This window comes from Streptomyces sp. NPDC037054, assembly GCF_055606745.1.
In genome coordinates this window covers 168,551-377,970 of the sequence record NZ_JBVJSJ010000008.1, presented here as the reverse complement: position 1 = coordinate 377,970, position 209,420 = coordinate 168,551, and the positions used below count along the sequence as shown (strand labels likewise).

General features: G+C 72.0%; 169 protein-coding genes, 14 tRNA genes, 1 other RNA gene and 1 riboswitch (1 of these 185 cut by a window edge). Of the genes, 97 read left to right on the top strand and 87 right to left on the bottom strand.

The genetic code is table 11. From position 1 onward, the window contains the following. Nucleotides 1–402: 402 nt before the first annotated feature. Nucleotides 403–951, bottom strand: coding sequence for a MarR family winged helix-turn-helix transcriptional regulator (locus ACZ7D7_RS21745; RefSeq protein ID WP_470826215.1), 549 nt, complete (start codon nt 949–951; stop codon nt 403–405). Between the two features lie 124 nt (nt 952–1,075). On the opposite strand from ACZ7D7_RS21745, the gene ACZ7D7_RS21740 reads away from it, so the two are divergent. Further along, entirely contained in the window at nt 1,076–2,356 is a 1,281-nt protein-coding gene (locus ACZ7D7_RS21740; protein WP_470826238.1) for an MFS transporter, read from the top strand. A 186-nt stretch (nt 2,357–2,542) separates the two neighbouring features. Here the strand turns inward: ACZ7D7_RS21740 and ACZ7D7_RS21735 are convergent, their stop codons facing one another. The 3 genes from ACZ7D7_RS21735 to ACZ7D7_RS21725 form a co-directional block, all read right to left on the bottom strand. Then, nucleotides 2,543–3,358 carry a class I SAM-dependent methyltransferase gene (locus ACZ7D7_RS21735; protein ID WP_470826214.1) on the bottom strand — a complete coding sequence of 272 codons (816 nt, stop codon included), beginning with the start codon at nt 3,356–3,358 and terminating at the stop codon, nt 2,543–2,545. Nucleotides 3,359–3,539: 181 nt separating this feature from the next. After that, the gene (locus ACZ7D7_RS21730) at nt 3,540–5,189 is read right to left on the bottom strand and encodes an ATP-binding SpoIIE family protein phosphatase (RefSeq protein WP_470826213.1); all 1,650 of its coding nucleotides are present in this window, start codon (nt 5,187–5,189) and stop codon (nt 3,540–3,542) included. 171 nt (nt 5,190–5,360) lie between these two features. Then, nucleotides 5,361–6,740 (bottom strand): NAD(P)/FAD-dependent oxidoreductase, encoded by a 1,380-nt coding sequence (locus ACZ7D7_RS21725; RefSeq protein ID WP_470826212.1) that lies wholly within the window; start codon nt 6,738–6,740, stop codon nt 5,361–5,363. A 378-nt stretch (nt 6,741–7,118) separates the two neighbouring features. Here ACZ7D7_RS21725 and ACZ7D7_RS21720 point away from each other — a divergent pair, with 378 nt between their 5' ends. Both ACZ7D7_RS21720 and ACZ7D7_RS21715 read left to right on the top strand, forming a co-directional pair. Continuing rightward, the gene (locus ACZ7D7_RS21720; protein ID WP_470826210.1) at nt 7,119–7,871 is read left to right on the top strand and encodes a TetR/AcrR family transcriptional regulator; all 753 of its coding nucleotides are present in this window, start codon (nt 7,119–7,121) and stop codon (nt 7,869–7,871) included. A gap of 225 nt (nt 7,872–8,096) precedes the next feature. Further along, nucleotides 8,097–10,007, top strand: coding sequence for a sigma-70 family RNA polymerase sigma factor (locus tag ACZ7D7_RS21715; RefSeq protein ID WP_470826209.1), 1,911 nt, complete (start codon nt 8,097–8,099; stop codon nt 10,005–10,007). A gap of 43 nt (nt 10,008–10,050) precedes the next feature. On the opposite strand, the gene ACZ7D7_RS21710 is transcribed toward ACZ7D7_RS21715, so the two are convergent. Then, nucleotides 10,051–12,168, bottom strand: a complete 2,118-nt coding sequence (locus tag ACZ7D7_RS21710) for an asparagine synthase-related protein (RefSeq protein ID WP_470826208.1) — start codon at nt 12,166–12,168, stop codon at nt 10,051–10,053. A 694-nt stretch (nt 12,169–12,862) separates the two neighbouring features. On the opposite strand from ACZ7D7_RS21710, the gene ACZ7D7_RS21705 reads away from it, so the two are divergent. The 4 genes from ACZ7D7_RS21705 to ACZ7D7_RS21690 all read left to right on the top strand — a co-directional run bounded on the left by ACZ7D7_RS21705 (nt 12,863) and on the right by ACZ7D7_RS21690 (nt 18,331). Beyond that, on the top strand, nt 12,863–14,287 hold the full coding sequence (locus ACZ7D7_RS21705; protein WP_470826207.1) for an MFS transporter: 1,425 nt from the start codon (nt 12,863–12,865) through the stop codon (nt 14,285–14,287). Nucleotides 14,288–14,370: 83 nt separating this feature from the next. Then, nucleotides 14,371–15,576, top strand: a complete 1,206-nt coding sequence (gene lhgO, locus ACZ7D7_RS21700) for an L-2-hydroxyglutarate oxidase (RefSeq protein WP_470826206.1) — start codon at nt 14,371–14,373, stop codon at nt 15,574–15,576. A gap of 303 nt (nt 15,577–15,879) precedes the next feature. Continuing rightward, nucleotides 15,880–16,710 carry a tRNA (guanosine(46)-N7)-methyltransferase TrmB gene (trmB, locus tag ACZ7D7_RS21695; RefSeq protein ID WP_470826205.1) on the top strand — a complete coding sequence of 277 codons (831 nt, stop codon included), beginning with the start codon at nt 15,880–15,882 and terminating at the stop codon, nt 16,708–16,710. A gap of 49 nt (nt 16,711–16,759) precedes the next feature. Beyond that, entirely contained in the window at nt 16,760–18,331 is a 1,572-nt protein-coding gene (locus ACZ7D7_RS21690; protein ID WP_470826204.1) for a PrsW family intramembrane metalloprotease, read from the top strand. A 30-nt stretch (nt 18,332–18,361) separates the two neighbouring features. On the opposite strand, the gene ACZ7D7_RS21685 is transcribed toward ACZ7D7_RS21690, so the two are convergent. The 11 genes from ACZ7D7_RS21685 to ACZ7D7_RS21635 form a co-directional block, all read right to left on the bottom strand. After that, nucleotides 18,362–19,306 carry an aldo/keto reductase gene (locus ACZ7D7_RS21685; protein WP_470826203.1) on the bottom strand — a complete coding sequence of 315 codons (945 nt, stop codon included), beginning with the start codon at nt 19,304–19,306 and terminating at the stop codon, nt 18,362–18,364. Nucleotides 19,307–19,572: 266 nt separating this feature from the next. Further along, nucleotides 19,573–20,607 (bottom strand): M23 family metallopeptidase, encoded by a 1,035-nt coding sequence (locus tag ACZ7D7_RS21680; protein ID WP_470826202.1) that lies wholly within the window; start codon nt 20,605–20,607, stop codon nt 19,573–19,575. A 12-nt stretch (nt 20,608–20,619) separates the two neighbouring features. After that, a riboswitch (cyclic di-AMP (ydaO/yuaA leader) is annotated at nt 20,620–20,777 on the bottom strand. 332 nt (nt 20,778–21,109) lie between these two features. Then, nucleotides 21,110–21,183, bottom strand: a tRNA-Met gene (locus ACZ7D7_RS21675). Nucleotides 21,184–21,249: 66 nt separating this feature from the next. After that, nucleotides 21,250–22,449 (bottom strand): alginate lyase family protein, encoded by a 1,200-nt coding sequence (locus ACZ7D7_RS21670; RefSeq protein ID WP_470826201.1) that lies wholly within the window; start codon nt 22,447–22,449, stop codon nt 21,250–21,252. Between the two features lie 180 nt (nt 22,450–22,629). Then, on the bottom strand, nt 22,630–23,769 hold the full coding sequence (locus ACZ7D7_RS21665) for a dihydrofolate reductase family protein (protein ID WP_470826200.1): 1,140 nt from the start codon (nt 23,767–23,769) through the stop codon (nt 22,630–22,632). 63 nt (nt 23,770–23,832) lie between these two features. Continuing rightward, nucleotides 23,833–23,905, bottom strand: a tRNA-Lys gene (locus tag ACZ7D7_RS21660). Nucleotides 23,906–24,048: 143 nt separating this feature from the next. After that, entirely contained in the window at nt 24,049–25,584 is a 1,536-nt protein-coding gene (locus tag ACZ7D7_RS21655) for an amino acid permease (protein WP_470826199.1), read from the bottom strand. Nucleotides 25,585–25,724: 140 nt separating this feature from the next. Continuing rightward, nucleotides 25,725–28,151, bottom strand: coding sequence for a FlgD immunoglobulin-like domain containing protein (locus ACZ7D7_RS21650; RefSeq protein ID WP_470826198.1), 2,427 nt, complete (start codon nt 28,149–28,151; stop codon nt 25,725–25,727). Between the two features lie 261 nt (nt 28,152–28,412). After that, nucleotides 28,413–30,620: a DEAD/DEAH box helicase gene (locus ACZ7D7_RS21645; protein ID WP_470826196.1), complete on the bottom strand. Its 2,208-nt coding sequence runs from the start codon at nt 30,618–30,620 to the stop codon at nt 28,413–28,415. Between the two features lie 236 nt (nt 30,621–30,856). Further along, the gene (locus ACZ7D7_RS21640; RefSeq protein ID WP_470826195.1) at nt 30,857–31,372 is read right to left on the bottom strand and encodes a hypothetical protein; all 516 of its coding nucleotides are present in this window, start codon (nt 31,370–31,372) and stop codon (nt 30,857–30,859) included. Between the two features lie 626 nt (nt 31,373–31,998). Next, nucleotides 31,999–32,349: a metallopeptidase family protein gene (locus tag ACZ7D7_RS21635; RefSeq protein ID WP_470826194.1), complete on the bottom strand. Its 351-nt coding sequence runs from the start codon at nt 32,347–32,349 to the stop codon at nt 31,999–32,001. Between the two features lie 85 nt (nt 32,350–32,434). Between ACZ7D7_RS21635 and ACZ7D7_RS21630 the strand changes: the two genes are divergently transcribed. The 7 genes from ACZ7D7_RS21630 to ACZ7D7_RS21600 all read left to right on the top strand — a co-directional run bounded on the left by ACZ7D7_RS21630 (nt 32,435) and on the right by ACZ7D7_RS21600 (nt 38,999). Continuing rightward, complete coding sequence (locus ACZ7D7_RS21630) at nt 32,435–34,069, top strand: metallophosphoesterase family protein (protein WP_470826193.1); 1,635 nt, start codon at nt 32,435–32,437, stop codon at nt 34,067–34,069. Between the two features lie 80 nt (nt 34,070–34,149). Beyond that, nucleotides 34,150–34,222: transfer RNA gene (locus tag ACZ7D7_RS21625), tRNA-Glu, on the top strand. Nucleotides 34,223–34,259: 37 nt separating this feature from the next. Beyond that, a tRNA-Asp gene (locus ACZ7D7_RS21620) sits at nt 34,260–34,334 on the top strand. Between the two features lie 24 nt (nt 34,335–34,358). Continuing rightward, nucleotides 34,359–34,435 (top strand) — tRNA-Phe (locus ACZ7D7_RS21615). A gap of 90 nt (nt 34,436–34,525) precedes the next feature. Further along, nucleotides 34,526–38,509 carry an ATP-dependent RNA helicase HrpA gene (gene hrpA, locus ACZ7D7_RS21610; protein WP_470826192.1) on the top strand — a complete coding sequence of 1,328 codons (3,984 nt, stop codon included), beginning with the start codon at nt 34,526–34,528 and terminating at the stop codon, nt 38,507–38,509. 93 nt (nt 38,510–38,602) lie between these two features. Beyond that, nucleotides 38,603–38,677, top strand: a tRNA-Asp gene (locus ACZ7D7_RS21605). A gap of 127 nt (nt 38,678–38,804) precedes the next feature. Then, entirely contained in the window at nt 38,805–38,999 is a 195-nt protein-coding gene (locus ACZ7D7_RS21600) for a DUF6274 family protein (protein WP_470826191.1), read from the top strand. A gap of 470 nt (nt 39,000–39,469) precedes the next feature. Here ACZ7D7_RS21600 and bldC read toward each other — a convergent pair whose 3' ends face one another. Further along, nucleotides 39,470–39,676, bottom strand: coding sequence for a developmental transcriptional regulator BldC (gene bldC / locus ACZ7D7_RS21595; protein ID WP_003949541.1), 207 nt, complete (start codon nt 39,674–39,676; stop codon nt 39,470–39,472). A 591-nt stretch (nt 39,677–40,267) separates the two neighbouring features. After that, on the bottom strand, nt 40,268–41,128 hold the full coding sequence (locus ACZ7D7_RS21590; RefSeq protein ID WP_470826190.1) for a DUF8083 family protein: 861 nt from the start codon (nt 41,126–41,128) through the stop codon (nt 40,268–40,270). A 220-nt stretch (nt 41,129–41,348) separates the two neighbouring features. Here ACZ7D7_RS21590 and ACZ7D7_RS21585 point away from each other — a divergent pair, with 220 nt between their 5' ends. Both ACZ7D7_RS21585 and ACZ7D7_RS21580 read left to right on the top strand, forming a co-directional pair. Beyond that, nucleotides 41,349–42,437, top strand: coding sequence for a Leu/Phe/Val dehydrogenase (locus tag ACZ7D7_RS21585; protein WP_470826188.1), 1,089 nt, complete (start codon nt 41,349–41,351; stop codon nt 42,435–42,437). 309 nt (nt 42,438–42,746) lie between these two features. Continuing rightward, nucleotides 42,747–42,998 carry a DUF3073 domain-containing protein gene (locus ACZ7D7_RS21580; RefSeq protein WP_279551926.1) on the top strand — a complete coding sequence of 84 codons (252 nt, stop codon included), beginning with the start codon at nt 42,747–42,749 and terminating at the stop codon, nt 42,996–42,998. 93 nt (nt 42,999–43,091) lie between these two features. Here the strand turns inward: ACZ7D7_RS21580 and purM are convergent, their stop codons facing one another. The 7 genes from purM to purS form a co-directional block, all read right to left on the bottom strand. Continuing rightward, a complete protein-coding gene (gene purM, locus ACZ7D7_RS21575) occupies nt 43,092–44,159 on the bottom strand; it encodes a phosphoribosylformylglycinamidine cyclo-ligase (protein WP_470826187.1) in 1,068 nt (355 codons plus the stop codon). 45 nt (nt 44,160–44,204) lie between these two features. After that, entirely contained in the window at nt 44,205–45,734 is a 1,530-nt protein-coding gene (gene purF / locus ACZ7D7_RS21570) for an amidophosphoribosyltransferase (protein WP_470826185.1), read from the bottom strand. Between the two features lie 62 nt (nt 45,735–45,796). Then, nucleotides 45,797–46,567, bottom strand: coding sequence for an META domain-containing protein (locus ACZ7D7_RS21565; RefSeq protein ID WP_470826184.1), 771 nt, complete (start codon nt 46,565–46,567; stop codon nt 45,797–45,799). A 54-nt stretch (nt 46,568–46,621) separates the two neighbouring features. After that, nucleotides 46,622–47,416, bottom strand: coding sequence for a sterol carrier family protein (locus ACZ7D7_RS21560; RefSeq protein WP_470826183.1), 795 nt, complete (start codon nt 47,414–47,416; stop codon nt 46,622–46,624). 84 nt (nt 47,417–47,500) lie between these two features. Then, the gene (gene purL, locus ACZ7D7_RS21555) at nt 47,501–49,759 is read right to left on the bottom strand and encodes a phosphoribosylformylglycinamidine synthase subunit PurL (RefSeq protein WP_470826181.1); all 2,259 of its coding nucleotides are present in this window, start codon (nt 49,757–49,759) and stop codon (nt 47,501–47,503) included. Continuing rightward, on the bottom strand, nt 49,756–50,436 hold the full coding sequence (gene purQ, locus ACZ7D7_RS21550; RefSeq protein ID WP_470826180.1) for a phosphoribosylformylglycinamidine synthase subunit PurQ: 681 nt from the start codon (nt 50,434–50,436) through the stop codon (nt 49,756–49,758). The genes purL and purQ overlap by 4 nt, the downstream gene beginning before the upstream one ends. Then, the gene (gene purS, locus ACZ7D7_RS21545) at nt 50,433–50,696 is read right to left on the bottom strand and encodes a phosphoribosylformylglycinamidine synthase subunit PurS (RefSeq protein ID WP_015659417.1); all 264 of its coding nucleotides are present in this window, start codon (nt 50,694–50,696) and stop codon (nt 50,433–50,435) included. Before purS ends, purQ begins: the two co-directional genes overlap by 4 nt. Nucleotides 50,697–51,038: 342 nt before the next feature. On the opposite strand from purS, the gene ACZ7D7_RS21540 reads away from it, so the two are divergent. From ACZ7D7_RS21540 to ACZ7D7_RS21505, 8 genes are all read left to right on the top strand, one after another. Further along, a complete protein-coding gene (locus tag ACZ7D7_RS21540; RefSeq protein ID WP_279551916.1) occupies nt 51,039–51,356 on the top strand; it encodes a histone-like nucleoid-structuring protein Lsr2 in 318 nt (105 codons plus the stop codon). 126 nt (nt 51,357–51,482) lie between these two features. Further along, nucleotides 51,483–51,554: transfer RNA gene (locus tag ACZ7D7_RS21535), tRNA-Gly, on the top strand. A 77-nt stretch (nt 51,555–51,631) separates the two neighbouring features. After that, nucleotides 51,632–51,704: transfer RNA gene (locus ACZ7D7_RS21530), tRNA-Gly, on the top strand. Nucleotides 51,705–51,854: 150 nt separating this feature from the next. After that, complete coding sequence (locus ACZ7D7_RS21525; protein ID WP_470826178.1) at nt 51,855–52,811, top strand: ABC transporter ATP-binding protein; 957 nt, start codon at nt 51,855–51,857, stop codon at nt 52,809–52,811. An 86-nt stretch (nt 52,812–52,897) separates the two neighbouring features. Further along, nucleotides 52,898–53,641 carry an ABC transporter permease gene (locus ACZ7D7_RS21520; protein ID WP_470826237.1) on the top strand — a complete coding sequence of 248 codons (744 nt, stop codon included), beginning with the start codon at nt 52,898–52,900 and terminating at the stop codon, nt 53,639–53,641. A gap of 31 nt (nt 53,642–53,672) precedes the next feature. Then, entirely contained in the window at nt 53,673–54,986 is a 1,314-nt protein-coding gene (locus ACZ7D7_RS21515; RefSeq protein ID WP_470826177.1) for a sensor histidine kinase, read from the top strand. Next, entirely contained in the window at nt 54,983–55,609 is a 627-nt protein-coding gene (locus ACZ7D7_RS21510; protein ID WP_470826176.1) for a response regulator, read from the top strand. The genes ACZ7D7_RS21515 and ACZ7D7_RS21510 overlap by 4 nt, the downstream gene beginning before the upstream one ends. Nucleotides 55,610–55,632: 23 nt before the next feature. Continuing rightward, a tRNA-Gly gene (locus ACZ7D7_RS21505) sits at nt 55,633–55,708 on the top strand. A 117-nt stretch (nt 55,709–55,825) separates the two neighbouring features. On the opposite strand, the gene ACZ7D7_RS21500 is transcribed toward ACZ7D7_RS21505, so the two are convergent. The 6 genes from ACZ7D7_RS21500 to ffs form a co-directional block, all read right to left on the bottom strand. After that, nucleotides 55,826–56,725 carry a phosphoribosylaminoimidazolesuccinocarboxamide synthase gene (locus ACZ7D7_RS21500; RefSeq protein WP_470826175.1) on the bottom strand — a complete coding sequence of 300 codons (900 nt, stop codon included), beginning with the start codon at nt 56,723–56,725 and terminating at the stop codon, nt 55,826–55,828. A gap of 127 nt (nt 56,726–56,852) precedes the next feature. Further along, a complete protein-coding gene (locus tag ACZ7D7_RS21495; protein WP_470826173.1) occupies nt 56,853–58,520 on the bottom strand; it encodes a N,N-dimethylformamidase beta subunit family domain-containing protein in 1,668 nt (555 codons plus the stop codon). Nucleotides 58,521–58,825: 305 nt separating this feature from the next. Next, on the bottom strand, nt 58,826–60,781 hold the full coding sequence (locus ACZ7D7_RS21490; RefSeq protein ID WP_470826236.1) for a hypothetical protein: 1,956 nt from the start codon (nt 60,779–60,781) through the stop codon (nt 58,826–58,828). A gap of 357 nt (nt 60,782–61,138) precedes the next feature. Next, on the bottom strand, nt 61,139–62,452 hold the full coding sequence (gene purD, locus ACZ7D7_RS21485; RefSeq protein WP_470826172.1) for a phosphoribosylamine--glycine ligase: 1,314 nt from the start codon (nt 62,450–62,452) through the stop codon (nt 61,139–61,141). Nucleotides 62,453–62,642: 190 nt separating this feature from the next. Next, nucleotides 62,643–65,195 (bottom strand): DNA polymerase III subunit gamma and tau, encoded by a 2,553-nt coding sequence (locus tag ACZ7D7_RS21480; protein WP_470826171.1) that lies wholly within the window; start codon nt 65,193–65,195, stop codon nt 62,643–62,645. Nucleotides 65,196–65,456: 261 nt separating this feature from the next. Further along, nucleotides 65,457–65,551, bottom strand: an RNA gene (ffs, locus tag ACZ7D7_RS21475) — signal recognition particle sRNA small type. 73 nt (nt 65,552–65,624) lie between these two features. On the opposite strand from ffs, the gene ACZ7D7_RS21470 reads away from it, so the two are divergent. Together ACZ7D7_RS21470 and ACZ7D7_RS21465 are read left to right on the top strand one after the other, a co-directional pair. Beyond that, nucleotides 65,625–65,712, top strand: a tRNA-Ser gene (locus ACZ7D7_RS21470). A 239-nt stretch (nt 65,713–65,951) separates the two neighbouring features. Beyond that, nucleotides 65,952–66,473, top strand: a complete 522-nt coding sequence (locus ACZ7D7_RS21465) for an SRPBCC family protein (RefSeq protein WP_470826170.1) — start codon at nt 65,952–65,954, stop codon at nt 66,471–66,473. 96 nt (nt 66,474–66,569) lie between these two features. On the opposite strand, the gene ACZ7D7_RS21460 is transcribed toward ACZ7D7_RS21465, so the two are convergent. Then, a complete protein-coding gene (locus ACZ7D7_RS21460) occupies nt 66,570–67,559 on the bottom strand; it encodes a translation initiation factor 2 (RefSeq protein ID WP_470826168.1) in 990 nt (329 codons plus the stop codon). A gap of 126 nt (nt 67,560–67,685) precedes the next feature. Here ACZ7D7_RS21460 and ACZ7D7_RS21455 point away from each other — a divergent pair, with 126 nt between their 5' ends. From ACZ7D7_RS21455 to ACZ7D7_RS21445, 3 genes are all read left to right on the top strand, one after another. After that, nucleotides 67,686–72,125, top strand: coding sequence for a peptidase C14 caspase catalytic subunit p20 (locus ACZ7D7_RS21455; protein WP_470826166.1), 4,440 nt, complete (start codon nt 67,686–67,688; stop codon nt 72,123–72,125). Then, nucleotides 72,126–73,508 (top strand): esterase/lipase family protein, encoded by a 1,383-nt coding sequence (locus ACZ7D7_RS21450; RefSeq protein WP_470826164.1) that lies wholly within the window; start codon nt 72,126–72,128, stop codon nt 73,506–73,508. Nucleotides 73,509–73,593: 85 nt separating this feature from the next. Beyond that, nucleotides 73,594–75,537 carry a pentapeptide repeat-containing protein gene (locus ACZ7D7_RS21445; protein ID WP_470826163.1) on the top strand — a complete coding sequence of 648 codons (1,944 nt, stop codon included), beginning with the start codon at nt 73,594–73,596 and terminating at the stop codon, nt 75,535–75,537. A gap of 26 nt (nt 75,538–75,563) precedes the next feature. Here the strand turns inward: ACZ7D7_RS21445 and ACZ7D7_RS21440 are convergent, their stop codons facing one another. The 5 genes from ACZ7D7_RS21440 to ACZ7D7_RS21420 form a co-directional block, all read right to left on the bottom strand. Then, a complete protein-coding gene (locus tag ACZ7D7_RS21440) occupies nt 75,564–77,393 on the bottom strand; it encodes a copper resistance CopC/CopD family protein (RefSeq protein WP_470826235.1) in 1,830 nt (609 codons plus the stop codon). 126 nt (nt 77,394–77,519) lie between these two features. Then, the gene (locus ACZ7D7_RS21435; protein WP_470826162.1) at nt 77,520–78,293 is read right to left on the bottom strand and encodes an SDR family NAD(P)-dependent oxidoreductase; all 774 of its coding nucleotides are present in this window, start codon (nt 78,291–78,293) and stop codon (nt 77,520–77,522) included. Then, nucleotides 78,290–78,763 (bottom strand): cupin domain-containing protein, encoded by a 474-nt coding sequence (locus ACZ7D7_RS21430; RefSeq protein ID WP_470826161.1) that lies wholly within the window; start codon nt 78,761–78,763, stop codon nt 78,290–78,292. Before ACZ7D7_RS21430 ends, ACZ7D7_RS21435 begins: the two co-directional genes overlap by 4 nt. Further along, nucleotides 78,760–79,368 carry a GNAT family N-acetyltransferase gene (locus ACZ7D7_RS21425; protein ID WP_470826160.1) on the bottom strand — a complete coding sequence of 203 codons (609 nt, stop codon included), beginning with the start codon at nt 79,366–79,368 and terminating at the stop codon, nt 78,760–78,762. The genes ACZ7D7_RS21430 and ACZ7D7_RS21425 overlap by 4 nt, the downstream gene beginning before the upstream one ends. Continuing rightward, nucleotides 79,361–81,475, bottom strand: coding sequence for a penicillin acylase family protein (locus tag ACZ7D7_RS21420; RefSeq protein WP_470826159.1), 2,115 nt, complete (start codon nt 81,473–81,475; stop codon nt 79,361–79,363). Before ACZ7D7_RS21420 ends, ACZ7D7_RS21425 begins: the two co-directional genes overlap by 8 nt. Before the next feature lie 78 nt (nt 81,476–81,553). Between ACZ7D7_RS21420 and ACZ7D7_RS21415 the strand changes: the two genes are divergently transcribed. Then, the gene (locus tag ACZ7D7_RS21415) at nt 81,554–82,276 is read left to right on the top strand and encodes a siderophore-interacting protein (RefSeq protein WP_470826158.1); all 723 of its coding nucleotides are present in this window, start codon (nt 81,554–81,556) and stop codon (nt 82,274–82,276) included. 16 nt (nt 82,277–82,292) lie between these two features. On the opposite strand, the gene ACZ7D7_RS21410 is transcribed toward ACZ7D7_RS21415, so the two are convergent. After that, entirely contained in the window at nt 82,293–82,883 is a 591-nt protein-coding gene (locus ACZ7D7_RS21410) for an HhH-GPD-type base excision DNA repair protein (protein ID WP_470826157.1), read from the bottom strand. Between the two features lie 171 nt (nt 82,884–83,054). Between ACZ7D7_RS21410 and ACZ7D7_RS21405 the strand changes: the two genes are divergently transcribed. Beyond that, nucleotides 83,055–83,351, top strand: a complete 297-nt coding sequence (locus ACZ7D7_RS21405) for a type II toxin-antitoxin system VapB family antitoxin (protein ID WP_004943146.1) — start codon at nt 83,055–83,057, stop codon at nt 83,349–83,351. A 133-nt stretch (nt 83,352–83,484) separates the two neighbouring features. Then, on the top strand, nt 83,485–84,102 hold the full coding sequence (locus ACZ7D7_RS21400; protein ID WP_470826234.1) for a LytR C-terminal domain-containing protein: 618 nt from the start codon (nt 83,485–83,487) through the stop codon (nt 84,100–84,102). Between the two features lie 164 nt (nt 84,103–84,266). Here ACZ7D7_RS21400 and upp read toward each other — a convergent pair whose 3' ends face one another. After that, nucleotides 84,267–84,902, bottom strand: coding sequence for a uracil phosphoribosyltransferase (upp, locus tag ACZ7D7_RS21395; RefSeq protein WP_470826156.1), 636 nt, complete (start codon nt 84,900–84,902; stop codon nt 84,267–84,269). A gap of 96 nt (nt 84,903–84,998) precedes the next feature. Here upp and ACZ7D7_RS21390 point away from each other — a divergent pair, with 96 nt between their 5' ends. From ACZ7D7_RS21390 to ACZ7D7_RS21355, 8 genes are all read left to right on the top strand, one after another. Then, a complete protein-coding gene (locus ACZ7D7_RS21390) occupies nt 84,999–85,256 on the top strand; it encodes a hypothetical protein (protein WP_470826154.1) in 258 nt (85 codons plus the stop codon). Between the two features lie 356 nt (nt 85,257–85,612). Further along, on the top strand, nt 85,613–86,155 hold the full coding sequence (locus ACZ7D7_RS21385) for a tRNA adenosine deaminase-associated protein (protein ID WP_470826233.1): 543 nt from the start codon (nt 85,613–85,615) through the stop codon (nt 86,153–86,155). 77 nt (nt 86,156–86,232) lie between these two features. Beyond that, a complete protein-coding gene (gene tadA / locus ACZ7D7_RS21380; RefSeq protein WP_470826153.1) occupies nt 86,233–86,664 on the top strand; it encodes a tRNA adenosine(34) deaminase TadA in 432 nt (143 codons plus the stop codon). Nucleotides 86,665–86,736: 72 nt separating this feature from the next. Beyond that, nucleotides 86,737–86,821, top strand: a tRNA-Ser gene (locus ACZ7D7_RS21375). Nucleotides 86,822–86,973: 152 nt separating this feature from the next. Beyond that, entirely contained in the window at nt 86,974–87,159 is a 186-nt protein-coding gene (locus ACZ7D7_RS21370; RefSeq protein WP_470826152.1) for a hypothetical protein, read from the top strand. Beyond that, on the top strand, nt 87,156–87,449 hold the full coding sequence (locus tag ACZ7D7_RS21365) for a Dabb family protein (RefSeq protein ID WP_470826151.1): 294 nt from the start codon (nt 87,156–87,158) through the stop codon (nt 87,447–87,449). Before ACZ7D7_RS21370 ends, ACZ7D7_RS21365 begins: the two co-directional genes overlap by 4 nt. A 184-nt stretch (nt 87,450–87,633) precedes the next feature. After that, nucleotides 87,634–88,485, top strand: a complete 852-nt coding sequence (locus tag ACZ7D7_RS21360; protein ID WP_470826232.1) for an RNA polymerase sigma factor SigF — start codon at nt 87,634–87,636, stop codon at nt 88,483–88,485. A 267-nt stretch (nt 88,486–88,752) separates the two neighbouring features. After that, on the top strand, nt 88,753–89,655 hold the full coding sequence (locus ACZ7D7_RS21355) for an RNA polymerase sigma factor SigF (protein ID WP_470826150.1): 903 nt from the start codon (nt 88,753–88,755) through the stop codon (nt 89,653–89,655). A gap of 140 nt (nt 89,656–89,795) precedes the next feature. Here the strand turns inward: ACZ7D7_RS21355 and ACZ7D7_RS21350 are convergent, their stop codons facing one another. Then, entirely contained in the window at nt 89,796–89,987 is a 192-nt protein-coding gene (locus tag ACZ7D7_RS21350) for a hypothetical protein (protein ID WP_470826149.1), read from the bottom strand. A gap of 206 nt (nt 89,988–90,193) precedes the next feature. Here ACZ7D7_RS21350 and ACZ7D7_RS21345 point away from each other — a divergent pair, with 206 nt between their 5' ends. The 3 genes from ACZ7D7_RS21345 (at nt 90,194) to ACZ7D7_RS21335 (ending at nt 94,225) form a co-directional block, all read left to right on the top strand. Beyond that, a complete protein-coding gene (locus ACZ7D7_RS21345; RefSeq protein ID WP_470826231.1) occupies nt 90,194–90,748 on the top strand; it encodes a MarR family winged helix-turn-helix transcriptional regulator in 555 nt (184 codons plus the stop codon). Nucleotides 90,749–90,833: 85 nt separating this feature from the next. After that, nucleotides 90,834–93,302 carry an MFS transporter gene (locus ACZ7D7_RS21340; protein ID WP_470826230.1) on the top strand — a complete coding sequence of 823 codons (2,469 nt, stop codon included), beginning with the start codon at nt 90,834–90,836 and terminating at the stop codon, nt 93,300–93,302. Nucleotides 93,303–93,400: 98 nt separating this feature from the next. After that, complete coding sequence (locus ACZ7D7_RS21335) at nt 93,401–94,225, top strand: YceI family protein (protein ID WP_470826147.1); 825 nt, start codon at nt 93,401–93,403, stop codon at nt 94,223–94,225. A 33-nt stretch (nt 94,226–94,258) separates the two neighbouring features. Here ACZ7D7_RS21335 and ACZ7D7_RS21330 read toward each other — a convergent pair whose 3' ends face one another. Both ACZ7D7_RS21330 and ACZ7D7_RS21325 read right to left on the bottom strand, forming a co-directional pair. Continuing rightward, complete coding sequence (locus tag ACZ7D7_RS21330; RefSeq protein ID WP_470826146.1) at nt 94,259–94,960, bottom strand: GAF and ANTAR domain-containing protein; 702 nt, start codon at nt 94,958–94,960, stop codon at nt 94,259–94,261. A gap of 50 nt (nt 94,961–95,010) precedes the next feature. Beyond that, the gene (locus ACZ7D7_RS21325) at nt 95,011–95,760 is read right to left on the bottom strand and encodes an ANTAR domain-containing protein (protein WP_470826145.1); all 750 of its coding nucleotides are present in this window, start codon (nt 95,758–95,760) and stop codon (nt 95,011–95,013) included. 199 nt (nt 95,761–95,959) lie between these two features. On the opposite strand from ACZ7D7_RS21325, the gene ACZ7D7_RS21320 reads away from it, so the two are divergent. Together ACZ7D7_RS21320 and ACZ7D7_RS21315 are read left to right on the top strand one after the other, a co-directional pair. After that, nucleotides 95,960–96,337 (top strand): STAS domain-containing protein, encoded by a 378-nt coding sequence (locus ACZ7D7_RS21320; RefSeq protein ID WP_470826144.1) that lies wholly within the window; start codon nt 95,960–95,962, stop codon nt 96,335–96,337. Nucleotides 96,338–96,346: 9 nt separating this feature from the next. After that, nucleotides 96,347–96,817: a PPOX class F420-dependent oxidoreductase gene (locus ACZ7D7_RS21315; protein ID WP_470826143.1), complete on the top strand. Its 471-nt coding sequence runs from the start codon at nt 96,347–96,349 to the stop codon at nt 96,815–96,817. A gap of 173 nt (nt 96,818–96,990) precedes the next feature. On the opposite strand, the gene ACZ7D7_RS21310 is transcribed toward ACZ7D7_RS21315, so the two are convergent. The 8 genes from ACZ7D7_RS21310 to ACZ7D7_RS21275 all read right to left on the bottom strand — a co-directional run bounded on the left by ACZ7D7_RS21310 (nt 96,991) and on the right by ACZ7D7_RS21275 (nt 103,780). Continuing rightward, nucleotides 96,991–97,788, bottom strand: coding sequence for a TetR/AcrR family transcriptional regulator (locus tag ACZ7D7_RS21310; RefSeq protein WP_470826142.1), 798 nt, complete (start codon nt 97,786–97,788; stop codon nt 96,991–96,993). Then, nucleotides 97,785–99,293: an MFS transporter gene (locus tag ACZ7D7_RS21305; protein ID WP_470826141.1), complete on the bottom strand. Its 1,509-nt coding sequence runs from the start codon at nt 99,291–99,293 to the stop codon at nt 97,785–97,787. The genes ACZ7D7_RS21310 and ACZ7D7_RS21305 overlap by 4 nt, the downstream gene beginning before the upstream one ends. Nucleotides 99,294–99,357: 64 nt before the next feature. Further along, on the bottom strand, nt 99,358–100,098 hold the full coding sequence (locus ACZ7D7_RS21300; protein ID WP_470826140.1) for a response regulator transcription factor: 741 nt from the start codon (nt 100,096–100,098) through the stop codon (nt 99,358–99,360). A gap of 93 nt (nt 100,099–100,191) precedes the next feature. Beyond that, the gene (locus tag ACZ7D7_RS21295) at nt 100,192–101,133 is read right to left on the bottom strand and encodes an amidohydrolase family protein (RefSeq protein ID WP_470826139.1); all 942 of its coding nucleotides are present in this window, start codon (nt 101,131–101,133) and stop codon (nt 100,192–100,194) included. A gap of 139 nt (nt 101,134–101,272) precedes the next feature. Then, nucleotides 101,273–102,172, bottom strand: a complete 900-nt coding sequence (locus ACZ7D7_RS21290; protein WP_470826138.1) for a DUF2797 domain-containing protein — start codon at nt 102,170–102,172, stop codon at nt 101,273–101,275. A 108-nt stretch (nt 102,173–102,280) separates the two neighbouring features. Continuing rightward, complete coding sequence (locus tag ACZ7D7_RS21285; protein ID WP_470826136.1) at nt 102,281–103,333, bottom strand: hypothetical protein; 1,053 nt, start codon at nt 103,331–103,333, stop codon at nt 102,281–102,283. Nucleotides 103,334–103,395: 62 nt separating this feature from the next. Next, nucleotides 103,396–103,468 (bottom strand) — tRNA-Arg (locus ACZ7D7_RS21280). A gap of 221 nt (nt 103,469–103,689) precedes the next feature. Beyond that, nucleotides 103,690–103,780: transfer RNA gene (locus ACZ7D7_RS21275), tRNA-Ser, on the bottom strand. Between the two features lie 195 nt (nt 103,781–103,975). Between ACZ7D7_RS21275 and ACZ7D7_RS21270 the strand changes: the two genes are divergently transcribed. Together ACZ7D7_RS21270 and ACZ7D7_RS21265 are read left to right on the top strand one after the other, a co-directional pair. Further along, nucleotides 103,976–104,521: an SSI family serine proteinase inhibitor gene (locus tag ACZ7D7_RS21270; protein ID WP_470826135.1), complete on the top strand. Its 546-nt coding sequence runs from the start codon at nt 103,976–103,978 to the stop codon at nt 104,519–104,521. A gap of 249 nt (nt 104,522–104,770) precedes the next feature. After that, a complete protein-coding gene (locus ACZ7D7_RS21265; protein WP_470826134.1) occupies nt 104,771–110,200 on the top strand; it encodes a PAS domain S-box protein in 5,430 nt (1,809 codons plus the stop codon). A 191-nt stretch (nt 110,201–110,391) separates the two neighbouring features. On the opposite strand, the gene ACZ7D7_RS21260 is transcribed toward ACZ7D7_RS21265, so the two are convergent. The 3 genes from ACZ7D7_RS21260 to ACZ7D7_RS21250 all read right to left on the bottom strand — a co-directional run bounded on the left by ACZ7D7_RS21260 (nt 110,392) and on the right by ACZ7D7_RS21250 (nt 113,564). After that, a complete protein-coding gene (locus ACZ7D7_RS21260) occupies nt 110,392–112,068 on the bottom strand; it encodes a long-chain fatty acid--CoA ligase (protein ID WP_470826132.1) in 1,677 nt (558 codons plus the stop codon). Between the two features lie 137 nt (nt 112,069–112,205). Beyond that, nucleotides 112,206–112,784: a SigE family RNA polymerase sigma factor gene (locus ACZ7D7_RS21255; RefSeq protein ID WP_470826130.1), complete on the bottom strand. Its 579-nt coding sequence runs from the start codon at nt 112,782–112,784 to the stop codon at nt 112,206–112,208. 453 nt (nt 112,785–113,237) lie between these two features. Continuing rightward, nucleotides 113,238–113,564 (bottom strand): hypothetical protein, encoded by a 327-nt coding sequence (locus ACZ7D7_RS21250; protein ID WP_470826128.1) that lies wholly within the window; start codon nt 113,562–113,564, stop codon nt 113,238–113,240. A gap of 369 nt (nt 113,565–113,933) precedes the next feature. On the opposite strand from ACZ7D7_RS21250, the gene ACZ7D7_RS21245 reads away from it, so the two are divergent. Both ACZ7D7_RS21245 and ACZ7D7_RS21240 read left to right on the top strand, forming a co-directional pair. Continuing rightward, nucleotides 113,934–114,818 carry a bifunctional DNA primase/polymerase gene (locus ACZ7D7_RS21245; RefSeq protein WP_470826127.1) on the top strand — a complete coding sequence of 295 codons (885 nt, stop codon included), beginning with the start codon at nt 113,934–113,936 and terminating at the stop codon, nt 114,816–114,818. 165 nt (nt 114,819–114,983) lie between these two features. Continuing rightward, on the top strand, nt 114,984–115,415 hold the full coding sequence (locus ACZ7D7_RS21240; RefSeq protein WP_470826126.1) for a hypothetical protein: 432 nt from the start codon (nt 114,984–114,986) through the stop codon (nt 115,413–115,415). Between the two features lie 97 nt (nt 115,416–115,512). On the opposite strand, the gene ACZ7D7_RS21235 is transcribed toward ACZ7D7_RS21240, so the two are convergent. After that, nucleotides 115,513–115,597 (bottom strand) — tRNA-Ser (locus ACZ7D7_RS21235). A 78-nt stretch (nt 115,598–115,675) separates the two neighbouring features. Continuing rightward, entirely contained in the window at nt 115,676–117,292 is a 1,617-nt protein-coding gene (locus ACZ7D7_RS21230) for a S1C family serine protease (RefSeq protein WP_470826125.1), read from the bottom strand. A gap of 257 nt (nt 117,293–117,549) precedes the next feature. Between ACZ7D7_RS21230 and ACZ7D7_RS21225 the strand changes: the two genes are divergently transcribed. The 3 genes from ACZ7D7_RS21225 to ACZ7D7_RS21215 all read left to right on the top strand — a co-directional run bounded on the left by ACZ7D7_RS21225 (nt 117,550) and on the right by ACZ7D7_RS21215 (nt 120,294). Then, nucleotides 117,550–118,377 carry a glycerophosphodiester phosphodiesterase gene (locus ACZ7D7_RS21225; RefSeq protein WP_470826124.1) on the top strand — a complete coding sequence of 276 codons (828 nt, stop codon included), beginning with the start codon at nt 117,550–117,552 and terminating at the stop codon, nt 118,375–118,377. 111 nt (nt 118,378–118,488) lie between these two features. After that, the gene (locus tag ACZ7D7_RS21220) at nt 118,489–119,127 is read left to right on the top strand and encodes an ATP-binding protein (RefSeq protein ID WP_470826123.1); all 639 of its coding nucleotides are present in this window, start codon (nt 118,489–118,491) and stop codon (nt 119,125–119,127) included. Between the two features lie 201 nt (nt 119,128–119,328). Beyond that, the gene (locus ACZ7D7_RS21215) at nt 119,329–120,294 is read left to right on the top strand and encodes a DUF5926 family protein (RefSeq protein ID WP_470826121.1); all 966 of its coding nucleotides are present in this window, start codon (nt 119,329–119,331) and stop codon (nt 120,292–120,294) included. A gap of 207 nt (nt 120,295–120,501) precedes the next feature. Here ACZ7D7_RS21215 and ACZ7D7_RS21210 read toward each other — a convergent pair whose 3' ends face one another. Together ACZ7D7_RS21210 and ACZ7D7_RS21205 are read right to left on the bottom strand one after the other, a co-directional pair. Next, complete coding sequence (locus tag ACZ7D7_RS21210) at nt 120,502–120,906, bottom strand: hypothetical protein (RefSeq protein ID WP_470826120.1); 405 nt, start codon at nt 120,904–120,906, stop codon at nt 120,502–120,504. A 397-nt stretch (nt 120,907–121,303) separates the two neighbouring features. Continuing rightward, entirely contained in the window at nt 121,304–121,969 is a 666-nt protein-coding gene (locus tag ACZ7D7_RS21205; protein ID WP_470826118.1) for a bifunctional DNA primase/polymerase, read from the bottom strand. A gap of 504 nt (nt 121,970–122,473) precedes the next feature. Between ACZ7D7_RS21205 and ACZ7D7_RS21200 the strand changes: the two genes are divergently transcribed. The 4 genes from ACZ7D7_RS21200 (at nt 122,474) to ACZ7D7_RS21185 (ending at nt 128,487) form a co-directional block, all read left to right on the top strand. Continuing rightward, nucleotides 122,474–123,991, top strand: coding sequence for a PP2C family protein-serine/threonine phosphatase (locus ACZ7D7_RS21200; RefSeq protein WP_470826117.1), 1,518 nt, complete (start codon nt 122,474–122,476; stop codon nt 123,989–123,991). A 174-nt stretch (nt 123,992–124,165) separates the two neighbouring features. Then, nucleotides 124,166–125,623 (top strand): aminopeptidase P family protein, encoded by a 1,458-nt coding sequence (locus ACZ7D7_RS21195; RefSeq protein ID WP_470826116.1) that lies wholly within the window; start codon nt 124,166–124,168, stop codon nt 125,621–125,623. Nucleotides 125,624–125,718: 95 nt separating this feature from the next. Next, complete coding sequence (gene pdxR / locus ACZ7D7_RS21190; protein WP_470826115.1) at nt 125,719–127,071, top strand: MocR-like pyridoxine biosynthesis transcription factor PdxR; 1,353 nt, start codon at nt 125,719–125,721, stop codon at nt 127,069–127,071. A 129-nt stretch (nt 127,072–127,200) separates the two neighbouring features. Further along, on the top strand, nt 127,201–128,487 hold the full coding sequence (locus ACZ7D7_RS21185; RefSeq protein WP_470826114.1) for an MFS transporter: 1,287 nt from the start codon (nt 127,201–127,203) through the stop codon (nt 128,485–128,487). 54 nt (nt 128,488–128,541) lie between these two features. Here ACZ7D7_RS21185 and ACZ7D7_RS21180 read toward each other — a convergent pair whose 3' ends face one another. Then, entirely contained in the window at nt 128,542–129,003 is a 462-nt protein-coding gene (locus ACZ7D7_RS21180) for an ATP-binding protein (RefSeq protein WP_470826113.1), read from the bottom strand. A 223-nt stretch (nt 129,004–129,226) separates the two neighbouring features. On the opposite strand from ACZ7D7_RS21180, the gene ACZ7D7_RS21175 reads away from it, so the two are divergent. The 9 genes from ACZ7D7_RS21175 (at nt 129,227) to ACZ7D7_RS21135 (ending at nt 139,330) form a co-directional block, all read left to right on the top strand. Further along, nucleotides 129,227–130,057, top strand: coding sequence for a hypothetical protein (locus ACZ7D7_RS21175; RefSeq protein WP_470826112.1), 831 nt, complete (start codon nt 129,227–129,229; stop codon nt 130,055–130,057). Nucleotides 130,058–130,212: 155 nt separating this feature from the next. Further along, nucleotides 130,213–130,989, top strand: coding sequence for a YcnI family copper-binding membrane protein (locus ACZ7D7_RS21170; protein WP_470826111.1), 777 nt, complete (start codon nt 130,213–130,215; stop codon nt 130,987–130,989). 101 nt (nt 130,990–131,090) lie between these two features. Next, the gene (locus ACZ7D7_RS21165) at nt 131,091–131,744 is read left to right on the top strand and encodes an SCO family protein (protein ID WP_470826110.1); all 654 of its coding nucleotides are present in this window, start codon (nt 131,091–131,093) and stop codon (nt 131,742–131,744) included. Beyond that, nucleotides 131,741–132,208 (top strand): copper chaperone PCu(A)C, encoded by a 468-nt coding sequence (locus tag ACZ7D7_RS21160; protein ID WP_470826108.1) that lies wholly within the window; start codon nt 131,741–131,743, stop codon nt 132,206–132,208. The genes ACZ7D7_RS21165 and ACZ7D7_RS21160 overlap by 4 nt, the downstream gene beginning before the upstream one ends. A 27-nt stretch (nt 132,209–132,235) precedes the next feature. Then, nucleotides 132,236–134,275, top strand: a complete 2,040-nt coding sequence (locus ACZ7D7_RS21155) for a copper resistance CopC/CopD family protein (protein WP_470826107.1) — start codon at nt 132,236–132,238, stop codon at nt 134,273–134,275. 7 nt (nt 134,276–134,282) lie between these two features. Next, a complete protein-coding gene (gene efeB, locus ACZ7D7_RS21150) occupies nt 134,283–135,569 on the top strand; it encodes an iron uptake transporter deferrochelatase/peroxidase subunit (protein WP_470826105.1) in 1,287 nt (428 codons plus the stop codon). Nucleotides 135,570–135,691: 122 nt separating this feature from the next. Beyond that, complete coding sequence (pheA, locus tag ACZ7D7_RS21145; RefSeq protein WP_470826104.1) at nt 135,692–136,624, top strand: prephenate dehydratase; 933 nt, start codon at nt 135,692–135,694, stop codon at nt 136,622–136,624. Nucleotides 136,625–137,213: 589 nt separating this feature from the next. After that, nucleotides 137,214–138,491 carry a serine--tRNA ligase gene (gene serS / locus ACZ7D7_RS21140; RefSeq protein WP_470826103.1) on the top strand — a complete coding sequence of 426 codons (1,278 nt, stop codon included), beginning with the start codon at nt 137,214–137,216 and terminating at the stop codon, nt 138,489–138,491. After that, nucleotides 138,488–139,330, top strand: coding sequence for an HAD family hydrolase (locus ACZ7D7_RS21135; protein ID WP_470826101.1), 843 nt, complete (start codon nt 138,488–138,490; stop codon nt 139,328–139,330). The genes serS and ACZ7D7_RS21135 overlap by 4 nt, the downstream gene beginning before the upstream one ends. 354 nt (nt 139,331–139,684) lie before the next feature. Here ACZ7D7_RS21135 and ACZ7D7_RS21130 read toward each other — a convergent pair whose 3' ends face one another. From ACZ7D7_RS21130 to ACZ7D7_RS21115, 4 genes are read right to left on the bottom strand one after another with little or no spacing between them, the layout of a single operon-like run. Further along, a complete protein-coding gene (locus tag ACZ7D7_RS21130) occupies nt 139,685–140,404 on the bottom strand; it encodes an ABC transporter permease subunit (RefSeq protein ID WP_470826100.1) in 720 nt (239 codons plus the stop codon). Nucleotides 140,405–140,416: 12 nt separating this feature from the next. After that, entirely contained in the window at nt 140,417–141,328 is a 912-nt protein-coding gene (locus tag ACZ7D7_RS21125) for an ABC transporter ATP-binding protein (RefSeq protein WP_470826099.1), read from the bottom strand. Next, entirely contained in the window at nt 141,325–142,242 is a 918-nt protein-coding gene (locus ACZ7D7_RS21120; RefSeq protein ID WP_470826098.1) for an ABC transporter permease, read from the bottom strand. Before ACZ7D7_RS21120 ends, ACZ7D7_RS21125 begins: the two co-directional genes overlap by 4 nt. Then, nucleotides 142,232–143,236: an ABC transporter ATP-binding protein gene (locus tag ACZ7D7_RS21115; RefSeq protein ID WP_470826229.1), complete on the bottom strand. Its 1,005-nt coding sequence runs from the start codon at nt 143,234–143,236 to the stop codon at nt 142,232–142,234. Before ACZ7D7_RS21115 ends, ACZ7D7_RS21120 begins: the two co-directional genes overlap by 11 nt. A gap of 219 nt (nt 143,237–143,455) precedes the next feature. Here ACZ7D7_RS21115 and ACZ7D7_RS21110 point away from each other — a divergent pair, with 219 nt between their 5' ends. The 4 genes from ACZ7D7_RS21110 (at nt 143,456) to ACZ7D7_RS21095 (ending at nt 147,910) form a co-directional block, all read left to right on the top strand. Continuing rightward, on the top strand, nt 143,456–145,207 hold the full coding sequence (locus ACZ7D7_RS21110; protein WP_470826227.1) for an SDR family oxidoreductase: 1,752 nt from the start codon (nt 143,456–143,458) through the stop codon (nt 145,205–145,207). A 226-nt stretch (nt 145,208–145,433) separates the two neighbouring features. Then, nucleotides 145,434–145,997 (top strand): RNA 2'-phosphotransferase, encoded by a 564-nt coding sequence (locus ACZ7D7_RS21105; protein WP_470826097.1) that lies wholly within the window; start codon nt 145,434–145,436, stop codon nt 145,995–145,997. A 46-nt stretch (nt 145,998–146,043) separates the two neighbouring features. Beyond that, entirely contained in the window at nt 146,044–146,946 is a 903-nt protein-coding gene (locus tag ACZ7D7_RS21100; RefSeq protein WP_470826096.1) for an LLM class flavin-dependent oxidoreductase, read from the top strand. A 76-nt stretch (nt 146,947–147,022) separates the two neighbouring features. Next, on the top strand, nt 147,023–147,910 hold the full coding sequence (locus ACZ7D7_RS21095; RefSeq protein WP_470826094.1) for a Cof-type HAD-IIB family hydrolase: 888 nt from the start codon (nt 147,023–147,025) through the stop codon (nt 147,908–147,910). A gap of 38 nt (nt 147,911–147,948) precedes the next feature. Here the strand turns inward: ACZ7D7_RS21095 and ACZ7D7_RS21090 are convergent, their stop codons facing one another. The 5 genes from ACZ7D7_RS21090 to ACZ7D7_RS21070 form a co-directional block, all read right to left on the bottom strand. Beyond that, nucleotides 147,949–149,001 (bottom strand): M23 family metallopeptidase, encoded by a 1,053-nt coding sequence (locus ACZ7D7_RS21090; RefSeq protein ID WP_470826093.1) that lies wholly within the window; start codon nt 148,999–149,001, stop codon nt 147,949–147,951. Between the two features lie 127 nt (nt 149,002–149,128). Next, nucleotides 149,129–150,793 (bottom strand): sensor histidine kinase, encoded by a 1,665-nt coding sequence (locus tag ACZ7D7_RS21085; RefSeq protein WP_470826092.1) that lies wholly within the window; start codon nt 150,791–150,793, stop codon nt 149,129–149,131. A gap of 187 nt (nt 150,794–150,980) precedes the next feature. Continuing rightward, nucleotides 150,981–154,475 (bottom strand): thiol reductant ABC exporter subunit CydD, encoded by a 3,495-nt coding sequence (gene cydD / locus ACZ7D7_RS21080; RefSeq protein ID WP_470826091.1) that lies wholly within the window; start codon nt 154,473–154,475, stop codon nt 150,981–150,983. A 12-nt stretch (nt 154,476–154,487) separates the two neighbouring features. Beyond that, a complete protein-coding gene (gene cydB, locus ACZ7D7_RS21075; protein WP_470826090.1) occupies nt 154,488–155,492 on the bottom strand; it encodes a cytochrome d ubiquinol oxidase subunit II in 1,005 nt (334 codons plus the stop codon). A gap of 20 nt (nt 155,493–155,512) precedes the next feature. Continuing rightward, entirely contained in the window at nt 155,513–157,021 is a 1,509-nt protein-coding gene (locus ACZ7D7_RS21070; RefSeq protein WP_470826089.1) for a cytochrome ubiquinol oxidase subunit I, read from the bottom strand. 199 nt (nt 157,022–157,220) lie between these two features. Between ACZ7D7_RS21070 and ACZ7D7_RS21065 the strand changes: the two genes are divergently transcribed. Further along, a complete protein-coding gene (locus ACZ7D7_RS21065) occupies nt 157,221–157,631 on the top strand; it encodes a cyclophilin-like fold protein (protein WP_470826087.1) in 411 nt (136 codons plus the stop codon). A 37-nt stretch (nt 157,632–157,668) separates the two neighbouring features. On the opposite strand, the gene hisC is transcribed toward ACZ7D7_RS21065, so the two are convergent. After that, entirely contained in the window at nt 157,669–158,748 is a 1,080-nt protein-coding gene (gene hisC / locus ACZ7D7_RS21060) for a histidinol-phosphate transaminase (protein WP_470826086.1), read from the bottom strand. Between the two features lie 401 nt (nt 158,749–159,149). Here hisC and ACZ7D7_RS21055 point away from each other — a divergent pair, with 401 nt between their 5' ends. The 3 genes from ACZ7D7_RS21055 to ACZ7D7_RS21045 all read left to right on the top strand — a co-directional run bounded on the left by ACZ7D7_RS21055 (nt 159,150) and on the right by ACZ7D7_RS21045 (nt 162,618). Beyond that, entirely contained in the window at nt 159,150–160,262 is a 1,113-nt protein-coding gene (locus ACZ7D7_RS21055) for a LacI family DNA-binding transcriptional regulator (protein ID WP_470826085.1), read from the top strand. Between the two features lie 190 nt (nt 160,263–160,452). Continuing rightward, the gene (locus tag ACZ7D7_RS21050) at nt 160,453–161,562 is read left to right on the top strand and encodes a metallophosphoesterase (RefSeq protein WP_470826084.1); all 1,110 of its coding nucleotides are present in this window, start codon (nt 160,453–160,455) and stop codon (nt 161,560–161,562) included. A 192-nt stretch (nt 161,563–161,754) separates the two neighbouring features. Next, complete coding sequence (locus ACZ7D7_RS21045; protein WP_470826082.1) at nt 161,755–162,618, top strand: hypothetical protein; 864 nt, start codon at nt 161,755–161,757, stop codon at nt 162,616–162,618. Nucleotides 162,619–162,720: 102 nt separating this feature from the next. Here the strand turns inward: ACZ7D7_RS21045 and ACZ7D7_RS21040 are convergent, their stop codons facing one another. After that, on the bottom strand, nt 162,721–163,083 hold the full coding sequence (locus ACZ7D7_RS21040; RefSeq protein ID WP_470826081.1) for a winged helix-turn-helix transcriptional regulator: 363 nt from the start codon (nt 163,081–163,083) through the stop codon (nt 162,721–162,723). Between the two features lie 114 nt (nt 163,084–163,197). On the opposite strand from ACZ7D7_RS21040, the gene ACZ7D7_RS21035 reads away from it, so the two are divergent. Continuing rightward, the gene (locus tag ACZ7D7_RS21035; protein WP_470826080.1) at nt 163,198–163,626 is read left to right on the top strand and encodes a YybH family protein; all 429 of its coding nucleotides are present in this window, start codon (nt 163,198–163,200) and stop codon (nt 163,624–163,626) included. 51 nt (nt 163,627–163,677) lie between these two features. Here the strand turns inward: ACZ7D7_RS21035 and thiC are convergent, their stop codons facing one another. After that, nucleotides 163,678–165,486 carry a phosphomethylpyrimidine synthase ThiC gene (thiC, locus tag ACZ7D7_RS21030; protein ID WP_470826079.1) on the bottom strand — a complete coding sequence of 603 codons (1,809 nt, stop codon included), beginning with the start codon at nt 165,484–165,486 and terminating at the stop codon, nt 163,678–163,680. A gap of 254 nt (nt 165,487–165,740) precedes the next feature. On the opposite strand from thiC, the gene ACZ7D7_RS21025 reads away from it, so the two are divergent. After that, nucleotides 165,741–167,423, top strand: coding sequence for a YibE/F family protein (locus ACZ7D7_RS21025; RefSeq protein ID WP_470826078.1), 1,683 nt, complete (start codon nt 165,741–165,743; stop codon nt 167,421–167,423). A 186-nt stretch (nt 167,424–167,609) separates the two neighbouring features. Here the strand turns inward: ACZ7D7_RS21025 and ACZ7D7_RS21020 are convergent, their stop codons facing one another. The 4 genes from ACZ7D7_RS21020 to ACZ7D7_RS21005 form a co-directional block, all read right to left on the bottom strand. Continuing rightward, nucleotides 167,610–168,044, bottom strand: a complete 435-nt coding sequence (locus tag ACZ7D7_RS21020) for an SsgA family sporulation/cell division regulator (RefSeq protein WP_470826076.1) — start codon at nt 168,042–168,044, stop codon at nt 167,610–167,612. Nucleotides 168,045–168,142: 98 nt separating this feature from the next. Next, a complete protein-coding gene (locus ACZ7D7_RS21015; protein WP_470826074.1) occupies nt 168,143–169,012 on the bottom strand; it encodes an IclR family transcriptional regulator in 870 nt (289 codons plus the stop codon). A 201-nt stretch (nt 169,013–169,213) separates the two neighbouring features. Next, nucleotides 169,214–169,426: a DUF5326 family protein gene (locus tag ACZ7D7_RS21010; RefSeq protein ID WP_470826073.1), complete on the bottom strand. Its 213-nt coding sequence runs from the start codon at nt 169,424–169,426 to the stop codon at nt 169,214–169,216. A gap of 222 nt (nt 169,427–169,648) precedes the next feature. After that, entirely contained in the window at nt 169,649–169,966 is a 318-nt protein-coding gene (locus ACZ7D7_RS21005) for a cupin domain-containing protein (RefSeq protein ID WP_470826226.1), read from the bottom strand. Between the two features lie 58 nt (nt 169,967–170,024). Between ACZ7D7_RS21005 and ACZ7D7_RS21000 the strand changes: the two genes are divergently transcribed. The 5 genes from ACZ7D7_RS21000 to ACZ7D7_RS20980 all read left to right on the top strand — a co-directional run bounded on the left by ACZ7D7_RS21000 (nt 170,025) and on the right by ACZ7D7_RS20980 (nt 173,791). Then, on the top strand, nt 170,025–170,402 hold the full coding sequence (locus ACZ7D7_RS21000) for a phage holin family protein (protein WP_470826072.1): 378 nt from the start codon (nt 170,025–170,027) through the stop codon (nt 170,400–170,402). Between the two features lie 6 nt (nt 170,403–170,408). Next, a complete protein-coding gene (locus ACZ7D7_RS20995) occupies nt 170,409–170,903 on the top strand; it encodes a low molecular weight protein-tyrosine-phosphatase (protein WP_470826071.1) in 495 nt (164 codons plus the stop codon). Beyond that, complete coding sequence (locus tag ACZ7D7_RS20990; RefSeq protein ID WP_470826070.1) at nt 170,900–172,063, top strand: cystathionine gamma-lyase; 1,164 nt, start codon at nt 170,900–170,902, stop codon at nt 172,061–172,063. The genes ACZ7D7_RS20995 and ACZ7D7_RS20990 overlap by 4 nt, the downstream gene beginning before the upstream one ends. A 250-nt stretch (nt 172,064–172,313) precedes the next feature. Beyond that, a complete protein-coding gene (locus tag ACZ7D7_RS20985; RefSeq protein ID WP_470826069.1) occupies nt 172,314–173,219 on the top strand; it encodes a LysR family transcriptional regulator in 906 nt (301 codons plus the stop codon). An 89-nt stretch (nt 173,220–173,308) separates the two neighbouring features. Continuing rightward, nucleotides 173,309–173,791: an NUDIX domain-containing protein gene (locus ACZ7D7_RS20980; protein ID WP_470826068.1), complete on the top strand. Its 483-nt coding sequence runs from the start codon at nt 173,309–173,311 to the stop codon at nt 173,789–173,791. Nucleotides 173,792–173,837: 46 nt separating this feature from the next. Here the strand turns inward: ACZ7D7_RS20980 and ACZ7D7_RS20975 are convergent, their stop codons facing one another. Continuing rightward, nucleotides 173,838–175,244 carry a globin domain-containing protein gene (locus ACZ7D7_RS20975; protein WP_470826066.1) on the bottom strand — a complete coding sequence of 469 codons (1,407 nt, stop codon included), beginning with the start codon at nt 175,242–175,244 and terminating at the stop codon, nt 173,838–173,840. Between the two features lie 424 nt (nt 175,245–175,668). Between ACZ7D7_RS20975 and ACZ7D7_RS20970 the strand changes: the two genes are divergently transcribed. Next, on the top strand, nt 175,669–176,535 hold the full coding sequence (locus tag ACZ7D7_RS20970; RefSeq protein WP_470826064.1) for a GNAT family N-acetyltransferase: 867 nt from the start codon (nt 175,669–175,671) through the stop codon (nt 176,533–176,535). Nucleotides 176,536–176,594: 59 nt separating this feature from the next. On the opposite strand, the gene ACZ7D7_RS20965 is transcribed toward ACZ7D7_RS20970, so the two are convergent. Then, on the bottom strand, nt 176,595–177,803 hold the full coding sequence (locus tag ACZ7D7_RS20965) for an MFS transporter (protein WP_470826063.1): 1,209 nt from the start codon (nt 177,801–177,803) through the stop codon (nt 176,595–176,597). A 127-nt stretch (nt 177,804–177,930) separates the two neighbouring features. Between ACZ7D7_RS20965 and ACZ7D7_RS20960 the strand changes: the two genes are divergently transcribed. Beyond that, nucleotides 177,931–178,383: a GNAT family N-acetyltransferase gene (locus ACZ7D7_RS20960; protein ID WP_470826062.1), complete on the top strand. Its 453-nt coding sequence runs from the start codon at nt 177,931–177,933 to the stop codon at nt 178,381–178,383. 62 nt (nt 178,384–178,445) lie between these two features. Here the strand turns inward: ACZ7D7_RS20960 and ACZ7D7_RS20955 are convergent, their stop codons facing one another. Both ACZ7D7_RS20955 and dnaB read right to left on the bottom strand, forming a co-directional pair. Then, on the bottom strand, nt 178,446–179,831 hold the full coding sequence (locus tag ACZ7D7_RS20955) for a serine hydrolase domain-containing protein (RefSeq protein ID WP_470826061.1): 1,386 nt from the start codon (nt 179,829–179,831) through the stop codon (nt 178,446–178,448). Between the two features lie 77 nt (nt 179,832–179,908). Continuing rightward, nucleotides 179,909–181,384 carry a replicative DNA helicase gene (gene dnaB / locus ACZ7D7_RS20950; protein WP_470826060.1) on the bottom strand — a complete coding sequence of 492 codons (1,476 nt, stop codon included), beginning with the start codon at nt 181,382–181,384 and terminating at the stop codon, nt 179,909–179,911. 460 nt (nt 181,385–181,844) lie between these two features. Between dnaB and ACZ7D7_RS20945 the strand changes: the two genes are divergently transcribed. Then, the gene (locus ACZ7D7_RS20945) at nt 181,845–183,182 is read left to right on the top strand and encodes an MATE family efflux transporter (RefSeq protein WP_470826059.1); all 1,338 of its coding nucleotides are present in this window, start codon (nt 181,845–181,847) and stop codon (nt 183,180–183,182) included. 155 nt (nt 183,183–183,337) lie between these two features. Here ACZ7D7_RS20945 and rplI read toward each other — a convergent pair whose 3' ends face one another. The 4 genes from rplI to rpsF all read right to left on the bottom strand — a co-directional run bounded on the left by rplI (nt 183,338) and on the right by rpsF (nt 185,068). Further along, nucleotides 183,338–183,784, bottom strand: a complete 447-nt coding sequence (gene rplI, locus ACZ7D7_RS20940; RefSeq protein ID WP_046727591.1) for a 50S ribosomal protein L9 — start codon at nt 183,782–183,784, stop codon at nt 183,338–183,340. 18 nt (nt 183,785–183,802) lie between these two features. Then, nucleotides 183,803–184,039 (bottom strand): 30S ribosomal protein S18, encoded by a 237-nt coding sequence (rpsR, locus tag ACZ7D7_RS20935; RefSeq protein ID WP_003949403.1) that lies wholly within the window; start codon nt 184,037–184,039, stop codon nt 183,803–183,805. Between the two features lie 78 nt (nt 184,040–184,117). After that, a complete protein-coding gene (locus tag ACZ7D7_RS20930) occupies nt 184,118–184,702 on the bottom strand; it encodes a single-stranded DNA-binding protein (RefSeq protein WP_470826057.1) in 585 nt (194 codons plus the stop codon). Between the two features lie 75 nt (nt 184,703–184,777). Then, nucleotides 184,778–185,068, bottom strand: coding sequence for a 30S ribosomal protein S6 (rpsF, locus tag ACZ7D7_RS20925; protein ID WP_077798159.1), 291 nt, complete (start codon nt 185,066–185,068; stop codon nt 184,778–184,780). Between the two features lie 308 nt (nt 185,069–185,376). On the opposite strand from rpsF, the gene ACZ7D7_RS20920 reads away from it, so the two are divergent. The 3 genes from ACZ7D7_RS20920 to ACZ7D7_RS20910 all read left to right on the top strand — a co-directional run bounded on the left by ACZ7D7_RS20920 (nt 185,377) and on the right by ACZ7D7_RS20910 (nt 188,108). Continuing rightward, on the top strand, nt 185,377–185,679 hold the full coding sequence (locus tag ACZ7D7_RS20920) for a hypothetical protein (protein ID WP_470826056.1): 303 nt from the start codon (nt 185,377–185,379) through the stop codon (nt 185,677–185,679). A 174-nt stretch (nt 185,680–185,853) separates the two neighbouring features. Next, nucleotides 185,854–186,975 (top strand): peptidoglycan bridge formation glycyltransferase FemX, encoded by a 1,122-nt coding sequence (gene femX, locus ACZ7D7_RS20915; protein WP_470826054.1) that lies wholly within the window; start codon nt 185,854–185,856, stop codon nt 186,973–186,975. Between the two features lie 101 nt (nt 186,976–187,076). Next, complete coding sequence (locus ACZ7D7_RS20910; RefSeq protein WP_470826053.1) at nt 187,077–188,108, top strand: alanine racemase; 1,032 nt, start codon at nt 187,077–187,079, stop codon at nt 188,106–188,108. A gap of 100 nt (nt 188,109–188,208) precedes the next feature. Here the strand turns inward: ACZ7D7_RS20910 and ACZ7D7_RS20905 are convergent, their stop codons facing one another. Next, nucleotides 188,209–189,726, bottom strand: a complete 1,518-nt coding sequence (locus tag ACZ7D7_RS20905; RefSeq protein WP_470826052.1) for a glycosyltransferase family 87 protein — start codon at nt 189,724–189,726, stop codon at nt 188,209–188,211. 98 nt (nt 189,727–189,824) lie between these two features. Beyond that, entirely contained in the window at nt 189,825–192,104 is a 2,280-nt protein-coding gene (locus tag ACZ7D7_RS20900) for a transglycosylase domain-containing protein (RefSeq protein WP_470826224.1), read from the bottom strand. A gap of 741 nt (nt 192,105–192,845) precedes the next feature. On the opposite strand from ACZ7D7_RS20900, the gene ACZ7D7_RS20895 reads away from it, so the two are divergent. From ACZ7D7_RS20895 to ACZ7D7_RS20880, 4 genes are all read left to right on the top strand, one after another. Next, nucleotides 192,846–193,529: a PadR family transcriptional regulator gene (locus ACZ7D7_RS20895; RefSeq protein WP_470826050.1), complete on the top strand. Its 684-nt coding sequence runs from the start codon at nt 192,846–192,848 to the stop codon at nt 193,527–193,529. A gap of 44 nt (nt 193,530–193,573) precedes the next feature. After that, the gene (locus ACZ7D7_RS20890; RefSeq protein ID WP_470826049.1) at nt 193,574–194,656 is read left to right on the top strand and encodes an inositol-3-phosphate synthase; all 1,083 of its coding nucleotides are present in this window, start codon (nt 193,574–193,576) and stop codon (nt 194,654–194,656) included. 78 nt (nt 194,657–194,734) lie between these two features. Beyond that, complete coding sequence (locus ACZ7D7_RS20885) at nt 194,735–195,997, top strand: MFS transporter (protein ID WP_470826048.1); 1,263 nt, start codon at nt 194,735–194,737, stop codon at nt 195,995–195,997. Between the two features lie 147 nt (nt 195,998–196,144). Next, nucleotides 196,145–196,642: an LppU/SCO3897 family protein gene (locus tag ACZ7D7_RS20880; RefSeq protein ID WP_470826047.1), complete on the top strand. Its 498-nt coding sequence runs from the start codon at nt 196,145–196,147 to the stop codon at nt 196,640–196,642. 88 nt (nt 196,643–196,730) lie between these two features. On the opposite strand, the gene ACZ7D7_RS20875 is transcribed toward ACZ7D7_RS20880, so the two are convergent. Then, nucleotides 196,731–198,176 carry a CCA tRNA nucleotidyltransferase gene (locus tag ACZ7D7_RS20875; protein ID WP_470826046.1) on the bottom strand — a complete coding sequence of 482 codons (1,446 nt, stop codon included), beginning with the start codon at nt 198,174–198,176 and terminating at the stop codon, nt 196,731–196,733. Nucleotides 198,177–198,434: 258 nt separating this feature from the next. Here ACZ7D7_RS20875 and ACZ7D7_RS20870 point away from each other — a divergent pair, with 258 nt between their 5' ends. The 7 genes from ACZ7D7_RS20870 to trxA all read left to right on the top strand — a co-directional run bounded on the left by ACZ7D7_RS20870 (nt 198,435) and on the right by trxA (nt 208,253). Continuing rightward, on the top strand, nt 198,435–200,843 hold the full coding sequence (locus ACZ7D7_RS20870) for a DUF6049 family protein (RefSeq protein WP_470826044.1): 2,409 nt from the start codon (nt 198,435–198,437) through the stop codon (nt 200,841–200,843). A 43-nt stretch (nt 200,844–200,886) separates the two neighbouring features. Continuing rightward, nucleotides 200,887–203,208, top strand: a complete 2,322-nt coding sequence (gene murJ / locus ACZ7D7_RS20865) for a murein biosynthesis integral membrane protein MurJ (RefSeq protein WP_470826043.1) — start codon at nt 200,887–200,889, stop codon at nt 203,206–203,208. Nucleotides 203,209–203,351: 143 nt separating this feature from the next. Further along, nucleotides 203,352–205,067, top strand: coding sequence for a protein kinase family protein (locus tag ACZ7D7_RS20860; RefSeq protein ID WP_470826042.1), 1,716 nt, complete (start codon nt 203,352–203,354; stop codon nt 205,065–205,067). 32 nt (nt 205,068–205,099) lie between these two features. Further along, complete coding sequence (gene sigM, locus ACZ7D7_RS20855; protein WP_470826040.1) at nt 205,100–205,828, top strand: RNA polymerase sigma factor SigM; 729 nt, start codon at nt 205,100–205,102, stop codon at nt 205,826–205,828. After that, a complete protein-coding gene (locus ACZ7D7_RS20850) occupies nt 205,825–206,766 on the top strand; it encodes an anti-sigma factor (protein ID WP_470826039.1) in 942 nt (313 codons plus the stop codon). Before sigM ends, ACZ7D7_RS20850 begins: the two co-directional genes overlap by 4 nt. A 134-nt stretch (nt 206,767–206,900) precedes the next feature. Further along, nucleotides 206,901–207,869 carry a thioredoxin-disulfide reductase gene (gene trxB, locus ACZ7D7_RS20845; protein ID WP_470826038.1) on the top strand — a complete coding sequence of 323 codons (969 nt, stop codon included), beginning with the start codon at nt 206,901–206,903 and terminating at the stop codon, nt 207,867–207,869. A gap of 51 nt (nt 207,870–207,920) precedes the next feature. Continuing rightward, the gene (gene trxA, locus ACZ7D7_RS20840) at nt 207,921–208,253 is read left to right on the top strand and encodes a thioredoxin (RefSeq protein ID WP_470826037.1); all 333 of its coding nucleotides are present in this window, start codon (nt 207,921–207,923) and stop codon (nt 208,251–208,253) included. 131 nt (nt 208,254–208,384) lie between these two features. Here the strand turns inward: trxA and ACZ7D7_RS20835 are convergent, their stop codons facing one another. Both ACZ7D7_RS20835 and ACZ7D7_RS20830 read right to left on the bottom strand, forming a co-directional pair. Further along, nucleotides 208,385–209,002, bottom strand: coding sequence for a GNAT family N-acetyltransferase (locus ACZ7D7_RS20835; RefSeq protein ID WP_470826035.1), 618 nt, complete (start codon nt 209,000–209,002; stop codon nt 208,385–208,387). A gap of 324 nt (nt 209,003–209,326) precedes the next feature. After that, on the bottom strand, nt 209,327–209,420 hold the 3' portion of the coding sequence (locus ACZ7D7_RS20830) for a ParB/RepB/Spo0J family partition protein (protein ID WP_470826033.1). Its footprint extends 1,007 nt past the window's final position; only the last 94 of its 1,101 coding nucleotides appear in the window; the start codon falls outside the window, past its right edge; its stop codon occupies nt 209,327–209,329.

Here is a 209,420-nt window from a genome sequence, read left to right as displayed (position 1 = left end):
CAAGGAACGGACGCTTCCTTTGTACTCACCCTCTCGGGCTTTCCTCCGGGCGCTTCCCTTCGGTCTTGCGTTTCCGACTCTATCAGATCCTTTTCTCGACCTGACCCCCAGTCAGCGGGGTTTGTCTTCCCGGCCGTTGGGCCGTTCCGACGTCTCAAACCTTAGCGGACTCTCTCCGTGATTCCCAAATCGAGGTGACCGGGTCGCGGAGTCCTCACGTCGAATTGAATTCGGGCACGCCGAAATCAATCCCCGGGAGGAAGATCGTGCTGATGGTTTGGGTGCCGCTGTGCGGCGAGAGTGTCACCGAAGAACCGTTACGGCTCTGTGGCAACCCGAAGAACCTTACGGATCGCGGAGGGGGCTGTCAAGTGACGTCCCGGGGCCCGCCGGTCAGGATGTTCAGTCCAGGTCCGTGAGCCGGCCGCCGGCGTCCGGCTGGGCGTGCTCCACCCTGCGCAGCAGGCGGGTGAGGACCTCACCGAGGGCCGTGCGCTCGTCCGGGGAGAGGTCCTGAAGCAGGTCCTCCTCGAAGACCGTGGCGAGGCGCATCGCCTCCAGCCACTTCTCACGGCCCTCCTGGGTGAGCTCCACGATGACGCGCACGCGGTTCGACTCGTCCCGTTCCCTGGTGACGAGGCCCTCGGTGACCATGCGGTCGATCCGGTGCGTCATGGCGGCCGGCGTGAGGCCGAGCCGCTTGGCGAGGTCACCGGGACCGAGCCGGTAGGGGGCGCCGGACAGGACGAGCGCCTTCAGCACCTCCCACTCGGCGTTGCTGATGCCGAGCTCGGCGGTCTGGCGGCCGTAGGCGACGTTCATCCGGCGGTTCAGGCGGGAGAGCGCCGAGACGATCTTCTCGACCTGGGGGTCGAGGTCCTGGAACTCGCGCTGGTAGGCGGCGATCTGTTCTTCGAGGGTCGGCTCGCTGAGGCCGGAGGTGTCGCCCATGGGCGGCAGTATCGCACGGCATCACTTTGCCTTGAAGTCCTTCGATGTGTACTCTTTAGCTTCGAACTTTAGTTTTGAAGTCTTCACTCCTAACTACTTGAGAGAGGTGAACGTGACCAGGGGCATGGGCGCAGCGATGCGCCGGATCCACGTGGGCAACGCACTCAGCGCGTTCGGGCTCGGCTTCACCGTCCCGTATCTGTACGTCTATGTGGCGCAGGTGCGGGGTCTTGGTGCTGTCACGGCCGGTCTCGTCCTGGCCGTCTTCGCCGTGGCCGCGCTGATCGTGCTGCCGTTCGCCGGGCGGGCCATCGTCCGGCGGGGCCCGCTGCCGGTGCTGCTCGTCGCCCTGGTCACCGCCGCGGTCGGCGCGCTGAGCCTCGGGCTGGCGGGCTCGGCGGCCACCGTGCTGCTGTCCGCCGCCGCGCTCGGGGCCGGGCAGGCCGTCATGCAGCCGGCGCTGGCGACGATGATCGTGGACTGTTCCAGTGCGGAGACGCGGTCGCGGGCGTTCGCGACGCAGTTCTTCCTGCAGAACCTGGGGCTGGGCGTCGGCGGGCTCATCGGTGGTCATCTGGTCGACACGAGCAGCGCCGCGTCGTTCACGCTGCTGTTCGGGATCGAGGCGGCGATGTTCCTGCTGCTGGTCGTGGTGATGGTGACGGTGCGGATGCCGCACTCGCCGCGGATCGAGGGGGCGCCCGCGGCCGGCCGGGGCAGTTGGAAGGCGCTGCTCGGCAACCGCGCGATGGTGCAGCTGTGTGTGCTGGGCTTCGTGCTGTTCTTCGCGTGCTACGGGCAGTTCGAGTCGGGTCTGAGCGCGTACGGCGTGGAGGCCGCGGGGATCTCGACGTCCGCGCTGGGGACGGCCCTGGCGGCGAACACGCTGATGATCGTGGTCGCGCAGTTCGCCGTGCTGAAGTTCGTCGAGCGGCGCCGCCGGTCCCGTGTGATCGCGGCGGTCGGTCTGATCTGGGCGGTCGCGTGGGCGGTCGCCGGGTACGCCGGGCTCGGCGACGGCAGCCAGGCGATGGCGACGGCGGCGTTCATCTCGACGTACGCGCTGTTCGGGCTGGGTGAGGCGATGCTGTCGCCGACGCTCGCGCCGCTGGTCGCCGACCTGGCGCCGGCCGGGCTCGCCGGGCAGTACAACTCCGCGTTCGCCCTGGTGAAGCAGCTCGCGCTGGCCGTGGGTCCGGCGGTGGGCGGGCCGCTGGGGGCCTCGCTGCACGCGCCGTACATCGTGATGTTCCTGCTGTTCTCGCTGGGGATCACGGTGCTCGCGGTGCGGCTGGGGCGGGAGCTGACCGCTGGGCAGGACCAGCCGTGGCCGGGCAAGAGCCGTGTCGTCGCCCGGGGTGGGGCGTCGGCGGAGCCGGCGGTCGCGGACGCCCGAGGCGCGTGATGCCCGAGACGCGTGATGCCCGAGGCGGGTGATGTGCCCGAGGCGCGTGATGCCGTGAGGCGGAACTCGTGGGCGGGATGCGTGGGCCGGGGTGCGGGGGTGCGGGGGTGCGGGGGTCGGGACTCCGTAGAGGGCCGGTCGTCACCTTCGGGTGGCGGCCGGCCCTTTTGGCCTCCGGTCCGGCGTTCAGCGTTTCGCCGTGGCGAGGTGGGACGTGAAGGGGACGGTCGCCGAGCCGTCGGGCGCGGTGTGCTCGGCGAGCCGGTCGGCGATCTCGCGGCCCGCGCGGGCGAAGAACCCGTCGCCGAGTTGGTCGGCGAGCCGCTGGCCCCAGGGCACCGACGCGAGCTGGCCCGTGGCGTACTCGGCGAGCGGGGGCAGGGTGACGCCGAAGGTCACCTCACGCGTCGCCACGTCCTGGAAGCCGGCCGACTCCAGGGCCGCGGTGAGGCGCTCGGGGGTGCAGGAGAAGGCGGCGGCGATGGAGTCGGCGAGTTCTTGGCCGCCGTGCTCCCTGAGGGCCTCGTACTGGGCGGCGAGGTACGGGGACCGGTCGCGCGGCGCCCAGACGGTGGCCGCGAATCGTCCGCCCGGACGGGTGACGCGGGCCGCTTCGCGCATGGCCGCGTCGAGGTCGGGGAAGAACTGGACGCCCTGCTGGCACACCACCGCGTCGAAGGCGGCGTCGGCGTAGGGGATCCGGTCCGCGGGGGCGGCGGCGAACTCGATGTCGGGGTACTGGCGGGGGTGGTGGGCAGCGGCCACCTCGAGCATGCCCTCGTTGAGGTCGGTGCCGCAGACGTGGCCGGTGGGGCCGACGTGCGCGGCGGCGATGCGGGCGACGAAGCCGGTGCCGCAGGCGAGGTCGAGGACGGTTTCGCCGGGGCAGAGATCCACGGTGTCCAGGAGTGCGGTCACGAAGGGCGCCATGATCGGCGCGGCGTACTGCTCGTAGCGCTCGGCGGCGCTGCCGGTGGGATGAAAGCCCGATGCGTCTGCCATGTGGTGCTCCTAGCACCGGTGGGCGCGTTCGCCTAGGTGGCGCGCGGAGGGGAGGCGTCCGGTGTGGCCGGTTCCGGCTGGTTGTCCCTCTCTCGCGGCTGGATCTCCCCTGTCCTGCGGATCCTCCGGTGTCCTCCGGATCCTCCGTCCCTTCTTCCCGAGTCGCTTCTCCCGCGCGTGTTCAGCCCGTGCCGCTCGGCAGGGCGAACTCGCACCAGACGGCCTTGCCGCCGCCGGGCGTTCGCCGGCTGCCCCAGTTGGAGGCGATGGTGGCGACGATGGCGATGCCCCGGCCGGTCTCGTCGCCGGGTTCGGCGCGGCGGCGGCGCGGCAGGTGGTCGTCGCCGTCGGTGACCTCGACGATGAGGCGGCGGTCGGTGCGGCGCAGTCGCAGCCGCATGGGGGGCGTGCCGTGCTGGAGGGAGTTGGCGACGAGTTCGCTGGCGGCCAGGACTCCCAGGTCGTGCAGGTCGGTGGGGAAGCGCCAGCTGGTCAGCACGCCGGAGGCGAAGGCACGCGCGCGTGGGGCGGCCTCGACGCCGCCGAGCAGGTCGAGCGCGGCGTTGCGGAAGAGGTCGCTGTCGGGGCCGGTGCGGGCGGGGTGCTGGAGGACGAGGACGGCCACGTCGTCGTCGTGGTCGGCGGTGACGCCCGCGGAGCGGACCAGGCGGTCGCAGACGACCTGGGGTGTGCCGGTCGCGCCGGCGAGGGCGCGCTCCAGGGCGGCGATGCCCTCGTCCAGGTCTTCGTTGCGCCGCTCGACCAGGCCGTCGGTGTAGAGGACGGCCGTCGAGCCGGCGCCGAGGGGGATCGAGCCGGAGGTGTGCATCCAGCCGCCGGTGCCGAGCGGCGGGCCGGTCGGTTCGTCGGCGCGCCGCACGGAGCCGTTCTCGTCGCGTACCAGGATCGGCAGGTGGCCCGCCGAGGCGTACACGAGCCGTCCCTCGGTGGGGTCGTGGACCGCGTACGCGCACGTGGCGATCTGGTTGGCGTCGATCTCGGTGGCGAGGCCGTCGAGGAGCTGGAGGACCTCGTGCGGGGGCAGGTCGAGGCGGGCGTAGGCGCGGACGGCGGTGCGGAGCTGGCCCATGACGGCGGCGGCGCGGACGCCTCTGCCCATGACGTCGCCGATGACGAGGGCGGTGCGGCCGCCGCCGAGGGTGATGACGTCGTACCAGTCGCCGCCGACCGCGGCCTCGGTGCCGCCGGGGTGGTAAGTGGCGGCGATGCGCAGGTCGTCGGGTTCTTCGAGGTCCTGCGGGAGCAGGGAGCGCTGGAGGGTGACGGCGGTTTCGCGCTGGCGGCGTTCGCTCGCCCGGAGGCGTTCGGCCGCTTCCGCGTGGTCGGTGACGTCGGTGGCGAAGACGAGGACGCCGTGGCCGGAGGAGCATTCGGTGACGGGCGTGCAGGTGAAGGTGTAGGAGCGGCCGTCGGGGGCCTTGCGGGACTTGACGGTGCGGGGCTTGCTGCTGCGCAGGACCTGGTCGAGGAGGGGCAGCAGGCCGAGTTCGTCCAGCTCCGGGAGGGCTTCGCGCGCGGGGGCGCCGAGCGGGCGGGCGCCGAAGGCCGCGGTGTAGGCGTCGTTGACGTAGGCGATGCGGTGGTCGGGGCCGTGCAGGAGGGCGACGAGGGCCGGGACGCGGTCGAGGACGCCGCGGACGGGCAGTTCGTCGACGGCGGGCACGCCGGGAGCGCCGTCGGTGAGCCGTTCGGCGCGGGCGGCGGGGACGGCGCTTTCTCCCCGCCGGTCCGGGGAGAGCGGGTGTTCGGTCCGCGCGGCAGCGCGGCGCTGTGTTCCGGGGAGCCGGGCGCTCCAGCGCGTGAAGTTCACGAATCCTTGCCTCGTGTCGTCGTCGGCGGCCGGCACCGGAACCGGCCGGGGCCCGGGGGCCGCGCGGGGCGGGCGGCGGCGCGCCCACGGTGGTGGACCAGTCTGGCAGTGTGCCGACCGGTGCCGACATCCGTCAGACGCCGGGCCGCCCGGAGGAGTTCCTGGCTCCGGTCAGGACGACCCCTTCGGGTTCCGCGGGGGGTCTTGAGAAGGCTTTCCACCGGCCGCGAGTTCGAACTCCGCTCGGGGGTGTTCGAGTGAACCCAGGGAGACGATTTCCCTCTTGAAGAGTCCGGACAGCGTCCATTCGGCCAGTACGCGCGCTTTGCGGTTGACGGTGGGGATCCGGCTGAGGTGGTAGGCGCGGTGCATGAACCAGGCCGGGTAGCCCTTCAGTTTGCGGCCGTAGACGTGCGCGACGCCCTTGTGCAGGCCCAGGGAGGCGACCGAGCCGGCGTACGTGTGGGCGTACGTCTCCAGGGGTTCGCCGCGCAGTGAGTGGACGATGTTGTCGCCGAGGAGCTTGGCCTGGCGCACGGCGTGCTGGGCGTTGGGGGCGCAGGGGGTGCCGGGTTCGCGTGCGGTGATGTCGGGGACGGCGGCGGCGTCTCCGGCGGCCCACGCGTGCGTGACGCCCTCGACGGCCAGCTCGGCGGTGCACTTGAGGCGGCCTCGTTCGGTCAGCGGGAGGTCGGTGGCGGCGAGGACCGGGTGGGGTTTGACGCCCGCCGTCCAGACCACCGTGCGGGTGGGGAAGCGGGCACCGTCGCTGAGGACGGCGACGCGGTCGGCGCAGGAGGTGAGGCGGGTGTCGAGGCGTACGTCGATGTTGCGGCGGCGCAGTTCGGTGACGGTGTAGCGGCCCATGTCCTCGCCGACCTCGGGCAGGATGCGGTCCGTGGCCTCGACGAGGATCCACTTCATGTCGTCGCGGGTGACGTTGTGGTAGTGCCGGGCGGCGTAGCGCGCCATGTCCTCCAGTTCGCCGAGCGCCTCGACGCCCGCGTAGCCGCCGCCGACGAAGACGAAGGTGAGGGCGGCGTCGCGGACCGCGGGGTCGCGGGTGGAGGAGGCGATGTCCATCTGCTCGATGACGTGGTTGCGCAGTCCGATGGCCTCCTCGACGGTCTTGAAGCCGATGCCGTGGTCGGCGAGGCCGGGGATCGGCAGGGCGCGGGAGACGGAGCCGGGCGCGAGGACGAGTTCGTCGTAGGTCAGGCGGCGGGCGCCGGCGCCCTCCTCCTCGGTGGCGAGGGTGGTGATGGTGGCGGTGCGCGCGGTGTGGTCGATGCTCTGGGCCTCGCCGATGATGACGCGGCACTGGTCGAGGACGCGGCGCAGCGGTACGACGACGTGCCGGGGGGAGATGGAGCCGGCGGCCGCCTCGGGGAGGAAGGGCTGGTACGTCATGTACGGGTCCGGCGTGACGACCGTGATCTCGGCCTGGCCCTCCCGCAGTTCCCGCTTCAGCTTCCGCTGGAGCCGCAGGGCCGTGTACATCCCGACGTAGCCGCCGCCGACAACGAGAATGCGCGCAGGTTCCTTCACCATCCCATGACGCACCCGTCGCTTGCGTTTGTCCACAGCCTCGGCGATTTGTGTGACCGGGAGTCCGTGGGTCGAGCGGTTGGCCGATTTGCCCGCGCTCCGTGAAGGCGTGCAGGTCAGGCCGGGTGAACGGGGGTGTGACCGGGGGGACATACGGGGTGTATACGGCCCGTACTCCGATCGGGGGGCGCTCCGTGCGGAACCTCCCCCTTCTGAATTGACTCCCTCTCAACTATGTTCGTGTGTCGACGGGGTGTAGGGGGATGCGCTCCTCGGGTCCGCGACGGGCGGACGCGAGTGAACCGGGCCTTTTCCACTGGCCCCGGCTTTCGATGGCGGGGAGAGTCTCCGGGGGGAGACGTCATTACCGGGGGAATGCGTATGCATGTGCAGGATTCTCATTGGTCGTCCGCGATGGCGGCGGGTGGCGCGGTGAGTGCCGCGGCGGCCGACGGACGTGCGGACGCGGCGCGGACCACACCGCTGCGGGTGGACGCACAGCGCAATCTGGAACATGTTCTGCGCGCGGCGCGCGAGGTCTTCGGCGAGCTGGGCTACGGCGCGCCGATGGAGGACGTGGCGCGACGCGCGCGGGTCGGCGTCGGCACGGTGTACCGGCGTTTTCCGAGCAAGGACGTGCTGGTCCGGCGGATAGCCGAGGAGGAGACCTCGCGCCTCACCGACCAGGCGCGGGCGGCGCTCGGCCAGGAGGACGAGCCGTGGTCGGCGCTGTCCCGTTTCCTGCGGACGTCGGTGGCGTCGGGTGCCGGGCGGCTGCTGCCGCCGCAGGTGCTGCGGGTCGGTGTGGCGGAGGAGCAGGCAGAGGGGGGCGTGGCCGACCCGGCGCGGGTGCCGCACCAGCGGACGCAGCCGGGCGCGGGTGAGCTGCGGCTGGTTCCGGAGGAGCCGGTGGCGGCGGAGGACGACGCGGGGGCGGCGGCGCTGCTGGAGGTCGTGGGCCGGCTCGTGGAGCGGGCGCGTGCGGCGGGCGAGCTGCGGTCGGACGTGTCGGTCTCGGACGTCCTGCTGGTGATCGCGACGGCGGCGCCCTCGCTGCCGGACCCCGCGCAGCAGGCGGCGGCGTCGGCGCGGCTGCTCGACATCCTGTTGGAGGGCCTGCGCTCCCGCGCGTAAGCCGTCCCGGCATTCCACACATCCCGCCCATACCGGGCGTCGCATCTCAACGGGCGGTCCACGCAAGCCGGTTGATCGGCCTCTTTAGCACGACAACCACCCCCGACGGGCGGTAAACCCGCTCGGAGGGGCGGATGTCGGTACCGCAGGGTCCTGGCCAAAGGCTGGTATGGCACTCTGAGCCGTGTTCAGGAGTGATCGGTCGGGCGGCGGGGGCGTTCCGCGATGAGCGTTGACGAGCAGGACGAGTCACTCGGTGACGGCGGTGCGGGCCGGGAGGCCTCGCCGCAGGTGCCGAGTCAGGGGGGACGCGCGGGAGCGTCGCACAGCGGCGACGCCGCGGAGAGCGGCGTGCCCGCGCAGCGGGACTGGCGCGAGGACAGCGTCCTGCCGCCGCCGCGGGAGACGGCGCCGTCCGACGCCGAGCTGATCGAACGGATGCGCTCGGGCGACGACACGGCCTACGAGGAGTTGTACCGGCGCCACGCGGAAGCGGTACGCCGGTACGCCCGTACCTGCTGCCGCGACGCCCACACCGCCGACGACCTCACGGCCGAGGTGTTCGCCCGCGTGCTCCAGGCGGTGCGCGGCGGATCGGGCCCGGAGCACGCCGTACGCGCGTACCTGCTCACGAGCGTGCGCCGGGTGGCCGCGGGCTGGACGCAGTCGGCGAAGCGGGAGCAGCTCGTCGACGACTTCGCGGTGTTCGCCACGCAGGCGTCCCGCTCCTCCGAGGTGTCGGACGACGACACGCTGGACCTGGGCGCCGACGTGCGGGCCATGCACGAGGCCGAGCAGTCGATGGCCATGCAGGCGTTCCGGTCGCTGCCCGAGCGGTGGCAGGCCGTGCTGTGGCACACGGAGATCGAGGACGAGTCGCCGAGCGACGTGGCCACGCTGTTCGGCCTGGACGCCAACGGCACGCGCGTGCTCGCCAGCCGCGCCCGCGAGGGCCTGAAGCAGGCCTACCTCCAGGCCCACGTCAGCGCCACGCTCACCGACGACGAGGAGTGCGCGCGCTACGCCGACCAGCTCGGCACGTACGCGCGTGGCCGGCTGCGCACGCGGGCCGAGCGGGGTCTGCGCAAGCATCTGGAGGAGTGCGCCAAGTGCCGCCTGGCGGCAGTCCAGATCGAGGAAGTGGCCAGCGGCATCCCGGCCGTCGTCCCGGTCGCCGTCATCGGCTGGTTCGGCGCCGCGGGTTACGCCAAGGTCGCCGGGCTCGTCGCCGGCGGAGCGGGCGCGGGCGCCGCCGGTGCGGCGGGCGCGGCGGCCGCGGCGAGCGGCGGCTCGTCCGGCGGAGCCGGCGGAGCCGGCGGAGCCGGCGGAGCCGGCGCGGGCGGCGCGGCCTCCGAGGGCCTGGGTGCCCCGGTCAAGGCGGGCATCGCGGCCGGTGTGGTCGCGGTGGCGGCGGCAGTGGTGGCCATGGCGCTGGTGGGTGACGAACAGCCCGCGGAGAAGCCCAAGGCCAAGCCCCCGGCGTCGGCCCCGGCGGCCCAGCCGAAGGAGCCGACGCCCGCACCCCCCACCCCGAAGCCGGCGCCCCCGCAGCCGGTGGCGGCTCCCAAGCCGACGCCCACCCCGACCCCGACCCCGACGCCCACACCCACCCCGAAGCCGACCCCGACCCCCACACCGACGCCCACGCCGACCCCGACGCCCACACCCACCCCGACCCCGCCGCCACCGCCGCCCCCCGCGCCCACCACGTACCAGTGGAGCGAGCTGCGCTACGACACCACCGGTGACGGCACGGGACCGGAGATGCGGATGGCGGACAGCAGCTGGGTCTGGCAGCGCCAGGGCCTCTCGATCGCCGGCCGGCAGTACGCGCACGGCGTGACGGTGCAGGGCAGCTCGTCGGTCACGATCGACCTCAACCGCTCGTGCACGACGTACGACGCGATGGCCGGCGTGGACGACATGACGATGAAGCTCGGCAAGGTCTACTTCGCGGTCTACGGCGACGGCGTCCAGCTGTGGAAGTCGGACCGCGTCAAGGGCGGGGACCCGGCGGTCCCGGTGCACGTGAACATCGCGGGCGTCGACACCATCCGCCTGGTGGTGGAGCCGCACAACCACCTGGACAACATGGCGCTGGCGGACTGGGCCGAGTCGAAGTTCGTGTGCTCCTGAGGGAAGCTCGCGGCACCGCTGGGGGCTGTGCGGCCGCCGACCGTTACCGGGCGATCCCGGCGGCCCCTCGTCCCCCGGTCCCCAACGCGCCCCGCTGCGGGGCGATCCCGGCCGGCACGGCCCGCTGCCGTGCCGGCGTCCCCGTCCAGCACGTCCCCCGCCGCGCCAGCAGCCGCCGCAGCCACAGCTCCAGGGACACGAGGTCCGCGAGTCCGTCCAGGGGCAGCGCCTCCCCCGCGGCGGCGCCCCGCACGGCCTTGCGCACGACCCGGGCCTCGACCAGCCCGGCCTCCGCGAGCAGCGGCGTGTCGAACAGCTCCACGAGCGAGTCCGCGGCGACCCTGAGGCCCGTGCGCGCGGCAGCCGCGGCCGTCGCGAAGCTCGGCGCGCCCCACCCGGCCGGCAACTCCGTCACCCCGGCGCCCTCCAGCACGGTCCGCAGGATCGACGCCCGCGCGCCCGGCTGCACGCGCAGCGCCTCGGGCAGCGCACGGCACGCGCGCACCACCTGGTTGTCGAGGAACGGCGTGTGCAGTCGCTGCGAGCGGATCTCCGCCGCCTGCTCCAGGATCCGCAGGTCCGCCGCGTACCGGGCCAGCGCCGCCCGCGCCCGGTAGTCGCCCGGCCGCTGCCCGGGGCCCACTCCCGACCGGTTCGTCGACGCCTGGAGACGAACCGATACTTCGGCCAGCGCCTCCCCGGTCAGCCAGCGTGCGGCCGGCCCCGGTCTGCCCCAGCTGAGCGCGGCGAGCGAGGCTCCGACGGCGCCGCCGGGCTCGTCGAACCGGCGCCGCATGAGGCTCTCGGCGAGCGCGTCGACCCCGGCCCGGTACGGCGTGCGGGCCAGCCGTCGCGCGGCCGCGTACACGCGCGCGGGGACGAGCACGGACCCGTCCGCCTTCGTCAACGCGGCGACGGGGCGCACGAGATGGCGCCGCTTGCGGTCCATCAGCAGGTCGGCGAGGCGCGCGGGGTGCGCGTCGAGGACCTGGCGCGCGCCGTACCCGGTGAAGTGGTCGGCGCTGCCGGCAGCGAGGCGCGCCCGGTGCCGGGCGGCGGTCACCAGGCTGGGCCCGGGTTCGTCGGTGAGCGGCCCGTCCAGGTCGAGGTACGGCAGGGTCTCCTCCCCGCCGGTCACCACCACGTGGTGCAGGCGCGGGTTGGCCGCGAGGGCGCCGGCCCGCTCCAGTTCGGCCTCGCGCCCGTCGACGGTGAGGTCGTTGAAGGTGACGGCCAGCAGCCGCTCCCCGGCGCCCGTGCCGTGTCCGAGGACGGTCCCCGGCATGCCGGGCAGCCCGGCGGCGAGCAGAGCGAGCGTGCCGGAGGCGGGCCCGCCGGACAGGTCGGCGCCGATGCCGGCGACCGGCATGCCGCGCGCGGCGCGCCGCTCGGCGGGCCCCATGCCGGGCACGGGGCCGGGATCGATGTCGGCGCCCGGGACGTGCCGGGGCGCGGACAGCCGGGTGCGGACGGCTTCGACGAGCGCGTCGCGGACGGCGTCCACAGCGCTGTCGGCGTCGGTGGGCGGCGCCGCGACGGCGAGGGAGGCGACGGGCTCGTACCCGGCGATCTCACGCGCCCCGGCGCGCAGGATCAGCGCGTGCCCCGGCGGAATGCGCCGCACTCCGTCGTACGGCGTGGAGTCGTGCAGCGCGGCGGGCACGTCGGGGGCGGCGAGCAGTGCGGCGAGGTGCCCGAAGTCGAGGTTGGCCTCGATGAGGTCGGCGAGCGGCAGCGCGGCGGTCGCGTACGCCGTGCCGCCGGACCAGGGGGTGTAGAACACCGGCCTGGCGCCCGCGAGGTCGCCGCAGACGGTGACGCGGCGGCCGACCTGGACGATGGCCGTGTAGCTGCCGGACCAGGCCGTCAGATGGCGAAGTGCCCCGCCGCGCGCGGCGAACAGCCCGACGCGCAGTTGCTCGTCGGAGGCGCCGCAGGTGCCGAGGACGGCGACGCGGGTCTGGTGGTCGGCCTCGACGACGCGCACTTCGTCGGGCCGCCAGTCGCCGACGGCCCACAGGGGATCGGGGTCCCCCCACAGGAGTTGGGAACCCACCGGGTGGACGGTCTCGCCGTCGGTTCCGGCACCGACGGCCGGGCCCGCGGAGCCGGCCCCGGCGGCTCCCGCGGCGGTGCTGCTCCATCCCACCAACCACCGCATCGACGCCTCCACAGGCTGTGGACAACCAGTGCACCGCATGAACTGGCTCACCATGCTGCCATGAAGGAGGCGTCACAGAGCGGCGGCGGAGCCGCGGAAGCACTCCGCGGGTCGCCGCGCGCGGAACTCACCGGTCCCGGACCGCGGTTCGCGTCTGTCTTTTGCAACGTCTGCACGGGCGGCGCGAATGCGCCCCGTTTTGCGCCCCAATAACTCCCTTCGCGCCCCTCAAGTCCCGTGGTAAACAGGCTAATTGACCCGGTCGCCGAGGGTCGACTTTCGGCCAAATCGGCGCGGCGCCGCGCGACACGCGCACGCTTCGTGCAGGCTCTGCGCACAGCACGACGGGCGCGCAGTCCGGGAGGCGCAGCACGCCCCCCGGACCGTTCCGCCGCCCGCGGGGATGTAGGCGGCGGTGTCCCCCAGCCCGCTGGACCCAGTACAGCGGGCCGACCCACGCGAAACCCATGGAATCGCTCCCGCGGTGGCCGGAGTAGAGCGCACGGACGGGCGCACGGCCACACGCCGGGAGCACGCGACAACGAGCCGTCCCCGGCCCGTACTTCAGTACGGACCACAATCCCGCCATCCGGAACTACGCCCCTTAACGCTTGGGATGCGGCGAACTACGCTGGGTTTACGAATGCCGCGTGGGTATGCCAGCGCGGCAGCCGTCTGTGTCGAGGGGTGGCGCATGTCCAGGGAGCAACGCGGGCCGAACGAAAAACTCGGCACCGTTCTCGCCCTCGCGGGAATCTCGAACGCGGGCCTCGCCCGACGCGTCAACGACCTTGGCGCGCAACGGGGCCTGACTCTTCGCTACGACAAGACGTCGGTGGCGCGCTGGGTGTCGAAGGGCATGGTGCCGCAGGGCGCCGCGCCGCACCTGATCGCCGCCGCCATCGGCCAGAAGCTCGGCCGGCCGGTGCCGCTCCACGAGATCGGGCTCGCCGACGCCGACCCCGCGCCCGAAGTGGGCCTCGCCTTCCCGCGCGACGTCGGACAGGCGGTGCGGTCCGCGACGGAGCTCTACCGTCTCGACCTCGCCGGCCGCCGCGCCGGCTCGGGCGGCATCTGGCAGTCGCTGGCGGGCTCGTTCGCCGTCAGCGCGTACGCCACACCGGCCTCACGGTGGCTCATAACCCCGGCCGACAGTTCGGTCGCACGGGACGCCAACCCGGCCGAGGGCTCCGGCGCACCGATAAAAGTCGGCCACAGCGACGTCCGGAAACTGCGCGAAGCCGCCGAGGACGCCAGGCGCTGGGACTCCAAGTACGGGGGCGGCGACTGGCGTTCGTCCATGGTGCCCGAGTGCTTACGGGTCGAGGCCGCGCCCCTGCTGCTCGGCTCCTACTCCGACGAGGTCGGCCGGGCCCTGTTCGGCGCGAGCGCGGAACTGACCCGCCTGGCGGGCTGGATGGCGTTCGACACCGGCCAGCAGGAGGCCGCCCAGCGCTACTACATCCAGGCCCTGCGCCTCGCGCGGGCCGCCGCCGATGTCCCCCTCGGGGGGTACGTCCTGGCGTCCATGTCCCTCCAGGCCACCTACCGCGGCTTCGGCGACGAGGGAGTCGACCTCGCCCAGGCCGCACTGGAACGCAACCGCGGCCTCGCCACGGCACGCACCATGAGCTTCTTCCACCTCATCGAGGCACGCGCGCACGCACGCGCGGGTGACGCCCACGCCGCCGGCGGCGCCCTCAAGGCGGCCGAGAGCTGGCTGGAGCGGGCCCGCCCCGGCGACCACGACCCGTCCTGGCTCGGCTTCTACTCCTACGACCGGTTCGCCGCGGACGCCGCCGAGTGCTACCGCGACCTGAAGGCACCGCGCCAGGTCCGCCGCTTCACCGAGCAGGCGCTGTCGAAGCCGACGGAGGAGTTCGTCCGCTCGCACGGGCTGCGCCTGGTCGTCTCCGCGGTCGCGGAGCTGGAGTCGGGCAATCTGGACGCGGCGTGCGAGCAGGGCGTGCGGGCCGTGGAGGTCGCCGGACGCATCTCGTCGGCCCGCACCACGGAGTACGTCAAGGACCTCCTGCACCGGCTGGAGCCCTACGGCGACGAGCCCCGCGTGGTCGAGCTCCGCGAGCGCGCCAGGCCGCTGCTGATGGCCCCGGCCTGATCGGCGCGCTCAGAGGCCGTCTCCCGGGTTTGAGGCCGTTGTCAGTGGCGCAGTGCACTATCGAACCCGGGAGGTGGTGTCAGGTGCGGCCGGAGATCGACTGCGACGTGCTGGTGATCGGGGGCGGAATCGTCGGCCTGTCGGCGGCGTACGCGATCACCCGCGCCGCTCCGGGTACGCGCGTGACGGTCCTGGAGAAGGAGCAGGGCCCCGCCCGCCATCAGACGGGCCGCAACAGCGGAGTCGTCCACAGCGGCATCTACTACCGCCCCGGCTCCCTCAAGGCGCGCTACGCGGTCCGCGGCGCCACGGAGATGATCAAGTTCTGCGCGGAGTACGGCATCGCGCACGCCGTCACCGGCAAGCTGATCGTGGCCACCGAGCGCGCCGAGCTGCCCCGTCTGCACGCCCTCGTGCAGCGCGGCCGGGAGAACGGCATCGCGGTACGGGAACTGGGCGCGGCCCAGATCGCGGAGTACGAGCCGGAGGTGCGGGGCCTGGCCGCCATACACGTCGGGACGACGGGCGTCTGCGACTACGGCGAGGTGGCCCGCCGCCTGGCCGAGGCCTCCGGCGCCGAGATCCGCTACGGCGCCCGGGTCGTCCGCGTCGACCGCCGGCCCGGCCGCGGGGTGGCCGTCCTGACCGCCGCCGGTGACATCGTGCGCGGCAGGGTGCTGGTCAACTGCGCGGGGCTGTACTGCGACGAGATCGCCCGCCTGACCGGCGACGACCCGGGCATGCGGATCGTGCCCTTCCGCGGCGAGTACTACGAGCTGGCCCGGCCCGAGCTGGTGCGCGGCCTGGTCTATCCGGTGCCGGACCCGGCGTTCCCGTTCCTCGGCGTCCACCTCACCCGCGGCATCCACGACGACGTCCACGTCGGGCCGAACGCGGTCCCGGCGCTGGCCCGCGAGGGGTACGACTGGGCGACCGTGCGCCCCCGCGAGCTGGGCGGGACACTCGCCTGGCCGGGCTCGTGGGCGATCGCCCGCCGGCACTGGCGGTACGGCGCGGGCGAGCTGCGCCGCTCCCTGTCGAAAAAGGCGTTCACGGCCGCCGTGCGCCGGCTGCTGCCCGCCGTCACGGAGGCCGACCTCAGGCCCACGGCGGCCGGGGTGCGCGCCCAGGCGGTGCTGCGCGACGGCACGCTGGCGGACGACTTCCTGATCCAGGAGTCGGCCGGCGCCGTCCACGTGCTGAACGCGCCCTCCCCGGCGGCCACGGCGTCCCTGCCGATCGGCCGCGAGGTGGCACGCCGCGCACTGGCCGCCCTGGACGACCGCTGACGGGCACCGCCCCGCACACCACGGGCGCCGCCGACGCCCACCACCCCCACGTCTCCGCGCGCCGAAAGCCACCCGCCGTCGCCCACGCCGCCCGGTGCGCGGGGTCACGTCCAGTCGCGGCAAGGCCAGCCCTTGGGCTCCCGGCAGCCGAAGGCATTTGCCGAAGGCCATCCCGCCGACGCCCGCCACGCCCACGTCTCCGCGCGCCGAAAGCCACCCGCCGCCGCCCACGGCGCGCGGTGCCCGGGGTCACGTCCGATCGCGGACGGGGTGGCCCCCGGGCTTCCGTAAAATCGACGTACTGTGTCTGACTCCGTGAACAGCCCCGAAGCCCCCCGGCCCACTCCCGAGGCCGCGCCCCGCCGTGCCCGGCCCAAGGGCGAGCCCCGGTTCCCGGACGGGCCGAAGGCCGACCCCGCCGGTTCGCACTTCGAGCGGCGGATCCGGAGCTTCCAGCCGCGCCGCAGCCGCGTCACCGCCGGCCAGGCGGACGCCCTGCAGCGGCTGTGGCCCAAGTGGGGCCTGGACATCGACGGGCGCGCCGTCATCGACCTCGCCGAGCTGTTCGGCAACGACAACCCCGTCGTCCTGGAGATCGGCTTCGGCATGGGCGAGGCCACGGCGCGGATGGCCGCCGCCGACCCGGACACCAACATCCTCGCCGTGGACGTCCACACCCCCGGCCAGGGCAACCTGCTCAACCTCGCCGACCAGAACGGCACGACCAACGTCCGGGTCGGCAACGGCGACGCGATCATCCTGCTCCGCGAGATGCTCGCCCCCGGCTCCCTCGCCGGGCTGCGCGTCTACTTCCCCGACCCCTGGCCGAAGAAGCGGCACCACAAGCGGCGCCTGATCCAGCCGGAGTTCCTGACGCTGGCCGCGTCCCGCATCAGGCCCGGCGGGATCGTGCACTGCGCCACCGACTGGGAGCCGTACGCGGAGCAGATGCTGGAGGTGCTCACCGCGCACCCCGACTTCGAGAACACCCGGCCCGATGGCGGTTTCGCGCCCCGCCCCGAGTTCCGGCCGCTGACCCGTTTCGAGGGCCAGGGACTGGACAAGGGACATGTCGTGAACGACCTGCTCTTCCGTCGCGTACAGCACGAAGACCGACTCCCCGCCGACGCCTGAGCCCGTCTCGTCCGGCGGGCGTCGCCCTCGACTCGTTAGGGTCCTTGCCGTGGCCACCTGTCCCCCGTACCCGGCGCCGCCCAGCGCTCCCACCGACGGCACCCTGCGGCACGCGCACTGGTGGCAGCGCAGGTGGGTGCGGTACGGCGCGCTGAGCGCGCTCCTCGCCATATCCGGACTCGTCATCCTCGCCCTGGTCCGCGAACAGACCGGCACGGAGGGCTTCCTGGTCGGCCTCGGCCTCGCCGTCCTGCCGGTGCCGCTGCTCATAGCCGCGTTCCGCTGGCTCGACCGGGTCGAGCCCGGCCCCTGGCGGAACCTGGTGTTCGCGTTCGCCTGGGGCGCCTGCGCGGCGGCGCTGATAGCGATCGTCGCCAACAGCTTCGCGACCCAATGGATAGCGACGGCGACCGCTGACCCGTCCGGCGCCGACACCCTCGGGGCGACCGTGATAGCGCCGGTCGTCGAGGAGAGCGCCAAGGCCGCCGCCGTCCTCCTCGTCTTCCTGTTCCGCAGACGGGACTTCACCGGCATCCTCGACGGCGTGGTGATAGCCGGGGTCACCGCCACCGGCTTCGCGTTCACCGAGAACATCCTCTATCTCGGCACCGCGTTCGGAACCGACCAGCTCACCGGCGACAGCGGCCTCGCCTCCGTCACCGCGGCGACCTTCTTCGTCCGCATCGTCATGTCGCCCTTCGCGCACCCGCTGTTCACGGTCCTCACCGGCATCGGCTTCGGCATGACCGCGCTGTCGGGCGACCGGCGGATGCCGCGGCGCGTGGCGCCGCCGCTGGCCGGGCTGCTGCTCGCGATGGGCATGCACGCGTTCTGGAACGGCTCCACCACGTTCGGGCAGTTCGGGTTCATCGCCGTGTACGCCGCGTTCATGGTGCCCGCGTTCGGGCTTCTGACGTGGCTGGTGATCTGGACGCGGCAGCGGGAGCTGCGCACCGTGCGGACCGAGCTGCCGGCCTACGCGGTCGCGGGCTGGCTGACGCCGCCGGAGCCGTTCGCGCTGGGCTCGATGCGGGCCCGCCGGATCGCGCGGAAGTACGCGCGCAAGCACGCCGGGAAGGCGGCGGCGCGGGAGGTCGCCCAGTACGAGGCGTACGCGACGTCGCTGGCGTTCCTGCGGCACCGCGGGCGGCAGGGCAAGGCCGGCGCGGGCTTCGTGAACCGGGAGCGGGAGCTGCTGAACGAGCTGTGGGCCCGCCGGGACGCCGCACGCCCGGCCCTGGAGCACGCCGCCCGGGTCACGGCGCCGCCGATCCCGGTCCACCTGCCGCCGACGCCGTACGTGACGCCCTGGCCGACGCACGGCCCGCCGCCCCACGGCCCCACCCCGTACGGCCAGGCCGCCCACGGGCAGACGGCCTACGGACAGACGGGCCACGGGCAGACGCGCCACGGGCAGCCCCCGTACGGCCAACCGGCATACGGCCAACCCGCGTACGGCCAGCCGGCATACGGACAGCCCCCGCACGGACACCCCGCGCACGGACACCCCGCGCCTGGACAGGCGGCCTACGGCCAGGCCGCGTACGGCCAGGCCGCGTATGGCCAGGCCGCGTATGGCCAGGCCGCGCCGTATCCCGCGTACAACCCGTACCAGTCATAGGGACCGCACCGGCCGCACCGGCGCCGGGCGTTACTCCGACGCCCGTGTCAGCCGCGTCACCTCGTCGTCGGTGAGGGTCAGCTCCGCCACCCCCAGCAGGTCCGGGAGCTGTTCCACCGTGCGGGCGGAGGCGATCGGGGCGGCGACGGTCGGCTGCGCGGCGAGCCAGGCCAGCGCCACGGTGGCGACCGGCGCGTCGTGCGCGGCGGCGACCTCGTCGAGGGCGGCGAGCACCCGGCGCCCGCGCTCGGTCTCGAGGTGCTTGGCGGCGCCGCCCGCGCGCGGGCTGTCCACGGTCGTGCCGGGCCGGTACTTGCCGGTCAGGAAGCCGGAGGCCAGCGCGTAGTACGGCACGGCGGCGAGGCCGGCCCGCTCGGCGAGGTCGCGCAGGCCGCCCTCGTAGGTGTCGCGGGAGACCAGGTTGTAGTGGGGCTGGAGTGCCACATAGCGGGCGAGGCCCTCGCGGTCGGAGAACTCCAGGGAGGCCCGCAGCCGCTCGGGCGTGATGTTGGAGGCGGCGATGTGCCGGACCTTCCCGGCCCGCACCAGCTCGTCCAGGGCGCCGACGATCTCCTCGACCGGCACCTCGGGCTTGTCGAAGTGCGTGTAGTAGAGGTCGATGTGGTCGGTGCCGAGGCGGCGCAGGGAGGCGTCGGCGGCGGCCTTGATGTTGGCGGCGGTCAGGCCCTGGTAGTCGGGGTGCTGGCTGACCTTGGTGGCGACGACGACGTCGGAGCGGTTGCCGCGGGCCTTGAGCCACTTGCCGATGATGGTCTCGGACTCGCCGCCGCTGTTGCCGTCGGCCCACGCCGAGTAGGAGTCGGCGGTGTCGACGAAGTTACCGCCCGCCTCCGTGTAGGCGTCGAGGACGGCGAAGGACGCCGTCTCGTCGGCGGTCCAGCCGAAGACGTTGCCGCCGAGGGCGAGGGGGAAGACTTCGAGGTCGGACGAGCCGAGCTTGCGAAGAGTAGTCATGCCGTACGTCAACGGCCGTTGCGGGGGCGCCCATTCCGCACCGCCCGCAAAGATCGCGCAACGCCACGCGAACGCCGCGCGGGCACGCGTGACCGGCAGCCCTGACGTCGGGGGGTTGCCGCCAGGACCGCCGGGGTCGGGAGGGACGTGCGTCGGGGAGCTCCGCGTCAGAGACGCGTGGGGGCACCCCGCGTCATACGTGCGGGGAACCCCACGTCAGTCGTGCGGGAACTCCACGTCAGTCGTGCGTGAGGAGGAATCCCACGTCAGGGGTTGAGACCCTTGCTGCGCAGCCACGCCAGCGGGTCGATGCCGCCGTCGGCACCGTCCGGGTGGACCTCCATGTGGAGGTGGGCCCCGGTGACGTTGCCGGTGGCGCCGACGCGGCCGATGACGTCTCCGGTGGTGACCTTCTGGCCGACGCTGACGCTGATCGACGACTGGTGGCAGTACCAGATCTCCGTGCCGTCCTCGAGGGTGAGGATGGTGCGGTAGCCGTAGGAGCCGGCCCAGCCCGCCTCGGTGATGGTGCCCGTGTGGACCGCCTTGAGGAGCGTGCCGGTGGGCGCGGCGAAGTCGGCGCCGGTGTGGTACCCGGAGGACCACATCGCGCCGGCCTGCCCGAAGACGGAGCTGACGGTGTACGAGGAGGTCGGCAGCGTGTACTGGCGGGCCAGTTCGGCGAGCCGCTCGGCCTCGGCCTTCTTGCGGGCCTCCTCCTCGGCCTTCGCCTTGGCGGCGGCGGCCTTCTCCTCGGCCTCCTTCTCCGCCTTGGCGGCCGCCTCGGCAGCGGCCTTCGCGGCGGCTTCGGCGGCGGCCTCGGCGGCCTTGTCCTCGGCCTGGCTCTGCTGCTGCTCGGCCTGCGCCATGATCCGGGCCCGCAGCGCCTCGCCGGCGTCGGCGGTGCTCTGGTCGGCGGTGGCGGCCGAGGCGACGCCCACGCCGCTGAGCGGATTGGCGGTGCCCTCGGAGGTGTCGTCGTCCGAGATCAGGGAACCCACGTTGGGGAGGTCCGGCATGGAGATCGACACCGGCGGCTTGCCGGTCTGCGCGGTGGCCATGCCGCCCGCGCCGACGGCGGCTATGACGCCGACGCCGAGAACCGTGGAGCTGCGGGCGAGCCCGCCGCCGCGCTGCTTGGCGACGCGATGCCTGCCGCGTACCGGGCGGATGGACTCCTCGGTGGGGTTCCACTCCTCGAACGGGCCCTCGTCGCTGCGGTATTCGCCGTAGCCGAAGGTGTCTGCGGTGCGCTGGCTCGGCACGAACGGGGCCTCAGGGGCAGGCCGGTTGGACGCCACGTGGGCGTACTCCTTTCCTTCCTTCTCCGCCTACCGGGTTAGCTGACGGGTTCGGAGCAGGAAGGTCTCCTACGCGCGTATATCCGTCATGCTGCCACGAGGACCTACGCGCGATTCACCCCAGGGTGGTGGTTCCCCGGTTCCCTCGCGGGATTCGGCGCGTGAGCACGGAGCCGCCTTCTGTGACGGCTGGGACGACCGCGCTGCGTTATCGAACGTTAATAGACGCGGGGCGCGGATTCCAAGCTGTTCCTCTTGATCATTAACGATTTCCGCGCGGACGTACCTGTCACGACCGGTGAAAAACGGGCGAGTTGACCACCCCGCACACACCTTGCGCACGCAGCGTAAACACATCTCGGAAACTGATGGTGTGTCAGTTGTTATCGGAGGGGGACGAGTCCGTCACGGAGCGTGGGCGTCGTGGGCGGAAAACACCGAAGGCCGCGGGCGGAAACACCGAGGGCCGGAACCCTTTCGGATTCCGGCCCTTGACCTTCAGTAGCGGGGACAGGATTTGAACCTGCGACCTCTGGGTTATGAGCCCAGCGAGCTACCGAGCTGCTCCACCCCGCGTCGTTGTGACTCCAGTGTACGTCATCCGCGGAGCCCTCAGCACCACGGTTTGTTTGCGGGCCCGCATCATGGCTGTCCGGCGGGCTTCTCGCCCGGCTTCGCGGCGTGGGTCAGGTTCTCCCAGGCCACGGACAGATGGTCCGTCGCGGCGGACCGCGCCGTCCCGGCCGCGAGCCGGTGCGCCGCCGGGACGGAACCGCCGAGCCGGTCCTCCAGGTGGTGCAGGGCGACCTCCAGACCGGGCCCCAGGGAACCGCCCGCCCTCCCGGCGCCGCCGTTCCTGCCCCCGCCGCCGGCCCGCTCGCCGCACGGCCCGGCGGCCACGCGCTCGCCGAGCTGCTGACGTGCGTGCAGCGCGAGCGCGGCCGTCAGCCGGTCCTTGACCTCGTCGTACAGGTCGACGCCCTGGTGCCAGGCGGTCTCGGCGATGTGGGAGGTGGCGGCGATGCCACGGCCGACCTGCCCGAGGCCGCGGCAGGTGTCCCGCGTCACGCCCTTCTGCCCGGAGAAGTAGGCGGGCACGCGCGCCCGGAACCGCGTCAGGGCCCGGTCGAAGGCCTTGCGGTCCTCCAGGAACACGGCGATCGAGAGCTGCGCGTCGGTCATCACGAGGTCCTGACTGCCGCCGCCCCGCGGGGGGTTCCGGCTGACGGCGGGCAGGTGGACGCTGCGCAGCATGTCCTCGAAGCGCCGGACCCGCTCGGCGGGCCAGCCCGCGCCCGGCGTGTGCCGCACGATCTCCGCGGCCCGCGCCCACGTGGTGGCGGCCCACCCGGCGTCCTGGATGCCGTGCCCCTTCAGCCTGCCGGACCAGGCGTCCATGATCTCCCTGGCCTTGACGGCGTGCTGCCGCTTGCCGGTGACCGTGAACAGCAGGGCCTGCGTGTACGCGGCGATGGCGTCGGCGCGCTCCTCGGCGCATCCGCGGCCGGGCGTCCCGCCGGCGGCGCAGGTGACCGTCTCGTGGGGCCGGGGACGGTACTTGTAGGAGCCGTACTTGCTGTCCCGCATGCCGAGGTAGGCCTTCAGCCACGGCTGCCTGCCCGCGGTCACGTTCTCCCGTACGGCGGTCAGCTGGTCCTTGCCGACGAGGACGCCGGGGTGCGTGAAGTCGGCGTCGGCGGGCAGGGTGCGCGCCATGGCCCGGCCATCCGGCCCCTCGGTCCCGCAGGAGGCGAGGAGGGCGGCGGCGAGGGGAAGGGCGAGGAGTGCGGCCGTACGACGCCGCCGCGCCGCCGGTCCGACGGATTCGCCGCCGCGGCTCACGGAACGCCCCCGCCCGGCCGGCCTCGTGGACTCCCCCGGCCCCCTTCGCCCCTTCGACCTCACTGACCCCATCACGACTCCCTCCGCGTCACCGCGCGTGCCGGTTCACTGGCAGCGTGACGCGGTGGCATGCGGGGCGCAGGATCTGATGGGCCGAAGGGAGTCGGCCACGGCGTGCCGTCAGGCGGGCGGGTCCAGCAGATGCCGGTTGGGCGCCGTGGCCCGCTCCTCGTACTCGGGCAGCACGACGACGTCGACGCCCGCCGCCGCCAGCACGCCGCTGCCGTCGGCGCCCGTGACGAAGGTGTCCGGCTCCCGCCAGGCGGTCACCACACGGCGGACCCCGGCGTCGAGGATCAGGCGGGCGCAGGGCCGGGGCCGGGAGGCGCGGCGGGCGCAGGGTTCGAGGCTGCTGTAGACCGTCGCGGAGGCGAGCCTCGGATCGGCGGGGTCGAGCTTGGCGAGGGCGGCCTCCTCGGCGTGCACGACGGGGTCACCGGCCTCCCGCGAGTGCCCGCGCGCGAGTTCGGTCCCGTCGGCGGCGACCACCACGGCCCCGACGCTGAACGCGGTCGCCGACGGCGGGCACAGCGCCGCCAGGTCGCAGGCCAGGGCGAGCCGGTGCCGGTCGGCGGCGGACGGCACGGCGCCCGTGCCGGGCGCGGTGGGCTCGTAGCGGAGCAGGACGACGTCCTCCAGGCGCCGGGTCTCCACGAGCCGCAGCCGGCCGCCCTGGTAGCCGCCGGGCCCGAACATGCGGGGCGCGCCCGGGTCGCCGACGAACAGCGGGGCGACGACGAGCTGGAGTTCGTCGGCGAGGCCCTGCTGGAGGAGCTGGGTGTGGACGGTGCCGCCGCCCTCGACCATGAGCCGCCCGACGCCGCGCACGTCGTGCAGGTGCTCCAGCAGCGCGCGCCAGTCGAGGGACGGGCCGAGCGGGACGACGTCGGCGGCGATGCCGAGCCGCCGGGCCCGGCCGGCGCCCTCGTCGGTGGAGTAGAGGACCTTGTCGCCGCCGGTGTGCCAGAAGTTGGCCGCCGGGTCGAGGTCGCCCGACCCGCTGACGGTGACCTTGAGCGGGTATGCGGGCCGCCCGGCGGCACGGCGGGCGGCTCGGCGCTCGGGCGAGTTGACGAGCAGCCGGGGGTTGTCGGCGCGGATCGTGCCGGCGCCGACGAGGATCGCGTCGACGGACGCCCGCACCTCGTCGACCCGGTCGAAGTCGGCCGGCCCGGACAGCAGCAGCCGCTCGGGGCCGGTGTCGTCCAGGTAGCCGTCGAGGGAGACGGCGGCGGACAGCAGGACGTACGGCAGAGACATGGCCACCATTCTCCGCAACGACGGAGCCCCCGGCTCGAACCTGCCGAGCCGGGAGCGTTGTCGTAGGCCCTGTGGGACTCGAACCCACAACCAATGGATTAAAAGTCCACTGCTCTGCCAATTGAGCTAAGGGCCCAGGCGATGTTGCCTCCCCGAGCATAGCGGGACGAGGCCGTGTGTCCGATCGGGTATCGCGACCCGGCCGCGCCGCGGAAGCGGACCCGGCCGCGCCGCGATGGCGGCGCGGCCGTGCGGGTGGCGCCTTGGGACGGACGTGGCTTACGGATCCACCGGTTCGGGTGTTCCCGCGCGGGCCGCCTCGCGGGACCGGGTGCGTTCGTGGTCCGGGTTGAGGAACCAGTGGCGGGCCGACGCCAGCCACCAGGTCGCGGCGAAGCCCAGGACGGCCAGGACGGCGACCGGGGCGTAGTTGAAGGACTCCCAGGTGACCGGGGAGACCTGCGGCAGCATGAACAGGACCGTGATCACGCCGACCCACCCGACCGCGACCACGCCGATCGGGCCGGACCAGCGGCCCAGGTGCCACGGCCCCCGTTCGAAGGCGGCGCCCTTGCGCACCCGCAGGAAGGTCGGGACGACGTAGGCGATGTAGAGGCCGATCACGGCGATCGAGGTCACCGCCGCGTACGCCGTGACGTTGATCAGGTACGGCAGGCCGAGGGCGAGCGCGCCCAGGGCCGCGAGCCAGACCGCCGCGACGGGGGTGCGGGTGCGCGGGCTGACGGTGTGCCAGATGTGCGAGAAGGGCAGGGCGCCGTCGCGCGAGAAGGCGTAGATCATGCGGCTGTTGGCCGTGACGGACGCCATTCCGCAGAACAGCTGCGCCCCGATCACGACGAGCAGCAGCAGCTTCCCGGCGGTCGCGCCGAGCGCGTCGAGGAGGATCTGCGCGGGCGGCGCGCCCGTCGGCGACGTGAGGGCGCCCTCGTAGGACTGGATGGCGAAGGTGAAGCCGAGGAGCAGGACGAAGCCGGCGATCCAGGACGTCCAGATGGAGCGGACGATGCCCTTCGGGCCGGCGGTGGACGCGTCGCGGGTCTCCTCCGTCATGTGGGCGGAGGCGTCGTAGCCGGTGAAGGTGTACTGCGCCATGAGCAGGCCGAGCAGGACGACGTACGGGCCGCTGCCCCAGCCGGTGTTGTTGACGAACTCGCCGAAGACGAACGACGCGGACCGGTGTTCGTCCGGTACGAAGGTCAGCGCGCCGACGATGACCGCGACGCCGATCACGTGCCACCACACGCTGATGCTGTTGAGCAGGCCGACGATGCGCACGCCGAAGGTGTTGAGCAGGCCGTGCAGCACGAGGATCGCGGCGAAGAGCAGGATCGTGCGGCCCGGGGTCACCTCGAAGCCGAACTGGAGGTTGAGGTAGGCGCCGAGGAAGGACGCCGCGCCGAAGTCGATGCCGGCGGTCACGGCGACCTGGCCGAGGACGTTGAACCAGCCGGTGAACCACGCCCAGGCGGCGGCCGTGCGCCGGGGCGCCAGGCGGTGCGCCCAGAAGTACAGGCCGGCCGACGTCGGGTACGCCGAGCAGATCTCGGCCATCGACAGGCCGACGAACAGCGTCATCAGGCCGACGGCGACCCAGCCCCAGGTGATCACGGCGGGCCCGCCGGTGTTCATGCCGAACAAATAGAGGGTGAGGCAGCCCGACAGCACCGAGATGATGGTGAAGGAGACCGCGTAGTTGGAGAACGCCGACATGCGGCGGGCGAGAACCTGCGTGTAACCGAGCTGGGCGAGCCGCTCTTCGTCCGACAGCCCACTCGCTTTGCCGTCTTCTGTCATGCCCCCAGCGATTCCCTCGCCGGGGGCACGACATTCGCCGTGCGGCGGGTCAAAGCGCTTGCCCACCACACCGGTTCAGTTCACCGCTCACGCCTCAGCGTGCCCGCGCGATGTGCCTCATGCGCTCCGCGCCCCGCGCCTCAGTGCCTCAGTGCACCCAGCGCTCCCGGGGCGCTGCCGGTCACCGCGATCTTGCCGGTGAGCCGCAGTTCCGGGCCCTGGCCGTCCTTCGGGGCTGCGGTCAGCTCCCAGGTGTACGTGCCGTTGTGCGCGTACCTCCCGTCGGTCGCCCTGCCGTCCCAGGCGGCGGTGAGGGCGGCGCCCCGCTGTACGGCGTCCAGGGTGCGGACCGCCGTGCCCGCCGCGTCCCTGATCACGACGCGGGTGCCGGAGGCGGCCGGCCGGGACAGTTGCCAGGAGGCGTCCCAGCGGGCGTCCGACGACGCCTTCAGGTCGAGGGACGTCTCCGGGGCGGACTCGATCGCGGCCAGCGGGGACGCGGGCACGCCGGAGGCCACGGCCCGCATCGCGCCGGGCCTGCCGCGCTCGGGCAGGTAGGCCACGCCGCCGCCGAAGCGGTCGACCGCGACGTGGTGCGGCGACAGGTGGCCGGTGAGTTCGGCGAGGGTGCGGGTCTGCACGCCCTCGGCGGTGTGGAAGTCGAGCAGTTGGAGCCTGCCGGCCGTCTCGTCGTGCAGGACGACGTGTCCGTCGCCGAGTTCGCCGCCCTTCGGGACGTCGAGCATGCGCCGCGTCGCGCGGTCCCACACGCCGGAGCCCGCCGGGTCGCCGGACGCGTCGCACGTCCAGTACACCCAGCGGCCCACCGCCTGGAGGTCGGTCGGCGTGCACTCCTTGCCGAGGGAAAACGTCTCGGTGTCGCCCGACTTCAGGTCGGTGGCCGTGACGGTGCCCTTGGTCGTGCCGGGCGTCCAGAAGGTGCTGCCCCAGACGGCGGCGGCCGAGGCGGGGCGGGTCAGCAGCACCTTGTCGGCACCGGGCTTCGCCAGGTCGAGGACGTACTGCTCGTACTGCCCGAAGCCGGACACGTAGCCGCGGCCGAAGACCACGTAGCGGCCGGAGGCGTCGACGATCTGACCGCCGCCCGGCGCCGCGACCGTCACCGCGTCGTCGGCGCCGGAGCGGACCTCGACCCCGGAGCCCTTGGGGTAGGCGAACCGCCCGTCGCCCAGCGCGACCGCTCCCGTGCCCGCGGCTCCGCCGCTGCCGTCGGTGCCGCGCGGCGGCTCGGCGACCAGGCTGCGCGGCCCCGCCGACGGGTTGTCACCGGCCAGCTCGACGTGCCGCTTGTAGAGCGACGGCAGGTAGTTGGTGTCCGTCTCCTGCACGGCCAGGTCGCCGGCCGCCAGCGTCACCGCTCCGTAGGAGCCGGGCTTGGCCGGGACGGACCGCACCGCGTCGACCGTGAGGTCGCCGCCGGCGCCCACGCTCACCTTGCGCACCGCCCAGTCCCCGGCCGACGAACCGCCGGCCACCAGGACACCGCCGTCGGGCGTCGGGTTCAGCCCGTAGGCCCGGCCGAGGCGGGCGTGGGGCAGCAGGGTCCGGGTGTCGCCGCCGCCGATCGGCGCGGCGAGCAGCGGCTCGCCCCGGTCCTTCGGCGCGTCGCTGTTGCCGTAGGACTTCGGCTCCCGCAGCGAGAGCACCCAGTTCCCGACGAGCGCGATGTGCGCCCGCTGCTCGTACGACGACGCGACGGGCACGGTGGTCTCCGTGCCCGCGAGCGCGTCGCGGCGCAGCAGATGCGCCTTCTGGTCGCCGTAGGCGGGATCGAACCAGCCGACGTGCGTGGCGGAGACCGCGACCTGCGTGTACGTGCTGCCCCAGGAGCCCTTGAGGACGCCGGTGATCCGGCCGCTCGCCCGGTCCAGCAGGCCGATGGAGCCCGACTGGTCGCCGGAGACCAGGATCGCGAGCATGCCGTCGCCGGCGCCGAGCACCCTGGTCGAGGCGGGCTTCACACCGTTGTCGCCGGTGACCGGGGTGTCGGTGAGCTGCCCGTCGACCAGGCGCAGCAGGTGCAGCGCGTCGAGGGAGCCGCCGGTGGTCCAGGTGGCGCTCAGCACGGTGTCGCCGTAGGTGCCGTGGTACGTGTGGCCCTCGGGGAGCGTGAAGCGGGCCGACGTGCCGGCCTTCATGTCCTTCAGTTCCACCGACCGGTCGGCGGAGGTGTACACGCCGACGGTGTCGGAGCCGTGGCCGCCGATGCGTTCGGCGGAGCTGACGGGGTCCTGGCCGACGGGCAGCGGGTCCCCGGACACCGGGTTCCAGCGGTAGGCGCCGAACGGGCCGTAGCCGGCGACACCGTCCCCGGTGTCGAGTTCCACGCGGGCCAGGTCACCGGTCGCGCCGGCCGACTCCAGGTTGTAGCCGCGCGGCAGGTAGCGGTCGGGCGCGTCGATCGTCAGGGTGGTCGGCGCCGCCTCGGCGTGCGCGGCGGTGAGGAAGGTGGGCAGGGCTCCACCGGTGGCCGCGAGGGCCACGGTCGCGGCGAACGCGCCGCGGAGGAGAGATCGGGTGCGGTTTGGTCTGTGGCGTACGGCCACGCGACACCTCCAGCTCGACTCAAAAGGCGCCGCAAGCTAGCACAAAGATCACGCCAGATTCGAACACATTCACGAATGACCTAGGGGTGGCCAAAAGGGGCGATCAAGAAGGGGCGATCAAGAAGGGGCGATCAAGAAGGGGTGGTCAAGAAGGGGTGGTCAACCGGAACGGCAGAGGGCCCGGACGACGATGTGCTCGTCGTCCGGGCCCTCTCAGGCGAACCCCGGCCGGCCTCGACCGGCCGGTGGGATCAGCGGGTGTCAGCCGTTGCGCTTCCAGCGCGGCTTGTCGTCGCGGCGCCCGAAGGAGGAGCCGGTGGTGCCGCGGTGGTCGTCACGACGGCCGTACGGGCGGTCGTGGCCGCCGGTGCGGAAGCCCGGGCGGTCGCCCTGGCGGTCGCGGTTGAACGGACGGTCGCTGCCACGGTGGCCGCCACGCTCGCCACCCCGGAAGCCGCCGCGGTCACCGCGGTCGTCACGGCGGAACCCGCCGCGCTCGCCACCGCGGTCGTCACGACGCTCGAAGGTACGGCCACCACGGTCGTCACGACGGTCGTCACGGCGGAACCCACCGCGCTCACCACCACGGTCGTCACGGCGGAAACCGCCACGGTCGCCACCGCGATCGTCACGACGCTCGAAGGAACGGCCACCACGGTCGTCACGACGGTCATCGCGACGGAACCCACCGCGCTCACCACCACGGTCGTCACGGCGGTCGTCACGGCGGAAACCGCCACGGTCGCCACCGCGGTCGTCACGACGCTCGAAGGAACGGCCACCACGGTCGTCACGACGGTCGTCCCGACGGAACCCACCGCGCTCACCACCACGGTCGTCACGGCGGTCGTCACGGCGGAACCCGCCACGGTCGCCGCCGCGGTCGCCCCGGTCGTTGTCCCGGCGCTCGCGACGCTCGTACGGCGCCGAAGCCTCCGGGCGCTCCTCGCGCTCGACCCGCTCCACGCGCTCGACGTCCTGCGCGCCGGACTGCGCGGGCACCGCGACCTCGGCGACGGCAGCGGCGGCCTCGGCCGCCTCCGCCAGCACCACGGCCGGGTCCTCGCCCCGCTCGCGCGCCGCGCGGGCGAGCAGCCGGTCGGCCTCCTCGCGCAGCTCGGTCGCGCGCCGCTGCGCACGCTCCAGCTGCTTGGTGAGGTGGGACACCTCACGCTCGGCCTGCTGCGCGGCGTTGCCCGCCGACTCGGCCTGCACCTCGGTCATCGACCGGGCGCCGGTGATCTCGGCGACCTCCGGGTCGAAGGCCGCGCCGCCCTGGATGATGTGGCGCGCGGCGTCGACGCCGGCGTCCTCCATGAGGCGGAAGATCTGCCGCCGCTGGTGCGGCAGCGAGAGCGAGACGACGGTGCCGGTGCGGCCGGCGCGCGCGGTGCGGCCCGCGCGGTGCAGGTAGTCCTTGTGGTCGCCGGCCGGGTCCACGTTCAGGACGAGGTCGATGCCGTCGACGTGGATGCCGCGCGCGGCGACGTCGGTGGCGACGAGGACGTTGACGTAGCCGTCCTTGAAGTCGGCCAGCGTCCGGGTGCGGGCGCCCTGCGTCATGCCACCGTGCAGCGCGTCGGCCTTCACACCGGCGTCGCGCAGCTGCTCGGCGACGCGGTCGGCGCCCAGCTGGGTGCGGACGAAGATGATCGTGCGGCCCTTGCGGGAGGCGATCGCGGCGGTGACCGGCGCCTTGTCCTTGGGCTTCACGATGAGGATGTGGTGCGACATGGTCGTCACCGCGCCCTGCGCCGCGTCGACCTCGTGCACCTGCGGGTCGTTCAGGTACCGGTCGACGAGGGTCTTGATCTCGTTCTCCATCGTCGCGGAGAACAGCATGCGCTGGCCGCCCGCCGGGATCTGGTCGAGCAGCTCCGTGACCTCGGGCAGGAAGCCCAGGTCGGACATCTGGTCGGCCTCGTCGAGGACGGCGATCTGGACGTTCTCCAGCGAGCACGCGCCGCGGTTGATGATGTCGCGCAGGCGGCCCGGGGTGGCGACGAGGACGTCGACGCCGCGCTCGAGGGCGTAGATCTGGTTGCCCATCGAGGTGCCGCCGCAGACGACCTTCATCTTCAGGCCGAGGACGTCGCCGTACGGCTGGAGCGCGTCGGCGACCTGCATGGCCAGTTCACGCGTCGGCGTCAGGATGACGGCGCGCGGCTTGTGCTTCTCGGTGCGGCCGCCGGACAGCGTCGCCAGCGTCGGCAGACCGAAGGAGAGGGTCTTGCCGGAGCCGGTGCGCCCGCGGCCGAGGATGTCCTTGCCGGCCAGGGCGTCCGGGATGGTCGCGGCCTGGATGGGAAAGGGGGAGGTCACGCCGTTCTGTGCGAGCTTGCGCACGATGCCCTCGGGGAGACCGAGGTCGGCGAAGGTCGCCTCGGGGGTGTTCCCCTCGGTGTCTTCGACGCCTGCGGTGCCCTCGTTCTCGGGCATGACGACGTGATCAGTACTGGTGATGGACATGCGAATGCGAAACCTTCCGGAGTCTCGTCGGCACGCGCCCGTCAACTCCGTGAATCGCAATTCGACCGCCTCGATGCGGTCAGCCACGGCAAAGGAGAGTACGCGCCACACGGCGCGCTCTGCGTTGGCGCCGGGCAAATAGGATCAAACGATCTGCCACCATACGCACCCCGACCCCCTGAAAGCAAACCGGCCCCTTCCGCGGAGCCGATCCGTCCGGTCGCCGGGTGCGCCTCCTACGCCGGCACCCCCGCCTCCGGAGCCGGTTCCCGGTGGCTCAACTGCGGCCCCGGCGGCTCGTGCGCCGACGACGACGGCTCCGCCACCGTCGGCTCGGGCGCCGGTGACGACGGCGGCTCCTTCGGCGGCGTGGGCTGAGGTTCGGCCGTCCCCGTCGGGGCGGGCTCGTCCGGCGGCGGAGTGGGCCGCGCGGGCCCGCCCGGACCGCCGGGCGCGGGCGCGGATCCGCTCGGCCCCACGGAGGGGGACTCCCCGGGGGACGCCTCGTCACCCGGCCGGCGCTTCCCCTTCCCGTCGCCCTTGCCCTTGCCGCGCTTGTCCTTGCCGCGCCCGTCCGCGCCGTCGCCCGCCGACCCGTGACCGACGCCGCCGCCCGGCACCGCCGCCCCGCCGTCCGGCGCCGCGCCGCCCTCGTGCTCGGTGGAGTGCGACGGCCTGGCGTGCCCGTCCGCGTCGCCGCCCACGCTCATGCAGCCGGCGGCAGCGGCGACGGCGAGGGCCGCTGCGGCCACACGGACGGGTACGTACAAGGGACGCACGGGAAGCCACCTCCGGGGGACGGGTGAGGAGTCGACGTGCCCAACTCCCGTCACCCGCAAGAGGACACGCGCCGCGCGAGGCGAACAGCCGACCGTGCCCCGGCTCTCCGCCGCCGCGCGGGGCGCGGGCGCGGACGACGGGTGGCTGAACGGGGCGCTCCGCAGCGCGCCGGACCACCGCATCCGCCGCATCCGCCGCAGCGCCCGCGTGCCGGTCGTGCCCGCCGCGCCGGTCGACTGCCCGCCGTGCCCGCCGGCCGCCCGTCGCGCCCGTCGGCTGCCCGTCGACCGAACCCGCCTCGCCAGTTCGGCGGACCCGTCCGGCCAATCCGCCGCACCCGTCCGGCCAATCCGCCGCACCCGTCCGGCCAATCCGCCGAACTCGCCGCACCCGTCCAGCCAGCCCGGCGAAGCGGCCGGTTCGCGGCCTGTCGGCCCGTCAGCCCGCCCGCGGGCCCGTCGATCCCGCCCCCGGACACCGGGCCCGGACACCGGGGCCCCGAACCTCTGATCCCGGGCACCAGACCCCGGACTCCAGGCCCCGGACGCCAAACCCCGGACTCCAGGCCCCGGGCATCGGACACCAAACGCCGGCCCCCTCAGCCGTACCCCAGCGCGTGCAGCCGCTCGTCGTCGATGCCGAAGTGGTGCGCGATCTCGTGCACCACCGTCACCTCGGTCTCCTCGACGACCTCCTCCCGCGACTGGCACAGCCGCAGCGTCGGTCCCCGGTAGATCGTGATGCGGTCCGGCAGCACGCCCGCGTACCACTCGCCGCGCTCGGTCAGCGGAGTCCCCTCGTACAGCCCGAGCAGCTCCGGATCGTCGGACGGCGGCTCGTCCTCCACGAACACCGCGACGTTGTCCATCAAACGGGTCAACTCCGGCGGAATCCGGTCGAGCGCCTCCGCGACCAGCTCCTCGAACTCCTCACGCGTCATCTCCAGCACACCGCCCATTGTCGGCCACGTCACGCCCGGGCGAGAGCCGTGGGCGCCCCGCATATCCCTCGCGCTACTTGGGCATACGGGACCAATGGCCCGCGTCCCCGTCGCCGTCCGGAACCTTCTGCACCGACTCCCCAGGGCCCCGCGCGCCCTCGCCCGCCGCTATCGCGCCCGCCAGGCCCCCGCGACGATCGAACTCGTCCGCCAGCCCCACCCGTGGGGCCGCGCACTCGGCATGCTCGCCGTCGTCCTCCTCGGCGCCTGGCTCGGCCTGCTGGTCGTCGGCAACGTCCGCACCCCCGTGGGCCCCATGGACACGACGATGACCCTGCGCCCCTCCCTCACCGGCGGCACGAAGATCAACGTGTCCCCGCTGGGCGCCCTGCAACTCGACAGCCACACCGCGCCCGTCCGCCTGGACGTCAACGTCGACCAGCTCGACCCGGTCCGCTCCCAGGCCCTCGTCGACCGCCCCGAGCGCATCTCCGGACTGCAGGACGAGGTCACCCGTGACATAGCGCACGGCACCCTCGACCTGGCCGTCCGCTCCTGCGTCGCCGTCGTCACCGGCGCCACCGCCCTCGGACTCGCCGTCTACCGCCGCCCGCGCCGCGCCCTCGCCGCCGGCGGCCTCGCCCTCACCCTGCTGGCCGCCTCGGGCGGATCCGCGTACGCCACCTGGAACCCCGACTCGGTCCTGGAGCCGAAGTTCTCCGGCCTGCTGTCCTCCGCGCCGTCCCTGGTCGGCGACGCGCGCAGCATCGTCACCGAGTTCGACGTCTACCAGCGGGAACTCGCCCGCCTGGTGACGAACGTGACCAAGCTCTACGACGTCACGTCCACGCTCCCCGCCTACCGGCCCGACCCCACCACGATCCGGGTGCTGCATGTGTCGGACATCCACCTCAACCCGGCCAGCTGGAAGATCATCGCCTCGCTCGTGGAGCAGTACCAGGTCGACGTGATCGTCGACTCCGGCGACACCATGGACCACGGCACGGCCGCCGAGAACGGCTTCCTCGACCCGATCGAGGACCTGGGCGCCCCCTACGTGTGGGTGCGCGGCAACCACGACTCGATGGTCACCCAGCGGTACCTGAAGGGCCTGAAGAACGTGCACGTCCTCGACGACGGCCGCGCCAGGACCGTCGCCGGACTGCGCTTCGCCGGCATCGGCGACCCCCAGTTCACGCCCGACCGCTCGACCAGGCCCGGCAGCGGCCCCGTGCAGGAGATCGCCGGCGCCCGCCTCGCCTCCGCGCTGCGCGACCTGCGGGCCGCGGGCAAACCGGCGGACATCGCCGTCGCCCACGAGCCCGAGGCCGCCCGCGAGGTGGACGGGCAGGTGCCGCTGGTGCTGGCCGGGCACATCCACCACCAGGAGATGGAGGTCATGAAGTTCGGCACCCGGCTGCGCATCGAGGGCTCCACGGGCGGCAGCGGGCTGCGCGCCGTCGAGGGCAAGTACCCGGACCCGGTGCAGGCCTCGATCCTCTACTTCGACCGGGACTCCCGACGCCTCCAGGCCTGGGACGAGATCCGGCTCGGCGGCCTCGGCGAGTCGACGGCGGAGGTCAGCCGGCACCTCCCGGAGGAGAACCAGCCGGGGGCCACGCCGTCGCCCGGCACGCCCTCCCCCGGCACGGCGACAGACCCGGCGAAAGACCAGGGAACGGACCCGGCGACGGACCCGCCCACGAGCCCCGCGACGAAGAGCCCGTAAACCGTTTTGGCGATAGGTCCCGCCATCCCATATGCTTCTCACGTCCCCGACGCGCTGCGAAGCGCCCAGGCGGGCCGATAGCCCTCATCGTCTAGCGGCCTAGGACGCCGCCCTTTCAAGGCGGTAGCACGGGTTCGAATCCCGTTGGGGGCACGCAGTACGGTGTGCGACACTGTCGTACGCGAAGCTTGGTCCTGTGGAGCAGTTTGGAGTGCTCGCCACCCTGTCAAGGTGGAGGCCGCGGGTTCAAATCCCGTCAGGACCGCTGAGGTTTCACGTGAAACCTCGTGGCTGGGTAGCTCAGTTGGTACGAGCGTCCGCCTGAAAAGCGGAAGGTCGCCGGTTCGACCCCGGCCCCAGCCACCATCAGCCCCCGTCGAGATCTCGGCGGGGGTTTTGGCATGCCGAGAAAAGCGTTCGCCACGTTTTTCGCCCGGATGAGATCCTGGAATCCGTATGTCTACCGACCCCGCCCCCGCCCTCGGCGCCCTCGCCTCCCGTCTGACCGAGCTGTCGCTGCGTGACGCGCATCGGCTCGGGCGCAGGCTGGAGGGCGCGCGCAAGATCCGTAAGCCGGAGGCCCGGGCCGCTGTTCTCGCCGAGATCGAGGCCGAGGTCGACAAGGCCGGGCAGCGCCTCGCCGAGCGGCGCGCCCGGGTGCCGGAGATCCGCTATCCCGAGCAGCTTCCGGTCAGCCAGAAGAAGGACGTGATCGCGGAGGCCATTCGTGATCACCAGGTCGTGATCGTGGCTGGTGAGACCGGGTCCGGCAAGACCACGCAGATCCCGAAGATCTGCCTGGAGCTGGGACGCGGCGTGCGCGGCATGATCGGGCACACCCAGCCGCGCCGGATCGCCGCGCGCGCAGTGGCCGAGCGGGTGGCGGAGGAGCTGGACACCCCGCTGGGGGAGGCCGTCGGCTGGAAGGTGCGATTCACCGACCAGGTGAACCCGGAGGGCACCTTCGTCAAGCTGATGACGGACGGCATCCTGCTCGCCGAGATCCAGACCGACCGCGAGCTGCGCGCCTACGACACGATCATCATCGACGAGGCGCACGAGCGGTCCCTCAACATCGACTTCCTGCTCGGGTACCTCGCGCAGCTGCTGCCGAAGCGGCCGGATCTGAAGGTCGTCATCACGTCGGCGACCATCGATCCGGAGCGGTTCTCGCGCCATTTCGGCGATGCCCCGATCATCGAGGTCAGCGGCCGGACGTACCCGGTGGAGGTGCGCTACCGGCCGCTGCTCGAAGAGGACTCCGACGACGCCGACCGCGACCAGATCACCGCGATCACGGATGCCGTCGAGGAGCTCATGGCCGAGGGGCCGGGCGACATCCTCGTGTTCCTCTCCGGTGAGCGGGAGATCCGTGACACGGCGGACGCGCTCACCAAGAAGAACTACCGCTTCACCGAGGTGCTCCCGCTGTACGCGCGGCTCTCGCACGCCGAGCAGCACCGCGTGTTCCAGCAGCACTCGGGGCGCAGGATCGTGCTCGCCACGAACGTCGCGGAGACGTCGCTGACGGTGCCGGGCATCAAGTACGTCATCGACCCCGGTTTCGCCCGCATCTCCCGCTACAGCCACCGCACGAAGGTGCAGCGGCTGCCGATCGAGGCGATCTCGCAGGCCAGCGCCAACCAGCGCAAGGGCCGCTGCGGCCGTACGTCGGACGGCATCTGCATCCGGCTCTACAGCGAGGACGACTTCCTGTCCCGCCCGGAGTTCACGGACGCCGAAATCCTGCGGACGAACCTGGCGTCCGTCATCCTGCAGATGACCGCGGCCGGCCTCGGTGACATCGAGAAGTTCCCGTTCATCGACCCGCCGGACCACCGCAACATCCGTGACGGCGTCCAGCTGCTCCAGGAGCTGAACGCCCTCGACCCCTCCCAGAAGGACCCGCGCAAGCGGCTCACGGACACCGGTCGCAAGCTGGCCCAGCTGCCGGTCGACCCGCGGCTGGCGCGCATGGTGCTGGAGGCCGACAAGAACGGCTGCGTCCGCGAGGTCATGGTCATCGCGGCGGCGCTGTCCATCCAGGACCCGCGTGAGCGCCCCGCCGACAAGCAGACGCAGGCCGACCAGCAGCACGCCCGCTTCAAGGACGAGACGAGCGACTTCCTCGCCTACCTGAACCTGTGGCGCTACGTCCGTGAGCAGCAGAAGGAGCGCGGTTCGTCGTCCTTCCGCCGCATGTGCAAGCAGGAGTACCTGAACTTCCTGCGCATCCGTGAGTGGCAGGACATCTACACGCAGCTGCGTACGGTCGCGAAGCAGATGGGCATCCACCCCAACGAGGACGACGCCCCGGCGGACCGCATCCACGTCTCCCTCCTCGCGGGTCTGCTGTCCCACATCGGGATGAAGGACGTGAAGGAGTCCAAGGAGTCGAAGGACGCCAGGGACTCCGGCGGACGGCGCGAGCGCAACGAGTACGTGGGCGCCCGCAACGCGAAGTTCGCGATCTTCCCGGGGTCGGCGCTGTTCAAGAAGCCGCCGCGTTTCGTGATGAGCGCCGAGCTCGTCGAGACGTCCCGCCTGTGGGCGCGCGTCAACGCGAAGATCGAACCGGAGTGGGTCGAGCCCCTCGCGCAGCACCTGCTGAAGCGGACGTACAGCGAGCCGCACTGGGAGAAGGACCAGGCCGCGGTGATGGCCTACGAGAAGGTCACGCTGTACGGCGTGCCGATCGTGGCGCAGCGGAAGGTGAACTACGGGCGGATCGACGCCGAGGTCAGCCGCGAGCTGTTCATCCGGCACGCGCTGGTCGAGGGCGACTGGCGCACGCACCACAAGTTCTTCTCCGACAACCGCAAACTCCTCACCGAGGTCGAGGAGTTGGAGCACCGTGCGCGGCGCCGGGACATCCTGGTGGACGACGAGACGCTGTTCGACTTCTACGACCAGCGGCTGCCGGACCACGTGGTGTCGGGGGCGCACTTCGACTCATGGTGGAAGCACAAGCGCCAGGAGCAGCCGGACTTCCTCGACTTCGAGCGCGAGATGCTCATCAACGAGCGTGCGGGCGCGGTCAGCAAGGACGACTATCCCGACTCGTGGCGGCAGGGCCGGCTGAAGTTCCGGGTGACCTACCAGTTCGAGCCGGGTGCGGACGCGGACGGCGTGACGGTGCACATCCCGCTCCAGGTGCTGAACCAGGTCACGGACGAGGGCTTCGACTGGCAGATCCCGGGTCTGCGGGAGGAGCTGGTCACCGAGCTGATCCGCTCGCTGCCGAAGCCGATCCGCCGCAACTACGTGCCGGCGCCGAACTTCGCGAAGCGCTTCCTGGACGCGGCCGTCCCGCTCCAGGAGCCGCTGACCACGACGATGGCGCGTGAGCTGAAGCGGATGGTCGGAGTGCCGTTCACCGCCGAGGACTTCGACTGGGACAAGGTGCCGGACCACCTCCGGATCACGTTCCGGATCGTGGACGAGCGGCGGCGGACGCTGGCCGAGGACAAGGACCTGGAGGCGCTGCGCCTGAAGCTGCGGCCGAAGGCCCGCAAGGCCATCTCGCAGGCGGCGGCCGCGACCGCCGAGCGGCAGGGCGGCGAGTCCCTGGAGCGCACGGGCCTGACGGACTGGACGATCGGTTCGCTCAGCCGTGTCTTCGAGACGCGTCGCGCGGGGCAGCCGGTCAAGGCGTTCCCGGCGCTGGTCGACGACGGCGACACCGTCTCGGTGCGGCTGTTCGACACGGAGGCCGAGCAGGCGCAGGCGATGTGGCGGGGCACGCGGCGGCTGATCCTGCGCAACATCCCGGTCAATCCCGCGAAGTTCGCGTCCGAGAAGCTCAGCAACCAGCAGAAGCTGGGCCTGTCGGCGAATCCGCACGGCTCCATCCAGGCCCTCTTCGACGACTGCGCGACGGCGGCGGCGGACAAGCTGATCGCCGACTTCGGCGGTCCGGCGTGGGACGAGGAGTCGTACCGGAAGCTGTACGACAAGGTCCGCGCGGAGATCGTCGACACGACGGTCCGTACGGTGGGCCAGGTGCAGCAGGTGCTGGCGGCGTGGCAGTCCTGTGAGCGCCGCCTGAAGGCCGTGCGGAGCCCCGCGCTGCTGCCGAACCTCCAGGACGTCCGCAAGCAGCTGGACGGCCTCGTGGCGCCGGGCTTCGTGACGCGGGCGGGGCTGCGGCGCCTGCCGGACCTGATGCGGTACCTGGTGGCGGCGGACCGGCGCCTGCAGCAGATGCCGACGAACGTGCAGCGGGACACGACGCGCATGGCCAAGGTGCACGAGATGCAGGACGAGTACGCGTGGCTGCTGGAGCAGCTGCCGCAGGGCCGTCCGGTGCCGGCGCCGGTGCTGGACATCCGCTGGATGATCGAGGAGCTCCGGGTCAGCTATTTCGCGCACGCGCTGGGCACGGCGTACCCGGTGTCGGACAAGCGGATCGTGAAGGCGATCGACGCGGCTGTCCCGTAACCGCCCCTGTACGGTGGGTGAGTTCGACCAGAGGGCTCACCCTCCTGTACAGTCCTTCTCGCAGCGCAACGCACGAATGGCGCTGCGAAACCTGGTCCTGTGGAGCAGTTTGGAGTGCTCGCCACCCTGTCAAGGTGGAGGCCGCGGGTTCAAATCCCGTCAGGACCGCATGAGAAAGAACCCGGGTCGATGCGACCCGGGTTCTTTCGCGTACCCCGCGCCGTCTTGACGGTCCGTCGGTGACTCGGTACCCCAAGAGGCAGGGCCCTCTCCGTGGCCCCCTCGGAGGTGGCGTATGGCGGCATCGGCCAGGCACGAGACGCGAGCCCTGCTCCGCGCGCATTTGTCGGCCGCATCGTCCTACCGCCATGTGACCCGCCACTGCCCCATCTGCCACCGCCTCCTGAGACTGGCGATGGATGCGGCCCCGCCGGCCGTACAGGCCCCGCAGCAGCCCTTGCCGGAGGGCGGGAGCGCGTCGCCCGCGTGAGAGCCGCCGGCGTCAACACCCGCCCCGCCGTGGGGCGGTGGAACCATGGCCGGAACCCGCCGTTCCAATAGCGCACACCGCCAGCGGCAACAAGCGACTCCACCTGTGACGGGTGTCACTTCATGATTTTTCTGGGGTGCCAAACTTACCCCTCACCGACAACAGGTCAATTTAATATGTGCAATTGCACTCTCTCCGGAGGGTCTCGCAGGGGGTTTCCGACACGTCCCCCCGGACTCCGACAGCACCGCGCACGGACCGCCAGTCGGCGCGCCGGGGGAGGCATAAAAAACCGCGCTGGACCCGGCGGAGTCCAGCGCGATCGACGACGCGTCCTGCTGCTTGCCCGGAGGGCTCCGGGCGACTCGGACATGGGGCCTGTTGGGGCAGTCCCCGCATCGTGTGGAGCGGTCGTTCCGGGCGCTGCGGCAGGTTTGAGGGCGTGCCGTTTTGCCCGGTTATGCAGTTGTTCAGGCCTCGCTGCGCTGCTGCGGGATGCCCGCGAGCAGAGCGCGGACCTCGGCCTCGCGGTAGCGGCGATGCCCGCCGAGCGTGCGGATCGACGTGAGCTTGCCGGCCTTCGCCCAGCGCGTGACCGTCTTCGGGTCGACGCGGAACATGGTGGCGACCTCAGCCGGGGTCAGCAGCGGCTCGGCATCAGGGGTGCGAGCGGTCATGAGCGGCCTCCTCGGGAGAACCGAACCTTCTCGGTTCTTTCCTCTAAATTCTGCACCTTGACCCGCGTTGCCCGAAATGGCGGACGCGAGTCGAGTCGGTTATAGGACGAACGGCTTGTCCTCGGCACTACAACTACACCATCTGTCCAGCCGCGTCGGCCAAACCGATGGAATTGCCCCTCCAGGTGTTCATCAGCGACGGAAGCCGATGGACCATGCCATAGCGGACAGTCACGCCACTGTGACGATCAGTCACAGGACGATCAGGAGGCACCAGACCCCCCAAGGTCGTGCAATGCTGAGATTTCGCCCACTCCACAACAGAGTTGGACGAACAGAGTCCTCCCCGGACTCCTTGTCCTATTTTGGCATGAGGAGGGGTAAGGGGCGCAAGGGCCGCGTACGTGCGGTCCGTCACGCTTGACACGGTTGACGGATACGCCCGGATCGGGACCTACGTCCCTCGTGAAGCCCGTACTGACGGCCCCTCAGGGAGCACTTCGGCGCAGACAGGATGCGCACCTCAGTGCGAAGACAAAACCCCAAAACGGGCGTCCCGTCAAACGTCAGTTCGCCGGACCGGGTCAGGCGTCAGTTCGCCGACCGGAGGTCCCGCACGGAGCGCCACCGCTCCACGAGCCGCCCGTACGCCTCGCCCGCCGCTTCCCCGTCGCCGCGCCGCAGGGCGTCCATGCCCTCGGCCACGTCCGCCGCCGAGTGGTCGTCCTCCAGCTCGCCCGCCGGCAGGGCGTGCACCAGCCCGCCGTAGTCCAGCTCCACGAAGGAGCGCGGGTGGAACTCCTCCAGCCAGCGCCCGACGTCCACGAGGCCGTCGATGAGCGGCCCCTCCTCGATCGCGTCCTTGAGGGCGCGCAGCCCGCGCGCGACCCGGCGCCTGGCCTGCACCATGGGCGTGCGGTAGCGCAGCACGGGAGCGCTCTCACCGGACGCGCCGGGCACGCCCGAGCCCTTGTCGTACTCGCGCTCGTCGTCCGCGACCAGCACGAACCAGTTGATCGGCACCTGCCAGGTCGCCGTACGGATCCAGGGCCGCGCGTCGGGGTTGCGGGCCAGCCAGCGCTCGTAGTCCTGGGCGGTCTGGCGCCGCAGGACCGGCGGCAGCACCGCGTCGAGGACCGGTGGCGGCAGTTCCTCGGCGATCTCCGACAGCGCCTGCCAGCCGCGCAGGCGGGTGCGCCAGGGGCAGACGCAGACGACCCCGTCGACCTGGAGGACGAACGCGTCCCCGCTCTCGTGCACCGGCACCGGGACCGGCGGGGTGGGCACCAAGTCGGCCAGGGAGCGGCGCAGTTCGTCCTGGTACGACGGGCGGTCGGTGCGACGCGCGTAGCGCGCCCAGTGGGTGCGCTCCGGCTCCGGGAAGGCGGCCAGGGGTTCGTACACGCGGAGGTACGCCGCGTACGGGACGGTCACCGAGGACACCTTGGGCACGCCTGCTCCCTCCCCCGCCCGTCGATGGGAAAAACTGCAGATTCCCCTCACGATCTCGCAAGAAAACCATGCAAATCGTCGCACGGCGGTACCCCACTCGGACGTGATCCTGAGCACTGTGGGACCCGCGGGCGCACCAGGCTTTAATCTCATGCTCACAGCGCCCGCCACCCGTACGGGAGCTTTCCCGCCCGCCGCTATTTACTCAGGAGTCACCACAGTGACCGATGTAACCGACGGCGTCCTGCACACCCTGTTCCACTCGGACCAGGGGGGACATGAGCAGGTCGTGCTCTGCCAGGACCGCGCCAGCGGCCTCAAGGCCGTCATCGCCATCCACTCCACCGCACTGGGCCCCGCCCTCGGCGGTACGCGCTTCTACCCCTACGCGACCGAGGAGGAGGCCGTCGCCGACGCCCTGAACCTCGCGCGTGGCATGTCGTACAAGAACGCCATGGCCGGTCTCGACCACGGCGGCGGCAAGGCCGTGATCATCGGCGACCCGGAGCAGATCAAGACCGAGGAGCTGCTCCTCGCGTACGGCCGCTGCGTCGCCTCCCTCGGTGGCCGCTACGTCACCGCCTGCGACGTCGGCACGTACGTCGCCGACATGGACGTCGTGGCCCGCGAGTGCCGCTGGACCACCGGCCGCTCCCCCGAGAACGGCGGCGCCGGCGACTCCTCCGTGCTCACCGCGTTCGGCGTCTACCAGGGCATGCGGGCCTCCGCCCAGCACCTGTGGGGCGACCCCTCGCTGCGCGGCCGCAAGGTCGGCATCGCCGGCGTCGGCAAGGTCGGCCACCACCTCGTGGAGCACCTGCGGGAGGAGGGTGCCGAGGTCGTCGTCACGGACGTGCGCGAGGACGCCGTCCGGCGGATCCTCGACCGGCACCCCGAGGGCGTGACGTCGGTCGCCGACACCGAGGCGCTCATCCGGGTGGAGGGCCTGGACATCTACGCCCCCTGCGCGCTGGGCGGCGCCCTGAACGACGACACGGTGCCGGTGCTGACCGCCAAGGTGGTGTGCGGCGCGGCCAACAACCAGCTGGCCCACCCGGGCGTCGAGAAGGACCTCGCCGACCGCGGGATCCTCTACGCGCCGGACTACGTGGTGAACGCCGGCGGTGTCATCCAGGTGGCCGACGAGTTGCACGGCTTCGACTTCGAGCGGTGCAAGGCCAAGGCGGCGAAGATCTACGACACCACGCTGGCCATATTCGCACGTGCGAAGACGGACGGGATTCCGCCGGCCGCGGCGGCCGACCGGATCGCCGAGCAGCGCATGGCGGAGGCCCGCGCGGCACGCTGATCGCGGCACGCGTTCCGGGCCGGCCCGGGGTTTGACCGGTACCCGCCGGGGGGCGGTTGGAGAGAACTCTCACTTCTCCCGGCGGGTCGACCGCCGATAAGTGGTTAAAATCGCGGTTGACCAGCGAGGACAGGGCGCCTCGAAGGTCCTGGGCGCGGCCACGTCCTGCGGGCGACGTACCGTATGGGCGCGGGCTCAGGTACCGTGGAAGCCCTACGGACCGGCCTCTCCACGGAGAGTCCGTTCCGGATCATGAACGCGTGTCAAGACTCTGGGGCCGTCGAGCCCCGTCGTTGAGGGGGTCGAGCCATGGGGCGCGGCCGGGCCAAGGCCAAGCAGACGAAGGTCGCCCGCCAGCTGAAGTACAACAGCGGTGGGACTGATCTCGCACGCCTGGCCGAGGAGCTGGGCGCATCGACTGCGAACGCGTCGCCGAACGGCGGCGAACGGTTCGAGGACGATGAGCAAGACGACGACCTGTACGCAAAGTACGCCGACCTCTACGAGGACGACGACGAGGACGAGGACGGCCAGTCCCCGCAGCAACGTCGCGGCGCTTGACCTTGCACTGAGCATCAACCCGGTCGGTGACTTCGGTCACCGACCGGGTTCTGTGCTGCCCGCACGTCTCCCGCGCGGGCGGCACCGCACCGCTCAGTTCGCGTAGTCACCGATCATCGCGGCGCCCGTCTCGTGGTCGCCGCGCTCGGTGATCTCGCCGGCCACCCAGGCGTCCACGCCGCGGTCGGCCAGGGTCGCGAGGGCCACGTCCGCGGACTCCTCGGGCACGATCGCGATCATGCCGACGCCCATGTTGAGCGTCTTCTCCAGCTCCAGGCGCTCGACGGAGCCGGTGCGGCCCACGAGGTCGAAGACCGGCGCCGGGGCCCACGTGGAGCGGTCCACGACCGCGTGCAGGGCGTCCGGGATCACGCGGGCCAGGTTGGCCGCGAGGCCGCCGCCGGTGACGTGGCTGAAGGCGTGCACGTCGGTGGTGCGCATCAGGGCCAGGCAGTCCAGCGAGTAGATCTTCGTCGGCTCCAGCAGTTCCTCGCCCAGGGTGCGGCCGAGGTCGGCCACGTGGGTGTCGAGGGCCATGCCGCCCTGGTCGAGCAGGACGTGCCGGACGAGCGAGTACCCGTTCGAGTGAAGGCCGGAGGACGCCATGGCGATCACCGCGTCACCCGTGCGGATACGGTCCGCGCCCAGCAGCCGGTCGGCCTCCACGACGCCCGTACCGGCGCCGGCGACGTCGAAGTCGTCCGGGCCCAGCAGGCCGGGGTGCTCGGCCGTCTCGCCGCCCACCAGGGCGCAGCCGGCGAGCACACAGCCCTCGGCGATGCCCTTGACGACGGCGGCGACACGCTCGGGGTGCACCTTGCCGACGCAGATGTAGTCGGTCATGAACAGCGGCTCGGCGCCGCACACCACGATGTCGTCCATGACCATGGCGACCAGGTCGTGGCCGATGGTGTCGTAGACGCCCATCCGGCGGGCGACGTCCACCTTGGTGCCGACGCCGTCGGTGGCGGAGGCGAGCAGCGGGCGGTCGTAGTTCTTCAGCGCGGAGGCGTCGAAGAGGCCGGCGAAACCGCCGAGGCCGCCGAGGACCTCGGGGCGCTGCGTCTTCTTCACCCACTCCTTCATGAGCTCGACGGCGCGGTCGCCCGCCTCGATGTCGACGCCCGCGGCTGCGTAGCTGGCACCAGTTGTCTCAGACATGGCTAAGGAGAACCTTCGTGTCGTACAGCAGGTATTGCGGGCGGACTACGGACGGCGGATCGCGTCGACCGCGGCCGGGGCGGCCGGGCCGGCGGCCAGCTCGGTCTCCAGGAGCTGCTTGCCGAGCAGCTCGGGGTCCGGGAGCTCCATCGGGTACTCGCCGTCGAAGCAGGCGCGGCACAGGTTCGGCTTGGCGATGGTGGTCGCCTCGATCATGCCGTCGATGGAGATGTACGCCAGGGAGTCGGCGCCGAGCGAGGTGCCGATCTCCTCGATGGTCATGCCGTTGGCGATGAGCTCGGCGCGGGTGGCGAAGTCGATGCCGAAGAAGCAGGGCCACTTCACGGGCGGCGAGGAGATCCGGATGTGGACCTCGGCGGCGCCCGCCTCGCGCAGCATGCGGACCAGGGCCCGCTGGGTGTTGCCGCGGACGATGGAGTCGTCGACGACGACCAGACGCTTGCCCTTGATGACTTCCTTGAGCGGGTTCAGCTTCAGCCGGATGCCCAGCTGGCGAATGGTCTGTGAAGGCTGGATGAAGGTCCGGCCCACGTACGCGTTCTTGACCAGGCCGGCGCCGAACGGGATGCCGGAGGCCTCCGCGTAGCCGATGGCGGCGGGGGTGCCGGACTCCGGGGTCGGTATGACCAGGTCCGCCTCGACGGGTGCCTCCTTGGCGAGGCGGCGGCCCATCTCGACGCGGGACAGGTACACGTTCCGGCCGGCGATGTCGGTGTCCGGGCGGGCCAGGTACACGTACTCGAAGACACAGCCCTTGGGCTTCGCTTCCGCGAATCGCGAGGTGCGCAGGCCGTTCTCGTCGATGGCGACGAACTCGCCCGGCTCGATCTCGCGGACGTAGGCGGCGCCGCAGATGTCGAGGGCGGCGGACTCGGAGGCGACGACCCAGCCGCGCTCGAGGCGGCCGAGGACCAGCGGGCGGATGCCCTGCGGGTCGCGGGCCGCGTACAGGGTGTGCTCGTCCATGAAGACGAGGCTGAAGGCGCCGCGCACCTCGGGGAGGACCTTGGCGGCCGCCTCCTCGATGGTCAGCGGCTTGCCGTCGGCGTCGACCTGGCCGGCGAGCAGCGCCGTGACGAGGTCGGTGTCGTTGGTGGCCGCGACCCGGGTGGAGCGGCCGGAGTGGTCCTTGGGCAGGTCGGCGACCATCTCGGCGAGCTGCGCCGTGTTGACCAGGTTGCCGTTGTGGCCGAGCGCGATCGATCCGTGCGCGGTGGCGCGGAAGGTCGGCTGGGCGTTCTCCCACACGGAGGCACCGGTGGTCGAGTAGCGGGCGTGTCCGACCGCGATGTGTCCCTGGAGCGATCCGAGGGAGGTCTCGTCGAAGACCTGGGAAACCAGGCCCATGTCCTTGAAGACGAGGATCTGGGAGCCGTTGCTGACCGCGATTCCCGCGGACTCCTGGCCCCGATGCTGGAGGGCGTAGAGCCCGAAGTACGTGAGCTTGGCGACCTCTTCGCCCGGCGCCCAGACACCGAAGACGCCGCAAGCGTCCTGGGGGCCTTTCTCGCCGGGGAGAAGGTCGTGGTTGAGTCGTCCGTCACCACGTGGCACGCCACCGAGTGTAGGCGAGATCGACCACTGGTCCGAATTGGGGATGTGTCCTCAGTTGTGGATCACTGGTCGGCGACGGCCCGCACTCCGGGACCGTTGTCGCTGGTCAGCGTGAGGGTGCGGTGGTCGATCTCGTAGCGCAGCGGACCCTTCAGCGCCGTCAGCAGCGCCCTCTCGGTGTCCATGAGTGAGTCTTCGCACATCATCCGGGTGGTGGTGGGGGCGCTGACGGTGATAGTGCCGTCGCGGACGGTGGCCTCGGCGCTGACGCGGTTGCAGCCGAGCCGCCCGGAGACGGTGCCCTTCTTCGCGTCGAACGTCAGGTGGGCCTCGCCGGCGGCGCCGGGTCCGGTGATCTTCCACTTCGTGCCGTGCAGCGGGGCGTCCGCGGACTTGGTGAGGCGGACGGTGTCGCCCTTGCCGTTGGTCAGGGTGAGGCGGTCGCCGTTCCGGTCGGTGCCCAGCTCGGTGCCGGTGAGGGCGCCGGCGAGGGCCCGCTCGAAGTCCATGGGCTTCTTGTCGCAGGCCATCTCGGTCGCCGTGGCGTCGCCGAGGCGGACCTTGTCGCCGTCGACGGCGGCCTTCGCGCTGAAGGTGTTGCAGCCGTAACTGCCCTCCGCGCGGCCGTCGTCGCCGATCGTGACGTGCGCGTCGGCCGGGGCGCGCTGCGTGGTGCCGTCGACGGTGACGCTGTCGACGCGCCAGACCACTCCGGTCAGGGGTTTCTCGGAACCGACCGATCCGCTGCCCGCCTTCTCGGTGCCGCACGCGGCCACGAGCGGGACGAGCACGACGGCTGCCGTCAGGGTGATGCGCTGCTTGTGCCTGTCCATGCCGCTTCGACGGGCGTCCGGTGTGATCGGTTCCGCGGGGCGTCCGCAGCCTTCTCAGCCCATGAGCGGGAGCAGTCCCGAGAGGTCGGCGCGCTCGCCGCTCGCGCTGACGCGGGCGGCGGCGACCGCGTCGGCCCACGCGAGCCGTCCGGTGGCGAGCCGGATCCAGGTCAGCGGGTCGGTCTCGACGACGTTCGACGGGGTGCCGCGGGTGTGCCGGGGCCCCTCGACGCACTGCACCACGGCGTACGGCGGCACGCGGACCTCCGTGGAACCGCCGGGCGCCTTCGCGGCGAGGGCGTCGGCCAGCAGCCGGGTGCAGGCGGCGAGGGCCTGGCGGTCGTACGGGATGTCGAGGCCGGGCACGGCCGCGTTGAGGTCGTCGGTGTGGACGACGAGTTCGACGGTGCGGGTGACGAGGTGGTCCGCGAGCGTCATGGCGCCGGTGCGGGTGGCGAGCAGGCGGGTGCCGGGGGCGTCGGCCAGCCGTGCGGCGAGGCGTTCGGCGGTGTGGGCGTAGAGGGCGTCGAGGTCGGGGTGGGCGGCGGCCAGTTCGCGGGTGCCGTCGGCGATGTCGGCGGCGCGGGCGGCGGTGGCGAAGGGCCAGTCGAGCAGAGACAGTCCGGCCCTGGCGGGCGGGTCGCGGTCGAGGTTGCGGCTGACGGTCTCCACGGCCATGGTCACGTGCGCCGCCAGCTCCCGTACGGTCCAGTCGCCGAGCCGCGTCGGCAGCGCGAGCTGCTCGGCCGTGAGCCCGCGCACGGCGGACCGTACGTGGCCGAACTGGGCGAGGACGGCGGCCCGGATCTTGACGGCGTCGTAGCTGCGGGGGCGCTTCTTCGGCGGCATGGACGGCAGCCTATGCGGGGCCGGGGACGCGCGAAGGCCCCGCCCGGAGGTTCCTCGGGCGGGGCCTTCGCCGGCGGGCGGCGGTCAGGCCAGGAGGGACGGGATCGTCTCCTCGTGGGCCGTGCGCAGCTCGGCCAGGGGCAGCGTGAACTCGCCCTGGACCTCGACCGTGTCACCGTCCACGACACCGATGCGGGTGACGGGCAGACCCCGGGCCCCGCACATGTCGTTGAAGCGGACCTCCTCCGAGCGCGGCACCGCGACGATCGCGCGGCCGGCCGACTCGGAGAACAGGAACGTGAACGCGTCCAGACCGTCGGGGACGATCAGGCGCGCGCCCTTGCCGCCGAGCAGCGCCGACTCGACCACGGCCTGGATCAGACCGCCGTCGGACAGGTCGTGCGCGGAGTCGATCATGCCGTCGCGGGAGGCGGAGATCAGGATCTCGGCCAGCAGGCGCTCGCGCTCCAGGTCGACCTTGGGCGGCAGGCCGCCGAGGTGGTCGTGCACGACCTGGGACCAGGCCGAGCCGCCGAACTCCTCACGCGTGTCGCCGAGGAGGTAGATCAGCTGGCCCTCCTCCTGGAAGGCGACCGGCGTGCGGCGTGCCACGTCGTCGATGACGCCCAGGACGGCCACGACCGGGGTGGGGTGGATCGCGGCCTCGCCCGTCTGGTTGTAGAGCGAGACGTTGCCGCCGGTCACCGGGGTGCCGAGCTGCTGACAGGCGTCCGCGAGACCGCGCACGGCCTCGGCGAACTGCCACATGACGGCCGGGTCCTCGGGCGAGCCGAAGTTCAGGCAGTCGGAGACGGCGAGCGGCTTGGCGCCCGTGGTGGCGACGTTGCGGTACGCCTCCGCGAGGGCCAGCTGCGCGCCGGTGTACGGGTCGAGCTTGGCGTACCGGCCGTTGCCGTCCGTCGCGAGGGCGACGCCGAGGCCGGTCTCCTCGTCGATGCGGATCATGCCGGAGTCCTCGGGCTGGGCGAGGACGGTGTTGCCCTGCACGAAGTGGTCGTACTGCGAGGTGATCCACTTCTTGGACGCCTGGTTCGGGGAGGCGACCAGCTTCAGGACCTGCTCGCGCAGTTCCTCGGAGGTCCCCGGGCGCGGCAGCTTGTTCGCGTCGTCGGCCTGGAGGGCGTCCTGCCACTCGGGGCGCGCGTACGGGCGCTCGTAGGTGGGGCCCTCGTGGGCGACCGTGCGCGGGTCGACGTCCACGATCTTGCCGCCGTGCCAGAAGATCTCCAGGCGGTCGCCGTCGGTGACCTCACCGATGACGGTGGCGATGACGTCCCACTTGTCGCAGATCTCCAGGAAGCGGTCGACCTTGTCGGGCTCGACGACCGCGCACATGCGCTCCTGCGACTCGCTCATGAGGATTTCCTCGGGCGAGAGCGTCGAGTCGCGCAGGGGTACGTCGTCGAGCGTGACGCGCATGCCGCCGGAGCCGTTGGAGGCCAGCTCGGACGTGGCGCAGGACAGGCCGGCCGCGCCGAGGTCCTGGATGCCGACGACCAGCTTCTCCTTGAAGGCCTCCAGGGTGCACTCGATGAGGAGCTTCTCCTGGAAGGGGTCGCCGACCTGGACGGCGGGGCGCTTCGACGGCTTGGCGTCGTCGAAGGTCTCGGAGGCGAGGATGGAGGCGCCGCCGATGCCGTCGCCGCCGGTGCGGGCGCCGTAGAGGATGACCTTGTTGCCCGCGCCGGACGCCTTCGCGAGGTGGATGTCCTCGTGCCGCATCACGCCGACGCAGCCCGCGTTGACCAGCGGGTTGCCCTGGTAGCAGGCGTCGAAGACGACCTCGCCGCCGATGTTCGGCAGGCCCAGGCAGTTGCCGTAGCCGCCGATGCCGGCGACGACGCCGGGCAGCACGCGCTTGGTGTCGGGGTGGTCGGCGGCGCCGAAGCGCAGCGGGTCGACCACGGCGACCGGGCGGGCGCCCATCGCGATGATGTCGCGCACGATGCCGCCGACGCCGGTCGCGGCGCCCTGGTAGGGCTCCACGTAGGACGGGTGGTTGTGCGACTCGACCTTGAAGGTGACGGCGTAGCCCTGGCCGACGTCGACCACGCCGGCGTTCTCGCCGATGCCGACGAGGAGGGCGTCGTTCTCGGGGGCCTTCTCGCCGAACTGGCGGAGGTGGACCTTGGAGGACTTGTACGAGCAGTGCTCGGACCACATGACCGAGTACATGGCGAGCTCGGCACCGGTGGGCCGGCGGCCGAGGATCTCCACGACCCGCTCGTACTCGTCCTTCTTCAGGCCGAGTTCGGCCCAGGGCAGCTCGACGTCGGGGGTCGCGGCCGCGTGCTCGACCGTGTCCAGAGGCGTCCGGCTCATGCGTTGACCAGCTTCTTGAGGATCGAGGTGAAGAACGGGAGGCCGTCGGTACGACCGGTACCGATCAGCGGCTCCACGGCGTGCTCGGGGTGCGGCATCAGGCCGACGACGTTGCCCGCCTCGTTGCTGATGCCGGCGATGTCGCGGAGCGAGCCGTTGGGGTTGAAGTCCAGGTACCGGAAGGCGACGCGGCCCTCGGCCTCCAGCTTGTCCAGCGTGTACTCGTCGGCGACGTACCGGCCGTCCATGTTCTTCAGCGGGATGTTGATCTCCTGGCCGGCCGCGTAGTCGGTCGTCCAGGCGGTGTCCGCGTTCTCCACCCGCAGCTTCTGGTCGCGGCAGATGAAGTGGAGGTGGTCGTTGCCGAGCATCGCGCCGGGCAGCAGGTGGGCCTCGGTGAGGATCTGGAAGCCGTTGCAGATGCCGAGGACCGGCAGCCCGGCCTTCGCCTGCTCGATGAGGGGTTCCATCACCGGCGAGAAACGGGCGATGGCCCCGGCGCGCAGATAGTCGCCGTAGGAGAAACCACCGCACAGCACCACGGCGTCGACCTGCTTGAGGTCCTTGTCCTTGTGCCAGAGAGCGACGGGTTCGGCGCCGGCGAGACGGATCGCGCGCTGCGTGTCGCGGTCGTCGAGGCTGCCGGGGAAAGTGACGACGCCAATACGAGCGGTCACTTCGCGGCCTCCGCGACTTCCTCCACCTTGACGGTGAAGTCCTCGATCACGGTGTTGGCGAGGAAGGATTCCGCGAGATCGTGGATGCGGGCGAGCGCGGCCTCGTCGACCGGCCCGTCAACTTCCAGTTCGAATCGCTTTCCCTGGCGGACGTCCGAGATCCCTTCGAAACCCAGACGCGGCAGTGCGCGCTGCACCGCCTGGCCCTGGGGGTCGAGGATCTCCGGCTTGAGCATGACGTCGACTACGACGCGTGCCACTGGCACTCCCGGTGTGTGGTGCTGAGCAGGTTCCTTCAGACTACCCGCACAAAATTTCTACGCGAGTAGAGTTGTAGGAATCTACGTGACCGCCGTCACGATCGCGTCTCGGCACGGTGCCTTCATGAAAAGTTACGGGAAAGATCCGTGATCGGGGCGTGTTCCCTATTGCGCGACGGACACGCGGGGCGATTTAGTCGGGCTTCACAATGCAATCGCGGGCACTGTACAAATGAAATGCCATTGGCCGATACTTTGCCCATTAACAGGCGGACAGCCGACATCTCCGTGACGTATCGGCACGTCACACGGACAAGGTGTCGCACGAAGGGACCGATATTCGTGGCGCAGAAGGTCGTGGTCACTCTCTTTGACGACATCGACGGCTCGGAAGCGGCGGAGACGATCGCCTTCGGACTCGACGGCAAGTCGTACGAGATCGACCTGAATGAAGCCAACGCCGAGAAACTGCGTCGGGCCCTCGAGCCCTACGTGGCGGCCGGCCGCAAGCGGTCCAGGTCGGGGCGGACGTACCGGCAGACCGAGGTCGCGCCGGACCCGGCGGCCGTGCGGGCGTGGGCCCAGGCCAACAAGATGGACGTGCCGGCGCGCGGCCGGATCCCGAAGAAGGTGTACGAGGCCTTCGCCGCCGCGCAGTGAGCCCCGGGCCGACGACCGGTCACCCGCCCCTCGCGGCAACCGACTTGCGCAGCACCCCCGCTGATCAGCTAGAGTCTGGAGCACGCCGAGGGGCGAGGCCGAAAGGCCCAGCTCACTCAGGGGCGCGCGGGTGTAGTTCAGTAGTAGAACATCCCCCTTCCAGGGGGAAGGCGCAGTGTGCAATTCCTGTCACCCGCTCTGCATCGCCACCACCACTGTTGTGGATCAGGTAGGCTGGTGCCCGCGCCGATCGGTGAGAGCCGGTCGGAGGCAATGCGGACGTAGCTCAGTTGGTAGAGCGCAACCTTGCCAAGGTTGAGGTCGCGAGTTCGAGCCTCGTCGTCCGCTCGGGAATGAGACCCCGGTCCTGATGGACCGGGGTCTTTTCGTGCAGCTCCCTTTGTCCGGCCGGTTCGCCCGTCGCCGTCTGACATTTGTCATGCCGAGTGATGACACCGCGCACTGCCGCCCCGCTCCCCTTCGCGGAACCCTGAGGGCATGGAAGCGAACGAACACGAACACGTGATTGAGGTCACAGACCTGCGGCGTGTGTACGGGGGCGGGTTCGAGGCGGTGCGCGGCATCAGCTTCTCCGTGCGCCGCGGGGAGGTCTTCGCGCTGCTCGGCACCAACGGCGCGGGCAAGACGTCCACCGTCGAACTGCTCGAAGGGCTCGCCGCCCCGGCCGGCGGGCGGGTGCGGGTCCTCGGCCACGATCCGTACACCGACCGGGCGGCCGTCCGGCCCCGCACCGGCGTGATGCTCCAGGAGGGCGGCTTCCCGTCCGAGCTGACCGTCGCCGAGACCGCGCGGATGTGGGCGGGGTGCGTGAGCGGGGCGCGGCCGGTCCCGGAGGCGCTGGAACTGGTCGGTCTCGGGAACAAGGCCGGCGTCCGGGTGAAGCAGCTGTCCGGCGGTGAGCGGCGGCGCCTCGACCTGGCGCTCGCGCTGCTCGGCCGGCCCGAGGTGCTGTTCCTGGACGAGCCCACGACCGGCCTCGACGCCGAAGGGCGCCGCGACACCTGGGAGTTGGTGAGCGCGCTGCGCGACGGCGGGACGACGGTGCTGCTGACCACGCACTACCTGGAGGAGGCCGAGCAGCTCGCCGACCGCCTCGCGATCCTGCACGAGGGTCGCATCGCCGCGACCGGCACGCCCGCCGAGGTGACGGCCGCACAGCCGTCCCGGATCACCTTCGAACTGCCCGACGGCTACTTCGTCGGCGACCTGCCGCCGCTCGGCGAACTCGGCGTGTGCGATCACGAAACGGACGGGCGTCTGGTGCGGCTGCGCACCCGGGAACTGCAGCGCACGGCCACCGCGCTGCTGGTGTGGGCGGAGCGCGCCGGAGTCGAACTGGGCAGGCTGGACGTGCGGTCCGCGTCCCTTGAGGAGGCCTTCCTCGGGATCGCGCGGGCGGCCTCCGCCACGGACGTACGGGAGTACGCGGCATGAGCGGGATCACGATCGAGAGGGACGGCCGGGACGGACCGGCCGGGCGGGCCGGCGCGGGCGCGGCGGTGACGACGGCGGGCGGACGCATGGCGGCGCTCGCGCGGGCCGAGGTGACGCTGCTGGGACGCAGCCGGGGCACGCTGTTCGCCGCGCTGTTCGTGCCGTTCTTCCTCCCCTTCAGCCTGCGGTCCGCGACCGAGGAGATGGACCTCGCGGAGGCCGGCCTGTCCGTCGGCACGGTCATGCTGCCCGCCGCGATCGGCTTCTCCCTGCTGTTCGCCGTCTACGGGGCGCTCGTCGGCATCTACGTCGCCCGGCGCGAGGAACTCGTCCTCAAGCGGCTGCGCACCGGGGAGCTGCGGGACGCCGAGATCCTCACCGGGGCCGCGCTGCCGGCCGCAGCCGTCGGCCTCGTCCAGTCGCTGCTGCTGGCCGCCGGCTGCGCCGTCCTGCTGGACATGTCCGCGCCGAAGGCGCCCCATCTGGCCGTCACCGGGCTGCTGTTGGGCATCGTGCTGTCGGCCGCGCTGGGCGCGCTCACCGCGAGCTTCACCAGGACCAGCGAGAGCGCGCAGGTCACACCCCTGCCGCTGATGTTCGTCGGCATGCTCGGCTCCGGGATGGCCGTGCCGCTGGAGATGCTGCCCGACCGGGTGGCCGCCGTCTGCGAGGTGCTGCCGCTGACGCCCGTCATCACCCTGATCCGCGCCGGCTGGACCGGCGACCTCTCCGCCTACGAGGCGCTGGGCGCCATCACGACGGCCCTGGCCTGGACGGTCGTCGCGGTGTTTGCTGTACGACGGTGGTTCCGCTGGGAGCCGCGGCGGTGACGTACGACGCGATGTCCGGGGAGGGCTGACCATGCGCGGGCCGGGCAGGTGGTGGCGGGGCAAGAGCACGCCGGCGAAGGTCGAGACGTACACGCGGTGGTCGTTCCACTTCTTCGCGGTGATCGAGGTGGGGCTGTTCGCGCTGCCGATCCTCGAACACGTGCGGATGCCGTACGCGGCCTGGCTGTCGGGCCTGGTGTGCGGGCACGCCCTGCTCTGCGCGGTGACCGGGGCGCGGGCGCTCGACTGGCACCGGGGCCGGCGCGAGCAGCCCCTCCGGCTGATGTGGGCGCTCGCCGTCACCGGCACGGCGCTCGCGGTCGGCACCCTCGTCCTCGCCGATCACGTACCCGGCGGCAAGAACGCCGACGGCGCGGTGATCACGGCGTTCGCGGGTGTGCTGATCTTCGGCGTCGGCGCGATCTCGCTCGGCGTGCGGAGCAGGCGGCGCGTGCTCGGCCTCGTCGGCGGCTGCGGGGTGGGCTCCGCGGGCCTGGTCCTCGTGCTGCACGGCTCCTTCGCCGCCGCGCTGGGCGCCGGGCTCGGGGTGCTCGCGGGCACGTCGTTCTTCGCCTTCACGTCCGTCTTCTCCGTCTGGCTCCTCAACGCCGTCTACGCGCTCGACGAGGCCCGCGAGACCCGGGCCCGCCTCGCGGTGGCCGAGGAACGGCTGCGGTTCGGGCGGGACCTGCACGACGTGATGGGGCGCAACCTCGCCGTGATCGCCCTCAAGAGCGAGCTGGCCGTCCAGCTCGCCCAGCGGGGGCGGCCCGAGGCCGTTCCGCAGATGGTCGAGGTGCAGCGCCTGGCCAGGGAGGCGCAGCGCGAGGTGCGGGAGGTCGTCCGCGGCTACCGCGAGGCCGACCTCGCCGGGGAACTCGCCGGTGCGCGGAGCGTGTTGACCGCCGCCGGCATCGACTGCACGGTCACCGGAACGGTCGACGGCCTGCCCGCGCCCGTCCAGTCGGCCCTGGGCTGGGTCGTCAGGGAGGCGGCGACGAACGTCCTGCGCCACGGGGACGCGCGCCACTGCGAAGTGCGGCTGGAGGTGCGGGAGGGACGCGTGGTGCTGACGGTGGAGAACGACGGGGTGCCGGCCTCGTCCGGACGGGCCGCCGCTTCCGCGCAGACCGCCGCTTCCGCGCACGCCGATGGATCCGGCCTCACCGGCCTCCGCGAACGGCTCGCCCACCTCGACGGAACGCTGCGGGCGGGGCCGACGGGGCGGGGAAGGTTCCGGCTGGTGGCGGAGGTGCCGGATGCCGACGGGGCGCGGGCCACTGGCGACCACGCGGAGGACACACGGGTGACCTCCGGCCGGTTTGTGAGCGAGGTCACTTCATGACGGGGCGGGACGGGAAGCCCGTACGGCTGTTGCTCGCCGACGACGAGCATCTGATCCGGGGAGCGCTCGCGGCGCTGCTGTCGCTGGAGGACGACCTCATGGTCGTGGCGGAGGCCGCGACCGGACCGGAGGCCCTGGCGATGGCGCGGGCGCACGGCCCGGACGTCGCCGTACTGGATCTCCAGATGCCCGGCGCGGACGGTGTGAAGGTCGCCACATCACTGCGGGCGGAACTGCCGGACTGCCAGGTGCTGATCGTGACCAGTCACGGCCGGCCCGGGCATCTGAAGCGGGCGCTCGCGGCGGGCGTGCGCGGGTTCGTCCCGAAGACGGTCAGCGCGCAGCGGCTCGCGGAGATCATCCGCACCGTGCACGCCGGAAACCGTTACGTCGATCCGGAGTTGGCGGCCGACGCGATCGCCGCCGGGGACTCGCCGCTGACCGCGCGGGAGGCGGAGGTGCTGGAGCTCGCCGCCGACGGGGCGCCTGTCGCGGAGATCGCGGAGCGGGCCGCGCTGTCGCAGGGCACCGTGCGGAACTACCTGTCGTCGGCGGCGACGAAGCTCGGGGCGGAGAACCGTCACGCGGCAGTGCGTCTCGCACGGGAGCGAGGTTGGGTATAGTTGCTCTCGCGCCACGGCGCACTGCGGACGTAGCTCAGTTGGTAGAGCGCAACCTTGCCAAGGTTGAGGTCGCGAGTTCGAGCCTCGTCGTCCGCTCCAGTCACAGGCCCCGGTCATCGACCGGGGCCTTTGTCGTACGGCCGCCGCTGCCGTGCCGGGCTTCGGTGCGCGCGGGCCCGGTCGTCGGTGCGGCCGGGCCCCTGCTCCGCCCGGTGGTCAGCTCCAGGCCGTGCCCGTCAGGCGCTCGTACGCCTCCACGTACTTCGCCCGCGTCGCGTCCACGACCTGCTGCGGCAGCGGCGGCGGAGGCTGCTCCCCGGACCGGTCCCAGCCGGACTCGGCGGAGGTGAGCCAGTCCCGGACGAACTGCTTGTCGTACGACGGCTGCGCCCGCCCCGGCTGCCACTGGTCGGCCGGCCAGAAGCGGGAGGAGTCCGGCGTGAGGACCTCGTCCGCGAGGACCAGCGCGTCGCCCTCGAAGCCGAACTCGAACTTCGTGTCCGCGAGGACGATGCCGCGCTCGCGGGCGACGTCCCGGGCGCGGGAGTACACGGCGAGCGTGGCCTGGCGCAGCTGCGCGGCCGTCTCGGCGCCGACCTGGCGGGCGACCTCCTCGTAGGAGACGTTCTCGTCGTGCTCGCCGACCTCGGCCTTGGTGGCCGGGGTGAAGATCGGGGCGGGCAGCTCCGAACCGTCGACGAGCCCCTCGGGGAGGGCGAGCCCGCAGACGGTGCGGGTCTCCTTGTACTCGGCGAGGCCGGAGCCGGTGAGGTAGCCGCGGGCCACGCACTCCACGGGGACCATCCGCAGCGACTTGCACACGAGGGTGCGGCCCTCCCAGTCGGCGGGGGCGCCGGCGGGCAGCTCGGTGCTCAGGACGTGGTTCGGGACGAGGTCCGCGAGCTGGTCGAACCACCACAGCGAGAGCCGGGTGAGGACCCGGCCCTTGTCGGGGATCTCGGTGGGCAGCACCCAGTCGTAGGCGGAGATGCGGTCACTCGCGACCATCACGAGGTCGCCCGCCTCGTTCTGGTACAGGTCGCGCACCTTGCCGGTGTGCAGATGCACCAGGCCCGGAACCTGACGCGGCTCGGGCTTTTCAACGAATCCGGACACGGTGCCTCCCCGTGGATCTGTACGACTTCCCACGATTCTCCCGTATGGCGGAGGGCGGGGCTCCGCCAGGGGCGGCTTGGGGTGCCGCGTGCGGTGCCGGTGCCCTGGGGTCGGAAGTTCCGGGGGTTCAGTCCCGCTTGCAGATGCGGCCCAGCAGGTTGGCCGTGGCGCGCTGGACGCGGGGGTCGACGTGGCCGGGGCGGTCCAGGGCCGGGGACCAGGCGAAGGTGCCGGACGCGAAGACCCAGGCGCCCGACGGGGCCCGGTAGAGGGACGTCTCCTGGTGGCGCGGGGCGCCGTCCGCGTCGGTGTACGGGGAGTGGGCGAGCAGGGTCCGCTCGTCGTACGCGGGCAGCGGCGTGCGCGGGAAGTAACGATCAGCCTCACCGGCGACCAGCCCGTCGATCTCGTCGCCCTCCAGGGCGCCGGTCGCCTCCCACAGCCAGTGGTCGGCGTTGCGCACGATCAGCGGGTGGGGCTCCGGGACGCTGCCCCCGTACTGGATGCCGATCAGCTGCTGCTCGGGGCGGTCGACCTCCCGCCACAGCACCGGCCTGCCGGGGCCCCTGCGCTTGCGGCAGGTCAGCAGGCGGTCCGGGACGCCGGACGGGGACGGGCTCAACTCCACCTGCCAGTGCATGGTGTTGGCGGAGAGGAAGACCAGGGACGTGCCGTGGTCGCGGGCGCGCTCCGCGGCGGCGCGCATCGGGACCGACCAGTACTCGTCGTGGCCGGGGAAGATCAGCCCGCGGTACCGGGTCGGGTCGACGCGGCCCGCGTGCAGGTCACGGGCGTCGGCGTAGGTGACGTCGTAGCCGTAGCGCTCGGCCCAGCGGATGACGTCGTAGGCGTGGCCGACGTGCATCGGCAGGCCCCAGCCCGCGTACGGGCGGTCGAAGGAGACCGTGGTCGCGGCGTCGGCCTCGCCGAGCAGCCGGCCCTCGTCGTCCCAGGCGTGGTAGAAGCTGGCGCCGGTGCGGCCGTCCTCCGGGTAGAGGTTGTACGCCTGCCACGTGATGTCCGGCAGGACGAGCAGCAGGTCGGCCGGGCGGTCGTCGCGGACGGTGAACGGCACGTGGGAGCGGTAGCCGTCGGCGGTCGTGAGCACGGCGACGTACGCGCCGGTGTTCCAGTACGACGGGACCTGCAACCGCCAGGACAGCCACCAGTGGTGGCACGAGACCGTGCGGTCGGCGGTGAGCGGCGGGAGCTGCACGATGCCGGACAGGCGGGGGCTCGTGGTGATCTTCGCGGCGCCGTCGCCGGCGTAGTGGCCGATGCGGTAGACGTCGACGCCGAACTCCTGGGGCGGGTCGACCGTGATGTGGAAGTCGATCGCCTCGCCGGGGGCCACCGCGCCGGTCGCCGTGAACCCCTTGATCTGGCAGCGGACGTCGTCCGCCGAACGCGGGCCGCCGTGGGCTTGGGCGGCGCGGGGGGCGCTGGTGGCGCGGGGGGCGTGGGGGGCTCTAGCGGCTCGGGGGGACGGGATGCCGCGGCCGGTGCGGTTTCGGGCTGGAGCCGACCGAGCTGACGGGGCCGACGGGGCCGACGGGGCCGATGGGAAAGGGCTGGCCTGGTCGGGCTGATCGGGCCGGTCGGTGAGGTCTGCGGGGCCGGCGGGGTCCGTGGCTTCCGCCGGGTCGGGATCCGCGTACCAGGGGACGATCCGGCCGGTGTCGGCGAAGTACGCCTCGGTGCCGCGCAGCCAGGGAACGGGGCCCTGCCCGAAGGGGTCCGTCACGGCGTGCGCCCGTGCTCCCGACTCCCAGCGGCGGATCTGGTCCGACCCCATGTGGCCTTCCCCTCCCTCGTCCCCCGCGGTCGCGCCTCGTCGTGGTGGTCGCCGGTGGTCGCCGGTCGTCGCGCGCGCCGCCCGGTGCCGTTCGGTGCCGCCCCGTGCGTCAGGCGGCCGTTCGGTGCCGTGCTGCCCCGGTCCTGTGCCGAGCGTGATTGCCACGTGCGCGATCGCCCCCCAGCACATCACATACCGCACGCACACTGTCACTATTCGTCGCGGATTGGCCGAAAGTGGAAGCGGGGGGTCCGGGTAGGGGAAGAGCGCTCCGCTGGGCGGCCGGCGAGCACAGGGGCGGCGGGTCACACGAGCCGTACGGGCTTCTCCGGGCGTATGCCGAGGTCGGACAGCCAGGAGCGCAAGGGCGCCGGGTCGCCCTGTTCCACGAGGCTCAGGACGCGGGGGGCGAGGTCGGTGGCGCGTTCGCCGTTGATCAGGAGCGACGGTCCGTCCAGCCAGTCGAGGCCCGGGGCCGCACCGGCGGTGTCCATCGCGGCGCAGCACACCATCGCCGTGATGTGGTCGGCGAGCAACTCACGGCCCGTGCGGGGCGGTTGAAGGGGGAACAGCGGGAGCGCCCGGTCGTCCCACAGCACGGTGTCCGGCCCGGTCTGCCCGGTGGGGGGCGCTCCGGCGGGCGGAGCGGTCCGGGCGGCGACGGCCTCCTCGCGGGCCACCTCCGCACTGAGACCGGCAGCGAGGGCGGCACTGCGGGGGGTGGTGCCGGAGAGGTCTTCCTCGTCGTCGTAGTCGGAGTCGTAGTAGCCGGAGTCGGGGGCCTCCTGCTCGGGGGCGGGGGCCTGCTGTCCGGTCCGTGGTCTCGTTGGTTCCGTGAGGTGGTCGAGGACGCGGGACAGGGTCGGGCCGTCCGTGCCCGGGGTGCCGGCGTCGGCTCCGCGGCGTACGGCGAGGGCGTCGAGGACGCGGTGCAGACGGGCGGCGTCGGTGCGCCACTTGCGGTCCACGACCTCCTCCGGATACGCGTCCCAGTCCACCGGGGACCAGTCCGGGCCGGGCTCGGCGGGGCCGCCGTGGAAGAGGCGGGCGGCGAGGAGCGAGGTCGCCTCGTCGACCAGGCCGGGCTCTTCCAGCAGGTCACAGGCCGGACGCTCGCCGAGCCGGGAGGCGAAGCCCTCGGCCAGGCGGTCGCGCCGGGACAGCTCGGTGAGCGCGGCGACGACACCGGCGTCCAGCCGCGACGGCCAGCGCCCCATCCGCCAGGCGGGCAGCGCGACCCGGGTCAGCAGGCGGTCCCAGCCGGCGTAGGCCAGGCCCACCTGTTCCTGGGCGACGATCCGCACGCCGTAGTCCACAGCCTGTGCACGCTCGGCGGCGGCGGTGGCGACGCCGCGCTCCATCTCGGCGGCGTGCACACGGCAGCTGCGCAGCATCAGGCGGGCCACCCAGCCCACGCCGGCCAGCACCGAGCCGGTGAGCGGTCCGCGGCCGGGTGCCGAGGTCACGGCGACGGCGGCGTCCAGGCCGCGGACGAAGCGCCGGGCGGCCGCTATGTCGGGGTGTGCTGACGGGCCCGTACCGGCGACGACCGGGGCGAGGACCGCACGCAGCTCGCCGACGCGCATCCACCACAGGAAGGGGGAGCCGATGACGAGGACGGGGGCCGTGGTGGCGCGGCGGTGTGCACCACTGCCGCTGCCAGCGCCAGGGCCAGGGCCGCTGCCGGGGCCGGTGGCTGTCCCGTCGCCGGAGGCGTCGTGCGGCTCGTGCGCCTCATGCGCCTCGGGTCCACTGGGGCTGTCGTGTCCGTCCTGTCTGTCGTGCCCGCCGGGCCGGTCGTCGGCGTCGGGGGACGGGCCCGGGACGGCGGGTGCGGGCGTGCTCGTGGGCGGGCCGTGCGCCGGGTGCGTACGGTCCTCCAGCCAGCTGTCGCAGTCCGGGGTGAGCGCTATCGCGGACGGTGCGGGGACGTCGAGGCGGTCGGCGAGGTCGCGCACCAGCCGGTACAGGTCGGGGGCCGACTCCTCGGCGATCGGGACCGTCGGGCTCATGGCCGGGCGGGAGCGGGCGACGACCAGGGCGATGCCGGCGGCGGCGAGCAGGACCACGACGGCGAGCGGGGTCACGGCCCAGCGGGCGGCGTCCCAGACGACGCCCGTCAGATGGCCCGTCGAGCCTCCGACGAGCAGGATCACGGCGGCGGCCGCGGGCAGCAGGGCGACAGCCAGTGCCCGGCTGCGCATGCGCAGCACGGCGATCGCCCGGGAGCGCGCGGCCTGCGCGCCCACCTCCATACCCATACCGGTCACGCCGGACCTCAACCCCTCCCTGATGTCCTTGGTGCTCTCCTGCTCGGTGCCGTTCTCGTGGTGCTCACTCCCCCACTGTGGCACCCACGACTGACATCGCAATGCCGGTGGGCCATGTGCCGGAAAGCTTGCGCCGCACCCTAGTTGGGGCCCCGGCCCTCGTCAGCCGGATGGGGCATCGGTCACTCGATGGAATGGCTTTGGGGAAAGGTGGATGACGGACAGCAAGGATCAGGCCCCGGATCCTGAGACGGGTCCGGGGCCTGCGGGTTCGGTTGTCTTCCGGCCGCTGAAGCCGCGTGAGCGGGGTCGTTTCAGCGGGGGGCGGGAGGCGGGGGCGGGAGGAGGTCAGACGCCTGCGGCTCCCGGGCCTCCCGGGGTTTCCGCGTCTCCCGTTCCGCCCGCGTCTCCCGCGTCTCCCGCGACCTTCGCCGCGATGTCCGTACGGTGCTGGGAACCGTCGAGCCGGATGCGGCCCACGGCCCGGTACGCGCGCTCGCGGGCCTCGGTCAGGTCGTTGCCGGTCGCGGTGACGGACAGGACGCGGCCGCCGGCGCTGACCACGGCGTCGCCGTCCTGCTTGGTGCCGGCGTGCAGCACGTACGCGTGCGGGGCGTCCTGGGCGGCGACCTCGTCCAGGCCGGTGATCGGGTCGCCGGTGCGCGGGGTGCCGGGGTAGTTGTGCGAGGCGACGACGACCGTGACCGCGGCGTCCTCACTCCAGCGCAGCGGCTCCAGGTCGGCGAGGTTGCCGGTCGCGGCGGCCATCAGGAGACCGGCGAGCGGCGTCTTCAGACGGGCCAGGACCACCTGCGTCTCGGGGTCGCCGAAGCGGGCGTTGAACTCGATGACGCGGACGCCGCGCGAGGTGATGGCGAGACCGGCGTAGAGCAGCCCGGAGAACGGGGTGCCGCGTCGGCGCATCTCGTCGACCGTGGGCTGCAGAACCGTCTGCATCACCTCGTCGACCAGCTTCGGGTCCGCCCACGGCAGCGGCGAGTACGCGCCCATGCCGCCGGTGTTCGGACCCTCGTCGCCGTCCAGGGCGCGCTTGAAGTCCTGGGCGGGCTGGAGGGGGACCACGGTCACGCCGTCGGTGACCGCGAAGAGGGAGACCTCGGGTCCGTCGAGGAACTCCTCGATCACGACGCGGTCGCAGGCCGCCGCGTGCTCCCTGGCCGCCTCGACGTCACTGGTGACGACGACGCCCTTGCCAGCGGCGAGCCCGTCGTCCTTGACGACGTACGGGGCGCCGAAGGCGTCGAGGGCGGTGGCGACCTCTTCCGGGTTCGTGCAGACGTAGGAGCGCGCGGTGGGGACGCCGGCCGCCGCCATCACGTCCTTGGCGAAGGCCTTGGAGCCCTCCAGCCGCGCGGCCTCCTTGGAAGGGCCGAAGACCGGGATGCCGGCCTCGCGCACCGCGTCGGCGACCCCGGCGACGAGCGGGGCCTCCGGGCCCACGACCACCAGCCCGGCGCCCAGCCGCGTGGCCAGGGCGGCCACGGCCGCGCCGTCGAGGGCGTCGACCTGGTGCAGCTCGGCGACCTCGGCGATGCCGGCGTTGCCGGGGGCGCAGTGCAGCGCCGTGACGTCGGGGTCGAGGGACAGGGAGCGGCACAGGGCGTGTTCGCGGGCACCGCTGCCGATGACGAGGACCTTCACGGGGGTCAGCCTAACGGGCGGGGAGGCGTTTCCTTTGTGCGGGCTTCCGAGGGGGCGGGGGTGGTGGCCTTGGAGGTTTCTCCAAGCGGGGCGCTTGGGCCCGCACGCGGGCGGCCCGGCGCCGTCCCGCACCGGCCCCACCCGACCCGCACGCGGGAGGCCCGGCGCCGGCAATTACCGCCTGCCGCTCTCAGTCGTTCGAGAGCTCCTCCACAACGGTCGCGCCGAGTTCGCGCACGAGCAGCTCCGTCCCGGAGAGGGCCGACTCGTCGAGATCCGGGTCGTCGTCCTCCGGGATGTCGTCCTCGGGCGAGATCGGGGGCGGCTCCGGGGCCGACGGCTGGGGCACGGGTGCGGGTGCGGTGGACTGCGTCGCCGCGGTCCGCCCGGACGACGATCCCGGCGCGGTCGGCCCCGCCCCCTGCTGGGGCGCCGGGCGGGGAGCGGGCGTACCGCCACCGCCGTAGCCACCACCGCCACCACCGCCGTAACCACCGGCGCCGCCGCCGCCGTAGCCACCGCCGCCCTGGCCGCCCGTACCGCCGCCGTAGCCGCCCGACGGGCCGGACGGCGCGGGGGCGCCCGTGCCGCCGGACGGGTCGACGATCGCCTCGATCTTCCACTGCACGCTGAACTGCTCACCCAGTGCCTGCCGCAGCACGTCCTCGCTGCCGCTGCTCAGGAAGTTGTCCCGCGCGCCCGCGTTGACGAAGCCGAGTTGGAGGGTGGTGCCGTCGAAGGCGGCCACGTGGGCGTTCTGGCTGAGGAGGATCCAGGTGAACCGGCGGCGGTTCTTGACCGCCTCCAGGATGTTCGGCCAGAGCATGCGGGGGTCGAGGCCGCCGCCCGTCGGGGCCTGAGCGGGCGCCTGGTGGGGCGGCGGTGCCGGTGACGCCGGGGGCGCGGACTGCGCGTGGGCGGCGGGGGTGGGCGTGGACGGGCCCGGAGCCGCGGGGGCGCCCGGCGGCGTGGCCGTGGTGGGGGCAGGGGCCGGGGCCGGGGGTTGCCCGCCGCCCGCGGGAGCCGCGGTGGGCCAGCCACCGGGCCGGCGTCCGCCTCCGGCGGGGGCGGCGGTGGGCCAGGCGCCGGAGGCGGGAGAGGCGGGGGCGGTCGGAGCCTGGGTCGGCTGGGTGGGCTGGGGCGCCGGGGGCTGGGCGGCGGGCGGTGCGTCGGCCGCCGGGCCGACAGGGGCGTTGGCGGACGTGGAGGCAGGGGCGGGCGCGGGCGCGCCAGGAGCCCCGGGCCCACCCGGCCCACCGGTTCCCGCAGGCACGCCCGTCGATGTCGGTGTCGGTGCGGGTGTCGGCGGACCACCGGCCGACGTCGCTCCCCCCACCCCGGGCGCGCCGGAGCCACTGGGAGCGCCGGGCGGACCGCTCGGCGCGGCTCCGGATCCGCCACCGGCGGCACGTACGGCCGCTCGGGCCGCGGCGGGACCGCCGCCGGGCGGAACAGAGGCGGCCGGAATGGAGGTGGGTGGAACGGCGGGCGGCTGAGCGGCGGCGCTCGGCGCGGCGGCTGCCGTATGGGCGTCGGGCCCGGGAACGTACCCCATGGCGGGCGCGCCCGCTCCCGCGGAGAAGGAGACGCCGCGCTCGATGCGGTCGAGGCGGGCCATGACGGAGCGCTCGTCGCCGTAGGCGGCGGGCAGGAGGACGCGGGCGCAGATGAGCTCGAGCTGAAGGCGGGGGGAGTTGGCGCCCCGCATCTCGGTGAGCCCCTCGTTGACGAGATCGGCGGCACGGCTGAGCTCGGCCGGGCCGAAGGTGCCGGCCTGGGCCTGCATCCGCTCGATGACGTCGGCGGGGGCGTCGATGAGGCCCTTCTCGGCGGCGTCCGGGACGGCGGCCAGGATCACCAGGTCGCGCAGTCGTTCCAGCAGGTCGGCGACGAAGCGGCGCGGGTCGTTGCCGCCCTCGATGACGCGGTCCACGACCTCGAAGGCGGCGGCGCCGTCGCCGGTGGCGAAGGCCTCGACCACCGAGTCGAGCAGGGAGCCGTCGGTGTAGCCGAGGAGGGAGGTGGCCATGGCGTAGGTCACACCGCCGGCCCCGGCGCCGGCGAGCAGCTGGTCCATGACGGACATCGAGTCACGCACGGAACCGCCACCGGCCCGCACGACGAGCGGGAGCACGCCGTCCTCGACCGGGATCTTCTCCTTGGCGCACACCTCGCCGAGGTACTCGCGCAGGGTGCCGGGCGGCACGAGCCGGAAGGGGTAGTGGTGCGTACGCGACCGGATCGTCCCGATGACCTTCTCGGGCTCGGTGGTCGCGAAGATGAACTTGAGGTGCTCCGGGGGCTCCTCGACGACCTTCAGCAGGGCGTTGAAACCGGCCGACGTGACCATGTGGGCCTCGTCGATGATGTAGATCTTGTACCGGCTGCGGGCGGGGCCGAAGAAGGCCTTTTCGCGCAGGTCACGGGCGTCGTCCACGCCACCGTGGGAGGCGGCGTCGATCTCGATGACGTCGATGGAACCGGGGCCGTTGCGCGCGAGGTCCTGGCAGGACTGGCACTCGCCGCACGGGGTCGGCGTGGGGCCCTGCTCGCAGTTCAGACAGCGGGCCAGGATCCGGGCGCTGGTCGTCTTGCCGCAGCCGCGCGGACCGCTGAACAGGTACGCGTGATTGACCCGGTTGTTCCGCAGCGCCTGCTGCAACGGGTCGGTGACATGCTCCTGCCCGATGACCTCGGCGAACGACTCCGGGCGATAGCGGCGGTACAGCGCGAGAGACGACACGCATACGAGGTTATAGGCGCCCACCGACAACGAGTCCCGCACGGAGAGCGGGGAAGGTCACGCCGGGGTCGGCGGCCCAGGTGGTGTGGGCGGGGTGGCCCGGGTGGGCGGCGACCCCGGTGGCGTGGGTGGAGCGGCACGGGTGGGCGGCGACCCCGGTGGCGTGGGCGGGGCGGCCCGGGTGGGCGGCGGCCCAGCCGGTGTGGGCGGGGCGGGCGGCGGCACGGGCGGCCTTGGATGGCCGTGGGGCCGGGCTGGAACGCAAACGCCCCCCACGCACCCGCCAGAGCCAACCTACCCTTGCTGCCTTCCGGCCCTGGGGGAGTTCAGTCAGATAGCGCCGCGTGAGGGGCTCCGCACAGAGTACCCGATCCCGCAGGCAGGGAACGAGTTCGCGAGCACTCCCCGCCGTCATGTAATGTTTCCGGCGGAGGATTCGCCTAGAGGCCTAGGGCGCACGCTTGGAAAGCGTGTTGGGGGCAACCCCTCACGAGTTCGAATCTCGTATCCTCCGCCAGTGCCTCACCGGGCACGATGTCGAAGGGCCCCACCGTTCGCGGTGGGGCCCTTCGACGTGGCGGAACGATCCCGTGCCCGAACCTGTCGTTCAGCTTCCTTGAGCCGTCTGCGCCGGCTGTGCCGTCCGTACTGTCTGCCGACTGCCCGGCTGCAGCTTCCAGCAGCGGGGACGCGGGCCGTGCCCCCGCTCCGTCACGGTGGAGTCGGCAGGGCCGTCGCGTCGAGGGGGAGAGCAGCATGCGTAATGTTCACGAGCGTTGGTGGCCGGTGGACGTTGACGAAGTCGGCCCGCTGCTCGACTCGCTCGCCTCCGAGGGCGACCGGCTGTGGCCGGTGGACGACTGGCCCCCGATGACCTTCGACCGGCCCCTCGCCGTGGGCGCGACCGGGGGCCACGGCACCATCCGCTACTCCGTCGTGGACTACACGCCGGGGCGGACGGTCACCTTCGAGATCAGTCCTGGAGTGGGCCTGCGCGGCCACCACCGCTTCGTCGTCGAGCCACAGGTGCGCGGGGGACAGTCCGGGACGGTGGTGCGGCACGAGGCGTTCGCCCGCACCTACGGGCGCATGCTGTGGATGTGGCCGTTGATCACCCGCTGGGTGCACGACGCCGTGGTCGAGGACGCGCTGGACCGCTGCCACCGGGAGGTGATGGGCGAACCCCCGGCGCGGCCCGCACGCTGGAGTCCGTGGGTGCGCCGACTGCGCGCCAAGCGGGGCCTGCCCACAGAGCGCAGCGCCGACCGCGCGGCCTGACGCCGTCGGGCGTCCCGGCCGGCCGCCACGAGTACGCCGTGGAACGGGTGACCACGCCAGTGACGATGCCGTGGCCGGGGTGGTCACGGTGCCGGCTCAGAGGTCGCGGTTCGACATGACCTTCTGTTCCGCGCGCTCCACGTCGAAGCGGGCGGCCGGGTTGCCGTTGGCGCGTTCCACCGCACCGCGGACCAGGGCGAGGTAGAAGAGCGTGGGCGCGCAGGGCGTCCACTGCTCCTCCGGCTTGTCCGCGATGAAGCCGAGCACCGACTCCGGGTCCGCGTCCACGAACTCGAACCGGTCGTGCTCCCACTTGTCGGCGATACCCCGTGTCCAGCGGAGGCGCAGCGCCTGCTCGTCGAGGTCGGGCACCACCGCGCGGAAGAACGCCGCCCACTGGTGGTTGACCAGGTCGAGCCCGAAACCGAGCAGTTCGACCCTGGTCCGGTCCCCGTCGTGCACGGCGAGTTCCTCGAAGAGGGCGCGGCGCGCCACCGCGTGCAGGCTGATCGGGCTGCCGTCCCCGGGCAGGTCGTGCTGCTGGGCCATGCCCTCGTTGGCGGAGGAGTTCCACCGGGCGCTGTTCGGCCCGGCGACCTGGGCGCTGCGCCGGGAGAAGAGCATCTTGCCGTCCTTGCCGGTCTCCAGCGCCACGTTGACGCCGAAGCTGCAGTTCATCCAGGAGGGCGCGTCGGCCGGGTCGCCGCCCGCCAGATACTGCTCGCGCAGTGTGAGGCCGTTCTTCTGCCGCCGGTCGAGGTTGAGCGACGTGGTGAGGAAGTCGAAGTAGTCCGCGTCCCGCATGGTGAGGGAGACCACGGGCACCTCGGCCAGATGCGTACGGGTGACGACGACCCGCTCGACCGCGAAGCGCGCGTTGTTCCACCGGTGCGGCAGTCCAGCGGCCTCCTTGCGTTCCTCCTCCGCCTCGATGGACCGGCGCCAGGCGGCGATCTCCTCCGGGAACTGCACACGCCTCGGCGTGTACTTGACGTGGACGTTCTCCTCTTCGATGGGCCGGGTCCCGTCCCCCTCCAGGAGATGACAGCCCGTTGCCCGGCCAACCACGGTGAATCTGTCTCGCATTGCCAACTCCACTGGTACACAGGCTGTGTTGGACGCTGTCAGGGGGGTGCGGTCGATCTCATGGTACGAAGCGACGCGGGTGACCGGCTGGCGTTACTGAAAGCCGAGCGGCGAACCTCTTCTCTGGTGGGCACCGTCGCCGTACCGGAGTACCTCCATCCGGAGGCGGAGGAGCGGCAGAGGCTGCGCCGCCCGCAACTGGACGACGTCCGTGAGCGGTTCGCCGGGACCGCGCGGGAGAAGCTGGGGTTCGGGGAGACCTTCCGGGCCGACCGGAGCGGGGCGACCCGCGAGCACCTGTGGGCCGGGCTGGAGGAGTTCGTGGCCGCCGGCGCCGAGCGGAAGATCCTCTACTGGACGGGACACGGCGTCCAGCGCGGCGACGAGGGTTACTTCCTCGCCTGCGCCGACTCCTGGCAGTCGGGCGAGTTCGACCCCGCCCGGGCCGTCTCCCTGCTCGAACTGGTGGGTTTCCTGCTGCGGCCGGAGTACGAGACCGACACCCTGCTGATCGTCGACGCCTGCTCCTCCCAGAGCTACAACTCCCTGGGCGAGGCGGTGCGGCACGCCGTGGAGCTGGAGCGGGACCCCGCGGTGCTCCGGGCGCGGGAGAGCCGGCGGAAGGGCTTCGCCGTCATCGGCACCTCGGGGGCGGACGCGCAGGTAGCGGCGGGCCGCTGGGTGACGTGGCTGGAGGAGGCGCTGGCGACGCCGGACTTCGTCGCGGACGACCAGGCCCGGCCGTTCGAGCCGTCCGCCCTGTATCTGCCGCTGCCGTATCTCTGCCGTGCCGTGGACGCGCGGGCGGCGGACGACGGACTCGACGACCCGGCGCAGCGGCCGGACTGCCGGGATGTCCGGGCGCTGCCCAACAACTTCCTCGACAACCCCCACTACCACCAGCCCGACCGGCCGGTGTACACGCCGGCCGTGCTGACGCGGCGGAAGCCGTGGATCGAGGCCGAGCAGTTCGGGATCGAGGAGAACAGCCATCTCAGCCGCCACTTCGCGGGCCGGCGGGAAGCGCTGAGCCGGATCGTGCGCTGGATGGACACCCACCCGAAGGGGCTCCTCGCGGTGACGGGACTGGCGGGCACGGGGAAGACCGCGCTGCTCGGCCGGCTGGCCCACACCTCCCTGCCGAGCTGGCGGGAGACCCTCGGCGGGGACCTCGACCCCGCGACGCTGCCCCGGGCGGGCACGGTGCACGCGGCGCTGAGCTGCCGCGGTCAGTCCGCCCATTCGCTGGCCGGGCACCTGCGGGAGGTGCTGGCGGACGTCGACGGGGCGCCTGAGCTGCCGGAGGAGCCGGTGACGTCGGAGAAGTTCACCGACGCCTTCGAGGAGCTGGTCGGCCGGGCGGGCTCGGTGAACCTGCTCTTCGACGCGCTCGACGAGGCCCTCCCGGACCAGGCGTACGCGATCGCCCGGCACGTCCTGAACCCCCTGGCGGCCACGCCCGGCGTCCGGGTGGTCGTCGGCACCCGGTCCCAGCCGCGCCGGCGCAGCACCGCGCCCGCGGAGGAGGAGTCGCTCCTGGACGCCCTGGAGCTGAGCGTCGAACCCGTGGTCCTGGGGGACGACGAGGAGGCGCGCGCGAGCATCACCGGCATGGTGCTGTCCGTCCTGGACAGCGAGCAGTCGCCGTACCGGGGTGACGCGCGGCGCGAGGACCGCGACTGGACGGCCGAGATCGTCGCGGCGAGCAGCCACGGCTCGTTCCTGGTGGCCCGGCTGGTCGCGACCGGGCTCGCCCGGCGGACCACGGTCGCCGCCGAGGCCGAGCTGCAGGCGTGGCTGCGTGACGGCGGTGCGGGCCTGCGCACCCGCCTCACGGAGGAGACCCGCCACCTGAGCGAGCAGCCGGGCGCGCGGCGCGCCCATGAGGTGCTCCGGGCGCTGGCGGTGATCCAGGGACCCGGGCTGACCCCGGACGCGGTGTGGCTGACGCTCGCCAACGCGCTGCGCGAGGCCGGCTCGCCGGAGCTCGCACTGGAGGATCTGCGGCAGGTGTGCCGGAGCGCCGACGGCGGCGTCGTCGCCACGCAGAAGGACGGCGCGCGGCAGACGGCCGGACGGGTCCGCCACCAGCTGGCCCATCCGAGTTACGGCGAGTTCTTCCTCTCCGACGCCGGACTGACCACCCGGGAGGCGCACCGCAGGGTGCTCGACGCGCTGCGCGCCCGCGCCGGCGGCGACTGGAGCCGTGCCGACGAGTACACCCTCGAATACCTCGGCGCCCACGCCGCCCAGGTGGGTCCGGAGGCCCTGCGGGAGCTCTTCGAGGACGTGGGTTTCCTGCTGCGTACGAACCCCGACGTCATGCTGCCGCTCGCGGCGGGCCTGGCCCGGGACTGCGACGGCGCCGCGCTGTACGGCAGGGTCGCGGGCTCGTTCCCCCGCGCCTCCCATCCGCTGCCGGCGGCAGTCCTGCTGGAGCGCAAGGCCCTGTTCAGCGCCACCGCCTTCGTCAGTCACCGCGACGCGACGTACCGGACGCTGCGCCGCACCGACGGCTTCCTGCCCTGGCAGGAGTACTGGACCGATGTGCCGCCGGACCCCCCGGAGTGGCGGCGCGCGGCGCCCTCGGGCGGCGCGCGGGCGCTGAGCTGGCGCGCCGGGACCGGGGCGGCGGGGCTGACCCACGCGGACACCCTGACCGCCTCCGGGCTGGGGGAGCTGCAGGTCCTGCACCCGGAGTCGGGCGCCCGGCTGCTGACCCGCCGGCTGCCCCGGGCCGGCGGGGAGCGCGGGCGCCCGCTCGGCGAGGTGCGCGAGGTGGGCGCGGGGGCCCGCTGGGTCACCGTCGCCCGGGACGATCAGGCCGTGTACTTCTGGCACGCCGGCGCCCGGACACCCGGTCGGGAGTTCCGGTGGGGCGGCAGTGTGCGCGCCCTGGCGGCGGCCGGGACGAGCGGCGAGAGCGTGGCCCTGGCGGCCGACGGGGACCGGGTGTGGTTGTGGTTCTGGAAGAGCGGCACTCCCCTGGACACCCAGCTGAGCGAGGTCCGTACGGCCGATGTGCGGCAGCTCGCGGCCCTCACCCTGGGCGCGCGGATGTTCGTCCTGGCGGCGGGCGCGAAGCGGGTGGAGCTGTTCGAAGTGACCCGCACCCTCAACGGGGTCGACGGTCTGCACGCCTGCCGGACCGACCCCGGCGTGGTCCTGGCCGCACCGGCGATGGCCGCCGCGGCGTTCGCCGTCTCGCTCCGGGAGGGCTTCTTCGCCGTGGCCGACGGGACCGCCGTGTACGTCTGGCGGTGCGAGGCGGAGTCCGGCCCGGCGCCGGTCCTGGAACGGGTGGCGACGTACCCCTCGAACGCGCGCGGCCTGGCCTTCGGGTGGTACGGCGACGAACCGCTGCTCGCCGGATACGAGGAGGTGTCTGTCCGGATCTGGTCCGTCGGGCGGTCCGGACGCGAGGCCACACTCGTTCTGGACGCCCCCCGCGAGGGCGCCATGGCGTTCGAACCGGGCGGTCGGGGACTGCTCGCGGTCGCCGACGGCCCCTCCATCCGCGTGGTCGACGTGGTGCCCGCGCTGGAGGCCGGCTACGGGATCCAGCGGCGGCCGAGCAACGAACGCCCGGTCCTCGCCCTGACCGGCGCACCGGAGGGTCCGCCGCTGCTGTGCCGTGCCTGGCACGACCGGATCCGGGTCTCCCGGCCGGAGCAGGGGGACCCGGCCGCCCTTCCGGCCACGGAACTCGCCCACGAGGGGCGCACGGTGACGGCGGTGGCCGCGGTGCGGGCGGCGGACGGCTGGACGGTGGCCGCCGCGGCCGGCCGGACCGTACGGCTGTGGCGGCTCGACGACGGCCTGGCGGTCCTCGCCCACCGGGACGTCCCGCTCGGCGGGGACGCCGGCCAGCCGGCCCGCGCCCTGAGCCTGGTCGGCGCCCCGGACGCCGGCACGCTGCGGCTGAGCGTGGCCGACGGGCGGCGGCTGGTGCGCCACGAGGTCCCGGCCGACGTCTCGTCCGCCGGGACCGCGCTGCGCGAGATCCGGACCGACCGCGGGTTCTGCGGGATCGACACGAGGGTCCTGCGGGACGGTTCGTCCTGGATGGCCGGTGACATGAGTGACGAGTTGCGGGTCTGGACCGAGGGCGCACACGGCGTCGAGCAGCGCGTCGTCCTCCCCGCCGCCCCCTCCTGTCTCGCCCTCGGGGAGCTGTACGACGACGAGGACGACGCCTCGATGCCGGTGCTGGCCTGGGCGGACCACGGCAGCGTGTACGTCAAGGACTGCTCCGGGGACGGAAGCGCCCACCCCCCGGAGCGGCTGCCGGGGAACTTCCCCGACGTGCGGTCGCTGGTGTTCGCCGGTCCCGTGGAGCGGCCCGTGCTGCTGCTCTGCATGCCCGGGTCGGTGTCGCGCGCGTGGGACGTCTGGTCCCGGCGATGGCTCGACGGGCCGGGGATCCCCAGGCGGGGATACGACGTGCACGCCGTCCGTACCGCGATGGACCCGGAGGGTCTGGTGATGGCGTTGCAGGGGGAGGACCGGTGCGATCTGATCAGGCTGCCGCGCACGTTCCTCACGGCCGGGTCGGGGGGAGAGTGAATGCGACACGATCTGGTGGTCTTCGTCCCGGGGTTCCTCGGCACCCGGCTGTGCCGGGACGGCCGGGACGTCTGGGCGCTGTGCGGTGAGCGGCTGATCGGTGGCGCGGCGGCCTCGGCGCTCACCGAGGTGGCCCTCCCGCCGGGGCTGGGGGACGCGCCGCCCGAGGGCCCGTTCCGGCTGGACACCGACGGGCTGCTGCGGGTCCCGGACTCGGTGCCGGGGCTGCTGTCCTGCATGGGCTATCCGGATCTCCGTGACGCGCTCGGCGACCCGCTCGACGCGCAGTTCGTGCCGTTCGGCTACGACTGGCGCCTGTCCCACCGGCTGGTGGCACGGCAGTTGAGGGCGCGGGTGGCGTGCGAACTCGACCGGTGGCGTGCCCAGGTCGACGCGTACTACCCGGACCGGACCGATGATCCGCGCGTCATTCTGGTCTGCCATGCGACGGGCGGTCTGATCGGACGGCACTACCTGGAGTGCGAGGACGGCCGGGAGACCGCCCGGACCCTGGTCACGCTCGGCACCCCGCAGCAGGGCCTGGTCCAGGCCGCCCGGCTGCTGGCCGGCCATGCCGTCCCCGGCGACGGGGGTCCCGGCGCCGACGTGGCCGCCCGGCTGAACGAGGTGCTGCGTGACTGGGCGCTCACGCTGCCGGCGGTCGCCGAGATGCTGCCGGGCTACCCCGCCGTGCGGGTCGAGGGAAAGAGCCGCGAGCGGCAGATCACCGACAGCCGGTACCCCGTCCCCGGGCTGCCGGGCGACGCCGTCCGTGAGGCGGTGGCCTTCCGGGAGGAGTTCCGCTCGGCGTGCGACGAGCACCGGCGCGCCGGACCGCTCCCGTACACCGTGCACTGCCTGGGCAGCGTCGGCTTCCCGAGCCCCGAGGCGCTCGTGCTCTCCTCCGACGGGTCGCGGATCACCGGCGGCCTGCCGGGGGCGGGCGACGGGACGGTGCCCCGCCGGTCGGCCGTCGCGGACTGGACCGGTACGGACCCCATGCTGTGGACCGGCTTCCGCAACGCGGACCTGGCGAGCGGTGCCGCGCTGCGGGACGCGATGCTCGCGATCCGCGCGGGCCGCCCGCCCGGTGGCGCGCTCGCCGGTGAGGAGGGCATCGCGCTGCACCTCCCCCGGGACCCGGTCGCCGCCGGCCGTCCGTTCGTGATCGAGTTGCTGGGGCACGACCTGCCGCGGCGCAATCTGCGGACGTTCATGTGGCGTTCGGGCCGTCCCGGCAGACTGCCCGTCGTCTTCCGGCAGTTCGGGCCCGACCGCTATCGCGCGGAACTGGAGGCGACGCCCGGACGCTGGGTGGTCGAGGCGCTGGTCGACCGGCCGAGGGGCCGTGACCGGCGGGACGTGACGGTCATGGCGGTATGAACGGTCGCGGCGACATGAACGGCCGTGGCGGCATGAACCGTCGCGGCGACATGAACGGCCGTGGCGGCATGAGACGAGAGCCGGGATGAACGGAATGAACGCGCCCGCGTGGCCGCAGTGCGGGCACCTCGACGCCGGAGAGCCCTGCCAGGGCCGCAGAGTGGGCTCGTACACGGCCTGCCTGGCCCACCTCGACAGCGCCGAACGGACCGCTCACCTGGCCTCGCTGTCCCCCGGCGCCGACCTCGACCACCGGGGCACGCCCTTCACCCAGAGGCTCCTCGACGAGCTTGTCGCGGCGCTCAGGGATCCGGGGAGCGGGCGGGCGCGGGTGGGTGAGGCGTCGTTCGACGAGGTGCGGTTCACCGGTGACGCCGAGCTGGAGGGGATCGACTTCGGCGGCTTCTGCTCCTTCACGTCGGCCGTGTTCGACGGGGGCCTGTACGTCCGTGACGTGCGGGTCGCGGGAGACATCCGCCTCGGTGGGGCGCGGGTCGCCGCGGACGTGTGGCTCGACGACACCGACGTGGGCGGCGATGCCTGGTTCTACGAGACGCGGATCAAGGGCGCGCTGCGGTTCTGTGTCGGCGAGGTCGGCCGTAGCGCGATGTTCAAGGGCATGACGTGCGGGGACGCCTACTTCTCGGGTGTCCGGGTGTGCGGCGTCGCCTCCTTCGCCGGGGCGGTCCTCGACGGGGAGGCCTCCTTCGACGGCGCGGTCTTCGAGGACGGTGCCGACTTCGCGAAGGTCCGGATCGCCGGTCGCGCCTGTTTCGACGGCACGCGTTTCCACCGGGGCAGAGCCTGCTTCGACGAGGCGGACGTCGGCGGGGACATGCCGTTCGAGGAGGCTCACTTCGCGGCGGAAGCCACGTTCGACGGGGCCGCGATCGGCGGTGACCTGTCGTTCGCGGGGGCCGGGCTGGAGGCCGGTGTGGCGTTCCGGCGGACGGTCTTCAGGCGCACCGCCCGGATCGGCCCGCTGATCTGCCCGGGGAGGGTGGACTTCTCCGACGCGGTGTTCGAGGCGGCGGTGACGCTGGAGGCCGCCGCGCGGGAGGTGCGCTGCCGGCGGACCCGGTGGGCGTCGAAAGCCGCGCTGCGGCTGCGGCACGCGGAGGTGGATCTGACCGACGCCGTGGTCGAGTTCCCGGTGACGGTCGTCGGCCGGCCCCGCCGGTTCGTCTCGCCGGAGGGCGAGGACATCGACGAACCGGGGCTCACCGACGCCCGGGTGCGCGTCACCTCGGTCAAGGGCGTGGACGCGGCGCACCTGGTGCTGGCCGACGTCGACCTGACCGGCTGTCTCTTCGTGGAGAGCGTCCACCTGGACCAGTTGCGGCTCGAAGGCCGCTGCGTCCTGTCGCGACCACCCGCCGGGCTGCGCTGGACGCGCCGCCGGACCCTCGCCGAGGAGCACCACTGGCGGGCGACCCGGTACGGCGTCGGCTGGACACCCGCTCCGCCGGGCGTCGAGACGCACGAACCCGCCGTGCTCGCGCCGGTCTACCGGCAGCTCCGCAAGGCGCTGGAGGACGGCCGCAACGAGCCGGGCGCCGCCGACTTCTACTACGGCGAGATGGAGATGCGCCGCCACGACACCACGGCGCCCCGCGGTGAGCGGACGCTGCTGGGGCTGTACTGGGCGCTCTCCGGATACGGCCTGCGCGCCGTGCGTGCCCTGGCCTGGCTCCTCCTGGCGATGGCGGCCACCGTGTTCGCGATGATGCTCTGGGGGCTGCCGCGGGCCGACCCGGACCCGGTCACCGCCGGGACCACGGACGGCCACCGGGTGACGCTGACGACCAGGAAGCCGGACCCCGTCAACCCGGAAGGACCGTACGCGCGGCGGGTGTCGACCGCGCGCTTCGAGAAGTCCCTGAAGGTGGTGGCCAATTCGGTGCTCTTCCGCGCCTCCGGACAGGACCTGACCACCACCGGGACGTACGTCGAGATGACGGCCCGCCTCGTGGAACCGGCCCTGCTCGGGCTCGCGGTCCTCGCCGTGCGCAGCCGCGTGAAGCGATGAGGTACCCCGCCCTCGCCGGGCCCGCCTCAGCCCGCTCCGGCCGCGGCGCCGGCCGGCTGCTCCGCGACGCGGATCGTCCTCGACACCGTCACCTGGTCCAGTTCCGAGACCCGGACCGTCGCCTTCAGCTTCCAGGCGCCGGGGAGCGGCAGGGTGAGGGCGTTCGTGCCCCAGTAGCCGCCGCGGTCGGTGAGGCCCGCGTCGAGGGGGCCGATGCCGCGGGACTCGTGGGTGAAGGTGAGGCGGACCTCGGGGACCGTGGCGGGGCCGCCGTCGCGGGCCAGCACCACGGCCTCCACGCGGTTCTCGCCCACCCGGCCCGGGTCGAGGGTGATCTGTACGGTGCCCCGCCCGCCCGGCGTGCCGACGTCGAACGGGATGGTCGTCACCGATGCCGGGGGGAGCCCTCCGGCCGGGCCGGCCTCGGACGACGCCTCCGCCGCCGCCCGGCCGGGCAGCGTGCCCGTCAGCGCCGCCGTCAGCAGCAGGACGAGCACGCCGACCGCCGCCTCCGTCAGGACCGAGCGGCGCAGTCCTCGGCGGTGACGGGAGTCTTCGCAAGCGGCTGGGGTCGCCCGCGTGGTTCGCGCGGGCGGGGGTGAGGACGAGGGCGAGGAACGCCCGGCCATCGCCGGCTCCCGCTCCCGTACCGCCACCCGCGTGCTCACCGCCCCCAGCCGCGCCGTCCACCGGCGGGAGAGGGCCGCCCCCGCGAGCAGCACCGCCACCAGCGTCAGCTTGCCGAGCAGCAGGCGGCCGTACGACGTCTGCGTGAACGCCGGCCAGGAGCCGAGGCCGCGCCAGGACTGGTAGACGCCGGTCACGACCAGGACCGTCACCGCCGTGAGGGCGATGCGGGAGAAGCGGGTCACCGTGGCCGCCGGGAGCGGGGTCGGCGAGCGGTACAGGGTGGTCAGCAGCGCCGCGAGACCGCCCAGCCATACGGCCATGGCCAGCAGGTGCAGCACGGCGGACGTCATCGCGAGCGGAACCTGGATCCCGGCGGAGGCGTGCTCGGCCGCCGCCCACGTCAGCGCCAGCGCGACCGCCCATGTCGTCGCCGACGCGACCACCGGCGCCGTGCCCGCCGCGACGACGGCCGGAGTACGGCTGTCCCGGTCGCGGCTCCGGGACAGCCGTACGTACAGGGCGCCGCACAGCGCGAGCAGGGCCAGCCTCGCGAGGAGGGCCAGGCCGGGGCGGCTCGTCAGGGTGCGGGAGAGGGCCGTCGGGTCCAGGGCGGCGGACGGGCCGGCTCCGGACTCGTACGGGGCGCGCAGCAGGAGCAGGAGGACGGTCGTCGCGAGCAGGGTCCACCAGCCGGTCAGCAGCGGTGCGCGCAGCGGGGCGAGGTCCGGTGGGCGGCACAGGGCCGCGAACGCCGCCGTGCCGATGAGCAGCGCGGCGGCCAGGTACGCGAGGTAGCGGGACGCGGCGTGCAGACCGGCGGTCAGCGGATCCTCGGCGGAGGCGAGCGGCGCCGGCGGCGTCGGCGAGGGCGCGCCCACGGAGAACGTGAACGCCCCCGACACGGGGTGACCGTCCGCCGAGACGACTCGCCAGGCCACGGTGTAGGTGCCCTTGCCGAGCCCGCCCGGCAGCGTCGCCCGCGCCGTGTCCGGACGGCCGTCGGCGTGGCCCGGCTCGCCCGTGTCGACCCGGCTCCGGTCGGGGCCGTAGACGCGGAACGAGTCGTCCAGGAGGCCCACGGATTCGGTGAACGCCAGGGTGAGGTGGCGCGGCGCCGCCTTGAGGACGGTCCCGTCCTCGGGGTGCGTGGCGCGCGGCGCGGCGTGCGCGGAGGCGGGGGCCGCGGTGCCCAGCAGCAGGAGGACCAGGGCGGACCCCAGGAGCAGGAGGCTGCGCAGGCTCCGCGCGCGGTCACGCCCCATGTCCACGTCCCCGACTCCGTCCCCGCGACTGCCGTGTCACGCAGATGTACGGACGCGAGGACACTTTCGCTCATCGGCCGGTGCTACCCCCTACCACCCCGGCCCCGCCGACACTCCCCCGTCCACCACCAGGTCGTGCCCCGTCACCCACGACGCCAGCCGCGAGGCGAGGAACACGCATGCGTCCGCGACGTCCTCCGGGCGGCCGAGGCGGCCGGTGGGGGCCGCGCGACGCCAGCGGCGTACGCCGTCCGGCCAGCTCTGCTCCAGGCCGTCCCGGTCGATGAGGCCGGGGGAGACGGTGTTGACGCGGATGCCGTGCGGGCCGTACTCCAGGGCGGCCGCGCGGGCGTGCATGACGACCGCGGCCTTCGCGGCGCCGTAGTGGGCGTGGCCCGGGGCCGGGGCGTGGGCCTCGACGGACGCGATGTGGGTGACCGTGCCGCCGCCGTCCTGAGCGCGCATGAGGCCGGCGGCGGCCTGGGTGCAGGCGAAGACGGAGGTGAGGTTGGTGTCGACGACCGCGCGCCACTCGGCCGCCGTCATGCCGGGCAGGTCGCGGACGGGCTGGACGCCCGCGTTGTTGACGAGGGCGGTCAGCCGGCCGTCGCCCCAGTCGGCGGCGTCGTGGACGAGGCGGCGGCAGGCGTCCTCGTCGGTGAGGTCGGCGCGCAGGACGACGGCCCGCCCGCCCGACTCCCGGATGCGGTCGGCCACTTCGCGGGCCGCCGCCGGTGCCGTGCGGCAGTGCACGGCGACGGCCGCGCCCTCCTCGGCGAACCGCAGGGCGATGCCCCGGCCGATGCCGCCGCTCGCGCCCGTCACGAGGGCGACCTGTCCGTCGAGCAGTCCCGTGGTGTTCATGGGCGGCACAGTCGCGCGATCCGGGCGGCCTCGGCCGGGTAACGCGCCGTGAGGTCGGCCAGGTCGCCGTGTTCGTAGTCCTCGTAGACGAATCCGGGCGCCATCGTGCAGCCGAGGAACGCCCAGTCGCCGCCGTCGGCGACCTGCCCGCCCATCCAGGTGCCGGCCGGGACGGTGAACTGGACGTGCTGCCCGGAGGGCAGGTCGGGGCCGAGCACCACCGTCCGGGACGAGCCGTCGGGGGCGAGCAGGAGCAGCTCCAGCGGGTCGCCGAGGTAGAAGTGCCAGGTCTCGTCGGTGGTCAGGCGGTGCAGGGCCGAGTGGTCGTCCGCCGTCAGCAGGACGACGATGGCCGACCCCTCGGGTCTGCCGTCGGGCCGCTCGCGTCCGGCCCAGGTGCGCCGGAACAGGCCGCCTTCGCGCGGGATCGGTTCCAGTCCGTACTGGGCGACGAGGTCGTCGGGGGTCACCCGGCGAAGGCTACCTCCCGGGTGAGGAAGGCGAGTTGTGCCTTCTTCTCCGGCAGGTACACGTCGGGCAGGTCGACCTCCGGCAGGACGACGACCGGGCCGGCCGCGAAGCCCTGGCGCAGGAAGCGGGCGACCGCCTTCTCGTTGCGGACGTCCGGGTCGACGACGATCCGCCGCCGGTCCAGGGTCCCCAGCACGTAGGCCGTGACGACGCGGGCGAGCGCCGACGTCCAGCCGGGCCGCTCGCCGTCCGGACCGGCGGGCGCCAGCAGCAGGTGGACGCCGATGTCGCCGGGCTCGACGTCGTAGCACTCGCCGACCCGGTCCGCGTCCGGCTCGTAGGTCTGGAGCAGCGCGACGGGCCGGCCGTCCTTGACGAGCAGGAAGGCGTGATGGGTGTCGAGGGTGGCCATGTGGGCGTAGATCTCGGCGACTTGGCCGACGGTGAGGCCGTTCATGCCCCAGAAGGAGGCGCGTTCCTCGCTGACCCAGGTGTGCAGCACCCCGGCGTCGGCCCGGGCGTCCAGCGGCAGGACGCGTACGGTGCCGAATCCGTCGAGGGCCTGCTCGTGGACGGCGGTGCGGGAGGCGTACGGGTCAGACATCGGTCTCCTTCTCGAGCAGGTCCCAGTCGGTGACGACGGGGGCGAGGTCCCCCTGGAGCCACAGGGGGAGCTGGTCACGGTGATGGGGCGAGCCGGGCACGCCCGAGGCGCCGAACGGCACCACCCACAGGCTGTCCGCGCGGCGCGCCAGGTCCCACACGTAGCGGGCGGCCGGCCCGCGCGCGGCGAGGTCGGTGAGGCCGGGCACGGCGGAGGTGCACAGCACGCAGTCGTGGTCGCCGGAGAGTCCGGGTTCGTCGTACGGCACCCGCGGCGCGAGCGCCCGCCAGGGCGCGAGGCGGTGGGTGTCCCCCCAGACGCCGGGCGCGGTGCCGGACGCCGCGGCCTCCTCCAGGGCCGCGCGCACGAGCGCCGGACGGTCGATGCCGTACAACTCCTCGGCGCGCAGCAGGTGTTCGAGCGCGTAGCCGATCCTCGGGAGCAGGGCGAGCCAGGGCCGGAAGACCTCCGGGTACGGCGGTGGGGAGGCGAGCGCCGCGAAGGCGGGCTGCGCCGCGAGGCGCCGTACGACCGCGCCGCGCACGGCGGCGAAGCGGGCCGCGTCGGCGCTGTCCGCGTCCATCCGTCGGTCCCAGTCCAGGAGCCGGTCCCGCAGGGCGGCGGCCCCGGCCGTCAGGTCGTCCGCGGGCAGGGCGGCGATCAGGTCCAACAGGGGTGCCGCGGAGGCGAGACGGGTGTCGGTGTGGATCGCCGGCATGTCGGCGGCCGACCAGCGCTCGCGCTCCGCGAGCAGGGCGGTGATGCGGTCGGCGCGGTGCGGCGGGGCGAACTCGACGCCGAGCGGGGCGGCGGGCCCGCGCTGGTTCGCCATCACGGCGACGCCGTCGGTCAGCCCGGCGCGCGGCATGTCGTGCCAGCCCTGCCACGCGTACCCGGGCTCCCAGGCGGGCACGAGCCGGGTGCGGTTGGCCTCGGGGCGCACGGGCACCCGGCCGGCGACGCGGTGCAGTACGCCGCCCTCGGTGTCGGCGGCCTGGATGACGTTCACGGGTTCCGCCCACCGCTCGACGGCCCGGTCCACGTCGGCGACGCGGCGGGCCCGCAGCAGCGGCAGCAGTGCGCCGAAGCCGAGGTCGGCGGTGACGCGGGGCGGGTAGCGGAGGCTGACGGCGAGAGGGATGCCGGTGGTGGCGTCGTCGCCGGGCAGCGGGTCGGTGAGGTCCGGCAGGCCCTCCGGGCCTCCGATGATCACCGGTCCCCGTTCGGTCTCCAGCACCTCGATCGCGACCGGCTCCCCGCCCGCGACCTCGATCGTCTCGGTGTGCCGGGCGGCGCGCCGCCACCGGCCGTCGGGGCCGAGCGCCTCGACTCCGGCGCCGGTGCGCCGCAGCCGCTCGCGGTAGAGGTCCTGGTAGTCGGCCATGGCGTTGGTGATGGCCCAGGCGACCGTGCCGGTGTGGCCGAAGTGGGCGATGCCGGGGACGCCGGGCACGGCGAGGCCGACGACGTCGAACTCCGGGCAGGACAGCCGTATTTGCTGGTAGACGCCGGGGTCCTCGATGAAGCGGTGCGGGTCGCCGGCGATGACGGCGTGCCCGGTCGTGGTGCGGTCGCCGGTGACGAGCCAGCCGTTGCTGCCGGAGGTGCCGGGCCCGTCGGCGGCGAACAGGCCGACGGCGTCCGGTCCGAGCAGCCGCGTCACCTGCTCGCGCCAGAGCTTGGCCGGGAACCCGGCGAACAGGATGTGCGTGGCGATCCACACGCCGAGCGGCGTCCAGGGCTCCCAGCGCCCGGGCGCGAGCCCGGCCCGCGTGAACTCCTCGGAGGCGCCCTCCTCCAGTCCGTCGTTGACGCCGTCGACGTAGGCGCGGATCCAGTCGGCCGTCCCGGGGTCGTCGCGTTCCAGGGCGGCGAAGCAGCGGCGGGCGGTGTCGTCCAGCCGGGCGCGGCGCGCGAACCGGTCCCAGGGCAGCGCCTCGGGGCCGAGGAACGACGCCGAGGTGCCCCGCGCCCGGTGCCGCTCCACCTCCAGTTGCCAGGCCCGGTCGCGGGCGGTCACGCGGCCCTGGGCACGGGCGAGTTCGCCGACGCCGCCCGCGCGGACGTGCGGGATTCCCCAGGAATCGCGGTAGATCTCGGCGGCCACCCTGTGCCCCTTCTTGTCTTTAGGTTAGCCTTGCCTAAGCAAGTCGTGGCGGAATCGTACGCGAAGGGTGAAGGGCACATGGCGCAGGGGCGGGGCTGGGAGGGCGCGGTCCTCAAACTGATGCGCGCGAAGGACTTCACGTTCACCGTGACCGGCGCCGAGGACGTCACCGGCGACTACCGGCGGCTGCGCTTCACCGACGGCGGCATGCTCGCGGCCACCGGCATCCACCCGACGATGTGGGTCCGGCTGTGGTTCGACAACGCGGGCAAACCGCACCAGCGGGCGTACACGCTGGTCGAACCCGACCCGGCGGCGGGCACCTTCGGCCTGGAGTTCGCCCTGCACGAGGGCCGCGCCAGCGACTGGGCGCGGGCGGCACGGCCCGGCGACACCGTCGAGGCGACCGTCCAGGGCACCGGTTTCGAACGCCCCGATCCCGAGCCGTCCCACCTCGTCGCGGTCGGCGACCCGGCGTCCCTGCCGGCGATCAACTCCCTGCTGGACGCCCTGCCCGGCATCCCGGCGACGATCTGGTTCGAGGGCGACACGGACGGACTGCCGCTGCACGCCCACCCCGCGCTCCACGACGTACGGCGGGTGCCGCGCCGGGAGGCGGGGGCGCGTCTCGTCGCCGAGGTGAAGGCGGCGCTGCCGGACCTGCTGAAGGGCGCCTCGGACCCGTACGTGTGGATCGCCTGCGACACGGCGACGACGCGGGCCCTCGCGGCGTACGTGCGCAAGGAACTGCGGCTGCCCAAGCAGCGGGTGCACGCGCTGGGCTACTGGCGCGCGACCTGACCCCGGCGTCCCCCGCCTACGTGCCGGAGGCCTTCGCCTTCGCCGCCGCCTTCAGCTCCTGCTTGTGCGCCCGCACCTTCGCCAGCGACTCCGGCCCCGTGATGTCGGCGACGGACCGGTACGCCTTCGGCTCGCCGTACGCCCCCGCGGCCTCCCGCCACCCGGACGGCCGCACGCCGAGCTGCTTGCCCAGCAGCGCGAGGAAGATCTGCGCCTTCTGCTTCCCGAACCCGGGCAGCGCCTCCAGCCGCTTCAGCAGCTCCGCCCCGCTGTCCACGCCCCGCCAGACGGCCTCGGCGTCACCGTCGTAGTGCTCCACGAGGTACTGGCACAGCTGTTGGATCCGCTTGGCCATCGACCCGGGATAGCGGTGCACGGCCGGTTTGTCCGAGAGCAGCGCGGCGAAGGCCTCCGGCTCCTTCGCCGCGATCTCGTGCGCGTCCAGGTCGTCGGCACCGAGCCGCCGCGCGATCGTCGCCGGTCCCTTGAACGCCCACTCCATCGGCACCTGCTGGTCCAGCAGCATGCCGACCAGCGCGGCGAGCGGACTGCGCCCGAGGAGTTCGTCGGCCTCGGGATCCTGGGCGAGGTGAAGGGTGACGTCCATGCGTCGATCATCCCGCGCCGGGCCCGCCCGCGCTCACTTGGCTCACGACGGCCACCTATCGGACTCCTGGTCCCGTTTAACCCCGTTCACCCCCACTTGCGGACGCTTTTTCGGCGTCGCACTCGGTCGCCATGGCTGCGCCCGGAACGTCTAGACCGGTAGGCTTTCCGTGTGATCTTCAAGCGCATCGGAAACGGCCGGCCGTACCCCGACCACGGCCGGGAAAGCACCCGGCAGTGGGCGGACGTCGCGCCGCGCCCGGTCCGCCTCGATCAACTCGTGACGACCAAGCAGCAGCTCGACCTGGAAACCCTCCTCGCCGAGGACTCCACCTTCTACGGCGACCTCTTCGCGCACGTCGTGAAGTGGCAGGGCGACCTCTACCTGGAGGACGGCCTGCACCGCGCCGTCCGCGCGGCCCTCCAGCAGCGCCAGGTCCTGCACGCCCGCGTCCTGGAGCTCGACTGACGCTCACCGGAGCGCGAGGACCGTCGGTCTTGAGCCTTTCGGGTTGGACTGTGCGGCGTCGAATGATCATCTAGTAGGCATTGCCGCCCGATCGCACTACGCTGCGCTCATGAGCATGCTGACTCCCCCTGGCATGGGCGGCCAGTACCGGATCACGGGGGACAAGTACCCGCGGATGCGCCGACGCCGGGGCGGCAGGCTGGCGGTCGTCGCCGTCGCCTGCGTCGCGGCCCTCGGCCTGATCGGCTGGGGCACACTGCAGCTCATCGACGTCTTCACCGGCGGGGACAAGGCCTCCGCGGCCGGCTCCGCCGAGGACTGCTCCCCCAGGGCGAGCGCGTCGCCGAGCGCGAGCGCCCCGGCCGCGCTTCCCGCGCCCGGGAAGATCAAGGTGAACGTCCTCAACGCCACGACCCGCTCCGGCCTCGCCAAGAAGACCGCCGACGAACTGAAGAAGCGCGGCTTCCGCATCGGCGAGGTGGGCAACGCGTCCAAGGAGTACGACAAGAAGGTCAAGGGCACCGGCGTCCTGCTCGGCCCCACCGCGGCACTCAGGACGTCCCTGCCGGTGCTCGGCACGCAGCTCACCACCGCCGAGCGCCGCACCGACGCCGCCCGCAAGGGCGCCGAGGTGGACCTGATCATCGGCGACGCCTTCAAGACGCTGACGCCGAAGGCGGACGCCGCGAAGGCCCTGACGAAGCTGACGGCCCCCGCGCCGACGCCGACGGCGTCGAAGAAGAACTGCTGAGCCGGAACGGACGCCAGGGCCGAGCGGCTCCCGGCCCGGAACGGAACCCCCGACCCGGAACGGAACTCGACACCTGAGCGGGAACAGGGGCGGCCGGGCCCGGAAACGACGGCGGGGCCGCCCTCGCGGCCCCGCCACCGTCACCTCCGGCACGTACGCCCCGGCTACTCCGCCGCCCCGTACATCCGGTCCCCCGCGTCGCCCAGCCCCGGCACGATGTACCCGTGCTCGTTCAGCCGCTCGTCGACGGACGCCGTCACGACGGTCACCGGGGTGCCCGCCAGGTCGCGCTCCATGACCTCGACGCCCTCGGGCGCGGCCAGCAGCACCACGGCGGTCACGTCGTCGGCGCCGCGCCGGATGAGCTCCTGGATCGCCGCGACCAGCGTGCCGCCGGTGGCCAGCATCGGGTCGAGGACGTACACCTGACGCCCCGAGAGGTCCTCCGGCATGCGCGTGGCGTACGTGGACGCCTGGAGCGTCTCCTCGTTGCGGATCATGCCGAGGAAGCCGACCTCGGCCGTCGGCAGCAGCCGGACCATGCCGTCCAGCATGCCGAGCCCGGCCCGCAGGATCGGCACCACCAGCGGGCGCGGGTGGGACAGCTTGACGCCGGTGGTCGTGGCGACCGGGGTCTTGATGTCGACCGCTTCGGTGCGCACGTCCCGCGTGGCCTCGTAGGCCAGCAGGGTGACCAGTTCGTCGGCGAGCCGGCGGAAGGTCGCGGAGTCGGTGCGCTGGTCGCGCAGCGTGGTGAGCTTGTGGGCGACCAGGGGGTGGTCGACGACGTGGAGACGCATGCCCCTAACAGTAACCGCGCCCGCCGACTGCTACGCGCTGGCGTCAAACCGCCCGTCCGGGGGAAAGTGGGAGGGACGGACGCGGGTGGTGTGCCGATGCCTGACCTGCCTGACCGCGGAGCCGATCAGGATCCGCCGATAGCCGAACGCCCCGGGCGGGACGCGCCGACGGGCGCTCCGATTCCGCCGCTCGCGCGGACCGGCCCGGAGACGGACGCCGAGCGCCGGCAGCGCCGGGCCCGTTTCCTGCGCGAACTCGCCGAGGCCCGCGAACTGCGCGACCGCGTACAGCCCCGCCGCGCCAAGGCGGCCCGCCTCCGGCACGCGATGCGCATGCGCACGTTCCGCTGGTAACGCCGCTGTGCCACATGGCCGCCGTCGCGGTGACGGAAAGCGTGGGAGCGGGTCCACGCGCGGGAAGATCGGATGCCGCGCCGACGTTCCGGTGAGTGGTCGCGCGTGACCGGGGCACCGGCCGCGTACGATCCGCAGGTGGCGGCAACTTGGGCGCCGGCGGGCGCAGGACGACGCGATCGGTGACCTGCGATCGAAACCGCCGGACACAGGGAGCCGAAGACGTCCCCTGGGCGCCTTGTTTCTGCCACGATTCCGAGTGGGTGGGGCTCGGAGCAGCAGTACGCACTCCCCGCCCGCGACCTCCGCCGGGGGGACCCCCAACCGGCACGTCTATGACCAGTGGGAGAGTCACGGTGTACTTCGCCGCACTGCTCGCGCGCACCGAAGACGGGTGGGAAGCGAGCGACACAGAGCTCGACGATGTGGAAACCCTGTCGGATCTGGCCGACCTGGCCCGGGAAGCCTCTCCCGACGAGGACACGGTGCTCGTGCTGATCGAGCAGGAGGGCGGGTGGTTCGGCGTCGTCCGCGTGGACGGCGAGGAGGACCCGCGGATCTACGTGTCGGACGCCGCCGCCGCTGCCCGCAGCAGCTACGGCGAGATCCTGCTCACCGACGAACTGCTCGGCCGGGAACCCGGCGAGGACGCCCCCGACCTGGACGCCCTGGACCTCGACGGCACGGAGGACGGTGAACCGGACGACGACGGGGCCGACGGCGACGGTGCCACCGGCACCGGTTCCGCCGACGCCGTGCCGCACGGCCCGGTCGGCGACGCGCAGGTCCTGGAGGACCTGGGCGTCACCGAGAAGGAACTGCGCTCGATGACCGAGGACGCGGTCAACGAGATCGCCGAGGCCCTGGGCGCCTCGGAGGTGCTGGAGACCGTCCGCTGACCGGGAACGACACCACGGCACCGATCCCGGACCCCGGCCCGCTCCCGGACCCGGTCCGGGACCGCTGGCGGCCCGCGATGCGGCTCGCCCTGGACGAGGCCCGGCAGGCCGGCCGGGGCGGCGACGTCCCCGTCGGCGCCGTCGTGCTGGCCGGGGACGGCACCACCGTCCTCGCCGCCGGGCACAACGAACGCGAGGCGACCGGCGATCCGACCGCGCACGCCGAGGTCCTCGCGCTGCGGCGGGCCGCCGCCGAGATCGGCGAGTGGCGGCTCACCGGCTGCACGCTGGTCGTCACCCTGGAGCCCTGCACGATGTGCGCGGGCGCGCTGGTGCAGTCCCGCGTGGACCGCGTCGTCTACGGCGCCCGCGACGAGAAGGCGGGCGCGACCGGCTCCCTGTGGGACGTCGTACGGGACCGACGGCTCAACCATCGACCCGAGGTGATCGAGGGTGTGCTCGCCGAGGAGTGCGCCCGGCTCCTGACCGACTTCTTCCGCGCCCGCTGATCCTCCCGTGCGCCCGGGGAATGCGGGAATCTGATTTCAAACCACGGCCCACCTTGGGGTAGGGTCTCCCTCGGTAGCGTGTCCGAGCGGCCGAAGGAGCTCGCCTCGAAAGCGAGTGTGGCGCAAGTCACCGAGGGTTCAAATCCCTCCGCTACCGCTGAAGAAGGGCCCCGTCGCAAGGCGGGGCCCTTCCTGCTGTTGATCTCCGCAGCGGTCCGGCGGTTACACTCGCCGCCGGCAACGGGCGCCCGCGCGGGCGCGACAGCGGGGACGACAGGCAGCGGACACAGGGGAGCAGGGGAGGCCGCGGTGGCGGTGAACGCGAAGAAGATCGCCATCTATGTACTCGTGGTCTTCATCCTCTACGTGATCATCACGGATCCGGCGAAGGCGGCCGACTACGTCCAGATAGGCTTCCAGGGCATCTCGGACGCCGCGCAGGCCATCGGCGACTTCATGACGTGGGTCGCCAACGGAGGAGAATCGGGCTCATGATCCGGCACTTGGTCCTCTTCAGGCTCAACGAGGGCGTCGAGCGCGACGACCCGCGCGTCGTCAAGGGCGTCGAGGCCTTCGAGTCGCTCGCGGGCAAGATCCCGGAGATCCGCTTCTGGGAGTGCGCCTGGAACATCACCGACCGGCCCATCGCGTACGACTATGCGATCAACTCCGCGTTCGACGACGAGGCCGCGCTGCGCCGCTACGTCGAACACCCGGAGCACCAGGCCGGCGTCGGACTGTGGCGGGAGTTCGCCACGTGGGTGATCGCCGACTACGAGTTCTGACCCCTTCCGTCCGCCGAAGCCCTCCGCCGTTCCAGCGGGGGGCTTTCGCCATTTCTGCACGTTATACCCAACTTGTCACTCAACACGGTGTTATGCGGTGCTTGCACACAGTGCACATGTCTTGTGATGCTATGACCGCTTTTGACGGATGAGTTGACCTGAGTTGACCGATGAAGAGGTGGCGTTGACCGTGTCGGCCAGTACTGCGCCGCCCCAGGACGAGACTCCGGTGCGGGCCCCGGCTCCGGCCCGGGCCCCGGCGCCGGAGAAGCGCCGCGGCGCGGACACCCGGGCGCTGACACAGGTGCTCTTCGGGGAACTCAAAGGGCTCGAACCGGGTACGCCGGAGCACAACCGCGTACGCGCGGCGCTCATCGAGGCCAACCTCCCGCTCGTGCGCTACGCCGCCGCGCGGTTCCGCTCCCGCAACGAGCCGATGGAGGACGTCGTCCAGGTCGGCACCATCGGGCTGATCAACGCCATCGACCGCTTCGACCCGGACCGGGGCGTGCAGTTCCCGACGTTCGCGATGCCGACCGTGATCGGCGAGATCAAGCGGTACTTCCGCGACAACGTCCGGACCGTGCACGTACCGCGCCGGCTGCACGAGTTGTGGGTGCAGGTCACCAGCGCCACCGAGGACCTGACGACGGCGCTCGGGCGCTCCCCGACGACCGGCGAGATCGCCGAGCGGCTGCGCATCTCCGAGGAGGAGGTGCTGTCCTGCATCGAGGCGGGACGGTCGTACCACGCGACCTCGCTGGAGGCCGCGCAGGAGGGCGACGGGATGCCGGGGCTGCTCGACCGGCTCGGTTACGAGGACCCGGCGCTGGACGGCGTCGAGCACCGCGACCTCGTGCGGCACCTGCTGGTCCAACTCCCCGAACGGGAACAGCGCATCCTGCTGCTGCGCTACTACAGCAACCTCACGCAGTCCCAGATCAGCGCCGAACTCGGCGTCTCCCAGATGCACGTGTCCCGGCTGCTCGCCCGCAGCTTCCAGCGGCTCCGGTCCGCGAACCGCATCGAGGCATAACCGAAAGCACGAACGGGGTATCACTGGGGAGAGCGAATCGACCACCCCGGCCGTTCGCGCGGTTTCCGGGCCGAAAGGCCGTCAGACCCCTTGTTTCCAGGGCCGTTTCGCGTCTCAGATGTCGACATGTCACTACAGCGCGTTGCCGACATGTGACATTCTGCGGGAAGCGCGTTTGCCGGGGCTCCGGCTCCGGTATTCAGGTGAAGGCTGCGTTCCTCACTGGGAGCGTCCGCCACGACCGTCCCGCGACCCAAAGGGGGTGGCATGTCCGCAGAACAGGGCAGCTCGAAGGTGCTCACGCTCGCGGAGAGCGACTCAGCGCCGCATGCGCTCGACGCACTCGGCCCCATCGATGACGTACCGCCCCTCGAGGCCGCGCCGGCACCGGCCATCCCGGCCCCGGAAGCCATCGACACCCGCACCCTGTCCCGATCCCTGTTCCTGCGGCTCGCCGCACTCGGTGAGGACAGCCCCGAACGTGCCTACGTCCGGGACACCCTGATCGAGCTCAACCTCCCGCTGGTGCGCTACGCGGCGGCCCGCTTCCGCTCGCGCAACGAGCCGATGGAGGACATCGTCCAGGTCGGAACCATCGGCCTGATCAAGGCGATCGACCGCTTCGACTGCGAACGCGGCGTGGAGTTCCCGACGTTCGCGATGCCGACCGTCGTCGGCGAGATCAAGCGGTTCTTCCGCGACACCTCGTGGTCGGTGCGCGTGCCGCGCCGGCTCCAGGAGCTGCGGCTGGCCCTGACGAAGGCGAGCGACGAGCTCTCCCAGAAGCTGGACCGCTCCCCGACGGTCGCCGAACTCGCCGCGGTGCTGGGCGTGTCGGAGGAGGACGTCGTCGACGGCCTGGCGGTCGGCAACGCCTACACGGCCTCCTCGCTGGACTCCCCGGCACCGGAGGACGACGGCGGCGAGGGTTCGCTCGCGGACCGCCTGGGCTACGAGGACACCGCCCTGGAGGGCGTGGAGTACCGCGAGTCGCTGAAGCCGCTGCTGGCCAAACTGCCGCCCCGCGAGCGGCGGATCATCATGCTGCGCTTCTTCGCCAACATGACGCAGTCGCAGATCGGCGAGGAGGTCGGCATCTCGCAGATGCACGTCTCCCGGCTGCTGACCCGCACGCTGGCGCAGCTGCGCGAGGGTCTCATCTCCGACTGACGGCACACCGCACCGCACGGCAGGCGGCGACGCGGCGGGTCCTGGCCCGCCGCGTCCGCTTCCTGCGCACGCGCGCGTTCATGCGCAGGCGCGCGCGTGTTCATGCGCACGCGCGCGTGCCTGCGTGTTTCGAGCCGTGCCTACTTCAGCGCCAGCCAGGCGACGGCGGCGATGACGGCGACCGCGACGACCACGCCGACGATCAGGCCGACGCGCGGGCCGGACGAGGTCGCGGCCTGCCGGCCCTGGGGCGCCTCGTCGACGAACGCGCGGAACATCTGGGTGCTGCCAGCGGGGTCGTGGTTGCCCTGAGGGCCCTGGGTGTTAGCCATGGGCCGAGACACTAGCGAATCCCGTGGTCCGGCCCAAGCGCGGGCCCGACTCCTCCACCGGATCCACCGGCACTCCTCCCACCAGCGCGTTTACGTTCGCAATACATGCCTTTGCCAACTTTTGAGTCCGCCGACCCCGATTTTGTTTGCCTGTAGCAACCAACCGCTCCTATGGTTGCCCTAAGCAACAAAACATGGGAGGTGCGATGGCCGAACGGGCGCAGTACGAGGAGCTGATGCGCCAGGTCAGCGCCCTCGGGGCCGTGAAGCGCGAGCTGGGGCGCATGATGCCGGCCGACTGCCCCAGTGGTGCGGCCACCGTGCTCGGCCTGCTCGCGCGCCACGGGGACATGCGCATGAGCAAGCTCGCCGAGCTGCTCGCCGTGGACATGTCGGTCACCAGTCGTCATGTGGCGCACGTCGCCGAGCGCGGCTGGATCGACCGCCTCCCCGACCCGGCGGACCGGCGCTCCCGCATCCTGCGCCTCACGCCGGCGGGCCTCGCCCAGATCGGCGAGCTGTCCCGGCGGACCACCGACGTGTTCGCGCACCGGCTCAGCGACTGGTCCGACGAGGACGTGGGCGAGCTGATCCGCCTGATGGCCCGGCTGCGGGACGACTTCGGCGACTGCCGGCACGCCCAGGCCCGGCCGGCCGCGCCCCCCGGGACCGATCCGACCGATCCGACCGATCCGACCGATCGGCCCCCCGGGACCGATCCGACCGATCCGTCCACCCGTACACCCGCGATCACCAAGTAAGAGAAGGAAGTCCATGGCAACGACCACACCAGCCGGTGTGCGGGCTCATGCCAAGCACGGGGGAGGCTCCGCCGACGCCGCTCCGATGACGCACCGGCAGATCATGGAGGCGCTCTCCGGGCTGCTGCTCGGCATGTTCGCCGCGATCCTGTCGTCGACGATCGTCACGAACGCCCTGCCCGAGATCGTGAGCGACCTCGGCGGCGGCCAGAGCGCCTACACCTGGGTCGTCACCGCCTCGCTGCTGGCGATGACGGCGTCCACTCCCCTGTGGGGCAAGCTCGCCGACCTGGTCAGCAAGAAGGCCCTGGTCCAGATAGCCCTGTGCGTCTACGTCGTCGGCTCCGTCGTCGCCGGTCTGTCGCAGAACCCGGGGATGCTGATCTCCGCCCGGGTCATACAGGGCCTGGGCGCCGGCGGTCTGGCCGCGCTGGCGCAGATCATCATGGCCGCGATGATCTCGCCCCGCGAGCGCGGCCGTTACTCCGGCTACCTCGGCGCGACCTTCGCGGTCGCGACCGTCGGCGGGCCCCTCCTCGGGGGCGTCATCACCGACACGGACTGGCTCGGCTGGCGCTGGTGCCTCTACGTCGGTGTCCCGTTCGCGCTGATCGCGCTGGTCGTGCTCCAGAAGACGCTGCACCTGCCGCTGGTCAGGCGCGAGGTGAAGGTCGACTGGGCCGGCGCCTTCTTCGTCACCGCGGCCGTCTGCCTGCTGTTGGTCTGGGTCACCTTCGCCGACGACAAGTACGACTGGATCTCCTGGCAGACGTACGCGATGGTCGGCGGCTCGCTCGTCCTCACGCTGATCTTCCTCTTCGTGGAGACCCGGGCGAGCGAACCGATCATCCCGCTACGGCTGTTCCGCAACCGCACCATCACGCTGGCGTCGGTCGCCTCGCTGTTCGTCGGCATCGCGATGTTCGCCGGCACCGTCTACTTCAGCCAGTACTTCCAGCTGGCCCGCGACAAGTCCCCCACGATGTCGGGCGTCATGACGATCCCGATGATCGGCGGACTGTTCGTGTCCTCCACGGTCTCCGGCCTGATCATCACCAAGACCGGCAAGTGGAAGGCCTGGCTGCTGACCGGCGGCCTGCTGCTGACGGCGGGCCTCGCCCTGCTCAGCAGCATGCGCTACGACACCCCCTACTGGCACATCGCGATCTACATGGCGCTGATGGGCCTCGGCGTCGGCATGATGATGCAGAACCTGGTGCTGTGCACGCAGAACCAGGTGGCGGCCGCCGACCTCGGTGCCGCGTCCTCCGTCGTGACCTTCTTCCGGTCCCTCGGCGGCGCGGTGGGCGTCTCGGTGCTCGGCTCCGTGATGTCGAGCCGGATCACCCACTACGCCGAGGACACCATCGGCTCGCTCGGCGCCAAGGAGCGGCAGGCCGCGGGCCAGGCCATGGGCAGCGGGCAGATCCCCGACATGGACCTGCTGCCCGCCCCGATCCGCACCTGGCTGGAGAGCGCCTACGGGCACGGCATCGCCGACATCTTCCTGTACGTCGCGCCGATCGCCTTCCTCGGTTTCCTGGTCACGCTGTTCATCAAGGAGGTCCCGCTGCGCACCAGCGGCGCCCTCGCCCAGGCGGCCGAGGCCGGCACCGAGGCCGTCTCCGGCGCTCCTGCCCCGGCCGTGTCCGGCACACCCGCTCCGGCCGTGTCCGGTGCTCCCTCCTCGGCGCGCGGCGTCGCCGATACCGAGGTCGCCGTGCGGGCCGCGGAAGAAAAGCGGTTCGCGGCCGTCGCCACCGCCGCCCGCGACACGGACCCGGCCCCCGGCTCCGGCATCCCGGTGCGCGGTTTCGTGCGGGGCGCGGAGAGCGCCCCGGTGCCGCGGGCCGCGGTCACGCTGATCTCGCTCGCGGGACGGCAGCTCGGCCGCTCGGTCGCGCAGGCCGACGGCTCCTACACGCTGGACGCGCCCGGCGAGGGCAGTTACGTGCTGATCGCGTCGGCCGACGGCTTCCAGCCGCAGGCGTCCACGATCGTCGTGAACGGCGAGCCGGTCGCGTACGACATCCTGCTCAGCGGCACCAGCGGGCTGAGCGGTGTGGTGCGGGCCGCGCAGGGCGGGCTGCCCGTCGAGGAGGCCATGGTGATCGTCACCGACGTGCGCGGCGATCTGCTGGCCACCGCCGCCACCGGCGCGGACGGCGGCTTCGCCTTCACCGACCTGGTGCCGGGCACCGTGACCGTCGCGGTGAACGCCGCCGGGTACCGGCCGAAGGCCCTGCCCGTCGAGGTCGGCGCCACCGGCGTCACGCGCCTGGAGGTCGACCTGGACTCCGGCGCCCATCTCCAGGGCACCGTCCGGGCGCCGCACGGGCCGCTGGCCGACGCCCGCGTGACGCTGGTCGACGCCGCCGGCAACGTCGTCGGCACCGCCACCACCGGTGCGGACGGGGCGTACGCCTTCACCGACCTGGACGGCGGCGAGTACACCGTGATCGCCACCGGCTACCCGCCGAAGGCGACCGCGCTGACCGTGTCGGGGCCCGGCGTCGACGGGCACGACATCGAACTCGCCCACCCCGGCGAGTAGTTCCCCACCGGCCGCGGCGGTGCGCGCCCCGTGCGACGCGCCGCCGCGGGCCGGCTCTTCGCCGACCGATTCGCAAGGCCTTGCAGGGAGAAAACGGGATGGGACTGACCGCGAGGATCCGTACCCGGGACGGATGGGCCGTGTCGCACGCGGTCGTCACGGTGACCGATACGACGGGCGCGCAGGTGCTGCGCGCCGAGGCCGACGCCGAGGGCGTGGTGCGGCACGCGGACCCGCTGGCGCCCGGCGCGTACACCGTCGTCGTCACCGCCGTCGGCTACGCGCCCGCCGCGTCGAGCGCGATCGTCACGGCCGGGGGCGGGCGCGTCGAGGTCGGCACGGTGACACTGGCCCGCCTCGGCGGGACGGACCTGCCGCCGCCCGGGCCCTGGACGATCGACCCGGCGCACTCGACGGTCGCCGCGGTCGCGCGGCACCTCGGGATCTCCAGCGTGCACGGCCGGTTCACGGACTTCTCCGGCGCCATCGAGATCGCCGCCGACGACGTCACCAAGTCCCGCGTGGAGGCGGTCATCCGGGCCGGCTCCATCGACACGGGCAACGCCCTGCGCGACGGACACCTGAGGTCGGCGGACTTCCTGGACGTCGAGAAGTACCCCGAGATCACCTACCGCTCGACCGGCGTCAGCGAGGCGGGCGCCGACCGCTGGACCGTGCACGGCGAACTCGGCCTGCACGGCGTCGTCCGGCCCGTCGACCTGGACCTCACCCACCTGGGCACCGGCGCCGACCCGTGGGGCGGCACCCGCGCCGCGTTCCGGGCGACGACGGAACTGCGGCGCGAGGACTTCGCGATGAACTACAACCAGGTCGTGCAGGCGGGCATCGCCGCCATCGGCACGACCCTGCGCGTGGAACTGGACATCCAGGCGGTGCGGGGCACGTCCCTGCCGGCCGTGTGACCGCGCCGGTGCCCCTGTCCCCGGCGGCCGGTGCTACCGCCGGCCGCGGGATCCGATCTCGCCCGTTCTCGCCACCAACTGGTCGCACAGGTCGCGCAGTTTGACGTTCCGGTCCTGCGAGACGCGCCGCAGCCGGTCCATGGCGACGCGGGCGTCGATCCCCTCGCGGGCCATGAGGATGCCGATGGCCTGGTCGATGACGCTGCGGGACAGCAGGGCGGTGCGCACGTCGGCCGCCGTCTCGCGCCGCCGCTCCACGCGCAGGGCGACGTTGACCGCGTCCGCCGCGCGGGCCGCGAAGGCGCGGGCCTGCTCCCGGCCCGCGCCGAGGACGCCCGGTCGCACGCCGTAGAAGTTGATCGCGGCGCCCGTCTCGCCCTCCACCTCCAGCGGCAGCGCCAGCACGCAGCGCACCCCGGTGGACCGCGCGTACTCCGTGTACGTGCCCCAGCGGGTCTCGGCCGTCAGGTCGGGCGAGTACTGCTCGGCGCCGGTCTCGGCGGCGTGCACGCAGGGCCCGGAACCGTTCTCGTACTGCCGCTGGTCGAGGCCGTTCGGCATGCCGTCACTGCCCGCGAGCGTCAGCAGCCGGTCGCCGCGGCGGACCGTGATGCTGCACGCGGCGGCACCGGACACCGCGTCGACCGCGCGGTCGGTCAGGTCCCGCAGCAGGGTGTCGAGGCCGCTGCTGCGCACCATGGCCTGTTCCAGCGTGTCGGACATCTCGGAAGTCATGGACGTACGGGTATCCCGGCATCGGGCGTTAACGCCCCCCGGCCCCGTTCTCAGGCCGTGTCGACGATGCGGCGGGCGAGGTCGCGCAGCTTCACGTTCTCCCGCTGGGAGGCCCGCACCAGGTTCTCGAAGGCCGCCCCGGCGTCCATGCCGAGGCGTTCCATGAGGATGCCGGTGGCCTGGCCGATGAGGTCCCGGGTGCGCATCGCCTCGGTGAGCTGCTCGCGCACGGTCGCCGCGTCGAGGGCGATGCTGACGTGCTCCGTGAACAGCCTGCCGATCCGGGTCGCCGCGTCGTCGAACGCCCGCGGGCCCCGCGCGTACGCCGTGAGCACCGTCAGCCGGCGCCGGTCGGCGCGCAGCCGCAGCGACAGCGCCGAGCGCAGGCCCAGGTCGGCGAGGGGCCGCCCCGCGTCGTCGGCCGCGCTGTCCTCCACGCGGCGCACGGGCGTGGTCCACAGGTCGTCCCAGTGCGCCGGCCGTCCCTCGGCGCACTGTCCGGCCTCGGCCGAGCGCACCACCTCGTCCGTCCAGGCCAGCGTCCGGCCGGGGCTGTCGCGCTCGATGACGCTGACCCCGGCGTGCTCGGCGCCCGGCATGAGCCGCACCGCCAGCCGCACGGCGGTGCTCAGCGTGCCGTGCGGGGTGACGGGTTCGTGCAGTTGCCGCGCCGCGGCGGTGAGCGCCTCCGCGAGGTCGGCGGCGGCCGGGAGGCCGGTCACGGGATCGGCGGGGGAGTCGACCCGGAACAGCGGCACATCGGAGAACTCGGACGCAGTCACCACGAACCTCTTCGGCATGCACGGCCGAAACGGCCATGCGCAGGAGAGCTCCGCAGCACATTCCCGACTGCGAGCACACTTGGACGGACAGCACTTTAACCGCTGCGCCGACGCACGGGCGCGGCCCCTTGCGCTTCCGAACTCCCCCGTCGGCGTGGTGCAATGGGCCCACGGGTCAGGAAGCGGCCTTACCGAGAACCGGACGATCGTCTGTCAGGTGAGTGCCGTGATCCTCTTCCCCGAATCCCCCGGGCCCGACGCGCCCGAACCCAACGCCCCGCCCGGCAGCGCGCTGCTCGCGCTGCCGCCCGAGATCGACGGCTCCAACGCGGCCGAACTCTTCGCGATGATCTCCTCGGTCACGCGACTGCGCGCCCCGCGCCTGAGGGTGCTGGTGCTGGATCTGACCGCGACCCACTTCATGGACTCCCAGGGCGTCCGGCTGGTCAACGACCTGCGCCACCAGTTGCAGCCCCGGGCCCGGGTGCGGGTGGTGGCGGCCCCGGACGGCGTGGCGAGCCGGGTGCTGCAACTGACGGGCCTGCGCCGGGACGTCCCCGTGTACGACAACCTCGCGGAGGCCCTGGCGGCCTAGGCTGCTGTCATGGCACCGAACATCGCTACCAACACCCGCGTCTCCCTGGCCGAGCTGCTCGACTTCGTCCGCCCCCGCCACCGTGCCGTCCTGCTCACCCGGCGCTCCGACGGCAGCCCGCAGGGGTCGCCGCTGACGTGCGGGGTGGACGACTCGGGCCGGATCGTCGTGTCCACGTACCCGGAGCGGGCCAAGACCCGCAACGCCAAGCGGGACCCGCGGGTCAGCCTGATCGTGCTGAGCGACGACTGGAACGGGCCGTGGGTGCAGATCGACGGCACGGCCGAGGTCGTCGACGCGCCGGACTCGGTGGAGCCGCTCGTGGAGTACTACCGGAACATCGCCGGTGAGCACCCGGACTGGGACGAGTACCGGGCGGCGATGGTCAAGCAGGGCAAGTCGATCATCCGGATCACCCCGGAGCGGTGGGGGCCGGTGGCCACGGGGGGCTTCCCGGCGCGGCTGGCTCCGGAGGAGTAGGGGCTACGGGGCGGCGGCGAGGGAGACGAGGGCCGGGGGTCGGGAGTCGGGGTCGGGGGACACCCCTGGGCCGGGGGTGCGAGGGCCGGGGGACGAAAGCCGGGAGAGCGAAGGCCGGGAAGAGCGAAGGCCGGGAAGAGCGAAGGCCTGGGAGAGCGAAGGCCGGCGGAACCTCAGTCGCGTGCGGCCATCGCCTCGATGCCCGCGATCAGCAGGTCCAGCGCGAAGTCGAAGTCCCGGCCCAGCATCTCCGCCACGGTGTCGCCGCCGCGGGCCGCCATGATGTCCTTCGAGTCCTCGACGACGTGGGACGCGTCCGGGTCCTCGGACACCGACCGCACGGCGTGCTCGTAGTAGTCGTCCGGGGTCATGCCGGCGTCGGCGGCGCGGGCGACGTAGTGGCCCTCCATCGTGCCGTAGCCGTACACGAACTGGAACACGGCGGCGATCGCGCCGGTCATGCGGTGCGCGGGCAGGCCCGTCCGGCGGATCACGTCCTGCACGGCGCGCGCGAAGGCCAGCGCGTTCGGCCCGATGTTCAGGAACCGTCCGGCGAGCGGCGACAGCCAGGGGTGGCGGACCAGCAGCGCGCGGTACTCCCCGGCCAGGGCGCGCAGGTGGCCCCGCCAGTCGTCGCCGGGGGCGGGGCTGGTGCCGGTGCGGGTCCCGGTGCCGGTGCCGGTCTCCGCATCGGTCCCGGTGCCGGCCTCCGCGCCGGGCAGCCGTACCTCCCCGTAGGCGGCGTCGAGGGCGAGTTCGAGCAGGTCGTCCTTGGTGTCGACGTACCAGTAGACGGACATCGCCGTCACGTTCAGCTCGGCGGCGAGCCGGCGCATGGAGAACTTGGCCAGCCCTTCGGCGTCCAGCAGCCGCACGGTCACCTCGGTGATGCGCTCGCGGTCGAGCCCCGACGGCCGGCCCTCGCCCCGCCGGTCCCGCCGTGCCTTGCCGTCCAGCCACACACTGGTCATGACGCCTGCCTCACCTTCGACTCCGACCTCTCCGCCCTGCGCAGCAGCCACGCCGCCACCAGTCCCCCGGCCAGGACGGCCACGGCCCCCACCAGCTGACTGCTCGCCACCCCGGAGGAGAACGCGTCCACGATCCGCTCCCGCTCCCCCCGGCCGTCCGCCGAGGCCAGCGCGGCGGGCAGCGACGCCGCCGTCACCGGCACCAGCGCCGCGAACCGCGCGTTGAGCACCGCGCCCAGCACGGCCACCCCCAGCCCGTTCCCGAACTCCGCCAGCGTTCCGTTGATCCCGGCTCCGACGCCCGCCTTCTCCCGGGGTATCGAGCTCATGATGGCGTGTGCCATGGCCGGGTTGGCGATCGCGCACCCCACGCCGATGAGCACCAGCCCCAGCAGCGTCCCGGCGTAGCCGTCGTCGGCCCACGCGGCGACGGACACCAGGCCGCCCGACAGCAGCACCATGCCGAGCGCGATGGACGCCGGCACGCCGAGCCGCGTCGTCCAACGGGCCGACAGCTTGGAGAAGTTGAGGACGACGACGGTGAGGGCGAGCGGCGCGGTCCGCAGACCGGCCTCCAGTGGGCCGTAGCCGAGGACGAACTGCAGGTGCTGGGTGAGCAGGAACAGCGCGCCGCCCATCCCGAAGGTGATCAGCACCAGACCGGCGACCGCGCCCGTGAACCGGCGGTCGCGGAAGAACTGCAGGTCCAGCATGGGGTGCGGGACACGGCTCTCCCAGTACGCGAACACCGCCAGGACGAGGGCCGCGACGGCGCCCGTGGCCAGGACCCGGGCCGACGTCCAGCCGTGCTCCGGACCGGAGATGATCGCGTACACCAGGGACGCCATGCCGATGGTGGAGAGCAGGGCGCCGAGCAGGTCGGGGCGGTCGCCGCGCGGGCTCTTGGACTCGGGGACGAGGACGATCGCGGCCACCAGGCCCAGCGCGGCGACGGGCAGGTTGATCAGGAAGATCGCGCCCCACCAGAAGTGGTCCAGCACGAAGCCGCCGACGAGCGGTCCGGTCGCGAAGCCCAGCGCGCTGACCGCGCTCCAGATGCCGATGGCCCGCGCGTGCTCCTGAGGCGCGAAGATCTGCAACACCACGGCGAGCGTCGTGGTCAGCAGCAGCGCGGCGCCCACACCCATGCCGGCCCGTGCCGCGACCAGTTGGGCGGTGGACTGCGCGAGGCCGGCCACCAGTGAGCCGGCGCCGAACAGTGCCAGCCCCGTGATCAGCATCCTCCGGCGGCCGTAGCGGTCGGCGGCGCTGCCCGCGGTGAGCTGCAGCCCGGACTGCACGAGCGAGTACGCGTTGATCATCCACTGGATGTCGGCGGTGCCCGCGCCCAGTTCGCGGGTGAGGGACGGGATCGCCACGTTGAGGACCGTGTTGTCGAGCACCACGGTGAGCTGCGCCAGGCAGATGACCCCCAGGACGAGCCACCGCCGCGGGTGGCCTGCGGGGGTGGTCAGCGACGGGGACGGCTCGTGCAACGTCGTCATGCTGTACACCGTAGAACGATTCCCATACGGTGTACAGCGCGATGTCGTGAGGCCGGCGGCCCCCTCACGCCACCGCGGGCTTGATGAGGTATCCGGCGCCGCGGCGCGTGTGGATCATCGGGTCGCGGCCGGCGTCGATCTTCCGCCGCAGGTAGGAGATGTACAGCTCGACGACGTTGGCCCGCCCGCCGAAGTCGTACGACCACACCCGGTCCAGGATCTGCGCCTTGCTGAGCACCCGGCGCGGATTGCGCATCAGGAACCGCAGCAGTTCGAACTCCGTGGCCGTCAGGTGGATGGGTTCGCCGCCCCGCGTCACCTCGTGGCTGTCCTCGTCCAGCGTGAGGTCGCCGACGACCAGCACGGAGTCGGAACGCCGGTCGGCCGCGCCGGCCCGCCGGATGAGACCGCGCAGCCGGGCGACGACCTCCTCCATGCTGAACGGCTTGGTGACGTAGTCGTCGCCACCGGCGGTCAGCCCGGCGACACGGTCCTCGACGGCGTCCTTGGCGGTGAGGAACAGCACCGGTACGTCGGGCAGTTCGCGCCGCATCCGGCCGAGCACGCTCAGCCCGTCCATGTCGGGCAGCACCATGTCCAGCACGACGGCGTCGGGCCGGAACTCGCGCGCGGTCCGCACGGCACCCCGGCCGTCGCCCGCGCTGCGGATCTGCCAGCCCTCGTAGCGCAGGGCCATGGACAACAACTCGGTGATGGACTGCTCGTCGTCCACCACAAGCACCCGGACGGGCCTGCCGTCCGGCCTCAGCAGCTCGGTGCGCCCCTGGGGCGAGGTCGTGGTCATACGGTCACGATGTCGGCGGGCTCTGAGAGCACCCTTTCCGGAATCTGTGAAATTCCTGAGAAACGCACAGGGGGCTCTCAGGAACGGGAGTCCTCACCCCGCGAACAACCGGGCCCCGTTGTCGTGGCACACCGCCCGCAGCCAGTCGTCCCCGAGGCCGAGCCGCTCCAGGGCGTGCAACTGGTGCAGATAGGGATACGGGATGTTGGGGAAGTCGGAGCCGAGCAGGATCCGGTCACCGAGGCAGGCCAGCCGGGGCAGGGCGCGCGGGGGAAACGGCGCGAACCGCTCGCTGAAGTCGGTGAACGCCATCGTCGTGTCCAGCCGCACCTCCGGGTACCGCTCGGCGAGGCCGAGGAAGTCCTCGTACTCGGGCATCCCCATGTGGGCGACGACCAGCCGCAGCCGGGGATGCCGCGCCAGCACCTCGGCGACCGGCCCGGGCCCGGTGTGCTTGCCCGGCGCGGGACCCGACCCGCAGTGGATCACGACGGGCACCCCGGCCTCGGCGAGCAGCCCCCAGGCGGGGTCGAGCAGCGCGTCGGCGGGGTCGTACGCCCCGACCTGCACGTGCGCCTTGAAGACGCGGGCGCCCGCCTCGACGGCCTCCCGGACGTAGGCGTCGACTCCCGGCTCGGGGAACAGCGTCGAGGTGTGCAGGCAGTCGGGGGTGCGGCGGGCGAAGTCGGCGGCCCAGGAGTTGAGCCAGCGCGCCATGCCGGGCTTGTGCGGGTAGAGCATGGCGGTGAAGGCGCGCACGCCGAACTGTCGCAGCAGGGCGGCGCGTTCGTCCTCCTCGTGGCGGTAGGTGATGGGCCATTCCAGGCCGCCGGTCAGCGGGCCCAGGGCGTCGAAGTAGGCCCACACCTTGCGCAGCACGCTCTCGGGCATGAAGTGCGTGTGCACGTCGACGAGCCCGGGCAGCCCGAGCCGCTCCCAGAACGCACGGACGCCGGCCGCCCCGCCGCCGCTGCCGGAGGTGTCACGGCCGGAGGTGTCACTGCCGGAGGTGTCACTGCCGGGGTGATCGCTCATGAGGGCCAGCCTCACCCGGGAGCGCCGCCGGGGTCCACCCCTGTCACAGGGCTGCTGCCGCCGACTGGCCGGCGCCGGCTGCCGGCGCGGCACCGCCCCACCACCGGCGCCCGCGCCCACGGCCCACCGCCCGCCGGCGTCAGAACAATCCGTCCTGCACCCCGCCGACGGCCTTGAACTCCCGTACGGGAAAGGCCCGCCCGGGCCCCGGCGAGTCCCCGGACCCCCGGGAGTCACCCGACGGCACCAGCCCCCAGCCGGTCATCAGCCGCGTGTCGAGCACGACGACTCCACGCCCCGTCGCCAAGTGCAGGTCGGGCCCCGCGACTGCCACCAGTTCGCCGCTCACCGCGCCGCCCGGCACCAGCTCGGTCACCTCCCCGACGGCGGCCGGCGCCCCGGCCCGCCAGAAGTGCCTTACGTGATCCACCGGACGGAACGGCTCGGCCGTGAGCGACTCGGGCCAGGCGGCCAGCGCCACGGCGCGCGCGTGCAGCCCGGCGATCTCGGCGGCCCGCTCGGCCTCCCCGGCGGGCAGCACGCACCGCACGGCGCGCTTGGCGGCGTACGGAATGCGGTCCGGGACGCCGAGGGCGGCCCGCAGCAGTTCCTCGGTCCGCCGGGCGGCCATCAGCGGTCCGGTGCCGAGCCAGGTGAAACAGACGGCCCCCTGCTCCAGCAGCCGCGCCGAGCCCCGCTCGACGGCGGTGATCCCGACCTTGACCATGCCGGGCCCGAACCACGCCAGATACACGCGGTACGGCCGGGGATCGTCGGCGACCGTGTCGGCGGCCACGGAGTGCGCCCGGTCCAGCCGCGCGCACTCCTCGCACCGCGCGCCCGTACTCCGCGCGCTCACCGGCGCCTTGACGGGACAGGGATACCCCCGCGCCCCCACGCACGTCCGCACCCCCGACGCGACCACCCCGAAGCCCACCCGCTGCCCCGGCGCGACCGCACTGCGCCGCCCGCCGTCCCACACGAGCACGGGCCCGCCGTCCGCCCACCGCAGCCCCGCACACATCCATACCCGAGCCATCACCCACGACAGTAGAGGCCCCCACTGACAACGCCCGGGCACAAGCCCGGCACAGCGACGCGCGGGCGAACCGGTCGAGGAGAGCGGCCCGTTCCGCAGGAGCCGGCTTCAGCGGCCGGAGCCGGGCGCCCCGGGCGGGGCCGGGAACGCCCCGGGTGCCGTGCGCGCGCCGCCGCGGAACGCGCGCAGCCCGGTGTCGAAGTCGACCGCCGAGCCGACGCAGTACACGGTGCGGTCCGCCGCGACGTAGATCTTTCCGCCGCCGCGGATCCGTCGCACCACGGCGACGGCGTCGTCGCCGACGGGCACGACGGCCGTGCTCGCCTCGTCGAACGCCTCCCCCGCAGCGGCGGCGAGCCGCGCGAGCAGGGAGCGGCCGTGCGCGGCGAGTTCACGCTGGAGGTCGGTCAGCCCGGCATCGGGCACGGACCGGAACCCCGTCGCCGGGGCGACCGGGGCAGTCGGAGCGGCGAGAGCAGTCGGAGCGGCGGGGGCAGTCGGGGCGGCGAGGGCAGTCGGGGCGGCGGGCGGCTCGTCGAGGCTGCGGACCGTCCCGTCCGCCGCGACGTGCACCCCGGCGCCGGTCCACCCCGAGGTGACGACGACGGCGTCCTCGTCGGGCAGCACGGTGACGGGGAACAGCGGGCGGGAGCCACCGAGCATCGGCCGCCCCTGGAGGTGGAACACGCCGCGGTCGGCCAGCTCCCGCTGCCGTGGCGTCAACACGGCCCAGGAGAGCCGCTCGCGCAGCCACGCCGGCTGTTTGTCGGCGTCACGGGGAAACCGCGCCAGGTCCCGTGCGTATGCGTCCGGGTCGGGGGGAGGCAGGAGATACGGCTCGGTGTCGTAGTCGAAGGTGGTCTCGGCACGGTCCTCGGCGGTGAAGGTGAGCGTCATGCCGAACCACGTCCCCGAGCCGGGGATGTACATGACGGCGCGCAGTTCGGCGAGGGCCTCCGCGAACACCGCCGTCCCCGCCTCGCGCGTCATTGCGGGCATTCCGCCGCGCTCGGCCAGGCAGTGCGTCTGCGTGCGCTCGTCCACGACGAACGCCTGGAACCGGATGCGGTCCCAGTCCCCCGGCTGGGCCGCGGCCAGTTCCGTCGCCAGCGTCTCGATCAGCCGCGCCTGGGCGGGAAGGGGCGATTCGCCGGTGCTCATGATGCCTCCCCCACTGATGTCAAAGGCCCCGTCCGGCGAACCGGCGGGGCCTTTGAGCTGTGTGCACTCGGCAGGATTCGAACCTGCAACCTTCTGATCCGTAGTCAGATGCTCTATCCGTTAAGCTACGAGTGCTTGTTCTGTTTTCCCGCCGCTTTCCGGCCTTTCGGCCCGCTCGCGGCGACAGGAAGAACATTACATGACTGCCGCCGTCATGTGAAATCCGTTTGCCTCACCCCTTGTGACCTGCGGAAACGAGGTTCTGAGAGGGCTCGGCGGGGTAGCGGGGCACGGCGTGCGCGGCCGGGACGCAGCGAAGCCCCGGCCGCTGGGGCCGGGGCTTCGGTGATCTTGCGCGGAGGCGGAGGGATTTGAACCCTCGATGGGCGGTAAAACCCAAACCGCATTAGCAGTGCGGCGCCATAGACCGGACTAGGCGACGCCTCCAGCACACTCTTTCGCGCGCGGGCGCGATCGGTGCGTGCCGATGATGACACAGTCGAGCGCGGTGTCACCAATCGCCCCCCACGGTACTAGGCAGGCGGGCCGCAGGGCAAAGCCCTTGTCCGTCCGTGGGTCGGCATCCGCGCCGGTCGGAGGTGCCGCGCGCAACGTCCGGCGGGCCGGCGCGTTAGTCAGGGCATGTCTCACGTCATCACCCCCCACGCCGCCGGCGCGCACGCCGCCCCCGGCCGCACCCCGCGAGCCGTCCGCCCGTCCCGTCCGGCGCTGCGCCGGCTCGTCGTCGGCGTCGCCGGCTCCCTCGCCGCGCTCGGATCGCTCGCGGCGTCGCCCTCCGTCGCGCACGCCGGTGTCGGTCCCGCCATGCTGATGCCGCCGCCCGTGCGGGACGAGGACCGGGCCGGCGACCACCTCGTCGTCACCGTGCGGGACGCGGGCCGCGGCGCCGACGGCACGTACGAGCTGTCCTGCCACCCGCGCGGCGGCAGCCACCCGCAGCCGGCGCGGGCCTGCGCCGCCGTGGAGCGGAACACCCGGTGGGGGCAGGACGCCTTCGCCCCGGTCCCGGAGGGCGCCGCCTGCACCATGCAGTACGGCGGTCCGGCCACCGCCCGCGTCACCGGCACCTGGGCCGGGCGCCCCGTCGACACGACGTACGACCGCAGCAACGGCTGCCAGATCGAGCGCTGGGACCGGCTCGTGCCGCTGCTGCCCGACATGAGGTGACGGGACCGAACAGGTTTTCCGAAGCACGGGCAAGAGGTGCGTAAAGGTCGCGCGAAGGTACGGCGAAGTGTGCGCAGGCGGGGACGTGTTCCGCGGCACTTCGCCGTCACTTCCTCGTGCGACGTCCCTCTCATCCGGCGTCGCGAGCGCAACGTCAGCCCTTAGACTCCCTCGCGTGACACGCTGCGGGACGGTTGGCAAGATGGCCCGAGCGGTCGGCAAGGTGCGGTAACAGGGAGGAAGCGTCTCGTGAGCAGCAGGCCATCCCGAGGCGCTGCTCGCCTCGCAGCCATACTGGACGCGCTGCCGGACGCGTTGGTCCTGGTCAACGCCAACGGAACCGTCGTCAACGCGAACACCATCGCCCTGGAGACCTTCGAGACGCCCGGCACCGCGCTCGTCGGGCGGGGACTGCTCGACCTCCTGCCGCAGTTCGACTCCAAGCTGATCCCCGGCTCCATGCGGCGGCCCGACCACATCGACCCGCGCGCCCGGACCAAGCCGACCCGGATGATCGCCCGCCGCACGGACGGCACCGAGTTCCCGGTCGAGGTCACGAGCGCGAATCTGGAGAACGGCCAGCAGGCCTACGACGGTTACGGCTACACCGGCGACGAACTGCTGATGCTCGTCGTCCGCGACCTGTCCGGCACCGTCGACACCGAGGCCGAGCTGGCGCGTTCGCAGCGGCAGACCGAGATGATCCTGCGGGCCGCCTCCGAGGGCGTCGTCGGCACGGACACCGAGGGCCGGATCGTCCTCGTCAACCCGGCCGCCGCCCAGATACTGGGATACCGGGCCAGCGACCTCGGCGGACGCGAGCTGCACACGCTCGTGCTGCACTCGCGGGCCGACGGTTCGCCGTTCCCCTACGAGGAGTCGCCGCTCGCCGACACCCTGCGCTCCGGGCGCAAGCACCGGGTGCGCGGGCAGGTGGTGTACTCCAAGAGCGGCGACCAGCTGCCCGTCGACCTGACGACCGCGCCCGTCCGCGACGGCGACCAGCTCGTCGGCGCCGTCATGACCTTCACCGACCGGCGGCCGTACGACGCCGTCGTCAAGGAGAAGGAGACGGCGGAGCAGCGGCACGCCGAGGAGCTGGAGCGGATCGCCGAGGAGCACGCCTCCGAGCTCACCGCGCTGCGCCAGCAGCACGTGACCGAGCTGGAGGAGCTCCGCGAGAAGCACGCGGAGGAGCTCGCCGCCGGCGAGGACCGGTACGCCGCGCTCGGCGAGCGCGAGAAGGACCGCTACGAGGCGCTGGCCGCCCGGCACGACCAGCTGCTCACCCTGCTCGCGCGGTCGCTGCGCGGGCCGCTGGAGGAGCTGCGCCGCGAGCTGGCGGCGCTCGCCGCCGACGACGCCGGGCAGCTGTGGCCCGAGGCCAACCAGGTGCTCCACCACCTCTCGGCCGGCTACTCCCGCATCACGACGCTCATCGACAACGTCCTCGGGTACCAGCAGCTCGACACCGGCGCCCAGGCCGTCGCCCGTACCAAGGTCATGCTGGACGCCGTCGTCGCCTCGGGTGTCGACGGTGCCGTCGAGCTGATCGGGCCGGGCCGGGTGCAGTTCGCCGTGCACGCGCCGCCCATCGAGGCCGAGGTCGACCCCCGGCTGCTCGCGACCGCGCTCGCGCACCTCGTGGCCGACGTCGCGGGCGTCGACTCCACCGGCAACGCGCCCGTGTCGACGGGCGGTTACATGGACAACACCGTGGTCGTCGCGGCGGCGCAGCGCGGCGAGGTCGTACGGATCGAGGTGCGCGGGCCGTACGCCGGGGGAGACCCGGTGCACGAGCCGATCGTGCGCGGGATCGTGCGGGCCCACGGCGGCGTGCTCCAGACGCACGAGGTGCCGGGGATGAGCGGCAGCGCGTACGTCCTCGAGGTGCCGATCGGGGGCGGGGCCGGGGTGGTCGCGGCCCAGGTTCCGGCGCTGGAGCAGGCGCAGGCACCGGCACCGGCACAAGGGCCGACGGAGGGGGAGGCCGCGGCTTCCGGCGGGGGGTCGGCGGTCGTCGCCGCGGCTTCCGGGGCTCCGGGGGCCGCGGGCGCTTCGGGTGCCGCGGGTGCTTCCGGCGCTTCCGGCGCTTCCGGCGCTTCCGGCGCTTCCGGTGAGCAGGGTTCCGGGGGTGGGCGGCGTCGGGCGCGGCGGTCGTCCGTGGACGCGTTCCTGGAGAGCGGCGTGCAGGGCGCGCCCGGTGACGGTGACACCGAGGCCGCCGCGCCGACGGGCCGGCGCAGGCGCCGCGCGGTCGAGGCCGCGCCGGGGCAGGCAGCCGCCGGCTCGGGTCCGGGCGCGGGTGAGGTGGCTTCCGGTGGTACCGGGCGACGCCGTGGGCGGCCTGCGGAGGACGCGGGTGCCGCGGCAGGCGGGAGTGGCCCGGGTGCGGGGGCCGCAGGTGCGGGTGCGGGGGCCGCAGGTGCGGGTGCCGCGGCCGAGGGCGCCGTCGTCACCGCCGCCGAGCATGCCGCCGGGACCGCCGCGACCGGCAACAACCTGGGCGGGACGGTGCCGCCGCAGGGCGTGCCCGCGCCCGGTGGACGTCGTGCCCGCCGCGACACGGGCGAACAGCACGCGCTGCCGCCGGCGCTGCCGGCTCCGTCCGGTGAGAACGTCTCCGAGGCCGAGTCCGCCCAGCCGACGGGGCGCCGTCGCCGCGCCCTGGCCGCCGCGAACGAGCGCGCCGCCGCGCAGGAGGCGGGACCGCGCACGGTCTTCGCCCTGCCGCCGGCCGAGGCCGACAGGGCGGAAGGTTCGGCGGAGGCGGAAGGTCCGCATGTCCGTCCGGGTGCGGGTACTGGTGCGGGTCCCGGTGCTGGTGCTGGTGCGGGTCCCGGTGCTGCTGGTGGGCAGGCCGAGGGCCCGGGGCGGTCGGGGCACGGGTCGGCTGCCGGGCAGGTTCCTGGGCAGGGGCCGGTCCCCGGGCACGGGCAGGGCTCCGCGCCGGGGCAGCCCCAGGCGCAGGCGCCCGTCGCCGGGCCGGGTGGCCAGGTGCAGGTGCCCGGGCCCGCTGCCGCCGGTGACGGCATGATCGACGACGGTCGGCACGACGCCGTACCGCACGACCAGTCCGGCGACCACACGCCTCCGCAGCCCCATCCCGCGAGCGCGCCGACGGGCCGCCGTCGGCGGGCGGTCGCGCAGCCGACGGACGGTTCCGCCGCCCAGGGGACGCCCGCTCACGGAGTCCCCGCGCACGGTGGCGTGCCGGGCGTGCCGGGCGTGCCGGGCCAGGGATCGCCCGCTCCGGCTCCGGCGGCTCCGGGGACGACACCCGCGCACGGAGTACCGGCTCAGGGTGCCGCAGTCCCAGGGGCCCCGGTTCCAAGTGTTCCCGCGCCGCACGGGGTTCCCGCACCGGCTCCGCAGGGCGCCCCCGGCCAAGCTGTCCCCGTTCCGGCGCAGGGCACGGCCACGCCCGCACAGGGCTCGCCCGCCGTACCGGGCGCGAACGCTCCGGGCGGGCCGAACCCCGTCCAGCCGGGCCCGGCGTCGCAGGACACGTCCGGCGGCCTCGGCCTGCCCGCGCAGCAGCCGGCTGTCGCCACGGGACACCCACTGCCGCCGCAGGTCCCCCTGGGCCAGACCGCCCCCGCCCCCGTCGCCCCCGGCCTGCCCGGCCCGGGCCACGCGGCTCCGGGCCAGGCAGCTCCGGGTCACGCGGCTCCGGGTCACGCGGCTCCGGGTCAGCCGGCCCTCGGTCAGGCTCCCCACGCTCAGGGCACGCCCCCGCAGGGCACCCCGGCACACGCCACCCCGGCGCACGGCACACCCGCCCAGGTGACCCCGGCGCACGGCACACCCGCCCAGGTGACCCCGGCGCACGGCATCCCCGCGCAGGGCGCGCCCGCTCCGGGTGTCCCCGTCGGTCAGCCCCTCCCCGCCGAGGTCCCGCCCGGCCAGGCGACCCCGGCCCAGGGCACCCCGGCTCCCCAGCAGTGGCCCAGCCCGCACAACACCCCCGGCGCGGGCACCCCCGTACCTCCCAACGGCACCGCCCCCACGCCGCCGAACCCCGCCGCGCCCCTTCCGCCGCAGGACACCGCACCCGTGCCCGTGCCACCCAACGGCACAGCGCCCACGCCTCCGCACGGACACGCTCCCGTTCCGCCGCAGGGCAGCCCGGCCCTGCCTCCGCCCGGTGTCGCCCCCGTGCCGCCCAACGGCGCCGCGCCCGTGCCTCCGCCCGGTATCGCCGCCCCCGTGCCGCCCAACGGTCTCGCCGGCCCCGTGCCCGCGAACGCCCCCGGCGGCGACGTACCCGCGCCCGGCGCACCCGGCGTTCCCCCGGCCGCGCAGCCGCACACGCCGGCGCCCGGTACGCCGCTGCCGCCCGAGAGTGCCGCGCCCGCGCAGCCGGATCAGCCGGGGCATGCCGCGCCGAACGGTCCGCAGCCCGGCCAGGGCGGACAGCCCGCCCGGGTCGCGCAGCCGTTGCCCGCCGAGGCGGCAGCCGCGGCGGCCGCGCCCGTGGACCCCAACTCCACGCAGGGACGCGCCATCAGCGTCCGCACCCTCGGGCAGGGCGTGCCGTTCACCCGGCAGGCGGCCCAGGTGCAGCAGCCGCAGTCGCCGGCGACCCCCGCCCCGCACCAGCCGGGCGGCTCGGGGCGGCGGCGCAAGCTGGGGACGCCGCCCGACCCGGCCGCCGGACGCCCGGACCAGGCCGCGGCGGCCCAGGGCGCACCGCAGGCCACCCCGCAGGCCCCCGCCCAGTCCGCGCCGTCCGTGCCGTCCGCGCAGTCAGCCCAGTCCGCGCCCGCCGGGCAGGCCCCGGCCTCCTCGTCGGCCGGGCAGTCGCGGCTCGCGGCCGGGACCGAGGGCTCCGGGCGGTCGTACGCCATAGGAGCACCGGACGAGAACGCGGCCGAGGGGCCGGAGCCGTTGGACGGCCCCGGTGGTGCGGTGGAGGTGGCGGACCCGCCGCGTCCGCAGCCGATGGACGACGAGCTGCCGCCCGAGCCGCTGGACAACCCGCGGCGCCTGCTGGTGTGGCCCGCGCCGGACGTCTCGACGCAGCAGGCGCTGAGCGACCGCGGCTACCGTCCCGTCGTCGTGCACTCGCGCGAGGAGGTCGACGCGCAGATCGCGGCGTTCCCCGCCGCGCTGTTCGTGGACCCGCTGACCGGTCCCATCACGCGCACCGCGCTCCAGTCGCTGCGGCAGGCCGCCGTGGCGGCGGAGGTGCCGGTCCTCGTCACGGCCGGGCTCGGGCAGGCGTCGCGGGACGCGGCGTACGGCGCCGATCCCGCCGTACTCCTGAAGGCGCTGGCGCCCCGGGACAGTGAGCAGCACCCGCCGCGCGTGCTGCTGATCGAGGAGCACGCGGAGATCGCGCTGGCGCTCACCGCGACGCTGGAGCGGCGCGGGATGCAGGTGGCGCGGGCGGCGAGCGACCAGGACGCGGTGACACTGGCGTCGCAGTTCCGGCCGAACCTCGTCGTGATGGACCTGATGCAGGTGCACCGGCACCAGGCCGGGATCATCGACTGGCTGCGCGCGAACGGGCAGTTGAACCGCACGCCGCTCGTCGTCTACACGGCCGCCGTCGACCCCGCCGACCTGCCGCGGCTGGCGTCGGGCGAGACGGTGCTGTTCCTCGCGGAGCGGTCCACCAGCGCCGAGGTGCAGGCCCGGATCGTCGACCTGCTGGCCCGCGTGGGCACCAACTGACCGGTACCGACCGACCGGGCATCAACTGGCCTCAAGAAGTGGGCGGGGCCGCCGTGGCAGCCCCGCCCTTCACACCGTACGTGCCCTTCGCGGCGTCACAGTTCGTGCCCTTCGCGGCGTCACAGTACGTGCCCTTCGCGGCGTCACAGTTCGTGCCCTTCGCGGCGTCACAGTACGTGCCCTTCGCGGCGTCACAGCCGGGTGACGTCCAGGTCTCCCTCCGCGTACTTGCGGCGCAGCACCTTCTTGTCGAACTTGCCGACGCTGGTCTTCGGGACCGCCTCGATCACCGTCCAGCGCTCCGGGAGCTGCCACTTGGCGATCTTGCCCTCCTCGGCGAGGAAGGCGCGCAGCGTCTGGAAGTCAGCGGTGGAGCCCTCCTTGAGGACGACCGTGGCCAGCGGGCGCTCGCCCCACTTCTCGTCGGGTACGGCTACCACGGCGGCCTCGGCGACGTCCGGGTGGGACATCAGCGCGTTCTCCAGCTCCACCGAGGAGATCCACTCGCCGCCGGACTTGATGACGTCCTTGGCGCGGTCGGTGAGCGTGAGGAAGCCGTCGGGGCTGATGGTGCCGACGTCGCCGGTCTTCAGCCAGCCGTCCTCGCTGAACTTGTCGGCGGGGCGCAGCGGGTCGGCGTCGGGGCCGTTGTAGTAGGCGCCCGCGATCCAGGGGCCGCGCACCTCCAGCTCGCCGGCCGACTCGCCGTCCCACGGCAGGCGCTCGCCGCCGGGGCCGGTGAGGCGGGCCTCGACGCCGGCGGCGAAGCGGCCCTGGGTGAGGCGGTAGCCGAACTCCTCGTCCGTGCCGACCGCGTGGGCCGGGGGACGGGCGACCGTGCCGAGCGGGGACGTCTCCGTCATGCCCCAGGCGTGGCAGACCCGCATGCCGAGCTTGTCGAACGCCTCCATCAGCGCGGGCGGGCAGGCCGAGCCGCCGATGGTGACGTGGGTGAGGGTGGACACGTCGCGGGGCTTGGCGGTCAGCTCGGCGAGCAGGCCCTGCCAGATGGTGGGGACGGCGGCGGCGTGGGTCGGCCCGACGCGTTCGATCATCTCGGCGAGCGGCGCGGGCTGGAGGAAGCGGTCCGGCATGAGCATGTTGACGCCGGTCATGAAGGTGGCGTGCGGCAGGCCCCAGGCGTTCACGTGGAACTGCGGGACGACGACCAGGGAGGTGTCCTGGTCGGTCAGGCCCATCGACTCGGTCATGTTGACCTGCATGGAGTGCAGGTAGATCGAGCGGTGGCTGTAGACGACACCCTTGGGGTCGCCGGTGGTGCCGGAGGTGTAGCACATCGCGGCGGCACGCCGCTCGTCGAACTGCGGCCAGTCGTACGTGGTCGGCTTGCCGGCGACCAGGTCCTCGTACTCGTGGACCTGGACCGAGACCTCGGCGAGCAGGGAACGGTCGCCCGGTCCGGACACGACGACGTGCTCGACGGTCTTCAGGTGGGGCAGCAGCGGCGCGAGCAGCGGCAGCAGTGAGCCGTTGGCGACGACGACGCGGTCGGCCGCGTGGTTCACGATCCAGGCGAGCTGCTCCGGGGGGAGCCGCAGGTTCAGGGTGTGCAGGACCGCGCCCATGGACGGGATCGCGAAGTACGCCTCGACGTGCTCGGCGTTGTTCCACATGAGAGTGGCCACACGGTCGTCGTCGGCGACGCCGAGGTCCTCGCGCAGGGCGTGCGCCAGCTGGGCGGCGCGGGCGCCGATCTCCGCGAACGAGCGGCGGTGCGGCTCCGGCTCCCCGGTCCAGGTGATCACCTGGGAGCGGCCGTGGATCGTGGCCCCGTGCGTCAGGATCCTCGAAATCAACAGCGGTACGTCCTGCATCGTGCTCAGCACGGTGTCCTCCCGGGGCGACATTGCCTACGCGGCGGTAAGGGTTGCGCTGATTCTGCGCACATACCACGCGGTATGTCACTAGGGATGGATGATCGATCAGTTCACGACATCGCTCAGCTCACCCCAGGTTCGAACAGGCCGCCCCCGGGTCGAGGCCCTCACTGCCGGACAAGTCCCAGGTCAGGGTCCTCGCGGAGCTTGCCGAGGGCCCGGGAGACGGCCGACTTCACGGTGCCGACCGAGACGCCGAGCACTTCGGCCGTCTGGGCCTCGCTGAGGTCCTCGTAATACCGGAGGACCACCATCGCGCGCTGCCGGGCGGGCAGCTTCGTGATCGCCCGCCACATGGCGTCGTGCAGCGCCTGCTGCTCGGCCGGGTCGTCGAGGCCGGGCAGCGGCTCGGGCTCGGGCAGTTCGTCGCAGGCGAACTCGTCGACCTTGCGCTTGCGCCACTGGGACGTCCGGGTGTTCACCAGCGCGCGGCGCACGTAGCCGTCCAGGGCGCGGTGGTCCTCGATGCGCTCCCAGGCGACGTACGTCTTGGTGAGCGCCGTCTGCAACAGGTCCTCGGCGTCGTTCGGGTTGGCGGTCAGCGACCGTGCGGTCCGCAGCAGCACGGGGCGGCGGGCCGTCACGTACGACGCGAACGACGGGTACGGGCGGTACGGGCGGGACGGGCGGGTCTGCGTCGCCGGCGCGGCGGCCCCTGAGGCGTTGGTGCAGACGGGTGTGGTCATGGCTCAACGCTAGGAGCGACGGGGGGTCGGGCGGATCGCCCGCAGGTCCCGAAGGGGGATCCCCCTCAGGTTGTAGGGGTGGGGTTCGCCGCACCTCCTGAAGGTGGACGAGGGGACGAGACGTACTGCGGGTTTCCCCTTGGGGGTGGGCCGGGCGGGCCGGGCGGGCCGGGTGGCCACGCCGTGGGTTGGGCGGACCGGGCGGGCCGGGCGGCCACGCCGTGGGTTGAGCTGGTGGTGGTCGCTGGTGGTGATCACGCACGCCGCCGCCGGACACGCCTGCGCGGCGGCGCCGTGGCACCGCCGCGCAGATGTTCCCCTCCTCGCCCCACCGACTCACCGTCACCGGGCTCACCGATCACCGGTCACCAGCCACCGGTCACCAGTCACCAGTCACCAGTCATCGATTCACTGGCTCACCGGGCCGACCGGACCCACCGGGCCCACCGGGGCTCACCACCACAGCGGACTGAAGCTGACGGCGGTGTTGTCGTTGCCCTGGTTGACCGCCGTGAACGCGGAGCCGTCGACCTGTGCGGTGTTGCTCTGGTTCGAGGCGCCGGAGCCGGTCGCCTGCTGCTGCGTGGTGGACGAGTTGCCGTTGTTGCTGCCGCCGACGCCGCTGCCGATGACGCCGGCGAGGCCCGTCGAGACGGCCGCGTTCGATCCGCCGTCCGCGAAGGCGCCGTTGTCCGCCGTCGCGACGCCGGAGAAGAGGGCCGCCGCGAGCGGCAGTGCGGAGACGGCGGCGATGACGCGAGCGGTACGGATGCTTGCCATGGTGATCCTCCAGAAGGGTGCGCACCGGCCGGCTGTCCTGCGGCGGGTGCGCGAATGACATGAAATACGGCTTCCACCAGGGAAGTTGGCCGACCGCCCCGGTCTTGATCACGACGTCGCGAGAGCAGAGTTGCCCACCCCGCCCCCGGCGAACCGACGGGACCGGACCTTTCGCTCGCAAGCGTGATGACAAGTCGATAAACCCGGCATAGCCGTCAAAACGCCACCCCGGCCAGGCAGGAACCCCTCACACTCCAGGCGCGGCAAGGGAGGAAGCGTTCGGGCAGGTTCGGACCGATTTCCCGCCGAACTCGCCCGCCCCGGCGAGCCCCGCTTCCCTTTTTCGAACGTGCGTACGAACATGGAGCCATGGCCACCACCGACCGGCAGGCCACGACACTGGCCCTCGCGCACGCCCTGTCAGCCGCGGAACGCGGGCTGGCCGTCATCCCCCTGTCCCGGACGAAGCTCCCGGCCCTGCGCTCCCCGCACCGCGACGACCCCGAGGCCGGCCCCTGTCACGGCGAGTGCGGCCGCTTCGGCCACGGGGTGTACGACGCCTCCACCGACCCGGTCCGCATCCGGGCACTGTTCGCCGCCGCACCCCGGGCGACCGGCTACGGCATCGCCTGCGGACTGCCCCCGCACCACCTCATCGGCGTCGACCTGGACGTGAAGTCGGACACCGACTCCTCGGTCGCTCTGCGCGAACTCGCCCTGCGGCACCTGTTCACGATCCCCGCCACGGTCGTCGTCCTGACCCCCAGCGGGGGCCGGCACCTGTGGCTGAGCGGTCCGCCCGACGCCGTCGTCCCCAACTCCGCGGGCCGGCTCGCCCCCGGCATCGACATCCGCGGCGCGGGCGGCTACCTCGTCGGCCCCGGTTCCCGCACCGACCACGGCGTCTACACCACGGCACCCGGCACGGCGCACCTGCCGCCGGCTCCCTGCCCGCCCGCCCTGCTGCGCCTCCTGCTGCCCCCACCGCGCACGCCCCGCCCGCGGGACGCCGGCTCCCCCGACTCCCCGCCGCCCGGCAACCACGGCCAGGGCCTCGTCCAGTTCGTCCTCGCCGCACACGAGGGCCAGCGCAACACCCGCCTGTTCTGGGCGGCCTGCCGCGCCTACGAGGACGGCATCGGCCCCGCCCTGGTCGACGCGCTGGTCGACGCGGCCCTCAACACCGGCCTGACGGAACGGGAGGCCCGCGCAACGATCACCTCAGCGGCCCGCCTGACGGGCCAGCGCCCCTGACCCGGGCCGGGTCGGCCACCGCACTTGACCCGGGCCGGGTCGGGCCGAGGCTCCCGCCCCACGCCCACCCTGCCTCTCGCTCACCCCCCACCACCAGGCCCTCTTCCCCCCCCGCCCCCCGAAAGCCTCATGCACCACCACCGCCCCCGCCGTAGAGTCCCGACCATGTCGCTCACCCGCGTCGTCCTCACGTCCGGCCGCTCCATCGACCTCGCGGAGCTACGGCTCTCCTCGACGTACGGCGGGATGCTGGAGGGCTATCCCTGCAAGCCGGTCAACGACATGAGGATCAACGCCCTGCTGCGCTCGGCGGAAGGCGTACGACCGACCACGCCGGTGCACCTGGTGCCGCCGACGCGGGAGTTTCCGGACCAGTACGCGGGGCCGTTCGGCCCGGTGGAGGTGCTGCCACGGGTGGCCTGCGTCGGCACATTCCACTCGACGGCCGTCGACCCGGCCCACGACCCGGTCCTCTACCGCTCCCACCTCACGATCATCTGGTTCCAGCCGACCCCGACGGTCCCCTCTGGCCACGACGCGGAGGAATCCCTGCGCGACGTCCAATGGACGGAACTGGCCGAGGACTTCGAACTGTGACCGCCGGGAACGGAAGCGACACGGACGCCCGAGGCCATGCCTCCCCCGAACGCCGCGGCCCCTGACCACAAACGCTGGTCAGGGGCCGTAACACCTGCGGTGGGTGTGGGATTTGAACCCACGGTGACTCGCGCCACGACGGTTTTCAAGACCGTTCCCTTAGGCCGCTCGGGCAACCCACCTCGTCCCGCCCACCTGGGGCGGAGCGGCTACAGCCTACCGGCTGGGGCCAATCGGCGTGGACTCCCGGGCATTGGAGGTCAGCTGTCGCCGACGCGGGAGGCCAGGGTGAGGTCGACCGTGCGTTCCTTGCCGTCCCGTTCGTAGGTGATGCGGACCTTGTCGCCGGGCTGGTGGGTCCAGATCTCGCCGATCAGGGTCGGGCCGCTGTCGATCACGCGGTCGTCCAGCTTGGTGATGACGTCGCCGGGTTCCAGGCCCGCCTTGTCCGCCGGGCCGCCCGGCTCGACCGCCTCGGAGCCCCGGGCACCCTGGTCGGTGATCTTCGCGCCGTTCGCCGACTCCTCCAGCGAGACGGACGCGCCGATCTTGGCGTACACCGGCTTGCCCGTCTTGATGAGCTGCTGCGCGACGTACTTGGCCTGGTTGATCGGAATGGCGAAGCCGAGGCCGATCGAGCCGGACTGGCCGGTGCCGAAGCCGCCGTTGCTCGTGGACTGGATCGCGGAGTTGATCCCGATGACGTTGCCCTGCGCGTCCAGCAGCGGGCCGCCGGAGTTGCCCGGGTTGATCGACGCGTCGGTCTGCAGCGCGCTCATGTAGGACGCCTGGCTGCCCGTGCCGTCGCTGGAGGCGACCGGGCGGTTCTTGGCGCTGATGATGCCCGTCGTGACCGTGTTCGACAGGCCGAAGGGCGCGCCGATCGCGATCGTCGAGTCGCCGACGGCGACCTTGTCGGAGTTGCCGAGGGTGAGCGGCTTCAGGCCCGACGGCGCCTCCTTGAGCTTGATGACGGCGACGTCGTAGCCCTGCGCGTTGCCGACGACCTCGGCCTCGTACTTCCTGCCGTTCGGGAAGGTCGCCGACAGCTTGCCGCCGTCCACGGCCTCCGCCACCACGTGGTTGTTGGTGACGATGTGGCCCTGGGTGTCGAAGACGAAGCCCGTGCCGGTGCCGCCCTCGCCGCTGTCGCTCTCGGCCTCGATGGTGACCGTGCTGGGCAGGGCCTTGGCGGACACCGCGGCGACCGTGCCCGGGTCGCGCTTGAGGTCGCCGCCGCTCTGCGAGGCGGACACCGTCGTGGAGCCCGTCTCGTCGTCGTTGTTCTTGGCCAGCGTGTAGCCGAGGCCGCCGCCCAGGCCGCCCGCGACCAGCGCCGCGACGAGGATCGCCGCGAGCAGACCGCCGCGCCCGCGGCCGGACTTGGGGGCGGGGGCGGCAGCGGGCTGGTGGTACGGGGCTCCCCAGCCGCCGGCTCCGCCACCGGGACCCTGACCTCCGGAACCCTGGCCGCCCGGGCCCTGGCCTCCGGGTCCCTGGCCGCCCGGGCCATGACCGCCGTGGCCGCCATCACCGTAGGGGCCGCCGGGCGGCGGGGGCGGGGGCCAGGCGGCGTCGGGCGCCGATCCCTGGCCGCCGACACCCTGGCCCCCGGCGCCCTGACCACTGACGCCCTGACCACCGATGCCCTGGCCCTCGGCACCGTGGGAACCGGCCGGAGCCTGGTGGGATCCGGTCGGAGCCTGGTGGGATCCGGTCGGAGCCTGGTGCGAACCGGGCGGTACCGGCGGGACGGGGGTCGTGGGCGGGTCTCCGGCGGGCGGCGCCGGCTGCGGGGAGGCTGCGGGAGCGTCCACCGGCACGGGAGGTGCAGACGGGGCCGGGGGTACCGCGGTGCCCTCGTTCTCGGTGCTCACAGCTTCTCTCCTCGATCCACGGCTGTTCTACTCGGTCGCACTCGGCCACGCCCGCTCGCGCTGGTCGGCGGCCCGGTGCGGTCAGCTGCGCATGTCTTTTCGTATGCGGTCAGCTTTTCCCACGGGCCGTCAGAGCACCATAAGCGGTGGCTGTGGGTCCACGACCATTCTTTATATAGGTCATGTGAGACGAAAAGGGACACAAGCCTGGCGGCTCCGCTCGCACGCCTACCCCCGGGCGGTGGCACCATGACGCGGTGACCCTCGCACGACAGCACCCGATCCAGGTCGTCGCCCACCGCGGAGCCTCGGAAGACGCGCCCGAACACACCCTGGCCGCCTACACGAAGGCGATCGAGGACGGCGCGGACGCCCTCGAGTGCGACGTACGGCTGACCGCGGACGGCCACCTCGTCTGTGTCCACGACCGCCGCGTCAACCGCACGTCGAACGGCCGCGGCGCCGTCTCCGCGCTGGAACTCGACGACCTCGCCGCCCTCGACTTCGGGTCCTGGAAGAACCGCGACGCCTTCCGGGGCCGCGACGAGGAACCCGACTGGGAGCACCGCCCCGAGGACCGCGAGGCGACCTCCGTGCTCACCCTGGAGCGACTGCTCGAACTCGTCGCCGACGCCGGACGCCGCGTGGAGCTCGCCGTGGAGACCAAGCACCCCACGCGCTGGGCGGGCCAGGTCGAGGAGCGGCTGCTGCTCCTGCTGAAGCGGTTCGGGCTGGACGCGCCCGCGAGCCCCGCCGAGTCTCCTGTGCGCGTCATGAGCTTCTCGGCCAGATCGCTGCACCGCGTGCGTGCCGCGTCGCCGACGCTGCCGACGGTGTACCTCATGCAGTTCGTCTCGCCCCGGCTGCGCGACGGGCGGCTGCCCGCAGGCGTCGGCATCGCCGGGCCGTCGATCCGCATCGTGCGCAGTCACCCCGCGTACGTGGAACGCCTGAAGCAGGCGGGTCACCAGGTGCACGTGTGGACGGTGAACGAGCCCGCGGACGTGGACCTTTGCGTCTCGCTCGGCGTCGACGCCATCATCACCAACCGCCCGCGCGCGGTGCTGGACCGCCTCGGCCGCTGACGTACGCGCACGCGTGCCCGCCCGCACACCGGGCTACGGCGACCGCCGCGTTCCGGCCATTCGGCTACGCGGCGTGCTCCGGCGCGTTCCCTCCGTGTCCGATCGTTGCGAATGCGTCACCGGAGGGCGATCGACCGGTTTCCGGCACAGGCCGAGAGGGCATCCACACCGTGGCGTGGGGCGAAGGAGGTCTCGGGGGTGGCGTTGGTGGTGGCACAGGAAGTGCCCACGTCGTCGAGCATGGCCGTACCCCATGGCCCTGCGGGCGTGGGGGAAGCAAGACAGCGGATGCGCAAGCAGTTGCGCGGCGGTGGCGTGCCGGAATCGGTCGTCGACGACGCCGTTCTGGTCCTTTCGGAGCTCTTGAGCAACGCGTGCAAACACGGCAGGCCACTGGGCGACGCCCTGGCCGGCGACGGTGACGTCCGGGCCGCGTGGCGCGTCGACGTGAGCGGCCGGCTCGTCGTGGAGGTCACGGACGGGGGTGGTCCGACCCGCCCGGCTCCGGCCACGCCCTCGGTCACCGCGCACGGCGGCCGCGGGCTGAACATCATCACCGCGCTGGCCGACGACTGGGGCGTACGGGACGACGTCCGCGGCGAAGTGACGGTGTGGGTGGTCGTGCACGGCGACGTCCACGACCCGGACGCGGGCCACCGCCGGGACGACTTCGCCGCGCGCGTGACGGCTCCGGCGGTCTCGGACATACCCGGCCTGGATTTCGCGGACGCGTTCGACGACTTCGACTGACCGACCGGTCCTGCCGGACGCCGACCACGTCCGGGCGTCCCGCACGGCCCGTTGTCCACGTCCGGGCGTCCCGCACGGCCCGTCGACCACGTCCGGCCGGTCGTCCACATCCGCCCGGTTGTCCACAGGGTCCCGTCGGCCATGGCGCGAACGGCTAGGCTCCCGACGTACGAGACGAGCCGTAACCGGGAGACACCCAAGATGGCCAAGAAGCGCCCCCAGACGAAGGCCAAGCGCCCGCAGCTCACCGACGGAGAGGTCCCGGTCGTCGGCGCGCGCGAGCCCTGCCCGTGCGGCAGCGGCCGCCGCTACAAGGCCTGTCACGGCCGGGCCGCCGCGCACGCGGTGACCGAGCTGGTGCACCGGCCGTTCGAAGGCCTGCCCGGCGAATGCGACTGGGTGGCGCTGCGCGAGCTGGTGCCGGCGGCCACGGTCGAGCTGACCCTGAAGGACGGCCTGCCCGAGGGCGTCCCGTCGGTCACGCTGGCGACGGTGCTGCCGATGGCCTGGCCCGCGCTGCGCCGCGACGACGGCTCGGTACTGCTCGGCCTGCAGAACGACACGGCGTCGGGCGACATCAGCCGCGACCTCGCCGACACCCTGCGGCGCGCGCTCGAGGCCGATCCGGGGACGCCGCTCCAGGGCCGCCGCGCCCCGGCCGACGCTCCGCGGCTGCAGGACGTGCTGGACCCGAAGGGCGTCTTCGAGCCAGTCGTGCACGAGGGCTTCGAGTTCTGGGTCCCCGACGCGGAGAACGCGACGCCGGACGTGGCGGCCTCCCTGGAGCGGGCCAACGCGGCGGCGATCCCGACCGTCCGGCTGCAGGGCGTCGACGCGGCGTACTGGTGCGAGACGCCGGAAAAGAACCACCTGCGCTGGGTCATGCCGCACGCGGAGGAGCAGCTTCTGGACGCGCTCGCGCGGCTGCACGCGGCGGGCGGGTCGAGCCTGGGCGAGGGCACGCGCCTCGTGGGCTCCTTCCGCGCCCACGGGCTCACGGTCCCGGTCTGGGACCTGCCGACCGGGATGACGGCGCAGGACGTGGAGAAGCCGGCCGCCGAGTTCGCCGAGCGTCTCGCCGTCGCGCTGGCGTCCGACGCGCCGCTCACCGCGGACGAGCGCCGCGCGCGGGGCGGTCTCACCAACCGGCAGGTCACGCTCAGCTGACGGGCCGCCGCGCCGACGGAAACGACGGTGACTCCGGTCACAACTCCCAGTGGAGACAAGCCAGTCGGTGACTGGAAAAGCTGAGATCGAATTTGCGAACAGCCGATCTCTTGTTACCGTTCCAGTAGCCCGGTTGCTGGTGCATCCCCCGTCGCCAGCAACCGGGTCTTTCCATGTGCGCGGTTCCTCACGGGCCGCAGCCGACTCTCAACTGCCTGTTCGCACAGGTGAGTTGCTGCCGGACCGCAGCAGCAACGGCCCGCTCCCGCCGCGTCCGGCGAACTCCGCGACCGCCGTGTAGGCGACCGGTGGGTCACCGGCCCGCTCCCTGGGCGTCTCGCACATCGCCGGCGCGTCGTCGGCGCCCACGGCGCAGTGCATCCGGACGGTGCGGCCCTCGGGCCCCATGAGGCTCAGCACGGCGGTGAGCGCGTCGCCGGTCGCGTTGCGGTAGTAGGTGCGCGCCCAGGTGTCGGCGCCCTGGACCAGGACGCAGGTCTGCGCCTCGATCCCGCCGGGTGAGGTCAGTTCGGGTCCGCAGCGCACAGCGGTGCCGCCGCCGAGACCGAGCGATCCGGCCGACTCCGGCGGCCCGCCAGAGCCGTCGGACAAGCCAGAGCCATCCGACCCCTCGGACCCGCCAAACCCATCGGACCCACCGTGCCCACCGGGCCTGTCGGGTCTGTCCGGCCCCGCCGGCGCCCCGGGGCCCGCCGGGCCGCCGCCGGGCGCCTTGCCGTCGTCCGGCGCCCCGGCCGGCCGTACGGCGTCGCCGGGTGCGGGGCCCGCGGGCGCGCTCCGTCGTTCGTCCCGTACGGAGCCCGCCGACGCCACCGCCAGCGGGAGGACGACCGCGCACGCGACGGCACCCACGAGGGCGAGCAGCCGGACGCGGTGCGGGGCGGGCCCGCCGCGGGGCGGCCTGGGGCCGTACTCACCGGATTGACGCAGCATGCAAGGGAAGTTAACGCGCCGTACCGCGCGCCGGTTCCGTCCGCGCCCGACACCCTTACAACTCGGGCGCGCTCACACCCGTACGAGTGAGGGCCTCGACCACGGCGTCCACCACGGCCTCCACATCGGGCACCCACGGCGAGGCCGAACCGGGCAGGGGGGCGCGCTCCCAGCGGACGTCGCCGTGGCCGGCCTCGGACGGGGGCAGGGTGATGTAGCCGCCCTCGCCGTGGAAGCGGAGGGAGCCGGGCACGAAGTCCTTGGCGTAGAGCAGTTCGCCGAGCTGCTCCATGGAGTACGGCTGCACGAGGATCGACCAGCGGGTGGGACCGGCGACGACCGGGCCGAGGCGGATGCCGTTCCGGTCGAGCGCCTCCAGCGCGCGGGCGGCGGCCGGGGCGGGCAGCGACACCGCGCACGGCGCACTGCCGCCGGTGGCCAGGATGATCGGCGCGGCCGGCCGGTTCGCCCACCACCAGCGCACCATGCGTTCGTCGGTGGTGGCCGCGAGGAGGCCGGGGTCGAAGGGATGCGCACCCGGTACCGTGCACTCCGGGTCGGGGCAGCCGCAGCGGGACCGCCCTCTGGGGTCCGCCGCAACGCCCGGGAGTACGGGCCACCGCCATTCCGTGGCGAAAGTCAGGGCCGCGCTGATCAACTCAGGCCTCCTGCTGTTACGCCGGAACAGGAGCCTGCGTCGCCTTCCGAGGATCTCGCGCATGAGCGCTCGTTCCTTTCCGTTGCACGCCTGGCAACACCGTGGGTCCACATCACGTCATGTGTCGATCACTTCACTGTGCGTACCTAATGGCGCATCACACCCCTGTCCTGGACAAGGGGAACCCCTATGGGCCGAGCGTCGGCTGCGTCCGCGGCAGCCTCGTCCGTACTGCGAGTGTCAAAAGCACGGGCGTGGCGTGGGGTGGCGAAGTCTGGCGTTTTTCCGTCGCGCGTGTTTCTCTCCGCCTCCGCCACGGGAGGATGGGGCACGGTCGTCGGTGGATAGGACGCCCGGGTCGGTCACCAGGTTCCCGGTGGCTGTCAACCACCCCTGGCCTTCTCCGAGTACGTACCCATCAAGACCGCTGTGACGCTCCGTGGAGCAAGGCCAGTCGACCGCAATAAGCCGTTCCCTGAGGCAGTTTTAAGCCAACTTTGCCTTAACGCAAGAGATCTGGAAGAACTCCGCTGAAGTCCCACGGACACCAGGAATCCCAGCAGGACAATGCTGGACATCCCCTCACGAGTGCGTGTACATGTGGAGACACTGCTAGCGGCGCAGAATGACATGGGGGTTTGCGATGCTTTTGAGCAGTACGCACCGGTCGGAAAGCCGGACACCATGAACGCCCCTCACCCATCGAAAGTGGCTGGAATCGATTCAACGGTTCCGTCCCCCGCACACACTGTCGCGTCCGCCGCAGCGCCCGGTACCGCCCCGGTCACCCCGCCGCACGCCGCGAACGCCCCCGGCATGGCGCTCCAGGACCGCCTCGCCGGCTGGGTCTCGGACCTCACGACCCTGCACGAGCTCACCGAACGCCTGGTCCGCACCGACTCCCTCGCCGCCGCGCTCCAGGAACTGCTGAACGCCGGAGCCGCCCTGGTCGGCGCCCGGCGCGGACTCGTCGTGCTGGAGCCGGCCGACGGCCTCGGGCCCGACACCACCGTCGGCCTCGGGCTCGGGCAGGCCGACCTCGGTCACCTCGAGACCGTGCCGCGCAGCGCCCTGTCGATCGGCAGGATCCTCGACGGACTGCCCGGCGGCGACGGCGAGATCAGCCAGCCGGACCTGATGGCCGACAAGGCGCTCGACCCCCGGCACCGCGAGGTCGCCGCCCGCCTCGGCTACGCCGCCAGCTACGCGCTCCCCCTCGCCGGCGAGGACACCGGCCGGCTCGGCGCCGCCGTGTGGCTCTACGACGAGCCCGCCGAGCCGGACGCGCACCGCCGCCACCTCGTCGGCCTCTACACCCGCTACGCCACCGAGCACCTGTCCCGCCTCGTCGAGCTCGAACGCACGCGCGCGTGCGCGGCGACGATGGCGGAGGAACTGCTGCCCTCCCGGCTGCCCCGCGTCGCGGGCGTGCAGCTCGCCGCCCGGCACCGCACCGGTCCGCGCGGCGGCGGCGACTGGTACGACGCGCTGCCGCTGCCGGACGCCGCGCTCGGTCTCGCCGTCGGTTCGGTGACCGGGTCGGGGCCGAGTGCCGTGGCCGCGATGGGACGGCTGCGGGCGTCGCTGCGGGCCTACGCCGTGATGGAGGGCGAGGACCCGGTGGCCGTCCTGTCCGACCTGGAGCTGCTGCTGCGGCTGACCGAACCGGCCCGTTCCGCCACCGCCCTGTTCGGCTACTGCGAGCCGGCCCTGCGCAAGATCACCGTGGCCGGCGCGGGGCACAGCCCGCCGGTGCTGATCGGCGAGCGGCGCACCGAGTTCGTGGAGACGTCCGTGTCGGCGCCGCTCGGCATGCTCGCCTGCTGGGAGGCGCCCAGCGTGGAGATCCAGGCCGAACCTGGAGAGACGGTTCTGCTGTACACCGACGGACTGTTGCACCGCACCGGCGATCCCGCCGACCGGGCCTTCGCCCGGCTGCACGCGGCGGCGGCGAACGTCCCCAGGAGCATGCGCCAGGATCCCGGTGCCCTCGCCGACCACGTCCTGCGGACCATGCTCCCGGACGGTCTGGACACGGTCGACAGCGAGGAGGACGTGGTGCTGCTGGCGGCCCGCTTCGAGTAGCCGCCGGGACGGCCCCGGCGGCCGCCGCGCGCCTCCCGCCGCCAGGACGGCGATTCCGGGAGCTTCCCGGCACTTCGGGTGTGAGCGCCGGTAACGGGTCCTTCGGCCCTGGGTGCCCTGCCGTACGACCGTACGATGGGGGACGGTCCAGTGCCGTACCCAAGGAGGATGACCGTGGCGGAGGAGCTTCCGGAGACCCCGGAGACTGCCGAGGAAGAGCCGATCAAGCAGCGCAAGAACGGCCTGTACCCGGGCGTGTCCGACGAGCTGGCCGAGAACATGAAGAGCGGCTGGGCCGACACCGAGCTGCGCGACCTGGAGCCGATCCCCCAGGCCGCCGAGACCGCCGCCCGCCGTGCCGCGCTGTCCGCCCGCTTCCCCGGCGAGCGCCTCGTCGTCCCGGCGGGCAACCTGAAGACGCGCTCGAACGACACCGAGTACGCCTTCCGCGCCTCCGTCGAGTACGCGTACCTCACCGGCAACCAGACCGAGGACGGCGTCCTCGTCATGGAGCCCGTGGGCGACGGACACCGCGCCACGATCTACCTGTTGCCCCGCTCCGACCGGGAGAACGGCGAGTTCTGGCTCGACGGCCAGGGCGAGCTGTGGGTCGGCCGCCGCCACTCCCTCACCGAGGCCGAGAAGCTCTACGGCATCCCCGCCTCCGACGTGCGCGAGCTCGCCGGCGCGCTGCGCGAGGCCACCGGTCCGGTGCGCGTCGTGCGCGGGCACGACGCCGGCATCGAGGCCGCGCTGACCGACAAGGTCACCGCCGAGCGCGACGAGGAGCTGCGGGTCTTCCTCTCCGAGATGCGGCTCGTCAAGGACGACTTCGAGATCGGCGAGCTGCAGAAGGCCGTCGACTCGACCGTGCGCGGCTTCGAGGACGTCGTGAAGGTCCTCGACAAGGCCGAGGCGACCAGCGAGCGCTACATCGAGGGCACGTTCTTCCTCCGCGCGCGCGTGGAGGGCAACGACGTCGGCTACGGCTCCATCTGCGCCGCCGGCCCGCACGCCTGCACGCTGCACTGGGTGCGCAACGACGGGCCGGTGCGCTCCGGCGACCTGCTGCTGCTCGACGCGGGCGTGGAGACGCACACGTACTACACGGCCGACGTCACGCGCACGCTGCCGATCAGCGGGCGCTACACCGAGATCCAGAAGAAGATCTACGACGCCGTGTACGAGGCCCAGGAGGCCGGTATCGCGGCGGTGCGGCCGGGCGCCAAGTACCGGGACTTCCACGACGCCGCGCAGCGGGTGCTGACCGAGCGGCTCGTCGAGTGGGGCCTGGTCGAGGGGCCGGTCGAGCGCGTGCTGGAGCTGGGGCTGCAGCGGCGCTGGACGCTGCACGGCACGGGTCACATGCTCGGCATGGACGTCCACGACTGCGCCGCCGCGCGCACCGAGACGTACGTCGACGGGACGCTGGAGCCGGGCATGGTGCTCACCGTCGAGCCGGGGCTGTACTTCCAGGCCGACGACCTGACGGTGCCGGAGGAATACCGGGGCATCGGCGTGCGGATCGAGGACGACATCCTCGTGACGGAGGACGGCAACCGGAACCTCAGCGCCGGGCTGCCCCGGCGGTCGGACGAGGTCGAGAGCTGGATGGCCGGACTGAAGGGCTGACGTCGGCCGACACGTTCGGTCGACACATTCGGTCGGCAGGGAGGCCGGGTACCCGCGGGTGCCCGGCCTCCGTCGCGCGAGGGGGTGGGTGGAGCGTGGACCTGCACATCGAGCTCGCCGGTGCCGGAGGGCTGCGTGACGCGGTGGAGCGGGCGCTGAGGGACGCCGTGCGGGACGGGCGGCTCGCCGCGGGGGAGCGGCTGCCCGCGAGCCGGGCGCTCGCCGTGGAACTCGGCGTGTCCCGGGGGACCGTCAAGGCCGCCTACGACCAGCTCGTCGCCGAGGGCTATCTGACCGCCCGGCAGGGCTCGGGGACCCGGGTCGCCGAGCTGCCGGCCGCCGACGTCCGGGCACCGGAGACCGCCGCACGCGCGCGTGCGCCGCGTTTCGACCTGCGGCCCGGCAGCCCTGACGTGGGGGCGTTCCCGGCCGCCGCCTGGCTGCGGGCGCTGCGGCGGGCCGTCGCGACGGCGCCCTCCGCGGCGTACGACTACGGCGATCCGCGCGGCCGGAGCGAGCTGCGGACGGCGTTGTCGGGCTACCTCGGCCGGGCGCGCGGGGTGATCGCGCCGCCGGAGCGGATCGTCGTCACCTCCGGGTACGTCCAGGGGCTCGCGCTGCTCACGCGCGTGCTGGACGGCGCCGGGATCGCCATGGAGGACCCCGGACTGCCGTTCCACCGGGAGGTCGTACGGCGGGCCGGCGGGACCGTGGTGCCGGTGCGGGTGGACGACCGGGGCGTGTGCGCGCGGGAGTTGGGGGACTCCGGGGCCGTCGTCGTCACGCCCGCGCACCAGTACCCGACCGGCGTCACACTGCACCCCGAGCGGCGCCGCGCCCTCACCGAGTGGGCACGCGCGTGTGGCGGGCTGATCGTCGAGGACGACTACGACGGCGAGTTCCGCTACGACCGGCAGCCCGTCGGCGCGCTCCAGGGCATGGCACCGGGGCACGTCGTGTACCTGGGCACCGCCTCCAAGACCCTCGGGCCCGGGCTGCGGCTCGGCTGGATGGTGCTGCCGCCCGGTCTGGTGGACGCGGTGGCCGACGCGAAGCTGCACAGTGACCACCACACCGAGACCCTCGGCCAGTTGGCGCTCGCCGACCTCATCGGCAGCCACGCCTACGACCGCCACGTACGCGCGTGCCGGTCGCGCTACCGGCGCCGCCGCGACCAGTTGCTGCAACGGCTCGGCACCCGGCGGGTGCGGGGCGTCGCGGCCGGACTGCACGCGCTGGTGGACGTCGCCGACGAGGCGGAGGTGCGGGCGCGGGCGGCACGGGAGGGCCTGGCCGTCGGTGTCCTCGGCGACCACTGGCACACGCCGTCGCCGCCGGGCGCCGAAGGGCGACCGCAAGGGCTGGTGGTGGGGTACGGGACGCCACGGGAGCGGGCGTACCCGGAGGCGCTGGAAGCGCTGGGGCGGGTGCTGGACACCGCCGCCTGAAGCGGCTCGGACGTCGCGGGCTCCTGTCGGTCCCACGGGACGAAAGAGCGTCAGGCCGCGAATTGGGTCAGGAAAACGGCGTCGGATTGGGTCTGCCGACCGGTCCACCGGGCTCCTAGCGTCGTCGGCATGATCCATCGCCTTCTGCCGCCCGCCGGCCCCCGGCGCGTGCTGGCCCTCGCCCAGCTGGGCGGTTCCGTGGGGGACGGCGCCTTCTACACGACGTCGGCGCTGTACTTCACCCACGTCGTCGGTCTCACGCCCGCGCGCGTGGGGCTCGGGCTGACCCTCGCCTGGGCGGTCGGGTCGCTGGCCGGGGTGCCGCTGGGGCGGGCGGCCGACCGGCACGGGGCGCGCGGTACGGCGGTGCTGCTGGCGGTCGCGACGGCGCTCGCGGTGGCCGGCTTCCTCGTCGTGCGCGGCTTCGTGCCCTTCGTGCTGTGCGCCTGCGCGTACGCCGCCGCGCAGTCGGGGCTCGCGGCGGCGCGCCAGGCCCTCCTGGCCGCGCTGGTGCCCGCGGGTGAGCGGACGGGGCTGCTCGCGCATCTCCAGTCGACCTTGAACGCCGGGCTGGCGGTCGGCGCGGGGCTCGGCGGCCTCGCGCTGCACGCCGGGACCCGCGAGGCGTATCTGGCGGTGTTCGCGCTGGACGCGGTGAGCTTCCTGGTGTGCGCCGCGCTGCTGCGCTCGCTGCCGCCGGTCGCCCCGACAGCGGGGCGGGCGCCGGGGAAGCCCGCGCGGGGCGGGCTCGGTGTGCTGCGGGACCGGCCGTACGCCGTCGTCGCGGTCCTCAACACGGTGCTGCTGCTGCGGATGCCGCTGCTCAGCCTCGGGCTGCCGCTGTGGATCACCGAGCGGACCGACGCCCCGGTCTGGCTCGCCTCCGTGCTGTTCGTGGTGAACACCGGGGCGGTGATGGTCTTTCAGGTGCGCGTGGCGCGCGGTGTCACCGGAATCGCGCCCGCCTGCCGTGCGCTGCGGCGCTCGGGCCGGGTGATGCTCGCGGCCTGCGCGGTGTACGCCCTGTCGGCCGACGCGTCGCCGTGGGTGGCCGGGGGGCTGCTGCTGGCGGGTGCGGTGCTTCATGTCGCCGCCGAGATGGAGCAGTCGGCCGGGGCGTGGCAGCTGTCCTTCGATCTGGCGCCGGCCGACCGTGTGGGCGAGTACCAGGGGTTCTTCGGCAGTGGTGTGGCCGTCGCCCGCACCGTGGGGCCCGTCGCCCTGACCTCGCTGCTGATCGGCTGGGGGACGCCCGGCTGGCTGCTGCTCGGCGCGGTGACGCTGGCGGCGTCGTACGCGATGGGCCCGGCGGCGCGGCGCGCGGCGGAACGGCGGGAGGAGGACCGGCGGGAGGAGGACCGGCGGGAGGAGGACCGGCGGGGGGAGGGGATCCGGCGGCCGGTGGCCGCGGACTGAGGCGGCCCGCGGACCGACCGCAGCGGTCGGCCGACGGTGGCCGCCGGCCGACGCCTACACGGCGACCAGGGGGGTGTCCTTCTTCCACTTGAGGATCTTGTCGAAGCTGACCACCGCGCCGCCCCGGCCCGGCTTGTTGCCGATGTGGACGTGGTCGGTGAGCTGCTCGATGAGGCACAGGCCCCGGCCGTGCTCGGCGTCGGCACGCGGCAGCCGGGCCGGTTCCCGCGCCGGGGAGGGGTCGTGGGCGAAGCCCGGTCCCGCGTCGGTGACCTCGATGCGGCAGCGCTCGCCGTCGAGGTACGCGGTCACGCGGTAGGCCTCCGAGGTGCCACCGCGCCCGCCCTCGCCGCCGTGCTCCACGGCGTTCGCGCACGCCTCGCTGAGGGCGACGGAGAGGTCGTAGGAGATGTCCGGGTCGACGCCCGCGGTCTCCATGGTGCCGAGCAGCAGGCGGCGGGCCAGCGGCACGCTCGCAGCTTCGCGCCGAAGATGGAGTGACCACCAGATGCTCATGCTCCAGCCTCCTGGCCGCGGCTCGACATACCGTTACGTATTGCCCCGAGTACTCCCCGGTAAGCACGAAGTTGACGTGATGCCGCCCATACGGGGGATGCGTCGAGGGCGGCGAACGGTGTATGCGGGGGCACCTCGCCACAGAAGGTGATCTTCCCCCTGTACCTCTTTTTGCGGACCTGCCGTACGGAGCCCACCCGGCCGGTGCGATGATGGCACCGCCATGTCTGCCCCCCACCAGCACACGCGTCCCGGACACGATCTCCGGGTGCTGAGGACCGCGGTGTTCGCCGCGGTCTGCGTCGTGCTGGCCGCGGCCGGGCACGCACTGGCCTCGCTCGCCACGATCCCGCTGTGGACGCTCGGCGTGGGATTCCTCTGGGCGGCCCTGGTCGCCGCGCCGTTCACCGGACGCGCCCGCTCGATGCCGGGCGTCGTGGCGCTGCTCGCGGTCGGACAGACGGCGCTGCACACGCTGTTCGGGCTCGGGCAGCACACGTCGACGACGGCCGCCGCGTCCGGCGCCGCCGCCCCCGTGTCCGACGCCTCGCTCGTGGAGCACGCCGCACGGTTCGTGTGCGGGGCCACGGCGGCACAGCTCAGCCCCGCCGAGGCGCAGCGGATCCTCACCGACGCGCGCGTCCACCCCGACCTCACCGGTCACGCCGTCGCGCACCACCCGGCGGACGCCATGTCCGCCGCCGCGGGCTCCTCGGCCGCGCTGCTGCCCTCCCTGTCGATGCTGCTGGGCCACGTCCTCGCGGCGGTCGTCGCGGGCTGGCTGCTGCGGCGCGGGGACCTCGCCCTGCTGCGGCTTCTGGAGTTGCCCGCGCTGTCGGCGCACACCGTCGCCGAGGGGGCGCTCGTACGGTCCCTGCGCGGGGCGCTGGCGCTGACCCGCGCCCTGTACGCCGGGCTGCCGGGCGTGCCGCGGACGGGGCCGGCCCTGCCGAGCACCGCGCTGCTCGCGCCGCCGGAGCTGCGTACCACCGCGCTCCAGCACACGGTCGTGCGGCGCGGTCCGCCCGCCGAGGCCTTCGCTCTCGCCGCCTGACACGACGCGTCCACCGCTCCGCCCTGTGCCGGAGGGGGCCGCCGTCGTGCGGCACACGCGCGTGCGCGCGACCCCTCTCGTCACCGTCACTGTCACCGGGACGCACGGGACCTGCCCGTGCCCCACCGACTCACTCGAAGCGGAGTGCTCCTTTCATGAAGGCTTCCCGTATCGCCGCCGTCGGCGCCGTCGCCGGCACCGCCGTCCTCGCCCTGTCCTCCCCCGCACTCGCGCACGTCAGCGTGCAGCCGGAGGGCGAGGCCGCCAAGGGCGGCTACGCGGTGGTGAACTTCAAGGTTCCCAACGAGCGCGACAACGCCTCCACCACCAAGCTCGAGATCACCTTCCCCACCGACCACCCGCTGGCGTCCGTGATGCCGCAGGCCATCGACGGCTGGAAGGTCGAGGTCACCAAGTCGAAGCTGGACAAGCCCCTCGAACTGCACGGCAAGAAGATCACCGAGGCCGTCAGCAAGGTCACCTGGACCGCCGACGGCAAGGGCGTCCGGCCCGGCTACTTCCAGAAGTTCCCGGTGAGCATCGGCGCGCTGCCCGAGGACGCCGACGAGCTGGTCTTCAAGGCCCTCCAGACGTACTCCAACAAGGAGGTCGTGCGCTGGATCGAGGTCCCGCAGGAAGGCCAGGACGAGCCGGACTTCCCGGCCCCGGTGCTGGAACTCTCCGCCGCCGAGGAGGACGGTCACGGCGCGGCCGCCGGGGAGACCGCCGACAAGGACGCCGAGGACGCCGACAAGGCCGCCTCCGGCTCCGGCTCCGACGACCCGGCCGGGGCCGAGAACGCCGCGGCCTCCGCCGGCGACGGTGACAGCACCGACACCACCGCCCGCGTCCTCGGCATCGCCGGAATCCTCGTGGGCGCCGCCGGCGTCGCCTACGGCGTGTTCGCCGGCCGTCGGCGGACCACCGCCTGACGTCCATCTCACCCGGTGCGCACCGGGGCCGTCGGCGGGCTCACCTCCGAGCCGTGCGGCCCCGGTGCGTGCCGGAGCACTCACATCTGGGACATTTCTCTATGCGCAAGAAGACGTTCGCCGCGGCCGCCCTGCTCGCCGCGGCCTCCCTGACCCTCTCCGCCTGCGGCAGCGGCGGCGACACCGACAAGCCCGTCACCGCGGTCTCCGAGGAGGCCGGCTCCGACAAGGCGGCCACCGTCCTCGACAAGCCGTTCGAGAAGCCGGACCTGGTCCTCACCGACACCAAGGGCGAGAAGTACGACCTGCGCGAGGCGACCGCCGGCAGGCCCACGCTGATCTACTTCGGCTACACGCACTGCCCCGACGTGTGCCCGCTGACGATGAACAACATCGCCGTCGCCAAGAAGCAGCTGCCCGAGGCCGAGCGCGACAAGCTGCGCGTCGTGTTCGTCACCACCGACCCCGAGCGCGACACCTCGGCCGAGCTCGGCAAGTGGCTCAAGGGCATCGACGCCGACTTCATTGGTCTGACCGGCGAGTTCGACACCATCCAGGCCGGCGCCCGCACCCTCGGCATCTCCATCGACCCGCCGCACAAGGACAAGAACGGCAAGGTCGTCTCGATGCACGGCACCCAGGTCGTCGCGTTCTCGCCGAAGACCGACGACGGCTATGTCCTCTACGGCGAGGACGCCGGCCCCGACGACTACATCAAGGACCTGCCCAAGCTCATCAAGGGCGAGAAGCCGTGAGGCGGCCCGGCCCGCTCGCCGCGGCACTCGCGGGCGCGCTCGCCCTCGCCCTCGCGGGATGCGGCGCGGACTCGTCCGCGCCGGACCTCGCGGTCGGCTCCGCCTACATGCCGCAGCCGGTCTCCGACACCATGGCGGCCGGTTTCCTCACGGTCACCAACGAGGGCAGCGGCGCCGACGAGCTGACCTCCGTCGCGAGCGAGGCGGCCGGCGAGGTCACCGTGCACGAGACCGTCGACGGCACCATGCGGGAGGTCGACCGCCTGAAGATCCCGGCGGGCGGCAGCCTCGTGCTGGAGAGCGGCGGCAATCACCTGATGTTCGAGAAGCTGACGCACAGGCCGAAGCAGGGTGAGACGGTCTCCGTCGAGCTGCGCTTCGCCCACTCCGACCCGGTCAAAGTCGAGATGCCGGTGAAGCCCGCCACGTACCGGCCGACTTCCGGACACTCCGCCGGACACTGATCCGGACACTGAGGGGAAGGGAACACCGTGACGCAGACCGCCGCCCCCCGCGCGCGCATCCTGGTGCTGCTGCTCCTGGCCGTCGCCGGGACGCTGCTCGCCGGAGCCGCGCCGGCCTCCGCGCACGCCGCGCTGACCGGCAGCGACCCCCGGCAGGGGGCGGTGGTCGACAGGGCCCCGGCCCGGATCACGCTCACCTTCTCGGAGGAGGTGGCGGTGTCCGACGGCGCGCTGCGCGTCCTCGACCCCCAGGGCAAGCGCGTCGACAGCGGCACCCCGGCGGGCGTCGGCGGCACGACGTACGCCGTCGGGCTCCACTCCGGGCTGCCCGACGGCACGTACACCGTGACCTACCAGGTCGTGTCCGCCGACTCCCATCCCGTCGCCGGTGCCTTCACCTTCTCCGTCGGCGCGCCCTCCGAGACGTCCGTCGCGGTGTCCGGGCAGCAGGCCGGCGGCGGCATCGTCGGCTTCCTCTACGGGCTCGGACGGTACGTGTCGTACGCCGGGTTCGTCGTCCTCGCGGGCGGCGCCGCCTTCGTGCTCGCCTGCTGGCCGCGCGGGTCCGGGGTGCGGGCCGTGCAGCGCTTCGTGGTGAGCGGGTGGGTGGCGCTCACCGCCGCGACACTCGCGCTGCTGCTCCTGCGCGGCTCCTACACCGGCTCGGGCAAGGCCGGTGACGTCTTCGACCTGGAGCTCCTCGGGCAGGTGCTGCAGACCAAGACGGGCGCCGCCCTGGTGTCCCGGCTGCTGCTGCTCGCCGCGGCGGCGCTGTTCGTCGCGGTGCTGTTCGGCGCCTATGACAAACGGGAGGACGAGGAGAAGCGGGACCTCACCTTCGGGCTCGCCGTCGGCGGGGCCGTCGTCGCCGCCGGGGTCGCGGCGACCTGGGCGATGTCGGAGCACGCCTCCAGCGGTCTCCAGCCGGGCATCGCGATGCCGGTCGACGTCGTCCACCTGCTGGCCGTCGCCGCCTGGCTCGGTGGGCTCACCACCCTGCTCGTCGCCCTCCACCGCGCGCCCGCGGGAACGCCGGTCACCGCGGAGGCCGTACGGCGCTTCTCCCGCGTCGCCCTCGGCAGCGTCGTCGCGCTGGTCGTGACCGGCACGTACCAGTCGTGGCGGCAGCTCGGCTCCTGGTCGGCCTTCACCGACACCCGGTACGGGCAGCTGCTGCTCGCCAAGCTGGGGCTCGTGGCTCTGCTGGTGGGCGTCGCGTGGATCTCGCGGCGGTGGACCGGGCGGCTGGTGGAATCGGGGGAGACGGCTGAGGCGGCGGAGACGGCGGCGAAGGCGGCTGAGACGGCGGGGGGCGAGCAGGACGAGCAGGACGGGCAGGGCAAACAGCACGGGCAGGACGGGCAGGACGGGCGGCAAGGCGGACCGGACGAGTCGGCGGAGCGGGCCGGGGACAGGGCCGGCTCCTTGTCGGTGTCCGTGGCGGCGGAGCACGCGCGTGTCGGCGCCGGGCCCGCGGTGGGCGGCTCCGAGCGGGCCGAGCAGCTCGCCCGGCAGCAGGCCGCCATGGCCGCGGCCCGGCGCAAGCGGCAGCGGGACGCGGACCCGAACCGCTTCGGCCTGCGCCGCTCGGTGCTCGCCGAGGCCGGTGTCGCGGTCGTCGTCCTCGCCGTCACCACCGTGCTGACGCAGACCGAGCCCGGGCGTACCGAGCAGGACGCCAGGGCGGCCAGTGCCGCGTCGGCCGCCGCGTCGACCTCGCCGTCCGGCGCGCTCACCCTGGACATGCCGTTCGACACCGGTGGTAAGGACGGCAAGGGGCTCGTGCGGATCGACATCGACCCCGCGCGCGTGGGCGCCAACGAACTGCACGTCTATGCGCAGCGCCCCAACGGCCGCGCCTTCGACCTCCCCGAGGTGAAGATCGCCTTCACCCTGGAGTCCAAGGACCTCGGGCCGCTGCCCGTGGTCCCCGACCGCATCACTACCGGACACTGGTCGGCGAGCGGAGTGCAGCTCCCCATGGCGGGCGACTGGAAGGTCGACGTGACCGTGCGGACCTCCGACATCGACCAGGTGACCGTCTCCAAGAACGCGCAGATCGGCTGAACGCACCATGCCTGACCAGTCCATTCCGGAGGCCCGCACCCCAGAGGCGAAGGCCCGGCCGACGCCGGCCGCCGCGCCCGAGGCGGGCATTTCGCGGCGACGGCTGCTCGGCACCGCCGGTGCCACCGGTCTGGTGGTCGGGGCGGCGGGCGTCGGCGCCGGATACGCCGCCCGGCCCGCCGAGGCCGCGCCGCTCACCTCGCTCGGCGCCGAGGAGGTGATGTTTCACGGGAAACATCAGCCCGGCATCACCACGCCGATGCAGGCCCACGGCCATCTCGTCGCCTTCGACCTGGCGCCGGGCGCCGGGCGCCGGGAGGCAGCCGCCCTGCTGCGCCGCTGGTCGGAGACCGCCCGGCGGCTGATGGCGGGCGAACCCGCCGCCCACGACGACACCGCCGTGGCCCGCGACGCCGGACCGTCGTCGCTGACCATCACCTTCGGCTTCGGGCACGGCTTCTTCGCGAGGACCGGCCTGGAGAAGCAGCGCCCGGTCCAGCTGGACCCGCTGCCGGAGTTCTCCTCCGACCGGCTCGACAAGGCGCGCAGCAACGGCGACCTGTGGGTGCAGATCGGCGCCAACGACGCGCTGGTCGCCTTCCACGCACTGCGCGCGCTCCAGAAGGACGCCGGGGCGGCGGCGCGGCTGCGCTGGCAGATGAACGGCTTCAACCGGTCGCCGGGCGCCACCTCCCGGCCCATGACGACGCGCAATCTGATGGGCCAGGTCGACGGCACGCGCAATCCGAAGCCGGGCGAGCCCGACTTCGAGCGGCGGATCTTCGTGCCCGCCTCCGGGGAGCCGTCCTGGATGGCGGACGGCTCCTACGTCGTCGTACGCCGCATCCGCATGCTCCTCGACGACTGGGAGAAGCTCTCGGTCAAGGCCCAGGAGGACGTCATCGGGCGCCGCAAGGCCGACGGGGCGCCGCTGACCGGCGGCGACGAGAAGACCGAGATGGACCTGGAGAAGACGGACGCGCAGGGCAACCCGGTCGTCCCGGTGAACGCCCACGCCCGAATCAGCCGGCCCGACCAGAACGGCGGCGCGGCGATGCTCCGCCGTCCGTTCTCCTACCACGACGGTTTCGACGCGGACGGGGTCCCCGACGCGGGGCTGCTGTTCGTGTGCTGGCAGGCGGACCCGCTGCGGGGCTTCGTGCCGGTGCAGCGCAAGCTCGACCGGGGCGACGCCCTGTCGCCGTTCATCCGGCACGAGGCGAGCGGCCTGTTCGCGGTGCCGGGAGGCGCGGCCGAGGGCGAGTACGTGGGGCAGCGGCTGCTGGAGGGGTGACGAGCGCCGGGGCGGGGACAGGAGCGAGGCTGTGCGGGCGGTTCCGGAAAGGTTCACTCTCCCGGGGTTCACGCTGTGAGACTCGCGGCCCGTGCGCCTCGTGCGGCCATTAGGGTGAGGTCATGCCAGCGAGCTACGCGTATCTCGGCCCCGAGGGCACCTTCACCGAGGTCGCCCTGCGCACCCTTCCGGAGGCCGCCACCCGGGAGCTGATCCCGTACGTGTCCGTGCAGTCCGCGCTGGACGCGGTCCGCAACGGCGAGGCCGAGGCCGCGTTCGTGCCCATCGAGAACTCCGTCGAGGGCGGCATCACGACGACGCTCGACGAGCTGGTCGCGGGCGCGCCTCTGATGATCTACCGCGAGGTGCTGCTGTCGATCACCTTCGCGCTGCTGGTCCGGCCCGGCACGAAGCTGTCGGACATCAAGACGGTCACCGCCCACCCGGCCGCGCAGCCGCAGGTGCGCAACTGGCTCAAGACCCATCTCCCGGACGTGATCTGGGAGTCCGCCGCGTCCAACGCGGACGGCGCCCGCCTGGTGCAGGAGGGCCGCTACGACGCCGCGTTCGCCGGGGAGTTCGCCGCCGCCCGGTACGGTCTCGAGGCCCTGGAGACCGAGATCCACGACGCGGAGAACGCACAGACGCGGTTCGTGCTCGTGGGGCGCCCGGCCCGGCCCGCCGCGCCGACCGGTGCCGACAAGACGTCCGTCGTGCTCTGGCAGCGCGACGACCACCCCGGTGGACTGCGCGACCTGCTCGGCGAGTTCGCCACCCGCGGCATCAACCTGATGCTGCTCCAGTCCCGTCCGACCGGCGCCGGCATCGGCAACTACTGCTTCTGCATCGACGCCGAGGGCCACATCTCCGACCGCCGGATGGCCGAGGCCCTGATGGGGCTCAAGCGGATCTGCCTCCAGGTGCGGTACCTGGGCTCGTACCCGCGTGCCGACCTGACCGCCGCCGATGTGCGGGCTCCGCGGCTCGGTACGTCCGACGAGGAGTTCGCGTCGGCGGCGGACTGGGTGGCGCGGTGCCAGGACGGGCGTTTCTGAGCGTCGCAGGACGGGCGCTACGGGCGCTTCTGAGTGTCGTCGTTTCAGCCAGTCCTACCTGCTGATTTTCGTTATCCACAGGAGTTATCCACAGGTCAGCTTCTCGACCTGGGGACAAGTCGACAGCGAAGCACCACCCAGTCGACAAATCGACCCACAGCCCCCCACCTCGTCCACAACCGCCCACATCACCCTTCGTCCACCCGTTTCCTTCGATGAATCCTTTGGAGCGACCCCTTTCCACCCGAAAGTGGAGGGGAACCGGGTTTGGATCAAGAATTTCCCGCCCCGCTCACCGCTTTCGAAATGATCACTTCCTGCATCCACAGATCTTTCGCACAGCCTGTGGATAACTCCGCGACGCTGTGGATTCCTGTGGACAGTGGCGCCCCGAAGGCACCTCAAGTCCCGTTCTCCACAAGGAAATCCAGTCAACGGGACGCCACGGACCTGCCCCGTTCCAGGGAGCAGGACGCCTTTTATTGACCAGAGGGACAATTCCCCCCGTTCCGGAACGTATGTCGCACTTCCGACACCCTTCGGAATAGTGAGTCGTGGGCGGTCATCGCGCACCGGTAGCCTTGGGCGCGTGATTGACCTTCGCCTGCTCCGTGAGGACCCTGACCGTGTGCGCGCCTCGCAGCGCGCCCGTGGAGAGGACGTCGCGCTCGTCGACTCCCTCCTGTCTGCCGACGAGCGGCGCAGGTCGTCCGGCGTCCGCTTCGACGAGCTGCGTGCCGAGCAGAAGGCACTCGGCAAGCTCATCCCCAAGGCGAGCGGCGACGAGAAGGCCGAGCTGCTGAAGAAGGCGAGCCAGCTCGCCGCCGACGTGAAGGCCGCCGACGCCGAGCGCGACGCCGCCGACGCCGAGACCCAGCAGCTCCTGCTCCAGCTCGGCAACCTCATCCACCCCGACGTCCCGGTGGGCGGCGAGGAGGACTTCGTCACGCTGGAGACGCACGGCGAGATCCGCGACTTCGGCGCCGAGGGCTTCGAGCCCAAGGACCACCTGGAGCTCGGCCAGATCCTCGGCGCGATCGACGTCGAGCGCGGCGCGAAGGTCTCCGGCTCCCGCTTCTACTTCCTCACCGGCGTCGGCGCCCTGCTGGAACTCGCCCTGGTCAACGCGGCCATCGCGCAGGCCACCGCGGCCGGCTTCACGCCGATGCTCACGCCCGCCCTGGTCCGCCCCCAGTCGATGGCCGGCACCGGCTTCCTCGGCCAGGCCGCCCAGGACGTCTACCACCTCGCCGACGACGACCTGTACCTGGTCGGCACGTCCGAGGTGCCGCTCGCCGCGTACCACATGGACGAGATCATCGACGTCGACCGGCTCCCGCTGCGCTACGCCGGGTTCTCGCCCTGCTTCCGCCGCGAGGCCGGCTCGCACGGCAAGGACACGCGAGGCATCTTCCGCGTCCACCAGTTCGACAAGGTCGAGATGTTCTCCTACGTCACGCCGGAGGACTCGCAGGCGGAGCACCAGCGCCTGCTGGAGTGGGAGAAGCAGTGGCTGACGTCGCTGGAGCTGCCGTTCCGCGTCATCGAGCTCGCCTCCGGTGACCTCGGCTCCTCCGCCGCCCGCAAGTTCGACTGCGAGGCGTGGGTCCCGACCCAGGGCAAGTACCGCGAGCTGACCTCGACCTCGGACTGCACCGAGTTCCAGTCCCGCCGCCTGCAGATCCGCTACCGCGACGGCAAGCAGGTCCGCCCGCTGGCCACGCTCAACGGCACGCTGTGCGCCGTACCGCGCACCATCGTCGCCATCCTGGAGAACCACCAGCAGCCCGACGGTTCGGTGCGCGTGCCCGAGGTGCTGCGCCCGTACCTGGGCGGCCGGGAGGTCCTGGAACCGGTGGCCACGTGACCGAGGCGGCTCCCGCACCGACCGGGACGGCCCCCGCCGGGGGTTTCCCGTACCGGCTGATCGCGACCGACCTGGACGGGACGCTGCTGCGCTCCGACCAGTCGGTCTCGCCCCGCACCCGTGAGGCGCTCGCCGCGGCCACCGCGGCGGGCGCCGCCCACATCGTCGTCACCGGCCGCGCCGTCCCCTGGACCCGGCACATCCTCGACGACCTCGGCTACGAAGGCCTCGCCGTCTGCGGCCAGGGCGCCCAGGTGTACGACGCCGGCGCGCACCGTCTGCTGACGACGGTCACGCTCGACCGCCAACTGGCCGGTCTGGCGCTGGCCAAGATCGAGGCGGAGGTCGGCCCGCTGTACCTCGCGGCGAGCCGCGACGGCCTGGACGGCGAGGTGCTGGTCGGCCCCGGCTACGAGGTCCAGGGCCCGCTGCCCGCGACCCCGTTCACAGACGCGTCGGACCTGTGGACCGCCCCGCTGAACAAGATCTACGTGCAGCATCCGACCCTGTCGGACGACGAGCTGGCCGAGGTGGCCCGGCAGGCGGCCGGCGGCTTCGTCACGGTGACGATGGCCGGCGAGGGCATCGTCGAACTGCTCCCGCTGGGCCTGTCCAAGGCGACGGGGCTGTCGCTGGCCGCGCGCCGGCTGAAGCTGAAGGCCGCCGACACGATCGCCTTCGGCGACATGCCCAACGACCTCCCGATGTTCGCCTGGGCGTCCTACGGCGTGGCGATGTCCAACGCCCACGCGGAACTCAAGGCGGTGGCGGACGAGGTGACGACCTCCAACGACGAGGACGGCATCGCGGCGGTACTGGAACGGATGCTCGCGGCATAGCCGTCACGTCACGCGGTAGCCGCGGGCAGTCGTGCCGTGCTGTCACTACGGGCAGTCGTGCCGCTGGGGCGGCACGGGTGGGCGCAGCGGCACCTCGATGCGCCGAGCCGCGCGACCAACCCGCCCCGCCCCAGCGCAGGTTGCCCCACGACGAGGGGCGATACCTGAGGAAAAGGCGGCCCACGCGGACGCGCGGTCACGCGCGCCGCGTGCTCGAAGCGGCCGCCCCGGGAATCTCCCCGTTCTCCCGGCCCCCGGGCGCCGACTCCACCGGCGCCCGGGCACAACCAGTGTGCGCGGGCGCCGATACGACTGCCACCGATTAACGCCGCAGGTCGCCGAGGCGGCCCCCGGTCACTCCTCCCCGGCCAGCGTCAGCGCCCGCAGCTTCTGCCCGGCGTACCACGTGGCGAGCACGGTGACGGCCGCGAGCAGCACCGTGGCCGTCGTCAGGCCGACGTCCGAGGTCACCATGTCGCCGCCGGAGACCTTCTGAGCGACGGCCAGCGACCACTGCTGGACGCTCAGCGTGCGGGCCCCGGGCACCAGCGAGCCGAACAGCGCCTCCCACACCAGGGCGTAGACCAGGCCGAACACGACCGCGTGCCGGGACACCGTGCCGAGCAGCAGGAACAGCGCCGCGTACGCGATCGAGGCGACCAGCGCGGCCACCGTGTAGGCGACGGCGATCTGCTGGCCGTTGCCGTTGAGGATCAGACCGGCGATCAGCGTCGGCACGGCCGAGAAGACCATCGTCACGGCGATCGCGACGATCAGCTTGGTGTAGATGATCGTCGGCCGCTTGATGGGCTTGGACAGCAGATAGACCACGGAACCGTCGTCGATCTCGGGCCCGATGGCGCCGGTGCCCGCGATGACACCGATGATCGGCACCATGGTGGCGAGCGCGAGCCCGCCCAGCACGTCCGCCGTGGTCTGGTCGTCGGCGCCGACCAGCGCCCGCACGATCACGGAGATCACGATCAGCAGCAGCGGCAGCGCGCCCAGGATGAGGGCCCGGCGCCGGCCGAGCAGGGCCCGGTAGGTGAGCCGGGCGACTGTGGGGTCGTACATCTCTTGGGCCTCCTACGCCGCGACCAGGTACGAGAACACGGACTCGAGGGACTCGTCGGACGGCGAGACCGTGAGCAGCCGGATGCCGTGGTCCCTGGCGACCTTCGGCAGCAGTGCCGTGAAACGGCCGAAGTCGACGGCCTGGACGCGCAGCGCGCCCTCGGCGAGGTCGACCTCGATGCCGGACGTGGACGGGTCGGCGATCAGCGCGGCGGCGAGGGCACGGTCGTCGCTGGAGCGCACCAGGTAGCGGTGCGGCCGGTCGGTCATCAGACGGCGGATCTTGCGGAAGTCGCCGCTGGCCGCGTGCCGTCCGGCGACCACGACCTCGATGTGCCAGGCGAGTTGCTCGACCTCTTCGAGGATGTGGGAGGAGAACAGGACCGTGCGGCCCTCGTCGCCCATGCGCCGCAGCAGGTCCATCAGCTGCATGCGCTGGCGCGGGTCCATGCCGTTGAACGGCTCGTCGAGCAGCAGCAGCGACGGTTCGTGGACGAGCGCGGAGGCCATCTTGACGCGCTGCCGCATGCCCTTGGAGTACGTGGCGATCTTGCGGTCCTGCGCGTACTCCATCTCGACCGTGGCGAGGGCGCGTTGGGCCTCCTTGCCGCCCAGGCCGTGCAACTCGGCGTTGGCCAGGACGAATTCGCGTCCGGTGAGGAAGTCGTACATCGCCTCCCGCTCGGGGACGACGCCGATGTGCCGGTAGATCCGCTCGTTGCGCCAGACCTGCTGGCCGTCGAGGGTGACCGTGCCGGTGGAGGGGGCGAGGAAGCCGCCCATCATATTGATGAGGGTGGACTTGCCGGCGCCGTTGGGGCCGAGGAGGCCGGTGACGCCCGGGCCGATCGTCATGGTGATGTCGTTGACGGCGACCACGTTGCCGAACCAGCGGGAGACGTGGTCGAGGGAGAGCGTGGTCACAGTCCCACCTTCTTGTAGCGGCGCATCAGGAGGCCGTAGGCGCCGGCGATCACGCCGAGGGCGACGAGCACGTACACGGCGCCTTCGCCGTTGCTCGGGCCGACGCCGCCGGGGAAGGCCGAGGTCGCGCCGAGGAACGCGGACTGCACGCCGTCGATCAGGGAGATCGGGGAGAACAGGCCGATCCAGGCGATGGCGCCGCTGCTGCCCTGCACGTCCGCGATGGCCTGGAGCGTGGAGACCGCGCCGTAGGTGATGGTCAGGACGGCGATGACGGCCGCGATGCCGAAGCCGCGGCGCGGGGTCACCGAGGCGATGACCAGGCCGACTCCCGCGAACAGCAGTGACAGCAGTGCGACGGACACGAGTCCCTGCGCGAATCCCTTGGTCTGGTCGGTGAAGTCGAGCTCGGCGAGCAGGGCGCCCACGTAGAGCACGACGAGCGGGGCGGCGGTGAGGATGAACAGCGCCGAGGCCAGCGCCGCGTACTTCGCCCGCACGTAGTCGGCGGTCTCGATCGGCCGCGAGAAGTACAGCGGGACGGTCTTGAAGCGCAGGTCGCGGGAGACGGACTGGGGTGCCTGCGAGGCGACGTAGAGGCTGATGACGGCCTGCATGACGATCGCGTAGCGCGTGTAGTCGACGGGCAGGTCGTTGGCCTTGGTGGTGACCGCGACGGCGACCATGATGGCCGCGGGGACGCACATCACCACGAACAGCAGCATGGGCAGCACCTTGGACTTGACCGAGCGGCCGAGTCCGTAGGCGCCGCGCAGGGACTGCGAGTACAGCGAGCGCGTGGCGTAGGCGCGGCCCAGGCGGGGGCCGTCGTAGTTGCGGTAGCCGATGTTGTGGATGCGGGTCTGGTCACCCGCGGGTGCCACCGCCGTCGGCGTGGGCTGCTCAACCGCCATGGCCGACCGCCTCCTTCCGCTGTGTGTCGCTGTTCCGGCCGGCGCTGCCCCGGTGGGCGCTGTCGTCGGCCTCGTCCTTGAAGACCTCGGCGATGTGGTGCCGGCGCTGCTCCATGCGCACGAGGCCGAGGCCGAGGTCGGCGATGACGTCGCGCACCAGGTCGTAGGTCTCCTCGCCCTGCGCGGTGAGCAGCAGCACGTGCCCCGCGCCGGGCAGGCCGCTGCCGGACTGGACGGTCACCCCGCGCGCGTGGAGCGCGTCGCGCACCGCGCGGGTGCCGTCGGGGTGTTCGTCGGTGTCGGTGACCTCGACGGCGAGGGTCGTCGTGGTCTGGGTGAAGTCGGTGGTGGAGCTGGAGCGGAGCAGCTTGCCGCCGTCGACGACGACGACGTGGTCGCAGGTGCGCTCGAGTTCGCCCAGGAGGTGGGAGGTGACCAGGACCGAGATCCCGAAGTCGGTGTGGATGCGGCGGATCAGTCCGAGCATCTCGTCGCGGCCGACGGGGTCGAGGCCGTTGGTCGGCTCGTCGAGGAAGACCAGCTGCGGGTCGTGCACGAGGGCCTGCGCGAGTTTCACGCGCTGCTTCATGCCGGTCGAGTAGCCGCCGATGGGGCGGTAGCGCTCCTCGTACAGCCCGACGTGCCGCAGGGTGTCGGCGGTGCGCTCGCGCGCGGCGGTGGGCGGCAGGCCGGACATGCGTGCCATGTGGACGACGAACTCGGTGGCCGAGACGTCGGGCGGCAGGCAGTCGTGCTCCGGCATGTAGCCGACGCGCTCGCGGATGGCGGCGCCCTCGGTGGCGACATCGAGTCCGAGCACTTCGGCTCGGCCCTCGGTGGCGGGGGACAGACCCAGGAGGATCTTGATCAGGGTGGACTTGCCGGCGCCGTTGGCTCCGACGAGTCCGGTCACACCGGGCCCGACGTCCACGGAGAGCCGGTCAAGCGCGGTCACCCGGGGGAACCGCTTGCTCAGGCTTTCGGTCGCGATCACAGTCACGTCGTCGACAGTAGTGACGCGGGCCACGCGAGTCGTCAGACCGCAGAGCCGTCTTGAGGTCACTCTCAGGTATTACGGGGCCCTAAGGGTCCCCCTGAGGAAGGGGGACCGGACCCCTGAGGCCGGACGGCGAACGGCCAGTGGATCACTGTCCTATTGACGCTGCCTCTAACAACTGCGAGATTCGCCCCAGTCGACGAAGGGGGCGTGCCGATGCCGACGGGCGCGCGGGAGCGCTGGGTGCGGACCGGTGGGGTCGAGCTGTGCGTCGCCGAGCTGGGCGATCCGCGACGGCCGACGGTCCTGCTGGTGCACGGCTACCCGGACAGCAAGGAGGTCTGGTCCGAGGTCGCCGTCCGCCTCGCCGACCGCTTCCACGTCGTGCTGTACGACGTGCGCGGCCACGGCCGGTCCACGGCCCCGCAGCCGCTGCGCGGCGGTTTCACGCTGGAGAAGCTGACGGACGACTTCCTCGCCGTCGCGGATCTCGTGAGCCCGGACCGCCCGGTGCACCTGGTCGGGCACGACTGGGGCTCCGTGCAGTCCTGGGAGTTCGTCACGGTCAGGCGCACCGAGGGCCGCATCGCGTCCTTCACGTCGATGTCGGGGCCGTCCCTGGACCACTTCGGCCACTGGATCAACAAGCGCCTCAGGCGCCCCACCCCGCGCCGGGTGGGTCAACTCCTCGGCCAGGGCGCCAAGTCCTGGTACGTCTACCTGCTCCAGATCCCGGTGCTGCCGGAGCTGGCCTGGCGGGGCCCGCTCGGCCGGCTGTGGCCGCGCGTCCTGGAGCGTGTCGAGAAGGTGCCGGGCGGCGACTACCCGACGGCGTCGCTGCGTTCGGACGCGGCGCGCGGCGCCTGGCTGTACCGGGACAACGTGCGGCCCCGGCTGCGCCACCCCCGCGCGGACGCCCACGCGCACGCCCCCGTGCAGCTCATCACGCCGCTGGGCGACGCGTATCTGTCGGAGAACCTCTACGACGACCTGGAGCAGTGGGTCCCGAGCCTGACCCGGCGCACGCTGCCCGCCGGGCACTGGATCCCGCGCACCCGGCCCGAGCAACTGTCCACCTGGATCTCCGACTTCGTGACGTCCGTGGAGAACGGGCGTACGGAGGTGGCGGCGACGGGCAGGCACGCCGACCGGTTCGGCGGACAGCTCGTGCTCGTCACCGGCGCCGGCAGTGGCATCGGCCGCGCCACGGCGCTCGCGTTCGCCGAGGCGGGCGCGCGCGTGATCGTCGCCGACCGTGACGCCGAATCCGCCGCCCGGACGGCCGAGTCGGCCCTGCGGTCGGGTGCCTCGGGCGCCTGGGCGGAGACTGTCGACGTCTCGGACGCGCAGGCCGTGGAGAAGCTGGCCGACAAAGTGGCCGCAGAGCACGGCGTGTTGGACGTCCTGGTGAACAACGCGGGCATCGGTCTGTCCGGGTCCTTCTTCGACACCACACCGGAGGAGTGGCAGAAGGTCCTCGACGTCAACTTGATGGGCGTGGTCCATGGTTGCCGGCTCTTCGGCAAGCAGATGGCCGAGCGCGGCCAGGGTGGTCACATTGTCAACGTGGCGTCCGCGGCGGCCTTTTTGCCGACGCGTGCGCTGCCGGCGTACGGCGCGTCCAAGGCCGCCGTGCTGATGCTGAGCGAGTCCCTGCGCGCCGAACTCGCAGGGCGGAACATCGGAGTTACGGCGATCTGTCCCGGTTTCGTCAACACGAACATCACGTCGACCGCGCGCTTCGCGGGCGTCGATTCCGAGGAGGAGCAGCGGCTGCGGAAACGCGCCGCGCGCCTGTACGGGCTGCGCAACTATCCACCGGAGAAGGTCGCTCGGGCGATCCTCAAGGCGGTGAAGCGCAACGACGCGGTCGTGGCGGTCTCCGCGGAGGCGCGCGGTGGCCGACTGATCTCCCGCCTCTCTCCCGGGCTGTTGCGCGCCGTCGCCCGCCTGCGCCCGCCGCTGTGACGGGTGTTGACGGAGTCGTGGTCAAGTGACGCCTCCGGAGCGGCGCGTTGGATGACCGTGATTCAAGGAGCCACGGGCACGCAGGACTTGGTGAACTTCCCCGCTCTCACCGCCAGTTGTCCACAGTTTCGTCAATCTGCCTGTGGATAACCGCAGTTGCTTGTGGATCAAACACCCGGAGCGAAATCATTCGCGTGATGCACGTCTCCCCCGGCACTCTGGTCCGATGAACGAAAGCGCACCGGACGACAGACGCACCGTGAAGGTGTCGAAGTACCTCTCGAAGCACCTGCGGCACCAGCCGGAGCGGATCGGGCTCACGCTGGACGAGGGCGGCTGGGTCGAGATCGACGTCCTGATCGCCGCTGCCGCCGCCCACGGGTTCCCGTTCACCCGAGCCGAACTGGACCACGTCGTGGCCACCAACGACAAGCGGCGCTTCGCGGTGGAGGGCACCCGGATCCGCGCCAGCCAGGGCCACAGCGTCGACGTCGAACTGGGGCTGCCCCCGGCCGTCCCGCCGCCGTACCTCTACCACGGGACCGTGGCACGCCATCTGGACGCGATCCGCGCCGAAGGACTCCGGCCCATGAACCGGCACGACGTGCACCTCTCGCCCGACCGCGACACCGCGACGCGGGTCGGCGCCCGTCGGGGCCGGCCGGTCGTGCTGAGCGTGGACGCCGGCGCCATGCACCGCGACGGCCACGAGTTCCGGGTGAGTGCGAACGGTGTCTGGCTGACCAAGGCCGTGCCCCCGCAGTACCTCCGGTTTCCCGCATCACACTGAGTAGTCGTTTCACGTGAAACCGGGTCGAGCGCATACGCTCGGTGCCATGACTCTGCGTCTGAGCACCGTGATCCTTCCGTACCGCCGCTGGCACGAAGGCGGCCGTGTGGCCTGGGTTCGCGCCGAGCAGCTCGGCTTCCACACCGCGTACACATACGACCACCTGTCCTGGCGGACCTTCCGGGACGGCCCCTGGTTCGCTGCCGTGCCGACGCTGACCGCCGCCGCGGCCGTCACCGACTCGCTGCGCCTGGGCACGCTGGTGACCTCGCCCAACTTCCGGCACCCGGTCACCCTCGCCAAGGAACTGATCTCCCTCGACGACATCTCCGGCGGCCGGGTCACCCTCGGCGTCGGCGCCGGCGGCACGGGCTTCGACGCGACCGCGCTCGGCCAGGAGCCGTGGACGCCCCGGGAGCGCGCCAACCGCTTCGCCGAGTTCGTTCCGCTGCTCGACCAGCTGCTCACCCAGGACTCGGTGTCCTACGAGGGCGACTACTACTCGGCGCACGAGGCGCGGAACATCCCCGGCTGCGTGCAGCGGCCCCGGCTGCCGTTCGCGGTGGCCGCGACAGGACCGCGGGGGCTGAAGCTCGCCGCGCGTCACGGGCAGGCATGGGTCACGACCGGCGACCCCAAGCTGTACGAGGACGGCACTCCTGAACAGTCGATTCAGGCCATTCGCGGCCAGGCCGAGAAGCTGGCCGACGCCTGCGCCGCCATCGGCCGGGACGTGACCACGATCGACAAGGTCCTGCTCACCGGATTCACTCCGGACCGGGGCCGGCCGCTGGAGTCGCTGGACGCGTTCGTCGATTTCGCGGGCCGGCACCGGGAACTGGGCTTCACCGAGATCGTGATCCACTGGCCCATCCCCGACTCCGACTTCGCCGCGGACGAGAAGATCTTCGAGCAGATCGCCCTGGAGGCGACGTCGCAGCTCGGCTGACCGGACGGGAAGTACGGCCCCGGCGAGGAGCTGTATCCCCTCAAATGTGCGGACTCCCGCACGCCCGTGCGGGCATATGCGGGACAATGGCCGGGTGACCTCAGCTACCCGACAGCCCGACACCCGCGCCGCCGCTGTCCGTCCGCGGCTGATCGCCACGGATCTCGACGGCACCCTGCTCCGCGACGACAAGTCGGTCTCACCACGCACGGTGGCCGCTCTCGCCGCCGCCGAGGAGGCCGGCATCGAGGTCTTCTTCGTCACCGGCCGCCCGGCCCGCTGGATGGGCGTCGTCAGCGACCACGTGCACGGCCACGGCCTGGCGATCTGCGGCAACGGCGCCGCCGTGGTCGACCTGCACGGCGGCCCCGGCGCGCACCGCTTCGTGAAGGTGCGGGAGCTGGCGCGGGAGAACGCGCGCGACGCCGTACGGCTGCTGCGCGACGCGGCCCCCGGCACGGTGTACGCCGTGGAGCAGACGTACGGCTTCCACCAGGAGCCGGACTACCCCAAGCTGCACATAGAAGTCCCGGACAGCCTCGCGCCCGCCGAGGAACTCCTCGGCGACTCCGGCCCCGCCGCCCGTGAGCCGGTGCTGAAGATCCTCGCCCACCACCCCACGCTCGACCCCGACGCCTTCCTCACCCTGGGCCGGCTCGCCATCGGCGACCGCGCCAACGTCACCCGGTCCAGCCCCAGCGCCCTGCTGGAGATCAGCGGCCCCGGCGTGTCCAAGGCCAGCACGCTCGCCCTGTGCTGCGCCGAGCGGGGCATCTCGCACGAGGAGGTCGTGGCGTTCGGCGACATGCCCAACGACGTCGAGATGCTCACCTGGGCCGGCCAGTCGTACGCCATGGGCAACGCGCACCCGGACGTGATCGCCGCCGCCTCGGGACGCACGGTCGCCAACAACGACGACGGGGTCGCCGTCGTGATCGAACGGATGCTGGCCGAGCTGCCGTAACGTCACAGCACCCCGGCGACGGGTCTCGCCGCGGGCCGTCATCCCTGGCCGAGCCGCACGCCACGCTCGGCCAGCCACGGCTGGGGGTCCAGAGCGGAGCCCATCTCCGGGGTGACCCGCACCTCGAAGTGCAGATGCGGACCCGTGGAGTTGCCGGTGGTGCCCGACTGGCCGATCCACTGCCCCGCCGCCACTCGCTCCCCCTGGTCGACGGCGACGGAAGCCAGGTGCGCGTACTGCGTGTAGTAGCCGCCGGGATGCTCCACCACCGCCTCGATGCCGAACGGGCCTCCGCAGGACACGCGCACCACCCGGCCCTCGCCCACGGACCGCACCGGCGTCCCGATCGGCACCGCGAAGTCCTGGCCGGTGTGCCGGTTCGCCCACCGGCTGCCGCCACTGCCGAACGCCGCCGACAACTGGTACGCCTCCACCGGCGCGACCCACTCGCCCGCGAACCCGGTCTCCGGCTGGTCCAGCCGCACCGCGCCCCGGCACGCGCCCGCAGCGACAGCGGCGTCCGCCTCTCCCTGGAGCCGTCCGCGGGCTTGCTCCAGCTTCCGCTCGATGTCCTTCTTCAGAGCGGCCAGCTCGCTGTTGCGTTCCTCCAGGGCCTGCCACGCCGAGGCGGCCTTCTCCTCGTCGGCGGCGAGCCTGGCCTCGGCGCGGCGGCTCTTGCTCACCGCGTTGTTCACCGCGAGATCCGCCTGCCACACGGCGTGCTGACCGCGCATCAGCTCCTCCGGGCTGTCCGCCAGCACCATCCGCGCCGCCAGCGGCAGCCCGCCGCTCGTGCGGTACTGGGCGCGCGCGATCCGGCCCAGATCCTCACGCAGGACCGTGATCTCCTGCCGCTCCCGCTCCAGCAGCCCCTCGAGGCGCCGCGCCTCCGCCCGCTGCGCCTCGGCCTCGCGCCGCCCCGTCTCGTACTGCTGCGTCGCCACGGCCGCGTCCGCGTAGAGCCGGGCCACCTGTGCGCTCGCGCTCGTGTCGGGACCGTCCTCCGCGGCGTCGGTGGGCCGGGCGGCGAGCACGGCGAGCGCGCACAACAACGCCGGGACGAGCAGCGGGTGGCGGCGGGACGATCGCATGACAGCGATCGTGGCCCGCGACACCTGGTGCGGTCCTGTTCACGTCGTACGGCTGGGGGACCTCCCGCCACGGACGGATGAGCGGTACCGCCGAACAGCCCTCCCCGTCGTCACGGTTGACTCCCTGTCACGCGAGAGGCGCCTGCCACACGACGGCCGTGCCGCCGCCGTCCTCCCCGAGACCCGGACCGAGCCGGCAGTCGCCGCCCAGGGCTTCGGCGCGCTGCCGCAGGTTGAGCAGTCCACTGCGCCGGCCGCCCTCGGGGACGCCCACGCCGTCGTCGGCGACGGTCAGCCGGACGCCCGGCCTGCCGTCCGGCAGCACCGCCGTCGCGTCGACGACGACCTCGATCCGTGAAGCACCCGCGTGCCGGAAGGCGTTGGACAGGCTCTCCCGCAGCGCGGCGATGAGGTTCTTGCCCGTCACGTCACCGACCTCGGTGTCGACCGGGCCGACGAAGCGGTGCGAGGGCGTGAAGCCGAGCGGGACGGCCGCCGTGGTGATCTCGCGCAGCACGCGGGTGCGCAGCCCTGACGGCGCCTCGGTGGGGTCCTGCCGGAGCGCGAACACGGCGGTGCGGATCTCCTGGATGGTGACGTCCAGTTCGTCCACGGCCCGTCCGACGCCGTCGCGCACCTGGGGCACGTCCGACCGGCGCTGCGCGCTCTCCAGCATCATCCCGGTGGTGAACAGCCGCTGGACGACCAGGTCGTGCAGATCGCGGGCGATGCGGTCCCGGTCCTCGTACACCGCGAGCCGTTCCCGGTCCCGCTGCGCCTCCGCCATCATCAGCGCGAGTGCGGCCTGCGCGGCGAACTGGGCGGCAAGGGTGCGCTCCGTCTTCGTGAACGGTCGCTCCCCCCGCGCACGAGGCGTGACGAGGCTTCCCAGCAGGCGTCCGCCGCTGGACAGCGGGAGCAGCATGACCGGGCCCCACGCGCGCAGGATGTCGCTGGTCAGGCGCGGGTCGGTGGCCGCGTCGTCGATGACGACGTCCCTGCCGTCGAGGAGGGCCGCGACGACCGGGCTGTCCGGCGCCACGACGGTCCCCAGCGCCTTCACGGGGCAGTCGGCGGCCACGGCCACGATCTCCAGGCCGCCCTCGTCGGCGGGCAGCAGCACGATCCCCGCGGCCGCCCGGGACAGCCGGCGGGCGTGCTCGGCGACGGCCTGGAGGGCGTCTTCGAGGTCTCCGCCGGACAGCAGGGCGGTCGTGACGGCGACCGACCCGTCGATCCAGCGTTCCCGCTGCTGGGTCGTCTCGTACAGCCGGGCGTTGCCGATCGCGATGCCGGCCTCCGTGGCGAGCACCCGGACCGTGTCGAGGTCCTGTTCCTCGAACGGTCTCCCGCCGCGCTTCTCGGCCAGGTACAGATTTCCGTAGACCTGGTCCCGGAGCCGGACGGGGACGCCGAGGAAGGCGCGCATCGGCGGGTGGTTTCCCGGAAAGCCCTGGGTCCGCGGGTCGCCCGTCAGGTCGGTGAGCAGGACCGGCTCCGGGTCCCGCAGGAGGGCGCCGAGCAGGCCCGTGTGCCCGTCGGGCATCCGCCCGATGCGGCGGGCGGTCTCCTGGTCGACGCCGTGGTGGACGAAGTCGACCAGGCCGGTCCCGTCCTCGTTGGCCACACCGAGTGCCGCGTACCGGGCGTCCGTGAGGGCCGCCGCGGTGACGCAGATCCGCTGGAGCGTGCCGTGCAGTTCCAGGCCGCTGCCCACGCACCGCACCGCCTCCAGCAGCCGCCGCACCCGGGCGTCCGGCGGCGGGGGACCGGCAGATGAGGTGGCAGACATGAAGTGAGCCTAGTGATCCTGGTTTGGTGCAGAAAGTCGAGAAGCGTCGTTTCACGTGAAACGGACGGGCTCACGGGCTCACTCCTGTGACCGGGGCGCCGTCATCGGGCCGTCGTCACCGGGCCAGTCGTCACCGGGGCGCCGTCATCGGGCCGTCGTCACCGGGCCAGTCGTCACCGGGGCGCCGTCATCGGGCCGTCGTGAGTGGCTCTGTCTCCGCCTCCCGCTCGATCATCGTCCGCAGCGGTCCGGGTACGGCGGCCAGTTCCGTGAACGTCCCGCGCTGGGCCACGCGCCCCGCGTCCAGGACGATCACCTCGTCGGCATCGTCGAGGCCCGCGAGCCGGTGCGTGATCAGGACCGTCGTCCGGCCCCGCGTGGCGGCGAGCAGGTCGGCGGTGAGCGCGTCGGCGGTCGGCAGGTCGAGGTGCTCGGCCGGCTCGTCCAGGACGAGGACGGGGAAGTCGGCGAGCAGGGCACGGGCCAGCGCCAGCCGCTGCCGCTGCCCGCCGGACAGCCTCGCCCCGTGTTCACCGACCAGCGTGTCGAGCCCGTCGGGCAGGCCCTCGGCCCACTCGAGCAGCCGGGCGCGGGCGAGTGCGTCGCGCAGTTCCCGTTCCCCGGCGTCCTTGCGGGCCAGGAGCAGGTTCTCGCGCACCGAGCTGTCGAAGAGGTGGGCGTCCTGCGCGCACAGTCCGACCAGCCGGCGCACGTCGTCGCCGTCCAGGGCGTGCGCGTCGACTCCGGCCAGCGTGTAGGAGCCCTCGGTGGTGTCCAGGAACCGCAGCAGCACCTGCGCGAGCGTCGTCTTGCCGGACCCGGACGGCCCGACCACCGCGACCCGGCGCCCCTTTTCGAGGGTCAGGTCGAGTGCGGTCAGCGCGTCCCGGTCCTGCCCGGCGTGGCGTGCGGCCAGGTTCCGGAGAACCAGCGGGAAGGGCGCGTCGGGTGCCTGCCGGGGCGGCTCGGGTTCCCGTACGGGGGCGGGGGCGTCCAGCACCTCGTGGACGCGCTCGGCGCTCCGGCGCACCCGCTGCCGGTACTGGATGGCCGTCGGCATCCCGAGGACGGCCTCGAAGGCCGCCAGCGGTGTCAGGACGACGACGGCCATGACGACGCCTCCGAGTCGCCCGTCGGCGACCGCCTGAGCGCCGAGGAGGGCGGCGGAGGCGACGGTCAGGCCGGAGATCAGCGCGGTGAGTCCGTCACCGAGGGCGGTGGCGGTCGCGGCCCGCGAGGCGATCCGGGTGAGCGTGCCGTCGGCCCGCCGCGCCTCGGCCGTACGGGCGGGCAGGGCGCCGGCGACGGTCAGTTCCGCGGTGCCGGTGAGCAGGTCGGTCACGCGCGTCGCGAGTACTCCTCTGGCGGGGGCGAGCCTGCGCTCGGCGCGCCGGGCGACGGCGCCGGTGACCAGCGGGACGCCTGCGCCGGCCGCCAGCAGACCGACGGCGAGGGCGGCACCGGCCTCGGGCAGCAGCCAGGCGGTGAAGGCGACGGAACCGGAGGACACCAGCAGCGCGGCTCCGGCGGGCAGCAGCCAGCGCAGCCAGTAGTCCTGCAGCGCGTCCACGTCGGTGACGAGCCGCGACAGCAGGTCGCCCCGGCGGGCCCTGCGCAGCCCGGCCGGCGCCAGCCGCTCCAGGCGCCGGTACACGGCGACGCGGGTGTCGGCGAGCATCCGCAGCACCGCGTCGTGCGACACGAGCCGCTCGCCGTACCGGAAGACGGCCCGTCCGATTCCGAAGGTGCGCGTCGCCGTCACGGCCACCATCAGGTACAGCACGGGCGGCTGCTGCGAGGCCCGCGAGATGAGCCAGCCGGAGGTCGCCATCAGCCCCACGGCGCTGCCGAGGGCGAGGCTCCCGAGCGCCAGCGCGAGACCGAGGCGTCCACGCCGGGCGCCGGACATGGCCCGCACCCGGGCGAGCACCCCGCCCGCGGTCACCCCATGCTCCGTCTCGGGCCCGGACGTGTCACCCGCCCCCGGCTCCGCCTCGATCCGGTGGTCCTCGACCGGCGTGGCCGTGCCCCGGGCGAGAGCGGGCCGGGGCGTCCCGCTCTCCAGGCGCACCACGCGGTCGGCCACGCCGAGCAGGGCCGGCCGGTGCACGACGAGCAGGACCGTCCGCCCCGCCGCCAGCCGTCGTACGGCCGCCACGACCTCCGCCTCCGTCGCGCCGTCCAGGGCGGCCGTCGGCTCGTCGAGCAGCAGCACCGGCCGGTCCGCGAGGAACGCCCGGGCCAGCGCCAGCCGCTGCCGCTGCCCGGCCGACAGCCCGGCGCCGTCCTCGCCGAGCACGGTGGCCACGCCGTCGGGCAGCGCGTCCACGAACTCCAGCGCACCCGCGTCGGCCAGCGCCCGCCGTACGGCGTCGTCGTCCGCGTCGGGCCTGGCCAGTCGCACGTTCTCGGCGACGGTCCCGGCGAACAGATGCGGGCGCTGCGGCACCCAGGCGACCCGAGCGTGCCACTGCGCCAGGTCCAGGTCGCCTAGGTCGGCTCCCCCGACCCGCACACGGCCCTCGTCGGGCCGGACGAAGCCCAACAGGACGTGCAGCAGCGTCGACTTGCCCGCGCCGCTCGGTCCGACGAGCGCGACCGTCTCCCCGGGTGCGACCGCGAACGTCACGTCGGACACGGCGTCCTCGGACCGCCCGGGATAGCGGACGGTCACGCCCTCGAAGGAGAGCGCCCCGTCGGGCACGGGCTCGGTGCCCGCGGCCGGTGCCGGCGTCTCCAGGACCGTGAAGATCTCGTCGGCCGCCGCGAGGCCCTCCGCCGCGGCGTGGAACTGCGCGCCGACCTGGCGCAGCGGCAGATACGCCTCCGGTGCGAGCACGAGGATGACCAGACCCACGTACAGGTCCATGTCGCCGTGCACGAGCCGCATGCCGATCGTCACGGCGACGAGCGCCACGGACAGGGTGGCGAGCAGTTCGAGGGCGAATGACGACAGGAAGGCAATTCGCAGGGTCCGCATGGTCGCCTGCCGGTACTCACCGGTGATGCGCCGGATCGACTCAGCCTGTGCCTTGGCACGCCCGAACACCTTCAACGTCGGCAACCCGGCCACGACGTCCAGGAAGTGCCCGGACAGCCGCGACAGCAGACGCCACTGTCGGTCCATCCGGGACTGCGTAGCCCAGCCGATCAGCACCATGAACACCGGGATGAGAGGCAGGGTGCCGACGATGATGGCCGCCGACACCCAGTCCTCGGTCACGATCCTGGCCAGCACCGCCACCGGCACCACGACCGCGAGCCCCAACTGCGGGAGATAGCGCGAGAAGTAGTCGTCCAGCGCGTCGACTCCCCTCGTGGCCAGAGCGACGAGCGAGCCGGTGCGCTGTCCGGTCAGCCATCCGGGGCCGAGCGCGGTCGCCCGCTCGAGCAGTCGCCCGCGCAGCTCCGACTTCACCGCCGCGCTCGCCCGGTGGGCCGCCAGCTCCGTGAGCCACGCGACCAGGGACCGGCCGACCGCCACGGCCACCAACAGCAGCAGGGGAGTGCGCAGTTCGGCCACGGAGAATCCGTGCTGGAAGGCGCCGACCACCACCTCGGCGATGAGCATCGCCTGTGCGATGAGCAGCAGGGCACCGACCACGCCCAGACCGACCACGGCCAGCAGGAAGTGGCGGGTGGCCCGGGCATGGCGGAGGAGGCGGGAGTCGATCGGTTTCACGTGAAACACACCTCAGTGCGCGGGTTCGGCGATGTGCTGCGTTCCGATCCGCTTGCGGAACACCCAGTAGGTCCAGCCCTGGTACAGCAGGACGATCGGCGTGGCGATCACCGCGCACCAGGTCATGATCTTCAGCGTGTAGGGGCTGGAGGAGGCGTTGGTGACGGTCAGTCCCCAGTCCTCGTTCAGCGAGGACGGCATGACGTTCGGGAAGAGCGTCAGGAAGAGCATCGCCACCGCGGCCACGATGGTGACCCCGGACAGCGCGAAGGACCAGCCTTCACGGCCCTTCTGGTTCGCCACCAGCGCCAGGAGCAGCGCGGCGACCGCCACGACGAACGCGACCAGGCTCTTGCCGTCACCGCCCTCGACCTGGGTCCACAGCAGGAAGACCAGCGCGAGCACGGCCGTGGCGAGGCCGACGCGCAGCGCCAGCTTCCGCGCCCGCTCCCGGATCTCCCCGACGGTCTTGAGCGCGGTGAAGACAGCACCGTGGAAGGTGAACAGCGTGAGCGTCACGAGCCCGCCGAGCAGCGCGTACGGGTTGAGCAGGTCCCCGACGGTGCCGACGTACTCGAAGTCCTGGTCGATCTTCACGCCGCGCACGATGTTGCCGAACGCCACGCCCCACAGGAACGCCGGGAGGAGCGAGGTCCAGAAGATCGCGTGCTCCCAGTTGCGCTGCCAGGTCTCCTCGGGCCGCTTCGCCCGGTACTCGAAGGCGACGCCCCGGACGATCAGGCAGACCAGGATGAGCAGCAGGGGCAGGTAGAAGCCGGAGAAGAGGGTGGCGTACCACTCGGGGAAGGCGGCGAAGGTCGCGCCGCCGGCCGAGAGCAGCCACACCTCGTTGCCGTCCCAGACCGGCCCGATGGTGTTGATCAGCACCCGCCGCTCGGGCCGGTTACGGGCGAGCAGCTTGGTGAGGACGCCGACCCCGAAGTCGAAGCCCTCCAGGAAGAAGTAGCCGGTCCACAGGACGGCGATCAGGACGAACCAGACGTCGTGCAGTTCCATGACTGTGCGGCTCCCTCGGCCTAGTAGGAGAAGGCCATCGGCTTGTCGGCGTCACGGTGGTCGCCGCCGATCTTCGTGGGCGGGTTGAGGTCGGCCTCGGTGAGTTCGGGCGGGCCCGCCTTGACGTACTTGGCGAGCAGCTTGACCTCGACGACGGCGAGGATCGCGTAGAGCGTGGTGAAGACGATCATCGAGGCGAGGACCTCGGCCTGGGAGACGCCGGGGGAGACCGCGTCGCGGGTCTTCAGGACGCCGTAGACGACCCACGGCTGGCGGCCCATCTCGGTGAAGATCCAGCCCCACGAGTTGGCGATCAGCGGGAAGCCCATGGTCCAGATCGCGATGCGCCAGTACCAGGTGGTGGGCTTCGGGCCGAGCGCCTTGTTCCGGAACAGGACGAGGTGCGGCACCTCGTCGTCACCGACCCGCAGATGCCCCGGCAGCATGAACTTCTTCCGGGTCAGCCAGAGTCCGGCCAGGCCCACGGTGAGGGAGGCCATCCCGAAGCCGATCATCCACCGGAAGCCCCAGTAGGCGACGGGGATGTTGGGCCGGTAGTCGCCGGGCCCGTACTTCTCCTGCTCGGCCTTGTTGACGTCGTTGATGCCCGGGAGGTACGAGCTGAAGTCGTCCTTGGCCAGGAAGGACAGCAGGCCCGGGATCTCCAGGGCGACCTTGTTGTGGCCCTTCTCGACATCGCCGTAGGCGAAGACCGAGAAGGGCGCCGGTGCCTCGCCGTCCCACAGGGCCTCGGCCGCCGCCATCTTCATCGGCTGCTGCTCGTACATGATCTTGCCGAGGACGTCACCGCTGATCGCGGTGAGCGAGCCGCCGACCACCAGGGTGACCAGGCCGAGCCGCAACGACATCTTCATGTCGCGTATGTGCTTCTTGCGTACGAGGTGGAAGGCCGAGATGCCGACCATGAAGGCCCCGCCGGTGAGGAAGGCGGCGGAGAGGGTGTGGAAGGCCTGGGCGAGCGCGGTGTTCTGGGTCAGAACCAGCCAGAAGTCGGTGAGTTCGGCCCGGCCCCTGGCCTCGTTGATCCGGTAGCCGACCGGGTGCTGCATCCAGGAGTTGGCGGCGAGGATGAAGTACGCCGAGAGGATCGTCCCGATCGAGACCATCCACATGCAGGCGACGTGGATCTTCTTGGGCAGCTTGTCCCAGCCGAAGATCCACAGGCCGATGAAGGTGGACTCGAAGAAGAACGCGATCAGGGCCTCGAAGGCGAGGGGGGCGCCGAAGACGTCACCGACGAACCGCGAGTAGTCGGACCAGTTCATGCCGAACTGGAACTCCTGCACGATGCCGGTGACCACGCCCATCGCGATGTTGATCAGGAAGAGCTTGCCCCAGAACTTGGTCGCCCTGAGGTACTTCTCCTTGCCGGTCCGCACCCAGGCGGTCTCCAGGCCGGCCGTCAGGGCGGCGAGGGAGATCGTCAGGGGGACGAACAGGAAGTGGTAGACGGTCGTGATGCCGAACTGCCAACGCGCCAACGTCTCGGGCGCCAAAGCCAATTCCACGTCGCCGCTCTCCTTACATCGCCGTGGACACAGGCAGGTTGTCCGTTACGTCACACCCAGAAGGGAGCAACCGGGACACGCTTGTGAACGCGTTCACATTCACAAGCAATTATGACGCACCCACATTCGAACTCCGGAAGGGGGGTCGCTTTCGCGTCAACCCCTTGGCAACAACTTCAACATATTGTTGAATCCGCGCATGCGGACACAGCCGACCACGCCCACGCAGCCGACACGGATACGCATCTCCTGGCCCGCGGGGCACCTCACCGCGACCCTCCACGACACCCCGACCACCCGGGCCCTCGCCGCCGCACTGCCGCTCTCCTCCACCGCCTCCACCTGGGGCGAGGAGGTCTACTTCGACGCCGGCATCACCGTTCCACGTGAAACCGGCGCCCGGGAGGTCGTCGAGCCCGGCACGGTCGCCTTCTGGACCGACGGCGACGCCCTCGCACTCCCCTACGGGCCCACGCCGATCTCACGGGGCGAGGAATGCCGCCTCGCGAGCCCGTGCAACGTGCTGGGGCGCCTCGACGGTGACCCTCGTCTGCTGGCGACGGTGCGCCCCGGGGATCCCGTGCGGGTGGAAAACACGACCGGGGCGTAGCGCGCCCTCAGACGCCCACGCCCCGCGGCCGTACACCTCACAGCTCCTTGCGGAACGCCTCCGTCACCTTCAGGAAGACGTCGTTGGCCTCGTTCTCGCCGATCGTCACCCGCACACCCTCGCCGGGGAACGGCCGGACGACGACGCCCGCCCGCTCGCACGCCGCCGCGAAGTCGACGGTGCGCTCCCCCAGCCGCAGCCACACGAAGTTGGCCTGGGTCTCCGGCACCGTCCAGCCCTGGGACCGCAGCGCGTCGACCACGCGCGTGCGCTCGCACACCAGCGAGCCCACCCGGCCGAGCAGTTCGTCCTCGGCGCGCAGGGAGGCGATCGCGGCCTCCTGCGCCAGCTGACTCACGCCGAAGGGCACCGCCGTCTTGCGCAGCGCGGCGGCCACTGGCTCGTGGGCGATGGCGAAGCCGACCCGCAGCCCTGCCAGGCCGTACGCCTTCGAGAACGTCCGCAGCACGCAGACGTTGGGCCGGTCACGGTAGATCTCCACGCCGTCGGGCACCTCGGCGTCACGGATGAACTCGCGGTAGGCCTCGTCGAGCACCACAAGGACGTCACCGGGAACCCGGTCGAGGAAGCGTTCCAGCTCCGCCCGCCGCACCACCGTGCCCGTCGGGTTGTTGGGATTGCACACGAAGATCAGCCGGGTCCGGTCGGTGACGGCGTCCGCCATCGCGTCCAGGTCGTGCACGTCGCCCGGCGTCAGCGGCACCTGCACCGAGGTGGCACCGCTGACCTGCGTGATGATCGGGTACGCCTCGAACGACCGCCAGGCGTAGATCACCTCGTCGCCCGGTCCCGACGTCGCCTGGAGCAGCTGCTGCGCGACCCCGACCGAGCCGGTTCCGGTGGCCAGGTGGGAGGCGGGCACCCCGAACCGCTCGGACAGCTCGTTCATCAGGCCCGTGCAGGCCATGTCCGGGTAGCGGTTGAAGGTCCCGGCGGCCGCCGTGACGCTCTCCAGCACACCCGGCAGCGGCGGATAAGGGTTCTCGTTGGAGGACAGCTTGTAGGCCACCGGGCCACCCGCGGCGGCCGGCCTGCCCGGCTTGTAGGTGGGGATACCCTCCAGCTCGGCGCGCAGCTTGGGGCTCGTCTCGCTCACCGCAGTCCTCCTCATGACCACCGGCATTCAATACTGCTCACCTTATGAGGATTCGGCGCCGCTGCGTATAGGCCCGGACCGGGCTCCTGCCGACCGGAGGCGGCATCAGGGGCAACACCGACCGAAGGCGTACGAACCGGGGGGCGCGCTACACATATATCTATGCGCCGGTAGTTCGCGCCGTGGCGCGCATCACCCGTGAAGGTGAGTTGAGACCTCTTCGCAACATCGGGGACTGTGCAGGCCTGTGCACGCCAGCAAGTCAGGTATCGGCATCAAATCGCACAACTGACTTGGTTTCTAAGGCAGTTGACCCACTATGATCATGCAGAAACGTGCCTCTAAGTGAGTGCATATGCGTCCGCACTACCCCACCGCAAGAGCCCTACTATCGGCTCGCCATGACAGCAGCAGGGAAGCACCAGGTGAGCCGCGCGGAAACCTCTCGTCGAGGCAGCCGGCCGGGTCGGGCGGGCATCAGGGACGTCGCCGCCGCCGCCGGAGTCTCCATCACAACCGTCTCCGACGCCCTCAACGGCAAGGGCCGGCTCCCGGACGCCACCCGCCGCCACGTCCGTGAGGTCGCCGATCGACTGGGCTACCGCCCCTCGGCCGCCGCCAGAACACTCCGTACCGGCAAGTCGGGCCTCATCGGCCTGACCGTGACCACGTACGGGGATGAACCTTTCACCTTCACAGAATTCGCCTACTTCGCCGAGATGGCCCGCGCGGCCACGTCCGCCGCGCTCGCCCGCGGATACGCACTGGTCATCCTCCCGGCGACGTCACGCCACGACGTGTGGTCGAACGTCGCCCTGGACGGCACGGTCGTCATCGACCCCTCCGACCAGGACCCGGTGGTCAGCGAACTCGTCCGCCAGGGCTTACCGGTCGTGTCCGACGGCCGCCCGGCCGGCTCACTGCCGGTCACCGCCTGGGTGGACAACGACCACGAGGCCGCGGTCCTCGGCATCCTCGACCACCTCGCCGAAGCCGGAGCACGCCGCATCGGCCTGCTCACCGGCACCACGACCGACACGTACACCCACCTCTCCACGACCGCCTACCTGCGCTGGTGCGAACGCGTCGGCCAGGACCCCGTCTACGAGGCCTACCCGGCGCACGACCCGTGCGCGGGCGCCATGGCCGCCGACCGGCTGCTCGCCCGCCCCGACCGGCCCGACGCCGTCTACGGACTGTTCGACCCGAACGGCACCGATCTCCTCGCCGCCGCGCGCCGCTACGGACTGCGCGTCCCGGACGACCTGCTGCTGGTCTGCTGCAGCGAGTCCGCCGTGTACGCCAACACCGACCCGCCCATCACCACGCTCTCCCTCAAGCCGCGCCGCATCGGCACCGCGGTGGTCCAACTGCTCATCGACGCCATCGAAGGGCTCGAGTCGGACCAGCCGGTCGAGCAGGTGATACCGACCGAGTTGATCGTGCGTACCTCGTCCCAGCGACGTTCGCCGCGCACGACCGTCAGCCCGCCGCGGTCGCCCGAGGAGAAGTAGCGCCGCATCGCCGCCGGTCACGGGTGGTCGAACCCCGGCCCAATCGGGGCGAAAGCCGCGGTGAACTGGAGTCTCGCTCCGATTCACCACCCCTGGGTCATCACATGGCGCGATCCGCATTCCTATGATGGGCCCACGACACCGCGGGCCGCTGCGACCAGGCAGTCCGAAGCGGTGCAGATGCGGCGCGATGGTGGAGGGGTCGATGACTCAGGGGGCCGGTCAGGGACCCGAGGTGGAGCGGACGGCGACGCTGCGCGACTTCCGGGTGCCTGCGTACGTCCACGAGCCCGCTTCGTACGTCCGCGGCGCGCAGCCCGTGCCGTTCACCGGCTCCGTCGAGGAGCCGGTGGACCTCCCGGACTCGTACACGCCCACCCAGCGCGACCTGCCCGTCATCAACCGGGGTGACACCGTCCAGGTGGTCGTCGACCCCGAGGCCGTGCCCGCGCCCGCGCCTGCCCCGCAGCCCGCGGACGGCCCCGGTCCGCTGTTCGTCGTCGGCGACGTGCACGGCTACCTCGACGAACTCGTGGCGGCGCTCCAGCACAAGGGCCTCATCGACGCCGCCGGTCACTGGTGCGCCGGCACCACCCGGCTGTGGTTCCTCGGCGACTTCACCGACCGCGGCCCGGACGGCATCGGCGTCATCGACCTCGTGATGCGCCTGTCCGCCGAGGCCGCCGCGGCCGGCGGCTACTGCAAGGCGCTGATGGGCAACCACGAGCTGCTGCTGCTCGGCGCCAAGCGGTTCGGCGACACTCCCGTCAACTCCGGCGCGGGCACCGCCACCTTCCAGGCGGCCTGGCTGCTCAACGGCGGCCAGAAGACCGACATGGACCGCCTCCAGGACCACCACTTGCAGTGGATGGCCCGGCTCGACGCCATGGAGGAGGTCGACGGGCACCTGCTCGTGCACTCCGACACCACCGCGTACCTCGACTACGGCGCCTCCATCGAGGAGGTCAACGACACCGTCCGCGAGACGATCACGCGCAACGACGCGGACGAGGTGTGGGACCTGTTCCGCAAGTTCACCAAGCGCTTCTCCTTCCGCGACGAAGGCGGCTCCGACGCCGTTCGCTCCCTGCTCGATACGTACGGCGGCACCCGCGTCGTTCACGGCCACAGCCCCATTCCCTACCTGCTCGGCGAAGTCGGCTCCGAGGACGGCGAGGACAACACGGGCCCGGTCGTCGACGGACCGCACGTCTACGCCGACGGGCTCGCCATCGCGATGGACGGCGGCGTGACCATGGCCGGAAAGCTGCTGGTCCAGCAACTTCCCCTGAACGTCTGAGTATTCGCCGGGCACATGTCCGGCACCCGGACCGGCGTGACGGCCGCGCAGGCCAGGGCCCAATTTCTGGAAACCCCCTGTCACCGCGCGCCGTCACCGCTCTACCATCGGCTTATCCGTAGCAGGCTCCCCTCCGTTTCTGCCCGACGGCTCGTTGGCATGCGAGCCCCAAGCCCTACGGAGCATCGGGGGATGCACATGAACAGCGTTCCGCAGCACCTGCTGAGCGAGGACCGCCAGGAGTACGAGCGGCTCCTCGACGAGGCGCTGCGCTCCGCACCACACCGCCCGGAACTGGCCGCTGTGGGACAGCGGCTCAATCCCGAACAGCTGCGCACCATGGCGCTGGGCGCCACCGCGTTCATCACGGCGGCCGCGGCGACCGAGTACCAGCACTACGTCAGAACTCGCGAGGAACTGCGCCGTCCGGCGCCCGGCCCGTCGCCCGTCCGCGAGAACGACTCCACCGAGTCGGGCCCGGCCGGCGTGGGGCTCGCCACCACCATGGGGGAGGTCGCCGAGACCGCCGGTGCGGGGGCCGTCGCCGTCGTCGCGGTCCTGGCACCCGTCCTCGCGGGCACCGCCGCCGCGATCTTCCTGCTCGTCGGGTACGTCCTGAAGATGCTCACCCCCGAGCCGGCGTTCGCCCAGACGATGCTCACCACCGGATGGGTGTTCGGCGCCGTGACCGCGATCGCGATCCTCATCGCCGGCGCGGGCCTGCTGCTCACGGCCCTGCGCAACAGGCCGTCGGACGACGCCGTTCTGTACGGCGCGCAGGACGCGGAAGTGACCAAGGCCCGGGACGCCTGGCGCGAGGCCCTGCTGGAGCGCGGCATACTGCCGTTCCTCCAGGAGGCCCTCGCCGACCCGAGCACGACGACCGCCCTGCGCGGCACCCCGTCGCCCGCGCCGACCAGCCGCATGCCTCATCTCGGCTACGACCGGCCCGGGTTCAGCAGCCCCGGCGACGGCGGCACCGGCCGCCGACCGCGCTTCTCCAGTCCGGACTACACGAGCCCGGACTTCGGAGGCCCGGACCACCAGCCGGAGTGACCGGACGGTACGCGCCCCACCGGGTCCCGTCTCCGCGCCCGACACCGTTCGGGCCGGTCACGGGGCCACCCCGTGCACGAAGCACACCGCGCACGGCCCCGGTCACGTCAGTCCACGACCGGCGGCTCCACCCGGTCGCCCGCGGCCGTGACCTCCTTCGTCCGGGGCGTCAGGAGCGGTCAGCCGCAGGAGTTCCTCGCCGGTCGCGTACAGCTCGATCAGCAGCGGTCGCAGGGCCCGGCCGGCATCCGTCAGGTCGTACCGCGTGCGCACGGGAAAGCCACGGTGGCGCTCGGCGATCACCAGGCCTCTCTCCTGCAAGGTGCGGAGCCGCTCGCTCAGCACCTTCGCCGACAGCTCGGGAAACCGTGTGCGCAACTCCGTGAAGCCGTACGGCCCTCCCATCAGCTCGCGCAGCAGCAGGGTGGTCCAGCGGCCGGAGACCGCCGCGAGGGCGACCTCCACCGGGCAGCCTCCCTCCGGCCGGTCCGTACGACCGCGCGCGCTGGGCACCAACTCGGCGTCCCACGTGTGGGTTTCCGTTTGGTGACCCACGCCCACGGACTGTTCGCTTGCGGCATGACGCATTCCTCCAGTGTGCGGCTGGCGAGCAGCGCCACCGACCATCCCCACGTTTTCGCCGAAGCCTTCAACACCTTCGACGCGGCGACCCTGGACCAGGTCTACGAGCCCGACGCCGGCTTCGTGCCCACGCCCGGTCACCTGGTCACCGGGGCGGCCCGGCTTCGGGCCAACGCCGACTTCCAGCGACTGCGGGTCCCGATCCGGGTGACGCCGCGGCACACCTATGTCGTCGGCGACGTGGCCCTGCTGATCGTCGACTTCGTGATCGACGGCATCGCTGCCCACGGCGACCGGGTCCACATCGAGGGCACCGCCACGGACGTGGCCCGCCGAGGACCGGACGGGTACTGGCGTTACCTGATCGACAACCCGTTCGGCGTGGCAAGCCGTCCCGGCCAGGCGCCGGACCCCGGCTCACGGTGAGCACCTCCCACGAGGCGCAGGCACTCACCGTGATGAGCCGGGCCGTGGTCCTCAGTCGGCCAGTGGGAGATACACCCGGTTCCCGCTGGCGGCGAACTCCTTCGACTTCTGAGCCATGCCCTCCTCGATCTCGGCCCGGCTGCCGCCGTGTTCGCGCCGGATGTCCTGCGAGATCTTCATCGAGCAGAACTTCGGCCCGCACATCGAGCAGAAGTGGGCGGTCTTGGCGGGCTCGGCCGGCAGGGTCTCGTCGTGGAACTCGCGTGCCGTGTCAGGGTCGAGGGCCAGGTTGAACTGGTCCTCCCACCGGAACTCGAAACGCGCGTCGGACAACGCGTCGTCCCACTCCTGCGCGCCGGGGTGGCCCTTGGCCAGGTCGGCCGCGTGCGCCGCGATCTTGTAGGTGATGACGCCTGTCTTGACGTCGTCACGGTTGGGGAGGCCCAGGTGCTCCTTGGGCGTCACGTAGCAGAGCATCGCGGTGCCCCACCAGGCGATCATCGCCGCGCCGATGCCGGAGGTGATGTGGTCGTACGCCGGGGCGACGTCCGTGGTCAGCGGGCCGAGCGTATAGAACGGAGCTTCATCGCAGATCTCCTGCTGAAGGTCGATGTTCTCCTTGATCTTGTGCATCGGGACGTGTCCCGGGCCCTCGATCATGGTCTGTACGTTGAAACGCTTCGCGATCCGGTTGAGTTCCCCGAGCGTGCGCAGTTCCGCGAACTGGGCCTCGTCGTTGGCGTCCGCGATGGAGCCCGGCCGGAGACCGTCGCCGAGGGAGTACGTGACGTCGTACGCGGCGAGGATCTCGCAGAGTTCCTCGAAGTTCTCGTAGAGGAACGATTCCTTGTGGTGCGCCAGGCACCACGCGGCCATGATCGAGCCGCCGCGCGAGACGATGCCGGTCTTGCGATTCGCCGTCAGCGGCACATACGCCAGACGCACCCCCGCGTGGACCGTCATGTAGTCCACGCCCTGCTCGGCCTGCTCGATGACCGTGTCCTTGTAGATCTCCCAGGTCAGTTCCTCGGCCCTGCCGTCGACCTTCTCCAGTGCCTGGTAGAGCGGCACCGTGCCGATCGGGACGGGGGAGTTGCGCAGCACCCACTCGCGGGTGGTGTGGATGTTGCGGCCGGTGGAGAGGTCCATGACCGTGTCGGCGCCCCAACGGGTCGCCCATGTCATCTTCTCGACCTCCTCCTCGATGGAGGACGTCACCGCCGAGTTGCCGATGTTCGCGTTGACCTTCACCAGGAACCGCTTGCCGATGATCATCGGCTCGATCTCCGGGTGGTTCACGTTGGCCGGCAGGACCGCCCGGCCGGCCGCGATCTCCTCGCGCACCACCTCGGGCGAAACGTCCTCCCGGATGGCCACGTACTCCATCTCGGGCGTGACCTCACCGCGGCGCGCGTACGCGAGCTGTGTGACCGCCTGACCGTCACGGCCGCGGCGCGGCTGCCGGGGACGGCCGGGGAAGACGGCGTCCAGGTTGCGCAGCCCCCCGCGCGGTGAGGTGTGCTTGATCCCGTCGTCCTCGGGGCGGACGGGACGGCCCGCGTACTCCTCCGTGTCGCCGCGGGCGACGATCCAGTTCTCCCGCAGCGGAGGCAGCCCGCGGCGGACATCGGTGTCGACGTGCGGATCGGTGTACGGGCCGGAGGTGTCGTACAGCGTCACCGACTGCCCGTTGGTGAGGTGCACCTGACGGACCGGCACCCGCAGATCGGGGCGCGAGCCCCCGACATACGCCTTGTGCCAGCCGATGGACTTCCCGGCCTCCGTGTTGCTCGATCCCTCGGCCGAAGCATCGGCCTGAATCTGCGCGGAGGCAGGCGTGCGTGCGTCCTGGTTGGTCATGAGACCTACTCCCTACGCCGGCATTACCCGGTAACAGGTTCGGCGGTCGACGCAGCGGTATCCGTCTGCCGACGTTCCGTGGGAAACATCACTCGGCTTCGGTGATGTTTCCCGTGAAACATCGCTGGGACGGAGGTCAGCGCCCTCTCAGCCCGGTGCTCCGAGCTCCCGCGTGTACAAAAGGTGCCTCCACGCTAGCGTCAATTCGGGCGCGGTGAACAGGGGGCACCTTCCGTTCTTGCGATGATCGGTCGGTGACCACGATGCAGCATCCTCCGTACCCACCGTCCGAGCCTCCGCGCGGCACCGGCGTCGGCCAGGGACACCATCACGGCCGGGGCCACGGTTCGGGGGGTCACGGACAGGGCCCTGGCGGCGGGTACGGGCCGGGCGACGGGCCGGGCCCGGGGAGCGGGCAGGGCCCCGGCAGTGGGCAGGGCTCGGGCGGACGCGGACCGGGGGGCAATGGACCCGGACGCGGAGGGAACGGACGCGGACCCGGGGGACACGGACCCGGGGGGCACGGCCCCGGAGGTCACGGCCCCGGGGGAAATGGCCCAGGCGGCGGTGACGGCAACAGTCACGGGTCGGGTTCCGGTTCCGGCTCCGGCGGTGACGGAAACGGCCACGGGCACGGGCACAGCCACGCCCACGGCCCCGCCGCCCCCGTCTCCCAGCACCTGCGCAAGGTCATCGCGGCCGTCCTCATCCCCTTCGCGGCAGCGGTGGTCGTCGGGCTCGCGGTGCTCTGGCCCGGAGGCGCCCCGTCGCACGAGCGCACCGGTGTCGGCTTCGACCGGCAGACGCAGCAGGCCACGGTCACCAAGGTGGACGAGGTGAGCTGCGAGTCCGTCAACGCCTCTGCGGGCACGCCGACCGGCGACACCTCCACGGCCGAGGGCTCCTCCGCCCAACAGCAGGCGACCGGCACCTGCAAGAAGGCGACGATCCGCATCGACTCGGGCAAGGACAAGGGCCGTACGTTCATCGAGATCGTGCAGCCGGACCAGTCCCGGCAGTTGGAGCAGGGCCAGTCGGTCGTGGTCGCCTACGAGCCCTCCGCCCCGAAGGACCTGCAGTATTCGGTCACCGACGTCAATCGCAGGTTCCCGATGGCGCTGCTCGCCGGGATCTTCGCCCTGGCCGTCGTCGCCGTCGGCCGGCTGCGCGGGGTCATGGCCCTGGTCTCGCTGGCCATCAGCTTCCTGGTGCTCAACTTCTTCGTCCTGCCCGCGATTCTGCAGGGCTCGAACCCGCTGGCCGTTGCCGTGGTCGGGTCGAGCGTCATCATGCTGATCGCGCTGTACCTGTGCCACGGCCTGTCGGCCCGGACATCGGTCGCGGTGCTCGGCACTCTCATCTCACTGCTGATCATCGGCGTCCTCGGCTCGCTGTTCATCGGCTGGGCGGCACTCACCGGCAACACCGACGACAACACCGGCCTCATCCACGGCCTCTATCCGACGATCGACATGAGCGGTCTGCTGCTCGCCGGCGTCATCATCGGTTCGCTCGGTGTCCTGGACGACGTGACGGTCACGCAGACGTCGGCGGTCTGGGAGCTGCACGAGGCCAACCCGTCGATGGGCCGACGCGGGCTGTACCGCGCGGGCATCCGCATCGGACGGGACCACATCGCGTCCGTCGTCAACACGCTCGTCCTCGCCTACGCGGGCGCCGCGCTGCCGCTGCTGCTGCTGTTCTCCATCGCGCAGAGCAGCGTGGGGACGGTCGCCAACAGCGAGTTGGTGGCGGAGGAGATCGTGCGCACGCTGGTCGGCTCGATCGGCCTGGTCGCCTCGGTGCCGGTCACCACGGGTCTCGCCGCCCTGGTGGTCTCGGCCGACCGGACGGGAGCGGGCGAGCGTCCCGCCTCGGCCGCTTCGGCGCCGGCCGCGGCTCGCAGCGGTGGGCGGGGTCGACGCCGCAAGCGCTGAGCGCCGGGCCCGGCCGTCCCGGCTGTTGTGATCCCGAGGGGCGGGCCGGGGGCCGGAGGGGGCGAGCGCGGTGAACAGGGTGACCGCGGTGAGCGCCCAGGCTGCACGACACCTTGCCGAATCGTTCCTGCATACCCCCCGGCGCCCGGCTGAAGCGTTACAGCAACACCAGGTCGCCGTAACGCTTCAGCCGGCGCCCTGATCCGCCAGGATCCGGTCCAGCGCCTCGTCGAGGTGCGCGTCGAAGTCGGCGAGCGCCCCCTCCTGCCCCAGCGGCACCAGCTTGTCGGTGCGGTCGAGGAACGCCACCAGGGGTGCCGTGGACGAGCGGAACAGCGCCTGGTCCCCGCCCACCTGAAGCCGGATCAGCACCTCGCCCAGCGACTCCGGTTCCGCCGGCGCGACCCGCACGTCCCCGTCCCCGCACGGCCTGCCCACCCCGTCGATCAGGAGCTCGCGACCGAAGGCCCAGGTGACCGGCGCGTCACCGGGCAGATGGAACGTCAGCCGGATGGCGTAGGGATCACAGGTCTCGTAGCGCAGCTCCACCGGAATGCGGAAGGAGAGCTCCTCGGACACGAGAAAGCTCATCATGACCTCTGCCTGTACGGACTCGCGCATCGTCTACCCCGTCGGTTGCCGTCGACTGGCCGGGAATGAACCCCTGATTCTGGTGGAATCTTGCAGAAAGTACACAACAGATCACAAGAAGTGAGTTTTCAGATACTGATAGAGATCGCCATGGCGCCCAGCAGTCGCCCCAGTTCGCGCTGGAGCCGCTGTGTCGTGGGCATCAGCCGGTCGGCCTGATGGGCGGGCATCGAGATGGCCATCGTCGCCGCCGTGGTGGCCACGGTGATCGGGATCGCCGCGCACACCGTGCCCAGCGCGTACTCCTGCCGCTCGTAGACCGGCTCCATGCGCCGGATCCGTTCCAGGCGTCGCAGCAGGCTGTGGCTGTCCCGGACCGTGTACGGCGTGAGGGGCCGCACCGGGTGACGCGCCAGGTGGTCGCGACGGGCGGGCTCGTCGAGCTGGGACAGCAGGCACTGGCCCATGGCGTGGGCGTGGCCCGTCTCCCGGAAGTCGGCCCACTCCTCCACGGCAGGTGTGCCTGGGGAGTCGGCGACGCACATGACGTCGATCTCGCCGTCGCGGTAGATCGCGTAGTACACGGGGACGCCGAGCGCGTCTCGCCAGTGCGCGAGGGCCTCCACGATCGTGCTGCGACGTTTCTGCTGAGCTCCGCTGCTGCTCAGCCGCTCGGTGGCCGACCCGAGGAAGAACAGGCCCTTGTCGCGGCGCAGATAGCCCTCGAACACCAGCGTGCGCAGCAGGTGATACGCGGTGGGCAGCGCGAGGCCGGTCTCGCGGGCCAACTGCTTGGCGGGTGCCCCGTGTTCGTGTTCGGCGACCCGTTCCAGCAGGCGGACGGCGCGCTGCACGGAGCCGATGAGGGTGGCGGAGGCCGGTTGTGCCGGTGCGGTGTCGAGCGGGACGGAGGAGTGCGCGGGGTCCGTCTGGAGGGGGAACGCCGACCGCCCCGGCGGTGCCTGGGGTTCTGCGAGTGCGGTGTCGACCATGGCCAAGGGTCACTCCCGTAGCGCGAGGGGGCAGCCCGTGCGGGGTAACACGGGTGGGGGTGTACGCCGCTCGCGGGGCGGTTCGGCCCCGCGTCGAGTTCCGGACTCTAACCGCCCGCCACCGCTCGCAGACCGCCCAGCCGGAAAACTTCCCTCGCGCGAGGGACCCGGTGATCTCCGTTACCGGTCACCGGGTCTCCGCGTCGCTCACCAGTCGCCGCGCGACGAGGAACTCGCCGTGAACTTCCTGACGACGTAGATCAGTCCGCCGACGAGTGCCACGAAGACCAGCACCTTGAAGAGCAGCCCGATCACGAAGCCGACGACGCTGGCGATCAGCCCGCCGAACACGACCAGGGCGATGACCGGCACCGCGATCCACTTCACCCACCACGGCAGTCCCGCGAAGATCTCTCGCATCGCCCTCGTCCTCAACTCTCTGCCCGCTCGAATCGCCGGGTCCCGTCGACTTGTCTGGCGCTCGTGGGGCCGTCGGCCGTGCCGCCGTGACCCGCGAACTCCGGGATCCCTGGATGTCCGGGCTTCCCACACTCGATGCTAGGGCCGCGGGGTGCTCCGGCGGGGGCCTCGCGTCCCTTGTCCTCCCCTGACCGAACCCTTAGGGAACCCCGAGGCCGCGCGTCAGCTCTCCGGGGGAGAGAACACCACCATGACCCTCAGGTCCTCGGTGATGTGGTGGAACTTGTGGGCCACGCCGGCCGGCACGTACACGACGCTGCCCCGTGCGACCTGCGTCGTCTCCATGCCCACGGTGATCGCGGCGCGGCCGCTGACGACGAAGTACACCTCGTCCTGGTTGTGCGGCTTCTGCGGGTCCTGCTCGCCTGCGTCGAGGGCGTAGAGGCCGACCGACATGTTCCGCTCCCGCAGGAACTGGAGGTAGGCGCCGTCGTTGGCGGCCCGTTCCGCCTCCAGTTCGTCCAGCCGGAATGCCTTCATCGCTCTGTCGCCCTCGCCCCACTGCTGGTTTCCGATCGCGTCTGCCACGATCAGACACATGATGAATTTCCTAGTCAAGACGATCGCCAACGCGGGTGCGCTCGCGGTCGCGGTGTGGCTGCTCGACAAGATCACCCTGACCGGTGAGAGCACCGGCAAGAAGGTCGGCACCCTCCTGCTGGTCGCGCTGCTGTTCGGCCTGGTGAACTTCCTGGTCAAGCCGCTGGTGAAGCTCCTCAGCCTGCCGCTGCTCATTCTGACGCTCGGCCTGTTCACGCTGGTCGTGAACGCGCTCATGCTGCTGCTGACCTCGTGGCTGGCCGACAAGCTCGACCTGAGTTTCCACGTCGAGGGCTTCTGGACCGCCGTACTGGGCGGCCTGATCATCTCGATCGTGTCGTGGGCGCTCAACGTCGTGCTGCCCGACGGGGACTGAGCGGGGATGGCCTACCGCGTCTGCTTCGTGTGCACCGGCAACATCTGCCGTTCCCCGATGGCCGAGTCGGTCTTCCGGGCCCGCGTCGAGGAGGCCGGGCTCGCGGGCCGGGTCGAGGTCGACAGTTCCGGCACGGACGGCTGGCACGAGGGGGAGGGTGCCGATCCCCGCACGGTCGGTGTGCTGGCCGAGCACGGCTATGGCACCGCGCACACGGCCCGCCGCTTCGAGGCGTCCTGGTTCTCCCGCCTCGATCTGGTCGTCGCCCTCGACGCCGGCCACCTCAGGGCCCTGCGCCGCCTCGCACCCACGGAGCAGGACGCGCGGAAGGTCCGTCTGCTGCGCTCCTACGATCCCGCCGCCGACGACGCCGACCTCGACGTGCCGGACCCGTACTACGGGGGCGTGGCGGGCTTCGAGGAGTGTCTTGAGATGGTGGAGGCGGCGAGCGACGGTCTGCTCGCCGCGGTACGTGAGCAAGTGGAAGGACAGGCGGCATGAGCGATTCCGCAACGGGCAACGGAGGCGCCGCGTTCGCGGACGCCGGTGACGGCACGCGCGCGGTACGGGCGGGGCTGCCCGATCCGGTCAAGCACGAGCCGACGCTGCCGGGGCCGGTGTTCGCCGCCCACTTCCACCTGCCGGGCGATCCCACGGGCCCGTACACCTACGGTCGTGACGAGAACCCCACATGGACCCTGCTGGAGCAGGCCGTCGGCGAGCTGGAGGCGCCCGGGCGGGACGGCGTCGAGACGCTCGTGTTCGCCTCCGGCATGGCCGCCATCTCGGCCGTGCTCTTCTCCCAGCTGCGCGCCGGGGACGCGGTCGTCCTGCCCTCCGACGGCTACCAGGCGCTGCCGCTGGCGCGCGCCCAGCTGGAGGCGTACGGCGTCGAGGTACGCACCGCGCCCACCGGCGGTGACGCCCAGCTCGACGTCCTCGACGGCGCGAAGCTGCTGTGGATCGAGACGCCGTCCAACCCGGCGCTCGACGTGTGCGACGTCCGGCGGCTCGCGGAGGCGGCACACGCGCGTGGCGCCCTGGTCGCCGTCGACAACACGCTCGCCACGCCGCTCGGCCAGCGTCCGCTGGAGCTCGGCGCCGACTTCTCCGTGGCCAGCGGCACCAAGCAGCTCACCGGCCACGGTGACATCCTCCTCGGGTACGTCACCGGCCGCGACGCCGAGGCGATGGCCGCCGTACGCCGCTGGCGGAAGATCGTCGGCGCCATCCCCGGGCCGATGGAGGCCTGGCTGGCGCACCGTTCGATCGCCACGCTCCACCTGCGCGTCGAGCGGCAGAACGCGACCGCGCTCAAGGTCGCCGAAGCGCTGCGCGGGCGGTCCGAGGTCACCGGGCTGCGTTACCCGGGGCTGTCCGACGACCCGTCGCACAAGATCGCCTCGCAGCAGATGCGGCGTTACGGGTGCGTGGTGTCGTTCACGCTGCCCTCACGCGCGCGTGCCGATCGTTTCCTCGAGGCGCTGCGGTTCGTGGACGACGCGACCAGCTTCGGCGGGGTGCGGTCCACGGCCGAGAGGCGCGGGCGGTGGGGCGGTGACGCGGTGCCGGAGGGCTTCATCCGTCTCTCGGTCGGCGCCGAGGACCCCGACGACCTGATCGCCGACCTGCTGCGGGCTCTCGACGCATCGGCGGACTGAGACCCCAGTCCTCGGTCTCAAGGGCCCTGCCCGGTACTGCGGCGGTCCGAGCCTCCCCCCTCGTGGCTCGGACCGCCCTCGGTTCCACGCGCGAAGAACCGCGCGAACAAGGCTAGTTGACTCTCTGTCAGTGTCCAATCACGGGAGCGACAGAGACCTATCGACATATTTATAGTTGGGCGCGCCGCCCTGGATGCCGGTCGGCGGCGGAGGCCGGGGACGGGAGAGGCCGACGAGGGGAGGGCGTGCCGTGGATCTGGCCTTGCTGCGCACGTTCGTGACCGTGCACCGGGCCGGCTCCTTCACCCGCGCCGCCGCTCTGCTGGGCCTCTCGCAGCCTGCTGTGACCGCACAGATCCGCACGTTGGAGCGGCAGCTCGGCCGGCCGCTGTTCCTCCGGCAGGCCCGCGGCGTGACACCGACGACCATCGGGGACGAGCTCGCCCACAAGGCCGCGCCGCATCTCGACGCCCTGGTGGAGATCGCCGAGACCGGCCTGGACGACGCGTCCTCACTGCGGACGCTGCATCTGGCGGGGCCGCCCGAGTTCACCTCCGAGCGTGTGCTGCCCGCGCTGACGGAGCTGACCGGTGAGGACGGTCAGGGCTTCGCGCTGCGCGCCACTTTCGGGAACGCCGAGGAGGCCCTGGAAGGGCTCGCCGCCGGACACCATGACCTGGCCGTCAGTACGGCCCGGCCCCGGGGCGACCTGCTCACCGCGACCGCGCTCTGCGACGAGGAACACGTCCTGGTCGCCGCCCCGCTCTGGGCCAAGCAGGTCGGTCCCGGGACACTCGACCGCGACGGCGCACCGGCGCTGGAGCGGGTTCCCGTGGTGGAGGTGCACGAGTCGCTGCCGTTCGTCTCCCGCTACTGGGCTTCCGTCTTCGGCTCCCGCCCTGCGGGACCGGGCACGATCATCGTTCCCGATCTTCGCGCGGTCCTCGCCTGCGTGGTCGCGGGCGCGGGGCTCGCCGTGCTGCCCCGGTATCTCTGCGCGGCGGCCCTGGAGCGTGGTGACGTCGTCGCCCTCTTCGATCCCCCGGTGCCGCCGCTGCGGACGTACTTCCTGGTGGTCCGCACCGGGACGCCGGCCATGTCGCACATCGCGCGGGCGCACGAGCGGCTGCAGCGGGCGGCTGCCGACTGGGGCTGAGCGCGCTCCGGCGACGGCGTCACTCGGGGGACCCGTTCGGTGACGTTTCGCGATGTTTCACGTGGAACCAGCCGGGCCACATTTCTCCCATGACCGTCCGACCCGTGGTCAAGCGCACCGCCCGCGCCGTTCTGCTGGACGGTGACGACCTGATCCTGATCAAGCGCACCAAGCCCGGCGTCGATCCGTACTGGGTCACGCCCGGCGGCGGAGTCGAGCCGGAGGACCCGACCGTCGTCGACGCCCTGCACCGCGAGGTGTACGAGGAGCTCGGCGCCAAGATCACCGACGTGGTGCCCTGCTTCGTCGACACCGTCGAGCACATCGGCGAGGACGGCGGGGCGACCGGGGTGAAGGTGCAGCACTTCTTCGTGTGCCATCTGGAGTCCATGGACCCGGCCCTGCGGCACGGCCCCGAGGTGGAGGAGCCCGCCGGCGAGTACGAGATCGTGCGGGTGCCGTTCACCCGGGTCGGCATCGCCACCGTGCACCTCGTACCGCTGTCCCTGCGGCACTACCTCGACGGCAATATCGAAGGAGTCCGCGCCATGCACGCCTCCGACCTGGGCTGACCTTCCGGGGCCGGGCAGGGAGGGTCGCGCGCGGGACGCGCTGGGGTCAGAGGACGACGAGTTCCTCGACCGAGTCGTGCCGTATGCGGTCGGTGGGTATGCCCGCGTGTCTGAGGGCGTCCACGCCACTGCGGATCATGCCCGGCGGTCCCGACAGGTAGGCGTCGTACTCGTTCCAGGGGCCGTAGGCGCGTATGGCGTCGGGCAGTTGGACGTGCGCGAGCTGGTCGATGACGGCGCGCACGGACAGCCAGGGATGGGCCTGCTGGAGCCGGAGCATGGTGTCGATGTCGTACAGGTCGTGGTCGGTGCGGGCGCCGTAGAACACCTCCACGGGCCGCCGGTCGCCGTGCACGGCGACGTCCTCGACCAGTGCCTTGATGGGGGCGATGCCGGTGCCGCCGCCGAGGCAGAGCAGTCCGCTGTCGGTGGTGTGGTCCACGGTCATCGAGCCCGCGGGTGGGCCGAGCCGGATGATGTCGCCGGGACGGGCGCGGTGCACCAGTGCGTTGGAGACCCAGCCCGCGGGGACGGCCTTCACGTGGAACGACAACAGTCCGTCGGAGCGGGGCGCCGAGGCGAAGGAGTAGTGCCTCCACACGCGCGGCCACCAGGGCGTCTCCACACTCGTGTACTGCCCGGCCAGGAACGGATAGGGCTGGTCGGGGCGGACCGTGACGACGGCTATGTCGGGCGTCCTGAGGTCGTGCGTGACGATCTCGGCGTGCCACCAGGCCGGCGAGCGCAGCTCGTCCTCGGCCGCCGCGTCGATCATGACCTGCGAGATCGTCGTGTACGTCCGGACCCAGGCCGCCTCGGTCTCCGCGTCCCAGACGGCGGAGGCGTACCTGCTCAGCGCGCCGATGAGGCACTCGCCGACCGCGGGGTAGTGCTCGGGGCGCGTGCCGTACTTGCGGTGTCCTCGGCCGAGGTTCCTCAGGTAGTCGACGAGCACCTCGGTGTTGTCGATGTGCTCGGCCGCGGTGAGGAGCGCCTTGAGCAGCCGGTCCCGCTGGGTGTCCATCGCCGCCGGGAACAGCGGCCTCAGGTCGGGGTGGCGCACGAACAGCAGGGCGTAGAAGTACGAGGTGACCTTGTCGGCGACCGGGCCGACCTCCGCCATGGTGCGGCGGACGAGGATGGCGTCCGGGGAGCCCTCCTCCACGGGAGTGGGCCGCTGGGGCGGACGCTGTGCGGGCACACGCGGCTCGGGGGGCGTCGTCGTGTCGGACACGTCGGGAGGCGTCGGGCCTTCCGTTTGCCGGCCAGCCGGTGCGGGTCTGCCCACCGGGCGCATGGCCGCCAGGCGACCCCCTTCGGGGGCGTCGGGTTCACCGCCCGGGCTCGTCGGCGGCTGATGGCGCGGCGTGAACCAGCCGCCCCCGCCGCCGGAAGTGCCGTTGTCGGCCGACGTGGTGGTCGGAGCGTCCATGGTGTGCCTCGCCTCGAACATCTTTCGGTCGGTCTGCGCACTTCCGCAGTGGGAAGATGCCTGCGTTCCCCCGGCGGACGGATGGTGTTCCGTCCGGCGTCTCGGCCAATGCGGCCCGTTCAACCCGTGTGCTGCACCACCCTGTCACTGTTCACGTGAGACACGTCCAGTCGCCTCGGACGCGAACCGGAGTCGACCATACCGGGAGCCGCTGCGCACACAAGTCCCCCTCTGCTTCTCACGATTGAGAACGTGGGGCGAACAGGTCCGTGTCGGAGTACGAGTCGCCGCGAGCCGCCGATACGCGCCGTTCCCGGATGTTTCACGTGAAACCCCCTGCGGCCGTACTGGTGCTGTGGCAGCCCGCCGCCGGTTGGCCAAAAGGTCACGCGGATAGGCGGAAACAGGTGGACGCCGAGGGCTTGCTTCGGACAGCCTGACCTGCGTGCCGACTCCTTCCCTCGCTGCTCTGCCCATCCGCCGTCTGACGCTCCGCGACCTCACCGCTTGCGCTGACTTGTCCGAGGACCGGGGGTGGCCACGCGAGGAACACAAGTGGAGCTTCCTGCTGACGGCCGGGACGGGCTACGGCATCGACGACCCCGAAGGCGGACTCGTCACCGCATGCGTCGTCACGCAGTACGGGCCTCATGAGCGTCCCGCGCTCGCGGCCATCGGGATGGTGCTGGTCGCCGCTCGGCACGCCCGTCAGGGTGTCGGACGCCGGTTGATGCGTCATGTCGTCTCGGAGATGGGCACGACGCCTCTGACGCTGCACGCCACCTCCTACGGCCGACCGCTCTACGAGGAGCTCGGCTTCAAGACCACGGGGCGGGCGGAGATGCTGCGCGGACACTTCACACCCCGGGAGCCGGAGTCAGGGGTCGCCACCCGCCCGGCCACCGCCGAGGACCTCGGCCCGATCATCCGGCTCGACGAAGAGGTCTTCGGCACCGACCGGACGCACATCATCACCCGGCTTCCCGCCTTCGCCGACCATCTGCGCGTCGCCGAGGCCGACGGTCGGCTGACCGGGTACGCGGCGGTCTGGCCCAACATGGACACCCATGTGGTGGGCCCGCTGATCGCCCGCGACACCGACACGGCGAAGGCCCTCATCGCCTCGCTCGCCGTCCACACCGACCGCCCCCTGCGCACGGACATCGACGTGCGGCACGAGGAGTTGCTGTCCTGGGCCAAGGAGCGCGGGCTGGAGTCGGTCGCCTTCAACGCGGTGATGACCCATGGGATCACGCAGTTGCCGGGGGACTGGCAGCGGCGGTTCGCTCCGCTGACGGTGGCGGCGGGCTGACGAGCGCTCTTCCGCTGCCCGCTGATGTGCCCCCTGCCTGCCTGTGAGGCGCAGCCGGGTCAGTGGTGGACGGCGGCCGCCTGCTCGGTCGGCGCGGAGCCCGTCACGACCCGGCTGGGGGCGTTGCCGCGGCGCTCCAGTGCCGCCGACAGGAACGCGAGCAGCAGGGCCGCTCCGGCGAGCGTGGCACCGACCCAGTTGGGCGCGGTGTAGCCGAGGCCGGCCGCGATGACGAGGCCGCCGAGCCAGGCGGACAGGGCGTTGCCGAGGTTGAAGGCGCCGATGTTCACGGCCGAGGCGAGCGTCGGGGCGCCGTGCGCCTGGTCGAGGACACGCTTCTGCAGCGGCGGGACGGTGGCGAAGCCCAGGGCGCCGATCAGGAAGACGGAGGCGGCCGCGAGGACCTTGTCGTGCGCGGTGAGCGTGAAGAGCGCGAGCACGACGGCGAGGGCGCCCAGGGAGACGTACAGCATGGGCATCAGGGCGCGGTCGGCGTACTTGCCGCCGACGAGGTTGCCGCCGACCATGCCGAGGCCGAAGAGGACCAGCAGCCAGGTGACGGAGCCGTCGGCGAATCCGGCGACGTGGGTCATCATCGGCGCGATGTAGGTGATGGCGGCGAAGACGCCGCCGAAGCCGAGGACCGTCATCGCCATGGCCAGCAAGACCTGGACGTTCCTGAAGGCGGCCACTTCGTGGCGCAGTCGCACGCCTTCCGCCTTGGGCAGGTCGGGCACGAGCTTGGCGATGCCGATGAGGCCGACGACACCGAGGGCGGCGACGATGCCGAAGGTGACGCGCCAGCCGACGGACTGTCCGACGAGCGTGCCCAGGGGGACGCCGACGACATTGGCGACGGTCAGCCCGGTGAACATCATCGCGATGGCGCCGGCCTTCTTGTCCGGGGCGACCAGGTCGGCGGCGACGACCGAGCCGATGCCGAAGAAGGCGCCGTGGGCGAGTGAGGCCACCACGCGGCCGATGAGCATGACGCCGAAGGCCGGGGCCAGCGCGGACATCAGATTGCCCGCGATGAACAGGCCCATCAGCAGCATGAGCATCCGCTTGCGGGAGATCTTGGTGCCGAGGACGGTCATGAGCGGGGCGCCGAGCACGACGCCGAGGGCGTAGCCGGTCACCAGATAGCCGGCCGTGGGGATGGAGACCCCGAAATCGCCCGCGACCTCGGGCAGCAGGCCCATGATCACGAACTCGGTCGTTCCGATGCCGAAGGCCCCGATCGCGAGAGCCAGGAGCGCTAGGGGCATGAGTGGGGACACCTTCCCTGAAGCTTGCAGAAGCGCTTTACGCGTCACCACGTTAGTTGCACGCGCGGGCAATATGCAAACGCATGCTTCATGCCGGGCGTCGATCGTGCCCGCTTAGGGTGCTGCCATGACAGACCTCGAGATACGTGCCGCCGTGACCGACGACGTTCCCGCGATCGTCGCCCTGCTCGCGGACGACCCGCTGGGGGCCCAGCGGGAGTCGCCGGACGACCTGACCCCGTACTGGGCCGCTCTGGAGCGCCTGGCCGCCGATCCGAACCAGCACCTCGTCGTCGCCGTACGGGACGACCGTGTCGTCGGCACGCTCCAGCTGACGGTCATCCCCGGCCTGTCCCGGCGCGGCGCCACTCGCTCGATCATCGAAGCCGTGCGCATCCACGCCGACGAGCGCGGCAGCGGCCTCGGCACCCAGCTCATCGAGTGGGCGATCGAGGAGTCGCGCAGGCAGGGCTGCCAGCTGGTGCAGCTGACCTCCGACAGCACGCGCAAGGACGCCCACCGCTTCTACGAGCGGCTCGGCTTCACGGCCTCGCATGTGGGCTTCAAGCTGCCCCTGTAGCGGCACAGAGGGCCTGTTTCACGTGAAACAGGCCCTCGTTGAACGCCTCCGGACGGCAGCGGCTATCCGATCCCCCGCCAACCGTCCGGGTCCACTCCGCCGGGCACAGGAGCCTCTCCGTCGTACGGCTGACGCGTGAACACGAAGGACCCCAGGTCGAGATGGCTGACGGTCCCGTCCGCGCGGCGTACCGCCGTCAGCAATTCCCCTGCGTAGTACCCCTCCAGTCCGGTCCATGTGCCGTCACCGTTGGCCCGGAACCGCGAGGTGCGTCCGTTGCCCGACAGGGGGCCCAGGGAGAGCAGGCCGTCGGCCAGGAGCCGCAGAGCGAACGCGTGCGTCCCCCAGTACCACTGTCCGGCGAGCTCCAAGCTGGGTGTGTCGGCCGCGCTCATGGGTCGCCACGGCTCGGGGAAGCGCGGTTCGGCCTCGGCGACGATGCGGACGAGGTCGGCGGCGACGGCCACTACCAGCGGGCCGGAAGTGCAGTTGGTCAGCACGACCGCCGCCACGTCGTCCGCCACGCTGATCGTGAGGCCGGCGAGAAAGCCCGGCAGCGAACCGCCGTGCCCCACCATGACCCGCCCGTGCATGTGGCGCAGCTCCAGGCCGAGGCCGTACGCGTAACCGGATGCCACGTCCGCAGCCTCGGGCGGCGCGGCAGGCGTGCGCATCTCCCGCAGCGACTCGGCGCTCAGCACCCGCTCGTCGCCCCGCGCCAGGAACGCGGCGAAGCGCGCCAGGTCGGCCGTCGTGGACCACAGTTGCCCGGCCGGGGCCATCCGCCCGAGGTCCTCGACGGGTTCCGGCAGCATCACGTCCGCCCAGGGATGCACGGCCCAGCCGCCGGCGTGCGGAGCCCGCGGCTGCCCGCTCGTCCGGTCGAGGCCGAGGGGTTCCAGGACTTCCCGTCGCAGCACGTCCTCCCAGGGGGCGCCGCGCAGTTTCTCGACCAGCGCGCCCAGCAGCGTGTAACCGGGGTTCGAGTAGTGGAAGCGCCGGCCGACCGGATGCCGGTACGGCTGTTCGCCGAGGACGTCGGCCAGCTCGGGACGCAGCGTGCCCGGGGTGCGCTCCCACCACGGCTCGGGCGACTCGGCGGCCAACCCGGCGGTGTGCGAAAGGAGTTGCGCGATCGTCGCCTCCCCCGCGCCGCTGCCGGGCAGATGCTTCTCCAGGGGGTCGACAAGGTCGAGCAGCCCTTCGTCCCGCAGTCGCATGACCAGTACGGCGGTGAAGGTCTTGGTGATGGAGCCGATCCGGTACTGCACGTTCTCGTCCGGCCCGTGGCCGTCCACCGAGGTCCGGGCACCGTGCCACACGGCCCGCCCGCCCCGCACAACGGCCGCGACCAGAGAAGGCGTACGCCCTTCGGCCTGCGCGACGGCGATCCGATGCGCCAGCGCACGCCGCGTGCCCGGCAGGAGGTCTTCCTGGGAGATCGTCATGCCCCCAGTGCACCCCGAGCCGGGGCACAGCGTCGAGCCAATTCCCTGGGTGTCGAGTCCCCCGCCGGGATGCCGGATCAGGTCTGCGCCATGTCCACGAAGCGCGAGTAGTGGCCCTGGAAAGCGACCGTGATCGTCGCCGTGGGGCCGTTACGGTGCTTGGCCACGATCAGGTCGGCCTCGCCCGCGCGCGGCGACTCCTTCTCGTAGGCATCCTCGCGGTGCAGCAGGATGACCATGTCGGCGTCCTGCTCGATGGATCCGGACTCACGGAGGTCGGAGACCATCGGCTTCTTGTCCGTGCGCTGTTCGGGACCACGGTTCAGCTGGGAGAGCGCGATGACCGGGATCTCCAGCTCCTTGGCGAGCAGCTTGAGGTTACGGGACATGTCCGAGACCTCCTGCTGACGGCTCTCGGCGCGCTTGGAGCCGCCGGACTGCATCAGCTGGAGGTAGTCGATGACGACCAGCTTGAGGTCGTTGCGCTGCTTGAGACGGCGGCACTTGGCGCGGATCTCCATCATCGACAGGTTCGGGGAATCGTCGATGTAGAGCGGGGCGGCCGAGACGTCGGGCATGCGGCGGGCAAGACGCGTCCAGTCCTCGTCGGTCATCGTGCCCGAGCGCATGTGGTGCAGGGCGACCCGGGCCTCGGCGGACAGCAGACGCATCGCGATCTCGTTGCGGCCCATTTCGAGCGAGAAGATGACGCTCGGAAGGTTGTTCTTGATCGAGGCGGCCCGCGCGAAGTCCAGTGCGAGCGTCGACTTACCCATGGCGGGACGCGCGGCGATGACGATCATCTGGCCCGGGTGCAGGCCGTTGGTGAGCGAGTCGAAGTCGGTGAACCCCGTGGGCACACCTGTCATCTCGCCGCTGCGGGAGCCGATCGCCTCGATCTCGTCGAGCGCGCCCTCCATGATGTCGCCGAGCGGCAGGTAGTCCTCGCTGGTGCGCTGCTCGGTGACGGCGTAGATCTCGGCCTGCGCGCGGTTGACGATCTCGTCGACGTCGTCGTCGGCCGCGTATCCCATCTGGGTGATGCGCGTGCCGGCCTCCACCAGGCGGCGCAGGACGGCACGCTCGTGCACGATCTCCGCGTAGTACGCCGCGTTGGCCGCCGTCGGCACCGTCTGGACGAGGGTGTGGAGGTACGAGGCACCGCCGACCTTGTTGATCTCGCCGCGCTTGGTCAGCTCGGCGGCGATCGTGATGGGGTCGGCGGGCTCTCCCTTGGCGTAGACGTCGAGGATGGCCTGGTAGATCGTCTCGTGGGCCGGCTTGTAGAAGTCGTGGCCCTTGAGGATCTCCACCACGTCGGCGATGGCGTCCTTGGAGAGCAACATGCCGCCGAGGACGGACTGTTCGGCGTCGAGGTCCTGGGGCGGCACGCGCTCGAACGCCGAACCTCCGCCGTCCCACGCGCCGTTGTCACCGCCCCGGTCGTGCTGCTCGTCGCGGCCGCGGGATCCGTCGCCGCGTCGGCGGGAGGGGAGACGATCGCTGGGACCGCTGTCGGCCCACGGGTCGTCCAAGGGCTCGGAAATGCTCACCGAGCCACCTCCTCCCGTCCGCCGAGCGGACCTAGCCGTGCTTCTCTTTTCTACGGCACGGCACTGACAAATGAGACGCCCAACTCCGGTTCTGGCACGCCGGTTTTGCGGTGTTTGGGAAACCGGCGGACGGAGGCGGGCGCCGGTCCACCGTAGGCCTGCGAGAGGCGTCAGCCAATCTGGTTATCCACAGGCCATGTGGACGACAGCCCAGATGCTGTGGAGAACTCTGCGAAACCTGTGCACGATCCGGTGGACAGCCCTGTGAACAAGCTTCCACTCCTCTGCACGCAACCCTTCTGACCTGCCATTTTCCCGTCCACCGGCTGTGCAGAAGAAAAACTTCCCCAGTCGGACCAAGATCGCCGCGAAGGGCTCACGGAAGGTCACGCAACGCGAGTACAAGTAAGGGTCACCAAAGCTTTGCATCTCTTACCTGTGGACGATTAGATTGGTGCTCATGACACAGGCCCCCGCGCACCCACGAGAGGTCCGCCGACGGCACGACCGGGAGATCGTCGCGCTCGCCGTCCCCGCCTTCGGCGCTCTCGTCGCCGAGCCACTCTTCGTCCTGGCCGACAGCGCGATCGTCGGCCATCTCGGCACCGCGCAACTCGCCGGACTCGGCGTCGCCTCCGCCCTCCTCACCACCGCCGTGAGCGTCTTCGTCTTCCTCGCCTACGCCACCACGGCGGCCGTCGCCCGACGCGTCGGCGCCGGTGACCTGGCGGCCGCCATCCGGCAAGGCATGGACGGCGTCTGGCTCGCCCTCCTGCTCGGCGCGGCCGTCATCGCCGTCGTCCTCCCCACGGCGCCGGGCCTGATCGGCCTCTTCGGCGCCTCGGAGACCGCCGCCCCGTACGCCATCACGTACCTCCGCATCTCGTCGCTCGGCATTCCGGCCATGCTGGTCGTGCTCGCCGCGACCGGGGTCCTGCGCGGACTCCAGGACACGAAGACACCCCTCTATGTCGCTGTCGGTGGCTTCCTCTCCAACGCCGTTCTCAACGTCGTCCTCGTCTACGGCGCCGGACTCGGGATCGCGGGGTCCGCCTGGGGCACCGTCATCGCCCAGTGGGGCATGGCCGTCGTCTATCTCGTCGTGGTCGTCCGTGGTGCCCGGAAGCACGGCGCTTCCCTGCGGCCCGACGCCGCGGGCATCCGGGCCTCCGCCCAGGCGGGAGCGCCGCTGCTGGTGCGCACCCTCTCGCTGCGGGCCATTCTCATGATCGCCACCGCCGTCGCAGCCCGTCTCGGGGACGCCGACATCGCCGCTCACCAGATCATCCTGTCGCTGTGGAGCCTGCTCGCCTTCGCCCTCGACGCCATCGCCATCGCGGGCCAGGCCATCATCGGGCGCTACCTCGGAGCAGGAGACGCCGAAGGAGCCAAAGTCGTCTGTCGCCGCATGGTCCAGTGGGGCATCGCCGCCGGTGTCGTACTCGGCGGATTGGTGGTCCTCGCACGCCCCGTCTTCCTGCCCCTGTTCACCAGCGACTCGGCCGTCACGGACGCGGCCCTGCCCGCCCTGGTGATCGTGGCGCTCTCGCAACCGATCAGTGGCGTGGTCTTCGTCCTGGACGGCGTCCTCATGGGCGCGGGCGACGGACCGTATCTGGCCTGGGCGATGCTGCTCACCCTGGCGGTCTTCACCCCGGCCGCTCTCCTGGTGCCCACCCTCGGCGGCGGACTCACCGCTCTCTGGGTCACCATGACGCTGATGATGACCGTGCGGATGCTGACCTTGTGGCTGCGCAGCCGCTCGGGTCGTTGGATCGTCACCGGAGCCACCCGCTGACGCGCGAGACGCCCGCCGACACCGCCGGCGGGCGTACGGTTCGCTGTTTCACGTGAAACGGCGAAAGCGCGTGTTTCACGTGAAACACGCGCCGAGCATGCACGAGGGCCGCACCCCGAAGGGTGCGGCCCCACATGTTGTTACAGCGACGGCACTCAGGCCGCGACAACCTCGATGTTGACCTTGGCGGCAACCTCGGGGTGCAGACGCACGGACGTCTCGTGGGCGCCCAGCGTCTTGATCGCCGAGGCGACCTCGATGCGACGCTTGTCGACCTCGGGGCCACCGGCGGCCTTGATCGCCGAAGCGATGTCGGCCTGGGTGACGGAGCCGAAGAGACGGCCGGCGTCACCGGCACGAACGGCCAGGCGAACCTTGACGCCCTCGAGCTGGGCCTTCACCTGGTTGGCCTGCTCGATGGTCTGGATCTCGTGGATCTTGCGAGCACGACGGATCTGCTCGACGTCCTTCTCGCCGCCCTTGGTCCAGCGGATAGCGAACTTCCGCGGGATCAGGTAGTTGCGAGCGTAACCGTCCTTGACGTCGACGACGTCGCCCGCGGCACCGAGGCCGGAGACCTCGTGGGTGAGGATGATCTTCATGAGTCGGTCACCCTTCCCTTATCGCGCGGTGGAGGTGTAGGGCAGCAGCGCCATCTCACGGCTGTTCTTGACGGCCGTGGCGACGTCACGCTGGTGCTGCGTGCAGTTGCCGGTCACGCGGCGGGCACGGATCTTGCCGCGGTCGGAAATGAACTTCCGCAGCATGTTCGTGTCCTTGTAGTCCACGTACGTGACCTTGTCCTTGCAGAAAGCGCAGACCTTCTTCTTCGGCTTGCGCACAGGCGGCTTCGCCATGGTGATTCTCCTGTGTGATCAAGAAGTGTGGGTACGGCCCACCTCGGCCGACCGGGTCCGGGGACCCGGCCCTCTGGCCTAGAAGGGGGGCTCGTCCGAGTAGCCGCCACCGCCGCCGGAGCCGCCGCCCCAGCCGCCGCCACCCTGCTGGCCGCCACCGGCGGGAGCGCCGGTGGCCCAGGGGTCGTCGGCCGGAGCACCGCCGGCAGGCTGACCGCCGCCGGGGCCTCCGCCCCAGCCGCCGCCACCCTGCTGGCCGCCGCCTCCACCGCCGCCGTAACCGCCCTGGCCACCGCGACCCGTGGTCTTGGTGACCTTGGCCGTGGCATTGCGCAGGCTGGGGCCGACCTCGTCGACGTCCAGCTCGTAGACCGTGCGCTTGACGCCCTCACGGTCCTCGTAGGACCGCTGCTTCAGCCGGCCCTGCACGATGACGCGCATGCCTCGCTGGAGCGACTCGGCGACGTTCTCCGCCGCCTGACGCCAGACCGAGCAGGTCAGGAACAGGCTCTCGCCGTCCTTCCACTCGTTCGTCTGGCGGTCGAAGGTGCGGGGAGTGGACGCGACACGGAACTTCGCGACGGCCGCACCGGAGGGGGTGAAGCGCAGCTCGGGGTCGTCGACAAGATTGCCGATGACCGTGATGACGGTCTCGCCTGCCATGGGGGAACCTCTCGGCGGGTTTGCTGCTGGCTGCTGGTGCTGCTACTCGAATCCCGGGATCAGCTGAGCCGAGGCTCAGTGCATCTCGGGACGGAGGACCTTGGTCCGGAGGACCGACTCGTTCAGGTTCATCTGGCGGTCGAGCTCCTTGACGACCGCAGGCTCGGCCTGCAGGTCGATGACCGAGTAGATGCCCTCGGGCTTCTTCTTGATCTCGTACGAGAGACGACGACGGCCCCAGGTGTCGACCTTCTCGACCTTTCCGCCGCCGTCACGGACGACAGAGAGGAAGTTCTCGATCAGCGGGGAGACAGCACGCTCCTCGAGATCGGGGTCGAGGATGACCATCACCTCGTAGTGACGCATGTGGAACCCACCTCCTTTGGACTCAGCGGCCACGGTCGTTCCGTGGCAGGAGGGTCGTGATGCGTGAGCAACAGTGCCCGTCAGTAAAACAGCCGCCACTGACAATGGCGGTCGTTCGGCGGTTTCCCCAGGTCGGGCCGGGACGGATCCCGACGCGTGCCTGGCGCTGTCTGGGCAGACACCGGTGCAGACCGTACAGACTACCCGCACACCCGCTACCGGTTGAAATCCGGCCGCGTACCCCGTCAATCTGTACACATCGGGTGTGTATGGCGCTACGATCCGCCGCCTTTCGCAGGAGGTGCCCCATGGCACAGGCAATGCGACCCAACACCGCCGGAGGCCTTTTCGCCACGGACGGCAAACCCCACCCGCTCCAGGACGCGCTGCTCGCGGTGACCCTGGTGCTGGGCATCACGTCGTTCGTCACCGCGATGTTCCACAGCCTGCACCTGCTGACCTCGTGGACCGGTCTGCTGGGCATCGCCACGGGCGCCTACGGCCAGTGGATCTCGGAGACGACACGTGAGCGCTTCGGTCTGATCCTCGGCCTCGGCGCCTCGGGGATCGGGTTCTTCCTCGGCATGGCACACGGCGGCCTCTTCGGCTGACGCCACGCCACTTCCTCACCCCTCCGGCGCCGCACAGGCCGCCCGGCCGCCCCGACAGGGCCGGGCGAAGGTGCCGTAGGCCCAGTCGGGGCGCTCGCGAGGCGCAGTAGGCTTCGGCGCGAGAGCCGGAGCCCCTGTACCCATGGGGACACACCAGCCCGAGGAGCGCCCCGAATGAGCCTGACCCTGAGGACCATCAGTCGCGAGCAGCATCTGGCGTACATCCAGAGCCTGCCGGCGGCGAGCCACATGCAGGTCCCGGCGTGGGCCGACGTGAAGGCCGAATGGCGCTCGGAGAATCTCGGCTGGTTCGACGACCGGACCGGGGAGCTGGTCGGCGCGGGTCTGGTCCTCTACCGGCAGCTCCCCAAGATCAAGCGCTACCTCGCCTATCTGCCCGAGGGCCCGGTCATCAACTGGTTCGCGCCGAACCTCCAGGAGTGGATCGAGCCGATGCTCGCGCACCTGAAGCAGCAGGGCGCCTTCTCCGTGAAAATGGGCCCGCCGGTGGTCATCCGGCGCTGGGACGCCGCCTCCATCAAGCAGGGCATCCAGAACCCGGACGTGAAGCGGCTGCGGGACATCGAGGCCGACCACATCGAGCCGCGTGCCTTCGAGGTCGCCGACAAGCTGCGCCGCATGGGCTGGCAGCAGGGCGAGGACGGCGGCGCCGGCTTCGGCGACGTCCAGCCCCGCTACGTTTTCCAGGTGCCGCTGGCCAACCGGTCCCTGGAAGAGGTCCACAAGAACTTCAACCAGCTGTGGCGGCGCAACATCAAGAAGGCCGAGAAGGCCGGCGTCGAGGTCGTCCAGGGCGGCTACCAGGACCTCGAGGAATGGCAGCGCCTGTACGAGATCACGGCCGTGCGCGACCACTTCCGGCCGCGCCCGCTGTCGTACTTCCAGCGCATGTGGACGGCCCTCAACACCGAGGACCCGAACCGCATGCGGCTGTACTTCGCCCGCCACAACGGCGTGAACCTGTCGGCGGCGACGATGCTCATCGTCGGCGGACACGTCTGGTACTCCTACGGCGCCTCGGACAACATCGGCCGCGAGGTCCGGCCGTCGAACGCCATGCAGTGGCGGATGCTGCGCGACGCCTACGCGCTGGGCGCCACCGTCTACGACCTGCGCGGCATCTCCGACTCGCTGGACGAGTCCGACCACCTCTTCGGCCTGATCCAGTTCAAGGTCGGCACCGGCGGCCAGGCCGCGGAGTACCTCGGCGAGTGGGACTTCCCGCTGAACAAACTGCTCCACAAGGCACTCGACATCTACATGTCGCGACGCTGACCGCGGCCGTTCGCTTCGACCGGCTCACGGCTCACCAGACGAACCCCACAGCTTCCCCCACACGACACACCGCAGCCACGAGAAAGGTTCCAGGTCCGGCCATGGCGCTCACGCTCTACGTCGACACCGCGCGCTGGCGGGCGCACCACAAGCACGTGCAGGAGCAGTTCCCAGGGCTCGTCCCGGTCTGCAAGGGCAACGGCTACGGCTTCGGACACGAGCGGCTGGCGGAGGAGGCCACGCGGCTCGGTTCGGACATGCTCGCCGTCGGCACGACCTACGAGGCCGCCCGGATCAAGGACTGGTTCGGCGGTGACCTCCTGGTGCTGACGCCGTTCCGGCGCGGCGAGGAGCCGGTTCCGCTGCCCGACCGGGTGGTGCGCTCGGTGTCGTCGATAGACGGCGTGTACGGCCTCGTGGGCGCCCGTGTGGTCATCGAGGTGATGTCCTCGATGAAGCGGCACGGCATCAGCGAGCAGGACCTGCCGCAGCTGCACGCGGCCATAGAGAACGTGCGCCTCGAAGGCTTCGCCATCCACCTGCCGCTGGACCGTACCGACGGCTCGGACGCCGTCGAGGAGGTCATCGGCTGGATGGACCGGCTGCGCGCGGCCCGGCTGCCGCTGCACACGATGTTCGTCAGCCACCTCAAGGCCGAGGAACTCGCCCGGCTCCAGCAGCAGTTCCCGCAGACCCGGTTCCGCGCCCGCATCGGCACGCGGCTCTGGCTGGGCGACCACGAGGCCACCGAGTACCGCGGGGCGGTCCTGGACGTCACCCGCGTCGCCAAGGGCGACCGCTTCGGCTACCGGCAGCAGAAGGCCGCCTCCGACGGCTTCCTGGTGGTCGTGGCGGGCGGTACGTCGCACGGGGTGGGCCTGGAGGCCCCGAAGGCGATGCACGGCGTCATGCCGCGCGCCAAGGGCGTCGCCCGCGCCGGCCTGGCCACGGTCAACCGCAACCTCTCGCCGTTCGTCTGGGCGGGCAAGCAGCGCTGGTTCGCCGAGCCGCCGCACATGCAGGTCTCGATCCTCTTCGTGCCCTCGGACGCTCCGGAGCCGAAGGTCGGCGAGGAGCTGGTGGCCCATCTGCGGCACACCACCACGCAGTTCGACCGCCTCCTGGACCGCTGACCGACAGGGGGCCCTCGCCACAGCAGCTGAAAGGCCGTGCACGGAGCCTGCCGTGTACGGCCTTTCGAGTGACTGACACGCCGTGGCGCGCGCTGTTCGCTCAGAGCGAACCGCCGGTCGCCCCCTGCCCGCCCCACCGCACCCGCGGTGCCTCCGCGGTCTCGAAGTGGGCCGCGTGCCGCGGGGGATGGGCCGCCGGACCGAACACGACGACATCCTCGGCCCCGTCGAGCACACCGCCCGAGGGATCGTCGTCGCCGCTTCGGCGCACCGGGTCGCGCTCCGGCATGAGGATGTCCCGCACGACGACAGCGCACAGGTACAGCGTCCCCAGGAGGTGCGCGGCGATCGCCCAGTGGTAGCCGTCCTGGGGCAGACCCTTGTGGGCGTCACCGCTGGTCGTGTACGCGAGGTACATCCAGATGCCCAGGAAATACGCCACCTCGCAGGCCTGCCAGACCAGGAAGTCCCGCCACTTCGGCCGGGCGAGAGCCGCCAGCGGGACCAGCCAGAGGACGTACTGCGGCGAGTAGACCTTGTTGGTGAGGATGAACGCCGCGACGATCAGGAAGGCGAGCTGGGCGAAGCGCGGCCGGCGCGGCGCCATCAACGCGAGCGCGGCGACACCCGCGCAGCACGCCAGCATCAGCACCATGGCGAGGGTGTTGACGGTCTCCGTGCTCAGTGGGTTCTTCGAGTTCTGGGCCATGATCAGCCAGAAGGACCCGAAGTCGACGCCCCGCTCCTGGCTGAACGTGTAGAACTTCGACCAGCCCTCGAACGCGAAGAGCATCACCGGCACGTTCACCACGAGCCACGCGACGGCCGCACCGCCCAGTGCCGTCCCGTACTCCCTCCAGCGCCCCGCACGCCAGCACAGCACGAGCAGGGGCCCCAGGAGCAGGAACGGATAGAGCTTGGCGGCCGTGGCGAGGCCCAGGAGGACACCGAAGGCGAGGGAGCGGCCCCGCGCCCACATCAGCATCGCGGCGGCCGTCAGAGCGACCGCCAGCAGGTCCCAGTTGATGGTCGCGGTCAGCGCGGCGGCGGGCGCCAGGGCGACCAGGAGGGCGTCCCAGGGGCGCCGGGCGTGGGTGCGCGTCACGCAGACGGCGATGACGGCCGCGCACGCCATGAGCATCCCGGCGTTGACCATCCAGTACCACTGCTCCTGGTGCTGGATGCTGCCGCTGCCGGGCGTGAGCCAGGCGGCGACCTCCATGAACACGCCGGTCAGCACCGGGTACTCGAGGTACTCCATGTCGCCGGGGAGCTTGTCGAAGTACGGCACGAGCCCTTCGGAGAAGCCGCGTCCCGCGTAGAGGTGCGGGATGTCCGAGTAGCAGGCGTGGGTGTACTGCGAGCCGGCGCCGAAGAACCAGGCGCCGTTGTAGCAGGGCGCCTTCTGGACCAGGCCGAGGGCGAACATGCCGATCGCCACGAGCGCGACGACCCGCACGGGCGTCCACCAGGACGCCCCGAGCAGAGCACGCCGTCCCACCGGGCCACCGATCAGCTCACTGCCGGCCGCGGCGACCTCGTCCTCCGTGGTCGGCCGCACCGGGTCCGGCTCGTGCACGCTCGCTTGCGTCGATTCTGCGCTGGGCATGTCGCACATCCTGCCGTACGCGCCCCGCACTACGCGGAGGGCCGCCGCACCCGAAGGTACGACGGCCCATGTTTCACGTGAAACACCCTTGCCGGGCGATATGGCGGCTAACCGGTTCCTCCGAACAGGCCCCCGTTGCCATTGCCTCTGTTGTTGCCGGTATCGCCTGTATCGGTTGGTTCCGGCGTGGGTGACGGCGTGACGTCGCCACCAGTGCCTCCGGTGTCCGTGCCCCCGTCGGTGGTGCCTCCGGTCTCCTCACAGTTGAAGTCCCAGGGACTGCAGGTCTGGGTCTCCGTGGGCTTCGGCGACTTGCCGGGCTTGGTCGGGAGGTCACTCGGCGACTCGGACACCGACGGGCTGGGCGAGGCCGTCACGCTCGGGCTCGGGGACGGAGCGCCCTCCTGGTGCGCGATCTCACCGATCTTGGTGGCCTCGGGGAAGCCGGGGTCGGGCTCGCCGTCCAGCGCTGCCTTCATGTACTCGGTCCACAGCTGCGTCGGGATGTCACCACCGTGGATGGAGTCGACACCCGCCGTGCCATTCATGGAGAGCAGCTTGTGGCTCTCCGGGTCCTCACGGAACATCGCGACCGAGGTCGACAGCTGCTGGGTGTAGCCGACGAACCAGGCCGACTTGTTCTCGTCGGTGGTACCGGTCTTGCCGGCCGCGGCGCGGCCGAGGGCCTTGGCGTTCTTGGCCGTGCCGTTCTCGATGACGTTCTCGAGGACCTTCGTGACGTTGTTCGCCACGTTCTCCGGCATCGCCTGCGCGGGCTTCGGCTTGTCGAAGCCGTTGAGTTCCTGGCCCGCGTACTTCACGGCCTTCACCGAGTACGGCGCCGTCTGCTTGCCGGATGCCGCGAACGTCGCGTAGGCGTCGGCCATGCGGATCGCGCTGGGCGTCGAGGTACCGAGCGCGAAGGACGGGTTGAGGCCGGCGAACGACTGGTCCAGGATGCCGGTCGCCTTCGCGGTGTCCCGCACCTTCGACAGCCCCACGTCCACACCGAGCTGGACGAACGGGGTGTTGATGGACTGCTCCATCGCCTTGTGCAGGGTGATGTAGCCCCAGCGGCGGTCGGTCTCGTTCTCCTGGTAGAAGAGCGAGTTGTCCTTGCGCAGGTAGTAACTGCCGTCCTGCTTGCGGACCTTCAGGTGGTCGTTGCCGTTGTACTTGCTCATCGGCGAGACGCCGACGCCCTCGGTCTTGTACGTGCCGTGCTCCATGGCGGCGGCGAGGACGAAGGGCTTCCAGGTCGAACCGACGGGGACGCCGGAGGTGTCCGCGTTGTTGTTGAAGTGGTTGTTCTCGTAACCCGCGCCGCCGTACAGGGCGACGATCGCCCCGTCATTGGGCTTCACCGAGGCCGCGCCGAACTGGACGTGCTTGTCCTCCTCGCGTGCCTTCGGGTCGATCTTCTCCTTCTCGATCTTCTTGACGGCCTTGGCGAGCGCCTCGACCTTGTCCTTCTCGAAGGTCGTGTAGATCTGGTAGCCGCCCTGGTCGAACTTGGCCTCGTCGATGTCCGAGTTGTTGAGAACGTACTTCTTGGCCGTGTCCACCAGGTAGCTGATCTGCCCCGTCATGCCCTTGGTCGCCTTGCGGCCCTGGGGCTCCGGGTACTTCTTGATCGCCTTCTGGTACACGGCCTCGGAGATGCTCTCGTCCTTGCGCATCTCGCCGAGGATCCACTTCCAGCGCACCTCGGACCGCTCGCGGTTGGCGGCCTTGGTCGCCGTCGGGTCGATGTTCTCGTTGCCCGCCGGGTCGAAGTACGTCGGGCCCTTGAGCAGGGCGGCGAGGAAGGCGCACTCGCTGGCGTCGAGGTCGACCGCGTCCTTGCCGTAGTAGGTCTGGGCGGCCGCCTGGATGCCGTACGCGCCTCGGCCGTAGTACGAGGTGTTCAGGTACCCCTGGAGGATCTCGTCCTTGGAGAGCTTCGTGCCCACCTTGATCGAGATGAACATCTCCTTGAACTTGCGGGAGATGGTCTGGTCCTGGCTCAGGTAGGTGTTCTTGACGAACTGCTGGGTGATGGTCGAACCACCCTGCGTGTCACCGCCCCGCGCCATGTTCGCAAGGGCCCGGGCGATGCCCATGGGGTCGACGCCACTGTCCTTGTAGAACGTCTTGTTCTCGGCCGAGATCACCGCGTCCTGCATTTCCTTGGGGATCCGGTCGATGGTGACGTTCTGCCGGTTCTGGCCGGCGCCGGTGGCGACCATCTGGCTGCCGTCGGCCCAGTAGTACACGTTGTTCTGCGACAGCGCGGCGGCGTTCTCCTCGGAGGGAACACCCACCATGGCGTAGCCGACACCGACGGCGGCGACCATGCTGCCGAAGAAGAACAGGCACAGGCCGGAGACGAGCTTCCAGGACGGCATCCAGCGACGCCACCCGTACTTGTCGTGGCGCGGATAGTCGATCATGCGTTGGGCGCCGGCCCCGGCGACAGCCGCGCGGCCTCTGCCCCGGCCGGGACCACCGGGCGCGGCACGTCGGCCTCCGCGTCCCGGTTCGGCCGCTCTGCGGCGGCCTCCACTGCGCTGGGCCGCACGACGGGCCTCGGCGCGACCACCGTACGGACGCTCCTCACCTCCCGTCTCGTACGAGCCGGACGGAGACCCGGTGGCGCCCCGCGGTGCCGCGCGGCGGCCGGAGGACGAGCCGGACTGGCCACGTCGGGCCGCGGCACGTCCGCCTCCCTGCGGCTGCGGCGGTTTGCGACGGTGCTCGCTCATCGAACGACTACTCCTCGGGCAGGCGCACCTTTGCGCGCCTGGAAACGGCGGCTGGTTTCCGGTCCCCCCGAAGTACGGATGCGGTCTGTTGCTCATTCACCCGTACTGCACCGAGGACGATGACGCTCTCACGCGTCACTCGGTTCCCGGTGGTGTGCATGCCGCACAGACTACGCACCGCCAAAACGCGCCTAGCCCAGAAGTTCACCCCAAATCAGGCAACTCGCTGGTGATGAATCGGTGATGTGATCCCGTTCACCGCCGTCCCTCTTGTCGCATCCGGATGGCCGTTCTATCGTCTGGATGTATCGAGTCGATACATCAGCCCGGCATAAAGCCAGGCTCGGGCCGGTCACGAGTGGCCGCGGCAGAGGGGAGGCGACGATGAGCCGGCGATCCGGCATCCTCGAGTTCGCCGTCCTCGGTCTGCTCCGCGAGTCCCCGATGCACGGCTACGAGCTGCGCAAGCGGCTCAACACCTCACTGGGTGTGTTCCGGGCGTTCAGCTACGGAACGCTCTACCCCTGCCTCAAGACGCTGGTCGAGAACGGCTGGTTGACGGAGGAGCCGGGAAACACCACCGAGGACGCCCTCGCCGCTCCGCTCACCGGCCGCCGCGCCAAGATCGTCTACCGGTTGACGGCAGAAGGTAAGGAGCGCTTCGAGGAGCTGCTCTCCCAGACGGGACCGGACGCGTACGAGGACGAGACCTTCGCCGCGCGTTTCGCCTTCTTCGGGCAGACGTCGCGTGACGTCCGCATGCGGGTGCTGGAGGGCCGCCGCAGCCGGCTGGAGGAGCGGCTGGAGAAGATGCGCGCCTCGCTGGCGCGCACCAGGGAGCGCCTCGACGACTACACGCTTGAGCTCCAGCGCCACGGGATGGAGTCCGTGGAGCGCGAAGTGCGCTGGCTGAACGAGCTCATCGAGAGCGAGCGGGCCGGACGGGACCTGAGGCCTTCCGCCTCCGGGGGCTCCGCTCAGCAGGACACCACAACTGGAGCGACGGGCGGCCTGCCCCGGTCCGGGGACGATCCCCGGCCGGATACGCCCGACGACACCGCCACGTGAGCGCCGCACAGCGGCCTCACTCGTACACACAGGGAGCAACCGGAATGGGTTCGGTTCGCGTAGCCATCGTCGGTGTGGGCAACTGCGCCGCATCGCTGGTGCAGGGAGTCGAGTACTACAAGGACGCCGACCCGGCGGCCAAGGTCCCCGGACTCATGCACGTCCAGTTCGGCGACTACCACGTCCGCGACATCGAGTTCGTCGCCGCCTTCGACGTCGACGCCAAGAAGGTCGGCCTCGACCTCGCTGACGCCATCGGCGCCTCCGAGAACAACACCATCAAGATCTGCGACGTGCCCAGCACCGGTGTGTCGGTCCAGCGCGGCCACACGCTCGACGGTCTCGGCAAGTACTACCGCGAGACGATCGAGGAGTCCTCCGAGGCCCCGGTCGACGTCGTCCAGGTCCTGAAGGACAAGCAGGTCGACGTCCTGGTCTGCTACCTGCCCGTCGGCTCCGAGGACGCGGCGAAGTTCTACGCCCAGTGCGCCATCGACGCCAAGGTCGCCTTCGTCAACGCCCTGCCGGTCTTCATCGCCGGTACGAAGGAGTGGGCGGACAAGTTCACCGAGGCGGGCGTGCCGATCGTCGGTGACGACATCAAGTCGCAGGTCGGCGCCACCATCACGCACCGCGTCATGGCGAAGCTGTTCGAGGACCGGGGCGTCATCCTGGACCGCACGATGCAGCTGAACGTCGGCGGCAACATGGACTTCAAGAACATGCTCGAGCGCGACCGCCTCGAGTCGAAGAAGATCTCGAAGACCCAGGCCGTCACCTCCCAGATCCCCGACCGGGACATGGGCGAGAAGAACGTCCACATCGGTCCGTCCGACTACGTCGCGTGGCTCGACGACCGCAAGTGGGCGTACGTCCGCCTCGAGGGCCGCGCGTTCGGTGACGTCCCGCTGAACCTGGAGTACAAGCTCGAGGTCTGGGACTCCCCGAACTCCGCCGGTGTCATCATCGACGCGCTGCGCGCCGCGAAGATCGCCAAGGACCGCGGCATCGGCGGCCCGATCCTGTCGGCGTCGTCGTACTTCATGAAGTCCCCGCCGGTCCAGTACTTCGACGACGAGGCCCGCGAGAACGTCGAGAAGTTCATCCAGGGCACGGTGGAGCGCTAACAGCCGCGTCACCTAAGTGCGTTGAGGGTCCCCGGGTCGCACGCCCCGGGGACCCTTCCCGTATGTGAGGCTGGGGCCATGGCCGTCGTCCGTGACCTGCGTGTCCTGTTGCGCTTCCCGAGCTTCAGGCGCCTGCTCGCCGTACGACTGCTCTCCCAGGGCGCCGACGGCGTGTACCAGGTCGCGCTCGCCGCCTATGTCGTCTTCTCCCCGGAGAAACAGGCGTCGGCCGGCGCGATCGCCTCCGCCATGGCGGTCCTGCTGCTGCCCTACTCCCTCGTCGGCCCCTTCGCCGGTGTCCTGCTGGACCGCTGGCGCCGCCGCCAAGTCCTGCTGTACGGCAGCGCGCTGCGCGCCGCGCTGGCATCCGCCACGGCCGTCCTGATGCTCAGCGACGTGCCCGACTGGCTCTTCTACGTCTCCGCCCTGTGCGTCACCGCCGTCAACCGCTTCGTCCTCGCGGGTCTGTCCGCCGCGCTGCCGCGCGTCGTCGACACCGAGCGGCTCGTCGTCGCCAACTCCCTCTCCCCGACCGCCGGAACGCTCGCCGCGACCGCGGGCGGCGCTCTCGCCTTCGCCGTCCGCGTCGTGGTCGCCGACTCCGACGCCGTCGTCGTGCTGCTGGGGGCCGCCCTGTACTTGTGCGCGGCGCTCGCGTCGCTGCGGATGACACGGGAACTGCTGGGGCCCGACCGGTCGTTGGTCAGGCCGCGGCTGTCCCGGGCGGTGGCCGGTGCCGCGCGCGATCTGGTCGCGGGCGTGCGCCATCTCGCCTCGCCGCCGCGCCGGGAGGCCGCCTGGGCGCTCGCGGCGATGTCGCTGATGCGGTTCTGCTACGGCGCTCTGCTCGTCATGCTGCTGATGCTCTGCCGCTACGCCCTGACCTCGGACCCGGACGACGGGCTCGCGCTGCTGGGTCTGGCGCTCGGGGTGTCGGGCGCCGGCTTCTTCGCCGCGGCCGTGGCGACGCCGTGGGCGGCCGGACGGATCGGGCCCGGCCGCTGGATCGGCGCCTGCGCCGGGACGGCCGCGGTACTGGAACCGGCCCTCGGGCTGCCGTTCGCGACGGTGCCCCTGCTGATCGCCGCCTTCCTGCTCGGCCTGATCACCCAAGGGGCGAAGATCGCGACGGACACGGTGGTGCAGGCGGCGGTCGAGGACGGCTTCCGCGGCCGGATCTTCTCGGTTTACGACGTGCTGTTCAACGTCGCCTTCGTGGGCGCCGCCGGAGTGGCCGCCGTGATGCTGCCGCCTGACGGGCGCTCGGTGCCGCTGGTGATTACGGTCGCCGTTATCTACGCAGGAGTAGCTGTAGCTATGACCCGGTTTGAGCGCCAGTAAGTGTCACATCAATGCCACAGAGGCGCCCTCGCCTACAGGGTTGTCAGTGGGGGCCGGTAGCTTACAGGCGTCTTACTCGCGCCATGTCCGCGTCACTTCTTCGCGCCATGATCGCGTCACGAACTATGTTTCTAGGGGGACCCCCAAGTGTCGACTCCGCCGCCCCAGGGCCAGAACCCGTTCGCCCAGGGCCAGCAGCCCTACGGCCAGCCGCAGGGCCAAGCCCCGTACCCGCCCCAGGGCGGCTTCCCGCAGCAGGCCGGCCAGCCTGGCTTCCCTCAGGGCGGCGCGCCTTACGCCCCGGTCCCGCCGGAGCAGCCCCGCCGCAAGCTGAGCTTCAAGACGATCAAGAACATCGTCATCGCCGTGATCGTGATCGGCGTGGCCGTGGGTGGCTTCATAGCCAGCCGTGACGACGCCGCCCAGGCGAAGGTCGGGGACTGCATGAGCATCTCCGACCCGAACAGCACGACCGACCCCGGCCTTGAGGTCATCGACTGCACCGACTCCAAGGCGAAGTACAAGGTCGCCGAGAAGAAGGACGGCACGTCCGAGGGGTGCGACCGCACCAAGTACAGCGAGTACACCGAGACCGGCAGCGGTGACGACTTCACCCTCTGCCTCGAGGACTACTCCGCCAAGTAGGACGAGCGATGCACGGAGGGGCGGTGTTTCACGTGAAACACCGCCCCTCCGGCATGTTTCACGTGAAACATGCGCCCGCTTCTCAGCGTCAGTCCTGCTGCTCCGCCCACCACTCCTTGAGCGCGGCCACCGCCGCCTCGTCGCTCATCGGGCCGTGCTCCAGGCGGAGTTCCAGCATGTGCTTGTAGGCGTTGCCCACGGCCGGGCCCGGCCCGATACCCAGGATCTGCATGATCTGGTTGCCGTCGAGGTCCGGACGGATGGCGTCCAGCTCCTCCTGCTCCTGAAGCTTGGCGATCCGCTCCTCCAGACCGTCGTACGCACGGGACAGGGCCGCCGCCTTGCGCTTGTTCCGCGTTGTGCAGTCGGAGCGCGTCAGCTTGTGGAGCCGGTCGAGGAGCGGGCCGGCGTCCCGTACGTAGCGGCGCACGGCGGAGTCGGTCCACTCCCCGGTGCCGTAGCCGTGGAACCGCAGGTGGAGTTCGACCAGGCGCGAGACGTCCTTCACGAGCTCGTTGGAGTACTTGAGCGCCGTCATGCGCTTCTTCGTCATCTTCGCTCCCACCACCTCGTGGTGATGGAACGAGACCCGCCCGTCCTTCTCGAAGCGACGGGTGCGCGGCTTGCCGATGTCGTGCAGCAGGGCGGCCAGCCGCAGGGTGAGGTCGGGACCGTCGTCCTCCAGCGCCATCGCCTGCTCCAGGACGATCAGCGTGTGCTCGTAGACGTCCTTGTGCCGGTGGTGCTCGTCACTCTCCAGGCGCAGCGCCGGAAGCTCGGGCAGCACGTGCTCGGCGAGGCCTGTGTCGACCAGCAGCGTCAGCCCCTTGCGCGGGTGCGCGGACAGGATGAGTTTGTTCAGCTCGTCCCGCACCCGCTCGGCCGAGACGATCTCGAGCCGCCCGGACATCTCCGTCATGGCCGTGACGACCTCGGGGGCCACCTCGAAGTCGAGCTGCGCGGCGAAACGCGCCGCACGCATCATCCGGAGCGGGTCGTCCGAGAAGGACTCCTCGGGGGTGCCCGGCGTGCGCAGCACGCGCTCGGCAAGGTCGTCGAGACCGCCGTGCGGGTCGATGAACTCCTTCTCCGGCAGGGCGACAGCCATCGCGTTCACGGAGAAGTCACGCCGGACGAGGTCCTGCTCGATGGAGTCGCCGTACGACACCTCGGGCTTGCGCGACGTGCGGTCGTACGCCTCCGACCGGTAGGTGGTGACCTCGATCTGGTAGCCGTCCTTCTGCGCCCCGACCGTGCCGAAGGCGATTCCGACCTCCCAGACGGCGTCCGCCCAGGGGCGGACGATCTTCAGGACGTCCTGTGGTCGGGCATCGGTCGTGAAGTCCAGGTCGTTGCCGAGCCGGCCGAGCAGCGCGTCCCGGACCGACCCACCGACCAGGGCGAGAGAGAACCCGGCCTCCTGGAATCGACGGGCGAGGTCATCGGCGACCGGGGCGACCCGCAGCAGTTCACTCACCGCGCGGAGCTGCGCCTGGCTCAGGGCACTGGGGTTGTCTTCGTTGGCGTTCGGCACAACAGAAGAGGGTACGTGGCGCGGGGTACCGCCAGCGCCCCCATTAAAAGGGCCCGGACAGCACTGCCGATACGTGCGCAAGACGCGTCCTTGAGACGTTCGGAGGCGCTCCTCTTTATAGGCGTACATTCAGGACAGCGCGCTCCGCTCCCCCGATCTTGCGGAGCAGTCCGCGGCACTTCCCCTCAGCTCGCATCGTTACCATGCGTGGACGCACATTCCGACGACCACTGACGACGACGAGGGACGGGCGAGCGCGTGGCCGAGGCGGCAGACTTCCAGGGGACGAGTCCCTCTCCTGCCCGCCGGTGGCTGCGGCGCACGGGAGCCCTGCTCACGGCGGCGCCCCTGCTGGCCGGTCTCCTCCAGCTGCCCGGCGCCACTCCCGCGGACGCGGCGAGCCAGGAAGCCCCGCAGGCGGCGGCCGGCTCCGGCGCGGTGGCCGTGTCCGTCGACACGCTCACCCCGAGCACACCGACCGACGACGACACCCTCACGGTGTCGGGCACGGTGACCAACAAGGGCAAGCAGACGGTCACGGACGCCCAGGTGGACCTGCGCGTCGGCTCACCGGTCAGCACCCGCTCGGGCATCGACACCGCCGCCAGGAACAGCAGCGACGTCCAGGGGACGGTCGGCTCGGCGGTCGGCGGCAAGTACGTCGAGGAATTCGAAAGGCTGACGCCCGGGGTGGCCCGGCCTTTCAGCATCTCGGTGCCGGTCGACGAACTGAACTTCTCCCAGGACGGTGTCTACGAGTTCGGCGTCTCCCTCTCCGGGCGGACCTCGGCACAGCCCTGGACGCAGGTCCTCGGCGTCCAGCGGACCTTCCTGCCGTACCAGTCCGAGGAGGCCGACCCCCGGACCCGGACGACGTTCCTGTGGCCGCTGATCTCCAGCGTCCACATGACGGCCGAGACGGGGTCGAACGAGCAGCAGACGCCGGTCTTCCTCAACGACGACCTCGCCAAGGAGATCGCTCCGGGCGGTCGCCTGGATCAGATGATCTCCCTGGGCAAGGAACTCGACGTCACCTGGGTCGTCGACCCGGACCTGCTGGCCTCCGTCGACGCCATGACCCGCACCTATCAGGTCCGCGGCGAGGACGGCACCACCAGCGCCGGCACCAACCAGGCGGTCGCCAAGCGGTGGCTGGCCCGGCTGCAGGAGGCGGTGGCCGACAAGGAGGTCGTCGCCCTCCCCTTCTCCGACCCGGACCTGGCGTCCCTCGCGCACAACGGCACGAGCGTCCCCGGCACGCTGAGCCATCTCAAGGAGGCCACGGACGTCGTGGCCAACACGGTCGAGCCGATCCTCCACGTGAAGCCGGTCACCGACTTCGCCTGGCCGGTGGAGGGCGCGGTCGACCCGTCGATCGTCAAGGTCGCGACGTCCGCGGGCGCCGACAAGGTGATCGCCCGCAGCGACAGCCTCCAGGAGAGCAGGAGCCTGCCGTACACGCCGTCCGCGGCCCGGCCCATCGGCGGCGGCACGACGGCGGTCGTCTCGGACGCCCGGCTGTCCACGGTGTTCCGGGGCGATCTGACGAAGGCCTCCTCCACCACCCTCGCCGTGCAGCGGTTCCTCGCCCAGAGCCTGACCCTGAACCTTCAGACCGACAAGCAGCGCAGCGTCGTCGTCGCCCCGCAGCGCACGCCCACCGCCAGCCAGGCCCGGGCGATGGCCGAGGCCCTGACCGCGCTGCAGGACGGCACCTGGTCCGAGTCGCAGGACCTCACTGCGGCCGCTTCGGCCAAGCCGGACCCGGCGGCCACGACGCAGATCCCGTCCGCCCGCTCGTACCCGTCGGCACTGCGCAAGCAGGAGCTGCCGCGGTCGGCGTACCAGCAGCTCGCACGGACCCAGGACAAGCTCGACAACTTCACGGGCATCCTCACCAACCAGTCCCGGGTGGTGACCCCCTTCGGCCGGGCCATGAACCGCGAGATGTCCACGTCGTGGCGCGGCCGGCCCGGTGAGGCGATGTCCTTCCGCACGGGCGTGGAGATCTACCTCCAGGGCCTCGCCAAGCAGGTCCGGCTGATCGAGAAGTCGGAGACGAAGCTCTCCGGACGCAGCGCCACGATCCCGGTGACCGTGCAGAACAACCTGGTCCAGGACGTCGACCACCTCGTGCTGCGGCTCACCTCCGTCAACCCCACCCGTCTCAAGATCAGCGGCGAGTCGTACCACGAGCAGCGCGTCACCGTCTCGGGCGGCCACAGCCAGTCGGTGAAGTTCACCACGTCGGCCAACGCCAACGGCCGGTCGTCCGTGGTCGCCCAGCTGTACACGAAGGACGGCCGGAAGTACGGCGACCCCGTCCGGTTCGACGTGAAGGTCACCGAGATCACGGCCACCGTGATGCTGGTCATCGGCGGCGGTGTCCTGCTCCTCGTCCTCGCCGGCTTCCGCATGTACACCCAGCGCAAGCGCGCCGCGGCCCGCGAGGCGGCGGCGGAAGACGCGGCGACCGAGGACGCGACGGCCGAGCCGGGACCGGACTCCGACGGCGATCAGAACCAGGAAGCGTCCGACGCGCGTCTCGGGGAGGAGTCCCCGGCGGGCCCCCGGGCAGACGACCCGGAGCAGCCGAGTGACCCGACACCGGACACCCCAGCGGAAAGCGCCGACCCGTCCGGCACGGGTGAGAGAGTGGACCGTTGAGATGTCGTGGCCGGTGGGCCCGGGACGATGAGGTGGGGTAACCATGAACGCGCCGTACGACGGTGACCACGGCCGGCCCGGGGACAGCGCGGGCCACTCCGAGGGACCGCCCCCGGAGCAGGGCCAGGCACCGACGCAGCCGCCCGCGGACATGTACCTCCAGGACGCCTACGACCAGGACCCCTACCGGGCGCAGGACCTCGCCGCCCAGGACCCGGTCGCCGAGGCCCTCTACGACCGTGCCGCACACCCGCCGCCGCCCCCCGGCACGTACGAGCCGCAGCAGCCTCTGTACGCCCAGCCGCAGCAGTCGCCGTACGCCCCCGACCCGCGTGTGTGGGCCCAGACCCCGCCGCCGGAGCCGGACGGCCCGACCCAGTACCTGCCGTACGGCGACGACCCGCGCACCACGCGCTACGTGGGCGTGGACGACCTGGTCACCGAGGCCGCCGAGGAGCGCCACGAGCCGGACGCCTTCGCGCACCTGTTCCGGGACCAGCAGCAGGGCGGCGCCCACCCGGGCCCGTCTCAGCCCGGCGGCTACCAGGACGCGCACCAGGACGGCGGCCGTCAGGAGCCGCAGCAGGGCCCCGCACAGCAGCCGTACCAGCAGCAGCCGGCGTACCAGGCCCAGCCCTCGGTGCCCGGCCCCGCCCCGGCACCGGGCGCGCCCCCGCTCGTGCCGCCGCCCGCGTCGGAGGTCCCCGCACCCGCCCCCGCCGCCGCGCCCAAGAAGGGCGGACGCGCCTCCGGCCTGCTGAAGTCGAGCGCCGTGATGGCGGCGGGCACGATGGTGTCCCGCCTCACGGGCTTCATCCGCTCCGCGATGATCGTCTCGGCGCTGGGCCTCGCGATGCTCGGCGACACCTTCCAGATCGCCTACCAGCTGCCGACGATGATCTACATCCTGACCGTCGGCGGCGGCCTCAACTCCGTCTTCGTGCCGCAGCTCGTGCGCGCGATGAAGGAGGACGACGACGGCGGCGAGGCCTACGCGAACCGTCTGCTGACCCTGGTCATGGTCGCGCTCGCGGCGCTCACGGCGGTCGCGATGTTCGCGGCACCGCTCCTGGTCCGGATGCTCTCGAACCCGATCGCCAGTGACCCGGCCGCCAACGACGTCGCCGTCACGTTCACCCGCTACTTCCTGCCCTCGATCTTCTTCATGGGCCTGCACGTGGTGATGGGGCAGATCCTCAACGCGCGCGGCAGGTTCGGCGCGATGATGTGGACCCCGGTCCTCAACAACATCGTCATCATCGTGACGCTGGGCATGTTCATCTGGGTCTACGGCACCGCCGGCGACTCGGGGATGAGGGTCACGAACATCCCCGACGAGGGCCAGCGGCTCCTCGGCATCGGCATCCTGCTCGGCCTCGTCGTCCAGGCCCTGGCGATGATCCCGTACCTGCGCGAGACCGGGTTCCGGCTGCGGCTGCGCTTCGACTGGAAGGGCCACGGCCTCGGCAAGGCCGCGATGCTCGCCAAGTGGACCATCCTCTTCGTCCTCGCCAACCAGGCGGGTGCGCTGGTCGTCACGCAGCTGGCCACGGCGTCAGCCGTCCCCGGCATCTCCGGCACGGGTTTCAGCGCCTACGCCAACGCCCAGCTGATCTGGGGTCTGCCGCAGGCCATCATCACGGTGTCCCTCATGGCGGCGCTGCTGCCGCGCATCTCCCGCTCGGCCGCCGAGGACGACGCCGGCGCCGTCCGCGACGACATCTCCCAGGGCCTGCGCACCACGGCCGTCGCCATCGTGCCGATCGCCTTCGGATTCCTCTCGCTCGGCATTCCGATGTGCACGCTGATCTTCGGCTCCTCGGGCACCGGCGCCGCCACCAACATGGGCTTCATGCTGATGGCCTTCGGCCTCGGCCTGATCCCCTACTCGGTGCAGTACGTCGTGCTGCGCGCCTTCTACGCCTACGAGGACACCCGGACGCCCTTCTACAACACGGTGATCGTGGCGGCAGTCAACGCCGGGGCGGCCGCGCTGTGTTACCTCGTGCTCCCGGACCGCTGGGCCGTGGTGGGTATGGCCGCCACGTACGGCCTGGCCTACGCGATCGGTGTGGGCGTCGCCTGGAGCCGACTGCGCAAGCGGCTCGGCGGCGACCTGGACGGCGCCCGCGTCATGCGGACGTACGCCCGGCTGTGCATCGCCTCCGTCCCTGCCGCGCTGCTCAGCGGCGCCGCCTGCTACGGCATCGGCCTCTCGCTCGGCCAGGGCGTGCTGGGCTCGTTCGCCGCGCTGGTGGCCGGCGGGGCCGTCCTGCTGGGCGTGTTCTTCGTCGCCGCCCGCCGCATGCGCATCGAGGAGGTCAACTCGCTGGTCGGCATGGTTCGCGGGCGCCTGGGTCGATGAGGCGGTACGGGGTAGGCGCACAACCATCGTCCGCCACCGTGTGTCGTGCATAGCGGCGGACTGTGGGCACAATTGGTTTCGGCGTCGGACGGCGCGCAACGGATGTCGACCGGCGCGCATGGGATGGGGAGGCAGGAACGACGGTGGCGGATCGGAGCACAGCTGCCGTCGACGTGGCAGACAACAGCGGCGAGCAGTCGCTGACCGCGGAGGCGGACCAGTCCACGGCCGACGGGGTGGCCAAGAACCGGGAGCGGGACACGGACAGCGACGAGGCACAGGGGGGCACCGGGGCCGCGGCTTCCGGTAAGGCCTCGCCGCCCGAACTGCACAGCGGCCACAAACTCGCCAGACGTTACCGCCTCGAGGAGTGCGTCACCCGTCTGGACGGGTTCAGCAGCTGGCGTGCCGTGGACGAGAAGCTGCGGCGTGCCGTCGGCGTGCACATCCTGCCGGCGGACCATTCCCGGGCCCGCTCGGTCCTGGCCGCGGCCCGTTCCTCCGCGCTGCTCGGCGATCCCCGCTTCGTCCAGGTGCTGGACGCGGTCGAGGAGAACGACCTCGTCTACGTCGTTCACGAGTGGCTCCCCGACGCCACCGAACTCACGACGCTCCTCGCCTCCGGTCCGCTGGAGGTCTACGAGACCTACCAGATGGTCAGTCAGGTGTCGGCCGCCATGGCCGCCGCCCACCGCGAGGGTCTGGCCCATCTGCGTCTCAACCCCAACGCCGTGCTGCGGACGTCGTCCGGGCAGTGGCGCATCCGCGGTCTCGCCGTGAACGCCGCCCTGCGCGGCATCAGCTCCGACACCCCGCAGCGCACCGACACCGAGTCGATCGGCGCCCTGCTGTACGCGGCGCTCACCCAGCGCTGGCCGTACGAGAGCGATGCCTACGGTCTGTCCGGCCTGCCCAAGGACATCGGTCTCATCGCTCCGGACCAGGTGCGCGCGGGCGTCCACCGCGGGCTGTCCGAGCTGGCGATGCGGGCACTCGCCAACGACGGTGCCACCGCGTCCCGTCACGAGTCCCCGTGCACCACGCCCGAGGAACTGGTGAAGGCGATCAGCGAGATGCCCCGCATCCGCCCGCCGGAGCCGGCGTTCACCGCCCCGCCGGACTACCAGCGCACGACGTACCAGCAGGGCACGTACGGCCGTCAGGCGCCGCGTCCGGGCGCCACGCAGGCCGTCGCGACGCCGCCGCCCCCGCTGCAGAGTCGCACCGGCAAGGCCCTGAAGTGGGCCGTGTCCGCGCTTCTCATCGCGGCGCTGGGCCTCGGCAGCTGGCAGCTCGCCGACGCACTCATGGACCGGGGCACCTCCGACGACACGAACCGGACGCAGACCACGGACGAGGACGACAAGGGCGGCAAGAACAACAGGCCGGCCAAGCCGCTCGCGGTCCAGGGCGCGCAGGAGTACGTCGTCCAGGGCAGCGCCCAGGCTCCCGCCGACGTCGCCAAGACGTACGACGGCGACAACTCGACGTACTGGCGCACCAAGCGGTACAACGAGGGGCCGACGCTCGCGCCCTACAAGCCGGGCGTGGGCATCGTCTACGACCTCGGTTCGGCGAAGGACGTCTCGGCCGCGTCGATGGGGTTGCGGTACGCCGGCGACAACACGACGGTGCACCTGTACGCGACGGATTCGCTGTCGCCCTCCACGGGCATCGACGGGATGAAGAAGATCGGCACCGCGACGACCAGCGGTACGTCTCTCACCGTGAAGGCGTCGAAGTCCGTGAAGACGCAGTACGTGCTGCTGTGGATCACGGCGGTGCCCAACGCACCCGCCGACGGCTACAGCAGCGCCGGCTACAAGCAGGCCATCACCGACGTGAAGTTCAAGGGCTGACGGTTTCGGCACCGCACAGGGGAGGGGGTCCGATGGCAGACGACACCGCGTACGGCGGGGTCAGCGACCAGGACCTCCTGGCACGCCATGTGGACGGTGACACCGACGCCTTCGGCGAGCTCGTGCGGCGTCACCGGGACCGGCTGTGGGCGGTGGCTCTGCGGACGCTGGGAGACCGCGAGGAGGCCGCTGACGCCGTCCAGGACGCCTTGGTCTCCGCCTATCGTGCCGCCCACACCTTCCGGGGACAGGCGGCCGTCACGACGTGGCTGCACCGCATCACGGTGAACGCCTGTCTCGACCGCGCCCGCAAGGCGGCCTCACGCAAGACCGCCCCGGTGGACGACACCGAGCGCCTGGAGACCCTGCTGGAGCCGCACGAGTCGGCCTCGGCGCCCGCCGAGCGCAACGACCTGCACCGCCAGCTCATCGAAGCCATGGGCACGCTGCCTCCCGACCAGCGGGCCGCGCTCGTCCTCGTCGACATGCAGGGCTACCCGGTGGCCGAGGCGGCCCGGGTGCTCGATGTGCCGACCGGCACAGTGAAGAGCCGGTGCGCGCGCGGCAGAGCGAGACTCCTGCCGCTGCTCACGCATCTCCGCCCGGGAGCCGGCGACGACGAGAAGAACCCCGGCGGGGAACGGAACCGGACCCGGGGAACATCCGTCCCACCCGCAGCGGGGTCGCATGGATCGGGCCCGCCGACGGGTACAGGACCGAGCGACTCAGCTGCAGTGAAGGGCGGAGGTGGGCGAGCGTGACATCGACGGACACGGCCGGGCACCCGGACGTCGCGGAGCTCTCCGACCTCACCGAGGGCCTGCTCCCGCCCGCACGGACAGCGGACATACGACAGCACCTGGACGTGTGCGAACTCTGCGCGGACGTCCACGCCTCGCTGGAGGAGATCCGGGGACTCCTCGGAACCCTGCCGGGCCCCACCCACATGCCTGCCGATGTCGCGGGCCGCATCGACGCCGCCCTCGCCGCGGAAGCCCTCCTCAACGCCACGGCTCCGGAAGGTGCCTCCGCAGCAAGCAGCGCCACGGCTCCGGGTGCCACCACTTCGGAATCCGCGGAGTCTCCCTCCGAGCCCGCGCATGTTTCACGTGAAACAGCAGCACCGGCGGACCGCCCCGCGGGACATGCCCGCAGCGCCACCACCGGCCCCGGTCGCAAGAACCGCAAGCGGACGGGTCGTCGCAGGATCGCCGTCCTGGGCGCTGTGTTCACCGCTGCCGCCCTCGGACTCGGCTCGGTGCTGCTGTCGACACTGGACGACGGCAAGCAGTCCGACGACACGGCACAAGGACGGCAGTCCGCCCCTGCTGACACGTTCTCCCAGGGCAAGCTGAAGGGCCGGGTCGCATCGCTCCTCGCCGAGAACGACCGCGAGGGCGGCGGCCCTCGCCCCCGAGACAGCTTCGGCGTGGAATCCGCCCCTGAAGGCACCGAACCGAAGATCCTGAAGGAACCCGCGGTGCCGAGCTGCGTCCGCGAGGGCATCGGACGCAATGACACCGCACTGGCCGCAGAAGAGGGCACCTTCCAGGGCACCGAGGCGATGCTCGTGGTTCTGCCCGACCCGTCGGACGCCACGCGCGTCACCGCCTACATCGTCGAGGCCACGTGCGTGGACCAGCCGTCGGCGTCCGCCACGGCGAAGGTCCTCCTCAAGGAGACGTATCCGCGGTCCTGAGCCCTCGGACTTGTCTCGGGTGTACCCGGCCACAGCGGGAATGCACGCCCCTTAGGATCCGTTGGGTGGGGTGAGAGCTCCGAGGAAGGCTCCCACCGGACCTAACGACGCTGTCCAGAGACGAGGAATAAGCCGTGAGCGACGTCCGAAACGTGATCATCATCGGCTCCGGGCCCGCCGGCTACACGGCGGCGCTCTACACCGCGCGCGCGTCGCTGAAGCCCTTGGTGTTCGAGGGTGCCGTCACCGCAGGTGGCGCCCTGATGAACACCACCGAGGTCGAGAACTTCCCTGGTTTCCAGGAAGGCATCATGGGCCCCGAGCTCATGGACAACATGCGGGCCCAGGCCGAGCGCTTCGGGGCCGAGCTCATCCCGGACGACATCGTCTCCGTCGACCTGTCCGGTGAGATCAAGACCGTCACGGACACCGCCGGAACCGTCCACAAGGCGAAGGCCGTCATCGTCGCCACCGGCTCCCAGCACCGCAAGCTCGCGCTGCCGAACGAGGACGCCCTCTCGGGCCGCGGCGTCTCCTGGTGCGCCACATGTGACGGCTTCTTCTTCAAGGACCAGGACATCGCCGTGATCGGCGGCGGTGACACCGCGATGGAAGAGGCCACGTTCCTCTCCCGCTTCGCCAAGTCCGTGACCGTCGTCCACCGCCGTGACACCCTGCGCGCCTCCAAGGCGATGCAGGAGCGCGCCTTCGCCGACCCGAAGATCACGTTCATCTGGGACAGCGAGGTCGCCGAGATCCAGGGCGACCCCAAGCTCTCGGGTCTGAAGCTGCGCAACCTCAAGACCGGTGAGCTGTCCGACCTCGCGGTCACGGGCCTGTTCATCGCGATCGGCCACGACCCGCGTACGGAGCTCTTCAAGGGCCAGCTGGAGCTGGACGAGGAGGGCTACCTGAAGGTCGACGCCCCCTCGACCCGTACGAATGTGATGGGTGTCTTCGCCGCCGGTGACGTGGTCGACCACACCTACCGTCAGGCGATCACCGCGGCCGGTACCGGCTGCGCCGCCGCCCTCGACGCCGAGCGCTTCCTCGCCGCCCTCGCGGACGAGGAGCCGGCCGAGCCCGAGAAGACCGCTGTCTGATCCTCGCCCCGCCCACCCCACCCCGCGCACAACCAGTTAAGGAGCCCAGCCGTGGCCGGCACCCTGAAGAATGTGACTGACGATTCCTTCGAGCAGGACGTCCTCAAGAGCGACAAGCCCGTCCTGGTGGACTTCTGGGCCGAGTGGTGCGGCCCGTGCCGCCAGATCGCTCCGTCCCTCGAGGCCATCGCCGCCGAGTACGGCGACAAGATCGAGATCGTCAAGCTGAACATCGACCAGAACCCCTCTACGGCCGCCAAGTACGGCGTCATGTCCATCCCGACGCTGAACGTCTACCAGGGTGGCGAGGTCGCCAAGACCATCGTCGGTGCGAAGCCGAAGGCCGCCATCGTGCGCGACTTGGCGGACTTCATCGCCGAGTGACGTCACCGAGGCGCCCGAGGCGCTTTCGGAGACCATGTTTCACGTGAAACATGAATGGGGCCGCCCCGCGAGGGCGGCCCCATTCTCATGAGCGCCGACCAGGGCGAGCGATCAGCGGGCGGCCCGAGCCCTCACAGTGGCCTGAGCGCCGGCTCCTTCTGCACAGCGCCGAGAAGCCGGTCGATCGCCAGCTCCACGTCTTCCTTCCAGGACAGCGTCGACCGCAGTTCCAGCCTCAGCCGGGGGTACGTCGGGTGCGGTCGGACGGTCTTGAAGCCCACCGCCAGCAGATGATCGGCGGGCAGCACACAAGCTGGTTCCTTCCAGCGGGCGTCCCCGAACGCCTCGATCGCCTTGAAGCCCCGCCGCAGAAGATCCTTGGCGACCGTCTGGACCATGACGCGGCCGAGGCCCTGCCCCTGGTAGCCCGGCATGATGAACGCGGTCATCAGCTGCACCGCGTCCGGCGAGACGGGGCTTGTGGGGAACGCCGTCGAGCGCGGGACGTAGGCGGGCGGAGCGTAGAGGACGAAGCCCACGGGCACGTCGTCGACGTAGACGACCCGGCCGCAGGATCCCCAGTCGAGCAGGACGGCGGAGATCCAGGCCTCTTTCTCCAGCGCTGGTGTGCCCGCCTTTACCGCTGCCTCACCGCTGACGGGATCCAGCTCCCAGAAGACGCACGTGCGACAGCGCTTGGGAAGGTCCTGAAGGTTGTCCAGCGTGAGCGGTACGAGCCGACGCCCCATGAAGGCTGATCCTCGCTTCCTTCGCCCGCGGCCACACGGGCGGCTGTCAGAGCACTCCGTTCCTTGAGCAGACCGCCAAGGAATCCGCCGACCATGCCGAGCCCCAGGCCCGCGCCCACCAGTCCGGTACGGCTCACTGTTCGCATGGCCCCTGCCTCCCTCTAGACGTGCCAGGTGGATGCGCCATACCCGATCGCATCGTATCCACGATGCGATTACGTCGATACCGACAGAAAGCAAAAGACGGGCCGCTTTCCGGTACACACCGGACGCGGCCCGCCCTGTCGGTCGGCGGAGCGCTCGTTCGCTCCGCCGACCAGTGACTCAGGACTCCGTCTCCTCGGAGTCGTCCTCCGCCAGTCCCTTCTGCAGGACCGGCCCCTCGCCGGGAGCGAGCGAGCTGAGGATCCGCTCCAGG

What these genes read in the sequence shown, in the direction of transcription:
- ACZ7D7_RS20920 (WP_470826056.1), top strand. Translation starts at nt 185,377, where the DNA reads ATGGCACAGGCAATGCGACCCAACACCGCCGGAGGCCTTTTCGCCACG.
- ACZ7D7_RS20885 (WP_470826048.1), top strand. Translation starts at nt 194,735, where the DNA reads ATGGCCGTCGTCCGTGACCTGCGTGTCCTGTTGCGCTTCCCGAGCTTC.
- ACZ7D7_RS21000 (WP_470826072.1), top strand. Translation starts at nt 170,025, where the DNA reads ATGATGAATTTCCTAGTCAAGACGATCGCCAACGCGGGTGCGCTCGCG.
- ACZ7D7_RS21290 (WP_470826138.1), bottom strand. Translation starts at nt 102,172, where the DNA reads ATGGCTCGGGTATGGATGTGTGCGGGGCTGCGGTGGGCGGACGGCGGG.
- ACZ7D7_RS21520 (WP_470826237.1), top strand. Translation starts at nt 52,898, where the DNA reads ATGGCGGCGCTCGCGCGGGCCGAGGTGACGCTGCTGGGACGCAGCCGG.
- ACZ7D7_RS21180 (WP_470826113.1), bottom strand. Translation starts at nt 129,003, where the DNA reads ATGAGCATCTGGTGGTCACTCCATCTTCGGCGCGAAGCTGCGAGCGTG.
- ACZ7D7_RS21100 (WP_470826096.1), top strand. Translation starts at nt 146,044, where the DNA reads ATGACTCTGCGTCTGAGCACCGTGATCCTTCCGTACCGCCGCTGGCAC.
- ACZ7D7_RS20900 (WP_470826224.1), bottom strand. Translation starts at nt 192,104, where the DNA reads ATGCCGTCCTGGAAGCTCGTCTCCGGCCTGTGCCTGTTCTTCTTCGGC.
- ACZ7D7_RS21105 (WP_470826097.1), top strand. Translation starts at nt 145,434, where the DNA reads ATGAACGAAAGCGCACCGGACGACAGACGCACCGTGAAGGTGTCGAAG.
- ACZ7D7_RS21365 (WP_470826151.1), top strand. Translation starts at nt 87,156, where the DNA reads ATGATCCGGCACTTGGTCCTCTTCAGGCTCAACGAGGGCGTCGAGCGC.
- ACZ7D7_RS20990 (WP_470826070.1), top strand. Translation starts at nt 170,900, where the DNA reads ATGAGCGATTCCGCAACGGGCAACGGAGGCGCCGCGTTCGCGGACGCC.
- ACZ7D7_RS21315 (WP_470826143.1), top strand. Translation starts at nt 96,347, where the DNA reads ATGGCACCGAACATCGCTACCAACACCCGCGTCTCCCTGGCCGAGCTG.
- ACZ7D7_RS21425 (WP_470826160.1), bottom strand. Translation starts at nt 79,368, where the DNA reads ATGTCTGACCCGTACGCCTCCCGCACCGCCGTCCACGAGCAGGCCCTC.
- purM (WP_470826187.1), bottom strand. Translation starts at nt 44,159, where the DNA reads ATGTCTGAGACAACTGGTGCCAGCTACGCAGCCGCGGGCGTCGACATC.
- ACZ7D7_RS21250 (WP_470826128.1), bottom strand. Translation starts at nt 113,564, where the DNA reads ATGGCAAGCATCCGTACCGCTCGCGTCATCGCCGCCGTCTCCGCACTG.
- ACZ7D7_RS21055 (WP_470826085.1), top strand. Translation starts at nt 159,150, where the DNA reads ATGACAGCAGCAGGGAAGCACCAGGTGAGCCGCGCGGAAACCTCTCGT.
- ACZ7D7_RS21740 (WP_470826238.1), top strand. Translation starts at nt 1,076, where the DNA reads ATGGGCGCAGCGATGCGCCGGATCCACGTGGGCAACGCACTCAGCGCG.
- ACZ7D7_RS21335 (WP_470826147.1), top strand. Translation starts at nt 93,401, where the DNA reads ATGGGACTGACCGCGAGGATCCGTACCCGGGACGGATGGGCCGTGTCG.
- bldC (WP_003949541.1), bottom strand. Translation starts at nt 39,676, where the DNA reads ATGACCGCTCGCACCCCTGATGCCGAGCCGCTGCTGACCCCGGCTGAG.
- ACZ7D7_RS21450 (WP_470826164.1), top strand. Translation starts at nt 72,126, where the DNA reads ATGCGACACGATCTGGTGGTCTTCGTCCCGGGGTTCCTCGGCACCCGG.
- pheA (WP_470826104.1), top strand. Translation starts at nt 135,692, where the DNA reads ATGCCAGCGAGCTACGCGTATCTCGGCCCCGAGGGCACCTTCACCGAG.
- ACZ7D7_RS21165 (WP_470826110.1), top strand. Translation starts at nt 131,091, where the DNA reads ATGCGCAAGAAGACGTTCGCCGCGGCCGCCCTGCTCGCCGCGGCCTCC.
- femX (WP_470826054.1), top strand. Translation starts at nt 185,854, where the DNA reads ATGAGCCTGACCCTGAGGACCATCAGTCGCGAGCAGCATCTGGCGTAC.
- ACZ7D7_RS21495 (WP_470826173.1), bottom strand. Translation starts at nt 58,520, where the DNA reads ATGGGGTCGGACCAGATCCGCCGCTGGGAGTCGGGAGCACGGGCGCAC.
- ACZ7D7_RS21260 (WP_470826132.1), bottom strand. Translation starts at nt 112,068, where the DNA reads ATGTCGCCCCGGGAGGACACCGTGCTGAGCACGATGCAGGACGTACCG.
- ACZ7D7_RS21010 (WP_470826073.1), bottom strand. Translation starts at nt 169,426, where the DNA reads ATGCGAGAGATCTTCGCGGGACTGCCGTGGTGGGTGAAGTGGATCGCG.
- ACZ7D7_RS21215 (WP_470826121.1), top strand. Translation starts at nt 119,329, where the DNA reads ATGGCCAAGAAGCGCCCCCAGACGAAGGCCAAGCGCCCGCAGCTCACC.
- ACZ7D7_RS21465 (WP_470826170.1), top strand. Translation starts at nt 65,952, where the DNA reads ATGCGTAATGTTCACGAGCGTTGGTGGCCGGTGGACGTTGACGAAGTC.
- rpsF (WP_077798159.1), bottom strand. Translation starts at nt 185,068, where the DNA reads ATGCGTCACTACGAGGTGATGGTCATCCTCGACCCCGATCTCGAGGAG.
- ACZ7D7_RS20930 (WP_470826057.1), bottom strand. Translation starts at nt 184,702, where the DNA reads ATGGCAGGCGAGACCGTCATCACGGTCATCGGCAATCTTGTCGACGAC.
- ACZ7D7_RS21655 (WP_470826199.1), bottom strand. Translation starts at nt 25,584, where the DNA reads ATGACAGAAGACGGCAAAGCGAGTGGGCTGTCGGACGAAGAGCGGCTC.
- ACZ7D7_RS21255 (WP_470826130.1), bottom strand. Translation starts at nt 112,784, where the DNA reads ATGACCACACCCGTCTGCACCAACGCCTCAGGGGCCGCCGCGCCGGCG.
- ACZ7D7_RS21045 (WP_470826082.1), top strand. Translation starts at nt 161,755, where the DNA reads ATGCACATGAACAGCGTTCCGCAGCACCTGCTGAGCGAGGACCGCCAG.
- ACZ7D7_RS21220 (WP_470826123.1), top strand. Translation starts at nt 118,489, where the DNA reads ATGCGTCACCGGAGGGCGATCGACCGGTTTCCGGCACAGGCCGAGAGG.
- ACZ7D7_RS21745 (WP_470826215.1), bottom strand. Translation starts at nt 951, where the DNA reads ATGGGCGACACCTCCGGCCTCAGCGAGCCGACCCTCGAAGAACAGATC.
- ACZ7D7_RS21240 (WP_470826126.1), top strand. Translation starts at nt 114,984, where the DNA reads ATGTCGCTCACCCGCGTCGTCCTCACGTCCGGCCGCTCCATCGACCTC.
- purL (WP_470826181.1), bottom strand. Translation starts at nt 49,759, where the DNA reads ATGAGCCGGACGCCTCTGGACACGGTCGAGCACGCGGCCGCGACCCCC.
- sigM (WP_470826040.1), top strand. Translation starts at nt 205,100, where the DNA reads ATGGCAGACGACACCGCGTACGGCGGGGTCAGCGACCAGGACCTCCTG.
- ACZ7D7_RS21305 (WP_470826141.1), bottom strand. Translation starts at nt 99,293, where the DNA reads ATGACGACGTTGCACGAGCCGTCCCCGTCGCTGACCACCCCCGCAGGC.
- ACZ7D7_RS21355 (WP_470826150.1), top strand. Translation starts at nt 88,753, where the DNA reads ATGTCCGCAGAACAGGGCAGCTCGAAGGTGCTCACGCTCGCGGAGAGC.
- ACZ7D7_RS21020 (WP_470826076.1), bottom strand. Translation starts at nt 168,044, where the DNA reads ATGCGCGAGTCCGTACAGGCAGAGGTCATGATGAGCTTTCTCGTGTCC.
- ACZ7D7_RS21435 (WP_470826162.1), bottom strand. Translation starts at nt 78,293, where the DNA reads ATGAACACCACGGGACTGCTCGACGGACAGGTCGCCCTCGTGACGGGC.
- ACZ7D7_RS21580 (WP_279551926.1), top strand. Translation starts at nt 42,747, where the DNA reads ATGGGGCGCGGCCGGGCCAAGGCCAAGCAGACGAAGGTCGCCCGCCAG.
- ACZ7D7_RS20835 (WP_470826035.1), bottom strand. Translation starts at nt 209,002, where the DNA reads ATGGGGCGTCGGCTCGTACCGCTCACGCTGGACAACCTTCAGGACCTT.
- ACZ7D7_RS21645 (WP_470826196.1), bottom strand. Translation starts at nt 30,620, where the DNA reads ATGTCCATCACCAGTACTGATCACGTCGTCATGCCCGAGAACGAGGGC.
- ACZ7D7_RS21205 (WP_470826118.1), bottom strand. Translation starts at nt 121,969, where the DNA reads ATGCGCGAGATCCTCGGAAGGCGACGCAGGCTCCTGTTCCGGCGTAAC.
- ACZ7D7_RS21270 (WP_470826135.1), top strand. Translation starts at nt 103,976, where the DNA reads ATGTCTCACGTCATCACCCCCCACGCCGCCGGCGCGCACGCCGCCCCC.
- ACZ7D7_RS21735 (WP_470826214.1), bottom strand. Translation starts at nt 3,358, where the DNA reads ATGGCAGACGCATCGGGCTTTCATCCCACCGGCAGCGCCGCCGAGCGC.
- ACZ7D7_RS20945 (WP_470826059.1), top strand. Translation starts at nt 181,845, where the DNA reads ATGACACAGGCCCCCGCGCACCCACGAGAGGTCCGCCGACGGCACGAC.
- ACZ7D7_RS21685 (WP_470826203.1), bottom strand. Translation starts at nt 19,306, where the DNA reads ATGACTACTCTTCGCAAGCTCGGCTCGTCCGACCTCGAAGTCTTCCCC.
- ACZ7D7_RS21300 (WP_470826140.1), bottom strand. Translation starts at nt 100,098, where the DNA reads ATGACCACGACCTCGCCCCAGGGGCGCACCGAGCTGCTGAGGCCGGAC.
- ACZ7D7_RS20995 (WP_470826071.1), top strand. Translation starts at nt 170,409, where the DNA reads ATGGCCTACCGCGTCTGCTTCGTGTGCACCGGCAACATCTGCCGTTCC.
- ACZ7D7_RS21510 (WP_470826176.1), top strand. Translation starts at nt 54,983, where the DNA reads ATGACGGGGCGGGACGGGAAGCCCGTACGGCTGTTGCTCGCCGACGAC.
- ACZ7D7_RS21095 (WP_470826094.1), top strand. Translation starts at nt 147,023, where the DNA reads ATGCGGGACAATGGCCGGGTGACCTCAGCTACCCGACAGCCCGACACC.
- ACZ7D7_RS21065 (WP_470826087.1), top strand. Translation starts at nt 157,221, where the DNA reads ATGCGGACACAGCCGACCACGCCCACGCAGCCGACACGGATACGCATC.
- ACZ7D7_RS20955 (WP_470826061.1), bottom strand. Translation starts at nt 179,831, where the DNA reads ATGACGATCTCCCAGGAAGACCTCCTGCCGGGCACGCGGCGTGCGCTG.
- rpsR (WP_003949403.1), bottom strand. Translation starts at nt 184,039, where the DNA reads ATGGCGAAGCCGCCTGTGCGCAAGCCGAAGAAGAAGGTCTGCGCTTTC.
- ACZ7D7_RS20975 (WP_470826066.1), bottom strand. Translation starts at nt 175,244, where the DNA reads ATGTTCGAGGCGAGGCACACCATGGACGCTCCGACCACCACGTCGGCC.
- ACZ7D7_RS21720 (WP_470826210.1), top strand. Translation starts at nt 7,119, where the DNA reads ATGCATGTGCAGGATTCTCATTGGTCGTCCGCGATGGCGGCGGGTGGC.
- ACZ7D7_RS20910 (WP_470826053.1), top strand. Translation starts at nt 187,077, where the DNA reads ATGGCGCTCACGCTCTACGTCGACACCGCGCGCTGGCGGGCGCACCAC.
- ACZ7D7_RS20895 (WP_470826050.1), top strand. Translation starts at nt 192,846, where the DNA reads ATGAGCCGGCGATCCGGCATCCTCGAGTTCGCCGTCCTCGGTCTGCTC.
- ACZ7D7_RS21600 (WP_470826191.1), top strand. Translation starts at nt 38,805, where the DNA reads ATGGCGGCATCGGCCAGGCACGAGACGCGAGCCCTGCTCCGCGCGCAT.
- efeB (WP_470826105.1), top strand. Translation starts at nt 134,283, where the DNA reads ATGCCTGACCAGTCCATTCCGGAGGCCCGCACCCCAGAGGCGAAGGCC.
- ACZ7D7_RS20980 (WP_470826068.1), top strand. Translation starts at nt 173,309, where the DNA reads ATGACCGTCCGACCCGTGGTCAAGCGCACCGCCCGCGCCGTTCTGCTG.
- thiC (WP_470826079.1), bottom strand. Translation starts at nt 165,486, where the DNA reads ATGACCAACCAGGACGCACGCACGCCTGCCTCCGCGCAGATTCAGGCC.
- ACZ7D7_RS21130 (WP_470826100.1), bottom strand. Translation starts at nt 140,404, where the DNA reads ATGTACGACCCCACAGTCGCCCGGCTCACCTACCGGGCCCTGCTCGGC.
- rplI (WP_046727591.1), bottom strand. Translation starts at nt 183,784, where the DNA reads ATGAAGATCATCCTCACCCACGAGGTCTCCGGCCTCGGTGCCGCGGGC.
- tadA (WP_470826153.1), top strand. Translation starts at nt 86,233, where the DNA reads ATGCGGCTCGCCCTGGACGAGGCCCGGCAGGCCGGCCGGGGCGGCGAC.
- hrpA (WP_470826192.1), top strand. Translation starts at nt 34,526, where the DNA reads ATGTCTACCGACCCCGCCCCCGCCCTCGGCGCCCTCGCCTCCCGTCTG.
- ACZ7D7_RS21345 (WP_470826231.1), top strand. Translation starts at nt 90,194, where the DNA reads ATGGCCGAACGGGCGCAGTACGAGGAGCTGATGCGCCAGGTCAGCGCC.
- ACZ7D7_RS21390 (WP_470826154.1), top strand. Translation starts at nt 84,999, where the DNA reads ATGCCTGACCTGCCTGACCGCGGAGCCGATCAGGATCCGCCGATAGCC.
- ACZ7D7_RS21565 (WP_470826184.1), bottom strand. Translation starts at nt 46,567, where the DNA reads ATGGACAGGCACAAGCAGCGCATCACCCTGACGGCAGCCGTCGTGCTC.
- ACZ7D7_RS21490 (WP_470826236.1), bottom strand. Translation starts at nt 60,781, where the DNA reads ATGGGTATGGAGGTGGGCGCGCAGGCCGCGCGCTCCCGGGCGATCGCC.
- ACZ7D7_RS21460 (WP_470826168.1), bottom strand. Translation starts at nt 67,559, where the DNA reads ATGCGAGACAGATTCACCGTGGTTGGCCGGGCAACGGGCTGTCATCTC.
- ACZ7D7_RS21525 (WP_470826178.1), top strand. Translation starts at nt 51,855, where the DNA reads ATGGAAGCGAACGAACACGAACACGTGATTGAGGTCACAGACCTGCGG.
- ACZ7D7_RS21310 (WP_470826142.1), bottom strand. Translation starts at nt 97,788, where the DNA reads ATGACCAGTGTGTGGCTGGACGGCAAGGCACGGCGGGACCGGCGGGGC.
- ACZ7D7_RS21715 (WP_470826209.1), top strand. Translation starts at nt 8,097, where the DNA reads ATGAGCGTTGACGAGCAGGACGAGTCACTCGGTGACGGCGGTGCGGGC.
- ACZ7D7_RS21350 (WP_470826149.1), bottom strand. Translation starts at nt 89,987, where the DNA reads ATGGCTAACACCCAGGGCCCTCAGGGCAACCACGACCCCGCTGGCAGC.
- ACZ7D7_RS21445 (WP_470826163.1), top strand. Translation starts at nt 73,594, where the DNA reads ATGAACGGAATGAACGCGCCCGCGTGGCCGCAGTGCGGGCACCTCGAC.
- ACZ7D7_RS21005 (WP_470826226.1), bottom strand. Translation starts at nt 169,966, where the DNA reads ATGAAGGCATTCCGGCTGGACGAACTGGAGGCGGAACGGGCCGCCAAC.
- ACZ7D7_RS21705 (WP_470826207.1), top strand. Translation starts at nt 12,863, where the DNA reads ATGTCCAGGGAGCAACGCGGGCCGAACGAAAAACTCGGCACCGTTCTC.
- ACZ7D7_RS21050 (WP_470826084.1), top strand. Translation starts at nt 160,453, where the DNA reads ATGGTGGAGGGGTCGATGACTCAGGGGGCCGGTCAGGGACCCGAGGTG.
- ACZ7D7_RS21710 (WP_470826208.1), bottom strand. Translation starts at nt 12,168, where the DNA reads ATGCGGTGGTTGGTGGGATGGAGCAGCACCGCCGCGGGAGCCGCCGGG.
- murJ (WP_470826043.1), top strand. Translation starts at nt 200,887, where the DNA reads ATGAACGCGCCGTACGACGGTGACCACGGCCGGCCCGGGGACAGCGCG.
- ACZ7D7_RS21185 (WP_470826114.1), top strand. Translation starts at nt 127,201, where the DNA reads ATGATCCATCGCCTTCTGCCGCCCGCCGGCCCCCGGCGCGTGCTGGCC.
- ACZ7D7_RS21325 (WP_470826145.1), bottom strand. Translation starts at nt 95,760, where the DNA reads ATGCCGAAGAGGTTCGTGGTGACTGCGTCCGAGTTCTCCGATGTGCCG.
- ACZ7D7_RS21295 (WP_470826139.1), bottom strand. Translation starts at nt 101,133, where the DNA reads ATGAGCGATCACCCCGGCAGTGACACCTCCGGCAGTGACACCTCCGGC.
- ACZ7D7_RS21340 (WP_470826230.1), top strand. Translation starts at nt 90,834, where the DNA reads ATGACGCACCGGCAGATCATGGAGGCGCTCTCCGGGCTGCTGCTCGGC.
- ACZ7D7_RS21560 (WP_470826183.1), bottom strand. Translation starts at nt 47,416, where the DNA reads ATGCCGCCGAAGAAGCGCCCCCGCAGCTACGACGCCGTCAAGATCCGG.
- ACZ7D7_RS21090 (WP_470826093.1), bottom strand. Translation starts at nt 149,001, where the DNA reads ATGCGATCGTCCCGCCGCCACCCGCTGCTCGTCCCGGCGTTGTTGTGC.
- ACZ7D7_RS20960 (WP_470826062.1), top strand. Translation starts at nt 177,931, where the DNA reads ATGACAGACCTCGAGATACGTGCCGCCGTGACCGACGACGTTCCCGCG.
- ACZ7D7_RS21085 (WP_470826092.1), bottom strand. Translation starts at nt 150,793, where the DNA reads ATGTCTGCCACCTCATCTGCCGGTCCCCCGCCGCCGGACGCCCGGGTG.
- ACZ7D7_RS21285 (WP_470826136.1), bottom strand. Translation starts at nt 103,333, where the DNA reads ATGAGCACCGGCGAATCGCCCCTTCCCGCCCAGGCGCGGCTGATCGAG.
- ACZ7D7_RS21725 (WP_470826212.1), bottom strand. Translation starts at nt 6,740, where the DNA reads ATGGTGAAGGAACCTGCGCGCATTCTCGTTGTCGGCGGCGGCTACGTC.
- ACZ7D7_RS21035 (WP_470826080.1), top strand. Translation starts at nt 163,198, where the DNA reads ATGACGCATTCCTCCAGTGTGCGGCTGGCGAGCAGCGCCACCGACCAT.
- ACZ7D7_RS21330 (WP_470826146.1), bottom strand. Translation starts at nt 94,960, where the DNA reads ATGACTTCCGAGATGTCCGACACGCTGGAACAGGCCATGGTGCGCAGC.
- ACZ7D7_RS21110 (WP_470826227.1), top strand. Translation starts at nt 143,456, where the DNA reads ATGCCGACGGGCGCGCGGGAGCGCTGGGTGCGGACCGGTGGGGTCGAG.
- ACZ7D7_RS21175 (WP_470826112.1), top strand. Translation starts at nt 129,227, where the DNA reads ATGTCTGCCCCCCACCAGCACACGCGTCCCGGACACGATCTCCGGGTG.
- ACZ7D7_RS21515 (WP_470826177.1), top strand. Translation starts at nt 53,673, where the DNA reads ATGCGCGGGCCGGGCAGGTGGTGGCGGGGCAAGAGCACGCCGGCGAAG.
- ACZ7D7_RS21630 (WP_470826193.1), top strand. Translation starts at nt 32,435, where the DNA reads ATGGCCCGCGTCCCCGTCGCCGTCCGGAACCTTCTGCACCGACTCCCC.
- ACZ7D7_RS21410 (WP_470826157.1), bottom strand. Translation starts at nt 82,883, where the DNA reads ATGGACGTCACCCTTCACCTCGCCCAGGATCCCGAGGCCGACGAACTC.
- ACZ7D7_RS20965 (WP_470826063.1), bottom strand. Translation starts at nt 177,803, where the DNA reads ATGCCCCTAGCGCTCCTGGCTCTCGCGATCGGGGCCTTCGGCATCGGA.
- ACZ7D7_RS20890 (WP_470826049.1), top strand. Translation starts at nt 193,574, where the DNA reads ATGGGTTCGGTTCGCGTAGCCATCGTCGGTGTGGGCAACTGCGCCGCA.
- ACZ7D7_RS21170 (WP_470826111.1), top strand. Translation starts at nt 130,213, where the DNA reads ATGAAGGCTTCCCGTATCGCCGCCGTCGGCGCCGTCGCCGGCACCGCC.
- ACZ7D7_RS21120 (WP_470826098.1), bottom strand. Translation starts at nt 142,242, where the DNA reads ATGGCGGTTGAGCAGCCCACGCCGACGGCGGTGGCACCCGCGGGTGAC.
- ACZ7D7_RS21400 (WP_470826234.1), top strand. Translation starts at nt 83,485, where the DNA reads ATGGGCGGCCAGTACCGGATCACGGGGGACAAGTACCCGCGGATGCGC.
- ACZ7D7_RS21665 (WP_470826200.1), bottom strand. Translation starts at nt 23,769, where the DNA reads ATGTCTCTGCCGTACGTCCTGCTGTCCGCCGCCGTCTCCCTCGACGGC.
- upp (WP_470826156.1), bottom strand. Translation starts at nt 84,902, where the DNA reads ATGCGTCTCCACGTCGTCGACCACCCCCTGGTCGCCCACAAGCTCACC.
- ACZ7D7_RS21415 (WP_470826158.1), top strand. Translation starts at nt 81,554, where the DNA reads ATGGCGCAGGGGCGGGGCTGGGAGGGCGCGGTCCTCAAACTGATGCGC.
- ACZ7D7_RS21245 (WP_470826127.1), top strand. Translation starts at nt 113,934, where the DNA reads ATGGCCACCACCGACCGGCAGGCCACGACACTGGCCCTCGCGCACGCC.
- cydB (WP_470826090.1), bottom strand. Translation starts at nt 155,492, where the DNA reads ATGGAACTGCACGACGTCTGGTTCGTCCTGATCGCCGTCCTGTGGACC.
- ACZ7D7_RS20905 (WP_470826052.1), bottom strand. Translation starts at nt 189,726, where the DNA reads ATGTGCGACATGCCCAGCGCAGAATCGACGCAAGCGAGCGTGCACGAG.
- ACZ7D7_RS21200 (WP_470826117.1), top strand. Translation starts at nt 122,474, where the DNA reads ATGCTGGACATCCCCTCACGAGTGCGTGTACATGTGGAGACACTGCTA.